Genomic DNA, 230,686 nt, shown 5'->3' on the forward strand with positions numbered 1-230,686 from the left:
CAGCAGTGCCACCGCCAGGGCATCGCCCATCACCAGTGCGGCGGTGGTGGAGGAGGTGGGCGCCAGGTTCAGCGGGCAGGCCTCGTGGGCCACGTGCACGTTCAGGTTGACGTCGGCGGCCTTGGCCAGCGTTGACTCAGGGTTGCCTGTGAGGCTGATCATCTGGATGCCCAGGCGCTTGATCAGCGGCAACAGGGTCACGATTTCGTTGGTGGTGCCGGAGTTGGACAGCGCCAAAATCACGTCATCCTTGGTGATCATGCCCATGTCGCCGTGGCTGGCTTCGGCCGGGTGCACGAAAAACGCCGTGGTCCCGGTGCTCGCCAAGGTCGCGGCGATCTTGTTGCCAATGTGGCCGGACTTGCCCATGCCGACCACCACAACGCGGCCCTTGCTGGCCAGAATCATCTCGCAGGCGCGCACGAAATCCGCGTCGATATGCGCCAGCAAGCCTTCTACGGCTTCAAGCTCAAGGCGTATGGTGCGTTGTGCGGATTGAATAAGGTCGCTGGATTGGCTCATGTCTGAAATCGTATAGCCTGACGAAAAGTCGGCGATTATAGCGGTAATGATCGATTCCCTCACGCAAGTTCGTCAGGCTTTGTGCGCGGGATAACTGAAAAGCACCTTCGGTAACATAGCAAGCAACGTTTTTTCCCTGTCTCAAATCTGAACCAGCGCTGTTCCGGCCTTGGGCGCTCTGCACCAGCAGTGATATAGTTCGCCGCCAGTTCGGTCCGCCCAACCCATGTGCCTTACTATTGCGCATCAGTTGAAAACCAAAGTCGCACACATGGTGTCTGAGTGAAAGGCTGCATCCCAAGGAGATTAGATGAGTGCCGATAACGCCTACGCGGTCGAGCTGAAGGGTCTTACCTTCAAGCGCGGGACGCGCAGCATCTTCAATAACGTCGATATTCGCATTCCTCGCGGCAAGGTCACGGGCATCATGGGGCCTTCCGGTTGCGGCAAGACCACCCTGTTGCGCCTGATGGGCATGCAATTGCGCCCCAGTGCCGGGGAAGTGTGGGTCAACGGCCAGAACCTGCCGACGCTGTCGCGCAGCGATCTGTTCGATGCGCGCAAGCACATGGGCGTGCTGTTCCAGAGCGGCGCGCTGTTCACCGACCTCGATGTGTTCGAAAACGTGGCCTTCCCGCTGCGGGTGCACACCCAGCTGTCCGACGAGATGATTCGTGACATCGTGTTGCTGAAACTGCAGGCCGTGGGCCTTCGCGGTGCCATCGACCTGATGCCGGACGAGTTGTCCGGCGGCATGAAGCGCCGTGTCGCCCTGGCACGGGCCATCGCCCTCGACCCACAGATCCTCATGTACGACGAGCCATTCGTGGGCCAGGACCCGATCGCCATGGGCGTGTTGGTGCGCCTGATCCGCCTGCTCAACGATGCATTGGGGATCACCAGTATCGTGGTGTCCCACGACCTGGCCGAAACCGCGAGCATTGCCGACTACCTCTATGTAGTAGGTGATGGTCAGGTGCTGGGGCAGGGTACGCCTGAAGAGTTGATGAACGCCGATAACCCGCGCATTCGCCAATTCATGACCGGCAACCCCGATGGCCCGGTGCCTTTTCACTTTCCGGCAGCGGACTACCGCTCAGATCTTCTGGGGAAGCGCTGATGCGCAAGACATCTCTTATCGAGAAGGTTCGCCTTTTCGGTCGCTCGGGCATCGACATCGTCGAAGTGCTGGGGCGTTCGACCATTTTCCTGTTCCACGCCTTGCTGGGGCGCGGCGGCATCGGCGGCGGCTTTGGCCTGCTGGTCAAGCAGCTGCACTCGGTGGGGGTGATGTCCCTGGTGATCATCGTGGTCTCCGGCGTGTTCATCGGCATGGTGCTGGCGCTGCAGGGTTTCAATATCCTGTCCAGCTACGGCTCGGAGCAGGCGGTAGGGCAGATGGTGGCCCTGACTCTGTTGCGTGAGCTTGGCCCCGTGGTCACCGCCTTGTTGTTCGCGGGGCGTGCAGGTTCGGCGCTGACGGCTGAAATCGGCAATATGAAGTCCACCGAGCAGCTGTCCAGCCTGGAAATGATCGGCGTGGACCCGCTCAAGTACATTGTTGCCCCGCGCCTGTGGGCCGGCTTCATTTCCCTGCCGTTGCTGGCGATGATCTTCAGCGTGGTGGGTATCTGGGGCGGTTCGTGGGTGGCGGTTGACTGGCTGGGGGTCTACGACGGCTCCTACTGGGCCAACATGCAAAACAGCGTGACCTTCACCGGTGACGTGCTCAACGGCATCATAAAGAGCATTGTCTTTGCCTTTGTGGTGACCTGGATTGCCGTATTCCAAGGCTATGACTGCGAGCCCACTTCAGAGGGGATCAGCCGTGCCACTACCAAGACCGTTGTGTACGCCTCGCTGGCGGTACTGGGCCTTGACTTCATTTTGACCGCCTTGATGTTTGGAGATTTCTGATGCAAAACCGCACTGTGGAAATCGGTGTCGGCCTTTTCTTGCTGGCTGGCATCCTGGCTTTACTGTTGTTGGCCCTGCGAGTCAGCGGCCTTTCGGCCAGCCCTACCGCCGATACCTATAAACTTTACGCGTACTTCGACAATATCGCCGGTTTGACGGTCAGATCCAAAGTGACCATGGCCGGTGTCACCATCGGCAAGGTCACGGCAATCGATCTGGACCGCGACAGCTTTACCGGTCGGGTGACGATGCAACTGGACAAGAAGGTGGATAATCTGCCGATTGACTCCACAGCATCTATCCTCACTGCGGGGTTGCTGGGCGAGAAGTACATCGGTGTCAGCGTGGGCGGGGAAACAGCCCTGCTCAAGGATGGTTCGACCATCCACGACACACAGTCGTCGCTGGTGCTTGAAGACCTGATCGGAAAATTTTTGCTCAATACGGTCAATAAAGACGCCAAATGAGGAATCTGTTCATGATCTCTACCTTGCGACGTGGCCTGCTGGTACTGCTTGCAGCATTGCCGATGATGGCCAACGCGGCAGGTTCTGCCCACGATTTGGTGCAGGACACCACCAGCAGAATGCTGGCTGACCTCAAGGCTAACAAAGAACAGTACAAGCAAGACCCTTCCAAGTTCTACAGTGCGCTCGACGCCATCGTTGGCCCTGTGGTCGATGCTGAAGGTATTTCCAAAAGCATCATGACGGTCAAGTATTCGCGCAAGGCTACGCCTGCGCAGATGAAGACGTTCCAGGAGAACTTCAAGAAGGGCCTGTTCCAGTTCTACGGTAACGCCCTGCTGGAGTACAACAACCAGGGCATTATCGTTGACCCGGCCAAGGACGAGACTGGCGACCGTGCCGAAGTCGGGATGAAAGTCTCCGGCAGCAATGGCGCCGTGTACCCAGTGTCCTACACCCTGACGAAGATCGACGGCGAGTGGAAACTGCGCAACGTGATCATCAACGGTATCAACATCGGCAAGCTGTTCCGTGACCAGTTCGCTGACGCGATGCAGCGCAATGGCAACGACCTGGACAAGACCATCAATGGTTGGGCCGGTGAAGTGGCCAAGGCCAAGGAAGAAACCGACAAAGCTGCCGGGAAGCCTGCGCAATGACCGAGTCGGCTGTTCGTATCGGCGACGCCGGCGAGCTGTTCCTCAGCGGCGTGCTGGATTACCGCACCGGGCCTGACCTGCGCAAGCAGGGCCAGGCGCTGATCAAGGCCAGCAAGGCGCCAGAACTGGTGCTCGATTGCTCGGCGGTGACCAAGTCCAGCAGTGTCGGCCTGTCGTTGTTGCTGTGCTTCATGCGTGATGCCGAGGCGGAGAAAAAACCGGTCAGCATCCGTTCGTTGCCGGAAGACATGCGTGAAATTGCCGAAGTTTCCGGTTTGACCGAACTGCTGGCGCATCCTTAATACACATTATTAGAAAAGCCCCCCGTCAGAGTCCTGCTATGCGGGGTTCGCAGGCGCGGGGCTTTTTTGTATGATGTGCGACCCGTGCGCACTGGGCGCCGATAGAGGTTGAGCATGCAGGCCCTAGAAGTTAAGAGCTTCCTTGAAGGAAAGCTGCCGGAAACGACTGTAGAAGTTGAAGGCGAAGGCTGCAATTTCCAGCTGAACGTGATTAGCGATGAACTGGCGGCATTGAGCCCGGTCAAGCGTCAGCAGCAGATCTATGCCCATTTGAACCCATGGATCACCGATGGCAGCATCCATGCGGTCACTATGAAATTTTTCAGCCGCGCGGCCTGGGCCGAGCGCACCTGAGCCCCCAAGGCGTCGAGATTCTTATGGATAAATTGATTATTACCGGCGGTGCCCGCCTTGATGGCGAGATCCGCATTTCCGGTGCGAAAAACTCCGCCTTGCCGATCCTGGCAGCGACCCTGCTGTGCGATGGCCCGGTGACTGTGGCCAACCTGCCGCACCTGCACGACATCACCACCATGATCGAGCTGTTCGGTCGCATGGGCATTGAGCCGGTGATCGACGAGAAACTGGCCGTCGAAATTGACCCACGTACCATCAAGACCCTGATTGCCCCGTACGAACTGGTGAAAACCATGCGTGCGTCGATCCTGGTGCTGGGCCCGATGGTTGCCCGTTTCGGCGAAGCCGAAGTAGCCTTGCCTGGCGGTTGCGCCATTGGTTCGCGTCCGGTCGACCTGCACATCCGTGGCCTTGAGGCCATGGGCGCAGTCATCGACGTCGAAGGCGGCTACATCAAGGCCAAGGCGCCAGAAGGCGGCCTGCGGGGCGCGAACTTCTTCTTTGATACCGTCAGTGTGACCGGTACCGAGAACATCATGATGGCTGCTGCCCTGGCCAACGGTCGCAGCGTGCTGCAGAACGCCGCGCGCGAGCCGGAAGTGGTCGACCTGGCCAACTTCCTCAACGCCATGGGCGCGAAGGTTTCCGGCGCTGGTACCGACACCATCACTATTGATGGGGTAGAGCGTCTGCACACCACCACCTACAAAGTCATGCCTGACCGCATCGAGACCGGCACCTACCTGGTTGCCGCTGCCGTGACCGGTGGTCGTGTGAAGGTCAAGGACACCGATCCGACCATCCTGGAAGCCGTCCTGGAAAAACTCAAGGAAGCCGGCGCAGAGATCACCACCGGCGAAGACTGGATCGAGCTGAACATGCACGGCAAGCGGCCAAAAGCCGTCAACGTGCGTACCGCTCCGTACCCGGCGTTCCCGACCGACATGCAAGCGCAGTTCATCTCCCTGAACGCGATTGCCGAAGGCACCGGTGCTGTGATCGAGACCATCTTCGAAAACCGCTTCATGCACGTGTATGAACTGCACCGCATGGGCGCCAAGATCCAGGTCGAAGGCAACACCGCCATCGTCACCGGGATCGACAAGCTCAAGGGCGCGCCAGTCATGGCCACCGACCTGCGTGCTTCGGCCAGCCTGGTAATCTCGGCACTGTGCGCCGAAGGCGACACCCTGATCGACCGCATCTACCACATAGACCGTGGTTACGAGTGCATCGAAGAGAAACTGCAGATGCTCGGCGCAAAAATCCGCCGCGTACCGGGCTAGTCCCCGCTGCCCTGTAGGAGCGAGCTTGCTCGCGAAGGCCTCATGTGCACCGCGTTGACTCTGAATAAACGCGTTATCGTTGACGTTCTTTGCGAGCAAGCTCGCTCCTACAAGCACTGGTTTGTTTCACATCGAGGCTGTCATGGCCTCGATCTGTGTCTGGCGCCGTTTGTGACCGGACAGCAATAGCCTGATGAAGGACTGACATTTCCCATGTTGACCATCGCACTGTCCAAGGGCCGCATCCTTGACGACACGTTGCCGCTTCTGGCTGAAGCGGGCATCGTGCCGACCGAGAATCCGGACAAGAGCCGCAAGCTGATCATCCCCACGACCCAGGACGACGTGCGCCTGCTGATCGTGCGGGCTACCGACGTGCCGACCTACGTTGAACATGGCGCCGCCGACCTGGGTGTTGCCGGCAAGGACGTGCTGATGGAATACGGCGGCCAGGGCCTGTACGAGCCCCTGGACCTGCGCATCGCCCTGTGCAAACTGATGACCGCCGGCCGCGTCGGTGACGTCGAGCCCAAGGGCCGCCTACGGGTCGCCACCAAGTTCGTCAACGTTGCCAAGCGCTACTACGCCGAACAAGGTCGTCAGGTCGATATCATCAAGCTCTACGGCTCCATGGAGCTGGCACCGCTGATCGGCCTGGCCGACAAGATCATCGACGTGGTCGACACCGGCAACACCCTGCGTGCCAACGGTCTGGAACCCCAGGATTTTATCGCTGACATCAGCTCCCGCCTGATCGTCAACAAAGCATCGATGAAGATGCAGCATGCCCGTATTCAGGCGTTGATCGACACCCTGCGCAAGGCAGTGGAGTCTCGACACCGCGGTTGACTCACCCGCGTAGCTGAAGAGCTACGCCCGTCTATCCGCCTCATAGCCAGAATTCTCAGGTGCCCAAGCGGAAACGACTGCTAGTTTAGGGCGCCTGAGTTTTTGCCAATTCTATTGAGGCCCTCGCTATGACCACGTCCACTGCAATTGCCCGACTCAACGCTGCCGACCCGGATTTCGCCCATCATCTGGATCATCTGCTGAGCTGGGAAAGCGTGTCTGACGACTCGGTCAACCAGCGGGTGCTCGACATCATCAAGGCCGTGCGCGAGCGTGGTGATGCGGCGCTGGTGGACTTCACTCGCCAGTTTGACGGCCTGGACGTAAAGTCCATGGCCGACCTGATCCTGCCGCGTGAACGCCTGGAGCTGGCGCTGACGCGCATCACCGCGCCACAGCGCGAAGCCCTGGAAGTCGCAGCGGCGCGGGTACGCAGCTATCACGAAAAACAGAAGCAGGACTCCTGGAGCTACACCGAGGCCGACGGCACGGTGCTGGGCCAGAAGGTCACGCCACTGGACCGCGCCGGCCTGTACGTGCCGGGCGGTAAAGCGTCGTACCCATCGTCGGTGTTGATGAATGCCATCCCGGCCAAAGTCGCCGGCGTGACCGAAGTGGTCATGGTGGTGCCGACCCCGCGTGGCGAAATCAACGAGCTGGTACTGGCTGCCGCCTGCATCGCCGGCGTCGACCGCGTGTTCACCATCGGTGGCGCCCAGGCCGTCGCAGCGCTGGCCTATGGCACCGAAAGCGTGCCGAAGGTCGACAAGGTGGTTGGCCCTGGCAATATCTACGTCGCCACCGCCAAGCGCCATGTGTTTGGCCAGGTCGGTATCGACATGATCGCCGGCCCCTCGGAAATCCTTGTGGTGTGTGACGGCCAGACCGACCCGGACTGGATCGCCATGGACCTGTTCTCCCAGGCGGAGCACGATGAAGACGCCCAGGCGATCCTGGTCAGCCCCGATGCCGAGTTCCTCGACAAGGTCGCCGCCAGCATCAATAAACTGCTGCCGACCATGGAGCGTGCCGAGATCATCGAGAAGTCGATCAACGGCCGTGGTGCGCTGATTCTGGTGCGTGACATGGAGCAGGCCATCGAAGTGGCCAACCGCATCGCACCGGAGCATCTTGAGCTGTCCGTAGCGGACCCACAGGCCTGGTTGCCGTCGATCCGTCACGCCGGGGCGATCTTCATGGGCCGCCACACCAGCGAAGCCCTGGGCGACTACTGCGCCGGCCCCAACCACGTGTTGCCGACCTCCGGCACTGCACGTTTCTCGTCGCCGCTGGGGGTGTACGACTTCCAGAAGCGCTCGTCGATTATCTTCTGCTCGCCACAAGGCGCTTCCGAGCTGGGCAAGACCGCCTCGGTGCTGGCCCGTGGTGAATCCCTCAGCGCGCACGCACGCAGCGCCGAATACCGCATCGTCAAGGGAGAGTAAGGCATGAGCAAATTCTGGAGCCCTTTCGTCAAGGACCTGGTGCCTTACGTACCCGGTGAGCAACCGAAGCTGACCAAGCTGGTCAAGCTCAACACCAATGAAAACCCCTACGGCCCATCGCCCAAGGCGCTGGCGGCAATGCAGGCCGAGTTGAACGACAACTTGCGCCTGTACCCGGACCCCAACAGCGACCTGCTCAAGCAGGCCGTGGCCAGGTATTACGGGATCGACGCCGGCAAGGTGTTCCTCGGCAACGGTTCCGATGAAGTTCTGGCGCACATCTTCCATGGCCTGTTCCAGCACGATCTGCCGCTGTTGTTCCCGGATATCAGCTACAGCTTCTACCCGGTGTACTGCGGCCTGTACGGCATCACGTTCGACGCGGTGGCATTGGACGAGCAGTTCCAGATTCGCGTCGCTGACTACGCCAGGCCCAACGGCGGGATCATCTTCCCCAACCCGAACGCGCCCACCGGCTGCGTACTGGCGCTGGACGCGGTAGAGCAGATCCTCAAGGCCAGCCCGGATTCGGTGGTGGTGGTCGACGAGGCCTATATCGACTTCGGTGGCGAAACTGCCATCAGCCTGGTCGACCGTTACCCGAACCTGCTGGTGACCCAGACCCTGTCCAAATCGCGCTCACTGGCCGGTTTGCGTGTGGGCCTGGCCGTGGGCCACCCAGAGCTGATCGAGGCGCTGGAGCGGGTCAAGAACAGCTTCAACTCCTACCCATTGGATCGGTTGGCGATTGTTGGCGCGGCGGCCGCGTTTGACGACCGTGAATACTTCGAGAGGACCACTCAGTGGGTGATCGACAGCCGCAACCAGGTCGTCGCGCAATTAGAGAGCAAGGGGTTTGAGGTGTTGCCGTCGGCGGCGAACTTCATCTTCGCGCGTCACCCGCGGCATGACGCTGCAGGGCTGGCCGCCAAGTTGCGTGAGCAAGGGGTGATTGTGCGGCACTTCAAGCAGGAGCGGATTGCCCAGTTCCTGCGGATCAGCATCGGGACGCCGGAGCAGAACCAGGCGCTGATCGACGGGCTCGGTGAGCTCTAACAGACGCTGAAAATCAAATGTGGGAGCTGGCTTGCCTGCGATGACGGTGTAACAGTCGACCTATCTGTCGTTTGATACACCGCTATCGCAGGCAAGCCAGCTCCCACACTGATTTGCGTTTAGTCAGTTACAGCAGCGGCTCATCCGGCTTCTTGTTCTTCCAGCCATCATTGCCCGGTAGCAGCAAGTTCAAACCAATTGCCACCACCGCACACAGGGCGATGCCCTTGAGGCCGAAATCATCCGGGCCGGTGCCGGTACCCACCAGCACACCGCCAATCCCGAACACCAGCGTTACCGACACAATCACCAGGTTGCGCGCCTCGCCCAGGTCGATCTTGTGGCGAATCAGCGTGTTCATCCCCACCGCGGCAATCGAGCCGAACAGCAGGCACAGAATCCCGCCCATCACCGGCACCGGGATGCTCTGCAGCAGCGCGCCGAACTTGCCGATGAACGCCAGGCTGATGGCAAACACTGCCGCCCAGGTCATGATTTTCGGGTTGTAGTTCTTGGTCAGCATCACGGCGCCGGTCACTTCGGCGTAGGTGGTGTTCGGCGGGCCGCCAAACATGCCGGCAGCCGTGGTGGCGATACCGTCACCCAGCAGCGTGCGATGCAGGCCAGGCTTTTTCAGGTAATCGCGGCCGGTCACGCTGCCTACCGCAATCACACCCCCGATATGCTCGATCGCCGGGGCCAGGGCCACCGGGACGATAAACAGGATGGCCTGCCAGTTGAACTCCGGCGCGGTGAAGTGGGGCAGGGCGAACCACGGTGCGGCGGCGATCTTAGCCGTGTCGACCACACCAAAGTAGAACGACATGGCAAAGCCCACCAGCACGCCGGAGATGATCGGCACCAGGCGGAAAATGCCCTTGCCGAACACGGCCACGATCAAAGTGGTGAGCAGTGCTGGCATCGAGATCAGCATCGCCGTTTGGTAATGGATCAACTCGGCACCGTCGCCGGACTTGCCCATGGCCATGTTGGCGGCAATCGGCGCCATGGCCAGGCCGATCGAGATAATCACTGGGCCAATCACCACGGGCGGCAGCAGCCGGTCGATAAAACCGGTGCCCTTGACCTTCACGGCCAGGCCCAGGAACGTATAGACGAAACCCGCCGCCATCACGCCGCCCATGGTCGCCGCCAGGCCGAACTGGCCCTTGGCGAGAATGATCGGAGTGATGAACGCGAAGCTCGATGCCAGAAACACCGGCACCTGCCGCCCTGTCACCACCTGGAACAGCAACGTGCCCAGGCCTGCGGTAAACAGCGCGACGTTTGGATCAAGACCTGTGATCAGCGGCATCAACACCAACGCGCCAAATGCTACGAAGAGCATTTGTGCGCCAGACAGGATCTGGCGCCAAAGCGGGTCGTTGAATTCATCCTGCATGCTCACGCGTCCTTCTGCTTGGTGCCGAAGATCTTGTCACCGGCATCGCCCAGGCCCGGGATGATGTAGCCGTGTTCGTTCAGGCGCTCATCGATGGACGCGGTGTAGATCTGTACATCCGGGTGGGCCTTCTCGACGGCGGCGATGCCCTCGGGCGCGGCCACCAGCACCATGGCGCGGATGTCCCGGCAACCGGCTTTTTTCAGCAGGTCGATGGTGGCAACCATGGAACTGCCGGTGGCGAGCATCGGGTCGATGATCATGGCCAGGCGTTCGTTGATTTCCGGGACGAGTTTTTCCAGGTAGGTGTGGGCCTGCAGTGTTTCTTCATTGCGGGCCACGCCCACGGCGCTGACCTTGGCGCCCGGAATCAGGCTGAGTACACCTTCAAGCATGCCGATACCGGCGCGCAGGATAGGGACGACGGTAATTTTCTTACCGGCGATTTTCTCCACCTGTACGGGGCCGGCCCAACCGGGGATCTCGTAGGTTTCCAGGGGCAAATCCTTGGTGGCTTCGTAAGTGAGCAACGCTCCGACTTCCTGAGCAAGCTCACGGAAGTTCTTCGTGCTAATGTCGGCACGGCGCATAAGGCCGAGTTTGTGTCGGATCAGCGGGTGGCGGATCTCGCGAGTGGGCATAGGAAAGGCTCCGGCGGCGGGCAAAAAAACCGGCCTAGATTAATCTATCCGAGGGTGTTGTCCTATAGACATCAAGTACGTTAGTCCATAAAGGCTTGATTGGAGCGCACGAGAAGCGTACCTTCGCCCGCTTTTCTTGCCACAGCACCCCCTTGGAGAGCGCCATGTCTGCTGATCTCGAGCATATCCGTCAAATCATGCACGAGGCTGACTGCCTGTACACCGAAGCGCAAGTCGAAGCAGCGATCGCCAAGGTCGGCGCGCACATCACCCGCGAAATGGCCGACACCAACCCGGTGGTTTTCTGCGTGATGAACGGTGGCCTGATCTTCGCCGGTAAATTGCTCACTCACCTGCAGTTCCCGCTGGAAGCCTCTTACCTGCACGCCACCCGCTATCGCAATGAGACCAGCGGTGGCGACTTGTTCTGGAAGGCCAAGCCGGAAGTGTCGTTCATCGACCGCGATGTGCTGATCATCGATGACATCCTCGATGAAGGTCACACCCTGGGTGCGATCATCGACTTCTGCAAACATGCCGGCGCACGCAAAGTGCACACCGCCGTGCTGATCGACAAAGACCACGACCGCAAGGCCCGCCCAGAGCTGAAAGCTGACTTTGTCGGGTTGCCGTGCGTCGACCGTTATATCTTCGGGTATGGCATGGACTACAAGGGCTACTGGCGTAACGCCAATGGCATCTACGCCGTTAAAGGAATGTAATCGATGGCCCGCTTTCTTGATCAGACGCTGTTTGCCGAGTTGGCCGAGAAAGCGGCCGCCAATCCCCGTGGCCGTCAAAACGTTAACTTCCATGAGATGCAAGAGCCTTGTCATCGCATGGCGGTGGGTTTGCAGCCCAGCACCTATGTGCAGCCTCACCGTCACCTGAGCGCCGATAAGGCCGAGACCTTGCTGGTGCTCAAAGGGCGTCTGGGAATCCTGATTTTCAGCGAGACGGGCAAAGTGTTGAGCAAGCGTGTGTTGGAAGCGGGCGGGGAATGCCAGGGCGTCGACCTGTCGCCCGGCGTTTTTCATGGCCTGGTGGTGCTGGAGCCAGACAGCATCATGTTTGAATGCAAAGCAGGCCCTTATCGTCCTGTTGGCGATGGCGAACTGGCAAGCTGGGCGCCTCGTGAAGGCGAGGTGGGGATGGCGGAGTATCACCGCTGGATGCTTGCCCAGTTCGACTGAACACTGAAATCGTAGGAGCGAGCTTGCTCGCGAAAAACGTCAACGATAACGCGTGCTTCCTGAATAAACGCGGCGCCTTTGAGTTTTTCGCGAGCAAGCTCGCTCCTACAGGTATTAGGGTAAGCCCCCTCCCACATCCGGCGTCGCGCAGGTAGACTTCTAGCCCCGTGTAAATGTCTGCAGGCTGGAGTCGGTAATGCGTAAAGATAAGAAACAGGTGATTGGCGACGAAATCGGTGACGACCAGATCAAGTTGTTCCTGGACTTCGAGCCGGTTGATGCGACGTCGCCGTCCCTGCACAAACTGATCAAGGCCTATCGCGGCCTGCGTATCGACGACTTCGAGCGTTTCCTGGGGTTCTTCAAGGCAGCAGGCCTGGACCTGGATGGCAAGGATGAGCATGGCCAGACCTTCGTTGACCTGATCAAGGACCAGCGTAACGCCGCCGAATACATCGAGCTGATCGACAACGCCCGCGGCTGATTATCCGAGCCACAAAAAAACGCCCCGGCCTCATGAGAGACCGGGGCGTTTGGCTTTCGCGCTCGTTCCCACGCTCTGCGTGGGAATGCATTCTGTGACGCTCTGCGTCACGACCTCACGCGTAGCTTTCAGTCTCGTTGCTTTGCTCCACCAGCTCCAGGCTGATGTTGTTCTGCGTGTTGATCTTGCGATACAGCTCGGCGTCCGTCTCCAGCACTTTCTCGCGCGCCGGGAAGATCTCATGCAGCTTGGTGGCCCATTCACCGGCAGCTTTCTGCGGGAAGCAACGCTCGATCAACTCCAGCATGATCGAGACGGTCACCGAGGCGCCTGGGGAGGCACCCAACAGCGCCGCAAGCGAACCGTCCTTGGCTGCGACCAACTCGGTGCCGAATTGCAGCACGCCGCCTTTCTTCGGGTCTTTCTTGATGATCTGCACGCGCTGGCCGGCCACTTCCAGGCGCCAGTCTTCGGCTTTCGCCTCGGGGTAGAAGCGGCGCAGGGATTCCAGGCGCTGTTCCATGGACTGGCGCACTTCGCTGACCAGGTATTTGGTCAGGTCCATGTTGTCGCGGGCCACGGCCAGCATCGGGCCGATATTGCCGGCGCGAATCGACATCGGCAGGTCAAGGAACGAGCCGTGCTTGAGGAACTTGGTGGTGAAGCCGGCGTATGGCCCGAACAGCAGGGATTTCTTGCCATCCACCACGCGGGTGTCCAGGTGTGGCACGGACATCGGTGGCGAGCCCACGGCTGCCTGGCTGTAGACCTTGGCCTGGTGCTGCTTGACCACTTCCGGGTTGTCGCAACGCAGCCACTGGCCGCTCACCGGGAAGCCGCCGAAGCCTTTGCTTTCTTCGATGCCCGAGGCCTGCAGCAACGGCAGCGCCGCACCGCCAGCGCCGAGGAACACAAACTTGGCATCGACGTCACGGCTGTTGCCGCTGTTGACGTCCTTGATGCTCACGGTCCAGCCCGCGCCGTTGCGCTTGAGGCCGGTCACGCGTTTGCAGTACTTGACCTGGGCGTCCGGCGAGCTGGTCAGGTGGCTGAGCAACTGATTGGTCAGCGCGCCAAAGTTGACGTCGGTGCCGTTCATCACGCGGGTGGCGGCGATTTTTTCGTCGAGCGGGCGGCCCGGCATCATCAGCGGCATCCACTCGGCCATTTCGCTGCGGTCTTCGGTGTAGTGCATGTCCGAAAACGCGTGGTGCTGGCTGAGGGTCTCAAAGCGCTTCTTGAGGAAGGACACGCCTTTGTCGCCCTGCACGAAGCTCAGGTGCGGCACGGGGCTGATGAACGACTTGGACGAGCCAAAGGTGCCCTTCTTGGTCAGGTAAGCCCAGAACTGCTTCGACACCTCGAACTGGGTGTTGATGTGCACGGCTTTCTTGATGTCGATGGAGCCATCGGCGGCCTGCGGCGTGTAGTTCAGCTCACACAGCCCCGCGTGGCCGGTACCGGCGTTGTTCCACGGGTTGGAACTCTCCGCGGCACCCGAATCCATCAGCTCAACGACTTCCAGCGTGAGGCCGGGGTCGAGCTCTTTGAGCAGTACGGCCAGGGTGGCACTCATGATGCCGGCCCCTACCAGTACTACGTCGACTGCTTCGTTATGCGCCATTTAACGCGTCTCCAAAATCTGCAGCACCAAATTGTCGGCATGGCTGCCAGGAGTGACGGGGCGGTTCACGTGTTGCCCCAGGTTACCCATGGCCAGGATCGCCATGTCCGATTCGCAATTCTTTGCAACTTCAGCACACGCTTCCTGCCGGGCTAATCTGCCTATGAACGCATTCATGGGCGCCTGTGGCAATTCGACTTATGGTCAAAGCGTGCGATTCGTGCAACCAATCCGTAGCGGACAGGCTCAAGCTCCGGTTTTTGAGGCGTGCTCGGTCCTGTGTAATTGGGCTGTTCCAGACGCTGATGGTGCTTGTACAAACGCCAAACTATTCATTTGCTCGCCACACTCTTGTGAAGTTGTGAAAACCCGTTTTTTCACGCTCTTTTGAAGACGTGAACCTCAAAAAAGGGCTGCCCCAGCCTGGCACCTGGCCCGCAAATCTCTGCCGACACGCGGCAAAACGGGCAAACAACTCAAGTGGCCGAGCGCAATGGCAGCTCTGGCAGATTCGATAAAAGACGGGGTGGTTTGCAAAGGAAACAGCAAGCACGCCAGCTTCACTCGATCTGTGTGGGCGGCTCTCTGTGGGCGATTTGGGGGCTAATGCCTGGGCATTAACGATGCTGCGAGGCCCGATCAGGAGACGTCCTTATAATCGGGGGGAGATTGTAGCGAAGAACGCCAGGGAAATGGGCGTGTTTTATGACTTTTATTAGGGCGCCGGTCAGGAGGCCAACGCTTGCCGGTGCCGTGGGCGAAAAACCTGCGGGCTGACCCGGGCGCTGGCGGGCAGTGGGCGGTGCATCCAGCCCAGGTGAGTCTCGGTCACTTCCACCCAGCCTTCACCGACGGGCGGCAGGCTGCACTGCTTGAAGGCCAGGCAATGACCGTGGGCGTCGAGTAGGGCAAAGTGGCGATGACGGGCGTGCGACATGAACAGGGTCTTGAGAAGGCGCATGGCTGTGTACCTGGTGTGTTACATGCTTGAAGGTTGCCAGTGTGGCATGACACTGGAGTGACGAATTTATGCGAATTTGTAATTTGCACAGGGCTTCAGCCGCCGTTCAGGATCGCTGGTGAGTGGCGCACGTGCCCCGTTATACTGGCGACCTGTCTGCACCTAGTCCTGGAGAAATGCGATGTTGCAACGCCTGTTGTTCGGTTTGATCACTGTGACCAGTTTGACCCTTGTCGGCTGCGCCAACAGCCCGCAACAACTCAGCCCGCAACCTAAAGTCACTGCGCCGTTGGCTGCGGTAGGCCACGGCCAGCCGGTGTCGGTGCGCGTGGTCGACGGTCGCCCGTCGCCAACCCTGGGTTCACGTGGCGGCCTGTACCCTGAGACCGCGCTGATTTCGGTGAACGGCCAGGATGTGCTGCCCAAGTTGCAGGCCCAGGCTGAAGCTGCTGTGCGCTTGTTGGGCTTTACGCCGACCAACTCGCCAGGCGTGCCGCAACTGACCGTGACCCTGGCCGAGCTGAAATACCAGTCGCCCAAAGACGGCCTGTACGTGACCGAGGCTTCCATCGGCGCCACCTTCAAGTCTGACGTCAGCGCCGGTACTCGCCGCTACAGTGGCCGCTACGCTGCCTCGCTCAACCAGCGTTTCGGCATGTCTCCCAACCAGGAAACCAACACCAAGCTGGTCAGCGACGTGCTCAGCGATGCCTTGACCCGCCTGTTCAAGGACCCAAGCATCGGTCAACTGCTCAGCGCGCAATAAGCCGCTTATAAAAAAACCGGGCTCATCACTGAGCCCGGTTTTTTTGTGCCTGTAGTTTGGTCAGGCGGCCGTATCGACATAAAAGTCCAGCATGCTCACGCCGGTGAGCAAGTCCAGCTCCGGCAGGTCGGCATGCTGATGCCCGCCGAGGGCGCAATACACCAGCCAATGGCGGTCCTGAACGTTGAACGCGAGGCTGCCGATCAGCGCCTCCTGTTCCTCGCTCTGGGCGATCAGGTACAGCCGATCCTGGTTTTGCGCATGCAACATGACAAGCTCCTCAAGCGTCGAAGGGCAACAGAGTGGCTTGTTAAGGTGACGTTCAGGTGACGGCGTAAATTACTGGATACATTAGCCGTCCATGGGGAAGGAGCATTAAAGGCGCAGGAGGCGACTGTCGTTCAGGTGTGTATCTGGACTGATACCCGAACACTGGTTCACCGAGGTTTGCGATGGCGCTGCCCGCACTGCTCATTAATATTGTTGCCCTGTTGGTTGCCTGCTCGGGCGCCTGGGTGCTGTTCATCACCCGCCTGCATGCACAGCGTGCGATGGCCGACCTGGCCCTGCGCAGCGAAGAGCGCGCTATCGACCAGCCGATGCTGTTTCTGGATACGCGCACCGAACGGGCGCATCGCCTGGCGTACCGCGTCGGGTTCGCCTGCCTTGGCCTGGCCCTGGCCATCTCCTGGCTCAGCACTCGCTTTTAAGGCTACTGCAAGTCAAATGTGGGAGCGGGCTTGCCCGCGAAGGCGGTGTATCAGCCACTGGATCTTTAACTGAACCACCGCTATCGCAGGCAAGCCAGCTCCCACACTGGCCATGTACTGCCGGCAGAATCAGCGCCTGCCACATATCCCCTGTGGGCTCACTGTTACAGGGGGATCCCAGCCTTGACTCGGTATTGGTTGCGTACCGGCGTCGCATACTGCACCACCAGGTAAGGCCGGTGCTCCGCCGGGCAATCGTTCAAGCGCCGCTCCCATTCCGCCTTGGCCTTGGCCAGCTCATCGGCCGGGAACACGTCCGCGGCCTTGGGCACCTGCAGTTGCGGGTCGGCATCACTCCACTGCGCGTACGCCAGGTAGTGCACCGGGAACAAGCGATAGCCGCCCAGGATCTGCCGGTCCATTTCTGCCGCCAGCAGCTTGGTGTCTTCAAAGCGCTCGGTGATCGGCGGCGCAAAGTTCACGTGCACCCGGCCTTTATAGCCGGTAATGCCCAGGGCAATGCTCACATCGTCCTCGCCCGGTGCCTTGCTGTAGGTACCGGTGGTGGCGCGGATATACAGCTCGCGGGCCTTGGCGGCATCGCAAGGGTCGTACTCGTAGCTGATGGACACCGGCGTCAGGTTCAACGACTGGATGACTTCGGCGAACGGCTCGTCCTTGCGGCTGACGTGGAACATCTTGAGGATCGCCGATTCGGTACGATCATCGCCATCCTTGGCCCGGCCTTCAGCCTGGGCGATCCAGATCGACTGGCAGTCGTTGCGGATCGAATGGTTGATGTAGGCCGACAGCAGGTTGTAAGCCGCCATCTTCTCCTTTCGCCCGGTGATCGAACGGTGCACGATGAAGCTCTTGTTCAGGCGCATCAGGTCGCTGACAAACGGCTTTTGCAGCAGGTTGTCACCGATGGCGATGCGTGGCGTCGGCAGGCCGGCGTGGTATACGGCATAGTTGACGAAGGCCGGGTCCATCACGATGTCGCGGTGGTTGGCCAGAAACAGGTAGGCGGTACCGGATTTCAGCTGCTCGACGCCGGTATAGGTCACGCCGTCGGTCGCCCGGTCGATGGTGTGGTCGACGTAGTACTCGACTTTGTCTTGCAGCGTGGCCACGGTGGTGACGCCCGCGAACTCGCGGCGCAGTTTGCGCGCGATCATCGGCTTGAGCAGCCAGCCCAGGGCGCCGGCAAAGCGCGGGAAGCGGAAGTGGGTCAGGATGTCCAGAAAGGCCTTGTCACTGAACAGACGCGCCAGCACTGCCGGGACTTCGCTGTCGTTGTAAGGTCGGATGGTATCGAATTCGCCCATCATGCTCTCTTGTTAGAAACGGCTAGGGTAAGTAAAGGAAATAGCAGGGGCGGCGTGAGTAAACTGGCTCTGCCGGAAATAGCCCTGTAAATAGACCGGCGATTATACGCACAAGTCACCTTGGAGACTGCGATGCTGGAAACTGCGATGTACGATTGTCCTTATTGTGGCGAAGCGGTCGAGACAACAGTGGATTTGTCTGGCGGGGACCAGACCTATATAGAAGACTGCCAAGTGTGTTGCCGGCCGATCACGTTCGACCTGCAAGTTCATGGTGAAGAGTGGATGCTTGAAACCCGCAGCGAAAATGAATAACAGGTACGCCCATGCAGCGAATCTACGAACCGGAAAACCTCATGGAGGGCGAGCTGCTGCAGCAGATGCTTGCCAGTGAAGGCATCGAGGCGCATTTGGTGGGGCGCCACCTGCTCGGCGGCACGGGCGAGTTGCCGATATTCGGCTTGCTGGGGCTGGAGGTCGACAATGACCAGGCCGCCAGCGCCCGCGAGCTGATCACTGCCTATATCGGCGCACAACCGTTGCCCGGCGACGAACCCGACAGCTTCCCCGACGTATTGGTCTGTTAGGCTGTCGGTCGGTTTACCCAAGAGTCGTGTTGCCCCATGTGTGGACGTTATGCCCTGTTTCGCTGGAACCCTGCCTTTGCTGCCTTGCCCGGCTTCCCCGCTGATCAGCAGGCCCAGTGGAACATTTCCCCCAATGATTCGGTGCTGATCCAGCGTCTGAGCGAGGGCCAGCTCACCCTGGCGCGTGCCCGCTGGGGGCTGACGCCGCCCTGGCTCACCGACCTGTCGCGCACCCCGGCTCACGCCCGCGCCGAAACCCTGGCCGAACAGCCGATGTTCCGAGAAGCATTCCGCCAGCGCCGTTGCCTGCTGCCCGCCAATGGCTTTTATGAATGGCGCGGCACCCAGCGCAAGCGCCCGTACTGGCTCACACCGGGGGAGGGCTCAACGCTATTCTTTGCCGCGATCTGGGAAGCGTATCCGGTGCAGGAGCAGGTATGGCTGAGCACGGCCGTGGTCACCCAGGCGGCACAGAGTCAGCGGCGCCCATTGATCCTGGACGCGGCAGGGCAGGCCGCCTGGCTCGACCCCGCGACACCGCTTCATGTGCTGCAGGGCATGCTGGCGGCTGAGCCTGCTGCGTTGCGCGAGCGGGTACTGGCCAATATGGTCAACGATCCGAAGCTCAACGGGCCGGAATGCCTGACCCCGGCGTGAGCTTTGTCAGTCGTTCCACGTTCGGATGTATCTGAAATTCAGCGGTTAAACGTCTGGTGTATCTGGCGCAGATACAAATGACCGCCTACGATACGCGCCATGTTTTCAGGGAGCGTGTTCATGAAGAAGTCATTGGTGGTAAGCGGTTTGGTTGCAGCGATGCTGCTGGCGGGTTGTCAGTCGGTCAATACCACCAGCGGCGGCGCCGTTGGGGTAGAGCGCAAGCAGTACATGTTCAGCATGCTGTCGAGTCAGGAAGTCGACCAGATGTATGCCCAGTCTTATCAGCAGACCCTGGGTGAAGCCAGCAGCAAAGGGGTGCTGGACAAGAGCAGCGCCAACGCCAAGCGCGTGCAGGCCATTGCCAAGCGCCTGATCGCCCAGGCGCCGACTTTCCGCGCGGATGCCGCCCAGTGGAACTGGGACGTGAACCTGATCAAAAGCGATGAGATGAACGCCAACTGCGGGCCTGGCGGCAAGATCCTGGTGTACAGCGGCTTGATCGACAACCTCAAGCTCACCGATGACGAACTGGCTGCGGTAATGGGTCATGAAATCGCCCACGCCTTGCGTGAACACGGCCGCGAAGCCATGTCCAAGGCTTACGGTATCCAGATGGCCAAGCAGGGCGCCGGGGCAATATTCGGTCTCGGCCAGGACAGCCTGGCACTGGCCGATACCGTGGCCAACTACGGCATGACCTTGCCCAACAGCCGCAGCAATGAAAACGAAGCCGACCTGATCGGCCTGGAACTGGCCGCCCGCGCTGGCTACAACCCCAACGCGGCCATCACGTTGTGGAACAAGATGGCCAAGGCTTCGGAAGGCGCACCACCGGAATTCATGAGCACACACCCGGCTTCCGACAGCCGCATCGCGTCGTTGCAGGCGGCGATTCCGAAGGTGATGCCGCTCTACCAGCAGGCCAAGAAGTCCTGATCGACGCCGTGTAGGAGCGAGCTTGCTCGCGAGAAACGTCAGCGATAACGCGTGTTGCCTGAATAAACGCGGCGCCGGTGAGTTTTTCGCGAGCAAGCTCGCTCCTACAGGCATCAGGGCTTAGATCCAGCCGCTGCTTTGCATGGCCTTGTACACCGCAATAACCGCCAGCACGAAGAACGCCGTAGCCGCCAAGCGACGAATCAAGGTCAGCGGCAGTTTCTCCGCGGCAAAATTCCCCGCCAGCACCACCGGTACGTTGGCAATCAGCATGCCCAGGGTGGTACCGATAATCACCAGCCACAATTCCGGGTATTGCGCCGCCAGCATCACCGTGGCGATCTGGGTCTTGTCGCCGATTTCGGCGAGGAAGAACGCAATCAAGGTGGTCAGGAAGGGCCCGAACTTACGGGTAGTACTGGCTTCGTCATCATCGAGTTTGTCCGGCACCAGGGTCCACAGCGCTGTGGCGCAGAAGCTTGCGGCGAGGATCCAGTGCAGCACCGCATCCGAGAAGAAACTCCCGAACCAGGCGCCCACAGCACCGGCCGCCGCATGGTTGGCCAGGGTCGCGGCGACAATGCCGGCGATGATCGGCCAGGGTTTGCGAAAGCGTGCGGCAAGGATGAGTGCGAGCAGTTGCGTCTTGTCGCCGATTTCGGCCAAGGCAACGATTGCGGTAGGAACGAGTAGTGAATCCAGCATCAGGTAGTTTCCAGGGGCGGGTCGACACGGCTATGACACGTACAGCCTTCCCGCCCCGGGTAAGGTGTGCGTGTCATAGGTCTTGTCAAACCCCGGTCCGTCTGTGCGGACTCCTGGGTCGCATACGCCATGGTCTGCTGACCAAGTATGTTGACGTATGCCGGACGAGCATGGCGCTCGTGGGAGACTACTCCCCTAGGACGCTGCGGATTCTGCCTAGGCAAAACCCATTCGGCAAGCGTTCTTTTTCAAACCTCCCTCAGGGGCGCTTGGCACGGTAAATGCGAAAACCATTGCCTTCGGCCTTGATTGCGCAGATGCCCAAATGCTCTTCGATCAGTGGTTGATACTTCAGGAAGCTATTGGCAACCAGGCGAAGTTCGCCACCTTTTGCCAGGTGTTTCGCCGCTTTTCGCAGCAGGTTCTCCGTGGCGAAATAATCGGTGTGCACGCCGACATGGAACGGCGGGTTGCTCAAAATCGCGTTCAAACCCATGGGCGCCGCGTCGATTCCGTCACCGGTCAATACCTCGGCTTCCAGGCCGTTCGCTGCCAAAGTCAGACGACTGCTGGCGGCGGCGAAGGCATCCACGTCCAGCATCGTCACGGTGTTATGCGGGTAGCGGCGTTTGACCGCAGCACCCAGCACCCCCGCGCCGCAACCAAAGTCGAGCAGGTTGCCGCTGGGCAGCTTGTCCAAGTGCTCCAGCAACAACTCGGTGCCGCGGTCCAGGCGCCCATGGCTGAACACACCTGGCAAGCTCACGACCTTCAGCGGGCCTTCGGCCAGCGGTACGTCGAAGACCTGCGCCAGGCTCTCAAGCGCCACGGCTTGCGGCGCGTTGGCGACGGTGACCTGCCACAACTGGCAATGCCGTGCGCTATCGAGCTTGCGCGGTTTGCCGAACGGAGCCATCTGTTTGGCGGCGCTTTCGATACCGCCCTTTTTCTCGCCCACCAGAAACAGCTCGGCGCCCGGCAGGCGCGCAGCCACGGCATTGAGCAGGTAGTCGGTGAGGTCTTTGGACTTGGGCAGGAAAATCACCGCCGCATCAAAGGCGCGCTCGGGCACTGTCACGCCAAACTGGCTGCGTTCGGCGAAGCGCGCATCGAGCGCCGCCTGGTCACCGGCATGCCAGCACCAGCCGTGGGCGTTGGGCAGGCGCCCAAGCAAATCGTCCGCAGGCAAACCCACGAGCAGCAGGTTGCCTTGAAAAAGTTCGGCCTGGCGAAGCAGTACTTCACTGCGCGGATCCATAGTCTGCTCCTTGAAAAGGGGCGCAGTTTATCAACTGACGACGCGCAGCGGGGCGCCGCTGAAAAAGCCCAGGGCGTTTTCCGTGAGTTGGCCGACGATGCGCTGCCGCGCTTCGCGGCTGCCCCAGGCGTTGTGGGGTGTGACGATCAACCGTGGAATGCCCCCAGCCAGCAGCGGATTGCCATTGACGGGTGGCTCGACGCTCAGCACATCAGTCGCCGCGCCGCCCAGATGACCACTGCGCAGTGCGTCGGCTAGGGCCTGTTCATTGATCAAGCCGCCGCGTGCGGTGTTGACGATAAACGCGCCGGGTTTGAGCAACGCCAGTTCACGAGCGCCGATAAAGTCGCGGGTGTGCTCGTTGAGTGGGCAATGCAGGGTCAGCGCATCGGCCTGGGTCAGCAATTGATCCAGCGGCACACGGTCGGCGCGGGCAGGGCGCCCAGGTATCGCGCCGAGCACCACACGCATGCCAAACGCTTCAGCCAGGCGTGCCACGGCACTGCCCAGTTCACCGTGGCCGAGCAGGCCGAGGGTTTTGCCTTCCAGTTCGACGATCGGATGGTCCAGCAGGCAAAACTGTTTGGCCTGCTGCCATTTGCCCGCGGCTACATCCTGTTGGTAGTCCTTCAAGCGCGTGGCGAGGTTGAGCAACAGCATGATCGTGTGCTGGGCCACCGACGGCGTGCCATAGCCCTGGCAGTTGCTCACAGTGATGCCGTGGGCGCGGGCGGCTTCAAGGTCGATATTGTTGGTGCCGGTGGCCGACACCAGGATCAGCTTGAGCTCGGGGCAGGCGGCCAGGGTGTGGGCCGTGAGCGGGATTTTATTGCTGATGGCGACTTGGGCGCCTTGCAAGCGCTCCAGCACATTTTCTGGCGTGGTCTGTTCAAACAACTGCAACTGGCTGAAGCAGTCATGCAAACCGCTGAGGTCGAGGTCGCCCAAGTCCAGGGAAGGGTGGTCGAGGAAGACGGCGCGGCGATTGTTCATGATCAACTGTACCTTTTGCGACGAGGTTCGAAGGCGTAATCTGCCGAGCCTATCAGATGAAATAATCAGTTACTTAATGGAGTGAGCATGTACGTCGCCGAGTTTTTGACCGTAGCCTTGATTCACTTGCTGGCGGTGGCCAGCCCCGGCCCGGATTTCGCCGTGGTGGTGCGTGAGAGTGTGACCCATGGCCGCCGCGCCGGCACATGGACGGCACTGGGCGTCGGTTCGGCGATTTTCCTGCATGTGGGTTACTCGTTGCTGGGTATCGGCTTGATCGTGTCCCAGTCCATTGTGCTGTTCAATGCGTTGAAGTGGGCGGCAGCGGCGTACCTGCTGTACATCGGCTTCAAGGCCCTGCGTGCCCAGCCGGCCAAGCCTGCGGCCGAGGGCGAGTTGCACCGTGAAGCGGGTGAGCGCACCCCGCGTGGCGCGTTTACTGCGGGCTTTGTGACCAATGGTTTGAACCCCAAGGCCACGTTGTTTTTCCTGTCGTTGTTTACCGTGGTGATCAACCCCCACACACCATTGGCGGTGCAGGCCGGTTATGGGGTGTACCTGGCGGTGGCGACGGCGTTGTGGTTTTGCCTGGTGGCCATGCTGTTCAGCCAGCAGCGTGTACGCGCGGGGTTTGCGCGGATGGGGCATTGGTTTGATCGGACCATGGGCGCGGTGTTGATTGCTATTGGGGTGAAGTTGGCCTTCACCAGCATGAAGTAAGCGCGTTCACTCAAGCGGGCAGGGACAAAATGTGGGAGCTGGCTTGCCTGCGATGACGGCCTGCCAGCCGACACCTACCTACCTGACGCCTCACGATCCAACTGCGGGCTTGCTCGCGAAGGCGGGCTGGCAGTCAACACGGTTGGATTGTGTACATATCCATTGCTGCGGTAACGGCCGCTTAGGGTTCCGCTCTGACAGCGGCTCACTTTTGAAAAGCGCAAAAGTAAGCAAAACGCTCTTGCCCCACCACTCGGCACCTCGCCTAGGCTCGGTGTGCCCGTAATCCGCCAGTGATTTGGGGGGCCGCCGCCACGCGCCATCCATGGCGCGGGGCGGCTAAACCGGCATCCCTGCCGGTTTACCCCCCAAATCCCTGTCGAATTCCGGCCAGCGTGGTTTGACGGGGCGCTTGAGATCAAAAGCAGATCAAGATCAAGAGCGGCTCGCTTCGCATCGTGGTTACCGTCGATTGCTGGAACGCAATGACGTCCGGATAATGGCGTAACGCTAGCATTTGCTGGCTCCTGCAAATCATTCCTTTGGCTGATTTGGCTGAAACATAAGCGCTCTACAGTGCAGGTCTTCAAGCCAAGACCGTGCAGTCATTAAAGGGATTCTTATGTTGCAGACCCGTGTTATCCCGCCCGCCGAAGGTGCGTACCAATATCCGCTGTTGATCAAGCGCCTGTTGATGTCCGGGACTCGCTACGAGAAGACCCGGGAAATTATCTATCGCGACAAGCTGCGCTACAGCTACCCCACGCTGATCGAGCGCGTTGCGCGCCTGGCCAATGTGCTGACTGAAGCCGGGGTCAAGGCCGGTGATACCGTGGCGGTGATGGACTGGGACAGCCACCGTTACTTGGAGTGCATGTTCGCCATCCCGATGATTGGCGCGGTGATCCACACCATTAACGTGCGGCTGTCGCCGGAGCAGATTCTGTACACCATGAACCACGCCGAAGACCGCTTTGTGCTGGTCAACAGTGAGTTCGTGGGGCTCTACCAGGCGATTGCCGGGCAGCTCACTACCGTCGACAAGACCTTGTTGATTACCGATGGTGACACCCACACCGCCGAGCTACCCAATCTTGTCGGTGAGTACGAAACCCTCCTGGCCGCCGCCAGCCCCAGCTATGACTTCGAGGATTTTGACGAAAACTCGGTCGCCACCACGTTCTACACCACCGGCACCACCGGTAACCCCAAAGGTGTGTACTTCACCCATCGGCAACTGGTGCTGCACACCATTGGCGTGGCGACCATCATGGGCAGCGTCGACAGCGTGCGGCTGCTGGGCACCAACGACGTGTACATGCCGATCACGCCGATGTTCCACGTACACGCCTGGGGCTTGCCGTATGTGGCGACCATGCTCGGGCTCAAGCAGGTGTACCCCGGCCGCTACGACCCGGAATACCTGGTGGAGCTGTGGCGCAAGGAGAAGGTGACGTTCTCCCACTGTGTGCCGACCATCCTGCAAATGGTGCTCAACGCCAAGGCTGCGCAGAACGTGGATTTCGGCGGTTGGAAAATCGTCATCGGCGGCAGCGCCCTCAACCGTTCGCTGTATGAAGCTGCCAAGGCCCGTGGCATTCAACTGACCGCCGCGTATGGCATGTCCGAGACCGGGCCGCTGGTGTCTTGCGCTCACCTCAATGATGAGTTGATGGCCGGCAGCGAAGATGAGCGCACCACCTACCGCATCAAGGCCGGTGTGCCGGGCCCGTTGGTTGAGGCGGCAATCATGGACACTGACGGTCATTTCCTGCCCGCCGATGGCGAAACCCAGGGCGAACTGGTGCTGCGCGCGCCGTGGCTGACCGAGGGTTACTACAAAGAACCGCAAAAGGGCACCGAACTCTGGGCCGGTGGTTGGTTGCACACCGGTGATGTGGCCACGCTGGATGCCTTCGGCGTGATTGATATCCGCGACCGCATCAAGGATGTGATCAAGACCGGCGGCGAATGGATCTCTTCCCTGGCTCTGGAAGACCTGGTCAGCCGCCACCCGGCGGTGCGGGAAGTGGCGGTGGTAGGCATTGCCGATCCGCAATGGGGCGAGCGTCCCTTCGCGCTGTTGGTGGTGCGTGAAGGGCATGTGATCGATGCGCGAGAGCTCAAGGAACACCTCAAGCCTTTTGTCGAGCTGGGCCATTTGAGCAAGTGGGCGATCCCGAGCCAGATCGCCGTTGTTACTGAAATTCCCAAGACCAGTGTCGGCAAGCTCGACAAGAAACGTATCCGTGTCGACATCATCGAATGGCAGGCCAACAACAGCACGTTTCTGTCCACGCTCTAAGCCCTCTCGCCGCGCCCGTTCGGGCGCGGCAATGCTCTATATCAAGCCTTTACTTGTGATTTGCCGAATTTCAGCCATCCTTCCCGCGTCGACCTTCGTCGGCGTGGCGAAAGGGTTGTGGCAGACAGGTTGGTGATGCAAATCACACTTTAGAGGGATCAAGCACTACCCCCCTCTGGCTATAGTCCCTTTCAGAGTTTTTCGCGGATGTTGCGCTTCGAGCCATGGAGGCTCGGTGGCGATGCGGCATTGGAATCGTTGTATCCCGGCCGTTACATCTGAAGAAAGGGCTCACTGCCATAACAATAAAATATGCACATGGAGTAGCGTCGATGACCTCAGTAAACCAGTTCTGGCGCCGGGCAAGACTGCCCCTGGCCGTCAGCCTCGCTTCTACGCTCGCCGGGCCGGCATTCGGCGTCAGTTTCAACATTGGTGAAATCGAAGGGAGCTTTGACTCGTCGCTTTCCGTGGGGGCGAGCTGGTCCACGGCCAAACCCAATCGTGACCTGATCGGTGCCAACAACGGCGGCAAGGGCCTGTCCCAGACCTCCGATGACGGCCACCTGAACTTCAAGCGCGGCGAGACCTTCTCGAAGATCTTCAAGGGCATCCACGACCTGGAACTGAAGTACGGCGACACCGGTGTGTTTGTGCGGGGCAAGTACTGGTACGACTTCGAACTCAAGGACGAAAGCCGTCCGTTCAAGGACATCAGCGACAACAACCGCAAAGAGGGCGCCAAGTCTTCGGGCGGGCAGATTCTCGACGCATTCGTCTACCACAACTACTCGATTGCCGATGCGCCGGGTTCCGTGCGTTTTGGTAAGCAGGTGGTGAGCTGGGGCGAAAGTACCTTCATCGGTGGCGGCATCAACTCCATCAACCCGATCGACGTGTCGGCGTTTCGCCGTCCGGGGGCCGAGATCAAGGAAGGCTTGATCCCGGTGAACATGTTCTACGTGTCCCAGTCGCTCACCGACAACCTGTCGGCCGAGGCGTTTTACCAGCTGGAGTGGGACCAGACCGTGACCGATAACTGCGGCACGTTCTTCTCGCAGCCGGACGTGATCTCCGATGGTTGCAGCAATAACCTGCGGGTACTGAACAAGCGTTCCACCATTCCTGCCGCCGCCCTGCCGACCCTGGGTGCCTTGGGTGTGGACGTCAACAGCGAAGGGGTGCTGGTGCGCCGTGGGCCGGACCGTGATGCACGCGACAGCGGCCAGTTCGGCGTGGCCATGCGCTACAACTTCGAACCGCTGGATACTGAGTTCGGCGCGTATTTCATGAACTACCATAGCCGTGCGCCGATCTTCAGTGCACAGGGCGCGCCATCGGCGGCCTACACGCGTCCGCTGGGGCCACTGGGAGCCTTGCGGCCGTTGATCGTGGCGGGCAGCTCGAATTACTTCGTCGAGTACCCGGAAGATATCCGCCTCTACGGCCTGAGCTTCTCCACCACCTTGCCTACCGGCACCGCCTGGAGTGGTGAGTTGAGCTACCGTCCGAATGCGCCGGTGCAGTTGAGCACCACTGATATTCTGTTCGCCGGCGTCACGCCGATCCCGGGCTTTGGCAATGCGTCCGTGCTCAAGGGCACGCCGGGCCAGGACCTGCACGGCTACAACCGCAAGGAAGTCACCCAGTTCCAGACCACCTTCACGCACTTCTTCGACCAGGTCATGGGCGCCAGCCGCCTCACCACCGTCGGTGAAATCGGCGTGACCCACGTGGGCGGCCTGGAAAGCAAATCCCAGGCTCGTTACGGCCGCGACCCAGTGTTCGGCCCAGGCACGCTGCCAGGTGGGTTCTGCAACGCCCTCAACAACTCCACCGCCAACGGCGCCGGCTTGCCCAACGCTGCCGGCCTGAACACCAACTGCAATAACGACGGTTACACCACTGCAACGTCTTGGGGCTACCGTGCCCGTGCCATCTGGGAATACCCGGATGTGTTCGCGGGCGTGAACCTCAAGCCTAACGTGGCCTGGTCCCATGACGTCAAAGGTTACTCGCCAGGCCCTGGCGGCAACTTTGAAGAAGGTCGCAAGGCGGTCAGCCTGGGCCTGGATGCCGAATACCAGAACACCTACACCGCGAGCCTGGCGTACACCAACTTCTTTGGTGGCAAGTTCAGCACCGTGGATGACCGCGACTTTGTCGCCTTGAGCTTCGGCGCCAACTTCTAAGCACACTCTTTTCAAGTGGCATGTATTCAGGAAGACCAGAGCATGAAAATAACAAAAAGTCTGTTGCACGTGGGTGTGCTTGGGCTGTCGATCCTGGCGAGTAACGTCATGGCGGCAGTCTCGGCAGATGAAGCCGCCAAGCTCGGCACGACCCTGACCCCGATGGGCGCCGAGATGGCGGGTAACGCGGCTGGCACCATTCCAAAATGGTCGCCATTGCCGACCAATGCCGGCGCAGTCGACGCCCGTGGTTTCCTCGCCAACCCGTATGCCAGCGAGCAACCGCAGTTCACCATCACCGCGCAGAACGTCGAGCAATACAAAGACAAGCTGGCCCCCGGGCAATACGCGATGTTCAAGCGTTACCCGGACAGCTTCAAGATGCCGGTGTACCCGACCCATCGCGGTGCCACCGTGCCGGCTGAGGTGTTTGCCTCGATCAAGAAAAACGCCACCACCACCAACCTGGTGTCCGGCGGCAACGGCCTGGAAAACTTCGAAACCGCCGTCCCGTTCCCGATTCCCAAGAGCGGCGTTGAAGTGATCTGGAACCACATCACCCGTTACCGCGGCGGCAGCGTCACCCGCCTGGTCACCCAGGCCACCCCGCAAACCAACGGTTCCTACAGCCTGGTGTATTTCCGCGACCAGTTCGTGTTCCGCGACAAGATGAAGGACTTCGATCCGAAAAACCCAGGCAACGTGCTGTTCTACTTCAAGCAGCAAGTGACTGCGCCAGCGCGCCTGGCCGGTGGTGTACTGCTGGTGCACGAAACCCTGGACCAGGTCAAAGAACCGCGGTCGGCCTGGGTCTACAACGCCGGTCAGCGCCGCGTGCGTCGGGCGCCCCAAGTCTCCTATGACGGGCCGGGCACCGCCGCCGATGGCCTGCGCACTTCCGACAACCTCGACATGTACAACGGTGCGCCGGACCGCTACGACTGGAAGCTGGAAGGCAAGAAAGAAATCTACATCGCCTCCAACAGCTACAAGGTCGACGATCCCAAGCTCAAGTACGCCGACATCATCAAGGCTGGCCACATCAACCAGGACCTGGCTCGCTACGAGCTGCGCCGTGTCTGGCACGTGGTCGCCACCTTGAAGGAAGGCCAGCGCCACATTTACGCCAAGCGTGACTTCTACATTGACGAAGACACCTGGCAAGCCGCGGTGATCGACCACTACGACGGTCGTGGCCAACTGTGGCGTGTCGCCGAAGCCCATGCCGAGAACTACTACGACAAGCAAGTGCCGTGGTACGCCCTGGAAACCCTCTACGACCTGCAGTCCGGCCGCTACCTGGCCTTGGGCATGAAGAACGAAGAGAAGCAGGCCTATGACTTTGGCTTCACCGCCAGCACCAGCGACTTCACCCCAGCGGCCCTGCGCCAGGACGGTGTTCGCTAACCTCTGCTAATGATCGCTCCCACGCTCTGCGTGGGAGCGCTTCCTGTGACGCTCTGCGTCACGCCTCACGCGACCATCCTGAATGGGCGCGTTGTTTTTGAGCCCTTCGCGAGCAAGCTCGCTCCTACTTCTTTCTTGGTGGCTGGAAGAGATATTTCTTGTCGCAGTTCTTTTTCAGCCATTTGTTGCAAAGATCTACAATCCCGCCGCTTTTACCGCTAGTCTGCGGACATCTGCAATGCCGACAACAGCCTTCTACAAGAGCCCGGCGATGACTGATCTGTCCCGAACCCATGGGCCTGCCAGTGTGGTGATGCCGACCCTGGAAGGCCGCTTCTACAGGCCGCCGCTGCCTGACGGCTACGTGCTGCGCCCACGCCTGTGCGAACGGCTGAATGCGGGCCTGGAGGGGCGACTGTTGCTGGTCAGCGCGCCTGCTGGGTTTGGCAAGAGTTCGTTGGCGGTGGAGTTTTGCCAGGGCTTGCCAGCTCAGTGGCAAAGCCTCTGGTTGGGCCTGAGCCCAAGAGACAGTGACCCCGGCCGTTTCCTGGAGCGGCTGCTCGACGGCTTGCAACAGTATTTCCCGCAACTCGGCGCCCAATCCATGGGCTTGCTGAAAATGCGCCAGCGTCACCAACCCTTTGCCTTCGAAGAATGGCTCGATGGCCTGCTCGACGAGCTGGCCATGCACCTGTCTGCGCGTTCGCCGTTATTGCTGGTGCTGGATGACTATCACCTGGCCCAGGGCCCGGTGCTGGATCGCTGCCTGCAATTTTTCCTCAACCATTTGCCTGATGGACTGGTGGTGCTGGTCACCAGCCGGCAGCGTCCGGACTGGCACCTGGCACGCCTGCGCCTGTCGCGGCACCTGTTGGAACTGCATGAGCAAGACCTGCGCCTGACTCACGATGAATCCCTGGCGGTGCTGGATGGACACGGCAATGCGTTGCGCGGTGAGGCGTTGGAAAACCTGATCCGCCGTAGCGAGGGCTGGGTCGCCGGCCTGCGCTTCTGGCTGTTGGCGGCCTCCGAAGCGGGCAGTGAGGGCGCCTTGCCCCAAAGCCTGCACGGTGGCGAAGGGCTGATTCGCGATTACCTGCTCGAAGAAGTCATCGACTGCCTTCCCGCAGAAGTGCAAGCGTTCCTGTACGACACCGCACCGCAGGAGCGCTTTTGCAGCGAACTGTGCGACGCCATCCGAGAGGCCCATGACAGCGCAGAAATCCTGCGTTATCTGCAGGCTCATCAAGTGTTTCTGGTGCCGTTGGATGAGCAAGGCCATTGGTACCGCTATCACCATTTGTTCTCCGATCTGCTGCGCACCCGCCGCGAGAAGAGTGCCACCTTGCCGCCGGCCAGCTTGCACTTGCGCGCTTGTCGCTGGTTTAACGCCCAGGGCTTGATCGACGAGGCGGTGGAGCAGGCGCTGCGGGCCGGGCACCTGGATGTGGCGGCGAACCTGGTGCAGAACCTGTCCGAAGAGCAACTGCTGGCAGAGCAGAACATCGGCATGCTGCTGCGCTGGAAGATGGACCTGCCCGACAGCTTGCTGATCAGCACGCCGCGTTTGATCGTGCTGTACAGCTGGGCGCTGGGGCTCGCATGCCAACTGGATGCGGCGCAGGAACTGTCCAGTTACCTCAGCCGCTTCCTGCCGGCGCCATCGGCCACCGCGCAAAAATCCATGTTGGCCCAATGGTTGGCGCTGAGCGGGATCATTGCCCGTGGGCGCGGAGACCGTGAGCTGACCCAGCGCTATTGCCAAGAGGCGTTGGAAAGCCTGCCGCAAAAGCGTTACGGCCAGCGCCTGGTGTGCCTCTCGACTCTGTCCAACCTGGCAATCGCCGATGCCGACCTGTGGCGCGCCCGTGGCCTGAACCGCGAATCTCTGGAACTGGCGCAGCGCGTCGGTAACCCCTTGTTTGAGGCCTTGGCCCATTACGACCGAGCGCGGGTGTTGCAGTCGCGAGGTGAGATCCTGCGTTCTCTGGATGAAGTTCGCCAAGGCCTGGAGCGCCTGCATGGGCTGGCACCCCAGCGCCTGTATGCCGTGCGCGCACGGTTGTCGCTTTACGAAGGTTACCTGCTGTTGGTGCGTTACCAGCCCGAAGCCGGCCTTGCGCGTTTGCGCGCCGGCCTGACCGAGGCCCGCGCCTGCCGCGATATCAGTGTGCTGATCGGGCACTGTGTCATCGCCAGTTTCGAAGGGCGGCGTGGGGAGTTTGCCAATGCCTTTGCCGAACTGGCCGAGGCCGAGCGCTTGATGCACATCTGGGATGTGCCGCCGATCTATTACCTGGCGATGATCACCCTGATCAAATGCGAGCTGTGGCTGGCCCAGGGTCGCACTGACCTGGCCGACGCCTGGCTGGCCCGCCTGGGGCAGACCTACAACGGCGAGCACGCCGCGGCCGCCCCCGAGTTTCATCCGCACCTGCCGCAACATATCGAGCTGCAACAAGCCGCGCTCGATGCCACTCGCCATCAACCCGACAGTGCGCTGCAACGCCTCGAAGCGCTGGCCCAGCAGGCCCATGACAGCGGGCGCCAGATGATTGCCCTGATGGCGCTGGTCCAGCAGGTGCAGTTGCTTCTGGAGAATGGCCAGGAGGCTAAGGCCAGGCCGGTATTGGCCCGTGCCCTGCAAGCCGGCTCGGGCGGTGCGTTGCAGCCGTTTCAACGCGTGTTGGAGGGTTACCCCCAGTGGATGCGCGAGCAGCTGGGCAAGGACTCCCATGGGCTGCTCAACCAGAGCTTGCTGGCGCTGCTGCCCCAAGTCATTGCGGTTGAAGCCTCACCTCAACAGGAAACCCTGAGCACCCGAGAGCTGGCAGTGCTGCAGCTGATTGCCCAAGGCTGTTCAAACCAGGAAATCAGCAATCAGCTGTTCATCTCCCTGCACACGGTGAAGACCCACGCCAGCCACATCAACAGCAAGCTCGGCGTGGAGCGTCGTACCCAGGCAGTCGCGCGGGCCAAGTCCATGGGCTTGCTGGCCTGAGCCCGTGGCTCAAGGCGCGGTCGGGCAGCCCTTGAGTGAAGTGTCGACGGTCTGATTGATCAGCGCCGCGAACCGCTTGAGGTTGTTCTGGTGCGCCACCACCAGTTCGTCGATGCTCGGCCCGGCAGGCGACTGCAAAGTGGTGCGGCAGGTCAACGCCGGACGGTCGCCATTGATTTGCCTCAGGCGCCAGCGCACATCGAGCAACGCGTACTGCCCCGGTACCGAGTCAAAGCGCTGCACGTCCACGCGCAACGCCACGGCTTGCCGGGCATTGCTGCTGGCCAACTGGTCCACCAGGGCGCTCTTAAGCTCATCGGCGAGGGTGGCCGCCCACCACTGGGTTTCAAGAATCGCCAGGCCGCTGTCGCCCTGGCGAATCACTATCTGCGCGCGGTCGACCTGAGGCGGCACGCTGATGCTCTCAATGCGTACACCGCCGGCCTCTGCTCGCGTACTCGGGCTCAAGTGTGCCGGGGTCAGGGTGTGAAAGGCGATGGGTTCACTGCGACAGGCACCGAGCATCAGCAGGGCGCTCAGCAACGTGATCTTCAGCGGCAATGTCATGGCGGCTCCAATGGTCATTTACGGGGTGGCCCTTGCAGGTCCGTCGGTGCGGCATTATCGGGGCGGCCGCGAATCAGCGACTCCGGATGCCGGCCCAGGTAATCCGAAAGCTCGCGCAGGGAGCGCGACATGCGCCCCAACTCGTCGAGGGTCTGGGTCAGTTGTTCACGCTGCGGCGAGTCTTCGGCCAGGGTTGAACTGGCCGATTGCAGGGTCTTGCTCACGTCGCCCAAGGTCGTCTGCACACCCGGCAGTGTCTTGGCGTTGAATTGCGCCAGGCCCTTGCGCAGTTCGACCAGGCTGGCATCGAGGTTGCCGGCAATGCGCTCGACAGGCAGTTGGCTGATCTTGTTGACGATGCCTTCGAACTTCTCTTGCAGTTGTTCCAGGTTGCCCGGGATGGTGGGGATGCCCACGGGTCGCTGGTTCGGGTCGAACGCGACTTTCTCGGCCTTGGGGTAGAAGTCCAGGGCGATGTACAGCTGGCCAGTCAGCAAGTTGCCGCTGCGGGCCTGGGCGCGCAGGCCGTTTTCGATGAAGGTACCAATCAGGCGTACGCCGGCGGCCTCATCGTCAGGGTTATTGTTCATGGCCTTGAGCAGCTTGGTGTGGGCCTCGCCGAGCAGTTGCGGGTAGATCACGATGCCGACATTGACCGGGAAGGTGCGTTTCTTCGCATCGAAATCCAGGTTGATCGATACAACCCTGCCGAACTCCACGCCAAGGAACTCCACCGGTGCGTCGACTTTCAGCCCGCGCAGAGCCTGATCGAAACGCAGGACCATGTATTGGCCCTTGCCGTTGGGTGGGGCGAGGGCGCTTTGCTGGTCTTCGAACAACTCAAAGCTGCGACTTTCTTCGGCCGGTTTGTCATTGGGGTTGTAGGGCGGCGCCTGGAAGGCGATCCCGCCCATCAACATGGACGACAAGGATTCGGTTTTCAGCGCGAAGCCATTGGCGCCAACGCTCAAGTCGACGCCACTGGCGTTCCAGAACCGCGTGTTCTCAGTGATGTACACGTCATTGGGCGCATGCACGAAGATCTCGACATTCACGCCCTTGCCCTCGTTGTCCAGCTCATAGGCCACCACCTGGCCCACCGGAATCTTGCGGTAATAGACGGGGGAGCCGATGTCCAGGGAGCCCAGGGCCTGGGTGTGCAGGGTGAAGCGCTTGCCGGGCTCGCCGTAGGTAATGGGCGGCGGGTTTTCCAAGCTCGTGAAGTGCTTGGCGCGGGTCTCGGACTGGCCGATGTCTGCGCCGATGTAGTCGCCGGACAACAACGTGTCGATGCCCGACACGCCGCCTGCGCCGATGCGTGGGCGCACCACCCAGAATTTCGAATCTTCGCGGGTGAAGCTTTCGGCCTGTTTGACCAGCTCGACGGTGGCGTTGACGCTTTTCTGGTCATCACTCAGGGCCACGGCAGTTACCTGGCCGATCACCACGTTGCGGTATTTGACCTCGGTTTTGTTGGCAACCAGCCCGCTGCCGGTCTTGAAGTTGAGGACGATGGTCGGCCCTTGTTGCATGACGCTGTGGATCACCAGCGAGATCCCCACCAGCACGGCGACAATCGGCACGATCCAGACCAGCGAAACGCTGAAACGACGCGTCTTGATCACGGGTTGCCCCGCAGGGGTGTCAGCCTTGGATGAGCTCATCCGAGGTCTCCTCGTTAGGTGGGTTTTCCCAGATTAGCCGGGGATCAAAGCTCATGGCCGCGAGCATCGTAAACACGACCACCAGGCCAAAAAACAGAATACCCAGGCGCGGTTCGATCGTGCCCAGGGCTTGAAACTTCACCAGCGCGGCCACCAGGGCGACCACGATGACATCGAGCATCGACCAGTAGCCGATCAGTTCGATAAACCGAAACAGCTTCGAACGCTCCTTGCGCGCCCACTGGCTATTGCGCTGCACGGTGACCAGCAGCAGCCCCAGCGACAAGAACTTGATGCCCGGCACGGCAATGCTGGCGATGAAAATGATCAGCGCAATGTCCCAGGCACCATGCTGCCAGAACTCCAGCACGCCGCTCATGATGGTGCTGTCTGCGCCCGAGCCGAGCATGGTGGTGTTCATCACCGGCAATAAATTGGCCGGGACATAAAAGGCGAGGGCAGTGAGCATGTAGGCCCAGGTTCGGGTCAGGGACTGCACCTTGCGCCGATGCAGCGTGGCGCCACAGCGGTCGCACTCGGTGGGTTCAAGGCGCATGTCGCAGGGCTGGCCGCAGGTGTGGCACAGGCACAGGTTCAGCTCGCGAGCGGTGGGCGGTGAATTCATACGGTGTCCCACAGGTCACGCACATCGCGCCCGGCAATGCGGATCAGCAACAGGCTCAGGGCGGCCAAGGCAAACAGGCCGGTGCCAGGGATCACATCCAGCATGCCGGCCAGCTTGAACACCGCGACCATCGCGCCCAGCAGGCACACCTCCAGCATGCTCCACGGCCTGAGGGCTTCGAGCCAGCGCATGCACAGCTTGAACGCCGGCGAGCGCCTACCGGCCAAGGCGAAACTCAGCACCCAGATCAGCAACGCTAGCTGAAACACCGGGGCGATAATGATGGAGATCGCTGCCACCAGTGCAATGAACGTGATTGGCCCCAGGCTCAGTGCAACCACTGAGTCCCAGAGGGTGGCGCTGTTTTTCAAGCCTTGCAGGCTGATGCTCATCACCGGGTAAAAGTTGGCAAAGGTCCACAGCACTGCGGCAGTCACCGTCAGGGCCAGACGTTGTTGCACCGACAGGCCGTTATAGCGCTGCAGCACGCCCGAGCAACGTACGCACAGGGCTTTCTGATGTTTGGCGAGCGTGACTTTCTCGTACACGCAGTCGCAGTGTTCGCAGATGATCTGTTGATTCGCCATGGATGTTGCTCCAAATGCGACTGACTGCAGCGGGGGATTTCAATGGCGCGTGTGTAGCTTAGCAGCGGATAGATCGCGCAATCGACGCCTTCCCGCGCAGAGGCAAGCTACACCATACTGCACTTGGAACGCGCCAGAGAGCTTGCAGGACACCCATGACTATTGAAAAACAACCGTTGATTCGCGAAACCTTTCCCGTCGGGCCGTTGCAGTGCAACTGCACCATCATTGGCGACCCGATCACTAAAAAAGCCATCGTAGTCGACCCTGGCGGCAATCACGAGTTGATCCTGGCGCGCCTTGATGCACTGGGCCTGAAGGTGGTGAGCATTATCCACACCCATGCTCACCTTGATCATTTCCTGGCCTCCGGGCAATTGAAAGAAAAGACCGGCGCCACGCTGCACCTGCACAAAGAGGATCAATTTCTGTGGGACAACCTGGAAATGCAATGCCAGATGTTTCGCGTGCCCTACGTCCCGGTGCCGTCTCCGGATCGCTGGCTGGAGCATGACGAAGAACTTGCCTGCGGTTGTGGCGTAGCCTTGCATACTCCTGGGCATACACCGGGCTCGATGAGTTTCTGGTTTGCCGACGCCAAGCTGTTGATCGCCGGCGATACCTTGTTTCGTCGCGGGGTAGGACGTACGGATTTATGGGGCGGCGACCAGGCGACGATTGTGCGGTCGATCAAGCAGCGCCTGTATACGCTGGATGAAGGCGCGACGGTGGTCACTGGGCATGGGCCGGATACGTTGCTGGGCGATGAGATGCGGGAGAATCCTTTCGTGCGTGCGTGATGGGTTGTCGGCTCTGATACAAGCCGGTACAGACACACAGGCACAGACCCAAGCCAAAGACAGCTATGCTTTACGCACCCCTCCACGGAATTTTTACCGTTTGTCGCGTTCCAAACTCGGCACAGGTCCATTGCCAATGTCCTCTGCATCACAGAATGCAAAAGTAGGAGCTTCCTTCATGTTCACTCCGCGTCGTCTGCTTGTTGTCGCTACCGCCGTAGCCCTGTTGTCTGGCTGCGCCTCACCTAACCCTTATGACGGCAGCCAGGGACAGGCCAGCAATGGTTCCGAAAGCGGCATGAGCAAAACCGCCAAATACGGCGGCCTCGGTGCGCTGGCTGGCGCATTGGCCGGTGCGGCCATCGACCATAACAACCGTGGCAAGGGCGCGCTGATTGGCGCGGTGGTTGCGGGTGCCGGTGCGGCAGGTTATGGCTACTACGCCGACCAGCAAGAGAAAAAACTGCGTGAAAGCATGGCCAACACCGGGGTTGAGGTGCAGCGCCAGGGTGACCAGATCAAGCTGATCATGCCGGGTAACATTACCTTCGCCACCAACTCGGACGCGATCTCCAGCAGCTTCTACCAGCCGCTGAACAACCTGGCCAACTCCCTCAAGCAGTTCAACCAGAACACCATCCAGATCGTTGGCTACACTGACAGCACCGGTAGCCGTCAACTGAACATGGACCTGTCCCAGCGCCGTGCGCAGAGCGTGGCCAACTACCTGACCTCCCAAGGCGTCAACGGTGCCAACCTGAGCGCACGCGGTGCCGGCCCGGATAACCCGATTGCCAGCAACGGCGATGTGAACGGCCGTGCCCAGAACCGTCGTGTCGAGGTCAACCTCGGCCCGATCCCTGGCCAGCAATACGGCCAACCTGCGGGCCAGCAGCAGGCGCCACAGCAGAACAACCAGTTCCAGGGCAACCCGTACCAGCAATACCAGTAAACCCCTGGGCACTAAAAAGGGCGCCGTGCAGTCAATGCACGGCGCCCTTTTTAGTGGCTGCGTGTTTTGATCGTTCCCACGCTCTGCGTTTGATCGTTCCCACGCTCTGCGTGGGAATGCCCGCTCGGACGCTCCGCGTCCTACTCTTGGCGCAAAAGCTGAAGCGTGTGCGGTGACGCGGAGCGTCACGGGATGCGTTCCCACGCAGAGCGTGGGAACGATCAGGCTCCTTCGATCTACATCAGTCGATGTATTCGAACACCTTCACAATCTTCTGTACGCCCGACACGCCCTGCACCAGGTTGGCGGCGCGGGTGGCTTCGGCCTGGGTCAGCAGGCCCATCATGTAGACGATGCCGTTGTCGGTGACGATCTTGATCCGCGAACCAGGCACCGCACTGTCGGTCAGCATCTGGGCCTTGATCTTGGTGGTCAGCAGGGCATCGTTGCTGATGGCCAGCAGGGTGATCGGGTCCATGACCTGCAGTTCGTTGTGGACCTTCTTGACGCGTTGCACGCCGGCGGCGGCTTGCTCGGCCTGGGCCTTGAGATCGGCGCGGGGCGTTTGGCCTGCCAGCAGGACCACGCCATTGAAGCTGGTCACTACAATGCGCGAGGCACCGTTGCCCAGGTCGGTAGCGGCCTTGGCGACGTTGACCTTCACCTTGGTTTCGATCAGCGAATCATCAATGGTGCTGCCGAAGGTGCGTGTGCCCCGGTCGTCCTGGATAGGGGTGTCCCGTGTAGCGGTGATAGCCGAGCTGCAGCCGCTGATGGCGACGCACAGCGTGATGGCCAAAAGACTGAGGCGATTAACGGTCATTCTTCACTCCCGAACAGTTGGCTGTCGATCAGATCGCACAGGCAGTGGATCGCCAGCAGATGAACTTCTTGGATACGTGCAGTGACATTGGCCGGGACGCGAATCTCCACGTCCTCAGGCAGCAGCAGCGACGCCATGCCGCCGCCGTCGCGACCGGTCAAGGCTACGACAATCATTTCGCGATCATGTGCGGCCTGGATCGCTTGAATAATATTGGCCGAGTTGCCGCTGGTGGAAATCGCCAGCAACACATCGCCGGGCTGGCCGAGGGCGCGGATCTGCTTGGAGAAGATTTCGTTGTAGCTGTAGTCGTTGGCAATCGAAGTGATCGTCGACGAATCGGTGGTCAAGGCAATAGCCGGCAGGCTCGGGCGCTCGCGTTCGAAGCGGTTGAGCAGCTCGGAGGAAAAATGCTGGGCATCGCCGGCCGAACCACCGTTGCCGCACGAAAGCATTTTGCCTTCGTTGAGCAAGGCATTGACCATCACCTGGCTGGCTTGCTCGATGTGCGGTGCAAGTACGTCCATCGCCTGTTGCTTGGTGTCGATGCTGGCCTGGAAAAGCTGGCGAATTCGGGATTGCATGTCCATCTGTGTGACCTTAAGTAGCGCGGCTGTTTGGCACAGGTAATGTGCAGCCCGCAAAGCAAAGAGCAAAAATGAGTGGTGAAGGTGCCCGGCGAATCAGCTGTCGAAGGCATTTTTGAGCCAGGTCAGATCAGCTGTGCCTGACGGGGTGCTTTCCATGGCAACCACATCGAAACGGCAGGGGCAGTCAGCCCAGCGATGCTCTTTTTGCAGAAAAAACTGCGCAGCGAGTATCAGCTTTTGACGCTTGCGCCCGTCGATACTGGCGAGCGCGCCACCCCATTGTGCGTGTTTTCTGTAGCGGACTTCGACGAATACTACTGTATCGCCGTCAAGCATGACCAGATCAAGCTCGCCGCGTTTACATAACCAGTTCTGCGCCAGAAGGCGCAGACCCTGTTGTTGCAGGTAATTGAGTGCATGCAGTTCGGCATCCTTGCCGCTTTGTGCGCTGGACCGCTCGGGCATCAGCGTGGGGTATCAGGCAGGCGCTGAATGTCGCCGCCGACGAACTTCGCCCACGGCATCTGGCGATCTACGCGCTGGTTGGCGCTGATGCCCAGGTTGCCCGAGAGGCCGTCGACACGAGTGTCCGGCAGTGCCTTGAGCTGGCCCAGGCGTGGCGCCAGGCGGTAGGCATCCACGCCCATCGCATAGAGGCGGCCCAGGCTGCCATTGGCTTGCGGCCATTGTGCGGCGACTTGGTTGCGCAGCGGGTCGGTGGTGTTAAGCAGCCAAGGGGTTTCGCAGAACATCACATTGGTCATGTCCAGGTACTGGTTGCGGTCACCGCTGGCACTGAACACGTGAGAGGTCGCGTACACCGGCACATCGCCGGCGTATTGGAAGTTCAGGGTCGGTTTGATCTGCTGGGCCAGTTGCGGCGTGACGGCCAGGAAGATGAACTCGATGTCCTGGCGACGCGAAGGCTGGGCGGCCACGTCGGTGCCGACCGTGCTTTGCAGGCTCTTGGCGCGGCCTTCGCTCTTGCGCAGTTGGAACAGATCGGCGATCTGCTGGGCCAGGGCCACAGGCTGATCGACATATTCCACGCCCATGACGGTGCCACCATTGGCTTCCCAATCCTGGCGGAACGCCTTGTACACGCGCTCACCCCATTCGCCACGGGGCACCATGGCGGCGGCGCGATGCAGGCCATCGGCACGCGCTCGGCGCGATACTTCGCGGGCTTCGTCTTCAGCGGCCAGGCCGAACTGGAACAGCTGCGCCGGGCCTTGATCGGTCTCGCTGTAGTTCAGGGCCAGGGTGGTGATCGGCAACTGCGGGCGTGCGCTGAGTTGCTTGACCAGCGGTTTTTCCAGCGGGCCGACCACCAGTTGCACGCCGGCGGCCTGGGCCTTGGCGTAGAAGTCGTCGAGGGAGGTCAGGCGCGAGCTGTCATAGAACTCGATAACCGGTGGCTTTTGCCCGGCTTGCTCAGCCTGGTAGTGAGCCGCCATGAAGCCTTCGCGCAGCGCTTTGCCCACAGCGGCCAGCGGGCCTTCCTGGGGCAGCAGCAGGGCGATCTTGTTCAGGGGCTGGCTGGCCAGTTCCTTGAGCTTGGTCAGCGGCGCTGGCAGTTGCACCGCCGCCGGGTGGCCCGGGTTCTGCGCGCGCCAGGTGTCGATGGCGGCTTGTTGTTGCTCCAGCGTACCGGCGCCCTTGACCGCCTGGGCCAGGGTGATCCAGCCATCGAGTGTCGGGTTGCCGGTGGCTTGCAGCTGTTCGGCTGGCAGCGCGGCAATCAATACCCAAATGGCTTCGTGGTTGCTGCTGGCAGCATCACCCGTCAGCAGGGGCGCCATGGCCACGCGCTCACGAGCGGCGGCGAGGGTCTGGCCGTCGGCTTCATAGGCGCGTGCATGCACGGTGCCGGTGCGGATCTGCTGGTCAGTCGGCAGTTCCTTCAGGCTTTGCAGGCTGGGGTGGTTCAGCGCTGCCAAGGCCGCCTTGGGCTGGTTGCGCCCCATGGCCAGTTCTGCGGCCAGGGTGCTGGCAAATACTTGCGCGGCTGGCTTCAGGGCATCCAGGGGCACTTGCGCAAGGATCTGCGAGGAGCGGCCGGGATTGTTCTGCTGGTAGGCCAGGTCTGCCGCGCTCAGGCGCAGCAACGCGGCTTTTTCTGGCGTCTTGGCGTTCGTCGCCTGTTCGAGCAGTTGCTCGATACTGGCATCGGGCGTGCGTGGCAGTTCGCCAAGACTGGAGGAGGGCGAACTGGCGCAAGCGGCCAGCAAGGCAGCGAGGCAGAGGGCGGAGAGCAGCCGCAGGCAAGCGATCATGTAAGTGTTCCTGATACCGATCAAATTAGCGTGGAAGTGTACCCAAGCACTGGCCCAGGCGCGATGTTCATGGCGTTAAACCGTGGATTTAGGTCGTGCAAATGTTGCCAGTAGCTGACGGTGGCTGAAACGGCATCGGCCGTGATGGCATATTTTCAAGGCTTCTACGCGCTACAATGTGACTTTTGCCAACCATCGAGGTGTGCGCTTTGACTGCTCCAGGTCCTTTGAATTCCACTGCAGGCTCGCTTTTTGTGGTGGCGACGCCCATTGGCAACCTGGACGACATCAGTGCCCGGGCGCTGAAGGTGTTGCGCGAGGTGAAATTGATCGCGGCAGAAGACACGCGGCACTCCCAACGGTTGATGCAGCATTTTGGTATCAGCACGCCATTAGCGGCCTGCCACGAACACAACGAACGTGAAGAGGGTAGCCGCTTCATCACGCGCCTTTTGGCGGGTGATGACGTCGCACTGATTTCCGACGCGGGCACGCCGCTGATTTCCGACCCTGGTTACCACCTGGTCCGCCAGGCGCGCGCCGCTGGTATCAATGTAGTGCCTGTTCCAGGAGCCTGCGCGCTGATTGCTGCATTATCGGCCGCCGGGTTGCCCTCGGACCGCTTTATCTTCGAAGGCTTCCTGCCCGCCAAGGCTGTAGGGCGTCGGGCGCGTCTGCAGGCACTTAAAGAAGAACCGCGCACCTTGATCTTCTATGAGGCCCCGCATCGCATTCTTGAATGCCTGCAAGACATGGAGCTGGTGTTTGGCGGCGAGCGCCTGGCCTTGCTGGCCCGGGAGTTGACCAAGACCTTCGAAACCCTCAAGGGGCTGCCGCTGGAGGCGTTGCGGGCGTTTGTCGAGGGCGATAGCAATCAGCAGCGCGGCGAATGCGTGGTGCTGGTAGCCGGCTGGACCGCGCCGGAGAGTGAAGACGCGGTGGGCAGCGAGGCCATGCGCATCCTCGATTTGTTGCTCAAGGAAATGCCACTCAAGCGCGCCGCCGCCCTGGCTGCCGAAATTACCGGGGTGCGCAAGAATGTGTTGTATCAGGTCGCGCTCGATAAACAGAAGGCCGAATAGTTCCGGGGCCAAAACTGTATTTCGTCTGAACGTGATGGCAATGCTGCACTTTTAATACTTGTCCTCAAGCCGCCGTGCCGTTAACCTTCGCGGCGGAGAGTCGATTGGACAGTCGCTGCCCTCTATGAAAATTAGGGGGGGGAGGAAAGTCCGGGCTCCATAGGGCGAAGTGCCAGGTAATGCCTGGGAGGCGTGAGCCTACGGAAAGTGCCACAGAAAATAACCGCCTAAGCACTTCGGTGCCGGTAAGGGTGAAAAGGTGCGGTAAGAGCGCACCGCACGACTGGCAACAGTTCGTGGCTAGGTAAACCCCACTTGGAGCAAGACCAAATAGGGTCCCAAGGCGTGGCCCGCGCTGGGACCGGGTAGGTTGCTAAAGATGTCCAGTGATGGCCATCGTAGACGAATGACTGTTCAAGACAGAACCCGGCTTACAGATCGACTCTCCACCTTTTCTCCTTGCGTTCGAATCTCGTGCGCAAACCCGGTAGTAACGCAAGAATCCCTCCCTGCCAAATCATTGGCAGATGCATCTTCGTAATACCAAAAAAATCTTACTCTTAATAAAACACTTTAACTTTAAGCCCTAGCTCTTTGAGCTGTTTGCTGTTGTTGAGTCAAAAACATCGCAAAACTCTCGTTTCTCCTCCCTTTACCTTCCTAAATCTCCGTTCTGTAAGGCTTTTCCTTGAATACGCGCCTTGACGGTGTGGTGGGCGCATTCCTATAGTGTGCGCAAGTGGCGGAAAGTGGCACAAAGTGGGTTTTTTGAACGTAAAACGCTAAAATTTGGAGAAACGCATCTGTGTTTCGCGGAGCTAACGCTATCAGTCTCGATGCAAAAGGCCGTCTCGCCATGCCGAGCCGGTATCGTGACGAGCTCATTTCGCGAAGTTCAGGGCAGTTAATCATCACGATTGACGCCGTTGACCCCTGTTTGTGTGTTTACCCCCTCGACGAGTGGGAGTTGATTGAAACCAAGTTGCGCGCGCTGCCTTCATTGCGAGAAGAAAACCGCCGCCTTCAGCGTTTGCTGATCGGTAATGCCGTCGACCTTGAACTCGATGGCAGCGGTCGTTTCCTGGTGCCTCCGCGACTGCGCGAGTACGCCAAGCTGGACAAGCGCGCAATGCTGGTAGGCCAACTGAACAAGTTCCAATTGTGGGACGAAGATGCCTGGGATGCTGTGTCTGCAGCGGACCTGGCTGCTATTCAACAACCGGGCGCCATGCCTGATGAACTGCGTGATTTGATCCTGTGACTATTGATAGCGGCTTTAACCACATCACCGTACTGCTTGACGAAGCCGTTGAGGCTCTCGCCGTACGTGCCGATGGCTGCTATGTCGATGGCACATTCGGCAGGGGCGGGCATAGCCGGTTGATACTCAGCCAGCTCGGGTCCGACGGCAAACTCCTCGGGTTCGACAAAGATCCTCAAGCGATTGCCACCGGGCAAGCGCTAGCGGCCGAAGACGGCCGCTTTGTCGTTGTGCAGCGCAGCTTTGCCGAGCTGGGCGCCGAAGTTGCCGAGCGCGGCATGGCGGGCAAGGTGGCCGGGGTTCTGCTCGACCTGGGCGTGTCTTCGCCGCAGCTCGATGACCCGGAGCGCGGCTTCAGCTTCATGAACGACGGCCCCCTCGACATGCGCATGGACCCTACCCGTGGGGTCAGTGCTGCACAGTTCATCGCCACCGCACCGGTGGAAGAAATCGCCCGTGTGTTCAAGGAATATGGTGAAGAGCGCTTCGCCGGGCGCATGGCGCGTGCCGTGGTCGAGCGCCGCGAAATCCAGCCGTTCGAACGCACCGCTGACCTGGCCGAAGTGCTGAAGGTCGCCAATCCGGCCTGGGAAAAGGGCAAGAACCCGGCGACCCGTGCGTTCCAGGGCCTGCGCATTCACGTCAACAACGAATTGGGCGATCTGGAAGCCGGCCTCGAAGCCGCTCTGGATGCTTTGGAAGTGGGCGGTCGCCTGGTGGTGATCAGCTTCCACTCCCTGGAAGACCGCATCGTCAAACTCTTCATGCGTCGTCTGGTCAAGGGCGAATCCGATAACCTGCCGCGTAACCTGCCGGTGCGTTTCGAAGCCTTTGTGCCGAAAATCAAAATCCATGGCAAAGCGCAGTTCGCTTCCGAAGCCGAACTCAAGGCCAACCCACGTTCCCGTAGCGCCGTCATGCGTGTTGCGGAGAAGTTGCGGTGAGCAAGCTTTTCGCCAAGCCCCTCCCGGGCGGCAGCTTCTTTATGTTGCTGCTATTTGTCGGCGTGCTGGTGTCCGCGATTGCGGTGTCCTACAGCGCCCACTGGAACCGTCAGTTGCTCAATACCCTGTACGGGGAATTGAGCGTGCGTGATAAAGCCCAGGCAGAGTGGGGCCGGTTGATCCTTGAGCAAAGCACCTGGACGGCCCACAGCCGTATCGAAGTGCTGGCCACCGAACAGCTGAAGATGCACATCCCTGGCGCGGCTGAAGTCCGCATGGTGGCGCCATGATGAAACTCGAAGGGGCACTCTACCCGTGGCGCTTTCGCCTGATGCTCGGCTTGCTGGCATTGATGGTGGGCGCGATCGTCTGGCGCATCTTCGACCTGCAGGTCGTCGACCGCGACTTCCTGATCGGCCAGGGTGACGCCCGCAGCCTGCGGCATATTCCGATTCCTGCACACCGCGGCCTGATCACCGACCGTAATGGCGAGCCCCTGGCCGTCAGTACCCCGGTGACCACCCTGTGGGCCAACGCCAAGGAACTGCAAGTTGCCAAGGACAAGTGGCCTGAACTGGCGGCTGCCCTGGGGCAAGACCGCAAGGCCCTGACCGAGCGCCTGGAAGCCCAGGCCAACAAAGAATTCATCTACCTGGTGCGCGGGCTTACCCCTGAGCAAGGCCAGCAAGTGCTCGACCTTAAAATCCCCGGTGTCTACGGCATCGAGGAGTTTCGTCGTTTCTACCCGGCCGGTGAAACCACCGCGCACATGGTGGGCTTCACCGACATCGATGACCACGGCCGCGAAGGGGTCGAACTGGCCTATGACGAGTGGCTGGCTGGGGTTCCGGGCAAACGCCAGGTCATCAAGGATCGGCGCGGCAGATTGATCAAGGACGTCCAGGTCACCAAAAACGCCAAGGCCGGCAAGCCTCTGGCGTTGTCGATCGATTTGCGCCTGCAATACCTGGCCAACCGCGAACTGCGTAACGCGATCATCGAGAACGGCGCCAAAGCCGGCAGCCTGGTGATCATGGACGTGAAGACCGGCGAGATCCTCGCCATGGTCAACCAGCCGACCTATAACCCCAACAACCGTCGCAACCTGCAACCGGCGATGATGCGTAACCGCGCAATGATCGACGTGTTCGAGCCGGGTTCGACCATGAAAGCCATCTCCATGAGCGCTGCCCTGGAAACCGGGCGCTGGAAACCTAGCGACAAGGTCGAGGTTTACCCAGGCACCTTGCAGTTGGGCAAATACACTATTCGTGACGTATCCCGCACTGAAGGTCCGGTGCTGGATCTGACAGGCATCCTGATCAACTCCAGTAACGTGGGCATGAGTAAGGTTGCCTTCGACATTGGCGGTGAAACGATCTATCACCTGGCGCAAAAAATCGGCCTGGGGCAACCCACCGGCCTCGATTTCCCAGGTGAGCGCGTGGGCAACCTGCCGAACTACCGCGAATGGAGAAAAGCCGAGACTGCCACGCTGTCCTACGGCTACGGCCTGTCGGTGACCGCCATCCAGTTGGCCCACGCTTTCTCGGTATTGGCCAATAACGGCCGCATGGTTCCACTGAGCCTGATCCATGTCGACGAAGCGCCAAAAGCCACCCAAGTGATCCCGGAAAACGTCGCCAAGACCATGCAAGGCATGCTGCAACAAGTGATCGAGGCACCGCGTGGCGTATTCCGCGCCCAGGTGCCGGCGTACCACGTTGCGGGCAAGTCGGGTACGGCGCGTAAGACTTCGGTGGGCACCAAAGGCTATGCCGAAAACTCCTACCGTTCGCTGTTCGCCGGCTTCGGCCCAATGAGCGACCCGCGCTACGCCATCGTCGTGGTCATCGACGAGCCTAGTAAAGCCGGCTACTTCGGTGGCCTGGTTTCGGCCCCGGTGTTCAGCAAAGTGATGTCCGGCACCCTGCGCCTGATGAACATCACGCCGGACAACCTGCCGCCGACCCAACAAGCCAACGCCGGCCCGCCGGCCGCTGCTGTTAAAGCCAATGGAGGGCGCGGCTGATGTCTCTTAGCCTGAACAAGATTTTTGCCCATGCCGGCCACGATCTGCTGATTCGTGAGCTGACCCTGGACAGCCGTAATGTGCGCGCCGGTGATCTGTTCCTGGCGGTACCCGGCGGTAAGCTCGATGGCCGTGCGCATATCGCCGATGCCCTGCAACGCGGTGCGGCTGCGGTCGCCTATGAAGTGCAAGGCGCCACCGTGCTGCCGATCACCGATGTGCCGTTGATTCCGGTCAAGGGCCTGGCTGCGCAGCTTTCTGACATCGCCGGGCGTTTCTACGGTGACCCGAGCCGCCAACTCAACCTGGTGGGCGTGACGGGTACCAACGGCAAGACCAGCGTGACCCAATTGGTCGCCCAGGCGTTGGACCTGCTGGGTCAGCACTGCGGCATCGTCGGCACCCTGGGCACCGGTTTCTATGGCGCGCTGCAAAGCGGCCTACACACCACGCCAAACCCGATTGCCGTACAAGCGACCCTGGCCGACCTGAAAAAGGCCGGCGCCAAGGCGGTTGCCATGGAAGTGTCTTCCCACGGTCTGGACCAAGGGCGTGTCACTGCCCTGGCCTTTGACGTGGCGGTGATGACCAACCTGTCCCGCGATCACCTCGACTACCACGGCACCATGGAAGCGTACGCCGCAGCCAAGGCCAAGCTGTTTGCCTGGAATGACCTGAAGTGCCGGGTGGTCAACCTCGACGACGCGTTTGGCCGCCAACTGGCGGGCCAAGACAGCGACGCGCGCTTGATCAGCTATAGCCTGCAAGATGCCAGCGCCTACCTGTATTGCCGCGAAGCCCAATTCAATGACGAAGGCGTGCGTGCCACCTTGGTGACGCCGCAGGGCGAGCACCACTTGCGCAGCACCTTGCTCGGGCGGTTCAACCTGAGTAACGTGCTCGCCGCTATCGGCGCACTGCTGGGCCTGGACTACGCCCTGGATGAAATCCTGCGGGTACTGCCGAAGCTGGAAGGCCCGGCCGGTCGCATGCAGCGCCTGGGTGGCGGCACGCAACCGTTGGTGGTGGTCGATTACGCCCACACACCGGATGCCCTGGAAAAAGTCCTCGAAGCCCTGCGCCCACATGCCAAGGGCAAACTGTTGTGCCTGTTCGGTTGCGGCGGTGATCGCGATCGCGGCAAGCGCCCATTGATGGCCGAGATTGTCGAGCGCCTGGCCGATGGCGTACTCGTCACCGACGACAACCCACGCAGCGAAGACCCGAGCCAGATTTTCGACGACATCCGTGTCGGCTTCAAAGACGCCTCCAAGGCCACCTTTGTCGCGGGCCGTGGCGCCGCCATTGCGCAGTTGATCGCCAGTGCCGGCGCGGACGACGTAGTGGTGCTGGCGGGTAAAGGTCACGAGGACTATCAGGAAATCAACGGTGAGCGCCATGCCTTCTCTGATCTGGTCGAGGCGGATCACGCCCTGACCGCCTGGGAGGTCGCCCATGCTTAAAGCGATGACATTCAGCGAGCTGGCCCAGGCCCTGTCGGCCCGTGTGCTGTCGAGCGACTGCACATTCAATGGCGTGAGTATCGACAGCCGTAACATCCAGCCGGGGCAACTGTTTGTCGCCCTGGCCGGCCCGCGTTTCGATGGCCACGACTACCTCAACGACGTTGCCGCCAAAGGTGCCGTCGGTGCCTTGGTTCAGCGTGAAGTGGCCGATTCCGCCTTGCCGCAATTGCTGGTAGCCGACACCCGCCTGGCCCTGGGCCAACTGGGCGCGCTTAACCGCGCCGCTTTTGATAAGCCGGTGGCGGCCATTACCGGTTCCAGCGGCAAGACCACGGTCAAGGAACTGCTTGCCGGCGTCTTGCGCACGCGCGGGCCGGTACTCGCGACCCGTGGCAACCTGAACAATGATTTCGGCGCACCGCTGACCCTGCTCGAACTGGCCCCGGAACACACGGCGGCAGTGATCGAACTGGGGGCTTCGCGCATCGGCGAAATCGCCTACACCGTGGCGCTGACCCAGCCGCACGTGGCGATCATCAATAACGCCGGTACCGCCCATGTCGGCGAGTTCGGCGGCCCGGAAAAAATCGTCGAAGCCAAGGGCGAAATCCTTGAAGGCCTCGACGCTTCGGGCACTGCGGTACTGAACCTGGATGACAAGGCCTTCGAGACCTGGCATGTACGCGCCGCCGGTCGCAAGGTCCTGACGTTTGCGGTGCTCAATGCCGCAGCCGATTTTTACGCCTCCAACATCAATGTCGATGCCCGTGGCTGCCCGTCTTTCACCTTGCACACCCCGCAAGGTGATGAGCACGTGCAGTTGAATTTGCTAGGCAACCATAACGTCGCCAACGCCTTGGCCGCCGCCGCTGCCGCCCATGCCCTGGGTGTGTCGCTGTTCGGTATTGCCACAGGCCTGGGCGCGGTGCAGCCAGTCAAGGGCCGCACCGTGGCGCAACTGGCTGGCAACGGCATGCGCGTGATCGATGACACCTACAACGCCAACCCGTCCTCCATCAATGCCGCTGTGGACCTGCTCAAAGGCTTTGATGGGCGCAAGGTCCTGGTACTGGGCGACATCGGCGAACTGGGCGATTGGGCTGAACAAGGCCACCGTGAAGTCGGCGCCTATGCCGCCGGCAAAGTGGACGCGCTCTACGCCGTTGGTACGAACATGGCCCATGCGGTCAACGCTTTCGGCCCTGGCGCGCGGCACTTCGCCAGCCAGGCCGAGCTGATCCAGGCGTTGACGGCGGCTGAACATGACACACACACAACCATTTTGATCAAGGGATCGCGCAGCGCGGTGATGGAAAACGTCGTCGCAGCCTTGTGTGGCTCAAGTACGGAGAAACATTAATGCTGCTGCTGCTGGCTGAGTATCTGCAACAGTTCCACAAAGGCTTCGCGGTCTTCCAGTACCTGACCCTGCGCGGGATCCTGGGTGTGCTGACCGCGCTGTCTTTGTCGCTGTTTTTAGGGCCGTGGATGATCCGCACCCTGCAGAACCTGCAAATTGGTCAATCGGTTCGTAACGACGGCCCGCAGTCGCACCTGTCCAAGTCCGGCACGCCCACCATGGGCGGTGCGCTGATTCTGTCGTCCATCGGCGTCAGCACCTTGCTGTGGGCCGACCTGCATAACCGCTACGTGTGGGTGGTGCTGCTGGTGACCCTGCTGTTCGGTGCCATCGGCTGGGTGGATGACTACCGCAAAGTGATCGAGAAAAACTCCAAGGGGCTGCCAAGCCGCTGGAAGTATTTCTGGCAGTCGGTGTTCGGCCTGGCCGCCGCGATCTTCCTGTACACCACCGCGCCAAGTGCCGTGGAAACCACGTTGATCATCCCGATGCTCAAGGACGTGAGCATCCCGCTGGGTGTTGGTTTTGTGGTGCTGACCTACTTCGTGATCGTCGGCTCCAGCAACGCGGTGAACCTGACCGACGGCCTCGACGGCCTGGCGATCATGCCGACGGTGATGGTGGGCGGCGCGCTCGGCATCTTCTGCTACCTGTCGGGTAACGTGAAATTCGCGGAATACCTGTTGATTCCTTATGTACCGGGCGCTGGTGAACTGATCGTGTTCTGCGGCGCGCTGATCGGTGCCGGCCTGGGGTTCCTGTGGTTCAACACCTACCCGGCACAAGTCTTCATGGGCGACGTCGGCGCACTGGCGCTGGGCGCGGCCTTGGGCACCATCGCGGTGATCGTTCGCCAGGAAATCGTGCTGTTCATCATGGGCGGCGTGTTCGTGATGGAAACCCTGTCGGTGGTCATCCAGGTCGCGTCCTTCAAGTTGACCGGGCGCCGCGTGTTCCGCATGGCGCCGATTCACCACCACTTTGAACTCAAGGGCTGGCCTGAGCCACGCGTGATTGTCCGCTTCTGGATCATCACCGTGATTCTGGTACTGGTCGGCCTTGCCACCCTGAAACTGAGGTAGAAACGAGTGTCCCTGATCGCTTCAGACCACTTCCGCATCGTTGTCGGCCTCGGCAAGAGCGGCATGTCCCTGGTTCGCTTCCTGGCGAACCGGGGCACGTCGTTTGCTGTGGCCGATACGCGGGAAAATCCACCGGAGCTGGTCACGCTGCGCCGTGACTACCCGCACGTGGAAGTGCGTTGTGGCGAGCTGGATGTCGAGTTTCTGTGCCGTGCCGATGAGCTCTACGTGAGCCCGGGCCTGGCCCTGGCGACACCGGCCCTGCAAGCAGCGGCGGCCCGTGGCGTGAAGCTGTCCGGCGATATCGACCTGTTCGCGCGCAACGCGAAGGCGCCGATCGTGGCCATCAGCGGTTCCAACGCCAAGAGCACCGTCACCACCCTGGTCGGCGAGATGGCGGCGACGGCGGGCAAGCGTGTGGCTGTCGGCGGCAATCTTGGCGTGCCGGCCCTGGACCTGCTCAGCGACGACGTCGAGCTGTACGTGATGGAATTGTCGAGCTTCCAGTTGGAAACCACCCACGACCTGGGCGCCGAAGTGGCGACGGTACTGAACGTCAGCGAAGACCATATGGACCGCTACAGCGGCCTGCCGGCTTATCACCTGGCCAAGCACCGGATTTTCCGTGGCGCCAGGCAATTTGTCGTCAACCGTCAGGATGCCCTGAGCCGTCCGCTGATGGGCGAGGGCATGCCCTGCTGGACGTTCGGCCTGGGCAAACCGGACTTCAAAGGCTTCGGCATTCGTGAAGAGAACGGCGAGAAATACCTGGCGTTCGAATTCCAGAACCTGATGCCGGTACGCGAACTGAAGATCCGTGGCGCACACAACCAGTCCAATGCCCTGGCGGCCTTGGCGCTCGGTCACGCGGTTGGCCTGCCATTCGACGCCATGCTCGCCAGCCTGCGCACCTTTGCCGGGCTTGAGCATCGCTGCCAGTGGGTGCGCGACCTCAATGGCGTCAGCTATTACAACGACTCCAAAGCCACCAACGTCGGTGCGGCCCTGGCGGCCATCGAAGGCCTGGGTGCCGATATCGACGGCAAGCTGGTGCTGATCGCCGGTGGTGATGGCAAGGGTGCCGACTTCAAGGACCTTAAAGCGCCAGTGGCCGCCCATTGCCGCGCCGTGGTGCTGATGGGCCGCGATTCGGACCTGATCGCCGCCGCCCTCGGTGACGCTGTACCGCAAGTACGCGCAGCTTCCCTGGACGACGCCATTGCCCAGTGCAAAGCCCTGGCCCAGCCCGGCGATGCGGTGTTGCTGTCGCCCGCGTGCGCCAGCTTCGACATGTTCAAGAACTATGAAGAGCGCGGCCACCTGTTCGCCCGCGCCGTGGAGGCTTTGGCATGAGCCTCAACCTGAGAAACATCATCAAGCCCTACCCGTCGCCGATCATTACCGGGCGCGGCATTGACCTTGATTTCCCTATGCTCGCCGGTTGCCTGGCGCTGCTCGGCCTGGGCCTGGTGATGATCACCTCGGCGTCCTCCGAAGTGGCTGCCGTGCAGTCGGGCAACACGCTGTACATGATGATCCGTCACCTGGTGTACCTGGTGATCGGCCTGGGCGCCTGCATCGTCACCATGATGATCCCGATTGCCACCTGGCAGCGTCTGGGTTGGCTGATGCTGATCGGTGCGTTCGGCTTGCTGGTCATGGTGATCGTGCCGGGCATTGGCCGCGAGGTGAACGGTTCAATGCGCTGGATCGGCTTCGGCGCGTTCAACGTGCAGCCTTCGGAAATCGCCAAGGTGTTCGTGGTGATCTACCTCGCCGGTTACCTGGTGCGCCGCCAGAAAGAAGTACGCGAAAGCTGGATGGGCTTCTTCAAGCCGTTCATCGTGCTGCTGCCCATGGCTGGCCTGTTGCTGATGGAGCCCGACTTCGGGGCCACGGTGGTGATGATGGGCGCCGCCGCCGCGATGCTGTTCCTGGGTGGCGTCGGGCTGTTCCGCTTCACCTTGATGGTGGTGCTGGCGGTCGCGGCGGTGACCATCCTGGTGCAGGCGCAGCCCTACCGGATGGCGCGTTTGATCACCTTCACCGACCCCTGGTCCGACCAGTTCGGCTCCGGCTACCAGTTGACCCAGGCGCTGATTGCCTTCGGTCGCGGCGAGTGGCTGGGCGTGGGCCTGGGCAACAGTGTGCAGAAGCAGTTCTACCTGCCGGAAGCCCACACCGACTTCGTGTTCTCGGTATTGGCCGAGGAGTTGGGTGTGGTGGGATCGCTGTGCACCGTTGCGCTGTTTGTGTTCGTTTGCGTGCGCGCCATGTACATCGGCTTGTGGGCCGAGAAGGCCAAGCAGTTCTTCGCTGCCTACGTGGCTTATGGGTTGGCCTTCCTGTGGATCGGCCAGTTCCTGATCAACATCGGCGTGAACGTCGGCCTGCTGCCGACCAAGGGCCTGACCTTGCCGTTCCTCAGTTACGGCGGCAGTTCGTTGGTGATTTGCTGCGCCTGTCTCGGCTTGCTGCTACGTATCGAGTGGGAGAGTCGTACCCACCTGGGCAGCGAAGAGATGGAGTTCAGCGAGAGCGACTTCGCCGAGGAGCCGACCCATGGGCGCTAATGTGCTGATCATGGCAGGCGGCACCGGGGGGCATGTGTTCCCGGCCCTGGCTTGCGCCCGTGAATTCCAGAACCGTGGCTACACCGTGCACTGGCTGGGTACACCCCGTGGCATCGAAAACGAATTGGTGCCTAATGCCGGCTTGCCGCTGCATTTGATCAAAGTCACCGGTTTGCGTGGCAAGAGCAAGTTGTCGCTGCTCAAGGCGCCGTTCGTGCTGCTCAAGGCGGTCATGCAGGCGCGCAAGATCATTCGCGAGCTCAAGCCAGTGTGTGTGCTCGGCTTTGGCGGTTATGTGACCGGCCCCGGTGGCGTCGCGGCGAAACTCGCGGGCGTGCCGGTGATCGTCCACGAACAGAACGCCGTCGCCGGTACCGCCAACCGCCTGCTGGTGCCGTTGGCTGCGCGGGTGTGTGAAGCCTTTCCGAAAACCTTCGCCGCCTCCGACAAGCTTCGCACCACCGGCAACCCGGTGCGTACCGAACTGTTCATGGCCATTGCGCGTGACGCGCTGGCGGGGCGCAAGGCACACCTGCTGATCCTGGGCGGAAGCCTGGGCGCCGAGCCTCTGAACAAATTGCTGCCTGAAGCCGTTGCGCAACTTCCTGAGGATGTGCGCCCGGAGATCTTCCACCAGGCCGGCAAGAACCACGATGAAGTCACCGCCGCGCGTTATCGCGAGGCCGGTGTAGAGGCCAATGTACAGCCCTTCATCAAAGACATGGCCCAAGCCTATGGCTGGGCCGACCTGGTGGTCTGCCGCGCTGGTGCGCTGACCGTCAGTGAACTGGCGGCCGCCGGTCTGCCGTCCTTGCTGGTGCCTTTGCCCCACGCCATCGACGATCACCAGACTCGCAACGCCGAATATTTGGCCGGGGAGGGCGCTGCCTTCCTGCTGCCGCAAAGAACGACTGGCGCCGCCGATTTGGCCGCTCGCCTGACCGAGGTTTTGATGCAACCGGAACGACTCAACAGCATGGCGAGCACCGCAAGCCGCCTGGCCAAACCTGACGCAACCCGTACCGTGGTCGATATCTGCCTGGAGGTGGCCCATGGTTGAGAATCAGAAAGCCATGCCGCAACCCGAGATGCGCCGCATCCGCCGTATTCACTTCGTCGGTATCGGTGGCGTGGGCATGTGCGGGATTGCCGAAGTGTTGCTGAACCTGGGCTACCAGGTGTCCGGCTCGGACTTGAAAGAGTCGCCGGTCACTGATCGCCTGAAGTCCTTCGGTGCGCAGATCTTTATCGGCCACCGTGCCGAGAACGCTGCCGAGGCCGACGTGCTGGTGGTGTCCAGTGCCGTGAACACCTCCAACCCGGAAGTGGCCACTGCCCTTGAACGCCGTATTCCAGTGGTGCCGCGTGCCGAGATGCTCGCCGAGCTGATGCGCTATCGCCACGGCATCGCCGTCGCCGGTACCCATGGCAAGACCACCACCACCAGCCTGATCGCCTCGGTGTTCGCCGCCGGTGGCCTGGACCCGACCTTCGTCATCGGTGGCCGCCTGAATGCAGCTGGCACCAATGCCCAGCTCGGCACCAGCCGCTACCTGATCGCCGAAGCCGATGAAAGTGACGCGAGCTTCCTGCACCTGCAACCGCTGGTCGCCGTCGTCACCAACATCGACGAAGACCACATGGCGACCTACGACGGTGACTTCAACAAATTGAAGAAAACCTTCGTCGACTTCCTGCACAACCTGCCGTTCTACGGTTTGGCCGTGGTGTGCCTGGACGACCCGGTGGTGCGTGAAATCCTGCCTCAGGTCAAGCGCCCGACCGTGACCTACGGCTTCAGCGAAGACGCCGACGTGCGCGCAATCAATGTGCGCCAGGAAGGCATGCAAACCTTCTTCACCGTGCTGCGTCCTGATCGCGAGCCGCTGGACGTGTCGGTGAACATGCCGGGCAACCACAACGTGCTGAACTCTTTGGCGACCATCTGCATTGCTACCGATGAAGGCGTCAGCGATGAAGCCATCGTCGAAGGCCTGTCGCGCTTTGCCGGGGTGGGCCGTCGTTTCCAGGTCTACGGCCAACTGCCGGTTGAAGGCGGTGACGTGATGCTGGTGGACGACTACGGTCACCACCCGACCGAAGTTGCGGCCGTGATCAAGGCCGTGCGCGGTGGCTGGCCGGAGCGCCGCCTGGTGATGGTGTACCAGCCGCACCGCTACAGCCGCACCCGCGACCTGTACGACGATTTCGTCAATGTACTGGCCGATGCCAACGTCCTGTTGCTGATGGAAGTCTACCCGGCCGGTGAAGAACCGATCCCGGGCGCTGACAGCCGCAAGCTGTGCAACAGCATCCGCCAGCGCGGCCAGCTGGACCCGATCTACATCGAGCGTGGCGTGGACCTGGCGCCTATCGTCAAGCCGCTGCTGCGTGCCGGCGACATCCTGCTGTGCCAGGGCGCCGGTGATATCGGTGGCCTTGCGCCCAAGTTGCTGGCGAGCCCGCTGTTTGCAGCCGCGGCCAAGGGGAAGTCGAAATGATCACTGACTACGGCTCCCTGTTTTCCACCCTTGCGCCTGCCGACTTCGGTCGCGTCGCCGTGCTGTTCGGCGGCAAGAGCGCCGAGCGCGAAGTGTCGCTCAAGTCCGGCAATGCGGTGCTTGAGGCGCTGCAAAGTGCTGGCGTGAACGCGTTCGGTATCGATGTGGGCGATGATTTCCTCGCCCGCCTGCAGGCCGAAAAGATCGACCGCGCCTTTCTCATTCTTCACGGCCGCGGCGGTGAAGACGGCAGCATGCAAGGCCTGCTCGAATGCGCCGGCATCCCTTACACCGGCAGCGGCATCCTCGCCTCGGCCTTGGCGATGGACAAGTTGCGCACCAAGCAGGTGTGGCACAGCCTGGGCATTCCGACCCCGCGTCACGCCGTACTGTGCAGCGAAGACGATTGTATTTCTGCGGCCAAGGAACTGGGCCTGCCTTTGATCGTCAAACCAGCCCATGAAGGCTCCAGTATCGGCATGGCCAAAGTGAACTCGGCCGCCGAATTGATCGACGCATGGAAAGCGGCAAGTACCTACGATTCGCAAGTGTTGGTGGAACAGTGGATTTCCGGTCCCGAGTACACCATCGCCACCCTGCGTGGCCAGGTATTGCCGCCCATCGCTTTGGGCACGCCCCACACCTTTTATGACTACGACGCCAAGTACCTGGCTTCCGATACTCAGTACCGGATCCCCTGCGGCCTCGAAGCAACCAAGGAACAAGAATTGATGGACCTCACGGCGAAAGCCTGTGAGGCGCTGGGTATCGCCGGTTGGGCGCGGGCAGACGTGATGCAGGATGACCAAGGGAATTTCTGGTTCCTTGAAGTCAACACCGCACCGGGCATGACCGACCACAGCCTGGTTCCCATGGCAGCCCGTGCCGCCGGTCTGGATTTCCAGCAGTTAGTGCTGGCGATCCTGGCCGACAGCATTGAGCCAAGAGGCTAAACACATGAACGGCGCATCGCTTCGTCATCAGCCCCCACAAGCACCGAGCCGCAAGCCGGTGCCACGGGGTGCAAGCCGAATGGTGGCTAAAGAGCCGATGTCTTCGCGCCTGCCAAAAGCCAACTTTGGTTTTATCAAGGCGTTGTTCTGGCCGGTGCTGCTGGTGGTGTTGGGCTTTGGTACGTACGAAGGCGCACAGCGCCTGTTGCCGTATGCCGACCGGCCGATCACCAAGATCAGCGTGCAGGGCGACCTGAGCTACATCAGCCAGCAAGCGGTACAGCAGCGCATCGGCCCATACCTGGCGGCGAGCTTCTTTACCATCGACCTGGCGGGCATGCGCTCGGAGTTGGAACAGATGCCGTGGATCGCCCACGCCGAAGTTCGCCGTGTATGGCCGGACCAGGTGACGATCCGCCTGGAAGAACAACTGCCCGTGGCCCGTTGGGGCGATGAAGCGCTGTTGAACAACCAGGGCCAGGCGTTCACCCCGCGTGAGCTGGCCAACTACGAACACCTGCCGCAGCTGTTCGGGCCGCAGCGGGCGCAGCAGCAAGTGATGCAGCAGTACCAGGCCTTGAGCCAGATGCTGCGGCCACTGGGCTTCTCCATTGCACGCCTGGAATTGCGTGAGCGGGGCAGCTGGTTTTTGACGACCGGGGCAGGCAGTTCCGGCCCGGGCATCGAGTTGTTGCTGGGACGCGACCGCTTGGTGGAAAAGATGCGCCGCTTTATTGCCATCTATGAAAAAACCTTGAAAGAACAGATTACGAACATTGCGAGCGTCGACCTGCGTTACGCCAACGGCCTGGCCGTCGGCTGGCGTACACCGGCTGCGCCCACGGCAGCACAACCCGCTGTCGCGAAGAATTAAGAAGAGGCAGGACCCATGGCAAACGTGCAAAGCGGCAAAATGATCGTCGGTCTCGATATCGGCACCTCCAAGGTGGTGGCGCTGGTGGGCGAGGTCGGGGAAGACGGCGCGATCGAAATCGTCGGTATTGGCACGCATCCGTCCCGGGGCCTGAAGAAGGGCGTGGTGGTGAACATCGAGTCCACCGTGCAATCGATCCAGCGCGCCATCGAAGAAGCGCAGCTGATGGCCGGTTGCCGGATTCACTCGGCGTTCGTCGGCGTGGCCGGCAACCACATCCGCAGCCTGAACTCCCACGGCATCGTGGCGATCCGCGACCGTGAAGTCAGCTCGGCCGACCTTGAGCGCGTGCTCGACGCTGCCCAGGCCGTGGCGATCCCGGCAGACCAGCGCGTGCTGCACACCCTGCCGCAGGACTACGTGATCGACAACCAGGAAGGCGTGCGCGAGCCCCTGGGCATGTCGGGCGTGCGTCTGGAAGCCAAGGTTCACGTGGTGACCTGCGCCGTCAACGCCGCACAGAACATTGAAAAATGCGTGCGCCGCTGCGGCCTGGAAATCGACGACATCATTCTCGAGCAGTTGGCCTCGGCCTACTCGGTACTCACCGACGACGAAAAAGAGCTGGGCGTGTGCCTGGTGGACATCGGCGGCGGCACCACCGACATCGCGATCTTCACCGAGGGTGCGATCCGTCACACCGCGGTGATCCCGATTGCCGGCGACCAGGTCACCAACGACATCGCCATGGCGTTGCGCACACCGACCCAGTACGCCGAAGAAATCAAGATCCGCTACGCCTGCGCCCTGGCCAAGCTGGCCGGTGCCGGCGAGACCATCAAGGTGCCAAGCGTGGGTGACCGTCCACCGCGCGAGCTGTCGCGCCAGGCCCTGGCCGAAGTGGTCGAGCCACGTTACGACGAGCTGTTCACCCTGATCCAGGCTGAACTGCGCCGCAGCGGCTACGAAGATTTGATCCCGGCCGGCATCGTGCTGACCGGTGGTACCTCGAAGATGGAAGGCGCGGTCGAGTTGGCCGAAGAGATCTTCCACATGCCGGTGCGCCTGGGCGTGCCCCATGGCGTGAAAGGCCTGGGCGACGTAGTGCGCAACCCGATTTATTCCACCGGTGTGGGCTTGCTGTTGTACGGGCTGCAAAAGCAGACCGACGGCATTTCCCTGTCGGGCCCGAGCATCCGTGACAGCTACCGCAGCGACGACGAGGCGAAAGCGCCGTTGTTCGAGCGGCTGCAGGCTTGGGTAAAAGGCAATTTCTAAAGATTTACCGCGACACCGCAACACCCGCAACAAGCAGTAGGCGAAAAAACTAGAGAAAATGAAAGGAGAGGGAACATGTTCGAACTCGTAGACAACATCCCCGCTAGCCCGGTTATCAAAGTAATCGGTGTCGGCGGTGGCGGCGGCAACGCTGTCAACCACATGGTCAAGAGCAACATTGAAGGCGTTGAGTTCATCTGCGCCAACACTGATGCCCAGGCGCTCAAAAGCATCGGCGCGCGGACCATCCTGCAATTGGGCACCGCGGTGACCAAGGGCCTCGGCGCTGGCGCCAATCCGGAAGTCGGCCGTCAAGCCGCCCTGGAAGACCGCGAGCGTATTGCCGAAGTGCTGCAAGGCACCAACATGGTGTTCATCACCACCGGCATGGGCGGCGGTACCGGTACCGGTGCTGCACCGATCATTGCCGAAGTGGCCAAGGAAATGGGGATTCTGACCGTTGCTGTCGTGACGCGTCCGTTCCCGTTCGAAGGCCGCAAGCGCATGCAGATCGCCGACGAAGGTATCCGTCTGCTGTCTGAAAGCGTCGACTCGTTGATCACCATCCCCAACGAGAAACTGCTGACCATCCTGGGCAAGGATGCCAGCCTGCTGTCTGCCTTCGCCAAGGCTGACGATGTACTGGCCGGTGCCGTTCGCGGTATCTCCGACATCATCAAGCGCCCAGGCATGATCAACGTCGACTTTGCCGACGTACGTACGGTCATGAGCGAAATGGGCATGGCGATGATGGGCACTGGCTGCGCCAGCGGTCCGAACCGTGCACGCGAAGCCACCGAAGCGGCCATCCGCAACCCGTTGCTCGAAGACGTTAACCTGCAAGGTGCACGCGGCATCCTGGTGAACATCACCGCCGGTCCCGACCTGTCCCTGGGTGAGTACTCCGACGTGGGTAGCATCATCGAAGCCTTCGCTTCCGAGCACGCCATGGTCAAAGTCGGTACCGTTATCGATCCGGACATGCGCGATGAGCTGCATGTAACCGTGGTTGCCACCGGCCTGGGTGCAAAAATCGAGAAGCCAGTGAAGGTCATCGACAACACCCTGCACACCAGCCAGGCCAGCCAGGCAGCCGCCGCTCCAGCCCCTGCTCGCCAGGAACTGCCGTCGGTGAACTACCGTGACCTGGACCGTCCGACCGTGATGCGCAACCAGGCTCAGGCCGGTGCTGCGGCGTCCCGTAGCCCGAATCCGCAAGATGACCTGGACTACCTGGACATCCCGGCATTCCTGCGTCGTCAGGCCGATTAATGGAATGTATCAGGGCTATGAAGGTGATTGGTGTTCAGCAAAGGTCTGGTCTGCTATTATCGCCAGCCTTTGTTGATACCAGTTCGCAATTTGCGCTGAAGCGGTCCAAGCCATGATTAAACAACGCACCCTGAAGAATATTATTCGTGCCACAGGTGTAGGTCTGCACTCCGGGGAGAAGGTATACCTGACCCTCAAGCCTGCACCTGTCGACACCGGCATCGTGTTTGTGCGTGCCGACCTGGACCCTGTGGTGCAGATTCCTGCTCGCGCGGAAAACGTTGGCGAAACCACTATGTCGACCACATTGGTCAACGGTGACGTCAAAGTGGACACGGTGGAGCACTTGCTCTCGGCCATGGCTGGCCTGGGCATCGATAACGCCTACGTCGAGCTCTCCGCGTCCGAAGTCCCGATCATGGATGGCAGCGCTGGCCCCTTCGTATTCTTGATTCAATCTGCCGGCCTGGAAGAACAGGACGCAGCCAAGAAGTTCATTCGCATTCTGCGGGAAGTGACAGTAGAAGACGGCGACAAGCGCGCCACCTTCGTCCCGTTCGAAGGCTTTAAAGTGAGCTTTGAGATCGATTTCGATCACCCGGTATTCCGTGACCGCACCCAAAGTGCAAGCGTGGATTTTTCCAGCACTTCGTTCGTAAAAGAAGTCAGCCGCGCCCGTACCTTTGGTTTCATGAGTGACATCGAGTACCTGCGCAAGCACAACCTCGCACTCGGCGGCAGCGTGGAAAACGCCATCGTGGTCGACGCGGATGGTGTACTGAACGAAGACGGCCTTCGCTATGAAGACGAATTCGTGAAGCACAAGATCCTCGATGCAATCGGTGACCTCTACCTGCTGGGCAATAGCCTGATAGGCGAGTTCAAAGGCTTCAAGTCGGGCCACGCCCTTAACAACCAGCTGCTGCGCAAGTTGATTGAGCAGACAGACGCTTGGGAAGTCGTGACCTTCGAAGATGCCAGCACCGCACCGATCTCTTACATGCGTCCCGTTGCGGCGGTGTAAGTAACAACTCTCTTTCTTTAGTTTTGAAAGGCTGCCTTCGGGTGGCCTTTTTTTATGCCTGACGAATATCCAAATGTGGGAGCTGGCTTGCCTGCGATAGCGGCCTGCCAGTTAGCTTATAGGTAGCTGACCCACCGCGATCGCAGGCAAGCCAGCTCTCACAATTGACCTCATCAGTTTGAGGTCTTTGAAACATCCATTGTCCGGTTACGGCCGCTGTGCTTGGCCTGATACAACGCTTGGTCAGCCTTGAGCAGCAGGTCTTCAAGGGAAATACGGCTGTGCTTCTGCCAGGTACTCAGGCCGATGCTTAAGGTGATCGGTTGCTCGTCCCCGACCACTCTCGGCAAGTGCTGGACCCCCTCGCGGATATGCTCGGCGATCACCCACGCCCCCTTGGCGTCGGTATTGGGCAGCACCACCGCGAATTCTTCACCGCCGTAACGCGCCGCCAGGTCGGCAGGGCGGCGGATATGGCTGGCGATCACCTGTGCGACTGTACGCAACGCCTCATCGCCGCCCTGGTGACCATGACGGTCGTTGAAGGCCTTGAAGTGGTCCACATCGATCATCAACACGCTCAACGACTCGGTCGAGCGTTGTGCCCGGTCCCATTCCAGCCGCAAGCGTTCGTCCAGGGTGCGGCGGTTGGCCAGGCCGGTAAGGGCGTCGGTGGCTGCCAGTTCTGACAGCACCTGCTCGGCGCGATGGCGGCGGCGCAGCTCCATGCACAGTGCCCAGGTCAGCCATAACAAGCCCACGCACAACACTCCGGTCGCGATGCTGACCAGCCACGCCGCACGTCGCCAGGGTGCGAACATTTCATCGCTGGACAAGGCCACTGCCACGATCAGCGGCAAGTCGCCCACATTGGAAAAGCTGTAGAGCCGTGCCTGGCGATCGACGCTGGAGATGCTTTGGAAGCTGCCGTCCCGTTCGCGCAGCATGCGCGCCACATTCGGGCGCTGGCTCAGGTCCTTATCGATGATGTCCACTTCCAGCAAAGGCTCTTGCGCGAGCAGGATGCCTTGGTGGTTGAGCAGGTTGATGGTGCTGTTGTTGCCGATGTTCAAGCTGCTGAACAACTGATGAAAGTACGACAGGCGCATGGAGGCGACCGCCACCCCCAGAAAACGCCCGTCCGCTGACGAAACGCGACGGCTGAACGCGATGCGCCAGGGGTCGTCACACTGACAGCGGGCCATGAACGGGCGGCTGATATACAAGCCCAGGTCGGGGTTGTTGCGGTGGGCCTGAAAATAGTCACGGTCGGCAAAGTTACCCAGCTTGGGCGTAAGCAGGGACGAATCGGCAATCACCTCGCCGGCCGGGTCCAACAGCAGGATATCGCCCTTGTAGGGCGCCGCAGCGGAACGATCGAACAGCACCAAATGACGGATGCTCTCTGAAACATCTTGCAGGTCGGTGCGCTCGGTGGCGCTGATCAAGCCTTTGAGGGCCATGTCGTAAAGTTCGACATTGCGCAGCACGTCAGCGTCGATCAATTGCGTGATGGTATTGGCGGTGCGCTTGGCCGTCTGCAGGGTGTTGGCATGTTCACGAATCAGCAGCGCAGTCACGACCCCCACGATCAGCAACACCGTGAGCGTGCTGCCCAGGATCAGCAGGCGCTCCGGGCGCGTAAGGCTTGAATTCATCGGGCACACTTTTGCGTTGAGAATGCCCTTAGCGTAGTAGCAACTCTTGAATATGGCTGTAGGAGCGAGCTTGCTCGCGAAAAACTCACAGACGCCGCGTTTATTCAGGAAGCACGCGTTATCGTTAACGTTTTTCGCGAGCAAGCTCGCTCCTACCTGTATTCAGAACACGTTGATCGGGTAATCCACGATCACGCGGTACTCATCCACATCGCGGTCCACCGCCGAGTAGCCATTGCTGCCGCGATTGGTCGCCCATTGCAGGCGCACGGCCAAGTCCTTGGCCTTGCCGCCCTGCACCACATATTTCAGGTCGATATCGCGCTCCCAGTGCTTAGCATCCTTGCCATCGGCGCTGTACCAGTTGCTGTAGCCACGACTGTTGGGGTCGACCTTGGTCAGGTCGGTCTTGCCGCTGATGTACGACACGGCGGACGTCAGGCCGGGCACGCCGAGGCCGGCAAAATCGTACGCGTACTTGAGCTTCCAGGAGCGCTCGTTGGGCCCGTTGAAATCCGAGTACTGCTGGGAGTTGTCCAGGTACACGCTGTCGCCCTGGGTGATGTAGTCGAACGGCGTGTTGCCATTGACGCGCTGATAAGTCGCCGTGACGCTGTGGTTGCCCACCCCCACGGTGAAATGCAGGCTGTAGGTGTTGTTGTCGATATCGCCCAGCAGTGATTGGCCGGTGTCCTGAGTGTGGTAGTAGTGCAGGCCGGGGGTCAGGCTGACCAGGTCGTTCAGGGCGTAGGTGTATTCCAGGTCGTAGTAATACTGGTGCCAGACGTCCTTCAGTTCGGAGGCGTACAGGTTGCTGGTCAGCCCCTCAATCGCGCTGAACGACACACCAGCCCAGTCCAGGTGCTGGCTGTCGGTGTTGGCGGGCAGCGTGCCGTAGCTGGTGCCGATGCGCCGATGGCCGCTCTGGTTGTAGAGCTTGGTGAAACTGGCCTGGCCGCCTTCGAACATCCAGCCGTCGAAGCTGTGGTTGGTCAGGCTCACGCCACGGAAGGTCTGCGGCAACATGCGCGTCATGCCGCCGGCGATCACCGGGTTGTTGAGGAACAGGTCGCCGGCTTTCAGTTCGGTGTCGAAGGCGCGCAGCTTCAAGGTGCCGCCGGCCGTCGAAAACGAACCCGGCGCCTTGCCGTTGCCGCTGCCATACGGAAGGATGCTGGAGCCATCCGTACCGCCACCGCCGTCGAGCTTGAGGCCGAGCATGGCATTGACGTCCAGGCCAAAGCCGACGGTGCCCTGGGTGTAGCCGGATTCGAAAGTGCCGATAAAGCCCTGGCCCCATTCCTTGCTGTCATCGGTATGAATATCGCGCCGGTCGCGGTTCATGTAGTAGTTGCGGGTGTTGATGGTGAGGTGGGAGCCTTCGACGAAACCGTCGTTGGGGGTAGTGTCTGCCGCGTGGGCCAGTGGGGCGATCGTTGCTGCAATCGCGAGGAATAACGGGGTGAACGTCAGCGAGTTCTTCACCGGTAAAGCTCCTTTGGTCAATCCATAACGGCCAGTGTCGTGAGGGTGTGCCCGGCCTTTTTTTACGGCAAAAAAAAGCCGCTGAAAATCAGCGGCTTTAAGACAGATTCCCAGTGTAGAGCCCTGGAAAAAAGTCGAGGGAAATTCGGGTAAGCGGGTCAGCTGTCTTTGCCACCGCGCTCATCGGTGCGTCAAAGTAACGCAGGCGAGCGCTGCGATACAGAGTGTAACAAGATAATAACTATTGCCCAAACCGCAACAGTGCGAGCGTTGGGATCTCCTGTGGGAGCTGGCTTGCCTGCGATGCAGACACCTCGGTATGCCAGGCGCACCGAGGTGATGCTATCGCAGGCAAGCCAGCTCCCACATTTTTTTGGCCGAGTTGTTTAGACCGGCAGGGTGATACCAAAGGTATTGCCACCGCCTTCACTGCGCACAAACACATCCCCCCCATGCATCAACGCAATCGCCTTGACGATCGCCAGCCCCAGCCCGTGATTGGCCCCGCTGTTGCTGCGCGAGGCATCCACCCGATAGAAGCGTTCGAACAGGCGTGGCAAGTGTTCGCTGGCAATGGCCTCGCCGGGGTTGGTCACGCCAATCGTCACTTGGTGTGCCTGCACTTGAATGTGCACGTCGATGACTTGCCCCGGCGCGGTATGTTGTACGGCATTGCTCAGCAGGTTGATCAGTGCGCGCCGCAGGTGGGCTTTTTCGATCTGCACCACGGCATCGCCGTGCACGTGCACTTCGACCTGGGCGTCTTCGAGGATGAAGTCCAAGTAGTCGAGGGTGGTGGCCACTTCATCGGCCAGGGCGCTTTCGATCAGCTTGGTGGCCTTGCTGCCTTGGTCGGCGCTGGCGAGGAACAGCATGTCATTGATGATCGAGCGCAGCCGTTCCAGCTCTTCCAGGTTCGATTGCAGCACCTCGAAATAGTGCTCTGCCGAACGGCCGCGAGTAAGAGCCACCTGGGTCTGGCCGATCAGATTGGTGAGCGGCGAACGCAGTTCATGGGCGACGTCGGCGTTGAACGATTCCAGGCGCGAATACGCCTGTTCGACCCGGTCGAGGGTGGCGTTGAACGAGTTGACGAACTGGCTCAGTTCCGGCGGCAAGGGCGACAATTGCAGGCGCCCGGAGAGTTTCGGCGGCGCAAGTTTTTGCGCCTCATCCGAGAGTTTGCCCAGGGGCTTGAGGCCGATACGCGCGACCCAGAACCCCAACAGTGCCGCCAGTATGACGCCCACCAATGCCAGGCTGATCAACGCCACCAGCAAGTGATGCTGGGTGGCGCGGAAGTTCTCCGTGTCGATGGCAATCATGAAGCGCAGCGCCGGGCGCTGGTCCTTGGCGGCAAACTGGCTGACCAGCACCTTGAACGGATAATCGTGACCGGGCAAGCGCAGGTCGCGTTTGCCCGTGGGGCCTTCGGCAAAGGCGCGAATCTGCGCATCTGGTTCACCGTATTCGTAGCTCGGGTTACTGCTGACCACCCAGAAACGGATGCGCTTGTCTTCTTCCCCCAACAGCTTGAGCTTGGACCTGATCTTGGCCCAATGCTCTGGCGTGCCGAAGCGATTGATCGACGATTCCAGCACGCTGTAGCGCGCATCCAGCTCGGCACCTGGCAACAGCCCGAGGCCACGGTCCACCTGCTGGTACAGCGCGCCGCCGATCAACAGGAAGATCAGCAGCGCCACCAGGGTGAACATGCCGCTCAGGCGCAGGGCGATGGAATTAGCGACCACTGTGGTTTTCCTGCATGCGGTTCTCCAGCACATAACCCATGCCACGAATGGTGTGCAGCAGCTTGTGTTCGAACGGCCCATCGAGCTTGGCGCGCAGGCGCTTGATCGCCACTTCGACCACGTTGGCGTCGCTGTCGAAATTGATGTCCCAGACCATCTCGGCAATCGCGGTTTTGGACAGGATCTCGCCCTGGCGCCGCGCCAATACGCTGAGCAGCGAGAACTCCTTGGCGGTCAGGTCCAGGCGCAGGCCGTTGCGGCTGGCCTTGCGGCTGATCAGGTCGATCCACAGGTCAGCGACGGTGACCTGCACCGGTTCATGGCCGCCGCTGCGACGGGTCAGGGCTTGCAGGCGGGCCACCAGTTCCAGGAACGAAAACGGCTTGCCCAGATAATCGTCGGCGCCTTCGCGCAGGCCGCGGATGCGGTCTTCCACGCGCTCGCGGGCGGTGAGCATGATCACCGGCGTCTGCTTGCGGGCGCGTAGGGCGCGCAATACACCGAAGCCATCCAGGCCGGGCAGCATCACGTCGAGCACGATCACCGCGTAATCGTTCTCCAGCGCCAGGTGCAGGCCTTCGATGCCTTCGCGGGCTACATCAACGGTGTAGCCTTGCTCGGTCAGGCCGCGGTGCAGGTAGTCCGCGGTTTTTTCTTCATCTTCAATAATCAGGACGCGCATGACCGCCTCAGTGTGTGGTCGCCAGCGCCAGCGCTGGTTTGGGCCTGTGGAAAAAACGCTCAAGGTACAAGTATATGACCGGCGTGGTGAACAGCGTCAGCGCCTGGCTCACCAGCAAGCCACCGACCACCGCGATGCCTAGCGGCTGGCGCAACTCCGCCCCCGGGCCAGCGCCGAGCATCAACGGCACTGCGCCGAGCAACGCGGCAAGGGTGGTCATGATGATCGGCCGGAACCGTGTCACGCAGGCTTCATAAATCGCATCTTCGGGCGGCAGCCCGCGTACCCGCTGCGCCTCCAAGGCGAAGTCGATCATCAAGATACCGTTTTTCTTCACGATGCCGATCAGCAGCACCAGGCCGATCAAGGCCATGATCGAAAAGTCCTGGCCCAGCAGCCACAGCATGATCAGCGCACCGAGGCCCGCCGAAGGCAGGGTGGAAATGATCGTCAGCGGGTGCACAAAACTCTCATACAGCACACCCAGAATAATGTAGACCGCTACCAGCGCCGCGAGGATCAGCCAGGGTTGGCTGGCCAGCGAGCTCTGGAACGCCTGGGCCGCACCCTGGAAGTTGCCGATGATTGTGCTCGGCATGCCGATTTCGTTCTTGGCCTGGTCGAGCATGATCACCGCATCGCCCAGGGCCACGCCAGGCGCCAGGTTGAACGAAAGGTTGGCGGCGGGGAACATGCCGTCATGGCTGATGGACAACGGCCCGACTGTGGGCGGGTCGACTTTGGCCAAGGCCGACAACGGCACCATCTCGTTGGTCAATGGCGAGCGCAGGTAAAAATAGTTGAGGCTTTCGGCCTTGCCGCGCTGTTGGCTGTCCAGTTCGAGTATCACTTGGTACTGGTTGATCTCGGTCTGGAACTCGTTGATCTGGCGCTGGCCGAAGGCGTCGTACAGCGCCTGGTCGACATCGGTGGCGGTCAGGCCGAAGCGCGCAGCGGCCTGGCGGTCGATGCTGATGTGGGTGATGCTGCCGCCCAGTTGCAGGTCGTTGGACAGGTCGCGAAATGCCGGGTTGGCGCGCAGTTTTTCGGTGAGGCGTTGGGTCCAGGTGTTCAGCGTCGGGCCGTCGTTGCTCTTGAGCACATATTGGTACTGGGCGCGGCTGGGGCCGGAGCTCAGGTTGATGTCCTGGCCGGCGCGCAGGTACAGCACGATGCCCGGCACCTTCGCCAACTGCGGGCGGATGCGGTCTATGAACTGGCTGGCGGACACGTCGCGCTCACTGCGGTCTTTCAAGGCGATCCAGAAGCGGCCATTGGCGATGGTCTGGTTGCTGCCGGTGACGCCGACCGAATGGGAAAACGCCTGCACCGCCGGGTCGGCCTTGACGATCTCGGCCAGGGCCTTGTGCTTGGCGACCATGTCCTTGTACGACACGTCGGCCGCCGCTTCGCTGGTGCCGAGCACGAAACCGGTGTCTTGCACCGGGAAGAACCCCTTGGGGATGAGCACATAGCCGACCACCGCCAGCGCCAGGGTCACCACGAAGATCGCGGCCATGCTGCGTTGGTGCGCCAGGGCACGGCGCAGGTTGCGCGCATAGCCGGCCAGCAGGCGGTCGCTGAAGGTGGGCTTGGCATGGGCAGGGTGGGAAGGGGCGCGCATGAACAAGGCGGCCAGCGTCGGTGCCAATGTCAGCGAAACCACGACCGAAATCAGAATGGTCGCGGTGGCCGTCAGCGCAAATTCCTTGAACAACCGCCCGACCACACCGCCCATGAACAACAGCGGAATAAACGCCGCTACCAGCGAGAAGCTGATGGACACCACGGTAAAGCCAATTTCGCCGGAGCCCTTGATCGCCGCTTCGCGCTTGCCCAGGCCGGCCTCCAGGTGCCGATGGATGTTCTCCACCACCACAATCGCATCGTCCACCACGAAGCCCACGGCGATCACGATAGCGACCAGGGTCAGGTTGTTCAGGCTGAACCCCATCACGTACATAAGGGCAAAACTGGCCACCAGCGAGACACCCAGCACGGCCGACACAATCAGCGTCGCCGACAGTTGACGCAGGAACAACGCCATCACCGCCACCACCAGCAGGATGGCGATCAGCAGGGTCATCTCCACTTCATGCAGTGAGGCGCGGATGGTCTTGGTGCGATCGGTCAACGCGCTGACCTGCACCGAGGCCGGCAACATGCCTTGCAGGCGCGGCAGTTCGGCCTGGATGCGGTCAACGGTGTCGACGATGTTGGCGCCGGGCTGGCGCGAAATCACCAGGTTCACCCCTGGGGTATCGCCGGACCAGGCTTGTACGTAGGCGTTTTCCGAGCCGTTGATAACCTTGGCGATATCGCGCAGTTGAACCGGCGCACCGTCCTTGTAGGAAACGATCAGCTGGCCGTATTCCTCCGGGTGAAACAGCTGGTCGTTGGTCGACAGGGTGGACACGCTGTTCTCGCCATAGATCGCGCCCTTGGCCAGGTTGAGGCTCGACTGCTGGATGGCCAGGCGTATGTCGGCGAGGGTCAGGCCGATGGCCGCGAGCTTGTCAGGGGCCGCTTGCACGCGGATCGCCGGGCGTTGCTGGCCGGTGATGTTGATCTGGCCGACGCCGTCGATCTGGCTGATCTGGCGCGCCAGCAGGGTTTCCACGTAGTCGCTCAGCTCGGTGCTGGGCATGCTGCTGGAACTGACGCTGAGGATCAGCACCGGGCTGTCCGCCGGGTTGACCTTCCTCCAGGTAGGCAAGCTCGGCATGTCGCTGGGCAGCTTGCCGGACGCGGTGTTGATCGCGGCCTGCACTTCCTGGGCGGCGGTATCGATGCTTTTTTCCAGGGTGAACTGCAGGGTCAAGAGGCTGGAGCCCAAGGCGCTGCTGGAGGTCATCTGGGTCATGCCGGGGATGGCACTGAATTGCACCTCAAGAGGCGTGGCCACCGATGAGGCCATGGTGTCCGGGCTGGCGCCGGGCAGTTGCGCGGTGACCTGAATCGTCGGGAATTCCGCTTCCGGCAGTGGCGCGACGGCCAGGTTCGGGAAGGCAATGATCCCCAGCAGCACCAGGGCGAAAGTCAGCAGCAAGGTGGCGACCGGGTGATCAACGCACCAGGCCGAGGGCGACCGGCTGGCGCTCATGGTTGCACCTGGGCGTTGGCGGTGTGGATCACTTGCGGCGGCTCCTTGAGCACCGTCACCTGGGCGCCGGCCTTGAGCCGCGACTGCCCATCGCTGACCAGCACATCGCCGGCCTGCACGCCTTTGATGATATTGATGTCGCTGTTCTGGTAGGCGACCTGCACCGGCACCACCTCGGCTTTGTCAGCGCTTACGCGGTACACGAAATGTGAGTCCAGGCCGCGCTGCACCACGGTCGGCGGTACCACCAGGGCGTTCTTGTCGAGGGCCGTCTGGATCTTGATGGTCACCAATTGCCCCGGCCATAGCTTATGCGCCGGGTTGCTGAACTCGGCCTTGGCCCGCAGGGTGCCGGTGGTGGAGCTGATCTGGTTGTCGATCAGGCTCAGGTGGCCTTCGCCGAGCAGGTCGCCGGTCTGGCCATCGGTGTCGGCGCCCAGGTAGGCGTCGACGGTGGCCCGGGTGGCGGCGGCGATCAGGCCCTGCAAGGTTGGCAGCATCTGCTGTGGCAAGGAAAACTCAACGGCAATCGGGTCGAGCTGGGTGACGGTAAACAGCCCCAGGGTATCGCTCATGCGCAGGAAATTACCTTCGTCCACATTGCGGATGCCCACTCGGCCGCTGACCGGGGAGCGAATCTGGGTATAGGAAAGTTGTACCTGAGCCGCATCGATGGCCGCTTGATTACCTTGCGCCGTGGCCTTGAGCTGGTTGACCAGCGCCTGTTGCTGGTCGTAGGTCTGCTTCGACACACCGTCGTCGATGCTCAGCGCTTTGTAGCGCTTGAGGTTGACCAATGCTACTTGCAACTGCGCCTGGCTTTCACCGAGTTGCGCCCTGGCCTGGTCGAGGCTGGCGCGGATCGAGCGGTCATCGATGGTAGCCAGCAGGTCGCCGGCCTTCACCGATTGGCCTTCCTTGACCAACAGTTGGGTGAGGATGCCGTCGATTTGCGGACGAATCACCACGCTGTGCAATGACAACACCGAGCCGATGCCGCTGACAAACCGAGGCACATCCTGTTGCGTCACGCTCACCACCCGCACAGGAATGGCGGTAGGCGCTGCCAGGCGGGTCTTGGCCGGCCGGGTTAACGCCCAGGCTGCAACGGCCAGTATCAGGAGAGCACCCAGCATCAGGGCCACGTTTCGTTTGATCTGCATAGGAGGACGCCGGCGGAAACTACAAGTTGGAGTTCGGAACGTCCTTTATAGCGCTGTTCCGCCGTCAGCACGGTGACGGCAAACTGACAGCCGTGACAGCTAGGCCATGTGAGCTTGTCGCTTGAAGTTACTGCTGGCAGCTCAGGCCCCGTATACTCGCGCTTTTACACCTATTAGCTGTGCCGGAGCCCTTATGACTTCCCCAACCCAACCCGCTGTCGACGCGGCCGACCTCGTCGATCCGGCTACCGCCGACGGCGTTGAAAAAGCCGAGATCCCGGCGTTCAAGTTCCCCTTCAAGCCGGGTGAGCTGGCCGGTGCCAAGAATGCCAGCCAGCCCTGGTACAAAGGCGGCGCCAAGAACGGGCATACCAAGACGCCAGGCATGGCGCCTCCGGGCACTCGCCGCTCGATGGGTAAACGCTGAGATTAAAGCGTTGCGTGCGTTATAGGCAGTTGCCTACATCGCCCGTGGACATTTCTGCTTGTAGGTCCGCGACCGATTCTTGAAAGCTTGCACAGCGTTTGCTTCGTCCCGATGACGCCCATCGGGACGTGGTGAGTCAGCTTTCCGGAAAAGGACATTCCCGTGGCCCTGATACACCTCTGTGCAGTGCTTGCTCTCTTGCTCTCGACGAGTGCCGTCGCCGCCGACGTTCAACCTCGGCGTGAAATCCGTTTCGCCGTTGCCGCGCATTTTCCGCCCTTTCAAAGCCGCAACGCCCAAGGGCAATTGGTGGGGCTGAATATCGAACTGGGCAATGCCCTGTGCGAGCAGCTCAACGTGCGCTGTACCTGGGTTGACCAGGTCGTGATGGAAAACTTCCCGGCCCTTGAAGCCAGACAGTTCGACGCGATCATGGGCATGGCGCCCACCTGCAGTCGGCGGCGACGGGTGAGTTTTACCGATGACCTCTACCCGATCACCACTCGGCTGGTGGCGCGTAAAACCTCGGGCCTGCGCCCTGATCGGCGCTCGCTCAGGGGCAAGCGTGTCGGGGTGCTGGTGCGCAGTAATCGCGAAGCCTTTGCCCTGTCGAAGTGGGCGCCGGCGGGAGTGATCATCAGGAGTTTCTGGCTCAACGACCAACTGGTGCAGGGCCTGGTTTCGGGCGATATCGACGCGACCCTGCAAGGCGCGGTGGAGATCCGTGAAGCCCTGCTCGACACGCCCCAGGGGCTGGACTTCGATTACATGGGGCCGCCTGTGTCGTCGGGCCTGCTGGGTAATAGCGTGGCGATTGCGGTGCGAAAAACCGATACGGCGTTGCGTAATGAGCTTAATCATGCGCTTGAGCAATTGATGCAGAATGGCGAGTACCAGCGCATTCTTCAGCCGTATCGGCTCGATGTATTGCCGCCCCATTCATGATCGCGAATGTGTGAGTGCCGCTCTGCACCCGTGAGGCGCCTATCTACCTGACACCCCGCAGTCCAAATGTGGGAGCTGGCTTGCCTGCGATGACGGCCTCCCAGTCGACACAGTTGGATTGTGTACATATCCATTCCTGCGGTAACGGCCACTTGGGGTTCCGCTCTGACAGCGGCTCACTTTTGAAAAGAGCCGGAATGCCGGCCCAGCCAAAAGTAAGCAAAAGGCTCTTGCCCCACCACTCGGCACCTCGCTCAGGCTCGGTGTGCCCGTAATTCGTCAGTGATTTGGGGGGCCGCCGCCACGCGCCATCCATGGCGCGGGGCGGCTAAACCGGCATCCCTGCCGGTTTACCCCCCAAATCACTGTCGAATTACGGCCAGCGTGGTTTAACGGGGCGCTTGAGATCAAAAGCAGATCAAGAGCGGCTCGCTTCGCATCGTGGTTAGCGTTGGTTGCTGCGAACTACAGTTGTGTCGTTCCCTATGCCGCCATGAGGCCCCAGCGACCTAAGCCGCTCTCAGCGAGATAAACGCATAATTGGCCGGCACTTCCGTGGCAATTTGTGCCCCGGCATCCAGCACCTGTTCGGCGATGTCCATCCCGGACACATGAAACACCCATTCATTGGCCACCGCCGGCTGTTCAATCGCCAGTTCAATCGCCTGGGCAAACGCCTGCATGTCCGGCAAGTACGCGGTAAACCCGTCGCCCTTGAGGGCGGTCGTGCGGATGCCGAGCAACGCGCATACGGCTTCCTTGGTCTGCACATCATCCCGATCGGCCTGGCGCGAACGGCGAATCAGTTCGGCCAGTTGCGCGTCCATCAATTCACCACCGACGATCAGCGCCGGGCCTTGTTCCCAGGATTCCGGCGGGCAGTCTTTGGCGCCTGGGTTCAGCGGGATATGCGGGTTTATTTCCATCGGGTAGATGCGGCACACCAGCGGGCGCCGTTCGTAGATGCGGCAGCGGTTGTCTTCGTCAAGATTCCGGCAGCGTCCGGCGTTGTAGGCGGCAAAGGTGATTGCCACAAACGCCTCGGTATTGCCGCTGGGCACGATCACTGAACGGCGCTCGGCATGTTCCCGTTGTTGCAGGGGCAAGCCCAGGCCGTTGCCAAGAAAGCCCTCGACCAGAACGATGACATTGCCGCCGTCCGCCGCCCAGCTGCGGGCTTCTTCGAGGGTCAGGGGCACGTGATGGTCGCTGCAGCATTTGCCGCAACCGACGCAGGAAAAGTGAGTGTTCATGACGGATCTGTCACCAGGCAAGGTCAGAGGGCACGCTTGAGGGGTGACGGGTTTTTACCTCTATCGACCGCTCAGGGGCTCTGGAAGCAAGTTATGCGCCAGTGAGGGTCAGCCATTGGATAGGATGTCGCGCAGCACAAACTCCATGCCCGCACTTTCATACAGGTGCCGGGCGCGCAGGTTGCTCTCCAGCACCTTGAGGTCCACATAGGGTTCGCCGCGCTGCTTGAACACCTGGAAGCTGTGCAGCAGCAAGGCGCGGCCCAGCCCTTGGCCTTGGGCACAGGGGTGGACGGCCAGGTTCTTGATAAAGGCGCTGGTCCAGCATTGCGCCACCGCGAGAATACCGCCGCGGTTACTGGCCACCAGGCACAGCGTCGGGTCGTACTCGGCATCGGTGACGAACTGCCGGCGCCACTCCTCCAGGTGGCCGACACGGCCGCCGCCCTGGTCCTGGGTCATGCGCAGCACGGCATGGATCGCCGGGGCCAGTTCATCGCGATAATGATCCAGCCGGGTATCCGCTGGCCACTGCGGGGCGGGCAGGCTGCCGGTGAGGTCGCGACGCAGGAGCTGGTAATACTCGGCCAAGGCTTACAGGCCCTTTTGCGCCACGGTTTGCGCGGCGATGACCAGGCACTTGGTCAACTCTGGGGATGAGAACTTGGTGAGTACCGAGTCGGCACCGGCCAGGCGTGCTTTTTCGCTGTTCATCGCGCTGTCCAACGAGGTGTGCAACAGCACGTAGAGGTCCTTGAAATCCGGGGTTTCGCGCAAGGTGCGGGTGAGGGCGTAGCCGTCCATCTCAGACATTTCGATGTCTGACACCACCACGTTGATCTGTTCAACCGTGCCTTGCAGCTCCAGCAACACGTCGATGGCTTCCTTGGCGCTGCGGGCGGTGTGGCAGGTCAGGCCGAGGTTGCGCAGGGTGTGTACCGATTGCTGCAAGGCCACCTGGCTGTCGTCCACCACCAGGATGCGGGCATTGCCCAGCACTTCGGCTTCTTCCATGGTCAGGTCGGTCGGCGCCGCTTCAACCGGTGCCGGGGCGATGCCATGGATGACTTTCTCGATATCCAGCACCTGCACCAGGCCACCTTCCACCTGGGTAACCCCGGTGATAAACGCCCGATTGCCGCCGGAGCCGTAGGGCGGCGGGCGGATATCGGTAGTCAGGCAATGCACGATCTTGCTCACCGCCTGCACATGCAGGCCCTGCTTGGAACGGCTGACATCGGTGACGATCAGGCAGCCGCCGTCCGGGTCTTGCAAGGGCATTTCACCCAGGGCGCGGCTCAAGTCGATCACCGACAACGAAGCGCCGCGCAAGGTGGCGATGCCTTTGACGTGCGGGTGAGACTCCGGCAGCCTGGTCAATGGCGGGCAGGGGATGATCTCGCTGACTTTCAACAGGTTGATGGCCATCAGCTTGCCGCTGCGCAAGGTAAAGAGCAGAAGCGAGAGTGAGTCTGCGCGGGCTTTGGTGGTGGACATAAAAACCTTCTGTGGATCAGGGATGACGATCTATAGAGAGTTATCGACTTGGCTGGCCGGGGCTTTAACCGGATTTTGTGTCGGCCACTGTTTATGTGCAAGCTGGCTTGCCTGCGATGGCCATAGGTATCTACACAACTGTGCAGTTCGCCGCAGCCACCGGTAACCACGATGCGAAGCGAGCCGCTCTTGATCTTGATCTGCTTTTGATCTCAGGCGCCCCGTTAAACCACGCTGGCCGGAATTCGCCAGTGATTTGGGGGGTAAACCGGCAGGGATGCCGGTTTAGCCGCCCCGCGCCATGGATGGCGCGTGGCGGCGGCCCCCCAAATCACTGGCGGATTACGGGCACACCGAGCCTAAGCGAGGTGCCGAGTGGTGGGGCAAGAGCCCTTTTGGTTACTTTTGGCTGGGCCGGCATTCCGGGCTCTTTTCCAAAAGTGACCCGCTGTCAGAGCGGAACCCTAAGCGGCCGTTACCGCAGCAATGGATATGTACACAATCCAACCGTGTTGACTGCCAGCCCGCCTTCGCGAGCAAGCCCCCCACAGTTGGATCGTGGGGTATCAGGTAGATAGGCGTCGGCTGGTAGGCCGTCATCGCAGGCAAGCCAGCTCCCACATTAATTCCAGTATCAGCCCTTCCAGACCTGCGGGTTCACCAGATCCTGCGGGCGTTGACCCAGCAGCGCGCTGCGCAGGTTGTCCAATGCGCGATTGGCCATGGCTTCGCGGGTTTCACCGGTGGCCGAACCAATATGCGGCAGGGTCACGGCATTGCTCAACTGGAACAGCGGCGATTCAGCCAGCGGTTCCTTTTCATACACATCCAGCCCGGCACCACGAATGCGTTGGGTTTGCAGGGCTTCGACCAGCGCCGGTTCATCCACCACCGGCCCACGGGAGACATTGATCAGGATCGCGCTGGGCTTCATCAACGCCAGCTCCCGGGTGCTGATCAGGTGACGGGTCTTGTCGCTCAACGGCACCACCAGGCAAACGAAATCCGCCTCGGCCAGCAGCTGATCCAGGCTGCAAAACTGCGCGCCCAGTTCTTGCTCCAGCGCGGTCTTGCGGCTGTTGCCGCTGTAAAGGATCGGCATATTGAAGCCCAGGCGCCCACGCCGGGCCACGGCTGCGCCAATATTGCCCATGCCGACAATGCCCAGGGTCTTGCCGTGCACATCGCAACCAAACAGCGGCGCGCCCACGCTGGCTTTCCATTGGCCGGCCTTGGTCCAGGCATCCAATTCGGCCACGCGCCGTGCGCTGCTCATCAGCAACGCAAAGGCCAGGTCGGCAGTGCTTTCGGTGAGTACATCGGGGGTGTTGGTGAGCATGATCCCGCGCTCGTTGAAGTACGGCACGTCGTAGTTGTCGTAGCCTACCGACACGCTGGACACCACCTCCAGCTTGCTCGCGCTTTCAAGCTGCTCGCGGCCCAGCTTGCGGCCCACGCCGATCAAACCATGGGCATGGGGCAGGGCTTCGTTGAACTGTGCGTTGATGTCACCCAGCTTGGGGTTGGGCGCGATTACCTCGAAATCCTGTTGCAGGCGTTCGATCATCGGTGGGGTGATACGGCTGAAGGCCAGGACAGTCTTTTTCATGGCAGGCGGGCTCATCGACTACGGAAGAATGCTGAGCACGCTAACATTCCCGCTAACAGTTTTGCAGGGTTTTAACCGCTAACACTGCTGTTTCATTGGTTTGAATGCCTGTCAACTGTGAAAAGTACGGGCTGTTCGGTCAATACGTAAGCTCCTATTCTTGTTTTCAAGGCCGGTGTTTATGCCTTCTTAGATAGGAGATCAATCTTATGAATATCGACGATGAGATAAAGCGAGTCAGGGATTTGGTAGCCGCTGGTAAAACAAGCAGCGAGCCTGACGAGGCTTTGCCGAAGGCACCCACGATTGAGTTGGTCGTGAATGGTGAGTTGTATGTCGATCAAGTACCTGAGATCGGGCTGAAGGTTGGGGTGGATTACGACACTATGCAGACGGGTCAGAAGTTCGTATTGCATCTGTTCAGCAATACGCCTTCGGATGGCGACTATCGAAGCGAGCCCGTTACGGTGAACGAGGTGAAACCTTACGTTGTTACCGTGCCCAAGGAAAATATTGAAAAAATGCATAAAAACGAGCTTGGTCTTTGTCTTTATTTCATCGACGACAAAGAAACCTCTAACTGGACGACCTTTACAGTCCGGTGACACCTCCTATCAAGGCACACGGTGACCTGCTCAAATAACAGGTCACCGCATACGTGGCTCAATTACTCAAGCGAGCACCACCCAAACCACCGCTCAACTCATATGCCACCAACTCCGCCTGGTGCGCCGCCAGAATCTCCGGCAACGAACCGCGCAGGTATTCCACCCACGTCTTGATCTTCGCATCCAGGTATTGGCGCGAGGGGTAGATGGCGTACAGGTTCAGCTCCTGGGAGCGGTAGGTCGGCATCACCCGTACCAGTGTGCCGTTGCGCAGCCCTTCGATGGCGGCGTACACCGGCAGCAGGCCGACGCCCATGCCGCTGGTGATCGCGGTTTTCATTGCGTCGGCCGAGTTCACCAGGAACGGCGAGCTGTTGATCGCCACGCTTTCCTGGCCTTCAGGGCCGTTGAAGGTCCATTTGTCCAGCTGGACCACCGGGCTGACCAGGCGCAGGCACGCGTGGTTGAGCAAGTCCTGGGGGCGTTGCGCGCAGCCCTTGGCCTTGACGTAGTCCGGCGAGGCGCAGGCGATGCTATAGGTGATGCCCAGGCGCTGGGACACGAAACCTGAGTCTGGCAGTTCGCTGGCCAGCACGATGGACACGTCGTAGCCCTCGTCGAGCAGGTCCGGCACGCGGTTGGCCAGGGTCAGGTCGAAGGTCACGTCGGGATGGGTGCGGCGGTAGCGGGCAATCGCATCAATGACGAAATGCTGGCCGATGCCGGTCATGGTGTGCACTTTCAACTGCCCGGCCGGGCGCGCGTGGGCGTCGCTGGCTTCGGCCTCGGCTTCCTCGACGTAGGCGAGGATCTGCTCGCAGCGCAGCAAATAGCGTTTGCCGGCTTCGGTCAGCGCGATGCGCCGGGTGGTGCGGTTGAGCAAGCGGGTTTGCAGGTGGGCCTCAAGGTTGGAGACCGCGCGCGAGACGTTGGCCGTGGTGGTGTCCAGTTGCACGGCGGCGGCGGTGAAGCTGCCGGCTTCGGCCACACAACTGAAGGCGCGCATGTTTTGCAAAGTGTCCATGGAGTGTTCTCAAGGGAGATAGCAAATTGTGACAGAAAGTTACGCTTTGAGTGATCCCTACCAACGGATTATCGCCTGAACGGTAACAAAGATTCACAGGAATACCAGCTTATCGTCCTCCCTGGCGCCGCCTAGAATTGCGCCACCTCTTGCGCAACACCCTCTCAGGAATTCGCTTGCCGTGCCGCGTCGCATCAGCAGAGAGCTGAAGACTCTCAGTGTTTGGGCTTTAACGTCAGTCATCAGCGGTTGCATCGGAACCGGAGGAATCGCCCCCCAAGGCCAGGCGATCAACGCCAATACCCTGGCCACCGATGTCTCGATCCAGAGCGCCGCCCGCGACGCCCACTGGCCCACCGCCCAATGGTGGCAGGCCTACGGCGACCCGCAGCTCAACCGTTGGGTCGAGCTCGCCACCCATAACAGCCCCAGCCTGGCCGTGGCCGCCGCCCGTGTGCGCCAAGCCCGGGCGCTGGCCGGGGTGGCCGAGTCGGCCGAGTCGCTGCAGATCAACAGCGACACCACCCTCAAGCGCCACAACTGGCCGAAGGATCAGTTCTACGGCCCCGGCGAATTGAGCGGCGCCAACACCTGGGACAACAATTCGTCCCTGGGCCTGAGCTACGCCCTCGACCTGTGGGGCCGGGAAAGCAACACGACCGAACGCGCCGTCGACCTGGCGCACATGAGTGCCGCCGAAGCGCGCCTGGCCCAGCTCGAACTGCAAAACAACGTAGTGCGCGCCTATATCCAGCTGTCGTTGCAGTACGCCAACCGTGACATCGCGGCCGCTACCCTGGCCCAGCAACAGCAGATCCTGGACCTGGCCAACAAACGCCTGGCCGCCGGGATCGGCACTCACTTTGACGTCAGCCAGGCCGAAACCCCGCTGCCGGAGACCCATCGCCAACTGGATGCCCTGGACGAGGAAATCGCCCTGAGCCGCAACCAATTGGCGGCGTTGGCCGGCAAAGGCCCGGGGGAGGGCGCGCAGTTGCAGCGCCCGACCCTGGCCCTCGCCGCGCCGTTGAAATTACCCTCCAGCCTGCCCGCGCAGTTGCTCGGCCAACGCCCGGACGTGGTTGCCAGTCGCTGGCAGGTTGCGGCCCAGGCACGGGGCATCGATGTAGCCCACGCCGGGTTCTACCCCAACGTCGACCTGGTCGGCAGCCTCGGGTACATGGCCACTGGCGGCGGCATGCTGGAATTTCTGGCCGGCAAGAAATTCAACTACAACGTCGGCCCGGCGATTACCTTGCCGATCTTCGATGGCGGCCGTCTGCGTGCGCAATTGGGTGAAGCCAGTGCCGGCTATGACATCGCGGTGGCCCAGTACAACCAGACCCTGGTCAATGCGCTCAAGGGCATCAGCGACCAGTTGATCCGTCGCGAGTCCATGGACAAGCAATCGGCCTTCGCCGCGCAGTCAGTGGCCTCGGCGCAGAAAACCTACGACATCGCCATGATCGCCTATCAGCGTGGCCTCACTGACTACCTCAACGTGCTCAACGCCCAAACCTTGTTGTTTCGCCAGCAGCAGATCGAACAACAGGTGCAGGCGGCGCGCTTGAGCGCCCATGCGGAATTGGTGACCGCCCTGGGCGGCGGCCTCGGCGCTGGCGACGATGTGCCCACGGCTGCCAAGACACGCCCAAGCAAGACCCCGGCGGCGCTCGCCGTGTTTGATCACTGAGTAGGCCTTAATGACTCCCTTGCCTGCACCGCTGCGCTGGCTGCATTCCCTTGAGTGGCGCCGTGGTTTCTTCGACTGGGCACGCAGCGATGGCGTGACCTGGGTGTATATCTTCAAAGTGCTGGTCGCCGCATTCCTGACGCTGTGGCTGGCCATGCGCCTGGAACTGCCGCAACCGCGCACGGCGATGATCACCGTATTTATCGTGATGCAGCCCCAGAGCGGCCAGGTGTTCGCCAAGAGTTTCTACCGTTTCCTCGGGACTTTGGCAGGCTCGGCGGTGATGGTGCTGTTGATCGCCTTGTTTGCGCAGAACACCGAACTGTTCCTCGGTGCGCTGGCGATCTGGGTGGGCATTTGCACCGCTGGCGCCACACGCAATCGCAACTTTCGCGCCTATGGGTTTGTGCTCGCCGGCTACACCGCGGCGATGGTCGGCCTGCCGGCCCTGGCCCACCCGGACGGCGCCTTCATGGCGGCGGTGTGGCGGGTGTTGGAAATTTCCCTGGGGATACTGTGCTCGACGCTGGTCAGCGCCGCCATCCTGCCGCAGACCTCCAGCGCCGCCATGCGCAACGCGTTGTACCAGCGCTTTGGTGTGTTCGCGCTGTTTGTGACGGACGGCCTGCGCGGGCGCAGCCAGCGCGAAGGGTTCGAGGCCAGTAACGTGCGCTTTATCGCCGAAGCCGTGGGCCTGGAAGGGCTGCGCAGCGTCACCGTATTCGAAGACCCGCACATGCGTCGACGCAATGGGCGGCTCAGTCGCCTCAACAGCGAATTCATGAGCATCACCACACGCTTCAACGCCTTGCACCAGTTGCTGGAACGCTTGCGCGCCGATGAGGCCGACCATGTGGTGGCAGCGATCAAACCCGGCCTGCAAGACCTGGCCGAAGTGCTCGACAGCTTCTCTGGCCGCGCCCTCACCAGCCCCGATGCCGCGCGCCTGGTCAACCAACTGAGCGCCTACAAGGATGGCCTGCCCGCCAAGGTGCGCAGCCTGCGGGCGAGCTTTCAGGAGGACAACCCGACGGACGCCGAGCAGTTGGATTTCCACACCGCCTACGAGCTGCTGTATCGCTTCGTCGACGACCTGCACAACTACGCGCAAACCCACGCGTCCCTGGCCGAGCATCGCCATGCGCGGGAGGATTGGCACGAAACCTACACGCCAAAGACCAACTGGTTGGCCTGTGCCGCTGCCGGTGTGCGCGCCTCGTTTATCCTGGTTGTGCTGGGCAGTTACTGGGTGGCCACGGCCTGGCCCAGCGGCGCCACCATGACCCTGATCGCGGCGGCCACGGTGGGCTTGTCCGCCGCCACGCCCAACCCCAAGCGCATGGCGTTCCAGATGGCCTGCGGCACCTTGATCGGCGCCTTGGTCGGCTTTGTCGAAATGTTCTTCGTGTTCCCCTGGATCGATGGCTTCCCGTTGCTGTGCGTGATGCTCGCGCCGGTGATCATCTTCGGTGCCTTTCTGTCTTCACGCCCCCGATACGCCGGTGTGGGCGTGGGCCTGCTGATCTTCTTCAGCACCGGCTCGGTGCCGGACAACCTCACGGTCTACAACCCCTACACCTTTATCAACGACTACATTGCCATGGTCATCGGCATGCTGGTGTGCGCGGCGGCGGGGGCGATCATTCTGCCGCCCAATAGCCGCTGGTTGTGGCGCCGCCTGGAACAAGACCTGCGTGAGCAAGTGGTGTATGCCATCAGCGGCAAGCTCAAGGGCCTGGCGTCGAGCTTTGAAAGCCGCACCCGCGACCTGCTGCACCAGGCGTATGGCCTCGCGGCCGGCCAGCCGCAGGTGCAGCGCGATTTGCTGCGCTGGATGTTCGTGGTGCTGGAGGTCGGCCACGCGATCATCGAGCTGCGCAAGGAGCAGGCGATTTTGCCGGTGCACCCGGCGTATGCCGAGTCCCAGCCGTGGCGCCAGGCGATCCGCGTGATGGGGCGCTCGCTGGTGCGGCTGTTCCTGCAACCCAGCGCCAGCAACCTGGAACGCGGGTTGATTGCCGTGGACCATGCGATCAGCCGCGTGCAGGCCACCGACGAACCCTTCGCCCCGCACTTCGACACCTCGGCCCTGCGCCGGGTGAAGAGCTACCTGCACTTTATTCGCACCTCGTTGCTGGACCCGCAATCGCCTCTGGCCGCCCTCAAAGGAGCCCCGAATGCCTCGTGAAATTGCATTCCACGGCATCTATATGCCGACCATGACCCTGATGTTCCTGATCGCCGCGGGGCTGGCCTGGGCGGTTGACCGCTTCCTGGCCGGGTTCGACCTGTACCGGTTTTTCTGGCACCCGGCGCTGCTGCGCCTGAGCCTGTTCGCTTGCCTGTTCGGCGCCCTGGCGCTGAGCGTCTACCGTTGAGAATGCCCCGATGAAAAAGTTCTTCAGCCTGCTCGCCACCTTGCTGGTTCTGGCGTTGGCGATCTGGATTGGCCGCACGTTGTGGGTGCACTACATGCAAACGCCGTGGACCCGCGATGGCCGGGTGCGCGCCGACATTATCAATGTGGCGGCTGACGTCACCGGTGAAGTGGTGGACGTGCCGGTACGTGATAACCAGTTGGTGAAAAAAGGCGACCTGCTGATGCAGATCGACCCCGAGCACTACCGCATTGCCGTCAAGCAAGCGCAATCGCTGGTGGCCTCCCGCAAGGCCACCTGGGAAATGCGCAAGGTCAACGCGCACCGCCGCGCCGACCTGGACGCCCTGGTGATCTCCAAGGAGAACCGCGACGACGCCAGCAACATCGCCGACTCGGCCCTGGCCGATTATCAGCACGCCCTGGCGCAACTGGAGGCCGCCGAACTCAACTTGAAACGTACGCGAGTGCTGGCGGCGGTGGACGGCTACGTCACCAACCTCAATGTGCATCGCGGCGACTATGCGCGTATTGGCGAGGCGAAGATGGCTGTGGTGGATATGAATTCGTTCTGGGTCTACGGCTTCTTTGAAGAAACCAAACTGCCCCATGTGAAGGTGGGTGACACAGCCGATATGCAGTTGATGAGCGGCGAGACCTTGAAGGGCCATGTGGAAAGCATCTCGCGCGGCATTTACGACCGCGATAACCCCGAGAGCCGAGAACTGATCGCCGATGTAAACCCGACCTTCAACTGGGTGCGGTTGGCCCAGCGTGTGCCGGTGCGGATTCACATTGATGAAGTGCCGGAAGGCGTGCTGTTGGCGGCCGGGATTACCTGCACGGTGATTGTAAAATCGGCGCCAAACTGAACAGTGGGACTAAGGGAATGGCGCATTTGCCCTGATTTTGCGCCGACGCTTTACCCTCAACATGCTGGTGTATCGGCGATGACTCTTCGAATTTAGGATCAGGATGTAGAGCAGGGATGTGATCAGAGGGGATAAGTTGAGCAGTGTCGCTGGGTGACTAGCTAGGTAGCTTATCGCGAGCAGGATATTCACGATGGCGATAGGTATGAGTATTCGAGGCGCATGCCTGAATCCTTCACACAACATCACTTGGCCTACAAAAAAATCAGACAAAGTGCCATACCGGTTCCGAACGAAAACTCAGTCGGTAGATGATTGGCTTTTGCGTAGTACGACAGGCTGAGCGCCATGTTTATAGCAATATTGTTCAGGCCAAGCAGCAGAGCGCTACCGAATGACGGTAAGAATCGATAGGCGTAACGGCGCCAAATTCGATATTCACGGAAGGGATCGACGCTATAAGTCATATTCTGAGAGTTCTTCATACAGGGCGATGATTATGTGGTTGATGTTTCCAAAAAAGGTGCTGCTACCAATGGCCAAAGTAGCTCCCACTTGGTCTTTTATTTGAGTGAGAATGCCCAAACGCAATTGGGGGTTGATTAATTCGTTGGTGGTTCTCCAGGAACTATTTGCACACTGCAAGGCGCTGGCAGCCGTAGCGCTGTAAGCAATGTAGGTCACGGTCAGACTGGTCCCCCCACTGAATGGCGCTGCCGCGATTCCCGTTTTCGCAATGATGAAGCCAACCACTGCCCCTGCGCAGGAAGTCGCCAGCCCCGATGCTTCCCGCCATAGCTGAGATTCACGAGGCGAATTCGCCGTCAACTCTGCATAGTCATCGGCAGTCATCACTGGCTCCGCTATCTCCCGCAGAATCACCCGCTTGGGTCTGATACTGCACAGCGGTACAAACTCACGCAGCACCGTCACCTGATAATCACTGCCGATATGCACTACGCCGGCGCCGACGATGGCCGGGTCAGCGTCAATGGTTCTATAGAGTTTGGGCAGGTCCAGGAGACTGATTAGCCGCTGGCGAGTCGTGGTGTGCGCATCCGGCACACCGCTTCTCAGGAAATGGCTGGGCATCCTTTCACCTGTGCTTAAGCAGAGGGGAAAGAGCCTGGGGATAGCTTCCTTGGAATAATGTCAGGCCGTTCGCTGTTTTTTGTAGGAAGCGGCTGGGCGGTTATTTCATGGCGCTACAAAAGTCTCGTGCAAGTGCCGCCACAACAGCGCACCGCTGGCCTGTTTTTCGAACACCACGGTAGCGCGGCGGTCGGTCTGGGTGCCGCTGTCGTCGATCTGATGCTCGCGATATGTGACCGTGGCGCCGCGTGCGTGGCGGTCGATACCGGTCATTTCACTCAGGGTGATTTTCAGCCCTGGACGCATCCCGCCCAGGCGCGTGAACAGCGCAATGACCCCCGCTGTATTCACTCGCGTGCCGGTGGCGGGGGCGATCATGCTGAACTCGGATGAGAACCGTGCGAGCAAACTCTCCAACGTCCCGGGGGGCGCGACTCCGGCAAACCATTGCTCGATCTCGACGTGGGTGTGGATCACTTCTTCAAAAAAATCACTGTAGTCAATCATGGTCAGGCTCGCTGGAGGGGTGAAGCAGTGCGCGTACCCTGGAGGTATCCAGGCGCAGCACGGCGAAAAGTGGCAACAGCGTCAAGGCTGCCGCCATCGTGAAGGTTATGGCAAAGGAATCCAAGGCCGACAGCATTGCGCTGAGCACGGCGGCGCCGACGCAGAAGCTCACTTGGCGGTTGATATTCCACAGGGCGCTGGCATGGCCCATGCGCTCGGCGGGGATGTCGAGAAAGGCCAGGGTTTGCGCGGTGCTGCTGCACAGGCTGCCGCCCAGGCCCATCAGCGCGTAGGCCGCAATGATCAGGGCGGGTTCGTTGAGCAACAGGATGCCAGCACCTTGCAGCGCCATGCCCGCCAGCAGCAAGGGTTTGGGGCCGTAGCGATTGAAGCGTTTCTTGCTCAGGTAGATTGCCACTGCCGAGGCCAGCGCCCAGGGCAGCATCAGCGCGCCGGTCTGGGTGGCGTCATAGCCCAGGCTGCGCACATAAAGGATGGCGATCAGGCTGGTGCCGATAAACACGCCGGGGACACACAGGTACACCAGCATCGCCACGCGCAGCATCGGGCTGGCGACTTGTTTGAACACAGCGCCCAAGTCCAAGGGCGGACGCACGCTCGCAGGCGCGTCGGGCTTTATCCACAGCAAGGCCAGCAGCAGGGTGATCATGGCCAGGGGCAGGTTGGTGTAGAAAATCCAGCGCCATGAAACACTGTCGACAATCACCCCACCCAACGCTGGCGATAGCGCCGGCACCAGCAACGCCACCGACATCACCCGCGCCGTCAACTGGCTGCGCTCGGCGGCGGGAAAGTGACGGTACGCCATGGCTTGCCCCACGGGAATCAGCAAGCCGCCGCCAAGCCCTTGCACTGCGCGCCAGCCAATCAACGCCTCGATGGACCCGGCCTGGCCCACCATCACTGAGGCACCGGCGAACAGCAGCAAGCTGGTGGCGATCAGCGTGCGTTCGCCCATCATCGCTGCCAGCCAGACACTCAGGGGAATGATCAGGGTCAGCCCGAGCACGTAGGCGTTGCTGATCCACGCCAGTTGCGTGACCGAGGCGTGCAGCTCGCGGGCGATGTCCGGGTAGGCGACGGTGGCGACAAACATGTTTACCAGGTCCAGGGCAAAACCCAATAAAAAGATCCAGGCGACTTTTGAACGGTAGGTCATGAACGCGATCCTGCGAGTGAGGCCGGCAGGGTAGGCCGCACGCAGGGTTTGGGATACGCCGGTTTGCCTGCTAGTTTGTCAAAAATATTTTGACAAAGGAGGGCGTCCAGCATGGTCAGTCTGGACCGTTTTGACACCTTCAAGGCCGTGGTCGAGGCCGGCTCGCTCACCGCCGCTGCGGACCTGCTGGGCCAGACTCGCGCCGTGGTCAGCTTCAACCTCAAGCGTCTGGAGGCGGAACTTGGCGTCACCCTGCTGACCCGCAACACTCGTCAGTTGGCGCTCACCGATGCCGGCGAACGCTTCTACCTGCGCTGCACGCGCATGCTTGAAGAGGCCCGCCTGGCGGTAGAGGAAGCCCGCAGTGAGCATGCCCAACTCAAAGGCACCCTGCGTATCACCACCACCGTGGAATATGCCCTGGCTGTGGTCGCCCCGGCGGTAGAAGCCTTTCGCCGCCTGCACCCGGACCTGAACATCCACTTATCCACATCTTCCACCCACGCCGACCTGATCTCCGAGCGTTTTGACGTGGCAATACGGCTGGGGCGCTTGATGGACTCCAATCATCGCGCCGTGCAGTTATCGACGTTCGAGGTGTTTGCCGTCGCGGCGCCGCAGTTTGCCGCAGTTCAAACTCTGGCTGAGTTGGAGCAGCTGCCCAGGCTGGGCCATGGCCGCTTGACCGAGCTGAGCGTCACCGACCCGGCAGGTCTCGAACACTCTTATCGAGCCGGCCCGTCCGCGTTGGTGGCCGACAGCGCGGCGGTCCTCAAGGCATTTGCCGTGCGTGGCCACGGTGTGGCGGTGTTGCCGCAGTGGCTGGTGCAGGAAGATCTGGATGCGGGACGCTTGGTACGCGTGCTGGCGGACCATCGCTTTGCCCCGCAAGGGGTTTACGCGATGTACCCGGACACGCGGCATTTACCGCTGAAGGTGCGGGCGTTTATTGATTTCATGAAGCCTTAGAGCGTACCGCCCAAGCCAAAACGCTTCCTCAACACCTTCTCCAACAACCCCTTGGGCACCAGCGCCGCCATCAACGGCAGCGCCCGGCTGCCGTTGCCCGAGCGCAGCAGACGCGGTGGTTGCCCTTGCTGCACCGCCTTGAGCACGTCTGCGGCAAATTCACTGGCTGGGGTTGGCTTGTCCTGGGATGCTTGGCTACGTGCACGAATGCCCTCGCGCAACGGCCACCATGGCGACTGTTCGTGGATCAGCAATTCGGCCTGGGCGCCGGCATTCTTGGCAAAGCTGGTATTGATCGCACCGGGCTGCACTTCCATCACGCGCACGCCAAACGGTGCCAGCTCCATGCGCAGGGCGTCGCTCAACGCATGCACAGCGGCTTTGGATGCGCAATAGGCGCCGGCGAACGGCGTCACCAATACGCCGGAAACGCTGCCGATATTCACCACCAGGCCCTTGCTGCGACGCAAGGCCGGAAATAGCGCCTGGGTCACACCGACGATGGAAAACACATTGGTTTCGAATTGGCGTTGCATCGCCTCGGTACCGCCGTCGAGCAACGGGCCCATGGCGCCGTAGCCAGCGTTGTTGACCAGTACATCTAGCTCGCTCAATTGCTCGGCCAGGAGTTGTAAAGCGGCGCAGTCATTGACGTCCAACTGCACAGCATTGAAGCCTGCGGCCGCGAGGGCGGCGACGTCATCGGGTCGGCGGGCGCTGGCCCATACCTCAAAGCCTGCGGCTTTGAACGCATCGGCGAGGGCACGGCCGATGCCGCTGGAGCAACCGGTGATCAGTACGTTGGGCATGGGTCCATCCTTTGTCAGTCCGAGAAACTGCCTTGCAGGTGCTCGGCGCGAAATTCCAGGGTTTGTGGGCGATAGCCAGGGCGCAGCGGCGGGGTGGGCAGGCAGTCTTCCCAGGTGGCGCCCGCCTGCAACTCGCCGGGGCCGCGATAGCGTGGGGCGGCGTAGACGTTGTCGGCCAGGTTGACCGTATCGCCCGGTGCATAGGCGGCGACGCGCCAGCGCAGTTCGGTGAGCGGTACGTCGTTGCCGTTGTTGAGGGTCAGTTTGAGCGGTCGGTCGGCGGGGCAGTCTTGCGGGGCATAGCTGATACGCAGCTCAAGGCGTGCCAGTTGCGACGCTTCGCGGTTGTCCAGCCATACCACCCACACTGCGACAAACCCCAGGCCGACGGCAGCGGCCAACGATACCGGCAGCGCCTTGGCCGGGTAGCGCAGCAGCAGGACCAGCCAGGTGATGATCAGGAGAACGCCGAAGAACATGGAGGCCACCTCAAGTAAGTAACCAGCATCCTAACTTAAGCTTAGGTGGGATTGGCTACCTTGAGCGATGTGTTGGGACTGGATGACGTCATCGCAAGCAAGACAATCGAGTGGCAGCATCGTTTTTTGACATAAACCTAAATAAGTTTTTATCGCGTTTTTTGTATGAATCGACACTCAAGACGCACTTAAACCTGTCGGAACGATTACATCGACAAGCCCAAGTCCCAGTCATCTTGCGTGAGATAGAAACCCATGATCACCCTTGCTTCCAGTCCGTCCTTCGTGCAACCGCCGCGGCTTCCTACAACGCCCTTGGCGCCGGTGGTACCACCGGCAATGGGCCACGAAGACACTCAACCCTATTCGCCATCGAATGCGCGCGGGTTACCTCGGCTTCGACGCAGTACTGAATTGGAAAACCCTGCTACTGGCGACGCGTCGCTTATCGCCGGGCAGCCCCTCAGTTATTGGCAAGAGCTGACGGGGAACATCCAGAACAACTATCGCTTGGTCGGGGCGTTGCAGCAAATTCACGATGCCTTGGTCAAGGAGTCGAATCTGGATATTACGACGTTGTTGGAAACGAAAAAGTTTTCCGTTCATGAGTATTCCGCATTCGCGCGCGCCTATGGAATTGAAGCGGGCGATGAAGATTCGGTTGCCTGGTTCTTGCGGGAAAATCAGTTGCTGATTCCGAAAAACATCGGGCAACTGGCAAATTTGATTGCAGTGCTCAAAGAACCCTTGCCCGAGCCCGCAGAGCACGGCAACCACTGGGGATTGTTGTCTGAGTCAGCGACACTGGACAGTGAGCAACGCAAGAAGGTCAGCGAAATAACACAGGCAGAAATGGCGCGGCTGTCGCCCGGGAAAGGCATTTTCAGCGCATTTTATGAGCAGCATGGCGCTTCGCTCCAGGGCAAGAGCGCCGCACAAGTCCTCGACAGCATGATGGGAAGTACGCAGATTACGGGTTTGGGCCAAACGCTGAAAACTGCGCTAACTGTCGACGATGCATCGCTTTCAACTGACCCCTCGAACTGGGCGATGGCGGCCATGGTACTGGAGCTGGACCCACTGGCCGGCAACCAGCGTGGTGTGGTGGCCGGCTATGATCTTTATCAGGCAGCCAACAGGGATGTACATCCTTCGGTAGTGGTGTCGCGTCTGGAGCAACACCTGGTAGAACAGGGCAAAGTGCCTGCCGAAATGGCTGCCGCCGCCGCCCGCCTGCTACTCGCGGGGTCTGAGCCTTCCTTTATCGTCAAGGGGTTACCCGACAACCTGACGCTCAAGTCGACGACATTTGCCAGGCTCTCGGCAGTTGTGCAAGCCCAGGAGTTTTGGGCGCCGGGTATAGCGACGCATACCGATTTCAAAACGTTTATGCGCTTGGCCGAGCATAGCCCTGTCACGGACACACAGGCGGCAATCGAGGCCAAGGCCCAGACCCATGCCTTGATTCAATGGGCAATTGCCCAGGACAAGATGGTTCAAAAGACTGATGACGCGTATACACCGGAAGATGTGGCCGCGGTATACGAGGCTTTTAATGCGCAACTCAATGCCTTGAAAAAAGCCCACGACCAACTGGCCGCCACCATGCCGACTCGCCGGGACATCGCCAATAAAAATCTGACAGCGGCCTATGGTGCTGGATATTCATTCAATGTGCGCAACATAAAGATTGCCAATATCGATGCCAGCGAGAGCAAGGAGCACTCGCTTGAAGAGATCTACATGGCCGGCAAAATGAACCGTATTCCCCGAGGGGAGCGGTACGATTTCCAGCTCGGCAACCGCTTCCCCAGGGTCAAGCCGTTGCCTGATGTGAATCAGCAGTTCAAGAGCGAATTTGATAGTTACTTCAAAAATATGAAGGAAGGGCTGACGACGACAGTCAAGCATCAGTTGTCGCAGCTTCCTTTGGAAGATCGCCAAACCATCGCGTCGGGCAAGGTCGAGTTTTTTTCCTTACGTAAATCCAGCACGGCCGAAGCTCAGGGAACGGAGTCTGCGGACGAAGCACGAGCCGCCAAAGCACGTTACGGGCTGTTGATGCGCGTGCAAACCAAGATTGATAAGAACGGCAGCGATCAAGACCCTAAAAACATCCGCCATGTTTATTACGAAGTGTTCCCTCTGCAAGGTGTTATTCGTCGACGCGAAGACCTGCCCAGGCATTTGCCCAACCCCCCACCGAGAGTCGCAAATGCCGAGACCTACGAAACGACGCAGGCCAAGGGGATCGGTATATGGGTCGATTATGCGGCCTATGAAAATGGCACGCAGGCGCGACCTGAGCAGTACAGCGACGGGTTGCTGACAGCTCCGATCAGCGCTCCAAACATGCCTGAACCTCGCGCAGGACAGCACGCCGATGCCGTCACCGACCTGAACCCTCGTTTTGATAGGATCGCCGAGGTGGTAGCCGGCCATCTGCTCCATGATCGGGAGGCGATGGAGGCCGGGGCCAAGGGCGTCACCGAAGTGGAGAAGGAGGAGGCTGGCATCAAGGCGGGTCATGATTTTGTGACGGGACTGATTCCCTTTAAAAATGCGATCGAAAACGCAGTCAAGGGCAATACTGGCGCGGCGATTCTGGACTTTGCACTGGATATTTTCGGTTTCATCGTTCCATTCGCCAAAGGGGTTGGTCAGGCGGGCAGGGCGCTGAGCAAGTTGAGCGAAAAACTCGGAACGCGAGCGTTCAAAGCCTCCGACAGTGTCGTGCGGTCATTGGCCGGCGGCTTGAACCCTGCCGATGGGCTGGGGGATCTGGTCGAGGGGTTGGCAAAAGGGGGGAAGTCGCTGCTCAAGAGTAGCTATCGCGAGCTGCAACAGATATTGCACAAGCAATCGTCCAAGGTGGGCAACCCTACCCAGGTGACGAACGCAGCATCAAACGGAGCCGGGACCGGACGTCAGTTGCCCGACTACAGCGAGCACGCACTGCCTGACGGCTTTCTTGAAGGTCGTACGATAAGGGGGGATGGCACGTATCAAGTCGGCGAAGAGTTCTATGTGCGCTTCACTGATGGTACGGGAAAGGACAGGACCTTTCAGGTTGAACGGCACTACAAGGGCGCGGGCAAGCCTGTGCGTGTTATCGACCCCAATAGCCAGAAGCAGGTAATGATGCTGGTTCCGACCGGCAACGGCGAATGGCGATTGGCTGGCAACGCCGGCGGTGGCAAAAAAACTGCGAATGCGGAGAGTGTCAGGCTTGCACCACAACAAAAACCGGGGCGCAAAGGTAATCCTCCTTCGCCTGCAGTGGTACCCCCCGGTCAGGTATTGGCCAATCATCACAATTGGCAGTCGGTGTTGGATTCGGGCTTTCATAACGGGCAACCTGTTTACATTCATTACACCAGCAAGGAAGGCGCAGAAGCGATAGCCCGGGCCCAGGGCATCAATGACTTAACGCGTAATGAAACGCGCGCGGGTTCGAAGGGCGGTGTGTACGTTAACCCTCCAGGCCAGCAGCTCAACAGTGAAAACGTTGAAACCCTTTTGTTTCTGGGCAACGAACGCTATGCCGGAAGGGGGGAGTACAAGGTGATATTCAGCACTGACCAAGTCCCGCGGGAGTTAGGCCCTGTCACGGCAGGCAGCTCGATTATCGAGCTTAAGATGGACAAAGAAATCAAGCTGACGCCGTCGAACTTCCTGTATCTGGGGCCGAATAAGTTTCCAGACTATTTTGGTTGAAGGCGTCTTGAAAGCGTGGTGAGCAAGTAGGAAAAAGCCCCCACCCAACCCACTGCGGATAGGGGACGCAATGGGCTGGACGAGGGCTTCTTGTACGACTGTTTTACTGCGCGATAGTTTTCACCGATACGCCACGTTCAACCGGTGTCGAGCGGCCGTAGATATCTTCGAAGCGTTCGATATCGTCCTCGCCCAGGTAGCTGCCCGATTGCACTTCGATGATCTCCAGCGGGATCTTGCCCGGGTTGCGCAGGCGGTGCACCGAGGCAATCGGGATGTAGGTGGACTGGTTTTCGCAGAGCAGGAACACGTTCTCGTCACAGGTGACTTCGGCGGTGCCGCTCACCACGATCCAGTGTTCGGCGCGGTGGTGGTGCATCTGCAGCGACAGGCACGCGCCCGGCTTGACCGAGATGTGCTTGACCTGGAAGCGCCCGCCCATGTCCACCGAGTCGTAGGAACCCCACGGGCGATAGACTTCGCAGTGGTTCTGGGTTTCGCTGCGGCCTTGCTCGTTGAGGGTGTTGACCATCTGCTTGACGCCCTGGACCTTGTCCTTGTGGGCAATCATCATCGCGTCCTTGGTTTCCACCACCACGATGTTATCCAGGCCGATCACCGACACCAGTTTGCCGTTGCCGTGCACCATGCAGTTGCGGCTGTCCTGGATCACCACGTCGCCTTTGCTCACGTTGCCGTTGGCGTCTTTATCGTTGACCGCCCACAGCGAGGCCCAGCAGCCTACGTCGCTCCAACCAGCAGCCAATGGCACCACGCAGGCGCGTTGGGTTTTTTCCATCACGGCGTAGTCGATGGAGTTGTCCGGGCAGCAGGCGAAGGTGGCGTCGTCGAAGGTCACGGTGTCGGCGGTCTGCTCGCTGCGTTCCAGGGTCAGCACGCAGGTGTCGTAGATGTCCGGGTCGTGCTTTTTCAGCTCTTCGAGGAAGCGACTGGCGCGGAACAGGAACATGCCGCTGTTCCAGAAGTAGCCGCCACTTTTGACGAACTCGACCGCACGTTTTTCATCGGGCTTTTCCACGAACTGTTGCACGCGGCTCACGCCTTCAGGCAGCAGCGAATCGTTGGTGGACTTGATGTAGCCGTAGCCGGTTTCCGGGCGGGTGGCTGGCACGCCGAACAGCACCATCTCGCCACGCTCGGCGGCCACGGTAGCCAGGGCCAGTGCGCGTTGCAGGGCTTTCTGGTCGTCGATCACGTGGTCGGCGGGCAGTACCAGCATCAAGTCGTCACGGCCTTCGTTGACCAGCATCATCGCGGTCAGGGCCACGGCCGGCGCAGTGTTGCGGCCGAACGGTTCCATCAGGATGCGCTGGCAGTCGAGCTTGCGTGCGCTCAGTTGCTCGTTGACGATGAAACGGTGGTCTTTGTTGCAGACCACGATGGGGGCGTCCATGCCTTCGAACACCAGGCGCTCCAGGGTTTGCTGGAACAAGGTGTGCTCGCCGGTCAGAGCCAGGAACTGCTTGGGGAACTGTTTGCGCGAAAGCGGCCAAAGACGTGAGCCGCTACCACCGGAAAGGATTACTGGGATCATGGTGTTTCTCCTTGAATCGATATGGGTCAGAGCTACGAAGGTTTGTCGTTTCACTCTTGTTTTTGTCTCGGTCCTGAGCTGAAACCCGTTCAGTGTGGGAGCTGGCTTGCCTGCGATGGCGCCTTCAAGACCGCCATCGCAGGCAAGCCAGCTCCCACAAGGGGGCGTGTCAACTCAGGGAAATAGTTAGCGGGTCGACACGGGGCGTTTCACCCACACTGGCGACAGGCTTGAACCTGAGCCGGTGACATACAGCACCGCCGCTTCACCGCGTTCCAACGCAACCGGCTTCACATCGCCGACTTTCTTGTCACCGTCATACAACGCCAGGCTCACTTTCACCGGGTTGATCTCACGCTCGCCACGGCCCTTGGCAGCCACCGACTTGACCACATCGGTCTTGCCGTCGGCGGTTTTCAGGGTCAGGGCCTTGTCGCTGAGGTTCTGTACGCGCACCAAGGATTTTTGCTTGTTCTTGAACGGTGGCTCTTCGATCAACTGCGGCTGGCCGCTGCCGCTGTTGACCAGGGTGTAGTAGTGGTCGGCAGCCAGCTTGACCGGTAGGGTCTGGCTGCCGACCTTAGCGCTGTAGTCACCGCCGGGCATGAAGCTGAAGTCGCTGCTGGCCAGTGGCGCAACGTCGCTGAGGTTGGTGCTGCCAACGGTGGCGCTGACTTCCTGGTTGCTGGCGTTGTAGATGCGCACAAAGCTGGAGCCTTTTGGCGCAGTCGGGCCGTACAGGGCGGCGTCACCGCCAGCGAAGGCCGACAGGGATACGAAGCTCAGGCCCGCAGCGATTGCCAGGGTTTTAGCGAGACGACGAGGAGTAGTAGTGAAAGTCATTGTGAGTTACCTCTCTTTCAGTTTTGCGCCCGGTCGGGCGTCTCGGATTCAGATGTGTTGATTGCCATGTTCTGTTGGCGCGAACCGGCTTGTTTAAGCTGCGCAACCCAGGCCGGGTCGGCATCACCGATTTCGTTGTTAACGGGCAGATAACGTTCAGGAAACTCCCAGATCAGCACCTGCGGCGGGCTGTTCTTGAAGTCATCACTTTTGAGGTAGCTGAGCATCGGCAGGATCGGGCCGTGGCCGTCTTCGGCATAGCTGACCACGTCGCTGTGCAAGGCTTGCTTGAGCGCACCGACGAAGTTCCAGTTGGGGTTGGCGCTGTAGCTGGTGCCCACCAGGGCCACCGGGGTTTCGCTGTCGCTGAACAGCGCGTCGTCACCTTTTTCTTCGACCAGGTGGGTGACGCGTTTTTCCAGCGGCTCTTTAGGCGGCATCAGGTTTTCGAACAGCGGGTCCAGGGGCAGGAACAAACGCAAGTCGCCTTTATGCGGCTCGGTCTTTTCCGCCTCGGTGACAAAGCGCTGCGGCTCGCCGCTCAGTGGGGTCTTGTCGGCAATCGCCTTGGCCAATTGCTTGGCGGCGACTTCGGCACCGTCTGGGGTCCAGTGGGTGTCGGTGCGCAGGAACACTTGCTTGCCACTCAGCTTGGCCTGTTGCAGCGGGCCGAGCAGGTCCGGGGCCGGAATGTTGTCCGCCGCCACTCGAGCATGGAAATCCTGGTACAGATTGGCGTGCACGCTGGCCGGTTTCACTTCACCCAGATGCTCCGGATACAGGCGCACCTTGGCCGGCACGATCGCCATCACCAGTTGGATACCCTGGGCCTTGAGCTTCTGGCGTACGCCTTCGACCAGCGCGTAGTTGCCTTGCAGGTTCTGGTCTTCGTTGACGGCGGGGTTGAACTCCTCGTCGCTGTACAACCAGTGATCACGGCCCAGCACCACACCAGGGCGGCCTTCATTGAACAGCTTGTAGTCCAGCGCCGCCCACAGGTTGGTGCCCAGGCGCTTGATCGGGAACTCGTCGTCGTAGTGGGTCTCGACGGCTTTGGTCCAGCGACCGTTGAGCACGGTGGCATCGGCGTTGGTGCTGAAGCCAAAGAAGCTGCGCAGCGACCAGGCGCCGAGTGCCAGCAACAGCACCAGGAACAGGCTGATGTAGAGGACGCGTAATGAACGGGTCATGGTCGGCTCCCTCAGAATTGGAAGTAAAGGAACGGCGAGAAACTCTGCGCCGACAGTTTGAGAATCGACGCCACGAACAGCAGCAGCACCGCAGCGCGCATGGCGTAGCGTGGCCAGTCAGCGGTCCAGTAGGCCGGTTGCACGGCAGCGTCACGGCCCACGCTGAAACCGGGCTCGTGGATGCTGCCAGGGTTGTCGCCCGGTACGGCCTTGATCAGGCTCGGGTCGGCTGGCTTGGCCTTGTCGGCAGGGCGGTTGGTGTAGAAGTCGCGCAGGCCGAAGAACGCCAGCGTTGCATAGGCCACCACCAGGGTTGCCACTTGCAGGCCGGTAAGGTTGGCGCGGTTGAGTTCCGACAGTGACCACTCGCCAAAGCTGAACATCGCACCGTACATACGCCCGGCAACGTGCAGGTTTTCGGCGCGGAAAATCACCCAGCCCATTACCACCAGCAGGAAGGTGAAGGCCCAGCGCAGCACATTGAAACTGCGCGGCGCGGTGTTCAGGCCGATGGCTTTTTCAATCGCCAGCCACATGCCGTGCCAGGCGCCCCACACGATGTAGGTGATGTTGGCGCCGTGCCACAGGCCACCGAGCAGCATGGTCAGGAACAGATTGCGGTAGGTGGTCAGCGTGCCTTTACGGTTGCCGCCCAGGGTGATGTACAAGTAGTCACGCAGCCAGGTGGACAGGCTGATGTGCCAGCGCCGCCAGAACTCGGTGATCGACTGGCTGATGTAGGGCTGCTTGAAGTTTTCCATGAAGCGGAAACCCATCATCAAACCCAAGCCAATGGCCATGTCGCTGTAGCCGGAGAAGTCGAAGTACAGCTGCGCGGTGTAGGCCAGTGCGCCGAGCCAGGCGTCACCCGTGGTGGGGTTTTGCAGGGCGAAGCAATGATCGGCCACCACCGCGAGGGTGTCGGCAATAAAGACCTTCTTGATGAAACCCTGCATGAACCGCGTGCAGCCCTCGGAAAATTTATCCAGGGTGTGGGTGCGGTTGTTGAACTGGTCGGCCAGGTCGCGAAAGCGCAGCACGGGACCGGCGATCAGGTGCGGGAAGATCGCCACGAACGCTGCGAAGTCGATGAGGTTGCGGGTGGCCGGGGTGTCACCACGGTACACGTCGATGATGTAGCTGATGGACTCGAAGATGTAGAACGAGATCCCGATCGGCAACAGCACGTGGGTGAGGATGAACGGCTCCAGGCCCGCCGACTTCATCATTACATTGATGCTGTCGACGCCGAAGTTGGCGTACTTGAAGTAGCCGAGGATGCACAGGTCGACCGCCACGCCGAGCAATAGCCAGCGCTGCGCCGGCTTGGTACGAACGCCCGCGGCACCGACCTTGAGGCCGATCCAGTAGTTCCACAGCGTGACGGCCGCGAACAGCGCCAGGAAGTCCACTCGCCACCAGGCGTAGAACACGTAGCTGGCAATCAGCAGCAGCAGGTTGCGATAGCGTTGCCCGCTCAAATAGTACAAGCCGAGGAAGATCGGCAAGAACAGAAACAGGAACACATTGGACGAGAAAACCATCCCGATCTCTCCATGTTTAACCAACAGTCAAGGGCCAGAGCCCCCCCAAACCCCCCACGATGTCGGGGGAGGTTGTGATCGTTCCCACGCTCTGCGTGGGAATGCCTCTTGTGGCGCTCTGCGCCACGCTTTGGGACGCACAGCGTCCCGTGCTGCATTCCCACGCAGAGCGTGGGAACGATCAGCGACTAGCTGCCTTTGTTGCCTTTTTCATGCGCCGGGTCGTAGACCTTGGTCAGGTCACCGCCCAGGCGGAAGGTCTTGAACGGTTGCATGCCATGCTTGCGTTCGATCACATCCGGCGCGCAGGTGTAGAGGGAGCAGAAGGGCTCAAGCCAGGCAAATTTCATGTCTTCCTTGAGGTCCTTCATGTCCTGCTCTTTGCCGTTCTTTTGCTCGAAGATGTCCGGGTCTTTCACTCCGGCTAGCACCTTGTCACCCAGGCGCTTGAGCGCGCTGTTGTTTTCCTGGCGCAGGTCCACGCCGTTGACCAGGGCAAAGCTGGCGATCATCGACAGCGGCGGCAGCGCGTAGTTGTGGTACGACAGGGCGCGCTGCTGGCGCTTCAATTCGTTCGGCAGGAAACCCTGATCATCGACCTGGTTCACGCCGACCTTGTATTCCTTCACCGCCCAGTCAAACAGGTCGCGGCGGTTGGTAGCGATGGACGTTGCCATCACCGACCAGGCGGCCCAGTAGGAGTGGTTGTTGGTTTTTTCCAGGGGCAGGTTGTCCCAGTCGCTCACCACCTGGTCGGCCAGCTTGTTGAACCAGGCTTCGATTTGCTGGGCTTCCTGCGGGTACTTGGCCAGCGGCTGCGACTCGGAGAACTTCAAGCGCACATAGGCCGAGGCCATGCTGCCCAATGCCCATTTGCGCATGGACTTGCCGGTGTGGTTGAAGTCCTTGGACATCAACGCATCGGCCTTGGCCCATGACACCAGCCAGTTCAGGGTGCATTCGAGCTGCTGTGGGCGGCCGTCACGCATGAACTGCATCACCCGTTTGCTGGTGTCTTTTTCCAGCTTGGTGATATCGGCGGTGCTGTCGCGAAAGGCTTTTTCCGACTGCACATTCAGGGTCGAACGGGCGTTGTCGGAGCCTTCGTATTTGCTGCGAAACTGCAACGGCCCGGTGTAGGGCGTTGGCATGCTGTCGCAATCATTCTTGAAGTCGCCGGTCTTGAACGCTTCGATCGGTGCGAAGTAACCCTGGGGCGGACGCAGCGGCGCGGCGGCGTTGGCTGCCCCGGCGAAGATCGCCAGGCCCAGCAACGATGGAATCAGTAACTTCTGCATAAGTAACCTCATTGCCCCGTTGACGCGGTCTGTTGACCACCGGCGGGGAATACGTTGCGTGTGCAAATTTTCGCTTCAACCTTCTGCGCCGCAGCGCCCGCTTCGGGGCCCTGCACTTCCACGGCCAGCAAGTTCTGCGAGGCCCAGTCTTCATCGGTGCGCAGTTCAAAGGCGAAACGCCCGTCTGTATCGGATGTTTCGGGTTTCTCGATCTTGATGTCCTCGTGGCGCCCGTTCATGTACCAGAGGGTGGCTTGCAAGGTTTTCACCGACGGATCGGCGAAGCGGATATCGACCTGATGGTTGGCGTTGCGCAGGTCTTTGTTGGCGCTGTTGACCATCAGTTCGTTTTTGCCCGGTTTGAGCGTGGTGCTGGCCGACATTTGCGCGGTCTTGCCTTCGCAGCCGTTGTCTAGCAGCGCCATCATCTGGCGGTAGATGGTTTCCTGGTCGAGGCGGTACAGCGGCGAGAATTCCCAGATCAGGATCTTCGGCGGGCTCTTCTGAAATTCATCGCTGCCCAGGTACTGCAGCATCGAACCTTCCAGGCCACCGCCGGGGAAGGCGACGTTGAGGATGTCGGCACCGATTTCTTCTTCCAGGAAGCCGGCGAAGTTGTAGTTCTTGCCACTGTGGCTGGTGCCCACCAGGGTGATCTGCGGGTTGCCCGAATCGCCGAACAGGTCGCCGTCACCGGCTTCGCCCTTGGGCTCGGTGGTGAACTGGTCCATGTACTGGATCGCATAGCTGGTGCCACACAGTTGCCCGGCCATGTTGTGCAGGGTGCCGGTCTTGCCCATGCGGCCCGAGCGCTTGGTCTCGAACTCACGCTTGGGAATCTCGGCATATTCCGGCATCTGCTTGACCTTGGCCGCGACGATTTTCGCGGTGCGCTGGGCGCCGTAAGGGGTCCAGTGCTGGTCGCCACGGAAGTAAAAGTCGTGGGCCGGCAATTCATCCGGCAGTTGCTCGTTGGTCAGCGGCGACAGGTCTGGCACCACGTAGCCCATCTTGGCGAAGCGGCCGAGCATGGTCTTGTAGTTGGTCAGGGCCTTGTCGAAATCGTACTTGGCCTTTTCCTCGGGGTTGAGCTTGTTGCGGTTCACCAGGCCACGGGTCGGCTGGTAGACCACCACCAGTTCCACGCCCTTGCTCTTGAACGCATCGTGCAACTGCTGCATGCGCTTGTAGCCGGCCGGGGTGGTGTCGAACTCGGTGCGCAGGTCTTCCTGGGTACGGAACAGCCAGTCGCCCTGGGCTTGTACCAGGGTGGTGAAGTTCTGCTGGTAGCGCGTGGTGTAGTTCTTCGCGTCGTGGGCGGCCGGGCACAGGCTGCAGCACGGCTCGGCGGTGAAGGTCGGAGCTTTCACTTCATCGGCGCGTACGCCCTGGCTGGCCGCCAGCAGGCCGAGGGTCAGACCCGAGAGGCTCAGCAGTTTGATCATGTGTGGGTGCATAAGGGTCATCCTCAGTCCTGCAATTCGGTCTGGCGTTCGACGGGGTCGATCAGCACGGCTTTCTGCTGGCGCACCAGCAGGTCGAGAATTTCTTCCTGGCGGTCACCCAGGATGCCGGAGAAGCTGATGCCGCTGGATTTGGTCGGCGCCAGCATCGACACGCGATACAGTTCGATACTCAACGGCGAATCGATGGACAGCGGCCCGCTGCCGTTACCCGCCAGTTCCCCGCCGACCACGATCAGCGACACCTTGGCGTCGAACGGGTCGAGGGCGATGTCGCGGTCGGTGTCGGTCAAGTCCTTGATGTGGCCGTACACGCCGGTCAGCCCGTTGGCCATCGAGGTGTTTTCGTAGAGTTTGATGTTCACGCTGTTACGCACGCGGATCCCGTGGCGACGGTTGCTGATCACCTTGTTGCCCCACAGCAGGTTGTCACCGCTCTCATAGAGGGTGATGCCGTCGGTGTGGTTGCGGTAGATCTCGTTGTCGGCGATCAGGTTGTTGACGCTGTTACGGTCGATCACCAGGCCCGACAGCTTGTTGTCATAGCTGCGGTTGTTGAAGATGAAGCTGTCGTTCACCTCCCGGGAAATGATGATGCCGTGCTTCTTCTTGGTGCCGTAGACGGTGTTGTCCGCGATGATCAGGCCGTGGGAACGGTCATGGGGGTCAATGCCGTAGACGATGTTGTCTTTGTAGGTATTGCCCTTGATCACAAAGCCTGTGGTCTCGTAGCAGTAGAAGCCGTACCACATGTCCGAGAACTCGGAATCGATGATCCAACCGGTCGGCTCGGGGCGCTTGAGCACCTTGGCCATGTTCGGCGTGTACTGGGAAATACTCACCCCGTACGACTTACTGTTGGCGTAACCGAAGCTGGCCATCTTCGTTTTGGAGATATAGGTCTCGGTGCCGCCCCAGGCCAGCAGGAACGGGCGGAACTCCTTGGCCGACTTGAACAGCGCCGGGCCGTTGGCTTTTTCATCCCAGCCGGTGACCTTGGTATCGCGCACGAACAGCTGGCCGTCGTTGATCAAAAACGAACCGGCTTGCTGGGACAGGCGCAGCTCCTGGGTGTTTTTGTCGATATCGAGGATACCTTTACGGCCCACCACGATCGGCAACTTGGCCAGGAACACCCCCGGCGAGGTTTCGCTGAAGTACTGCTTGGGCACTTTGCCCAGCAGGTCCTTGAGGTTCATGTAGCCGTCGTCGACGAAGATCGCCTGGGGAATGCCATGCTGGCGCACCACCCATTCGGCCATCTTGTTATCGCCGCCGATAAAGTCCTTGAGCGCGTCTTCCTGCATCATGCGGCGGATGCTGATTTTGCCCGCCTTGGTCTTGACGATTTTCTTTTCCATCGCCTGCGCGGTGTAGCCCGACAGGTCGGGCAGCGCCGGCTTGGCCATTTCCAGCGGCGCGGTGGGCGGGCTGGAAATGGTATAGGTCTTGGCCTGTTGCAGTTCCTTGGCGATGGTCGGCGCCTTGGCCGCCGTATCGGCGAACGCTGTGGCGCTGGCCATCAGCATTGCCGCGACGAGTAGGCTTTGAGCATTCATGGCGCAGGCTCCCATCAGAATTTCCAGACCACGTCGACAAACGCGCGGTGCATGTAGGAGTCGACCTGGCTGCCATAGGCATCGCCGGGCTTGAACACGCCCGCACGCAAACGCACCAGCGCCGATGGCTCGTCGATCGACTGGCTCAGCGCCGCAGGCAGCAAGCCTTTCTTGAAGTACTTGGTGACCACCAGGTCCATCTCTTGGCCGAGGTCTTTCTTGCCGTCTTCAAGGGGCAGGGAGGTGCTGGAGAGGATCGCGCCGGTGACGTCATCGGTGTTGTTCTGCACCGCGTCGATACCGTTGCTGCCCACCGGCTTGTTGCCGTCCACGCGCCAGAACTTGTGGTACACCAGGCTGGCGTCATAGTCCTCGCGCAGTTGCCAGGAACCGAACAGGCTCATGGACTGCATGTTGTTCATTTCGCCGCGAAACGCTTCACCGAAGCGATGCACACGCGACTGGGTGCCGGTCCAGTTCGAACGGTTGCTTTGCAGGCCGTTCTGTTCGTACTCGGCACTGGCGCGCGAGTACGCGGCACCCACTTGCCACTGCGGATCCAGGCGCAGGCGCACGCCGATGTCGGTGGCCCAGCCGCTCAGGTCATCGCTGCGCTTGGCGCTGGTGGGGCGCGAGCCGTCGGCGTTCAAGGCGTTGACCTTGTCGCGGTCGCCGCGCATGCCGGTGATGCTGGCCCAGTAGTTGACCGTGTTGGTGTTGCGCCAGTTATAGGCATCGCTGTTGGCTTCGATGCCCAGCCAGGTCAGGTCGCCGTTTTCGCGCTTGTCCAGCGGGTCGCTGGCGACACCCGGTTCGGCGTAGTCGAGCTTGCCGTCGTCGTGGGTGTGGTGGCCGCGCACGCCGATCCACTGGCCCGGTGTCCACTGGTAGGCGGCGTCGGCGTAGAAGTGCTGGCGGTCTTTGTCGACCGGTGACAGTTCCTTGAGGTCGGTGCGGTATTCGCTGAAGCGTTCGGCGGCGCCGACATTGGCCTTGAGCAAGGTGGTGTCGAAGGTCCAGTTCAGCGCTTCGATGTTGGTGTCGCGCCATTGGCCGTCGTCATTGCGCAGGCGCTGGCGGCCGAACTTGAGGATCTCGCCGGGGTAGGGCGTGAAGCCGCTGTAGCCGACCCAGAACTCACGCAGGGCCAGGTAGTTTTTCTTGGCCTTGCGGTCGTCGTTGCTCGACTGCTGCTCGGTAGTGTCATCGGCCGACTGTTGCAGGGTGTCGGTCTCGATGATGTCGCTGGACACTACGGCCTGGCCCATGGCGTAGGCGCTCCACGCGCCGCTTTCGCCGTAGATCCAGGGGCGCAGGTCGAGGCCGATGCCGTTGACGTCGCCGCCTTTCTGGGTGCCGAGGTCGCGGTCATCTTCAGACTGCGCGGTGGCTTTGACTTCCAGGCCGAAGTTCTTGGCTTCGGTGAGCGCGGCCAGGGTCGGGCACGACCACAGCAGGGCGAAGGTCAGGCCGATGCCGGCCTTCACGAATGGGTTGAGCTTCATAGGGATTCCTCGCCGTCTTCTTCTTGCAGGGCGTGCAGTTGCAGCGTGCTTTGGGCCAGGGTGCCGCGGGCGGCCAGTTCCTGTTGCACCAGGCGTTGGCCTTCGGCGCGTTGCGCAGGCGTCAGCGGCGCTTCGAGCTGGGTGGCCAGGTCATTGGCTTCTGGCGTGTCCTGGGCCTTGGCCAACTGGCTGAAGACATAGGCGTTCAATGGGTCGGGCTTGGTGCCCTTGCCTTGGGAAAACAGTTGGGCAATGGCGAAGTCGGCGCTGTTCTGGCCGTTGCGCGCTGCGGTCAGCAGGTGGTCCAGGGCTTTTTGCGGGTAAACCTTGCCCAGGTAGCCACGGCGGTAGATCTGGCCGAGGTAGTAATCGGCGGCCACTTCACGGCCCACGGCTTTCTCGAAATGCGCCTCGGCGGCCTTGGCATCGGCGGGCACCCACTTGCCTTCGTAGTAGAGCTTGCCCAGCAACAATTCGGCGCGTGGCTGGTCGGCGGCGCGGCCGTTGTCCAAGTACTTCATCATCTGCTCGACATCGCCCAGTTCAGGGAAGTCGTAGAGCAGTTGCGCCAGGCTGACCCAGGACGCCGGGTAGCCGGGAGCGATTTTTTCCAGCAAAGCCTGGGCGGTTTTTTCGTCCGGGGTGCCGAGGGTGGCATCGCCGAGTACGCGGGCGACGCTGTCGACGCGCTGGGCGGTGACGGTGCCACGGCTCACGCCTGCTTCCATTTGCTTGAGCAGTTCGGCCTGTTGTTCCGGCTGCTGTTTTTTCTGATAGACCGTGGCCAGCTCGACGTAGCAGATATCGGTGGTGTTCAGCGCGGCTTTGCAGATGCGCTCCACATCATCCAGATGCTGGTCGTAGGTACCTTGGGTGCGATACAGCAGCACCTGGGCCAGGCCGGCCTCCGGGTAACCCGCCGCCTGCCATTGGCTGATCTGCTGTTGGGCATTCACATTGGGGAAGCTGTGCGGGTATTGCAGATACAGCATCGCCAGCGGGATCAAGGTATTGCCTTCGCCATTGGCAAAGGCCTTTTTCAACAGGCTTTCGGCTTCATGGTGCTCGGCCTCAGTGGCGCCCGGCTTGGCCGTCAACAGGCGACCCAGGCGTGCCTGGGCGCGGGGCGAGGTGTCTGCCGCCGCACGGTAGGTGGCTTCGGCCTGCTTGATTTGCGCCGGGTCGCGTGTGCCGACCTGGATATCGGCCAGGCCCACCTGGGCCTCGCTGTAGCCCAGTTCCGCCAGTTGCTGGTAATTCTGCTGTGCGGTGACGGTGTCGCCGCGCTTGAGGGCTTCGTTGGCCAGGCGCTGGTCGGGCAGGCCGGCGCAACCGGCCAGGCTCACGGCCAGTGCCAGCGCGCAGTACGCAGAGGCCAAGTGAAATCTGCTCTGTGTGGGAGCTGGCTTGCCTGCGATGGCATCGCTGCGGTGCAACTGATGCACCGAGTCGCCTGCATCGCGGGCAAGCCCGGCTCCCACATGGGTCAACGGTGTATTTGGAAGAGTCACAGGCATGTCCTCGCTTACAGACCGTGGGCCATGGCTTTGTCGATCAGCCAGTTCAGCGATGGGCCACGGTCGCTGGTGACTTCCACCGGGCGACCGGCGTAGGTGCTGTCCAGCGGTGCGTCAGGCTTGATCTGCACGCGGATGTCAGAAGACAGGTCGGCGCTGTTCAGGCTGGTGCTGCTGACGATGGTGCCGGTGCGCACTTGTTCTTCGTCGGCGACCTGGAAGTTCACCTGCGTACCTGGGCGCACGTCACCGAACTGGCGATAGCTGAAGCGCGCTTCTACATTGGCTTCGCTGCCGCGGGGTACCAGTTGGAAGATCACATCGCCTTTGCTGGCGTACTGGCCGTCGGCAACCAATTGCTGGGCCACCACGCAATCGCACGGCGAGGTCAGGGTGCCGGTCATTTGCTTGCCGAACAGCTCTTCAACCTTGGCCGGTTGCAACTGGTCTTCGTCCAAGTGGCCCTTGAGCACATCGAGCATGCTGGTGCTGAAGGTTGCCAGTGGCGCACCTTTGGCCGCTACCGAATCACCCTTGAGCAGGCTTTGCACGGTGCCGTCACGGGGCATGGTCACGTTCATGCCCGGTACGCTGACGAGGCCGGCCTGGGCGTGGCTGACGAAGTACATGCCGTAGAGCGACTTGACCACAAAGCCGAAGGCCGCCAGGCCGACCAAAAAGATCGCCAGGCTGAAGGTCACGGCGCGCAGGCGACCGAACGCGGTCATGCCGCTGCCGCCGTCCTTGACCTTGCGTGCCTTGGTGAAGTTGTCGCGTTGCAGGGTCGCGAGCACGTCGCCCATGGTCACGATGTCGCCGGACAGGTGCGACGTGATCAGGTGGCGCAGGGTGGAAATATCCTGGGCATCGAGGTTCTGGAACTGGCAACCGGTGCGGCCGGTCTGGCGGTCGTAGGAGCGAATCTGCAGCTCCACGTCCATGGCCAGGCCGAGGTTATCGATCACGAACTGCAGGCGGCCTTTGTGCACTTGGCCGATGGTGAGCGGCTGGGTGGCGGTGAAGGCCAGGCCGCCGGCGGACAGGTCGATAACCTTCGCCTCAGTCGGCGTGCGGTCGCTGTTGAAGAAGCGCAGCTTGGCCGGGATTTTTACCCGGGCGTGTTGGCGCTGGGCTTCGGATTCGTGGACAACGTTGGCGTTTACTTGGCTATTCATCGGGTGTAATTCCTAGGTTAATTCAGGCTTGGCAGGGTCAGACCATCATCAGCAACACGGCAACGAAGATGCTGCCGGCGGAGAAGGTCATGGTCCGAGACGACCAGGTGTTGAACCAACGTTGAAAGCTGGCCAAATCGCGGGTCAGTTTGGTGTCCTGGCGGGTCCAGGACTGTTGATCAAGGCGGAAGAACACGTAGATCTTCACCAACGCGCCCATGATCTGGTTGTAATAGAGAATCAGCGGGTAGGCCGGGCCAATCTTGTGGCCGGAGCACGACAGCAGCAGGGTGAGGATCAGGCGGGTAATGCCGATCCATAGCAGGTAGGCGAGGATGAACGCGCCGCCGTACTTGAACGTGGCGATCATCGCGACGGTCAGGCCGAGCAGGGAGGTCCACATCGACACGCGCTGGTCGAACAGCACCACGCTGGTGAACAGGCCGAGGCGACGCACGCCCAGGCCCAGGGCACGGGAGTTCTGGCGCAGGTTGTTGCCGTACCAGCGGAACATCAGTTTGCGGCTGGCCTTGATGAAGCTCTTTTCCGGCGGGTGTTCCACGGTGTTGATCGCCGCATCCGGCACGTAGAAGGTGTCGTAGCCCAGGCGCATCAGGCTGAACCAGCTGGACTTGTCATCACCAGTGAGGAACTTGAAGCGGCCCAGGCGCCAGTGTTGCAGCGAGTCGCTTTCCACGTCGGCGATAAAGCCCGGGTCAGTCACTACGCTGGCACGGAACACCGACATGCGCCCGGTCATGGTCAATACGCGCTTGGACAGGGCCATGGAGCACATGTTGATGTGGCGTTGGGCGAAGCGCAGTTTGTGCCATTCGCTCATGATGTAGCCGCCGCGCACTTCGCAGAATTCGTTGGTGGTCAGGCCACCGACATTGCCGAACAGCTGGAACCACGGCACGGTCTTGCGCACTACGCCTTCGGCCAGCACGGTGTCGCCATCGATCACGGCAACCACGGCGCGGTCGTCCGGCAAGTGGCGGGAGATGGCACGGAAACCGAACGCCAGGCCGTCACGCTTGCCAGTACCGGCGATACGCACGAAGTCGAGCTTGACGTGAGCCGGCGGGTTGAGCTTTTCCCAGAGGCTCTTGACCAGCAGCTCATCGGACATTTCCACCAGCGAGCACACCACGGTGGTGGGGAAGCCGCAGTCGATGGCTTCGCGAATCACCGAGCTGTAGACCTGGGCGGTGGTCAGCGCGTCGATACGAAAACTGGTGACCATCAAGAACACATGGGACGGGTCGGCGGCCTTGCCCAGCTTGCGCACTTTGCGGCGCAGGTGCGGGTACACCACGTACAGGAACAGCATGCCGCGAAAGAAATGCGTCGCGCCCATCGAGTAGCGCCAGATACCCACGGCACCAATCAGGAAAATAAAATTCTTCGATTGCGAATCGAAGGTGCTCGCCGGCAACAGCAGGGCGAGGCCCATCAGCAGGCTGAGAAAGAACAGCCAGCCGGCCGATTGCAGAAATACATGTTTTAACTTGGACATAAGCGTCATCCGCAAGGTGAGGAGGCTTCAGGCTGCAAGCGCTGGGGATAAAGCCACTTGCAGCCTGAAACTTGCCGTTGCTGTTACCAGCAAATACCTTCGGTACGGCCGCTCACGCTGGTGGCCTTGGACATGAAGCCCACCAGGTCGACCACTTGTTTGCCTTCCGGAGCGTTATGCGCCAGGGCACGGAACTTCTCGTCACGGTTACCGAGGATGATCACGTCGGAGTTGTTGATCACATCATCGAAATCCGAGTTGAGCAGGGACGACACGTGGGGGATCTTGCCCTCGATGTAGTCCTTGTTCGCGCCGTGTACACGGGCGTACTCGACGTTGCTGTCGTAGATGCTCAGGTCGTAGCCCTTGCCGATCAGCATTTCTGCCAGCTCTACCAGCGGGCTTTCGCGCAGGTCGTCGGTGCCGGCCTTGAAGCTCAGGCCCAGCAGCGCAACTTTGCGTTTGTCGTGGCTGGAGACGATGTCGAAGGCGTTCTGTACCTGGGACTCGTTGCTGCGCATCAGCGAGTTGAGCAGCGGTGCTTCCACGTCCAGGGAGCCGGCGCGGTAGGTGAGGGCGCGCACGTCTTTTGGCAGGCACGAGCCACCAAAAGCAAAACCTGGGCGCATGTAGTACTGGGACAGGTTGAGGGTCTTGTCCTGGCAGACCACTTCCATCACTTCACGACCGTCGACGCCGACAGCCTTGGCGATGTTGCCGATCTCGTTGGCGAAGGTGACTTTGGTGGCGTGCCACACGTTGCAGGTGTACTTGATCATTTCGGCGACGGCGATGTCCTTGCGGATGATCGGCGCATCGAGTTCTTCGTACAGCGACTGCAGGACATCGCCGGAGGCGGTGTCGAACTCACCGATGACGGTCATCGGCGGCAGGTCGTAGTCGGCAATGGCGGTGGATTCACGCAGGAACTCCGGGTTGACCGCAACGCCGAAATCAACGCCGGCTTTCTTGCCGGAGCAGTCTTCGAGGATCGGGATCACCACGTTGGCCACGGTGCCTGGCAGTACGGTGCTGCGCACCACGATGGTGTGGCGGGTGGTCTTGTCGCGCAGTACAAAACCGATCTCACGGCATACCGATTCGATGTAGTTGAGCTCCAGGTCGCCGTTTTTCTTGCTCGGCGTACCCACGCAGATCATCGACAGGTCGGTGTCGCGGATGGCTTCGGCGAAGTTGGTGGTACCGCGCAGTCGACCGGTTGCGATGCCTTGGCTCAACAGTTCGCCCAGACCTGGTTCAACAATGGGGGATTTACCCGCATTGATCAGGTCGATCTTTTCCTTGGAGATGTCTACGCCGACCACTTCATGGCCACGGGCAGACAGGCAACCGGCACACACGGCGCCAACGTAACCCAAACCAAATATGCTGATGCGCATCGCAATTACCTCTATGTTTAAATCATGCCATTAGATGGCCGGAGTTCATGTTTGCAAGCGTCACTGATGCCGCGAAAGTTAGGCGAATAGACGCCGACTTACCGCGTGCAGGCATGTTAAATAGCGAGTGACTAACTATTGCACTCAAGTTGTGCGCAACGTGGCCTTGTTATTGGGGCTTGCCCTGAAATGCAGCCGGTCTTCCGTGGCGGAAGGCTCCGGCGCCAGTGCCGCAGGGCTTTGATACAGGTACGAAGCCTTTTGATATCAATGCCTTGGGTGTTAACACTGGCTCATTTAGGTCAGCGCTGCCTTGGCCTTTAGGGGGTTGGCAATGAGTCCTTATCGCCGCCCTCAACTCAATCAGTTGATGATATGACCCTCGAGCCAAAGTGCTTTATGACAACTTGGCTACTTCCATTGGTCGGTATGTAAGTCATCTCTTACGTAAACAGAGAATTTCGTTACCGGTGGTATGAGCGGTGCTTCCGGACGAAGTTCCGGGCCGCTCATCCCCTTTCCGGAAATTTTTTGAAATATTAGAAAAGATGGCACTGGTACTATATTGATAGCACTTGCTATTTAGGCCAGTAGTTATGGGGAGTTGGTGCGAGAGGATAGTTTTGTGCCACTACCGTTAAAAAAAAGTGGTGCCACTACGAAAAAAACCGACGAGTGTCGAGTGAAGAAATTGTTAGGGATGTGTCTGAATATTTTTTGACGCCAAATAAATGACGTATCTCTACCTGAAATGCAAACAAAAATGTGGGAGCGGGCTTGCTCGCGAAAGCAGGGTGTCAGTCGATACATGTGTGACTGAAACACCGCTTTCGCGAGCAAGCCCGCTCCCACAGTTGGATCTCATTGTCTAAAAGAGGGGGGCAAGGCCTTATTCCGGTGCGTGATCGCGCAAAAACACCAGGTTGTCCGGCTTGGACTGCTCCGCATTGAAGCGGTAACCCTGCACATCGAACTGCTTGAGCTGTGCTGGGTCGTTGATGCGTTCTTCAATCACAAACCGGCTCATCATGCCTCGGGCCTTTTTGGCGTAGAAGCTGATGATCTTGTACTGGCCGTTCTTCAGGTCCTTGAACTCGGTATTGATGATCCGCGCCTTCAACGCCGTGCGCTTGACCGCCGAAAAATACTCATTGGACGCCAGGTTGAGCAGCACATCGTCGCCTTGCTCGGCCAGTGCTTCATTCAACCACTCGCTGATGCGCGTACCCCAGAAAGCATAGAGGTCCTTGCCACGGGCATTGGCCAGCTTGGTGCCCATCTCCAGGCGGTACGGCATCATCAAATCCAACGGGCGCAGCAGGCCGTAGAGCCCCGAGAGCATACGCAGATGGTCCTGGGCATAGCTGAAATCGGCATCGCTGAAAGTCTCGGCATTCAGGCCGGTATACACATCGCCCTTGAACGCCAGCAGCGCCTGCTTGGCGTTGGCCGGAGTGAAGGCCGGCGTCCAGCTGCCGAAGCGCGCGGCGTTGAGGCCACCGATCTTGTCGGAGACGTGCATCAGCTCACTGATTTGCGCCGGGCTCAGTTCGCGCAGTTGCTCGATCAGTTCCTGGGAGTGGTCCAGGTACTGCGGCTGGGTGAAGCGCGCAGTGACCGGCTTGGACTCGAAGTCGAGGGTTTTGGCAGGGGAAATCACCATCAGCATGAAGTTGGCTCCTGGAATCGTGGCGTGTAGCGTGGGCGCGATTCTAGGGGGTTGGGCGTTTTGACTCCACCTATGATGGTGATAGGCACATGTTGGCGCTGATACGACAATTGGACGAGTGCTCTGGAAAACGGCTAGAGGCTGAGGATCCGCTCCAGAGACGCCAATACTTGCTGGGTGATGGTGTTCAAGCGAATCGAGTAGACCGTGTAGGCGACCGTCAGTACTACGGCAGCCATCGCCCACGGCGTCCACAATGGCCAGGTGCGTTTGATCCGGTAGTTGCGCGGCGCGACGTTGGTCAGCGGGTCGGTCAGGCGCTTGGGTGTTTCGCCACGAAGAGGGCGCAGCAGACCGTGCAACTGGTCGATAATTTTGCGTATTTCGTCATCGCCCTTGCTATGAGCGCCGTATTTGCCTTTGAGGCCGGAGATCAGGCATTGGTACATGAACTCCAGCACATGCTGGTACTTGGCGGCTTCGGGAGTCATGTTGTTCATGATGGTGAAGAATTTTTCGCCGCCTTGGGTCTCGCCGTGGAATTGACTGAGCAATGAGCGGGCGCTCCAGGTAGAGAGCCTGCCCCAGGTGGTGCGCATGACCACTTCGTCCACCAACAGGCACAGGCTGTAGGAGTAGGCCTTGAGCATGCTGGCGTCGTAGTCGAGTTGGCGGACCTCTTCCATGATCGCGATGATCTGGTTGCTGACGCTTTGGTACAGCGCCGGTACGTCATCGTGGTGGTCCAGACGGCGCAGGCGGATGACCAGGCCGATCAGCGGCGTGGCGGCGTCGCACAGCGGGTTCCAGGCCACGCCGCGTATATCGTATTCAGGGTCTGCCAGCAGTACGGGCGGCTTCGGCTTGGCTTGCTCCACGCTGAGGGCGGCCTCTTCGTTACTGGCGTCCTGTGGCAAGTAGTTAAAGAGCTGATTGTTATGTCCTGTTGCAGGCATGTTTTTGCTGGGTGTGGGCTCACTCATTTTTTTCTCCAGTCGTGCACAACTGCTCCAAATCCGGCAATGATTCACTGAGGTCGACGCCGACCCCGTTGCCGATGCTCAGGCCTTGCCAGTGAAGGCGACAGAGCCTGTATTAGCTGAAGCCAGAAGGGGTTGATTACAGTTTGAATTTACCGTCAGGGGCTTGGCTGAAAAGGTCACCAAGCATCTGCGTGCTTACGTTCAACTGTTGTTGCTCCGCTGCTGATATACGGCGATAAAGCGGTGAAGGCGGGTGCTTCGGGGAGTCGTTGGGAAGGTCAAAACGGCGCATCCATTGGTTGCTGGTGCGCTCGTTGAGGCGCACTTCACCGGCAATCGAGCCGTAGTGCAGCGAGCCAATATTGCTGACTCGCAAGGGTTTGAGCACTTCATTGACCATCACATACAGCTCGGGGCGAGGGTCGACATCCGCTTTGCCCAAGGCAGGCCAGTCTCCAGCACGAAAAATGGTGCCCCATTCGTAAGGCAAAATGCCTATGCGTATGTCGTTGAGTTGTTCGAGCAAATCCTCGGTTGTCCCTAATTTGCTTACCCAATGGTGGGCAAGGTAGGTATACCAGTTGAGGTTGCTGTAGCCGGTGCGCCAGCTCTCGTTTGCAATCAAGAGCGTTAAATCCAAGCCCCTATAGTTTTCTAATAGCTCATATTCAACGTGCTGATAATTTTGTATTTCGTAACTATTTTGAATGCCCAGTCCTGCGGATCCATGCAAAGGGCGTAAAATGTTGCACATGTCTACAATGAGTTTTTCAAAGTTAATGCCTCCCTTGTTTTTTAGTTCTTCTACTGGAAGATAGAATCTTATTGTTGTTAGCGCGCTGTGAATTCGCTCGAACCATTCCACTGGAAGTAGTGCTTCGAACATGTATTTCCCTGGATGCTCGAACCCTTGTTGTGATGACCACATAAAAGACGCCGAGTCAGAAAATCCATCAGATTGAATGTAAGAAAGGCATCTGTTCATCGTCTGCGGGCAAAAATCTTGCTTTATTATTTTTTCACTGCCCATGTATCCCCAAATCAGTTTTTCACCGAAATGCCTACAGTAAAGCTCAAACGCCTCAGCAATGTGTTTTCGGCGAGCTGGAAGGTAAGCATCTGCCAGGTAAAAAGTTACCACTAGCCCAACTTGAAGGACCGGCTGCTCTTCGTCTTCTTTGTCGACAATGGTGAAGTCCCACCGATGGGCATCGAAGTCTTTGAAAAGCTGCTCTTCATTCATGGTTTGCCTCCGGTATATCTTCAAAAAATACATAGTTTTGGAGGGTGGTTATTAGATTTGTAGACGTGGTTAGTTATCTATGTGGACAAACTCGTCCCAGCGAACCCCGTCAAAACGCAGTAATTTTTCAGATGAAAGTGCCCACAAGACGCCGTCTTTTGATTCGATGGAGCTGACCTCTTTAGCGGTGATGTCGACCTTTTTGATTGTGTTGTCGATAAGTTTGTAAATGCCGTTATTGGCTCCGATGTAGATGTCATTTTGGAATTCAGTTGCTGAATAAAAGTCAGCATCTATTTTCTTTCGAGCGAGCACTTTAAAACCTAATCGTGCGCTCCCATTGATTATTGTCCCCTGTGAACCAACGACCCAGACAATTCCAGAGGATGAAATATAGATACAGTGAAGGTCAGCGGCTGTTAGGCGAGGTAATTTGTGCCATTGGGCTCCATCGTGATTTGCTACAAAGCCATCAGTTCCGACAACGTAGATATCGCCCGTTGAACCGTCTATATCAAACAAGTCAAGGGTTTCGTCTATGGAAAGCTTTACGCTCTCCATAAAGCTCATGTCAGTGTTTGCTATGATTAACTTATTTTTTTGAAGTATGCCATCATCAAAATGCTCCCAGGTGGACTCGTTTCTTCTATAAATCTGTCCTCTGTGGCCGCAGCTATACAACTGACCATCTATATGCTTTATCTTGTTGACGTATCCATACATTTTACTGGATGGATCGAGGCCAGCATCTTGTATCTTCTCAACGCTGATTGCATCTCTGCTAAAGCACTCAACGTAGCCTTCTTCGCTGAGTGCGTAGATTTTACGTGTTGCTCCTGAGGTTGGCGGAGGGAAGCAGGTTGAGACCACATGTAAGTCTGGCAGGTCATGATAGAACCACTTGTCCTTATTTTTGTCTTGGTAGAAAAAAAGTCGAGAATAAGGTTCGTCAAAAGTGCGATCTACGAATGAGCATGACATGTAATACATGTCCCTGTTGATTGCTGATCCAGTATTCATAATCAGCGAATTAGGTTGTTTTAAGGACATCTTTAACTTCCTTTAGAAGTCACCCGCGCCGACTGTCCCACGGGACCCTGGTGGGATACCTTCAGGGATTCGTTTTCTGTTGGGGCCTTGGCGTGGACCTCGTCTGAATGCGGGGTCTGGTACGACATGATGGCCTGTCAAACCTTTTGCTTTGCATGTGCCTGGTTTGTAAGGTCGTAATAAAGACTTTTCACACCTGAAAATTTCCCGCCATTTTTCCCTTTAGGTAAAGGTAGATCTATTGCCTTTTTTCCAACGACAAGTGCAGCTCTTCCGAATATCTCCCTGCCACCCCGAGCTCCGGCTTTGTTGATGCCTTTTTCAATAAGTACACCGACTTTTAGCGCATCACCTGCAAAGGGAATAGCGGCAACTTCTTAGAGGCTAGCGTGCAAGGATTTCTTCCTTGTGGCTTTCAATTATCAATAGGAAACTCTTTTTTGAATTTATCAATTACATTACTAAAGTGTTCATTATCTTGTTCGATGAGAGTAGCAGGTAGCTGAGCTAGTGGGTGTTGCATTAGCGGGTGATCAAAGCTTGACGGATTTTTAAGGTTAGCCCACTCTCGAATTCTGAGAAATGCAAGAATTTCGTATGGGAAGAGCATACGTTCTTCATAATCAAATTCAAGCACGTTATCCTGTGGTGGCGTTCTTGCATTTGAAAGGTGAAAGTCCGCCATTGAAGAAATTAATACTTGTAAGAGTGCCTGGTCTGCAGTGTCCCAGTTGTTGAGGGCTTGCTGGTAAGGGGAGAGTTCTGGCGGGTACGAGTATGGTGATGTATCTATGTCTTTGTTAGTGCTTTTTGCGTAGAGCTCTATCAGAAACCAGAAGTGGCGAAATAGCGTTCCTGTTTCATGTTTTTCATTGTTTTGGAGATTTAGTAGCGGCGTATCTAGGCCCCTTCTTATTATGTTGAATCGTAGCGCGCATTGATTCTTCCAGCCCAAAATTGCTGCCAGGGAAAATGAAAGTGCCGACACTGCCGGGAGAACTGATCCGCCTTTTCCGCTATTGGCCAATGTTTCTTTTAGCTCAAGCATTTGGCCATAATAGAACGATGCATTTGCCAGTTCTCTAAAGTCATGATTGTTGTTAAGTGCAGTGCTTTCATAATGAATTAGATGCCAGGTTGCTAAATTTTCGGCCTGATCTCCAAGAGTGTGCGCAATATCTTGCCCATTCAGATAGTCGGTAAATGCGCTTACCGGCTCATCTAGGAATAATTCTTTTGGCGTGGGGGTGCTGATCCAGTTGTATATCCATTTTCTGACTTTTTTATCAAGTTTAATTATGTGTGTAGTCGAATTCATTTGTTATGCCCTTATTGCTTCTCTTGTTACCAAGTTGTAGGTTTTGCCGGTCGGTTGGGATGCTTGCTGCACCCTTTCTCTAGATCATCTATAAATACATCATACTTTTCGTATGTCGGAGGAAGTTTATTTTTTCTTGCATCTTGTAACCAGCCTTGTGCTTTTCGAGCATTGCGCATCGCGGCCGGAACTTTGCCGTAGTTACCACTCCCTCTGGCAGCTTTCGCAAGTCGATCATTTGTAAAGCCTTCACCTCCTAGGCTCCTCTGAGCCTCGCTGAGACGACCTGGAGCGGTGCCGTCGGTGGTTTTGACCTCCCATACTTTGACTTCTCCCGTCCTACTATTTCTTCCGATGAGGTCCACGCCGTGACCGGAGTTATTTTCAACACTGATCACCTCATCGAAACCATCCGCAATCATGTCCATAGATGCGAGCCATTCGCCGCATTTTCCTTTCTCTTTGCTATTTTTACGTGTTTTTACTTTTGCTCCGTTTTGTCCATCCTTAGTTTCTAAATCGCGTTTATATGCTGCCTCTTCCCTTGCTCTCTTTTCCGCCGCCTCTTTTGCCCTCTTTTCGACCGCTTCCTTTGTCTCTCTCTCAACAACCTCCTTACCCGTTTTGCCCGACGCTTCGGCCATCTTCGCACTGTATCGGGCGGCCTTGCCAGCGGCGCCCGCGTAGCCAACAAACGGGATTGCCGAGAGCAGCGAGAGACCTGCGCCTACGTAGTCCCCGCGAAAAAGGCTAATGATACCGCTCGCAATATCGGCCACTTCCCCGACCACGGGGATCAGACCCACCACATCCAAGCCCAACTGGATGCCATCTAGGATCTGTTCTCCGGTGATGGCTTCTTCTTCGGTTTCAGCCTCAATCGGTGGATTGGCCTCGCTGACCGACACCTGAGCCGGCACCGTCTCACCCACCACCCGCCCAATGGTGTTGCCACTCTTGAACGCACTGAACGGCGGCATCGTCGCCAATTCGGCGCGCAAGTAGCGTTTGCGCATGTCCTCGTATTCATACTCCTGCATTTCCCGGCTTTCGTGCAGTTCATTGCCGTGTGCATCCCGCCCAAACAGGTCGACTTGCACGCCGCCGTTCTCGCCGAGCTGTAGCATCATTTCGTCCGGGCCGGCGATGCTGTCTGCAGGACGTCGGACCGGTACACTGACCGCATGCACCCGCACCGGTGCCAGGTTGATTGGTTCGGCCATGCGCTAAGCCCCATTCATCCAGAACTTGTCGTCATGGCGCACTACCGACTTGCCTTCGGCGCGTACGCTGCTGCTCTTCTCCAACGGGTAGCATTTGCCGCCGACTGTGTTGCTCTTGATACCTTTGGCGGCGCCGGCTCCATCACCCTTGGTAGTCGGTACCAGGCTCTTGTCGAACACCACCACTGGCCTGCCGTTGGCACGTACCGATTTGGCCACGCCGGTAGCGGTTTTCAGCTCGGCAGTGACCGGGTAGGGCACCGGTGGTATGGCGCTGCCCATCGGGGTCTTGCACACGTCGGGGACGATACTGACGACCTTCCATTTGCCTTGTTTGCGAGCGATGACGTTATCGGCCATGTCAGAGCGCCTCCTTTGCTGCGCGTTTGATCAGCGGTGCATTCGGATCAGTCTCGAAGCGCGCTTCCAATACGCGGATGCCCAGGTGATTGGGCAGGCTGATGCGGTGGGTCAGCGCCAAGGTCATGGCCTCGGTGTCGATGCGCAGGGTGTCGGTGAGCATGGGCAATGGCAGCATGGCGCCGTTGTGCAGGCGCATCAGGACAAACGGGCGATGGCCGGGCAGTTCGACGCACAATGTGCCGTCGGGCGTAAGGCCAGGGGCGGTCAGGTTGAACAGTTCAAGACGAAACGCGGGCGGCGGAAATTCGATCTGTTGATCAACCGGCGCACCGTTCCAGTAGGCAAAGTCGAAATCCCGTGGCAAGCCCGGCCAGCGCTCCCGCTGCCAGTCCTCGTCATAGCTCCCGGCCAAGGGCAGGCGAGGCGCCCAGGCACGCCCCACCACGCCGAATCCAACCGGGTGGTTTTTGTAGCTGGCCGCGAGCTGCGCCATGCCACGGGCGTCCGGTTCATCCTCGGGGTGTTTGACCCGATCCAGACGCCACACCGGTTTGTCGATGGGCTCGATCTGTGGCGCGGGCAGTTCGCGCAGCGGCTTGTCCAGTTGATAGCCAAGGTCTTCTTGACGCTTGTCGATCCAGCCGCAGCCCAGTGGGTTGCTGTAGCAAACTTCGTTGAGCAGATAGGGCGGGGTGTTTTCGTCAACCGCGTGCTCGGGATTACGCACTACGCTGCTGCCACCGAAGGCATATTCCCAGCGCAGCGGAACACACGTTGCGGGCTGAGGCTCGGACAATTGCCAGCCGCCGAACAAGCTGTGACGGAATTGGCGAGGGCCGGTGAATTTGAGTTGCTTGTCCAGCAAGTAATGGCGCCTCGGCGCATCGGCCCGACGCTTAAAAGCTTCTTGCCGGGCGGCTTGCCATTCCATTAGCTGGTACTCGGTCAGTCGTTCGCCGGGACTCAGTGGCGTCGGCAGGTGCACCTCGATGCTGGGCGGCGGCGCCAGCGGCGCACTGATGCGCAGCCCGGCGGTCCACTGCGTTGCTGGTTGGCCTTGTGGCGTATGAGCATTGCCCACCACGATCACATCACAGCGCGGTTTGAATGGCGCCAGGTCACTTTCCTCGAAGACGCTGCTTGCCCCTTCCTCGCCGTAGTAGCGATCAGCGGTGCATAGGGCCAACGGATCCTCGTCCATCACTTCGGCGCGAAACTGCCCCGGTTGTTCGTCAATGGGTAACAACCGATAGCCCACCTTCAAAACCAGCACCGGGTACTCTTGGTCGTCCATGCCCAGCGCACTGAAACACAGCGCATCAAAAGGCGTCAGATTGCGAAATTCCATGACGCCCCCTAGTTGATATCCACGTCTTTGCCGTTGATCTGCACCGCGCCGCTGGCGCTGAAATCGAAGGTGCGGCCATTGATCAGTACGGTGCCGTCGGACTTCATCACCAAGGTGGATTTGCCCACCGTGACCTTGAATTCATCCCCCGCGTCGATGGTGAATTTCTTGCCCACCGCCACCGATTTGTGGATGCCGACCTGCTCGCTTTGGCTCAGGCCCACGGTAGTGTTCATGGCCGCGCCAACGCTGGTTTGGTAGGCCGCGCCAATGGTCAGCGCCTTGGCCAAACCGATGGTTTCGGCTTTGGCCAGCTTGATGGTCTCTGCCTTGTTGCCACCGATGGTTACGCTGCGGTTGGCACCGATGCTGATGGTTTCGTTCTGGCCGACGTCCTCGGTGCGGTGGTCACCGATGGAGATGGTTTCGTTGTGCTCGACTCGCTCCTTGCGGTTGTTGCCGACGAAGATGCCGTTGTTGTTTTTGATGTGGACGTTCTTGTCCTTTTCGGCATGGATAAACACTTCCTGATGCCCGAGTTCATCCTCAAAACGCAGCTCATTGAAGCCTTCGCCTTTATGAGTTCGGCTTTTGATGGTCATCCGTGTCTTGTGCTTGGGCAGCTCATACGGTGGCAGGTTGGTTTGCCGGTATGCCCGACCGATAGCGATAGGCTGATCGGCATCGCCATCAAGGTAGCCGATGATCAGTTCCTGACCCACACGTGGGATGGCCATGGCGCCCCAAAGCTCTCCCGCCCAGCCTTGAGCCACACGAATCCAGCATGAGCTGTGATCGTTGTTTTTGTCCGTGCGATCCCACGGAAACTGCACTTTCACCCGGCCCCATTCATCGCAGTAAATCTCTTCCCCTGGCGGCCCGACCACCGTGGCGATCTGCGGGCCGTCGATGCAGGGTTTGGCACGCAGCGGCGCCTTCCAATCTGAGGTCCAGCGGATGGCGCTGGCGGTCATTTCATAAGACGTGCCGCGGTCGCTGCCGAACGCCTCTTCCTGCAAGCTGGTGTGCTGTTTGCCTTCGTGGGTGATGGCGATGGTGCGCCAACGGTCGTTGAAGTCTTCGCGGGGATGCTCGTTGAGGTCGAAGGCGAGCCCCGGTTGCAGGCGTGCGTCGTCACCGGCCAGGTGCGCCAGTTTGGCGTCATTGCGCAGGGCGGTCAGCCGGGTCTTGGTGAAGGGTTTGCCGGCGATGTCGCGTTTGTAGCGGCCAGGGTAGTCGTAGCGCTCGTAGTCCTTGTGCTGGTTTTTCAGGTCCTGGTCGCCGGTGGCGGTGTGCTGTTGGTCGTAGCGCGGGTGGGTGAAGGTGTAGTCGCGTTGTACCTGGCGGGCGATGCGTACTTGTTCGGTGTAGTGAAAACGGGTCAAGGCCGGTTCCGTGGCATCGCCGCCGGCCATGGGTTGGTAGATCACGGGGCAATGTTTGTGCGTGCCGATGGTGCCCAGGCCGCCGACGCGGTCGGTGAGGACGAGGGTGTGGCCGTCGTCGCGGTGTTCGAAGGTGTAGAGCAGGCCTTCCTCGGCGGCGAGGCGGGCGATGAAATCGAGGTCGGTTTCGCCGGCCTGTACGCAGTATTCGCGGCGTTGGTGGTCGAAGCAGATTTCGCGGCGGATGTCGGTCAGTCGGTGCTCGGCAAGCACGTTGGTGATGATGTCGGGCACGGTTTGGCCTTGGAAAATTCGCCAGTTGGAACGCAGGTCGAAACGTGCCAGGGTCGGTTCGATGACGGCGGTGTAGCGGGTGCGGTGAAAGCCGGTGTCGCCTTGGGTGAACAGGCTGACCAGGCCGTGTACGTAGCGCACCGGCATTTCGCCGCGCCAGATCGTGAACAGCCCCGCCAGGTCGAGCACGTTATTGAAGTCGATGGCGGCGTTGTGGCTGGCCAGTTCCAAATGCAGTTTGAACGGCTGGGACAGGCCTTCTTCAAGCGTGAAGGACACCACATCGAAGGCATCGCCTTTCAAGGGCTTGAACGTGAATCGCAGGTCGCTTTGGCGGGGCATGGAGCTTCCTTTTTTCCTGTTGCCCCGCCAATTGCAATTGCCGTCAGCCGGGACACGATGGGGAACATGCAGCTCGCAGAACCGCAGGTTGGGGCCGATCTTAGGAAGCCGTAAGCGAGCCCTTCAATAGGGTGGAGGGAATCAAGAGGTCTCTTACTTATTGGAGGGGCAATAGCTGTAGGATTTATCCGTCATGGCCAGCCAGAGGCCCGTCGAACCTGGCCAATGCCATCTGGGCGGACGTGATCAGCTATAGTGGCCGACGACTCTGCAGAGGGAGACCCCGTGTGCGATTAGCGCTTTTATTGTCCGCTTGCCTGCTGTGCCTGAATGCCCAGGCCGCGCCGGTGGATGTCGCCAGCCTGGACCGTGGTACCTGGCCGGAAAAACTCGTCAGCCCGGCGCTGTTCGATGTGGCTTCGCGTGCGGAGATTCTGATGTTTGCCCACGGCCTGCTCGCCAGCGAAGCCCTGGATGACGCCGCGCTCAAGCAGCGCTTGGGGTTGAAGATCATCAACCTGGCTGCCATCGACGACCTGCGTCGCCAGCTCTGGCAACGGCTGTTGGAGAACTACACGTTCGCCCAGCAGAGCTGCGAAGAAGACGCCTCGTTCTGCTACCTGGTGGAAAACATGGACGACCTGCGTGAGCAGGCCGGCAAGTTCGAGGTCAGTGACAACTCTTTCTATATAGGCTGGGCCGAGCCCAGTCGGCACTTTCACGAGCGCTATCTGGACGAGTTGTTGCGCAAGGCTGCGCTGTTTCCGCAGATCAGCAGTGAAGTGGCGCGCTTTGGCGATCATGAGCGCAACGGTGATGAACTCAATGACCGGATGTTTTTACTGACCTTCGACGGTGGCCCTGCACCTGTCAGCGGCAATACCGACTGGCTCACCGATTACCTGCGCAAGCAAAAGATGAACGCGACGTTCTTTGTCCTTGGCAGCAGCTTGCAAACCCGCGTGGAGCGCAGTTCCGCCGCCGATGTGCAGGCGCTGTACCAAGGGCAGTGCGTGGGTGTGCAGGGCTGGCAGTACCGCTCCCATAGCCATTGGGTCGACTGGCAAAGCTCCATCACCCGCAGTGCCGGGCTGGTACAGAACCTGATGCCGGAAAACTATGTGCCCTTGTTCCGCCCACCGTATGGGCAGCGCCGTGCGGACAGCCAGGGCTTCTTCCAGCAACAGGGCCTGCAAGTGGCGTTATGGGACATCGATTCCCAGGACGAGCCGGGCAAGCTCAAGGCCGATGAGTCGGCGCAACGGGTGCTGACGTTGATGCTGCTGTGGCGCAAAGGCGTGATCGTGTTTCACGACACTCAGGACAAGGCGCGGGTGGCATTACCAATGGTATTGCAGGCGACGGCGCAGAGTGGCTTGGGTTGGCAGGAGTGTCGCGAGGCATTTCGATGAAGTGCCCGACTTTGCTGGGGATGGGGTGTTTTCAGGGCGATTTGCTGCGACATTTCGATGCAGGCGGACTTCCGACTTTAACGGGGTACATGGCACTCGGCTAGTGCTATTCGTCATCCTGAAAAATAAACTTCAAAAAAGCGTCAAAGTGCTTTTTCCTGTCATGGGTTTTGCGGTATTACGAAGTCAGATCGCCGAAACCTGCAGCACAGGTGGCGTCTTCCAAGACTCCTCCCGTGGGCACTGCACTTGACCTTGTTCAAGGTGCAATCGGTGGTCGAATCGAGGCGCAGCACCGCCCAGGTATTGCGTCGAATGGCTCCCACAAAGGTGACCGAGTATGGATGATCATGGACGTAACCCTTCTTCCGACCAGCCAATCCTTTATGTGCTTGATACCAACGTATTGATCCACGATCCAAACGCACTGCTGAACTTCGAAGAACACCACGTCGCCATCCCGATGATCGTGCTTGAGGAGCTCGACAAACTCAAAAGCGGCCACCACAGCGTTGCCGCCGAATGCCGCCAGGCCATCCGCCTGATCGACAAGACCCTGGGTGAAGCCTCGCCCGAGGACGTTGAAGTCGGCGTACCGATCCAGCGTGGCAAGGGCGGGCCCAAGGGCTTGCTGTCGATCCTGATGAGCAAGCGCAGCGAGCCCAACAGCCTGCTGCCGGAAAACCTGAACGACAACAAAATCATCAACCAATTGATCGACCTGCATGCGCGCGACAAGGACCTGCGCGTGGTGCTGGTGACCAAAGACATCAATATGCGCCTCAAGGCTCGAGCGTGTGGGATCGCTGCCGAGGACTACAGCACCGACCAACTGGTCGACGACGTGTCGATGCTGTCCCGTGGTTATCACATGATGACCGGCTCGTTCTGGGACCGTGTGAGCAAGGTCGAAACCCGTCAGGACCACGGCCGCACCTGGCACCAGGTACAACTGATCGACAACCTGCCGGCCGTGCATATCAATGAGTTCATCGTCGATGAACAGGGCTTCGTGGGCTGGATCAAAGAGATCCAGGTCGACAAGCTGCTGATTCTCGACCTGCATCAGGAACCCCTGTTGCACCAGGAAGCCTGGGGCCTGAAACCGCGTGATATCTACCAGAGCCTGGCGCTCTACGCGCTGCTCGACCCGGACATCCACCTGGTCAACCTGACCGGCGCCGCAGGCTCGGGCAAAACCATCCTGGCCCTGGCCGCCGCCATCGAACAGACCATGGTCACCAAACGCTATCGCCGTATCATCGCCACCCGCAGCGTGCAGGGCCTGGACCAGGAAATCGGCTTTCTGCCCGGTACTGAGGCGGAAAAAATGGAGCCGTGGCTGGGGGCGATTACCGACAACCTCGAAGCCTTGCACATGGATGACGAAAACACCCATGGCAGCGTCGACTACATCCTCAGCAAAGTGCCGTTGCAGTTCAAATCCCTCAACTACATTCGAGGTCGCAGCTTCCAGCAAAGCCTGATTCTGATCGATGAATGCCAGAACCTTACGCCGCACCAGATGAAAACCATCATCACCCGTGCGGGCGCCGGTTCCAAAGTGGTGTGCCTGGGCAACCTGGCGCAGATCGACACCCCTTACCTGTCCGCGACCAGCTCCGGGCTGACTTACCTGACGGAACGCTTCAAAGACTTCCCGAACGGCGTGCACATTGCGCTGCAAGGGGTACCGCGTTCGATTTTGGCTGAATACGCCGAGTCCCATCTTTAACTACAGCGAACCTGCCACGAAAAGCCCCGGATTTTTCACGAAGTCCGGGGTTTTTGTTTTGTGCGACATTTGCCTGCGTTAACGCGTCCTGGGTGCTTGTGATCTCTGTAATTATTTTGTTACATTTTTTCTCGCGGTAAAAACTATAAGAACACTGCAAGACCCCGTCGGAACACCACCTCCTTGATTCGACGAACGCTTGGAAAACCTGTCCAGGGTTTTCACCGTGACCCTGCCTATTACAAAAGCCCGAAACACCGCTCATTGATGACGCACATATCCAAAGGGAAAGGAAAATGGACGTAGCAGGTAATGGCTTCACTGTGTCGCAACGCAATCGCACCCCCCGTTTCAAGACCACACCCCTTTCACCCATAGCACTCGGCCTGGCCTTATGGCTGGGCCACGGTTCCATGGCCAGGGCAGACGACAACCCTTACACCCCGCAGGTACTGGAATCGGCGTTCAGGGCAGCCGTCGCCTCATTCGGCCCTGAGACTGCCGTGTATAAAAACCTCAGGTTTGCCTACGCGGATATTGTCGATCTTGCGGCCAAGGACTTCGCGGCCCAGTCCGGCAAGTTCGATTCGGCCCTCAAGCAAAACTATGAGCTGCAACCCGAGAACCTGACCATCGGCGCCATGCTCGGCGACACCCGTCGGCCACTGGACTACGCCTCGCGCCTGGATTACTACCGCAGCCGGCTGTTCAGCAACAGCGGCCGCTACACCACCAATATCCTGGACTTTTCCAAGGCCATTATCGCCAACTTGCCGGCCGCCAAGCCTTACACCTACGTCGAGCCAGGCGTTAGCAGCAACCTCAATGGGCAGTTGAACGCCGGCCAGTCCTGGGCTGGCGCAACCCGTGACTGGAGCGCCAACGCGCAAACCTGGAAGACCCCGGAAGCTCAGGTCAACTCTGGCCTGGACCGCACCAACGCGTACTACGCCTATGCCTTGGGCATCACCGGTAAGGGGGTGAATGTCGGCGTGCTGGACTCGGGCATCCTCACCGAACACTCCGAGTTCCAGGGCAAGAATGCCCAGGGCCAAGACCGGGTGCAGGCGGTGACCTCCACGGGCGAGTACTACGCCACCCATCCGCGCTACCGCCTTGAAGTGCCCAGTGGTGAGTTCAAGCAGGGTGAGCATTTCAGTATCCCAGGGGAATACGACCCGGCGTTCAACGACGGGCATGGCACGGAGATGTCCGGGGTGCTGGCCGCCAACCGCAACGGCACGGGTATGCACGGCATTGCCTTCGACGCCAACCTGTTTGTCGCCAACACTGGCGGCAGCGACAACGACCGCTACCAAGGCTCCAACGACCTCGACTACAACGCATTCATGGCCAGCTACAACGCCCTGGCGGCGAAGAACGTGGCGATCGTCAACCAGAGTTGGGGGCAGAGTTCGCGCGATGACGTGGAGAACCACTTCGGCAACGTCGGCGACAGCGCCGCGCAAAACCTGCGCGACATGACCGCCGCCTATCGCCCGTTCTGGGACAAGGCCCATGCCGGGCACAAAACCTGGATGGACGCCATGGCCGATGCGGCCCGGCAAAACACGTTCATCCAGATCATCTCGGCGGGCAACGACAGCCACGGTGCCAACCCGGACACCAACGCGAACCTGCCGTTCTTCAAACCGGATATCGAAGCTAAGTTCCTCTCCATCACTGGCTACGACGAAACTAGCGCCCAGGTCTACAACCGCTGCGGTACGTCCAAGTGGTGGTGCGTGATGGGCGTATCGGGCATTCCATCTGCCGGCCCCGAGGGCGAAATCATCCCGAATGCCAACGGCACCTCGGCCGCCGCGCCGAGCGTTTCCGGGGCCTTGGCGCTAGTGATGCAACGCTTCCCCTACATGACCGCCAGCCAGGCGCGGGACGTGTTGCTGACCACCTCCAGCCTGCAAGCGCCGGATGGTCCGGACACGCCGGTTGGCACGCTGACCGGTGGCCGCACCTACGACAACCTGCAACCGGTGCACGATGCGCCGCCGGGTACGCCGCAAGTGCCAGGTGTGGTCAGTGGCTGGGGCTTGCCCAACCTGCAAAAAGCCATGCAAGGGCCGGGGCAGTTCCTCGGTGCGGTGGCAGTTGCTTTGCCCACCGATACCCGCGATATTTGGGCCAACCCGATTTCCGATGAAGCCATTCGCGCCCGTCGCGTAGAGGACGCTGCCGAACAGGCGAGCTGGGCCGCCACTAAAGCGCAGAAAGGCTGGCTCAATGGTCTGCCCGCCAATGCCTCGGCCGACGATCAGTTTGAATACGACATCGGTCATGCCCGGGAGCAGGCAACACTCACCCGCGGCCAGGACGTGCTCACCGGCAGCACCTACGTCGGTAGCCTGGTCAAGTCCGGGGATGGCGAGTTGGTGCTGGAAGGCCAGAACACCTATTCGGGCAGTACTTGGGTACGCGGAGGCAAATTGTCGGTGGACGGCGCATTGACCTCTGCCGTGACGGTAGATAGCAGCGCCGTGGGCACGCGCAATGCCGATAACGGCGTGATGACCACACTGGGCGGCACCCTGGCCGGCAACGGCACGGTGGGCGCCTTGACCGTCAACAACGGTGGGCGAGTGGCCCCTGGGCATTCGATAGGCACACTGCGCACCGGCGATGTCACGTTCAATCCGGGTTCGGTGTATGCCGTCGAAGTCGGCGCCAATGGTCAGAGCGACCAGCTCCAAAGCAATGGCCTGGCGACCCTCAACGGCGGAGTGGTGAACCTGTCCCTGGAGAACAGCCCCAACCTGTTGACCGCCACCGAGGCGCGCAGCTTGCTGGGCCAGCAGTTCAATATCCTCAGCGCCAGCCAAGGTATCCAGGGGCAGTTTGCAGCGTTCGCCCCCAACTACCTGTTCATTGGCACTGCGCTGAACTATCAACCGAACCAGTTGACCCTGGCGATAGCCCGCAACCAGACCACCTTCGCCAGCGTCGCGCAAACCCGCAATGAGCGGTCGGTGGCGACGGTAGCCGAGACATTGGGCGCTGGCAGCCCGGTCTACGAAAGCCTGCTGGCGTCGGATTCCGCTGCCCAGGCGCGGGAGGGCTTCAAACAACTTTCAGGGCAACTGCATTCGGACGTGGCTGCAGCGCAAATGGCTGACAGCCGCTACCTGCGTGAAGCGGTCAACGCTCGCCTGCAACAGGCGCAGGCACTGGACTCCAGCGCGCAGATCGACAGCCGTGACAACGGCGGCTGGGTACAGCTGCTTGGTGGACGCAACAACGTCAGTGGTGACAACAACGCCAGCGGCTACTCCTCGTCCACCAGCGGCGTACTGCTGGGCCTGGACACCGAGGTGAACGACGGCTGGCGCGTGGGCGCGGCGACCGGTTATACCCAAAGCCACCTCAACGGCCAGTCGGCGTCGGCGGACAGCGACAACTATCACCTGTCGGTCTATGGCGGCAAACGCTTCGAGGCGATTGCCCTGCGCCTGGGCGGTGCCAGCACCTGGCACCGTCTGGACACTTCGCGACGGGTGGCCTATGCCAATCAGTCGGACCATGCCAAGGCCGACTACAACGCGCGTACCGACCAAGTGTTTGCCGAGATCGGTTACACCCAGTGGACCGTGTTTGAACCCTTCGCCAACCTCACGTACCTGAACTATCAAAGCGACTCGTTCAAGGAAAAAGGCGGTGCCGCAGCCTTGCATGCCAGCCAGCAAAGCCAGGACGCGACACTCTCCACCCTGGGCGTGCGTGGTCACACTCAGTTGCCGCTCACGTCCACCTCGGCGGTGACCCTGCGCGGTGAGCTGGGTTGGGAGCACCAGTTCGGTGATACCGATCGTGAAGCTTCTCTGAAGTTTGCCGGTAGTGACACGGCCTTCGCCGTAAACAGCGTGCCTGTGGCCAGGGATGGTGCGGTGATCAAAGCCAGTGCGGAGATGGCCTTGACCAAGGACACCCTTGTGTCGTTGAACTACAGCGGCTTGCTCTCCAACCGGGGTAACAACAACGGGATCAATGCCGGGTTTACCTTCCTGTTCTAGCCTTGAATGTAGGAGCGAGCTTGCTCGCGAAAAACGTCAACGATAACGCGTGCACCCTGGGTAAACGCGGCGCCTGTGAGTTTTTCGCGAGCAAGCTCGCTCCTACAGGGTGGGATAAACAGCCCTGCGCAAATTTTGACCCACAGGTTTACAATCCCTGCTCCTGATCAGGAGTATCCCTGTGCTGACTCATCTCGATTCCCAAGGTCGCGCCCATATGGTCGACGTCACCGACAAAGCCGTGACGTTCCGTGAAGCGGTGGCGCAAGCGCGGGTGCGCATGCTGCCCGACACCCTGCAAATGATTGTCGACGGCGCCCACCCCAAGGGCGACGTGTTTGCCGTGGCCCGCATTGCCGGGATCCAGGCAGCAAAAAAAACCAGTGACTTGATCCCCCTGTGCCACCCGTTGATGCTCACCGGCGTCAAGGTCGAGTTGAGTGCCGACGGTGCAGACGCGGTTCTTATCGTGGCGCGCTGCAAACTCTCCGGCCAGACCGGCGTGGAGATGGAGGCCCTCACCGCCGCCAGCGTCGCCGCGCTGACGATCTACGACATGTGCAAGGCGGTGGATCGCGGCATGACCATTGAGAGTATTCGCCTGCTGGAAAAGCTGGGCGGTAAAAGCGGGCATTTCAAGGCGGATGAACAATGAGTATCAACGTACTGTTTTTTGCGCGCTACGCCGAAGCGGTGGGCTTCGATTCGCTGGAGATGGAAGGTGAGTTTGCCACTGTTGACGGCGTGCGCCTCGCGCTGGCTGCTGACCCGGAATTCGCGGTGCTCAACGAAGAGAGCCTGATGTGTGCGCGCAACGAGGAGTTGTGCAGCCTGGACGAGCCGGTGCAAGCCGGCGATGAAATCGCCTTCTTCCCCCCCGTGACCGGAGGCTGAACATGGCCATTCGTGTGCAGGTCGAGGCCTTTGATCCCGGTGCCGAAGTCAACGCCATGCACGCGGCCAATGTGGGCGTGGGCGCGGTGGTGAGTTTTGTCGGCTATGTACGCGACTTCAATGACGGGCGCGACGTGTCGGGGATGTTCCTGGAACACTACCCCGGCATGACCGAAAAGGCCCTGGCCAAGATTGCCGTGGAAGCCGAGCAGCGCTGGCCGTTGCTCAAGCTGGAGGTGCTGCATCGTATTGGCGCGCTGGAGCCGGGCGAGCCGATTGTGTTTGTCGGCACGGCCAGTGCGCATCGCCAGGCGGCATTTGATGCCTGTGCGTTTGTGATGGATTACCTGAAGACGCGGGCGCCGTTCTGGAAGAAGGAAAACACACCGGAGGGGCCGCGGTGGGTGGAAGGGCGTGATAGTGATCATGCGGCGGCTGACCGCTGGAAGCCCTGAGCAGATGCAAGTGCCGGCTTTCAATAGTTTGTCTTTGATCCATTGTTTTTTGACTGGGTATTGTTAGGTTTATTCGAAATTAGTATATAAGACTGTCAGATCTGACAGTTGTTGCTGGCTACCGTTATAGGCTTTGATGGTGTTAGGGCGCCAATGTGCTTTTCAAGTGAGATAACTTCGCTGAGACATTGGCCACATCACCAACAAGCAATAGCGGAAGGTAGGGTATGGTCGCGCACGAGCATGCAAGCAGATTATTGAGTTTCAGTATCAGGCGCCCAAATAGAACGAATAGGGCCAATGGCTTGTATGCCAATGGTAACCATCAATGTGAAGTTATCATTGATATTGTCAAGCAGCTCCGCGCCGCAGATGGTACGTGGGCCGTTGCCCTCTTGACTGATGAAGAGCGTAGCAGTGTGGCCGTCGTTGAATGGTCTGAGCAGCATAATGAAAAACTTCCGCGCGGGTGGAGTTGTGATACGCAGAAAAATCGATATGACATTGGGCTCTGGGCGAAAGATTCGGTCAATGAATATTCAAAAAATACCGTAACTGAATTCGCCAGCCATCCACAGGCCGAGTCTGTAATCCGTTATTTGCGTTGTGATTTAGATGTCGCGGTGGGGCCGGTGCGCTTTATGGCGCGGATAGTTATTGATGGGAAAATTTATACAACGCATTTTTCCCAAGGCGGAGCGGCCTTTGAGTCATCGGTTACCCTCGTGCCCGAGCAACCGTTTTATTTGGATGTTCGAGATCTTGAAGTCTATGAAGATCCTGGCGCGTATTTCGCTTCTAGTTCGAATGCGATAGTGATGGCTGCGGTCTACTATTGGCAACCTCCAGCAGGGGTGTGTTTTGTCGAAAATAGAGGTATTGCGGAACCGATTAATTTACCGGGTGATGGAGCAGCTTTCGACTCTTCATTGTCGCGAACGGTAGAGGGCTGGGTAGGGTTGTCCTATAAAGCAGGAACGCTTACCAATAAAAATGAAGTGGGACAAACGCTGGAGATAGGAGAACTCCATCAGGGTTTGGGTGTGCCTGATGAACATGCGCTGGTGAGATTTAATGAGCGACCTACCATCATGCGTGCGATCAGAGTTGTCAGTAATCGCTTTGTTTTTCCTGAACACCATGAACGTAGGTCTTGGCGGTTGTTGGACAACTTTGGAACAGAGCATACGTTTACGTTGGAGGGTGACAGTAAAGGGAATCTGTACTTGCGGAACGCATCGGAAGTTGGGTCGTACTACTTGGAACATTTCGAGATTGTGCTCCCTAATGGTCAGACATTGACCGACGCTCTTTATTCCAATGGCCGTCATCAGTGCCAGGTAGAAGTGGAGGTCATCATGATGCAGCGGCGCCCTGATGGAAGTACGGTGCAAGCTAAATTGACGGATGCACAGCGCAACAGTCTGACGTTAACACGCTTTTCGCTGGATGATCATGAACCGCTTCCTAGCGGTTGGAGTTGCGATAAAGGAAAAAACATATATGACCTCGGTTTGAGAAGCATGGGTGCTGAAGCTGTGCGTGAGACGGCAACCTCAAAACGACAAAACGCAATGGGCCCGCCAAAGGAAGTGATCAATCGATACCTGCGGGTTAACGCAGGAACCTCTCATGAAAGGGTTCGGTTCATGGCCGTTATTGACGTAGATGGGACTCGATATACGACTAACTATGTCCATGATGATATTAGCTTTATTTCGTACGTAACGATTGGCTTCGTTCCCCCGTATAGGTTGTGGGTCAGTGATCTCATACAATACGAGGATCACGATGCATATCAAGATTATTTTTGCGACGTTGATGTATATTATTGGACCCCTAGGTCGGGGGAGAGGTTTCTTGTTAATCAGGGTCTTGATTCGCCGCTTTTTCTCCATCAGGAAGGGAAAAGTTCCACCTCGTCCTACTGCACAGGGTATATACCCGATCGAACTTATAAAGGCGGCATCGTATACGGTAAGGATGTCGCCAATCCCAAGGTGGTGATATCCGATATTTCTAAAACCCATCCAGATGGAGACCAGAAGGTTGTCAGGTTCGACAGGCGCTCTACCATTATGCGCGCGGTCAGGTATCGTGATAATCAATTTTGGGGAGTGCAATTAGATCACCAAAGCAAATGGCGCTTGTGGGATAACTATGGGTGTGAGCAGGTTTATGTTATCGACTACTCAGATGGTGGGAATTTTCTGGGGTTAAAGGATGGTTGAAGTCATTGGGGGGTCGATACCTAATGATATTGCTCAATGAGTGGTGATTAATATGGATGTCTATTCTCAAGCTTTCAATTTTAATACTTATTTAAGTGGTGCGGTCGACACGCGTACGGGGCACTACAATGTCCGAATTAATCTGGTGACGTTATATCCTATGGGGCCGCTAGAGGTAAGTCGTGATATTGCGTTATCGTTCTCCATGCTCAATACGGCGTCAGACGTGTACGGTACCGGATGGCGAATAAGCAATACCGAGTTCGACAGTGCACGCTTGCGACTGACGCTGCTTACCGGGGAGCAATTCAAGACCCAAAGTCTACCCGCTGTTGGCGGCACGTTAATTATTAAGGATAACAAACTAAAAAATCTGGTCGTTCGGCGGCCTGATACGAGTACGCTGCATGTAATTTACAAAGACGGCACTGTTGAGGTGTTGCAGCGTACCAGCAGTTCCATGCCTTATCGGATCGTGGCGATTGAGTTTGAGAACGGCGAGCGCATGAAGTGGGAGTATACGCTGGGCGGATCGCTCGAGCGGGTCCTGGGGCAGAATCAGGAAGTGTTGTTGCAGCTGTCCTACTCCAGCGGGCGCCTTGCAGCGGTTGATTCACGAGTAGACGGCGGTCGATATGCCCGTACTCGTTTCACTTATACCAGTGGTAAGTTGACCGCTATCACGGCGCCTTACGATCGGGATGAGCCGTTTCAGAGTGTGGGGTTCGTTTTTGGCTATACACCCGCGTTTCGCAATGGATTGATTGCCATCGACCATGTGAAGTCGCCGATGGGAGGCGAGGAGCAAATCAGGTACGTCGAGAACGGTCATCAGTATGGCAATGGTCAATATATTCCACGGGTTTACAGTTGGGTTCAGACACCCGCGAACAGTCAGTTGCCTATTACCCGAACTTACACCTATAGCACGGGCAATAATTTTACGGGTTATCCCTATTCTGGCGGCTTTCGTGAAGGCGAAGACAACCTGTACGTGATTGGTGGGGACTATAACTATTGGGTTGAAGAGAGATCTATCGACTCGCAAGACAGTACCGTACTGAGCAGTACCCGCAGCACGTTCAACAAATTCCACTTGCTGATTGAAGAACAAACCTTGCGCGAAGGCGCGCGAGCCACCACGACCATTGCTTACAACACCGCTCCAGGGCTCTTTCCGGCGCAGCCCGCCAATCTCCAACTGCCCAGGCTTATCACCACTCGTTATGAGTTGGTGGCTGGCGGTACGACGAGAGAAGTGCAGGTTGCGATCGAAACCGATGAATACGGCAACGAGTTGAGTCGCACCGAGGCTTCCGGCGTACGCACCGAGTTCAGCTATTACCCTATCAATGGTGAAAGCGGAAAATGTCCAGCCGACCCTCATGGGCTTTTTCAGCGTTACTTAAAGCAAGAGCGCTTGATCCCCGTAGCAGGCAACCCCACAGACCGACTTACCGAGTACACCCACACTCGAATACCTGCGACAGGCAGCAGTTACTGTGTTCTTCTGTCGAGTTCTCAGGAAGCCAGGGTCAGTCAGCAGCAAAGCTATTACGACGCCCCCTTGGAACTGGCTGGGCGATTGAAAAGCAGCACTTCTGCCATCGACGGACAATCGTTAGTCAACCATTTCAGTTACACCCTCAGCGGCGATACGCTCAGTGAAACTCATCGGCTGTTGGGCCGTGAAGGCCACTGGCTGGAATCGGTACGCACGCTCTCTCTGGTCAACCGGCGCCTGCTGTCGATGAGCCGCGACGGGGAGGCAACGCTGGTCATGACGTATGATGTTGCTGGGCGTTTGACGGCGGAAACGGCTTCGCCAGGTAAACCGCAGGAAGCTGGGCGTCATTTTGTCTATCACTATGCAACGCCCACGAAGCGCGCCCATTTGGTGACCACGGATGCGCAAGGCCGCAACACCGTCACTTACTACGATGGGATGGGACGGCAGGTTGCGCGAGCGCTGTTGCTGGAGGGCGGAACTAGCGAGCAGCCCCTAGGTACCTGGCGTTATGACGCCCTTGGGCAAACGGTAGAAAAGACGCGTATTGATTATCTGCCCGATGGCGAACACGTCTTGACCACGCGCTACGCCTATAACCCTTGGGGTAACGCCAGTCGTGTGACACGCGCCGATGGCAGCGTGACGATCGATGACTATGACCCTCGGCTGCATCTGCGTGTAACCGGAGTCGAGGGTGGCGAGCGTCTGGAAACTCATCTGAATGCTCATCATCAGCCGTTCCAGGTGAATCGGGTAGACGCTCTCGGGCAGCTCACTGAGGTGGAGTCACGTACCTATGACGGCCTGGGGCGTTGCCTGTCACGTCTGGACATGGATAAGCATCGCACCGATTACTTTTATGACCTGTTCGACCGCGTGGTGATGACCGTCCAAACGCCTTCGGATGGCAGCCCTTCGCGGCAGCGCACCGTGGCCTACGCGCCAGGCAGCAGTGAGCCGCACACAAGTTCAATCAGCATTGATGGCAGGCTGGTGGGATCGCGCACCTACGACAGTCTGGGCCGATTGACAGCGCAGTCCAGGGGGACGGCGTCCGCCACTACTTGGGATTATGAGACCGATTGGACTGAACCTGTGGCCGTGGTGTCCGGCGCCGGGACGCGCCAGCAATGGGCTTATGACAAAGAGTTGGGCACGCTGAGCACGGTCAAGATGGCGGGGCATCCGGACAGGCTCTACCGGCATGACCCGGTCAGTGGTCAACCCACCTATTCAGAGAGTGGCGCGCTCAAACATGAGTTATTCCACGATGTGAACGGTTACCCGGAAAAAGAAGTGCAAACGGTGCTCGGCATGCCATTGACCGCCCACTATGGCCACTCTATGGGCGGGCGCCTGCTGCACTACACGTCCCCTGAGGGGCAGCGAAGCGACTTTGAATATGACGCCAACGGCAGGTTCCGCAAGATGGTGGCCGGAGAGGTGGCGGTTGAACAGCACTATGATCGGTTTGCGCGGCCTGAGGTGCTGACCACCCGCTATGCCAATACCGAGGTGGTCACCCGCGTGGGCTATGACGCTCTGGGGCGCGAGGCTGAGCGGCGCTTTGAGCAAAACGGTGCGCTGCTGCAAGTGATGAGCAGCACTTATCATCCCAATAGCTTGCTGGCCAGCCGATTTGTGCGTGATGCAGCTGCGCAATTGGTGATTGGCGAGACGTTTACCTATGACGCCTTCTTGCGACTTACCTCTTATCGTTGCGAGGGGCGTGAATACCCCCAGGATTCCCTGGGACGAAACATCGCAGGGCAACAATTCAGTTTCGACAGCCTGGATAACATCACCCGCGTCGTGACCTCTTTCGCCGACGGCACGCAGGACATCAGCATGCGGTTTTTCACCGACGCAGACCCCACCCGCCTGACCCGTGTAACCCACTCCAACCCGGCGCAAGATGATGCCTTGACCTATGATGCGGCGGGTAATTTGACCGGTGGGCCGGCCGGGCGCATCTATACCTACAATGGCTTTGACCAGTTGACCCACGTGCAGGAGGGCTCGCTGCAATGCAGTTACCAGTACGATGCTCAATCTCGCCAAGTCGTGGCGGCCCGGGGTAACGAGACACCGGTGGTCATGGCTTACGCGGGGGATCGCCTGGATACGTTGGTGGAGGGCAGCAGGAAACTGCGTTACTTCAATGCAGCTGGCCACGTGCAGGTGCGTACTGGCGGGGTAGACGGGCCGCAATTGCATCTGAATGACGGGGCGGGCACCGTGCGCGGCATCGTGGCGCCGGGGCAGACTACGGTGCAGCGCCATTACGCTCCGTATGGCGAAGGCAACGTGGTTGCGCGGGACGGCAATGTGCGCTCGATGGCGGACCTGCAATTGCCGGCGTTTACCGGCGAGCGTCTGGATGCAGCGGTCGGTCTGTACCATTTAGGGCCGCGTGCTTACGACCCGCGCTTGATAGTGTTTCTTTCGGCTGACCCGTTGGCGCCTTTTGATGAGGGTGGGATTAACAGCTACGCCTACTGTGCCGGGAATCCGGTCAATCTCATCGACCCTAGCGGGTTGTTGCCGAAGTGGTTGGCTTGGACGCTTACCGGCGTTGCGTTGGCCTTGTCGTTGGTGGCGTTCAAGGTTGCAGTGGTGGGGCTGGCGGCCGGGATTGGCAAACTTACAGGGCTGGCGCTGGCGGGCAAGGTGCTGGCTACGGTTGCTACCTCAGCGAGCAGCATAGGCGGTACATTGGGGATTACAGGGCTGAGTATCGAAGCGGTCGACAAGCAGATGGGCTGGGATCGTTCGCAGCACATCAAGAATCTGGGATGGGCGTCGCTAGGGTTTTCCACCGTTGGTGTCGTTGCCAGTGTCAGCCTTTCCGCCACGTTGGGTGTTAAAGCCTTTAGAGAGGCCTCAATGCTCAGAGCCTCTGAACATACAACAGGCTTCCTCTCAAGTTCCCTTGGCAAAGGCCTCGTTGCGGCAGGCAAGAACGCGACAGGGAGATCCTACTCGTTCGCCGGCCCAAAAGAGATTACCCCCGCCAGCCAACTATTCGGGGGCGCGCGCTCGGTGCTCAGATGGACCAACTTCAGCCGTGGCCTGGATGCTCGACTCAACAGCACACAAGCGCAGCCAGTGGCTGAGGACGAGCAGCCCCAGTGGCAGCAGCAACCACAGCCACGACCAATGAGCCTGGGACTGGTGGACATGTCAGGGAGTAGTTTTCAGTTCTATGGGGAGTTTCGACGGGAGGCAACGCGTATTCGTCAGTCTGTTCTGAGTGACTCGGATCGCGATGACTGATCAGCAATAGTGGCCGAGCCCGTAAAAATGCCAGTCAGGTTCGCTGACTGGCATTGAGTCGCGCTTAAGGCCGCTTGCGCTCCACCGCCCGCAACAAATGCGTCGGCGGCGTCTCACAGCTGATCTTGCGCCCCAGCAACGCCTCGATGGACGGCAACTGGTACGAGTCATCTTCGCCCGCAAAGCTGATCGACACACCCGCAGCCCCAGCACGCCCGGTACGGCCGATGCGGTGCACGTAGTCGTCCGGCACTTCCGGCAGGGTGAAGTTGATCACGTGGCTGATGCCGTCGATGTGAATACCGCGACCGGCCACGTCGGTGGCCACGAGCACGCGGATCTTTCCTTCGCGGAAGCCTTCCAGGGTCTTGATGCGTTTGTGCTGCGGCACATCACCCGACAGTTGCGCAGCGTTGACGCCGTCACGTACCAGGCGTTCTTCGATGCGGCGCACTTCGTCCTTGCGGTTGGCGAACACCATCACGCGCTCCCAACCGTTGTCGTTGACCAGGTTGTAGAGCAGTTTGTACTTGTCGGCACCGGCGACGGCATAGATATGCTGCTCGACGTTTTCGCTGGCAACGTTGAGTGCTTCGATCTCGACGATGGACGGGTCAGTGGTCCACTGCTTGGCGAGGTTCATCACGTCTTCGGTGAAGGTCGCGGAGAACAGCAGGGTCTGGCGCTCGGTTTTCGGCGGGGTCTGGCGAATGATCTGGCGTACTTGTGGGATAAAGCCCATGTCGAGCATGCGGTCGGCTTCGTCCAGCACCATCACTTCGACCATGTCCAGGTGCACGTCGCCGCGCTGGTTGAAGTCGAGCAGGCGGCCCGGGGTGGCGACGAGGATGTCGCAATGGCGGGCTTCAAGGTGCTTGAGCTGCTTGTCGAAGTCCATGCCGCCCACGAACGTCATGACGTTGAGGCCGGTGTACTTGGTCAGGTCGGCGGCGTCCTTGGCGATCTGCACCACCAGCTCACGGGTTGGGGCGATGATCAGCGCACGCGGTTCGCCCATGTAGCGTTCTTTGGGCGGCGGCGTTTGCAGCAGTTGGGTGATGATCGAGATCAGGAACGCGGCGGTCTTGCCGGTGCCGGTCTGTGCGCGGCCGATGGCGTCTTTGCCTGCGAGGGTGAAGCCCAGCACTTGCGCCTGGATCGGTGTGCAGTACGGGAAACCCAGGTCCTGGATGGCGTGCATCAGTTCCGGGGCCAGTTTGAAATCGTGGAAGCGGGTCTTGCCTTCCTGGGGTTCGACGACGAAGTCTTCGAGTTTCCAGGGGGTCACGGGCGGCTTGGGCGCACGTTCGCGACGGGGCTTGGCCACAGGCGTCGGGGCGGGCTCGGCAGGCTTTACCTGTTCAGGCGGCGTCACCGTGGTTTTGTTCGGTGAGGCGGCGGGCGCGTTCCGGCCGGGCTGTTGACCGTCATTGCGGTTGCCGGGCTTGGGGGCAGGTGCACTGGGAACAGGCGCGAGCGGCTCAGCCTCGCTTTTGCCGAACATCTTCTTGAGTGCTTTGAGCACGGTCATCTCATTAATTGATTAAGGAATGTACGCCGGCCAGTGTAATGCAAGAATCGGGCGCGGCGTAGTGCGTCTGTCATACGGCTACATAAACACGGGGTTCAGCGCAGCCGTTCAGCCAGCCAGGCGCCGATATCGTGTATCTCTTGGGGTAACACTTCGTGGCCCATTGGGTATTCCTGCCATGTCACGGTGACACCACGGCCTTTCAAATGCTCGTAGGCGCTGCGGCCCATGGCGTTCTGAACCACTTCGTCGTACTGGCCGTGCAGGCAGAGCGTAGGGATGCGTTGCTGGCTGGCGGATAATTGCAGGTCATTATCGAAGGTGGGCGCATAGGTGGAGAGGGCGATCACACCGCCCAAGGGCCCCTCCCATTTCTTGAACGCGGTGTGAAAAACCACGGCGCCGCCTTGAGAAAAACCAGCGAGGAAAATTCGCGAAGTGTCTATTCCGGTTCTCTGTTGTGTCTCGATCAGGTCCGTAACCATTTTTGCCGACGTTTCCAGTTCTTCCAGGCTGATCGAACGGGCCGGGCTCATGGCCTTGATGTCGTACCAGCTCGGCATCTCGTAGCCGCCATTAATCGTCACCGGGCGCGTGGGGGCCTGGGGCAAAACAAAGCGGGTGCTCAGCAAGGTTTCCTGCAGCGCTTCGGCCACCGGCAGGAAGTCGTAGCGATCGGCGCCCAGGCCATGCAGCCAGATAACGCAGGCGTCTGCTGGCTTGGCGGGCTGAAGAATCAAGGGTTCGGTCATGTCTGCTCCATAGATGTGCGGGCGCTCCGATGAGGTGCGTCGGAACGGTGCGCGACAGGTTGATCTGTTAAGAGAATGTCGCAAGGCTGAATCTTTTGCCATTGAAGCGCAGTTGCAGCCACTCGGCCAAGACTCTGGTACGCGCCTTGCTATGTGTATCTCGATGTCAGAACTCTCCTAGGACGGTAACACTATCAGTGAGTGCCGCTCGTGGGAAAGCAACTGCAATTACCGCAAAAACCTCATGCTGCTTGGCCCCAAAAAAAACCAACACGGGTCGATATCGCCTCATAAGGGTGCGCTGAGGTTGGAGCTCCGACACAACAAGAGCAATTGGAGGTTTGTAATGAAGGTATTGAAATCCACCCTGGCCATTGTCACTGCGGCGGCTGTACTGGGTGTCAGTGGTTTTGCCCAGGCGGGTGCCACCCTGGACGCCGTGCAGAAAAAAGGCTTTGTGCAGTGCGGTGTGAGTGACGGCCTGCCGGGTTTCTCGGTGCCGGATGCCAGCGGCAAGATCCTCGGGATCGACGCTGACTATTGCCGCGCTGTGGCGGCTGCCGTGTTTGGCGATGCCACCAAGGTCAAGTTCAGCCAGTTGAACGCCAAGGAGCGTTTCACCGCGCTTCAGTCAGGCGAAGTCGACATCCTGTCGCGCAACACCACCATGACCAGCTCCCGCGACGCGGGCATGGGCCTGAAATTCCCGGGCTTCATTACCTACTATGACGGCATCGGCTTTCTGGTGAACAACAAGCTGGGCGTCAAGAGCGCCAAGGAACTGGACGGTGCAACCATCTGCATCCAGGCCGGTACCACCACCGAGCTGAACGTTTCCGACTACTTCCGCGCCAACAACCTCAAATACACCCCGATCACCTTCGACACTTCCGATGAAAGCGCCAAGTCGCTGGAATCCGGGCGTTGCGACGTACTGACGTCCGACAAATCCCAGCTGTTCGCCCAGCGCAGCAAGCTGGCTTCGCCGAAAGACTACGTGGTGCTGCCGGAAACCATTTCCAAGGAACCCCTGGGCCCGGTCGTGCGTAATGGCGACGACGAGTGGCTGGCCATCGTGCGCTGGGTGGGCTACGCCATGCTCAACGCTGAAGAGGCCGGTGTGACCTCCAAGAACGTCGAAGCTGAAGCCAAGGCCACCAAGAACCCGGACGTTGCGCGTCTGCTCGGTGCTGACGGCGAATACGGCAAAGACCTGAAAGTGAAGAAGGACTGGGTGGTACAGATCGTCAAGCAAGTGGGTAACTACGGCGAGATGTTCGAGCGCAACCTGGGCAAGAGCACGCCGCTGGAAATCGACCGTGGCCTGAACGCCCTGTGGAACAACGGCGGCATTCAATACGCACCCCCTGTGCGCTGATCGCTGATGGTTCTGTCACCCGGTAGGCCAACTGCCGGGTGATGTTCTGTTCCATTATTTTCGGGGCACTTCATGCAAAATCAAATCGGCGCACCCAAGCAGAAGCTCAGCTTCAGCGACCCCAAAGTGCGTGCGTGGCTGTTCCAGATCATCACGATCGTGGCGGTGGTCTCGCTGGGCTGGTACCTGTTCCATAACACCCAGACCAACCTGCAACACCGGGGCATCACCTCGGGTTTCGACTTTCTTGAGCGCAGTGCCGGCTTCGGCATCGCGCAGCACTTGATCGACTACACCGAATCGGACAGCTATGCCCGGGTGTTTGTCATCGGTCTGCTCAACACGTTGCTGGTGACCGTCATCGGTGTGGTGCTGGCAACCCTGCTCGGCTTCATCATCGGCGTGGCGCGCTTGTCGCCTAACTGGATGATCAACAAGCTGGCCACGGTGTACGTGGAGGTATTTCGCAACATTCCGCCGCTGCTGCAAATCCTGTTCTGGTACTTCGCGGTTTTCCTGACCATGCCAGGGCCGCGCAACAGCCATAACTTCGGTGACACCTTCTTTGTCAGCAGCCGTGGCCTGAACATGCCAGCAGCGCTGGCGGCCGATGGGTTCTGGCCGTTTGTGGCCAGCCTGGTGGTCGCCATCGTTGCCATCGTGCTGATGACCCGCTGGGCCAACAAACGCTTTGAAGCGACCGGGGTTCCTTTCCATAAATTCTGGGCGGGCCTGGCGCTGCTGGTGGTGATCCCGACGCTGTGCGTGTTGGTCTTCGGCACGCCGCTGCATTGGGAAATGCCCAAGCTTGCTGGCTTCAACTTCGTCGGCGGCTGGGTGCTGATCCCGGAACTGCTGGCGTTGACCTTGGCGTTGACGGTGTACACCGCGGCGTTCATTGCCGAGATCGTGCGCTCGGGCATCAAGTCCGTCAGCCATGGCCAGACCGAAGCGGCACGCTCACTGGGCCTGCGCCCAGGGCCGACGCTGCGCAAGGTCATCATCCCGCAAGCGTTGCGCGTGATCATTCCGCCGCTGACCAGCCAATACCTGAACCTGGCGAAAAACTCGTCGTTGGCCGCCGGTATCGGTTATCCGGAAATGGTTTCGCTGTTTGCCGGCACGGTGCTCAACCAGACCGGCCAGGCCATTGAAGTCATTGCCATCACCATGAGCGTGTACCTGGCGATCAGCATCAGCATTTCTTTGCTGATGAACTGGTACAACAAGCGCATTGCGCTGATCGAGCGGTGAGGACACACCCATGACTACGCATACGTTCAAACCTGACATGCCACCGCCGAGCAAAGTCTTCGGGCCGGTGGCCTGGATGCGCGCCAACTTGTTCTCGAGCTGGCTCAATACACTGCTGACCTTGCTGGCGATCTACCTGGTGTACCTGGTGGTGCCGCCGATCCTGCACTGGGCCATCCTCGATGCCAACTGGGTGGGCACCACCCGCGCCGACTGCACCAAGGAGGGCGCCTGCTGGGTGTTTATCCAACAGCGCTTCGGGCAGTTCATGTATGGCTATTACCCCGTCGACCTGCGCTGGCGCGTGGACATGACGGTATGGCTGGCCATCGTGGGTGTGGCGCCGTTGTTCATCTCGCGTTTCCCTCGCAAGGCGATCTACGGCCTGGGCTTTCTGGTGTTGTACCCGATCATCGCCTACTGCTTGCTGCACGGCGGCGTGTTCGGCCTGAGCAATGTGGCGACCAGCCAATGGGGCGGCCTGATGCTGACCCTGGTGATCGCCACTGTCGGCATCGCTGGCGCCTTGCCGCTGGGCATTGTGCTGGCGCTGGGGCGGCGTTCGAACATGCCGGCCATTCGGGTGGTCTGCGTGACCTTCATCGAGTTCTGGCGCGGCGTGCCGTTGATCACCGTGCTGTTCATGTCGTCGGTGATGCTGCCGCTGTTCCTGCCCGAGGGCATGAACTTCGACAAGCTGCTGCGGGCGCTGATCGGTGTGATCCTGTTCCAGTCGGCCTATGTAGCCGAAGTGGTGCGCGGTGGTTTGCAGGCGATTCCCAAGGGGCAATACGAAGCCGCTGCGGCAATGGGCCTGGGCTACTGGCGCAGCATGGGCCTGGTGATTTTGCCGCAGGCCTTGAAGTTGGTGATCCCTGGGATCGTCAACACCTTCATTGCCCTGTTCAAGGACACCAGCCTTGTGATCATCATCGGCCTGTTCGACCTGCTCAACAGCGTCAAGCAAGCCGCCGCCGACCCCAAATGGTTGGGCATGGCCACTGAAGGCTACGTGTTCGCCGCTTTGGTGTTCTGGATTTTCTGTTTTGGTATGTCGCGCTATTCCATGCACCTGGAACGCAAGCTCGACACTGGCCACAAGCGTTAGGAGTTTTTTGATGAGCGAAGCAATCAAACAGCCTGTGAGCCCTGAAGGCATTATCCAGATGCAGGGCGTCAACAAGTGGTACGGCCAGTTCCACGTGTTGAAAGACATCAATCTCAACGTCAAGCAGGGCGAGCGCATCGTGCTGTGCGGCCCGTCGGGCTCGGGCAAGTCCACCACCATCCGCTGCCTCAACCGTCTGGAAGAGCACCAGCAAGGCCGCATCGTGGTCGATGGCGTGGAGCTGACCAATGACCTCAAGCAGATCGAAGCGATCCGCCGTGAAGTGGGCATGGTGTTCCAGCACTTCAACCTGTTCCCGCATTTGACCATCTTGCAAAACTGCACGCTGGCGCCGATGTGGGTGCGCAAGATGCCCAAGCGCAAGGCCGAGGAAATTGCCATGCACTACCTGGAGCGTGTGCGCATTCCGGAGCAGGCCCACAAGTTTCCGGGGCAACTGTCCGGCGGCCAGCAACAGCGTGTGGCCATCGCCCGTGCCTTGTGCATGAAACCGAAAATCATGCTGTTCGACGAGCCGACCTCGGCACTCGACCCGGAAATGGTGAAAGAGGTTCTGGACACCATGATTGGCCTGGCCGAAGACGGCATGACCATGTTGTGCGTGACTCACGAAATGGGCTTTGCGCGCACCGTGGCCAACCGCGTGATCTTCATGGACAAGGGTGAGATCGTTGAACAGGCGGCGCCGAATGACTTTTTTGATAACCCGCAGAATGAGCGGACCCGGTTGTTCTTGAGCCAGATACTGCATTGATGGAGCGTTAAAAAATAAACCCGGCCTGGTAGCCTAATGCCGTTCAGTCAAGGATTTTTGTAGGAGCGAGCTTGCTCGCGAGAAACTCACAGGCGCCGCGTTCAATCAGGAAACACGCGTTCTCGTTGACGTTTTTCGCGAGCAAGCTCGCTCCTACACGGCATGGTTCAGGAGGCTTGGGCCGCAAGTTGTTGCTCATCTTTTTCTATGAGCAGGCGATTGAGGTCATCGCCGACATTGAGCGCCTCGATCTCGGCTAGTAGATGCGGATGCTTATCCAGTAGGCGCATGAGTGTAAACAATGGTTCAGGAGGGAAAACCTCAGCCCTTTCGTAGCGAGAAAATGAATTTTGCCCACGCACAGTCAAAAGCTTCACTGCGTCCTTCTGAGTGAGATGCAGTTTGCGACGGATTCGCTTCATTTCGGCAGCGATGATTTTTCTGCCATCAATCAATAATTGGTCACTGGCGTCGGAATAACGCTCTGCGCTGTCATCGTCATGATCGAATTCGATTTCCTTACAGACCTGGCATTCCCAGCCCGCGATGTTTGGAATGTCGCGCATCATGCCGCGCGTGTTGATGGTGAAGGTGCGACCTTCGAAATGCTGCATTCCCTCATGGGCTCCGCAATTCACGCATTGTTGGGTTTTCATAAGGTTTTCTCCTTGAAGGAGATTACGGGAGCTCCACCGCTTGAGCGGTAAGTCACCTTGATGTAAATCTCCGTACCGTACATTTTGATGAGATAGACGTCCTGCCATACCCGATGGTCTGAATAGGTTGTCATTGATTTGTACAACATTCGCTTTTCAAGGGCGCAGACCGCCAACCGCATCTGGCCGATACTCAATTCAAGTTGTCGAGCGCTCTCCCGCGCACTTGCCGTAAATGCTCCGTTGCCCAGCTGGATGACTTGCGCCTTGATCAGGGCCAAATCGTAATGAGGTGTGTACTTTTCCATAAGACACCTGAGTCCAATAATTACCCTCTAAGGGTAATTTTACCAATCGAAAATACTGCTCCTTTTCCTGCCTAAGAACCCTAGTGCGTTGCCTTTGTAGGCAACTCCGAATAGCCTGTAGGAAAATTCATCCTATGATTGGACGAAAGCGCTAAACCCATGACAGACATCGCCCCGCTGATCAAACGCTCCCTGGTCGACCAGGCGCTGGAGCAACTGCGCCTGCGCATCTCCCAAGGCGTATGGGCCATCGGCGAGCGCCTGCCCACCGAGCCCGAGTTGTCCGCCGAGCTGGGGATCAGCCGGAACACCGTGCGTGAAGCCATGCGGGTATTGGCCTTTTCGGGCTTGATCGAAATTCGCCAGGGCGATGGCAGTTACCTGCGCTCGATGACCGACCCACTGGGCACAATGCGGGCGTTGTCCCATTGCACGCTGGAGCAGGCGCAGGAGACGCGCCAGATTCTGGAAGTGGAGGCCATCGGCCTGGCTGCATTGCGTCGTACCGAAGCGGACCTTGAGGCATTGCGCAAGGCGCTCGCTCTCAGCGCCGAGCGTTATCACGGCGACCTGGAGGCCTATATCAGCGCCGACCTGAAGTTCCACCAGCACGTGGTGGATGCGGCGCACAACCCGGCCTTGAGCGAGCTGTACCACTACTTCTCGGCCATTGTCGGCGCGCAGCTGCGCCAGACCCTGAACCGCTCACCGCGACGCCAGGCGGTGTTCGACCTGCATGGAGCGCTGCTCGATGCGGTGGAACAACAAGACCCGGACCGCGCCAAATCCCTCTGCCGGCAGTTGATCAATGAACCCTGAAGCCCCACGCAAGACCGAACTCGAAGAACTGTTGATCGACGCCGAAGCTGACGACGACAGCGTGCAGCAGGCGCCGCCGAGCGTGGTTCGGCCATGGCTGCTGTTGCTGGGCCTGGTGTTGGTGGCCTTGAACCTGCGCCCGGCCTTGTCGAGCTTGTCGCCGTTACTGGCAGAGGTTTCGAGCAGTTTGGGCTTGTCCGCCGCCAAGGCCGGTTTGCTGACCACCTTGCCGGTGCTGTGCCTGGGCCTGTTCGCGCCCACCGCGCCGATGCTGGCACGGCGTTTTGGCGCCGAGCGCGTTGTGCTTGGCATCCTGCTGACCCTGGCCGCCGGGATCATCCTGCGCAGTTCGTTGGGTGAGGTGGGGTTGTTCCTCGGTAGCCTGGTTGCAGGGGCCAGCATCGGCATCATCGGTGTGTTGCTGCCGGGTATCGTCAAGCGCGACTTCGCCAGGCAGGCCGGTGCCATGACCGGTGTCTACACCATGGCGTTGTGCTTGGGCGCCGCCATGGCGGCCGGTGCCTCTGTGCCGCTGAGCCACGCCTTTGGCGACAGCTGGAAGATCGGCCTGGGCTTCTGGATCCTGCCGGCGCTGGTGGCGGCCCTGGTCTGGTTACCCCAGATTGGGCAGAAGCACGGCGCCCATCGTGTGGCCTATCGTGTGAAAGGGTTATTGCGCGATCCGTTGGCCTGGCAGGTCACCCTGTACATGGGCCTGCAATCGTCACTGGCCTACATCGTGTTCGGCTGGTTGCCGTCGATCCTGATCGGCCGTGGCCTGAGCGCGACCGAAGCCGGGTTGGCGCTGTCGGGCTCGATCATCGTGCAACTGCTCAGCTCCCTGGCCGCACCGTGGCTGGCCACGCGCGGCAAGGACCAGCGCCTGGCGATTGTGGTGGTGATGCTGCTGACCCTCGGCGGGCTGTTCGGTTGCCTGTATGCACCGCTGGAGGGCCTATGGGGTTGGGCGATTTTGCTCGGCCTGGGGCAGGGCGGCACCTTCAGCCTGGCGCTGACCCTGATCGTGTTGCGCTCGCGCGATTCCCATGTGGCGGCCAACCTGTCGAGCATGGCCCAGGGCATCGGCTACACCCTGGCGTCGATGGGGCCGTTCGCGGTCGGCCTGGTGCATGACTGGACCGGCGGCTGGGCAGCCATTGGCTGGATCTTCGCTGTGATCGGCCTGGGGGCCATCATTGCCGGGCTGGGCGCCGGGCGTGCGCGCTATGTGCAGGTCACCAGCGAGAAGGTTTAGAGATACACCACTTCCAGCGTGGCCGAGCCATCGAGCGGGGTTTCCACACTCAAATCCAGATTCTGGCGGGCATTGATCACGGTCTGCACCGTGACGTTGCCCCCCAGGGTACCGATGGCCGTGGGCCCGCTGACGCTGCCCTCCACGTCGGTAAACCCCAGGTAGCTTCGCGAGCCAATATCGATGGGGTTGAGATTGGAGGTGCGCCACGCCAGGCCACCGGTGGTGGACTCGGTGCCGTATACCTGCGCGGTGTTGCTGGCCTGGGTTTGCCGCGGGTCGAAGGTCATGGAGTAAACCCCCAGGCGGTTGCCGCTGCTATCAAACCCCAGCCCGTAGTAAATCTCGCTGTTGACCATGGCCGAGCCGTCGCGGTTGTCGCGCATGCGAAGGGCGTAGCGGACGGGGCCATTGCAGGCGATGCCGATATGCAGCGTCTTCAGGGGCAGGCGCGTGGCGGTCTCCAGGTTCAGGTCTTGTTGGGCAATCTTGCCGTAGTCGATCAGGCCACCGCTGGAAAGCTGCGGCAAGCAGGCGGCGGGGACGATCAGTCCGTGGACGCTCAGGTCCACTGTCGAGGCGGCCAGCACCGAGGGCGCGCAGGCCAGTAACACCAGGCTGGAAAGGATGCGGGTTTTCATGGGGCGGACTCCTTACAGGGGGGCTCAGGGGTAGACGATTTCGAGCGTGCCGGAACCGTTGATGTGCACCACGTCACGCAAGTCCAGGCTTTGCATCGGCGCCAGGTAAGTCTTGATGCGCATCGTGCCAGTCAGGGTTTGCAGGGCGACTGGCCCTGTGGTAACGCCGGTTTTGTCGGTAAAGCCCATGATGCTGTTGGCCGCCATGGGGATCTGCCGCGCGGTGGAACTGCTCCATGCCACGCCATTGCTGGTGGAGTCGGTGCGGTACAAGGTGGGGAAGGCATCGGCGCTGAATTCGGCCGGGTCGATGGTCAGGTAAAAGCGCCCGATCTTGTTGCGGCTGGCATCCAGGTCCAGGCCATAGGCCGTTTCATCGGTGCCGCCCGTGGCCGAGCCGTCGCGGTTGTCCTTCATGCGCAGGGCGAAGCGGATGGGCGCGTCGCAGGTCACGCTCAGGTGCAGTGTGCGGGTGGGCAGCGGTGTTTCAGTGCTGGCGTTGAGGTCTTTGGCGTACAGAGTGCCGTAGTCCACCACGCCTTGGTCGGACAAGCTCGGCAGGCAGGCGATAGGCGCGAAGTGCGCGCGCAGTGTCAGCTCCCGGTAGCGTCCATGGTGTGCGCCGTACAGCATGCCGGAGACTTCCCAGGTGGTGGCATCGCGCACCTGGGTGGCGGCAGGGTCGGCCCAGGCACGCAGGCTCATTTGCAGTGCCAGGGTTTTACCGGTGAGCACCGTGCCCCGTTCGACCGGTGCGATGCCGTGGTCGGGTCGCCATTGCAGGACGCTGCCAGTGGCGACGGGCGCCTGCCCCACGGCGGGCAGCACCCCCAACTCGACCGCGCGGCCGTCGAGCAGGGCATTACTGACTTCAATGGCATAGCTGCCGTGCTCGGTAAACTGCCAGCGCTGCGGGCTGGCGGCTTGCGCACGGTAGAACAGGCTGAGGTCTTCGGCCTGGGGGCAACTGACGGTCACACTCAGTCGACGCTCGCCGAGCAGGCGTTGCGGTGCGCTGTCGCTTTGCGCCAAGCGGCTCATCAGGCCGAAATCCAGCAACGGCTCACTGACGTTCAGTTGGCATTCTTCAAAAGCCTGGGCTGTGCCGGCGGCGCCGATCAACAGCCCCAGGCACAGTTGACGCAAACAGCTTGCAAGGGGCATGGCGGGAATCCTCAAGGTGCGTGACAGCGTGCGGGGGCCGTTTCGAAGTACACCGAGGGGTCGGCTTTTTCCGGCAGCGAGTAACGCAACTGGCAACGGCGCCCTTGGGGCGTGGTTATCCACAGCGTCGATTGGCCCAGCACATTGGGTAGAAACACCTGGCTGCCGTCCTGCACCAGGGTGATGAATTCACCATTGGCACTGCTGACGGAGGCACCCGCCGGCAACGGCGCGCCCTGGTCGGTGCTGACGGTGAGCAGCAGGCGGCGGGTCAGGCCGACGCCAAATTTGACGCGCTCCACGGCGCCACGGCCGGCCGAAACCATGGCCAGGCCATTGTTGATATCGGCATTGCGCGGCAATGAACGGGTTTGCACTTCCACCGGGCTGCGCCCGTAGGCGGCGACTTGCGGCACCACGGCCTGGCCTTGCCAGTCAGTCCACACCGGGCCGCTGGGGGTGGTGAGTTTGATGCCGCTCATATCGCCAACCGACACCAGCGCGAAGGTGTCGCGCACCGGGTAGGGAGAAAAGGTCACGCCGTCGCCATGCAGCACCACACCGCCGCGAGCACCGCCTTGATAGCTGGAACGCTCGGCGTCGGAGCGGCTGTAACTGACATCCAGCTGGCTGTAGCGCGGCAGCGCGGAGATGCCCAGGGTGGTTTCCACTTGATGGTCGCTGCTGTCGTGCTCGGCGCTGACGCGGTAGCTGAGTTGGTCGTCGATCTGTTCGGTGATGCCCAGGCCGGTGCGGTTCTCGCCACCGGAGTTGCGCACCCAGCTGCGCAGCCGGCGACTCTCGCCCAGCGGCACGCTGATATTGAGGTACACCGCGTTGTCCTGCTGCTGGCGGCCGCCCATTTGCCACTCGGCACTGGCCGACAACGACACCGCACCGATGCTCGTGCCCCAGGAGGCCAGCGCCCGGCTGCTGCTGTCGCCGGCAAAATTGGCCGAGCGTGAAACCCCGGCGCTGAATGCACCCAGTTGGGGGTGCGACCAGCCGAGGTTGAGGCTTTGCTGGTCGCGGTAGCGCGAATCACGGTTGCTGTCGTCGCGCGTGTAAGTGCTTTCTTCGAGTTCGCGGTAGCCGATGCTGCGCCAGGAATTGGCGGCGCTGATCGACCATTGTTCGCCCAGGCGCTGGGACCAGGACAGATCAGTCTGCACACCGGAGACCTTCTCTCGGGCCTGGCTGTTGGACACTTGCGTGGACAGTTGGATCTGGCTGTCCAGCCACGGTAACCAGCCCAGGCTGGCGCCCACCGAACGGTATTGACTGGCCGCCAGCACGCCCGTGCCGAGGGTCAATTGCGGGTGCAGGGCGCCGGTCCAGCCGCCACTGATTACCCACTGATCCTCGCCTTCGGCATCGCCCACATTACGCACTCGGCCCGCTGCCACGGAGTAACCCGGGGCTGGCAACCCGAGCCCGAGCATGGCCGCTGGCACGGTGAAGCGCCGTTCACCGCCGACGCTCTCCTTGACCGTGACTTCGACGTCCGAGCGCGTGTTCAAGCGACGCACATCGGTCAGGGCAAAGGGCCCGGCGGGCACCACGGTGGAATGAATCAACGCGCCGTTCTGGCGAACCTCTACCTGGGCCGGGCTGTTGGCGATGCCCTGGATCAGCGCGCCCTGGCCCTGTTCTTGAAGCGCGTGCTCGGTGAGCACCTGCACCCCGGTGATCTGCGCGCCGGACAGCACCGGGTTGTACAGGTTGATCTGCCCGGCCTGCAGCACCGCCTGGTAGCTGGCGAAGGTGCGTTGGGCATAGGCTTGCAGGTGGGTGCTGCGTGACAGGCCATCCTGCCAGGTCTGCACCTGGCGGCTGCGCACGATCCAGTCGCCGGCATTGAACCCCACCTCGGTATTGGCCGAACCAAAGCGGCTGGCGTCATCGCCGAAGCGGTTGTAGAAGCCACTGAGGTCGTAGTTGAGCAGGCCGGCAAACCCGCCGGTTTCGTAGCCGGAGATATCCTGCTGCACGGGGCGCAGGGCGTCGGTGGGCACCACCAGCGACACCGTCAGTGTCGCCGGGTCTGGTTCCACAAGGGTTTGCGGGTACCGCGCAAGAAAATCATGGCAGCCCTCGGTTTTACCAGGCGGCACCAGATTGGCCGCGTCCAGCAAAGCGCGGTCAAAGCACAGGTTGCCCTGCTGATCGAAGTTCACCGCCAGCCGGCCACGGCGCTGACCGTTGACGCGCAGGCTGACGGTGTGTTGCCCGGCTGCGTAACGCGGTGCGGCCAGCAACAGGCTGGCCAGTTGTGGGTCGATACCACGTTGTTGCAAGGTCTGGGCATCGAAGCCGGACGAGCTGGAATCTTCGGCGCACACTTTGGCCGGTATGAGCGCGCACAGCAGCAATACCAGCGCCAGGGCAGGGCTGGCAAAGGGATCGGGCACGGCTTCGCCGTCACGGTAACTCAATACTGTTTTCACGCAAGGTACTCGAATAGTGAACGCGCAGGCCTTGTGGACCGGGCGTTCTGGTGACGATCAACAAGCCGTCACTTCGTTACTCAGGCGGCGCAGGGTGGTACGCCGCCTGGGGTGTTCCGTCAGAAGCTGATTGGTGCGTCGTAAGCCTTGACCGCAAACCCGTACACCGTGGCCGGCTGCAGCCTGACTGTCTTGGCCTGGCTGCTGCTGGCCGGCACGCTCAAGGCTTCGCCGGGCAGCACATAGGTCCGAGGCAGCAACGCCTTGCCGTCACCGGGCAGCAGTTGCAGCTCCTGCGCCAGACGCACCACGTACGGCGTGTCGTTGCGCACCTGTAACTGGCCTTCGCGCAGTGTCCAGGTCAGGTCGGTCCAGGGCGTGCGGTTGGGGGCCAGGCCCTTGGGGTGCACGATCACCGGCAGGTTCTGGCGCACGGTCACACCTACGCGGGCATGCCCGACGGCGGTGGCGGCGCGTCCCTGGGGCATGCCTTCGAACACTGCGCGTTTAAGCCTTTGGGTGAGCAACGGCTGCCGGTTTTGCAGAATGAAACGCACCAGCTGGGACTTGGAGGCTTCGACCCGCGACAGCGGCGGTGTCACCACTAACAGCGGTTCGGTGTCTTCCGGAATGTCCTGCAAGGTCACATGCAGCAGGGCCAGCTGGCTGTCGGTGTTGGTCACCGACACGGACGCTTCGCCTTCGGCCTCGTTCACGATCACCACGGAGGTGTCCGGGACCATACCGTCGGCTTTTACCTGATCGCCGAGCATCAAGAGCAAGGCAATCAGGCCGACAGCGGTGTTTGAGAATGTCGTCGTCATGACGGGTTTCCATTAGCCAAAAAAGGGGGCGGTCAGAGGTAGCGCAGGTCCAGGACGATGGCGCCGTCGAGCGGAACTTCCTGGTCCAGGGTCAGGTACTGGGAAAAATTGATCGCAGTGCTCACCTGAACCTGGACGGTCAGTTGGCCGATGAAGTCCGGTTGTCGGTCACCGACTGGCGCGAAGGCCATGTAGGTGCGGGGGTAGGCATTGGGCTCCTGGGACCAGGTTTCGCCGTTGTCGCTGGAAGCCAATGCTTGCAGGGGCTGCGCATCGCCCACTGCGTTGCGATAGGCCAATGCCACGGAGCCCAGGCGTTCTTCGGGCACATGGATGTTCCTGCCCAGCCCGTAGAAATAATCGGGGGCCGACGAGGAGTCGGCGCGATTATCGAGGCCCACCAGCGCAAACAGCATCGGCCTGGCGCACTGCACACGCAGGTCGAGCGTCTGGATCGGCAGTACGGTGAACTCGTCGGCATTGAGGCTGTGAGAAGGAATCTTGCCGTGATCGACGGTGCCTTCATTCGTCAGCTCGATATGGCAGGCGTCCGGGGTTACCCGGCCGGTCACCGTGAGGTCGACGGCCGACGCACCGTGGGCTTGGGTCATCGCTGTCAGGCCAAGCACGATGGCAACGCTACGCCCCCATGCCGTGAGCACGGGCAGTGCCAGACGCCGCCCATGCCTGTCGGTGTTCAAGGGATGAGCGGCCATGGGTTAGAGGTACTTCACTTCAAGGGTGGCGGAGCCGTCGAGGGTCACCTCATTGCTGAGGTCCATGCCGGCGGTGGCCAGAATGAAGGTCTGCACCTGTAAATCGACCACCAGGTCTTTGACCGCCAGTGGCTGGCTATCGTCATCCATCGAGGCAACCGACATGTACAGGCCCGGATCCCAGAACTTTTCTTTGAACCAGGTATTGCCTTGGTCGGACGATGCGATGGGTTGCACCACCACGCCATCTTCGGCAAGCGGATTGGCTAGCGTGAGGTTGTACCCGCCCAGCTTCTGGGTTTCGTTGATAAAGCCCAAACCGTAACTCGAAGAGATACCTGAGGAGGCACGGTTATCGACCGAGTGCAGGGCGAACTGGATCGCAGCGTCGCAATTGACCGCCATGACCAGGGTGTGGTTGCCGATGACTGTCGGGTTGTCCGGGTTCAGGTCCTTGGCGGAGATCTTGCCATGGTCGATCACGCCACCACCGGACAGGGTCGGTGTGCAGGCGCTGGGCACGATCAGGCCTTTGACGGTCAGGTCCACGCTGGATGCGGCGAAGGTGGTGGCCGAGTGGAGCAGCAGCACGCTGGCGGCCAGGGTGGTCAATCGGGTTTTCATCGGGAGGCTCCTTAGAGGTAATTGACTTGCACAGTGGCGTGGCCGTCGATGGGCACTTCGTCGGTCAGCGTCAGGTTGCTGGCGGGGGCGATGTGGGTGATCAGGCGGATTTCCGCGTCCAATGCCTGGATCGCGATCGGTGCAAGGCCGTCGCCGTCGGCGACGGCCGTCAACAAGCTATGGCTGAGCATCACCGAGGGGATCCAGGTCACGCCGCCGTCCCGGGAGGTGATGGTGCGTACCGGTACGCCATCGGCCACCGGGCTATACAGGCCAAGCCCGGCGTCGCCGACTTTTTCATCGTTGGGTGTCATGCCCAGGCCATGCCAACTGAAGTGGCTGGCGGCAGTGCCCGCACGGTTGTCGATGGTGTTCAGGGTAAAAATGGTTGGCCCTTCGCAACGCACACTCAACAACATGGTTTCCCTGGGCAAGTCGGTGTAGGTGTCGGCGTTGAGGTCTCTGACCGACACCTTGCCGAAGTCGACGGTACCGCCGCCGGAGACCACGGGGGCGCAGGCACTGGGGGTGATGACCCCTTTGACCGTCAGGTCCTGGCTACTGGCGGCCCATACCGGGCCGGCGCCGATCAGCAACAGTGTGGCGGTGAGGGTAGTGAGGGGGCTAACCATGGGGCACGTCCTGTGGGTGAGGGGCGGTTACAGGTATTTCACTTCAAGGGTGGCGGAGCCGTTGATCGGAACTTCTGTGCTCAGGTCCATGCCGGCTGTGGGGGCGATAAGGGTTTGCACCATCAGGTCTGCCGTGACCTGCTGGACCGGGGAGGGTGCCCAACTGCCGGAGGAACGGTCGCCAAACGAGGCGTGGTAGGTAATGGGCCAGACGTCGCCCGGGAAGCTCTCCCGCCAGGTGAGGCCGTTATCGGACGACTCGATCAGGGTGATTGCCGCGCCGTCAGCCACCGGATTGCCGAGCACCAGTGTGTACCCGCCCAATTTTTTGCCGCTGACCAGGCCCAGGCCATAGCGGTTCATGGGGTCGGGGGCGTCACCCTTGTTGTCCGTGCCCTTCAGGGCCAGCAGGGTTGGCGCATCGCAGACGATCGACAGTTGCAGGGTGTGGTTGCCGAGCAACGTCCAGTTGTCCTGTTTCAAATCCTTGGCCGCGACTTTGCCGTGGTCGATGATGCCGCCGCTGGAAAGGCCAGGGGCACAGGCGCTGGGTGTAATCAGGCCCTTGACGGTCAAATCGACGCTACTGGCGGCGAACAAAGACGTGGACATGGCGAGCAGCAGGGCACTGCTGAGCAGGGGCATGCAGGTTTTCATGTGAGAGGCGTCCATTTACAGGTATTTGACTTCAAACGTCGCGGAACCATCGATCGCGACTTCGTCGGTCAATGTCAGCCCTTTTGCGGGGGCGATCACTGTGTAGAGCGTGACGTCCATGATCGCGTCCTTGATCGGGTGCGGCGCCCAGCCGCTATCGCCACGACTGCCCAGTGCCACCAACTCGTTGGGCGCGATGCCGTCGTCAGGCAGCAGCGTTACCCAGTGGCCGTCGGCGTTGTACATGGCCAGCAGCGTGGAGGGGGTTTCGGCGACGGGGTTGCTGAAACCCAACTGATACATGCCCAGCTTCTGGTTTTCGTTGATCATGCCCAGGCCAAAGGAGTAGCCATAAATCGCAGAGCCAGCTCGATTGTCGATAGGCTGGATGGCAAACAGCGTTGCCGCATCGCAGTTGACGCTCAGTGGCAGGGTCTTGCGCTCAAGCGGGGTGCTGGTGTCGATATTCAGGTCTTTTGCCGCGATTTTTCCGAAGTCGACGTCACCCGGCAGGCTCGGTGTACAAGCGCTGGGCGTGATCAACCCTTTGACGCTCAGGTCGACACTGCTGGCGGCGAACACTGAAGATGTCATGGCGAGCAGCAGGGCACTGCTCAACAGGGATACAGGGTTCTTCATTTCCAATTGTTCCATTGCAGTCTGGCAGATAGAAACGCGTACAGGTCAGCGCTCGGCCCTGTGTGGGCGAGTGGTTGGCGTGGCGGCGGTCTCAGTGTTTTTTTGCGGTGCCAGGGAGTGGCCATCCGTCCCTCTTTTGGGGTGGGCACAATTTAGCGAGGGGGCTGCGAGGGGGAAATACAACTAATACGACATTGGCGGGTTGTGGTGTAAGCGCAGTACGGGACGGTAGATTTTCGCGGCGTTTTTCGTAGTTGTTGTATCGGCTTGAAGCCATTCAAAAGGATATAGGTTGAAAGTCGATAACGATCAAAAGGGTGTGCCTGGCATTGCTGTATCAGTGCCGCGGATGGCTGCCGAATTAATCACCACGAAGAGGTACTGATGGGTTCGCCAGGAGGTTCAACCGCAGGAGCGAGCCGGACAGTCAAACCGCCTTTTTGTCCCCCGCCCCATTGGCAGTACTTGAATGTTCTGGTCGTGGAGGATCATTCAGCCTATCGCCTGTTGCTGGGTTGGCTGTTGCAAAAACTGGGGCTCGGACACGCGCTGGTCACCGATGGCTTCATGGGATTGGACACCTTTACCAACCGGCCCTTCGACCTGGTGATCAGTGATTGCCGGATGCCCTTCATGGACGGTTACAGCATGACTCGTGCGATTCGCCAGCATGAGCGTGAGCAGGGATTGAAGCGCGTGCCCATCATTGCCTTGACCGCCAACCTGCAAAACGACAGCCCCCAACGTTGCCGCAACGCCGGCATGGATGCCTGGCTGCTCAAACCCCTGACCCTTGAACAACTGCACGCCGTGCTGGTGCGCTGGTTGCCGGGCGGCGATGGCAGTTATGTCGAGCCATACGCTGCTGCGGCGGGGGCGAGCTGGCCCACCCGTGCCACGCTTGTGACCACGTTTGGCAGCGACCTGGTCGTCGACCAGTTGCTGGAAACCCTGTTGATGGAGGCCTGGGAAGACCAGCGGGTGTTGCGTCATGCCCGTGTGACGTTGAACGCGCCATTGACCGCCGAGCGTCTGCATCGGCTGGTGGGCAGCCTGGTGTTCCTGGGCGGCACGGGGTTGGAAACCAGTGCCGTGCGCTTGATCGAGCAGGTCCAGGCCGAGGGTGTCGCTACGCACACGGCGCAACTGGAAGTGTTTGAAGCACGGCTGTGCGCTTATCTGGAGTATCTGTCTGAGTTGTGAAGAATGCTGTTGCAGAGCGTTTTACCTGGTCGTTGGTCTAAGTTTGGCTGTAGGTATTTTCCTATTGTGTTGTAGTCCAAAAATCAGCCACTACTGAACATTGGGTTCGGCCGCAAGTGCCTCTTTGTTAGCAGTTGTTGATGATCGCAGGCAGAGGTATTTTGCGCGGATTCAAGTTGCCATCATTCGTGGGTGCCTATGCTTCGAGTAATTATTGCTGACGATCACCCTATTGTCCGGGTCGGGCAGAAAGTCGTGATCGAGGCGAATGGCAAGTGCAAAGTGGTCGGTGAAGCCGATGGTCCTGATCAGTTACTCGGCGTGCTCAGTCGCACGCCGTGCGACGTACTGGTCACGGACTTCGCCATGCCAGGCGGCCAGCAGGCCGATGGCTACTGCTTGTTGGGCCTGTTGCAGCGCCAGTATCCGCAGTTGCCGGTGATACTGGTCACCATGTTCGCCAACGTCGCCACGTTACGCGCAGCCTTTGCCCACGGCGCCAAGGCAGTGGTCGCCAAAAGTGCTTCGGCCAAGGAGTTGCCCTTGGCGATCAAGGCGGTGTGTGCTGGCCAGACCTTCGCCAGTGAATGCCTGCGGGTACAACTGGTGGAAGCCGGCACTGGCGATCAATCCCAGGAGCCGCAGTTGTCTGGCAAGGAACGCGAGGTGGTGCGCATGCTGGCCAGCGGCATGACCGTCAGCCAGATTGCCGCCCAGGTCAACCGCAGCATCTCCACCATCAGCAAGCAGAAAAGCACGGCGATGCAGCGCTTGAGTATTTCCACCGACGTTGACTTGTTCGCCTACGCCCGCAGTACTGGGATAGCGCCGTAGCGCGCTTATTTGCGTGGCGAATGACAGTAGCCATGACGGCTTGGCCGGCTTATCGTGCGCCTACTCTTTTGACGTCCGCGGAGCCTGCCCATGAGTGATGCCCATAACGCCCTGATCAGCCAATTCTATAGCGCCTTCCAGCGCCTGGATGCCGAGGCCATGGTTGCCTGCTACAGCGATGACGTGGTGTTCAGCGACCCGGCCTTTGGTGAACTGCGAGGCCGTGACGCAGGGGACATGTGGCGCATGCTCACCACCCGTGCCAAGGATTTTTCGTTGACCTTCGACCAGGTGCACAGCGACGAGCGCACCGGCAGTGCGCATTGGGTGGCCACCTACCTGTTCAGTGCAACCGGCAATACGGTGGTCAACGATATCCAGGCGCGCTTTGTATTGCGCGACGGCAAGATCTGCGAGCACCACGATCACTTCGACCTGTGGCGCTGGTCGCGCCAGGCGTTGGGCACCAAGGGCCTGCTGTTGGGCTGGACGCCGCTGGTACGCAACGCCGTACGCGCCCAGGCGAACAAAGGCCTGAAGGCATTCCAGGCCAGTCGTTGATAAACTGCGCGCCCCTTTGCCTTGCCGAACCTGTCCGTGAGTACGCCTGAACCCAAGCCTTGGTATGTCTACCTGGTGCGCGCCGCCAATGGTGCGCTGTATTGCGGCATCAGCAACGACCCGGTGCGCCGGTTTGCCTCGCACCAAAGCGGCAAGGGCGCGCGGTTTTTTCTGTCCAGCCCGGCAGTGGCGCTGGTGTACACCGAGCAATGCGCGAACAAGGGTGAGGCGCTGCGTCAGGAACGCCTGATCAAAAAGTTGAAGAAGAGCGCCAAGGAATGCCTGGCCGCAAATGGCTCATCACTCTGACTGATAGGTTCCCATCATGCAGCCAGGACCGTTTGCGCGGTAATCTGCTCGCTCACTCGCCAAGCGGAAACCCGTATGTCTGAGCTCATCCTGCACCATTATCCGACCTCACCCTTTGCGGAAAAAGCGCGGCTGTTGCTGGGCTTCAAAGGCCTGTCCTGGCATTCGGTGAACATTTCGCCGGTGATGCCCAAGCCCGACCTGACGGCCTTGACCGGCGGCTACCGCAAAACTCCGGTGCTGCAGGTGGGGGCGGATATCTATTGCGACACCGCCCTGATCGCTCGCCGCCTGGAGCAGGAAAAGTCCTCACCGGCCCTGTTTCCGCTGGGCCAGGAAATGATCACCCAGACCTTCGCCACCTGGGCCGACAGCGTGGTATTCGCCCATGCCGTCAGCCTGGTGTTCCAGCCCGAATCGGTGGCGGTGCGCTTTGGCAAGTTACCGCCCGAGGCCATCAAGGCCTTTATCGCTGACCGCGCTGCGCTGTTCAGTGGCGGCACGGCGAGCAAGCTGCCGGCTGAGCTGGCCAAGCATCAATGGCCGGCGATCATGACGCGGTTGGAGCAACAGTTGCAGCGTGAGAGCGGCGACTTCCTGTTCGGCGCGCCGTCGATTGCCGACTTTGCCCTGGCCCACTCGCTTTGGTTCCTCAAGGCCACGCCGGTCACCGCGCCTTTGGTGGATGCTTATCCGGCCGTGCTGGCCTGGCTGGGACGGGTGTTGGGTTTTGGTCATGGAACCGCCAGTCAGATGACCGCGGAGCAGGCTTTGGATATCGCCCGCAATGCTACACCGGCACCTTTGCCGGATGAGGTGTTCGAGGATTTGAACGGCTTTAAGGTGGGTCAGGAGGTGACCATTGCGGCTATCGACTATGGCGTTGATCCGGTGGCTGGCGAGTTGCTGTTCGCTGGGCGTGAAGAGCTGATCCTGCGTCGCACGGATGAACGCGGTGGTACCGTGCATGTGCATTTTCCGCGCTGGGGTTTTCGCATCCAGGGCATAGCTGCCTGAAGGACGAACGACTCATCCCTGTGGGCACTACATGGCCAGTGTGGGAGCTGGCTTGCCTGCGATGGCGGCCTGACAGCCGACACCTATCTACCTGATACCCCACGATCCAACTGTGGGAGCGGGCTTGCTCGCGAAGGCGGCCTGACAGTCAACACAGTTGGACTGTGTACATATCCATTCCTTCGGTAACGGCCACTTAGGGTTCCGCCTGACGGCGGGTCACTTTGGAAAAGAGCCCCAAAGTAACCAAAGGGCTCTTGCCCCACCACTCGGCACCTCGCTTGGGCTCGGTGTGCCCGTAATCCGCCAGTGATTTGGGGGGCCGCCGCCACGCGCCATCCATGGCGCGGGGCGGCTAAACCGGCATCCCTGCCGGTTTACCCCCCAAATCCCTGTCGAATTCCGGCCAGCGTGGTTTAACGGGGCGCCTGAGATCAAAAGCAGATCAAGATCAAGAGCGGCTCGCTTCGCATCGTGGTTACCGTCTGCTCCTACAGCCCAGAAAGTGATGTAGATACCTATGCTGTGATAACGGTGGCACCCAGATGCCGTAAATAAAAAATAATTGCCAGCAGAGGTGAGGTAAATCGCCGGCCCATCCGTGTAGTGCATGAAACTGCGATCAATTCGCATTAACAGCGTTTTCTACACGGGTGCTCACAGCATGAAATCGACGGCGGGCGGTTGGGTCAAACAGTGGCTGGGAGCCTCGGTATTCACGGTGTCGGGGCTGGTCTTATTGCCCCTGGCCATGGCGCAGGCGCAGGAGCAGCAAAGTGCCCAGTTCAATTTTGCCCTGGCGGCCAAGCCGTTGCCCCAGGCGTTGAGCGATTTCAGCCGGGTTACCGGGATCAGTGTGATCTACACCGATGAAGCGCCCTACGGCATCAACGCCCCGGCGGTCAGCGGGCAGATGAGCGCGACCCAGGCCCTGCAACGTCTGCTGGGCCGTTCCGGCTTCACCTTTCGCCAGATCGACGCCCGTACCCTGGCGCTGGAACCGGTGCCCACCGATGGCGCGGTCAACCTGGGCGCTACCACTATCAGCGGCATCGACCCCACCCAAGCCAGCACCAGCTACCAGCCACCGCCCACCAGTTCGGTGATGCGCTCCCATGGCCTGCTGCTGGAAACCCCGCAAACCGTAAATGTGGTGCCCGCCCAAGTATTGCGCGATCAACAGCCGCGTAACCTGGATGACGCCCTGGGCAATATCAGTGGTATTACCCAGTCCAACACCCTCGGCAGCACCCAGGACGCGGTGATGCTGCGTGGCTTTGGCGACAACCGTAATGGCTCGATCATGAAGGACGGCATGCCCGTGGTGCAGGGCCGGGCGTTGAACGCCACCGCTGATCGCGTCGAAGTGCTCAAGGGGCCGTCGTCGCTGTTGTACGGCATCCAGGACCCGGGTGGCGTGGTCAATATCGTCAGCAAAAAGCCCGAACTGGTGCAGTCCACGGCCCTGACCGCGCGCGGTTCAACCTTCGGCAGCGGCAAGAACGGCAGCGGCGGCAACCTCGACACCACCGGCCCCCTCGGTGACAGCGGCCTGGCCTATCGCCTGATCGTTGACCATGAAGACGAAGACTACTGGCGCAACTACGGTACCCACCGCGAGACGCTGGTGGCGCCGTCCCTGGCCTGGTACGGCGATACCACCCAGGTGGTTGTCGCCTATGAACACCGCGAGTTTCTCTCGCCCTTTGACCGTGGCACTGCCATCGACCCCAAGACCCGCCACCCGCTGAACATCCCCGCGACCCGCCGCCTGGATGAGCCGTTCAACAATATGGAAGGGCGCTCCGACCTGTATCGCCTGACCGTCGACCACGACCTGAATGACGACTGGAAAGCCCACTTCGGCTACAGCTGGAACCGCGAAACCTACGACGCCAGCCAGGTGCGGGTGGTCAAGGTCAACCCCAACGGCACCCTGACCCGCAGCATGGATGGCACCCAGGGCGCGCTGACCACCGACCGTTTCGCAACCGCGAGCCTGGAAGGCAAAGTCGCGTTGGCCGGTATGCAACACGACCTGGTGTTCGGCCTGGACGACGAGTACCGCAAGATCTACCGCGCCGACCTGATCCGCCAGGCTCCGCGCGGTGTCTTCAATTACAACAACCCGGTGTACGGCAACGAAGTGGCGGGTTCCAACGTCAGCGCGCCGGACAGCAACCAGACTGACCTGCTGCGCAGCGACTCGCTGTTCTTCCAGGATGCGATTCATCTCAACGACCAGTGGATTCTGGTCGGTGGGGCGCGTTATCAAATGTACGATCAATACGCCGGCAAAGGCGTGCCGTTCACCGCCAACACCGATGGCAATGGCCAAAAATGGGTGCCTCGGGCCGGGCTGGTGTACCGCTACACCGATGAACTGTCGTTCTACGGCAGCTACACCGAGTCGTTCAAGCCCAACTCCACCATTGCGCCACTGGCCAACAAAACCGTGCTGGATGGCAGCCTCGACCCTGAAGAATCCAAGGCCTGGGAGCTGGGCACCAAGTTCGACCTGCCGGGGCGTATCACCGCCAGTGCGGCGTTGTTCAACATCGACAAACGCAACGTGCTGGTCCAGGTGGGCGAGGGGCTAACCTCGGTCTACAGCGTGGCGGGCAAGGTGCGCTCCCGTGGCCTGGAGCTGGATGCCAGCGGCCAGTTGACCGACAAGTGGAGCCTGATCGGCAGCTATGCCTACACCGATGCCGAGGTCACCGACGACCCGACGCTCAAAGGCAAGCGCCTGCAGAATGTGGCGAAAAACACCGGCTCGCTGTCGGCTGTGTATGACTTCGGCACTCTTCTGGGGGGCGATCAACTGCGGGTCGGCGCCGGTGCGCGCTATGTGGGCGAGCGCGCTGGGGATGCGGCCAACAGCTTTGAACTGCCGAGCTATACCGTGGCGGATGTATTTGCCAGCTACGACACGCAACTTGATGGGCAGAAGGTCAAGTTTCAGCTCAATGTGAAGAACCTGTTCGACCGCACCTATTACACCTCTTCGGTGAATACGCAGTTCGTGTCTATTGGTGATGCGCGGCAGGTGTCGGTTTCAAGCACGTTGACCTTCTGATTCCGGGTTGCTGGCATTCTTCTGTGGGCTGGCTTGCCTGCGATGGCCATAGGTTTCTACACATCTTTGGTGTGACGCTGGACCTGTGGCGAGGGAGCTTGCTCCCGTGACGGACTGACAGCCGACGCTGATCTAACTGACACACCACGATCCAAATGTGGGAGCTGGCTTGTCGGGTCGCCGCATCGCTGCGAAGACGGCCTGACAGTCAACACAGCTGGATTGTGTACATATCCATTGCTGTGGTAACGGCCACTTAGGGGTCCGCTCTGACAGCGGGTCACTTTTGGAAAAGAGCCCCAAAAGTAACCAAAAGGGCTCTTGCCCCACCACTCGGCACCTCGCTTAGGCTCGGTGTGCCCGAACACAGGCTTGAATCCGTGGGCCGCCGCCACGCGCCATCCATGGCGCGGGGCGGCTAACCCGGCGTCCTGCCGGGTTACCCACGAATTCAAGCCTGCGTTCGGCCAGCGTGGTTTAACGGGGCGCCTGAGATCAAGATCAAGAGCAGATCAAGAGCAGATCAAGAGCAGATCAAGAGCAGATCAAGAGCAGATCAAGAGCAGATCAAGAGCGACTCGCTTCGCATCGTGGTTACCGTCTGCTGTTACAACCTCCGAAGTTGTGTAGATACTATGCTGCGATGGCATCGACTGGGTTTGCCTGATACACCGAGTTGCCTGCATCGCAGGCAAGCCAGCTCCCACAGGAAAGCGGAGAGCATTCAGTGCCCTCGCCACATTGATAGCGAGCTGTTAGCGTTGCCGCCATTGCAGGCTTATGGAAAACGCTACTGATGCACTTTGGAAAATGGTTTCACACCAGCACCCTGCTGGTCGGCTTGAGTTTTTTGCTGGGCGGCTGCGCCAGCGTCTCCCAAACCTCCACCTCGGCAACCCTGGATAAGCTGTTGAGCGACCCGGCGCTGCAAGGCGCCACGGTCTCGCTGATGGTACGTGATGCCCGCACAGGCACCACGCTGTATCAGCACAACCCACGCACCCGGCTGGTGCCCGCGTCCAACCTCAAGCTGTTGACCACGGCGGCGGCCATGGATGTATTGGGGCCGCAGTACCGCTTCGCCACGCAACTGCTGAGCATTGGCCTACGCCAGGGCGACCGGCTGACTGGCAACCTGTACCTGCGTGGCTTGGGCGACCCGAGTATTCAGTTTGCCGACTATCAGGCGCTCGCCGCGCAATTGGCCAGCCAGGGCGTGCGCCAGGTGCAGGGCGACCTGGTGTTCGACGACACTTGGTTCGATGCCGAGCGGCTGGGCGTGGACTGGTCCCATGATGATGAAACCACCTACTACGGCGCGCAGATTTCAGCGCTGACCGTGGCGCCCAATACCGACTTTGATGCTGGCAGCGTGCTGGTCACCGCCAAGGCGCCGTTGCACGTCGGCTCGCCGGTCGGCGTGGAGATCTACCCGCCCACCGACTACCTGCAACTGAATAACCGCGCCGTCAGCGGGCCGGGTAACAGCTATGGGATCAACGGTCGCCATGGCACCAACCTGCTGCAGCTCAGCGGCGCGGTGGCGCCTGGCCGGCAGAGCCAGCAATTGATCAGCGTGTGGGAGCCGACGCAACTGGTGGCCAACCTGTTTGAGCAAGCCTTGGCGCAGCAGGGCATCAAGGTGCTGGGGCGTCGGGTGATGGGCGGGGCAAGTCCTGCTGGGGTGACGGTGCTGGCCGAGCACCAATCGGCGCCGTTGCAGGAGCTGATCGTGCCGCTGCTCAAGCTCTCGAACAACGCCATGTCCGAAGCCGTGCTCAAGGCCATGGGCCGCCAGACGGCCAGCAGCGGCACGGCGGCGGCGGGCGCCGTGGCGGTGGCCGACTTTCTCAAGCGCCAGGGGCTGGACACCAGCGCTGTGAGCCAAGTGGACGGCTCCGGCCTGTCGCGGCGTAACCTGGTGTCGTCGCAAACCCTCACCGACCTGCTGCTGGCGGCCAGCAAACAACCCTGGTTCGACGCCTGGTACAACGCGCTGCCGGTTGCCGGCAATGCCGACCGTATGACCGGCGGCAGCCTGGGTTACCGCCTGCGCGGCACGGCTGCGGAAAATAACCTGCATGCCAAGACCGGCTCCATGGCCGGCGTGTCGTCATTGAGCGGTTACATCACCGATGCTCACGGGCGCAAGCTGGTGTTCGCGATGTTGACCAACAACTATGTGGTCGCTGGCGCGCAGGTAAAAGCCGTGGAAAACCGCGTCGCCGTGGCCCTGTCCCACAGCGAAGACTGATTCAGGGCTGATAGCCCATGCGCCAACTCACGGCCCGGGTCGCCGCCAGCAAGCGCTGCGCCGCCGGGCCATCTTCATCGGCATGGAACAGTGAAGTCGGGCCGACCACGGTCATCACCGCCGCCACGTGCCCGACCGCATTGAACACCGGCGCTGATAATGCATCCACGCCAGGCATCAGCAGCCCATGTACGAAGTGCAGGCCGCGGCTGCGGATTTGCTCGCACACGTTGGCATAGGCCTGATCGTCCGCCAAGGTGTGGGCGGTGCCGGCTAGAACCTCGCGCTCACGCAACTCCACGGTTTCCCGTGACGGCAGGTACGCGCTGAACACCAGCCCGGTGGACGAGCTGAGCAGCGGTAGTACCGAACCTAACTGCGTCACCACGGTGACGGCACGCACCGCCGGCTCAATGTGCACCACCGTCGCGCCCTGGTTGCCCCACACCGCTAGAAAGCAGGTTTCATTCAATTCATCGCGCAGCTCGGCCAGGGGCAGGGCGCCGACCTTCAATACATCCAGGCTGCCCAGCGCCGCCAACCCCACGCGTAACGCTTCGCGGCCCAGGCCGTAATGGTTGGTGGCGCTGTTCTGTTCGGCAAAACCCGAAGCGATCAGGGCCTGCAAATAGCGGTGCACCTTGCTCGCCGGCATCTGCACATGTTCGGCCAGGCGTGACAACGAGGTGGCCGGCGACAGTTCGGCCAGGGCCTTGAGGATATCGGTGCCGACTTCCGCCGAGCGGACTTTCTGTTTACCGGTGTCGCGGGGCTTTTCCATGGAAGGGCGAGAATCCGAGAGATGAATGGGCGTCTTTATAGCTTGACGGTCGATAGTGATCAAATTACGTTATGCGTAACTGGATTACGATAAATACAACTGACCCTCAGAGGACGATCCATGAACCTCGAATACCTGTCGGGCTTCGGCAACGAATTCGCCAGCGAAGCCTTGCCCGGCGCGCTGCCGGTCGGCCAGAACTCGCCGCAGAAAGCCCCTTACGGGCTCTACACCGAACTGTTTTCCGGCACCGCCTTCACCATGGCCCGCAGCGAAGCCCGTCGCACCTGGCTGTACCGCATTCAGCCGTCGGCCAACCACCCGGCATTCGTCAAGCTTGCGCGGCAATTGGCCGGTGGCCCGTTGGGCGCAGTGACGCCGAACCGCTTGCGCTGGAACCCGTTGGACATCCCGAGTGAGCCGACGGACTTTATCGACGGCCTGGTGGGCATGGTTGCCAATGCGGGTGCGGAAAAACCTTCGGGCATCAGCATCTATAACTACCGCGCCAACCGCTCCATGGAGCGCGTGTTCTTCAATGCCGACGGCGAACTGCTGATCGTCCCCGAACAGGGCCGCCTGCGCATCGCCACCGAGCTGGGTGTGCTGGACGTCGAGCCGCTGGAGATCGTGGTGCTGCCCCGTGGCCTCAAGTTCCGTATCGAACTGCTGGATGCGCAAGCACGCGGTTACGTTGCTGAGAACCATGGCGCCCCGCTGCGTCTGCCGGACCTTGGCCCTATCGGCAGCAACGGCCTGGCCAACCCCCGCGACTTCCTCACGCCAGTTGCCCACTACGAAGACCTGAAAAAGCCCACACCGCTGGTGCAGAAATTCCTCGGTGAGCTGTGGGGCTGCGAGCTGGACCACTCACCGCTCAACGTGGTCGCCTGGCACGGCAATAACGTGCCGTACAAATATGACCTACGCCGTTTCAACACCATCGGCACCGTGAGTTTCGATCACCCGGACCCGTCGATCTTCACGGTCTTGACCTCGCCTACCAGCGTGCACGGCCTGGCCAACCTCGACTTCGTGATTTTCCCGCCACGCTGGATGGTGGCCGAGAACACCTTCCGTCCGCCGTGGTTTCACCGCAATCTGATGAACGAATACATGGGCCTGATCCAGGGCGCCTACGACGCCAAGGCCGAAGGCTTCCTGCCGGGCGGCGCATCGCTGCACAGTTGCATGAGCGCCCACGGCCCGGATGGCGAGACCTGCACCAAAGCCATCAACGCCGACCTGGCGCCGCACAAGATCGACAACACCATGGCGTTCATGTTCGAGACCAGCCAAGTGCTGCGCCCGACCCAGTTCGCCCTGGAATGCCCGCAACTGCAACCTGCTTATGACGCGTGCTGGGCCGCGCTGCCTGCCACCTTCAACCCGAACCGGAGATAACCCATGACTCAACCAACGCAGACCCGCAGCTGGGTATCCTCGGCCAATGGTCACGCGGATTTCCCCTTGCAGAACTTGCCCCTGGGCGTGTTCAGTATCAATGGCTCGGCACCGCGCAGTGGCGTGGCGATTGGCGATGCGATTCTCGACCTGCATGCCGCGCTGGACGAATTTTCCGGCGAAGCCCGGCGCGCTGTCGAAGCTACGGTGGGGGGCCAACTGAACGCCTTTTTCGAACTCGGTCGTGGCCCCCGCGTCGCCCTGCGCGAGCGCCTGCTGGAACTGCTGGCCGAAGGCAGCAAGCTGCAAACCCGCGAAGCGCAAGTGCTGCACCGTGCCGCTGATTGCCAGATGCACCTGCCGGCCAAGATCAATGACTACACCGACTTCTACGTCGGCATCGAGCACGCGCAAAACGTCGGCAAATTGTTCCGCCCCGATAACCCGCTGTTGCCGAACTACAAGTACGTGCCCATTGGCTACCACGGCCGTGCCTCGACCATTCGCCCCTCGGGTACAGAGGTGCGACGCCCTAAAGGCCAGACCCTTCCGGCCGGCCAGACCGAGCCGACCTTTGGCCCATGCGCGCGCCTGGACTATGAGTTGGAGCTGGGCATCTGGATCGGTCAGGGCAATGCCATAGGCGATGCGATTGCCATTGGCGATGCCGCCGAGCATATCGCTGGTTTCTGCCTGCTCAACGACTGGTCGGCGCGGGATATCCAGGCCTGGGAGTACCAGCCGCTGGGGCCGTTCTTGTCGAAAAGCTTTATCACCAGCATCTCGCCGTGGGTCGTCACCGCTGAAGCTTTGGAACCTTTCCGCAAGGCCCAGCCGGCACGTCCAGAGGGTGATCCTCAACCGCTGCCCTACTTGCTGGACAAGCGCGATCAGAACGCGGGCGCCTTTGATATCGAACTGGAAGTGCTGCTCACCACGGCTTCGATGCGTGAACAAAACCTGCCCGCCCATCGCCTGACCCTGAGCAACACCGAGCATATGTACTGGACCGTGGCACAAATGGTTGCGCACCACAGCGTCAACGGCTGCCAGTTGCAGGCCGGTGACCTGTTTGGGTCGGGCACCTTGTCTGGCCCGCAGCCGGGGCAGTTCGGCAGCCTGCTGGAGATTACCGAAGGTGGTAAAAAGCCGATTGAATTGGCTTCCGGTGAGGTGCGTAAATTCCTCGAGGATGGCGACGAAATCATCTTGCGTGCCCGTTGCAGCCGCGAGGGCTTTGCCTCCATCGGCTTCGGCGAATGCCGCGGTACCGTGGTCGCGGCGCGCTGAGAGGGCAGGGCCATGGAACTCTATACCTACTACCGTTCCACCGCGTCGTATCGAGTACGTATTGCCCTGGCCCTCAAAGGCCTGGATTTCACCGCGCTGCCGGTCAACCTGCTGGTGCCGGCCGGCGGCGCCAACCGCCAACCTGGCTACCTGGCGATCAACCCCCAAGGGCGCGTGCCGGCGTTGCGTAGCGATGAAGGGGCGTTGTTGATCCAGTCACAGGCGATCATCGAGTACCTGGAAGAGCGTTATCCACAGGCGCCGCTGCTCGCCAAGGATTGGGTCGCCAGGGCTCACGAGCGGGCGGTGGCGTCGATCATCGCCTGTGATATCCACCCGTTGCATAACTCCAGCACCCAGAACTTGCTGCGCAAGTGGGGGCACGACGAGGCGCAATTGCTGGAGTGGATCGGGCATTGGATCAGCCAGGGCCTGGGCGCGGTGGAGCAGTTGATTGGCGACACCGGGTTTTGCTTTGGCGAACAACCGGGCCTGGCCGATGCGTTTCTGATCCCGCAGTTGTACGCGGCCGAGCGTTTCAAGGTGCCCTTGGCGGCATACCCACGCATCGGGCGGGTGGCGGCATTGGCGGCCCAACATCCGGCCTTCATGCAGGCACACCCCGCCAATCAACCTGACACCCCCTGAACCCCCTGTAATGATCGTTCCTACGCTCAGCGTGGGAACGCCTCATGTGGCGCTCTGCGTCACGGCTCTAAAAACGGACGCGGAGCGTCCAGAGCTGTATTCCCACGCAGAGCGTGGGAACAATCATAAAAAAACAGGTACCTTGCGATGCACAATCAGATTGCCAGCTTTCGCGCGGCACTCGACGCCCGTCCGGTGTCGCGCTACCAATGGTTGATTCTCCTGCTGCTGGCACTGCTACTGGTCACCGATGGCTATGACGCCCAGGTGCTGGGCTATGTAGTGCCGGCGCTGGCCCAGGATTGGGGCCTGGAAAAATCCGCGTTCGGGCCCGTGTTCAGCGCCAACCTGCTGGGCCTCACCCTCGGCTCGCTGTTGGTGACGCCGCTGGCGGATCGGTTTGGTGTGCGACGCATTCTGCTGGCGTGCGTGCTGATCTACGCCAGCCTCACGGTATTGATGGTGTTCGCCAATTCCCTGACCACGTTGATGGCGGCGCGGTTTATCTGCGGGATCGGCATGGGCGGTGCGATGCCCAGTGCCATGGCGTTGATGTCGGAGTATTCGCCACCACGCCTGCGCACCTTGATGGTGACGCTGGCCGCCTGTGGCTTTTCGTTCGGCGGCGCGGCGGGTGGCTTTGTGGCGGCCGGGTTTATCGACAGTTTTGGCTGGCAGGCGGTGTTCCTGGCGGGCGGTGTGACGCCGTTGCTGTTGTTCCCGTTTCTGGTATGGCTGTTGCCCGAATCCCTGCCGCGTTTGCTGCGCGATGCACCGCCGTACCTGCGCTTACACAAGGTCACGGCGCGGATGCTGCCCGACTGGCAGCCACCGTCCGCCAGCGAAGCCGAGAACCGCCAGGAGCAGGGCAGCAAGCTGACCGTGGTGGAGCTGTTTCGCAACGGCTACGCGCGCCCGACGCTGCTGATCTGGGCGACTTTTTTTGTCAGCCTGATCCTGCTGTATTTCATGATCAGCTGGCTGCCTTCGCTATTGCTCGAAAGCGGCCTAGCGTTGAATGAAGCCAACCTGGTTACCTCCATGTTCCTGTTCGCCGGCACCTTGGGCGCCATTCTCATGGCTTGGTTTGCCGACCGTTTGAAAAGCAAAGTGCGGCTGCTGTCCGGCGTGCTGGCGGCGGCAGCGTTGTGCACCATCCTGCTGGGCTTGAACCACGACAACCCACGCTACCTGGTGGCCTGCGTGTTTGCCGCAGGGTTCTGCATCATCGGCGGGCAACTGACGCTCAATGCCTTCGCGAGCAACTTCTACCCGGCGCACGTGCGCGCCACCGGCACGGGCTGGGCGTTGGGGGTGGGGCGGTTCGGGTCGATTCTGGGGCCGCTGTTTGGCAGCTTGTTGCTGGCGATGCATATCCCGGTCGAGCAGATTTTCTTCTTCTGCGCGATTCCGGCGGTGATTGCGGCGTTGTTGATTATTCAAGTGCGGGCGCCGGGAGCTAACACGCTGCATAGCGACGTTCTCAAACCCTCACTGTAGGAGCGAGCTTGCTCGCGAAGCACGTCAACGATAACGCGGGCATCCTGGTTTAACGCGGTGCCCTTGCGTTCTTCGCGAGCAAGCTCGCTCCTACAGTTGGGAGTTGGGTCAGTGCATTACTGAGTTGGGCGGCAGGTGCCCCAGCCGCTCGGTCAGGCGCAGACGCTGGATCGGGTCGTCGCTGAGCATCAACGCGTGTTCCAGGTCAAAGCGTTCGGCGCTCGGGCAGTCCAGGCGTTGATACAGGCTGGCGCGCGCCAGGTAGTCGGAGGCGCTGGCGTTGCCCAGTTCCAGTACGCGCTCGGCGTCCACCAGGGCCGCCAACGGTTCGTCGTTGGCAAGGTAGAGTTGGCGCAGGTTGCGCGACAGCCGTTGCAGGATCGCCCGTGGCTCGGCGGTCAGCAGGTGGTCGGCCTGCAATTTCAGCTTCTCCCCGTATTGGCGCGCCAGCAACTCGCGACAGTCATTAGGGTACAGGCGCCGGCCGCCGCAAGGGTCCAGCAGGTGATCGGCACCCGGTACCCGCAGCAGGAAGTGCCCGGGGAAGTTCACGCCGACCATGGGGATATCCAGGCGCCGTGCCATCTCCAACGCGATCAGGCCCATGGCCAAGGGTTGCCCGCGTTTGCGTTGCAGCACCTTGTCCAACAGCGCGGCGGCGGGGCGCAACGGCGTATGGTCATCCTGGGCAAACCCCAGGTCATTCATGCGTCGCAGCAGCGGCTGGCCGAGTTCATCCGCCGGTAGCAGGGGCATGCCCAGGCTGACCTGTTGTTGCAGTGCACCAAGGTCCTGCAGGATCAACGCAGGTTGCACGCTGGTGTCATGCTCGGCAGCAATCCACAGCGCGGCTTCGAACAGCGCGGGGGGTGAACGGTCCAGGCAGGCGAAAAAAGCTGTGCGGGGGTTCATCGAGTTCTCCGGCGTATGCCCCCGTTTTAGCCTTGCTGCGAATTTTCGTCCAGCATCTTGAGAGATATCCCACGCGCTTATGTCGTAGATCCCACGAAAACGCGCGGCTTATTCCAGCGCAATCCAGCAGTTTTCTGCCGCAAGCCTATACTTGGCCCACTACCAGAAGTGATTCGGGAGCTCATTGATGTTTGCGCTCATGCACAGCACCCGCCTTGAATCGCTGCACCTGAGCGTTGATCCGGTGACCGGCTTGAAGGCGATCATCGCCATCCACAACAGTCGCCTGGGCCCAGCGTTGGGTGGCTGTCGTTACCTGGCCTACCCTAATGATGAAACCGCCGTGGCCGATGCCGCGCGCCTGGCGCAAGGCATGAGCTACAAAGCCGCACTGGCCGGGCTGCCGGTGGGCGGCGGCACGGCGGTGATCATCCGCCCCGTACACGTGGAAAGCCGTGCGGCGCTGTTCGAGGCGTTTGGCCGTTGTGTGGAAAAACTCGACGGCCGCTTCATCACCTCGATCGACAGCGGCACCTCGGTCGCCGACATGGACTGCATCGCCCAGAACACCCGCTTTGTCACCAGCACCACCGCCGCCGGCGACCCTGCGCCCCATGCCGCCATGGGCGTATTTGCCGGTATCCGCACCACCGCCATGGCGCGTCTGGGCAGCGACAACCTCGAGGGCCTGCGCGTCGCGGTCCAGGGCCTGGGCAATGTCGGTTACGCCCTGGCCGAACAACTGCATGCCGCCGGTGCCGAACTGCTGGTCAGCGACATCGACCACGGCAAGGTGCAACTGGCCATGGAGCAACTGGGCGCCCACCCGATTGCCAACGACGCCTTGCTCAGCACGCCCTGCGACATCCTCGCACCGTGCGGCGTCGGCGCCGTATTCAACCGTAACAGTGTCGGCCAGTTGCGTTGCGCCGCCGTGGCGGGTTCGGCCAGCGCACAACTGACCAACCTGGACATCGCCGACCAATTGGAAGGCCGCGGCATCCTCTACGCACCGGACTATGTGATCAACTCTGGCGGGCTGATCTACGTCGCCCTCAAACACGCCGGCACCGACCTGCCCGGCATCACCGCGCACCTGTCGAACATCGGCAGCCGCCTGACCGAAATCTTCGCCCACGCCCAAGCCGAAAAACGCTCCCCCGCACGGGTGGCCGATGAGCTGGCCGAACGCCTGCTGTACAAATAGGCCAGGCATTAAAAAGGCCCTGAATCCATGATTCAGGGCCTGTTCAATTCGGGCTTTACTCCGCCGCCGGGTTCAGCAACTCGGACAATGCGTCCGGTTGGCTCTTGAACGCCTTGGCAAACACATCGCGGTTCTTCGCCATGTAGATCCCGGCTTCTTCCACCTGCTGCTCGCTCAACGACGGCACGGCTTTTTGCAACACCTCTGCCAGCAACTCAGCGAGTTCAAGCATCTTGTCATGACGGTCAGCTTCGGCTTTATCCATGAACAAACGCTCCAGATCTCGGCTGCTGCGGTATACCACTTCGACGGCCATTCACCACCTCACATGCCTTCACGATAGTTGTCTTTTGCGACTACTGTATTTATATACAGCTAAAAGGATAAGCCAAACGTCGGGGTTTGGATAGTAGGTTTTTAATGTAGTTGGGAAATGGGAGGCTGAACCGGAAATTTCGCACAGCACGCTGAGGTTCTCGATCGTTCCCACGCTCTGCGGGGGAATGCATCCCGTGACGCTCCGCGTCACCCACGAGCAGGTCTGAGGGACGCGGAGCGTCCCAGGCGGCGTTCCCACGCGGAGCGTGGGAACGATCGGGGGGAATTAAGTGCCTCGTATCATACGGCCACCATCTTATTCTCCAGCCCTGGCCTTTTTTCTGCATGCAGAACAACCGTCACGTCCACCCCGCATTATCCGGTCGAGCCGACCTAAGGAAGCATCATCGTGAAAATCAACTGGGCCGAAAGGCTGCGTCAGCAAGTACATGGGCTGGCCGAGTCGCTGGGTAATCTGTTTGTCGAGTCGTTCCATTACCTGGCGCTGTTCGCCATTGGTGCGGTGACCGCCTGGGCGGCGGTGATGGAATTCCTGGGGATGCTGGAGAACGGGCACATCAAGATCGATGACATCTTGCTGCTGTTCATCTACCTGGAATTGGGTGCCATGGTCGGGATTTACTTCAAGACCAACCACATGCCGGTGCGCTTCCTGATCTACGTGGCGATCACTGCGCTCACGCGTTTGCTGATCTCCAACGTGTCGCACCACAACCCGCCGGACGTGGGCATCATCTACCTGTGCGGCGGCATTTTGCTGTTGGCATTCGCGATCCTGGTAGTGCGCTACGCGTCGTCGGCCTTCCCTTCGGTGAAGGTCGAAAGCCCGCGTCGCAAGGGCGAGGCGAGCCTGGAGACAGAGAAGGGCGAGCTTTAAAGCCCCACGCTGAAGGGCAGGGTACGGGCGGGCGGGCGCTGCAGGAGTTTGTGGCTGTCGCCGTCCGTCATCAGCTCCAGGATTTGCACGGCGCTGTGGCCCTGTTCGATGGCGATGCCGAACTGGATGCTTTGCACCAGGCGCTTGAGGCGTTGCGGGTCGTTGCGCTGTTCGGCGCTGATCATGCGCTTGGCCACTACGCCGGTCTCGTTCGAGAGGGTGAGCATGATGCTGCCGTCCAGCCGTTGGATGCTCAGGTTGACGCGGTATTGGGGGCTGAACGTGTCGGTGATGATCTGAAAAGGATTGTCCATGGTGCGTTACCGCCTGATAAGAACATGCAGTCATTGACGGCCGGTGTCGGGATTAGTTCGCATTGCCTGACCACTGGCCAAATTCCGTTTTCCTCGAAAGTTCTACAGCAAGGGCCGTGCCGTACAGCGATTTACCCGGCACAGAAATCCAAATGTGGGAGCGGGCTTGCTCGCGAATACGGTGTATCAGCCAACAAATACTTGGCTGAAGGACCGCATTCGCGAGCAAGCCCGCTCCCACATTTTTTGTGCTGCTTTTGGAGATCAGTGAGCTAATTCAGGGCATCACGGAAAAAACGATCGCAGACAGCGCAATCAGCCCGATGACCACCACAAACACATTCGATGCCTGGCCTGAATACTGGCGCAAAGATGGCACTCGGCGGATCGCGTACATTGGCATCAGGAACAGCAGGCACGCGATGATCGGCCCGCCCATGGTTTCGATCATGCCCAGGATGCTCGGGTTGAAGGTGGCCACGGCCCAGCAGGTCAGCACCATGAACAACGCGGTGCAGCGTTCCAGCCATTTCGCCGACATCGAACGGTTGCGCCCGCGCAGGGATTTGACGATCAGGCCCTGGAAGCCTTCGCTGGCACCAATGTAATGGCCCAGGAAGGATTTGGTGATCGCCACCAGCGCGATCAACGGCGCGGCGTACGCAATCACCGGCGTCTGGAAGTGGTTGGCCAGGTACGACAGGATCGAGATGTTCTGCGCCTTGGCCGCGGCCAGGTCAGCCGGTGACAGCGCCAGCACGCAGCTGAAGCAGAAGAACATCACCGTCAGCACCATCATGCCGTGGGCGGTGGCCAGGATGCCGCTGCTTTTGCGCTCGGCCTGGGCGCCGTAGACGCGCTTCTGGTCCACGGCAAAGGCGGAGATGATCGGCGAATGGTTGAACGAGAACACCATCACCGGGATGGCCAGCCACAATGTCTTGAAGAACAGCGGCAACGGCATGCCTTCGCTGGCGGAGGCGAAGAACGCGCCATTCCAGTTGGGAATCAGGCTGAATGCCAGCAGCAGCAAGGCGGCCACGAAGGGGTACACCAGCACGCTCATGGCCTTGACGATCACGCCCTGGCCGCAACGCACGATGGCCATCAGGCCGAGGATCAGCACCAGCGACAGAATCGCCCGGGGCGGCGGCGCCATGTGCAATTGGTGCTCCATGAAACTGCCCAGGGTGTTGGTCAGCGCCACGCTGTACACCAGCAGAATCGGGAAGATCGCAAAGAAGTACAGCAGGGTGATCAGCTTGCCGGCGCCGACACCAAAGTGTTCCTCGACCACTTCGGTGATGTCGCCGGATTTGCCCGACAGCACGAAGCGCGTCAACCCACGGTGGGCGAAGAAGGTCATCGGAAACGCCAGCAGCGCCAGCACGATCAGCGGCCAGAAACCGCCGACACCGGCGTTGATCGGCAGGAACAGGGTGCCCGCGCCGATGGCGGTGCCGTAGAGGCCGAGCATCCAGGTGGTGTCGTGTTTGGTCCAGCCGGTGGTTACTGTGCTTTCTCTGACATCGGGATTTTCGGCAGCAGGTGTACGTACATCAGTCATCGGTATTGCCTCGTTATTATTTTTGCGCGGGCTCACGTTGGGGCGGGTAGCAGTGCTCCGATCAGCACTCCACCCAGCTGACCGCCAGGCCGCCCCGTGAAGTTTCTTTGTATTTGTCATGCATATCGGCGCCGGTATCGCGCATGGTGCGGATGACCCGGTCGAGGGAGATGAAGTGTTTGCCGTCGCCGCGCAGGGCCATCTGCGTGGCGTTGATCGCCTTGACCGCCGCAATGGCATTGCGCTCGATGCACGGCACCTGCACCAGGCCACCGACCGGGTCGCAGGTCAGGCCGAGGTTGTGTTCCAGGCCGATTTCGGCGGCGTTTTCCAATTGCTCCGGGGTGGCACCGAGGATATCGGCCAGGCCGGCAGCAGCCATGGCGCAGGCCGAACCCACTTCGCCCTGGCAGCCGACTTCGGCGCCGGAAATGGAGGCGTTTTTCTTGCAGAGGATGCCAACGGCGGCGGCGGCGAGGAAGAAATTGACCACATCGTCGTCAGACGCGTCGGCGTTGAACTTCATGTAGTAGTGCAGCACGGCGGGGATGATACCGGCCGCGCCATTGGTCGGCGCGGTGACCATGCGCCCGCCGGCGGCGTTTTCTTCGTTGACGGCGAGGGCGAACAGGTTGACCCATTCCATCGCCGACAAGGTCGAGGTAATCACGTTGGGTTTGCCGATTTCCAACAGGCTGCGGTGCAATTTCGCGGCGCGACGGGGTACATCAAGGCCACCGGGCAGGATGCCTTCATCGCGCAGGCCCTGTTCCACGCATTCGCGCATCACCGACCAGATATGCAGCAGGCCGCTGCGGATCTCTTCGTCGCTGCGCCACGCCCGTTCATTGGCCATCATCAGCTCGGATACCCGCAGGCCGTGCTTGTTGCACAAGGCCAGCAGTTCCACGGCGCTGGAAAAGTCATAGGGCAATTGCACATCGCTGGACGGCGCAACGCCCGATGCGGCTTCGGCGGCTTCGATGATGAAACCACCGCCCACCGAGTAATAGGTTTGTTCGCTCAGCAGCCCGCCGTCGCCATAGGCATGCAGGGACATGGCGTTGGGGTGATAGGGCAGGCTTTCGTCCAGCAGCAACAGATCGGAGTGCCAGTTGAAAGCGATTGCCTGGGAGCCTGCCAACATCAATTGGCCGGACTCGCGCAATTGCTGGATACGCGCATTGATCGAGGTGGGGTCGACGCGGTCTGGCCATTCGCCCATCAGGCCCATGACACAGGCGCGGTCGGTGGCATGGCCGACGCCGGTAGCGGACAGCGAGCCATACAGGCGTACTTCGACGCGACGGGTTTGGTTGAGCATATGCTGGTCGGTCAGGGCTTGGGCGAACGTCGCGGCAGCGCGCATCGGGCCGACGGTGTGGGAGCTGGAGGGGCCGATGCCCACCTTGAATAGATCGAAAACACTGATAGCCATGCTAAAGCCTTACAAGCAATGGAGTAGAAATCGCTGCCATGTTTTGTAGAGCAGGCGGAATTGGCGCGATACTGAGCCTATGGCTCGGCACTGACCAACGAATTATCCTAAGACACCCTTTAGCAGGACTAAACGCTATGACTCGCCCCCTCCACGGCCAGACCTATGTCTGGTTGCATGTGTTTTCCTGCGCCGCACGGCATCTGTCGTTCACCCGCTGCGCCGAAGAACTGCACATCACGCCGGGAGCGGTGAGCCAGCAAATTCGCCAGTTGGAGGAGCGCCTGGGCTTTCGGCTGTTTCATCGGCGCGCGCGGGGGGTAGAACTCAGCGCCGAGGGGCAGCGCCTGGCGGCCGTGGTGGGTGAGGCCTACGGCAGCATTGATGCCGAATTGCAGCGCCTGGACGCCGGGATGATCAGCGGCACCTTGCGCCTGCGTTCGATCCCCTCGTTTCTTGGCAAGTGGCTGACCCCGCGTCTACCGCGCTTTCAGCAGCGTTTTCCGGATATTCAACTGCGCATGGTCGCCGAAGACAGCAGCATCGCCCTGCATGAAGGCGACTTCGACTTGGCCATCGACCTCAACGACGGCAGCTACCCAGGGTTGTTATCCACAGCCCTGTTGGATGAACAGATATTCCCGGTGTGCGCCCCCAGCCTGTTGCGTGGCCGCCCGCCTTTGCATGGCCCGGCGGACCTGGCGCATTTCCCGCTGCTGCACGACATCACCGCCTGGCGTGGGAGTTATGAATATGCCGAGTGGGAGTTTTACCTCAATGCCATCGGCTATCACGGTGCCGACGTACGGCGCGGGCACACCTTCAACCGCAACCACCTGACCATCGAAGCCGCCATCGCCGGCATGGGCGTGGCGATTGCCCGGCGCACCTTGCTGAACGATGAACTGGAGCGCGGCACCTTGATCGTGCCGTTCGGCCTGGCGGTGCCCAACCATAAACGCTACGTGCTGCTGTATGCGCCGGGCGCGTTGAACCATCCGGGCGTGCGTGCGGTGCATGACTGGCTGGTGGAGGAAGCAGGGATTTTTCGCGGATTGCACCCGTTGGGAGAGGGGCAATTGTGAGTTTCGCAGGGCGTAAGAAGATGTAACTAACTCCCCACCCTAACAGCGTTTTTGCTCGTCGTCAGGGTTAATTTGTAATGTGGGATTTATCTTTGCAAAGGACTTGAATTGTTTCAGCAGGTGCTCAATTGTGTAATCAAGAGGTCATGGTTTCACCACCCCGGTGTTGCAGTTTGTGACCTCTGGCGAGCTAGCTGAAATAAGGGAAGAACTATGCAAATCCAAGTCAATAGCGATAACCATATTGAAAGCAGCATCCGACTGGAGGAGTGGGTACGTACTACCATTGAGAGCACGCTCGAACGCTACGAAGAAGACCTGACCCGTGTGGAGGTCTACCTGCGGGACGAGAACGGTGACAAGCCCGGTCCCCACGACCTGAGTTGCCGTCTGGAAGCACGGCCAAAGGGCCATCAACCAGTTTCCGTGTGCCATAAAGCCGATACCCTGGAACAGGCGATCGATGGCGCCGCAGTCAAGCTCGACCACGCACTGGAACATCTGTTTGGCAAACTGCAAGGCAAGCCGCGCGCTGCCGGTAAAAACCAGCCAATCAACAAAGTGAATGAAGACGCGTTGGAAGAGGAATTCCTGGAAAACGAGAACGCTGCCATTAACGGCTGATTGTTTTTTCATTCCCCCACTGAAAACGGGCCTGCACATGCAGGCCCGTTTTTCGTTCAGCGCTCGCGCCGGAAGAAATACCGGCTCAGCATCGCCAGCCCGCAGGCGCCCAACCCCGCAAACAGCATGGCCCAGCCGGCGCCGCTGCGCAGCGCTGTTTGCGCATCCTGAATGGTCAGCCCCGGCGCATCCAATTTGCCGGCGGCAATATGCTGGCTGAGGCTTGCCCACTCCAGCGCCGTGCTGGCAGGCAGAACCTGGGCCAGGTAATGGCTGATCCCTAACAACAGCACAAGGCCCATCAGCGCGATATTGAGCGCGAGGGTGATCAGCCGTGCGCTGAAGTCGATGCCCGAGGCCATGCCCGCGCGGTCAGCCGAGACTGAGCCGGTGGTGGTGTTGGTGGTCGGCGAATTGGTCAGCGCCAGCCCGATACCGGCGATCACGCAACTGAGCAGCACCAGCGCCGTGCTGGGTTGTTGGGCGTAATTAACGGCGGCCATCCCCATGAACCCTGCGCCCATTGTCCCCAGGCCCAGGGGAATGATGCGTTCGGCGCCAAAACGCAGGGCCAGGCGTTCGGCCAGCGGCGGCACCAGCAAAGTGGGCAAGGTGTACGCGAGCAAGGCGGCGCCGGTGGTCACGGTGTCGTAACCCAGGCCCGCTTGGAAGTACAACGGCAGGTAGATCATGAACGGCCAGAAGCTGAAGTTCATGCCGATCGAGCCCATCAACGCGCCATTGAAACGCTGGATGCGCAACACCGAGAAGTCGAACATTGGGTGGGCACTGCGCCGCTCAACCAAGATGAACAGCAGCAGCCCGAAGACCGACAGGCCAGCCCAGCCGAGCATCGCCGGGGTGCCAAAGCCGATTTCGCTGCCCTGGGTGATGAAATAGACCAGCGCAAACACCGTGAGTGTCATGGTCAGCATGCCGGCGATGTCGAGGCGATGGCTGGCCGGGTCGCGGGATTCCTGCACGCTGATGTGCAACAACGCCAAGGTGAACAGGGTCAGCGGTACGTGCACCAGGAACACCCAGCGCCAGTCCGCCACGGCCAGGATCAAGGCCCCCACCATCGGCCCGAAACCCAGGCCCACGCCAGCGATCACGCCCCATATCGCGAAGGCCCGCGCACGCGTCGCGGGTTCGCGGAATTGGTGGGACAAGATCGCGAACTGGCAAATCATCATTGCTCCGGCGCCGATACCTTGAACAAACCGCGCCATGATCAGCGTGGCGGCGCTGTCGGCCAGCCCACAGGCCAATGAAGCTAGCCCGAACAGCCATAGGCACACCACCAATACGCGCCGACGACCAAAGCGATCCGCCAAGGTGCCCGCCGCCATGAGTACGCTGGTACAGGCCAGGGTGTAGGCATTCATGATCCATTGGGCGTCTTGAAAGCCCGTGCCCAGTTGTTGTTCGAGCGTGGGCAGGATGACCGGCACGCTGGAGATTTCCAGGCCGAACATCAGGGCCACCAGGCAGACGGCTGTGAGGGCCAGGCCGTTCCTGGCGGTACGCGGGGGCGTGAGGGCTGAGAGTGCGGCGGCGCGGGGCATACGACATTCCTTTCGAGAGCGGGAGGGGCTATTCTCTCGGGAACAAGGTTCTTTATTGGCGACAACTTTTCCATCGATAAGGGAACAAAGGGCGACAATTAAGCATGGCTAATCCTCGTTTTGATGGTGTTGAACTCTTTCTGCAGATTGTCGAAAGCGGCAACCTCACCGAAGCCGCCGAACGCCTGAACCTCACCCGCTCGGCGGTAGGCAAGGGCCTGGCGCGCCTGGAGGCACGCTTGGGCACGTGCCTGTTACAGCGTTCCACCCGGCGCCAGCGGTTGACCGAGGACGGGCAGGCGTACTACGAGCATTGCCTGCGCGCATTGGCAGAGTTGGAGGCGGCCGAGTCGGTGCTGGAAAGCGGCCGTCAGCAACCCCGCGGGCGTTTGCGAGTGAGCGTACCCCTGGCGTTTGGTCATCACTATGCCGCGCCAGCGTTGTGGGCCCTGATGGACAGCTATCCGGAACTGGAAATCGACCTTTGTTTTTCCGACCGCATGATCGACTTGGTGCAGGAAGGCTTCGATATCGCTGTGCGCATCGGCCCGTTGCCCGACACCGACCGCCTGAGTGCAAGGCGCCTGGGGCAGCAGGTCATGGGGCTGGCGGCGTCACCGGCGTATTTGCAGCGCAAGGGCGCCATTGAAAGTATCGAAGACCTGGCCGCTCATCGTGGTATCGCCTACCGCAGCAACACCGCGCAGCGCTCGCGCCTGGTCTCTCCCCTGATCCTGGACGACCTCCAGGCCGTAGCCGATGCCGCCATCGCGGGCGTGGGCCTGGCCTGGTTGCCGAGTTGGTTGATTGCCCATTACGCACTGCGCGGGCAGTTGCAGGCCGTGCTGCCCAGCTATCGTGAGCAACCTGCACCGATCCATGTGATCTGGCCGACGGCGGCGCATATGCCGGCCAAGACGCGGTGTGCCATTGACGCGTTGGTGGCCGCCACCCCCAGTTGCCTGGCGGGCAGTTAGATCCTGAACACACTGAAAATCATCTGTAGGAGCGAGCTTGCTCGCGAAAAACGTCAACGATAACGCGTGTTTGCTGAATGAACGCGGCGCCTGTGAGTTTTTCGCGAGCAAGCTCGCTCCTACAAAATGCGGTCAGAACGCGATAGAGGTTTGCACATACACCGTGCGCGGCTCACCCACGTACTTGCCCTTGTTGTTGTCATCAAACGAGCGGGTGTAGTACTGCTTGTTGAAGATGTTTTTCACCCCCACCGCCACATTCAAGTCCGACAACTGCGGTCCGAAGTCATAGGCTGCGCGGCTGCTGAACAGCATGTAGCCGGGAATACGGCCATTGGCGCCGTCGGCGCTTTCGGCTTGGGTGTTGGCGTTGTCGGCGAACTGGCTGCTCTGGTAGCTGCTGTCCACATTCAGCTTCCATGGGCCTTCGGTGTAACCCACGCCGAGGGTACCTTTGTGCTTGGAGGAGAAAGGCACGCGGTTGCCTTTGTTCGGGCCGTCTTCGCGGATGGTCGCATCCACATAGGCGTAGGTGGCGTACACGTCAAACCCTGCCAGCGCCGGGCTCAGGCCGTCGAGGGCGTAGTTGATGCTCGACTCGATGCCCTGGTGGCGGGTTTCACCGCGGGCGATCACGGTGTCGTTGGTCTGGTTGCTGTCGTACTGGTTGTCGAAGTTGATCAGGAAGGCACCGATTTCCGCACGCAGGTTGCCGTTGTCATAGCGCGTGCCGAGTTCCCAGGTGCGGGCTTTTTCCGGTTTCACTTCGCCGCTGTTCACGCGGTTGGGCATCTGGCTGTATTGCACGCTGCCGAACGAGCCTTCGGTGTTGGCGTACAGGTTCCAGTCGTCGGTGAGGTGGTAGAGCACGTTCAGCGCGGGCAGCGCGGTGTTGTAGTCACCCTTGTATTTGACGTTGCTCAGGTTGTTGGTCTGCTGGGACTTGATCATCTCGTAGCGAATGCCTGGGGTGATGGTCCACTTGCCGATGTCGATGCGGTCGTCGATGAAGAACGCATTGGCTTCGGTGCCGCCGCGCGTGTCGCGGTCGTTGCGGCTGTTGGTGGTGGGGATTTGCTGGTTGGCGGCAATCGGTGTGCGGTAGCGCAGTTCGTGGCCGGCTTCATTGATGTAGCGGTAGCCCACACCCACTTCGTGGCTGGTGGGGCCGAGGTCGAAGCCCTGGGCGAAGCGCGTTTCCAGGCCGCGTACCCAATATTCCCGTGGCGACAGCGACAGGAAACTGCCCTGGTCCAGGTAACCGCTGCGCAGGGTCTTTGTGAAGAAACTGTTGATCGTGAATTCGCGGCGGTCCTGCTCGTAGCGGTAGCCGACGTTGAACATCGTGCGGCGGCCCCAGAACTTGTCGTAGGGCCGAGTGGACTGATACGGGTCGGCCTTGTAGTCCTTGACGTTCAAACCGCCCGGCATGTCGGCCTGGCCTTCGTAGTACTGCGCCATGGCGTTGAAGCTGTTGGCGTCGTCCAGTTGGTATTTGCCCTTGAGGATCAGGTCGTCGATGCGCGTGTTGCTGTTTTCGCGCCAATCGCCGCCGCGGGTGCCGGAGTACAAGAGCGCGCCGCCCAGGCCATTGTCGGCGGTGCCGCCCGCCAGCAGGTTGCCGGTGGTCTTGAAGCCGTCGTGGCTGGAGGAGGGGCTGGTCTCGGTCTGCAAACCGCCCTTGACCGTCGGCGCATCCGGGATGGCACGGGTGACGAAGTTGACGATGCCACCGACGTTTTGCGGGCCGTAGCGCACCGCACCGCCGCCGCGTACCACATCCACCGCGTCCATATTGCCCATGCTGATCGGCGCGAAGGAGAGTTGCGGCTGGCCGTAAGGCGCGAAGGGCACCGGGATGCCATCCATCAGCACGGTGGAGCGCGACGCCAGGCGCGGGTTGAGCCCGCGAATACCGAAGTTCAGCGCCATGTCGTGGCTACCGGTGCCGTTGTTGTCCGGGGCGTTGACGCCAGGGATGCGGTTAAGCACATCGCGGGCCTGGGTGGCGCCCTGGCGTTCGAATTCTTCACGGCGGATCACATCTCGGGCGCCGGGGTGTTCGAACACGTTGGTTTGCGCCGCGTCACCGAGCCAGTCGCCGACCACGTTGGAGGTCTGCAACTCCAGGGTAGCGGGGGCGCCCGCTGGTTGCAGGCTGTAGGCGTTATCACCCTCAGCGCGGGCTTGCAGGCCGGTGCCTTCCAGTAGTTTTTGCAAGCCCTCGGCAGCGCTGTAATTGCCCGACAGCCCTGGGCTTTGCATACCGGCCGTCACTGCCGAACCGAAGGACACCAGCACGCCGGCTTCGCGACCGAATTGATTCAGGGCCGCTTCCAGGGTGGTCGGCGCGATGTGGTACGCCTTGGCGTCGGCTGCCATCACCGCCGGCAGTGCGGTCAGGCTGAGGCTGGCACCGAGCAGGAGTTGGCGCAGGGTACGGGCGAGAAGCGTCGGTTGCTGGGGCATGAAGGGCGGTCCTGAGAAGGAAGGATCAAGGGGGGGCTTTCCTTCTCTGTCACGCCAGGTGCGGAAAACGGCTCACAATTGCGTATAAATATTTTTGAATGCGCTTCCCACTGTAGGAGCGAGCTTGCTCGCGAAAGTCGTCAACGATAATGCGGGTTGTCTGGTTTAACGCGGTGGGTTGAGGTTTTTCGCGAGCAAGCTCGCTCCTACAAAAAGCGCTTGCATCACGCCCGGGCCTGCACGGTCACCCAATAACGCGTAAAGCGCCGCACTTTCACCGGCAGGCTGATTTCCAGCAGGTCGAGGATGCGTTCGCTGTCGTCCAGCGGGTAGCTGCCGGACAGCAGCAGGTTGGCCACTTGTGGATCGCAATGGAGCTGGCCGCGACGATAGCGCCCCAGTTCACTCAAGAAGTCTTCCAGGCGCATATGTGCGGCCACCAGCATGCCGTCGGCCCAGGCGCCGCTGTTGGCGTCGGTGGCGCGCGGGGTGTCCCAGCCTTTGCGGGTGAAATTGACTTGGTGCGCGGCATCAACGCTCAGCGCCAAGCCGTTGTAGCGGTTGGGCATCACCTCGACCTGGCCGGCCAGCACCGCCAGTTGGGTGTGGTCGTTGAACTGGCGCACAGTCAAGCGCGCCGCCTGGCTGCTGAGCAGGCCCTGGCCGGTCAGCACGTGCAACGGCGCCTGGCCTGCACGGGCAGTGAGCAGGATTTCACCTTCAAGCAGGCGCACCAGGCGCTGCTGGCCGTCGAAATGCACATCCACAGCGCTGCCGGTGTTGAGCTGCAACTGGCTGCCGTCGGCCAGTTGCACCGTGCGGCGTTGGCCCACCGGGCTGCGATAGTCAGCCGTCAGCGGCGGCAGGATATGTTGCTGGCGCAGGCTCCAGGCAGCGGCTGAACCGGCACCCAGAATCAGCAGCAACTTAAGCGCCTGGCGCCGGTTGCTGGAGGTGGGGGCATTCAACGCGGCGTGAGCCAGGGGCGAGGGCACGCCGCGCAGGCGTTGGTTGACGCGCTGGATCTGCTCCCACGCGCGTTGATGTTCGATGTGAGCATTCAACCATTGCTGCCAGGCCGCCTGCTGGCGCGGGGTAAGCGCGCCTTGCTGCATTTCCAGCAACCAGTGCACGGCTTGTTCGGCGACTTGGCTGGAGACGTTCATAGGGCGAAGTAGCAGCGCATGGCCGCTTTGGTCAGGTGGCGTTTGACGGTGGCGATGGAGATGCCCAGTTGCGCGCCGATTTGCGCGTAGGTCAGGCCGTCGAGTTGGGCCAACAGGAAGGCGCGTTTGACTTGCTTGGGCAAGCCGTCGAGCAGTTGGTCCAGTTCCAGCAAGGTCTGCAGGATGATTGCACGGTCTTCTTCCGACGGCGCCACGTGTTCAGGCATCTGCGCCAAGGCCTCAAGGTAGGCGCGCTCCAGGTCCTGGCGGCGGTAGAAGTTGAACAGCACACGCTTGGCCACGGTGGTGAGGAAGGCGCGCGGCTCGATCAGCGTTGGCGCTTCCCGGGCACTGAGCACGCGGATGAAGGTGTCCTGCGCCAGGTCGGCCGCGTTGTCCGGGCAGCCGAGCTTGCGCCGCAACCAGCCGGTAAGCCAGTGGTGATGGTCGTTGTACAACACTTCGACGGGATTGGACGGCTGCAACGCGATCACTCCGCAAGCATTCGACATGCTTTAGAGAACAAGAATTGTTCGCATTGTAGGGCCCGTGACCGGGTTCGGCAATCGGGCAGGGCAGGTGATTCATCCGTTCTCTTTTGCTTATGAGAATATTTATCATTAATATTGCGCGCTGATGAACCAGGCGCCTGCCGCATGAAAAGCAAAACCTCATTGCCCGTTTCCTACCGCCTTGCCGTCACCTCGCGCGTGCTGGCGGCGGTGATTGGTGGTTACCTGATGGCCTCCCTGGCCGCCATTTGCCTGGCGCTGTGGCTGCCCACTACCCGTGCCGATGCGGTGGTTACCGGCATGATGAGTTCCTTTGTGTTCTACCTGCTGGCGGTGCTCTGGTGTTTTGCCTGCCGCACGGCATGGCGCGCCTGGGCAGGGGTGATGGTGCCGAGTGCGCTGTTTGCCACCCTGGCCGGCATTGGTTTCTGGATGGCACGAGCATGAAAGAGGGCTTTCGCCAGGCCATGGCCTGGTTGCACACCTGGGCAGGCTTGATCTTCGGTTGGCTGCTGTTCGCGATTTTCCTGACCGGCACCCTGGCCTATTTCAAAGACGAAATTACCCATTGGATGCAGCCCGAAGTGCAGGCCCATCCCCTGGACGATGGGCGCAGCCTCGCCGTCGCGCAAAGCTACCTGCAACAGCAGGCACCCACCGCCGCGCGCTGGTTCATTACCTTGCCGACCCGCCGCGACCCCGGCCTATCGGTGATGTGGCAAGACAAGCTCGAGCCCGGCAAGCGCGGCACCTTCATCCAGAAAGTCCTCGACCCCGTCACCGGCCAAGCGGTGCAGGCCCGCGAAAGCAAGGGCGGCGAGTTCTTCTATCGTTTCCACTTCCAGCTGCAAATGCCTTACCCGTGGGGCCGCTGGCTGTCGACCATCGCCGCCATGGTGATGTTCGTCGCGCTGATCACCGGCATCATCACCCACAAGAAAATCTTCAAGGACTTCTTCACCTTCCGCCCCCGCAAAGGCCAGCGCTCCTGGCTGGACGGTCACAACGCGGTGGGTGTGCTGGTGCTGCCGTTTCACCTGATGATCACCTACAGCAGCCTGGTGATTTTCATGAGCATGGTCATGCCCGCGCCCATCGTGGCGTCCTATGGCGACGACAGCCGGGCGTTTTTCAATGAGCTGTTTCCCAACACCAACAATGCGCCGGCCCTTGGCCAGCCAGGGCAGTTGCTGCCGTTATTGCCGCTGTACCAGCAGGCGCGGGAGCAGTGGGCGGGTGGTCATGTAGGGCGGGTGGCGGTCAACAACCCCGGCGATGCCAACGCCTCGGTCAATGTGTTCCGCGCCGGCTCCGACAGCGTAGTGCATGCCTCCGGCAGTACCCTGTCGTTCAACGGCACCACCGGCGAGCTGTTGCGAGGCAGTGCCGAACCGTCATTGGCGACGGCCATCGGTGGCAGTTTCTACGGTTTGCACATGGGCCATTTCGCCGGCCCAGTGCTGCGCTGGCTGTACTTTATTTGCGGCCTGGCGGGCACGGCGATGATCGGTACGGGCTTGGTGATCTGGCTGGGCAAGCGCCAGCTCAAACATGCCAAAGCCTCGGTCATGCCGTTTGAACTGCGCCTGGTGGAGGTGTTGAATATCGCCAGCATGTCCGGATTGATGATCGCCATCGCGGCGTTTTTCTGGGCCAACCGCCTGTTGCCGGTAAGCTTCGCTGCGCGTTCCGACTGGGAAGTGCAGGCGTTCTTTATCGCCTGGGGCCTGAGCCTGTTGCACGCCTTGCTGCGGCGCGGTCGCCAGGGTTGGGTCGAGCAACTGAGCTTCGGCGCGCTGTTGTTTGCCGCCATTCCATTGCTTAACGCCATCACCACCGCGCACCACTTGGGCGTCTCCGTGCCAAACGGCGACTGGGCCATGGCCGGCTTCGACCTCACCTGCCTGGCCAGCGGCATGTTCCTGGCCTGGGCGGCGTGGAAGATGCACCACCGCACCGCGCCGCAACCCAAGGCTGAGCGTGCCCGCGGGTTGACACTCAAGCAGCAGGCCCACTGATGCTCCTCGCGCTATTGATGTGCTACGCCGGGTTTACCGCGCTGTGTTTGTCTACCGACCGTCACCACGACGAATTGCTGCACTGCAAACCCACGCCCACGCGGCGCCTGGCGCTGCGGGTGGGCGGCTGGTTGCTGCTGGCCGTGTCGATCTGGCCGGCCGTGCTTGGTGCTGGTTGGGGCCAGGGCCTGGTGGAGTGGTGCGCGGTGTTGATGCTCAGCGCCTTGCTGCTGGTGTTGCTGCTGCCGTATCGGCCAAGGCTGGCCTTGATCCTGGCGGGCCTCGGCCTGTTGGCCAGCCCTGTTGCGGCGTTCGCCCTATCTTGAGTCGGCCATGAGGATCAACCCACCGCCGCAACCCCAGGACAATCCGCATGCGGAGGCGGCCGGTGGGCGCGCGCATTTTTTGCAGGTGTTTTTGTCCCAGCGCTCGCAAATGGAGGCGTTGGTCAGCCGTCGCGTCGGGTGCCGCGCCACGGCAGCCGACCTGGTGCAGGATTTGTTCCTGCGCTTTTGGCGTCGCCCGCTGGTGCAGGTTGAAGAGCTGAGCACCTACCTGCTGCGCTGCGCCGGCAACATCGCCATCGACCACCTGCGCAGCGAAGGCGCGCGAGCACGCAGCAGCGAAGGCTGGCTGCCGGAACAATCTGACCACCAAGGCTGCGAACCCCAGGCAGCGTTGGAGGCGGGCAATGATCTGCGCCATGTGGAAGCCGCCTTGCGCAGCTTGCCCGAGCGCACCCGCCAGATTTTCCTGCTTAACCGCATCCACGGCCGCAAATACGCCGAAATCGCCAAGGCCATGGGCCTGTCCCAAAGCGCCGTGGAAAAACATATGATGCGCGCCCTCGAAGCCTGCAAGGCCAGCCTTCGCGAAGCACCGCCTCCACGCATGCCAGGGAAAGCCCCGTGAACCTCACGCCCACGCCCGCCCAGGAACAGGCCGCACTCGATTGGTTGTGCCTGCTGCATGACCAGCCCAGCAGCGGCGACCAGGCCACGTTCAGCCGCTGGTTACGTGCAGATCCCGCACACGTCGAGGCCTACTCCCAAGCCCAGGTGCTCTGGGAATTAAGCGAAGTACCGGCGCGCCAACTGGCCGATGAGGACGCGCTCGCCTTGCAGCGCTACCTCAATACGATCAACGCCTCCAAACGCTCCCGGGTAGCGCGTTGGTCTGGTGCCTTGGCCGTTGCCGCCTGCCTGCTGCTGATGGTGTCGATGGGCGCCGGTTGGCAGCCGTCACGCTGGGTCGATGAGTGGGGCGCCGATTATGTGACGGCGCCGGGTGAGGTAAAGACCTTCACCCTGGCCGATCAATCCAAGGTCACCCTCGACGCCGACAGCGCCATCTCTGTAGATTTCAGCCAGGGCGAACGGCACATCCAATTGCGCCGTGGTGCTGGTTTTTTCAGTGTGACCCACACCGGCCAACCCTTCGTGGTGGAGGCGAGCGGCGGTGAAACGCGGGTAATGGGAACGCAGTTTGAAGTGCGCCTGCAACCTGACGGCGCCGAGGTCACTGTGCTGTCCGGCCGTGTGGGCGTGACGCCCTCCAAACAGGGCCAGCAACAGGTGCTGACAGCGGGCCAGCAAGTGGCCTATGCCGACGGTATTGCCGACCCTTTGCATGGGGTCGACAGCGCCTCACGCCTGGCCTGGCGCGAAGGTTGGCTCAACTACTACAGGGCACCCCTGGCCGATGTGGTCCAGGACCTGAGGCGTTATTACCCCGGCCGAATTCTTCTGCTTAACGAGAATATGGCCGCCAAACGCGTCAGCGGCAGCTTTCCGAGCCAGGACCCTGTAGCGGTCTTGAACGCCTTGCAAGCGGTGTTGGGCTTTGAACAGCACACCTTGTTGGGCCGAATGATTGTGTTGCGCTAGGCCCGCAGCGCCTTCATCGAACCTTCATCGCAATCGCCACAACCTGTCACCAAACGGTTACACGTGCCGTGGATCATCCCTGGGTTCCTGAACAAGTGGTCAGGAAGCTCGCATCTGCCCCATACAACACAACAATGTCAGTAAGGGATCTACACGTGAACCACAACACTCTTTATGCCCTGCTCCTCGCATCGGGCCTGGGCGGCTTTGCGCCGCTGGTTTTGGCCAATGATGCCCAGGATGTAGGCTCGGTGAACATCGCCGGCAAGCAAACCCTTGGCAGCGGTCACATGATTCTCGAAGAAAGTGCGAAGGCACGCTCGACGGTGACCAAGCAAGCCATGGACGAAATGTCGGCCACCGCCAACGCCATCGACAAGCTCAAGTACACGCCGGGCATCAACGTTTCCAGTGATGACGCCAGCGGCACCAGTGGCACCAGTTTTACCATGCGGGGCATGAGTTCCGACCAGGTCGGCGTCTCGGTGGACGGCGTGCCGATCAACGATTCGGGCAACTACAGTGTGTACTCCAACCAGTTGGGCGACCCGGAAAACCTGGCCGAAGTGTTCGCCACCCAAGGTTCCTCCGAGGCCGACGGCCCGCACATCGGCTCCAGCGGCGGCAACATTGGCATGATCACCATTCGCCCGACCAAGGACGCCGGGGTTTTCGCCAAACAGATCGTCGGTGCCAACGCCCTGCGCAAGACCTTCGTGCGAGCGAACACCGGGGATGTGGGTGGCCTGAAAACCTGGGTGTCGGCATCCCACCTGGAAGGTGACAAATGGCGCGGCAAGGGCACTCTGCGCAGCGACAAGATCGAGTGGAGCAGCCTGTTCGAAGGGGATAACGGCAACTCCACATTGGCCACGATCAAGTACAACAAGCAGGAAAACTACAACTACAACAGCCTTAGCAAGGCGCAGTTCGACACCGAAGGACGGCGTAAGGATTACGCGCAAAGCCCGGTGTACAAGGCTGGTTTGCTGTCGGCGTCCTACAAGCTCAACCGCAACCCGTTCGAAAGCGTCAACGCTACGCTGACCCAGCGCTGGCAACTGCAGGACAATTTGTCGCTGACGCTCACGCCGTATTACTACTGGGCCAACGGTGGCAGCTTCAGCGGCCAGACGGCTTCCAACCTGGGGCCAAAGTCCGACAAGGCCGGCAACTACGACCTGAGTAACCTGCAATCGGCCAACTATTACCGCCCTTCGTGGACCGAAACCTGGCGCCCTGGCTTCACGGCGAAAATGAAGTGGGACATCAACGAAGAACACAGCCTGGACTATGGCTACTGGTACGAACGCGCACGCCAGCGCCAGACCCAGCCCTTTATCGGCATTAACAACGAAGGTGCCCCCGACGATGTGTGGGGCGACTACAACAGCGGCGGCCAGGTGGTCGACAAAAACGGCGCTACGGTCCAGGGCCGTCACTACTACACCGTCACTCCCGCGCAGAAGCTCTGGGTACAGGACAACTGGCAAGCCACACCGGACCTGAGTTTTGTTGGCGGCGTGGCCTACCAATATGTCGAGCGTGACGGCAACAACCTCGGCAGCCTGTACGACACACCGGAGAAGCGTAACACCCGCTACCACCAGTTCCTGCCCAACTTCAGCGCCAAGTACCAGGTCGATGAAAGCAACCAGGCGTTCTACAACGTCACCCGCAATATGCGCACGCCGCCCAACTACGTGCTGTACAACAAGGGCGACTCCGTCAGCCTCAAGTCCGAGTTGAGCTGGAACCAGGAATTGGGCTGGCGCTACACCGAAGACGATATGGCCTTGAGTGCGACCCTGTTCTACATCAGCTTCAAGGATCGCCAGGTCTCGACCACCGACGCCAGCGGTGACTACATGGTGCTCAACGTCGGCACTGTCGATAACAAAGGCCTGGAGCTGGAATGGAGCGGCCTGTTGCCGCACAACTTCAATTACTACGCGTCCTATACCTACACCCAGTCTGAGCAGAAGGACGACCTGCTCAGCAAGAACGTGCTGCTACCAACCTCGGGCAAGCAATTGGCCAACGTGCCGGAAAACATGTTCAACCTGGTGTTCGGGTATGACGATTCGCGGTTCTACGGCAACATTGCAGGCAAATATGTCGGCAGTTTCTATGGCGATTTGACCAACAAGGAGAAGATCGAAGGCCGTACGGTGTTTGACCTGAACGCGGGTATTTATTTGCCGGTGGATAAGAAGGTCATCAAGTCGGCGGCACTGCGGTTTTCGATGCTCAACGTGTTCGACAAGGAGTACTTGAGCTCGGCGCGTACGGTGGCGTTCAACTCGGCGCCGGTGAACGGGTTGGGGGCGAGCACGGCGTATTACAACGTGGGTGAGGAGCGCACGGCGATGGTGTCGCTGGAAGCCAACTTCTAAGCCCACCCGCAAGCCCAATGTGCAGAGCTGACTTGTGTGGGAGCTGGCTTGCCTGCGATAGCGGTGTGTCAGTCACAGGTATTGAACCTGTTACACCGCCATCGCAGGCAAGCCAGCTCCCACATTTGATTGTGTGTTACTTCAATGCGGCCATGATCGCTTCAGGGTTGTAGTCGCGAATCAACGTGCCGTTCACATCCACAAACGGAATCCCACCACCGCCCAGCGCCTCATACGCCTTGCGCGCCTGGGCATCCTTCTCGATATCGACGGCCTGGTACGGGATACCCTTCTGGTCCAGAAAACGCCGGATCTGCTTGCAGTACCCACACCATTCGGTGGCATAGAGCACCACCCGCGCAGAGGCGCGCACCTGCTCCGGGACCACCTGGGACGGGTTGAACAGCCGCTCGACCTTGCCCCAGTTCTGGATCGCAACCACCACCAGCAACACCAGCAGGACTTTCTTGAGTACCCCGCCCAGCATCAGTTACGGCGCTTGAGCTGGTCGGTCAGTTGGGTCGGCAGGCCCTTGATGATCAAGGTGCCGGCGGCTTCGTCGTACTCGATCTTGTCGCCCAGCAGGTGCGCTTCAAAGCTGATGGACAGGCCCTCGGCACGCCCGGTGAAGCGGCGGAACTGGTTGAGGGTGCGTTTATCGGCCGGAATCTCCGGCGACAGGCCGTAATCTTTGTTGCGGATGTGGTCGTAGAAGGCTTTTGGCCGGTCTTCATCAATCAGCCCGGAGAGCTCTTCCAGGCCCATGGGTTCGCCGAGCTTGGCCTGGCTGCTGGCGTAGTCCACCAGGGTCTTGGTTTTCTCGCGGGCGGACTCGTCGGGCAAGTCTTCGCTTTCGACGAAGTCACTGAACGCCTTGAGCAGGGTGCGGGTTTCGCCCGGGCCATCCACGCCTTCCTGGCAGCCGATAAAGTCGCGGAAGTACTCCGAGACCTTCTTGCCGTTCTTGCCTTTGATGAAGGAGATGTACTGCTTGGACTGCTTGTTGTTCTGCCACTCGGAGACGTTGATACGCGCCGCCAGGTGCAACTGGCCCAGGTCCAGGTGGCGCGAGGGCGTCACGTCCAGCTCGTCGGTCACCGCCACGCCTTCGCTGTGGTGCAGCAGGGCGATAGCCAGGTAGTCGGTCATGCCTTGCTGGTAATGGGCAAACAGCACATGGCCGCCGGTGGAGAGGTTGGACTCCTCCATCAGCTTCTGCAGGTGCTCTACCGCCGTGCGGCTGAAGCTGGTGAAGTCCTGGCCACCGTCAAAGTAGTCCTTCAACCAGCCGCTGAACGGGTGCGCGCCGGACTCGGCATGGAAGAAACCCCAGGCCTTGCCTTGTTTGGCGTTGTAGCTCTCGTTGAGGTCGGCAAGCATGTTCTCGATGGCGGCGGACTCGGCCAGTTCCGTGTCGCGGGCGTGAAGAACTGCGGGTGTGCCGTCGGGTTTTTTGTCGATCAGGTGGACGATGCAATGACGGATCGGCATAGGCTTCTCGGCTGGTTGAAGGGGGAGCGGTTGGCCTCCCCGAAAAGTCGCCCAGTGTACCGCACCCATTGGTCAAGACGTGCCCCGAACGGCATTTTGCACGCCCTGTGACTGGCCATATGCCTTTTTTTCACGGTTTAGAGCGATAAAGCTGACCAAATGGGTATGTTGAGGCGGATATTTCCCCGTCTCTGTGCTAGTTTTGCCCCGTCTTACGCCAAGTCTCGGCGTTAAGCGTGCATTCAGCATTTGTCAGGTCGAACCAATCCCCGTTTCAAGCATCTATAACCCCGATCTCCGTGGTTATAGCCGGGGATGCCAGGCCATGACGGTCGGGCTCGACGGCTGACACTGCACTCTGCAATCCATATGAATTTGATAGGGAAGGAACACCACAATGGCTATTACTAAAGACCAACTGATCGCTGACCTGGCTGAAGCAGTAGACGCACCGAAAACTACCGTGCGTGCTCTGCTGGACCAACTGAGCCAAGTTGTTGCTGATCAGCTGGAAAATGGCGGCGAAATCACTCTGCCAGGCGTTGGCAAACTGAAAGTGACCGAGCGTCCTGCCCGTACTGGCCGTAACCCTTCGACTGGCGCTGCCATCGAAATCGCTGCCAAGAAAGTTATCAAGCTGGTTGTGGCTAAAGGCCTGACCGACGCTGTTAACAAGTAAGACGCAGCAAAAAAAACCGTGCTTCGGAGTGATCCGGGCACGGTTTTTTATTGCCTGCGTTTTTATTGTGTGGCGGGCTTATCGAACCCAGCGCTGGCGCCAGATCTGCTGCTCGTTCTTGGTCTGGAATGTCCAGGCCACAAAGCGGCTCTGCTTCTGCCCCTGAGACATCTCCACCACCTGGCTTTCCAGCACGCCGGCTTTTTTCAGCGCCGTTTCGATCGCCGGCAGGTTGGAGGCTTTGGACACCAGGGTGCTGAACCACAGCACTTTATGCGCAAAGTGCGCGCTTTCGGCGATCAACTGCGTCACAAACCGCGCCTCGCCGCCCTCACACCACAGTTCGGCCGATTGACCACCGAAGTTGAGCACCGGCAATTTGCGTTTCGGGTCGGCCTTGCCCAAGGCGCGCCACTTGCGCTCGCTGCCTTTGGTGGCTTCGTCCATGGACGCATGGAAGGGCGGGTTGCACATCGTAAGGTCAAAGCGTTCACCCGGCTCCAGCAGGCCCAGCAGAATTTGTTTGGGGTTGGGTTGCTGGCGCAACTGGATGACCTTGCTCAGGTCGTTGGACTGCACGATGGCCTTGGCGGCGGCCACGGCGGTCGGGTCGACCTCCGAGCCCAGGAAGTTCCAGCGGTACTCCATATAGCCAATCAGTGGGTAGACGCAGTTGGCGCCCATACCGACGTCCAGCACCTTGACGATCGAACCGCGGGGAATCTTGCCCTCGTTGACGCTGGCCAGCAGGTCGGCGAGGAAATGCACATAGTCGGCACGCCCCGGTACCGGCGGGCATAGATAGTCCGCCGGGATATCCCAATGCTGGATGCCATAGAACGACTTGAGCAACGCCCGGTTGAACACCCGCACCGCATCCGGGCTGGCGAAGTCGATGCTCTCTTTGCCGTAGGGATTGATGATCACGAATTTGGCCAGTTCAGGCGTGGTCTTGATCAGCGCCGGGAAGTCGTAACGGCCCGTGTGGCGGTTGCGTGGGTGCAGGGTGGCCTCTTTGCGCGGCGCGACGGGTTTGGCCGTGGCGGCGGTTTTAGGCTTCTTGCGCGGTGGTTTGGGCGTAGTGGGGGCGGTCATGATGATTCTGGTGTTGGCTCAAAGTGATGGGCATTGTCACACATTCTTGAACACAACTCGGTCAAATGTGGGAGCTGGCTTGCCTGCGATGCAGGCGACTGGGGGTATCAGGCAGACCGAGGTGATGCTATCGCAGGCAAGCCAGCTCCCACAGGGATAGGGTTCAGAGTCGGAAATGATGTCGTTTTGCTGGACAAAAAAAGAGACCCGAAGGTCTCTTTTTTCACACGGCGCCAGCCTTACAGGCTGGAAATCCGCGCATGTTGCTCTGCCAGCTTGCCCAAGGCTTGTTCTGCCTCGGCCAACTTGGCGCGTTCTTTCTCGATCACTTCAGCCGGCGCCTTGTCGACGAACGCCGCGTTGGACAGCTTGCCGCCCACGCGTTGCACTTCGCCTTGCAGACGCGCAATTTCCTTGTCGAGGCGCGCAAGTTCCGCACCCTTGTCGATCAGTCCGGCCATTGGCACCAGCACTTCCATGTCGCCCACCAACGCAGTGGCGGACAGCGGTGCTTCGGCGCCTTCAGCCAATACGGTGATCGACTCCAGCTTGGCCAGCTTCTTGAGCAGTGCATCGTTCTCGCTGAGGCGACGCTGATCTTCGGCACTGGCGTTCTTGACGAACACGGCCAAAGGCTTGCCCGGCCCGATGTTCATCTCGGCGCGGATGTTGCGCGTGCCGAGCATCAGGGTCTTGAGCCATTCGATATCGCTTTCGGCGGCCTCATCGATGCGCGCTTCGTTGGCCACCGGCCAAGGTTGCAGCATGATGGTCTTGCCTTCGATACCGGCCAGCGGCGCCAGGCGCTGCCAGATTTCTTCGGTGATGAACGGCATGAACGGGTGCGCCAGGCGCAACGCCACTTCCAGCACGCGCACCAAGGTGCGACGGGTGCCGCGCTGGCGCTCGACCGGCGAGTTTTCGTCCCACAGCACCGGCTTGGACAGTTCCAGGTACCAGTCGCAATACTGGTTCCAGATGAACTCATACAGGGCCTGTGCGGCCAGGTCGAAACGGAACTGGTCGAGCTGGCGGGTCACTTCGGCTTCGGTGCGCTGCAGCTGCGAGATGATCCAGCGATCCGCCAGGCTCAACTCATAGGCTTCGCCGTTCTGGCCGCAGTCTTCGCCTTTGTCCAGCACGTAGCGCGCCGCATTCCAGATCTTGTTGCAGAAGTTGCGATAGCCTTCGACGCGGCCCATGTCGAACTTGATGTCGCGACCGGTGGAGGCCAGCGAGCAGAAGGTGAAGCGCAGGGCGTCGGTGCCGTAGCTGGCGATGCCGTCGGCGAATTCGTCGCGGGTCTGCTTCTCGATCTTTTTCGCCAGTTTCGGCTGCATCAGGCCCGAGGTGCGTTTCTGCACCAGGGTTTCCAGGTCGATGCCGTCGATGATGTCCAGTGGGTCCAGGACGTTGCCCTTGGACTTGGACATCTTCTGGCCCTGGCCGTCGCGTACCAGGCCGTGTACGTACACGGTCTTGAACGGTACCTGCGGGGTGCCGTCTTCGTTCTTCACCAGGTGCATGGTGAGCATGATCATCCGGGCAACCCAGAAGAAAATGATGTCGAAGCCGGTGACCAGCACGTCGGTGGAGTGGAATTTCTTCAGGAACTCGGTCTGCTGCGGCCAGCCCAGAGTAGAGAAGGTCCACAGGCCCGAACTGAACCAGGTGTCCAGTACGTCGTTGTCCTGTTGCAGCGCGATGTCCGCGCCGAGGTTGTGCTTGGCGCGCACTTCGGCTTCGTCGCGGCCTACATAGACCTTGCCCGATTCGTCGTACCAGGCCGGAATACGGTGGCCCCACCACAGCTGACGGCTGATGCACCAGTCCTGGATGTCGCGCATCCACGAGAAGTACATGTTTTCGTACTGTTTAGGCACGAACTGGATGCGGCCATCTTCCACGGCGGCAATCGCAGGCTCGGCCAGCGGCTTGGTGGACACGTACCACTGGTCGGTCAGCCACGGCTCGATCACGGTGCCGGAGCGGTCGCCCTTGGGCACTTTGAGGCCGTGGTCGTCGACGCTGACCAGCAAACCGGCGGCGTCGAAGGCGGCAACGATCTGCTTGCGCGCTTCAAAACGGTCGAGGCCGGCATATTCGGCCGGGATCTTGCCGTCGATGCTGTCGTTGAGCGAGCCGTCCAGGTTGAACACCTGGCAGGCCGGCAATACGGCGGCATTTTTGTCGAAGATGTTCAGCAGCGGCAGGTTGTGGCGCTTGCCGACTTCATAGTCGTTGAAATCGTGGGCCGGGGTGATTTTCACGCAGCCGGTGCCGAATTCAGGGTCGCAATAGTCGTCCGCGATGATCGGGATACGGCGGCCAACCAACGGCAGTTCGACGAACTTGCCGATCAGCGCCTGGTAGCGCTCGTCGTTCGGGTTAACGGCGACGGCGGCATCGCCGAGCATGGTTTCCGGACGGGTGGTGGCAACGATCAGGTAATCGTTGCCCTCGGCGGTCTTGGCGCCATCGGCCAGCGGATACTTGAGGTTCCACAGGAAGCCTTTCTCGTCGTGGTTTTCCACTTCGAGGTCGGAAATGGCCGTGTGCAACTTGGTGTCCCAGTTGACCAGGCGCTTGCCGCGGTAGATCAGGCCGTCTTCGTGAAGGCGCACGAAGGCTTCTTTTACGGCTTCGGACAGGCCGTCGTCCATGGTGAAGCGCTCGCGGCTCCAGTCTACGGACGAACCCAGGCGACGGATCTGACGGCTGATATTGCCGCCGGATTGGTCTTTCCATTCCCAGACTTTCTCCAGGAATTTCTCGCGACCCAGGTCGTGACGGTTCTGGCCGGTGGCTTCCAGTTGGCGTTCCACCAGCATCTGGGTGGCGATACCGGCGTGGTCGGTGCCCGGTTGCCACAGGGTGTCGCGACCCTGCATGCGGCGGAAGCGGATCAACGCATCCATGATCGCATTGTTGAAGCCATGGCCCATGTGCAGGCTGCCAGTGACGTTCGGTGGCGGAATCATGATGGTGTACGAGTCGCCCGCACCTTGTGGGGCGAAATAGTTCTCGGACTCCCAGGTGTTGTACCAGGAAGTTTCGATAGCGTGGGGCTGGTAGGTCTTATCCATGCGCGGCGGGACCCTAGTTGGCGTTTATTCAGGAAAGCCGGCAAGTATAACGGGGGATAGGGGCGAGGGCGAGGTGAAGACGGTTTAAGACCGATGCAGAATTAATGTGGGAGCTGGCTTGCCTGCGATGGCGGTGTCTCAGTCAGCATCTTCGGCGACTGATGCGCCGCCATCGCAGGCAAGCCAGCTCCCACAAGGATGGGGGGGGACTTTCAGTTCTGGTATTGGCTGAGCAACCGCTCCATCCGCGCATCCATCCGACGCTTGATCTCGGCTTCGATATGCGGCGCAAAGTCGTCGATCACATCCTGCATGATCAATTGCGCGGCGGCGCGCAGTTCGTTGTCCAGGTGCAGCAGCAGGGCATCGGGGGCTTTTTCGGCGGCTGGGGCGGGTTCAGCAACCACAGGTGCCGGCGCGGCAGGCTTGCCGCCGACCATGTCGAACAGCAGCGGGATCTGTACCTCGCCATCGGCCGTCTCGGTCAGCAGCGGCGGTTGCAGGTTGTCATCACCCAGCAACTGACGGATCGACTCCAGGTCATCCAGCAGGTGGTCGTCTTTTTTCAGCGGGTTTGGAGTGTCCATCATGTACTCAAAGTCGTTGTAGCCGGTGATCTTGCAGAGGATAGCCCTGTTCACGGTAGAAACGGAAACTCTCCCGCGCGGCCTGACGAATAGCCGGGTCTTCGACCACCACTTCCGCCACACGGGCGAACGCTTGGGCAAAGGCCGGTACTTTCAGGTCGAGGTTGACCAGCAAGTCATGGTGATCGCCGCAGTTGTCTCCCAAGCCCAGCACAACTAGGCTTTCAGGTTCGGATTCGGCGTGGCCGTGGGGCACGAAGCTTTCGCCCTTGAAGCGCCACAGACGGGCATCAAGTTCGTCACGTTGGGCGGCATCGCTGCAGTGCAGGTAGATGCGATGGCCCATACGCCAGGCTTTTTCGGTGAGTTTGCAGGCAAAGTCCAGGCGCGCGAGGGGATCGGCGCTGGGCAATATATAGAAGTCGACTTGGGGCATTGGAAATCCTGGGGCTGGCCTGATTACCCCCTGTAGGAGCGAGCTTGCTCGCGAAAAACCAGATGACACCGCGTTCATCCAGAATGAACGCGTTATCAAAGGCGATCTTCGCGAGCAAGCTCGCTCCTACAGAAGGGCCGGGGCCGCTTAAGCTTTGGCGCGATCCAGCAGGTATTGAGTCAACAGGGGCACCGGACGGCCAGTGGCGCCCTTGTCCTTGCCGCCGCTGGTCCAGGCGGTGCCGGCGATGTCCAGGTGAGCCCAGTTGAAGTTCTTGGCAAAGCGCGACAGGAAGCAGGCCGCCGTGATGGTGCCGGCTTTAGGGCCACCGATGTTGGCGATGTCGGCGAACGGGCTGTCGAGCTGTTCCTGGTACTCATCGAACAGCGGCAGTTGCCAGGCGCGGTCGGCGGCGGCCTTGCCGGCGCTGAGCAGTTGCTCGATCAGTTCGTCGTTGTTGCCCAGCAGGCCTGAGGTGTGGGAGCCCAGGGCCACGATGCAGGCACCGGTCAGAGTGGCGATGTCGATCACGGCCTGGGGCTTGAAGCGCTCGGCGTAGGTCAGTGCGTCGCACAGCACCAGGCGGCCTTCGGCGTCGGTGTTGAGGATCTCCACAGTCTGGCCGCTCATGGTGGTGACGATATCGCCTGGGCGAGCCGCGCCGCCGCTCGGCATATTCTCGGCACAGGCCAAAATGCACACCAGGTTGATCGGCAGCTTGAGCTCAAGCACCGCACGCAGGGTGCCGAACACGCTGGCGGCGCCGCCCATGTCGTACTTCATCTCGTCCATGCCGGCACCCGGCTTGAGGCTGATGCCGCCGGTGTCGAAGGTGATGCCTTTACCTACCAGGGCGTAAGGTTTCTCGGACTTCTTGCCGCCGTTGTATTGCATCACGATCAGGCGTGGCGGCTGGTCGCTGCCCTGGCCCACGGCATAGAACGAGCCCATGCCCAGGTCCTTGATTTTCTTCTCGTCCAGCACTTCAACCTTCAAGCCCTTGAACTCTTTGCCCAGTGCCTTGGCCTGTTCGCCCAGGAATGTCGGGTGGCAGATGTTCGGCGGCAGGTTGCCCAGGTCGCGAGTGAACGACATGCCGTTAGCGATGGCCTGGGCGTGGGTGACGGCGCGCTGGACTTCAGCCTGGGCAGCCTTGATGGTCAGCAGGGTGATTTTCTTCAGGGCGCGGGGTTCGGCTTTCTGGCTCTTGAACTGGTCGAAAATATAGCCGCCGTCCACCAGCGACTCGGCCAGCAGGCGGGTCTTGCCGTAGCTGTCGCGGCCCTTGACCACGATTTCATCGAGTGCCAGCACCGCATCGCTGCCGCCCAGGCCCTTGAGGGTGGTGAGGATGCCGCTGACGATCTTGCGAAACGGACGGTCGCCCAGTTCGGCATCCTTGCCCACGCCCACCAGCAAAACGCGCTCGGCCTTAAGGTTGGGCAGGCTCTGCAGCAGCAGGCTCTGGCCGACTTTGCCGGCCAGGTCGCCGCGCTTGAGCACGGCGCTGATAGCGCCGCCGCTCAGTTCATCCAGTTGCTTGGCGGCGACGCCGAGTGTGCGGCCTTCGCCGACAGCGACCACGAGGGTGGCGGTTTTCAACGTTTCGGGGCTAACGCTTTTTACAACCAATTCCATTTTCGGGTCCCTTATCAAGGTCTGTGAGCCGGGAGCTTGTACTCCGGCTTTAAAGCTCGGCAGCGTTGTAAACCGCCAGCGACAAAGGCCGCAGTTTGAACCTCGCCAGCGGAGCCTGACAACCCTTGGCGCACGCTTTGTGCGTGCGCATGAGTAAGCTCCGTGACAGGCGCGGTCAATCACAGGATAATGCGCCATCTTTTTAGCCGGCCCGTGGTAAACGGGTCGACTCGGTATGCTTGCTTGTTTGGCCGCCTTAGCCTGACAACCCTGGAGTGTCTGGTTTGATTGTCTTCCGTTATCTGTCCCGCGAAGTCCTGTTGACCCTGAGTGCCGTGAGTGCGGTGTTGCTGGTCATCATCATGAGTGGTCGTTTCGTCAAGTTCCTGGCCCAAGCCGCCGCTGGCGCCCTGGATCCGGGCTCACTGTTCCTGATCATGGGCTACCGGATGCCCGGCATGCTCCAGTTGATCCTGCCGCTGGGACTGTTCCTCGGCATATTGCTGGCCTATGGCCGGCTGTACCTGGAAAGTGAGATGACTGTGCTGTCGGCCACCGGCATGAGCCAGCAGCGCCTGCTGGCCATGACCATGGTGCCTGCCGCCGGTGTTGCCCTGGTGGTGGCCTGGTTGAGCATGAGCCTGGCGCCCCAGGGGGCCATGCAATTCCAGTTGCTGCTGAACAAGCAGGATGCGATGACTGAGTTCGACACCCTTGAACCCGGTCGCTTCCAGGCGCTCAGCGACGGCTCGCGAGTGACCTACACCGAAACCATGACTGACGACCGCTCCAACCTGGGCGGCGTGTTCATTTCCCAGAAGAACCTCGGCCAGAACCAGAAAGACCGTGGCATTACCATTCTGGTGGCCGACAGCGGACGCCAGGAAATCCGCCCCGATGGCAACCGCTACCTGATCCTGGAAAACGGCTACCGCTACGACGGCAGCCCTGGCCTGGCGGACTATCGCGCCATCAAGTACGACACCTATGGCGTCATGCTGCCCAAGGCCGAGATCAGTGACGAGGTGACCGACCGCGACGCGCTGCCCACCTCATCGCTCTTCGGCAGCCCGGAATTGCGCTCCATCGCCGAGCTGCAATGGCGCCTTTCCCTGCCGTTGCTGGTATTTATCGTGACCCTGATGGCCGTGCCGCTGTCGCGCGTCAACCCGCGCCAGGGGCGCTTCCTCAAGTTGCTGCCGGCGATCCTGCTGTACATGGCCTACCTGACCATCCTGATTTCCGCCCGTGGTTCCCTAGAGAAGGGCAAGTTGCCGCCGGCCCTGGGCCTGTGGTGGGTACACGGGGTTTTCCTGATGATCGGCCTGGGGCTGCTCTATTGGGAACCTATCCGTTTGAAAATGAAGAGCCGTCGTGGCCTGAAGGAGTTGGCTCGTGGCTAAGCTTGATCGCTACATCGGCATTAGCGTACTGATCGCCATCCTGGCGGTATTGGGCATCATTCTCGGCCTGGCCTTGCTGTTCGCCTTCATTGATGAAGTGGGCAACGTCACCGATACCTACACGGTCACGGACGTGCTGAGCTACGTGGCACTGACCGCGCCGCGTCGCCTCTACGACATGATGCCAATGGCCGCGCTGATTGGCTGCCTGATCGGCCTGGGCACCCTGGCCAGCAACAGCGAACTGACCATCATGCGCGCCGCCGGGGTTTCCATAGGCCGTATCGTCTGGGCGGTCATGAAGCCGATGCTGCTGCTGATGGCGTGCAGCGTGCTGATCGGTGAATACGTCGCGCCACCGGCCGAAGCCACCGCCCAGGCCAATCGCGCCCTGGCCCAGGGTTCGGGCGATGCGCAAAGCGCCAAGCACGGCCTGTGGCACCGCCAGGGTGATGAGTTCATCCACATCAACGCCGTGCAGCCGGGTGGCCTGTTGATCGGGGTAACCCGCTACACCTTCGACAAAGAACGGCACATGTTGTCGTCCAGCTTCGCCAAGCGCGCGCAGTACAGTGGCGAACAATGGCAACTGAGCGACGTCACCACCACGCACTTCCGTAACGTGGGCCAGGGCACCCAGTCCAGCACCGAAGTGGTCAATGTGCCGACTGAGCAGTGGGATATCGCCCTGAAGCCGGAATTGCTCAACACCGTGGTGATGGTGCCGGAAGCGCTGCCTATCTCCGGTTTATGGAGCTATATCCACTATCTCAAGGAGCAGGGTTTGAACAATGGCCGCTACTGGCTGGCGTTCTGGGTGAAAGTCTTGCAACCGGTGGTTACCGCTGCGTTGGTGTTGATGGCGATCTCCTTCATTTTCGGGCCGTTGCGTTCCGTGACCCTGGGCCAGCGGGTATTTACCGGTGTGCTGGTGGGTTTCACCTTCCGCATCGCCCAGGACTTGCTGGGGCCGTCGAGCCTGGTATTCGGTTTTTCGCCGCTGTTTGCGGTACTGGTGCCAACAGCTATTTGTGCTGTGGCCGGGTTCTGGCTGCTGCGTCGGGCCGGTTGAAGCCGCTTGCATAATGCCCCTCCCTGTAGGAGCGAGCTTGCTCGCGAAAATCTACGAAACGCCGCGTTTATCCAGGATAAGCGCGTTATCGTTGGCGATTTTCGCGAGCAAGCTCGCTCCTACAGTAATAAGCCCCGTGGAAACGGGGCTTTTTTGTATTGGTCAGCAAAGATGACGTCTGGCCTGAGCATCAGGTACAATTCCCGGCTATTTTTCAGCGGGCAATCTGCCTGCAGCCTTTTTGAGTGTTGATCCGTGAGTGATTTGAGTCATATCCGCAATTTCTCCATCATCGCCCACATTGACCATGGCAAGTCGACGCTGGCCGATCGATTTATCCAGATGTGCGGCGGCCTTGCCGAGCGTGAAATGGAAGCCCAGGTACTGGATTCCATGGACCTCGAACGCGAGCGCGGGATCACCATCAAGGCCCACAGCGTCACGCTGTACTACAAGGCCAAAGACGGCATCACTTACCAACTGAACTTCATTGACACCCCAGGCCACGTTGACTTCACCTACGAAGTCAGCCGTTCGCTGGCGGCCTGTGAAGGTGCGTTGCTGGTGGTCGATGCCGGCCAGGGCGTCGAGGCGCAGTCGGTTGCCAACTGCTACACCGCGATCGAGCAGGGCCTGGAAGTCATGCCCGTGCTCAACAAGATCGACCTGCCCCAGGCCGAGCCTGAGCGCGTCAAGGAAGAGATCGAGAAGATCATCGGCATCGACGCTACCGACGCCGTCACCTGCAGCGCCAAGACCGGCCTGGGTGTCGACGAAGTGCTCGAACGCCTGGTGCACACCATTCCCGCGCCGACCGGCAACTACGAAGATCCGCTGCAAGCGTTGATCATCGACTCCTGGTTCGACAACTACCTGGGCGTTGTTTCCCTGGTACGCGTGCGCCATGGCCGTGTGAAGAAGGGCGACAAGATCCTGGTCAAGTCCACCGGCAAGATCCACCTGGTGGACAGCGTCGGTGTATTCAACCCCAAGCACACTGCCACCGTTGATCTGAAAGCCGGTGAAGTAGGCTTCATCATCGCCGGTATCAAGGACATTCACGGTGCGCCAGTGGGTGATACCCTGACCCTGAGCTCCACGCCAGACGTCGACGTGCTGCCCGGCTTCAAGCGCATCCAGCCACAGGTCTACGCCGGCCTGTTCCCGGTCAGCTCCGATGACTTCGAAGATTTCCGCGAAGCCCTGCAAAAACTGACCCTCAACGACTCGTCGTTGCAGTACACCCCGGAAAGCTCCGACGCTCTGGGCTTCGGTTTCCGTTGCGGGTTCCTGGGCATGCTGCACATGGAGATCATCCAGGAGCGCCTTGAGCGCGAATACGACCTGGACCTGATCACCACCGCACCCACCGTTATTTTCGAGTTGCTGCTCAAAACCGGTGAAACGATTTACGTCGACAACCCCTCCAAGCTCCCGGACCTGTCGGCCATTGAAGACATGCGCGAGCCGATCGTGCGGGCCAATATCCTGGTACCGCAGGAACACTTGGGCAACGTCATTACCCTGTGCATCGAAAAGCGTGGCGTGCAGCGCGACATGCTGTTTCTCGGTACCCAGGTACAAGTGACCTACGATATGCCGATGAACGAAGTGGTCCTGGACTTCTTCGACCGTCTCAAGTCCACCAGTCGCGGCTATGCTTCGCTGGACTACCATTTCGATCGTTACCAATCGGCTAATCTGGTGAAACTGGATGTGCTGATCAACGGCGACAAGGTAGATGCCTTGGCACTGATCGTGCACAAGGACAACGCGCACTACAAAGGTCGCCAACTGACCGAGAAGATGAAAGAACTGATTCCGCGCCAGATGTTCGACGTCGCGATCCAGGCCGCCATTGGCGGGCAGATCATTGCACGGACCTCCGTCAAGGCTCTCAGAAAGAACGTACTGGCCAAATGCTACGGCGGTGACGTAAGCCGTAAGCGCAAGCTGCTTGAGAAGCAAAAGGCCGGTAAAAAACGCATGAAGCAAGTAGGCAACGTGGAAGTTCCACAAGAAGCCTTCCTTGCGGTGCTCAGGTTGGATAGTTAGGTCCTATGTCACTAAATTTCCCGCTGTTGCTGGTCATTGCCGTTGCCGTCTGTGGTCTCCTGGCGTTGCTCGATCTGGTGTTCTTCGCCCCGCGACGTCGGGCGGCCATCGCTTCCTATCAGGGTAGCGTCAGCCAGCCCGATGCGGTGGTGGTCGAAAAGCTGAACAAAGAGCCCTTGCTGGTTGAGTACGGCAAGTCGTTCTTTCCGGTGTTGTTCATCGTGCTGGTGCTGCGCTCGTTTCTGGTAGAGCCGTTCCAGATCCCTTCGGGGTCGATGAAACCGACCCTGGACGTGGGCGACTTCATCCTGGTGAACAAGTTTTCCTACGGCATTCGTCTGCCGGTGATCGACAAGAAAGTCATCCCCGTGGGTGACCCGCAGCGCGGCGATGTGATGGTGTTCCGCTACCCAAGCGACCCGAACGTCAACTACATCAAGCGTGTGGTCGGCCTGCCGGGCGACGTGGTGCGCTACACCAGTGACAAGCGCCTGTTCATCAACGGTGAGTCGGTGGCCGAGAAGCTGCTGGGCGCCGAGCCGAACACCCTGGGCAGCGCCGAGCTGTACCAGGAAAAACTCGGCGCGGTGGAGCACCAAATCCGCAAGGAAATGAGCCGCTACCGTGCGATGCCGGATGGCCAGTGGAAAGTGCCTGCCGGGCACTACTTCATGATGGGCGACAACCGCGACAACTCCAACGACAGCCGCTACTGGGATGACCCCAACATTCCCAAAGACCTGCTGGGCATGGTGCCCGACGAGAACATTGTCGGCAAAGCCTTCGCGGTCTGGATGAGTTGGCCGGAACCCAAGCTCAGCCACCTGCCGAACTTCTCGCGGGTCGGGCTGATCAAGTAATACAAGCGGCGCTGTGAACACAGCGCCGAATGCTTTTCTGGGGCTTGGACATTTTCCGATGCCCGGTACCCATCAGGATTTGAATTTGAACACTGCGTCAATCGTCGATGGCCGCCGGTGCCATCAACTAGATATGGATAAACCGTGACCGTTTCTCTAAGTCGTCTCGAGCGTCAGCTCGGCTACACCTTCAAGGACCAGGAATTGATGGTCCTTGCCCTCACACACCGCAGCTTTGCAGGGCGCAATAACGAGCGCCTGGAATTCCTCGGTGACGCTATCCTCAATTTCGCCGCCGGCGAGGCGCTGTTCGAGCGTTTCCCCCAAGCGCGAGAAGGCCAGCTTTCACGCCTGCGCGCACGCCTTGTAAAAGGCGAGACCCTGGCCGTGCTGGCCCGAGGCTTCGGCCTGGGCGAGTACCTGCGGCTGGGTTCCGGCGAGTTGAAAAGCGGCGGTTTCCGTCGCGAGTCAATCCTGGCTGATGCCCTGGAAGCCTTGATCGGTGCGATCTACCTTGATGCAGGCATGGAGACGGCCAAGGAGCGCGTGGTCGCCTGGCTGGCCTCGGAAATCGAAAGCCTGACGCTGGTCGATACCAACAAGGATCCCAAGACCCGCCTGCAAGAGTACTTGCAGTCCCGCGGTTGCGAACTGCCACGCTACGAAGTGGTGGATATCCAGGGCGAGCCCCATTGCCGGGTGTTCTTCGTGGAATGTGAAATCACCTTATTGAACGAAAAAAGCCGAGGTCAGGGTGTGAGCCGTCGTATTGCCGAACAGGTAGCGGCCGCTGCAGCACTGATTGCCCTGGGCGTGGAGAATGGCCATGACTGATTCAACCGCAACACGCTGTGGCTATGTTGCCATCGTCGGCCGCCCGAACGTGGGCAAGTCCACGCTGCTCAACCACATTCTCGGCCAGAAGCTCGCGATCACCTCGCGCAAGCCCCAGACCACCCGCCACAACATGCTGGGCATCAAGACCGAAGGCCACGTGCAAGCGGTGTATGTCGATACCCCAGGTATGCACAAAGGTGGCGAGAAAGCCCTGAACCGCTACATGAACAAGACCGCCTCGGCCGCGTTGAAAGACGTCGACGTGGTGATCTTTGTAGTCGACCGCACCAAGTGGACCGACGAAGACCAGATGGTCCTCGAGCGTGTGCAATACGTGACCGGCCCGTTGATCGTCGCGCTGAACAAGACCGACCGTATCGAAGACAAAGCCGAGCTGATGCCACACCTGAGCTGGCTGCAGGAGCAACTGCCGAACGCCCAGATCATCCCGATCTCGGCCCAGCACGGTCATAACCTGGAAGCCCTGGAGCGCGTGATCGCCGAGCACCTGCCGGAGAACGAGCACTTCTTCCCGGAAGACCAGATCACCGACCGCAGCAGCCGCTTCCTTGCCGCCGAACTGGTCCGCGAGAAAATCATGCGCCAGATGGGCGCCGAGCTGCCGTACCAGATCACCGTCGAAATCGAAGAGTTCAAGCAGCAGGGCAAGACCTTGCATATCCATGCGCTGATCCTCGTCGAACGTGACGGCCAGAAGAAAATCATCATTGGCGACAAGGGCGAGCGTATCAAGCGTATCGGTACCGAAGCGCGCAAGGACATGGAGCTGCTGTTCGACTCCAAGATCATGCTCAACCTGTGGGTGAAGGTTAAGGGTGGCTGGTCCGATGATGAGCGTGCGTTGCGCTCCCTGGGCTATGGCGACCTGTAACGGGTCTCGAACACACTGCAAAACCTTGTGGGAGCGGGCTTGCCCGCGATGAGGATGTAACATTCAGCAGAGATGTTGACTGTGACGCCGCCATCGCGGGCAAGCCCGCTCCCACATTGGATCGACGCTGTTTCACGTTCTGCGAGAGAGCCTCATGTCCGCCTCCCCCCCCAGCCAACCCGCCTACGTCCTGCACAGCCGCGCCTACCGCGAAACCAGCGCGCTGGTGGACTTCCTCACGCCCCAAGGCCGCCTGCGCGCCGTCTTGCGCAGCGCGCGCGGTAAGGCGGGCACGTTGGCGCGGCCGTTCGTGGCGCTGGACGTGGAGTTTCGCGGCAAGGGCGAGCTGAAAAACGTCGGCCGCCTGGAAAGCGTCGGCACCTCGGCCTGGCTGAATGGCGATGCGCTGTTCAGCGGCCTTTACCTCAATGAACTGCTGATTCGCCTGTTGCCCGCCGAAGACCCGCACCCCGCGGTCTTCGATCACTACGCTGCCACCTTGCTTGCCCTCGCTGAGGGCCGCCCCCTGGAACCGCTGCTACGCGCCTTCGAATGGCGCTTGCTCGACGACCTTGGCTACGGCTTCGAACTGGCCAACGACCTGCACGGCGAGCCCATCGCCGCCGATGGCATGTATCGCCTGCAGGTCGATGCCGGGCTTGAACGTGTGTACCTGCTGCAGCCCGGCCTGTTTCAGGGCACCGAACTGCTGGCCATGAGCGAAGCCGACTGGCACGCTCCCGGTGCGCTGTCTGCTGCCAAGCGCCTGATGCGCCAGGCCCTGGCCGTGCATCTGGGCGGGCGGCCACTGGTCAGTCGCGAGTTGTTTCGAAAGCCCTGACATCCCCGTGTATGCTGTGCACCGATTCTTTCCCTTTTCAGGAGCGCTTCCGTGACCACCAGCAATCGCATTCTTCTTGGCGTCAACATCGACCACGTCGCCACCCTGCGCCAGGCCCGGGGCACCCGTTACCCTGACCCGGTCAAGGCCGCGCTGGACGCCGAAGAAGCGGGTGCCGACGGCATCACCGTGCACCTGCGCGAAGACCGCCGCCACATCCAGGAGCGCGACGTGCTGCTGCTCAAGGACGTGCTGCAAACCCGCATGAACTTCGAAATGGGCGTCACTGAAGAAATGATGGCGTTCGCCGAGCGCATCCGCCCGGCGCATATCTGCCTGGTACCGGAAACCCGCCAGGAGTTGACCACCGAAGGCGGCCTCGACGTCGCGGGCCAGGAAGCGCGGATCAAGGCCGCGGTGGAGCGCCTGTCGCGGATCGGCAGTGAAGTCTCGCTGTTTATCGACGCCGACGAACGCCAGATCGAAGCCTCCCGCCGTGTGGGTGCGCCGGCCATCGAACTGCACACCGGTCGCTACGCCGATGCCACCACGCCGACCGAAGTGGCCGACGAACTGCAACGCATCATCGACGGCGTGAACTGCGGGCTCAACGAAGGCTTGATCGTCAATGCCGGCCATGGCTTGCATTACCACAACGTCGAGGCCGTGGCCGCAATCAAAGGTATCAACGAGCTGAACATCGGCCATGCCCTGGTGGCCCACGCGTTGTTCGTCGGTTTCAAAGGCGCGGTGGCCGAGATGAAAGCCCTGATCCTGGCCGCTGCCAAACATTAATAAACAATGAAGATCAATGTGGGAGCTGGCTTGCCTGCGATAGCGGAGTGTCAGTTGACGCATTCGTAGCAGGCCCACCGCGATCGCAGGCAAGCCAGCTCCCACAGGATGAGCCGTCGTGTTTTTGGCATGCGGCAATGCGAAGCCTTACTGTTTAGCCGACGCAGGTGTATCGTATCAGCCCTTTGCGGGCCCTTGGCCTGCGGCAGATACGCGAGGTTGTTGTGTCCCGATCCTTTTCCCGTCGACAAATCCTGGGTGGTCTTGCTGGCCTGGCCGTAGTAGGCGTCGGTGCCGGCGGTGGCTACCGCTACTGGCTGGGGAAAGTCGCTGAGTCCGAGGCCGGGCACGATTACGAGTTGATCGCCGCGCCCCTGGACGTAGAGTTGGTGCCGGGGCACAAGACTCAGGCCTGGGCGTTCGGCCCTTCGGCGCCAGGCACCGAGTTGCGGGTGCGCCAGGGCGAATGGCTGCGGGTGCGCTTTATCAATCATCTGCCAGTCGCCACTACGATCCACTGGCACGGCATCCGCCTGCCGCTGGAAATGGACGGCGTGCCCTACGTCTCGCAATTACCGGTGCTGCCTGGCGAATACTTCGACTACAAATTCCGCGTGCCCGATGCCGGCAGTTACTGGTATCACCCCCATGTCAGCAGCAGCGAAGAACTCGGCCGTGGCCTGGTCGGCCCGTTGATCGTGGAAGAGCGCGAACCCACCGGCTTCAAGTACGAACGCACCTTGAGCCTGAAGAACTGGCACATCGACGAAGAGGGCGAGTTTGTCGAATTCAGCATCCCCCGTGAAGCAGCGCGTGGCGGCACGGCCGGGCGCCTCTCCACCATCAACGGCGTGCCCCAGGCGGTGATCGAGCTGCCGGCTGGGCAAATCACCCGCGTGCGCCTGCTCAACCTCGATAACACCCTGACTTATCGTCTCAATATTCCTGGCGTCGAAGCGCAGATCTACGCCCTGGACGGCAACCCCATCGAGCCGCGCCCGCTGGGCAAGGAATATTGGCTGGGCCCGGGCATGCGCATTTGCCTGGCGATCAAGGCGCCGCCGGCGGGCGAAGAGCTGTCGCTGCGCAACGGCCCGGTGCGCCTTGGCACCTTCCGCTCGGTCGCCAATACCGACGCGCCTACCGCATGGCCGCCGGCATTGCCGGCCAACCCGGTTGCCGAGCCAGACTTGGCCAATGCCGAGAAGCTCAACTTTAATTTCGAATGGGTCGGCTCGGTGTCGGTCAATGTCGAAAACGGCAAGCCGCCGAGCCTGTGGCAGATCAACGGCCAGGCCTGGGACATCACCGACAAGACCTGCGCCGACCGCCCGATTGCCAAGCTGGAAAAGGGCAAGAGCTACATTTTCGAATTGAAGAACATGACCCAGTACCAGCACCCGATCCACCTGCACGGCATGAGCTTCAAGGTGCTCGCGTCCAACCGCCACAAGGTGATCCCGTATTTCACCGACACCTACCTGCTGGGCAAGAACGAACGCGCCCGCGTGGCCTTGGTGGCGGATAACCCCGGGGTGTGGATGTTCCATTGCCATGTGATCGACCACATGGAAACCGGCCTGATGGCCGCCATCGAGGTGGCGTGATGCGCCAGATTCGCCCCGCCGCGATTATCGACCGCAGCCGCGACCAGGACTTTATGCGCGAAGCCCTGGCGCTCGCCGCTCAAGGCGCTGCATTGGGCGAAGTGCCGGTGGGTGCCGTGCTGGTGCAGGACGGTGAAATCATCGGCCGCGGGTTCAACTGCCCCATCAGCGGCAACGACCCCAGCGCCCATGCCGAAATGGTCGCGATCCGCGCCGCTGCGCAAGCGATCAGCAACTATCGGCTGGTGGGCAGCACGCTGTACGTGACGCTGGAACCGTGCAGCATGTGCGCGGGTTTGATCGTGCATTCGCGGATTGCGCGGGTGGTGTATGGCGCGCTGGAGCCGAAGGCGGGCATCGTGCAAAGCCAGGGGCAGTTTTTTACCCAGGGTTTTCTTAACCATCGGGTGTTGTTTGAAGGCGGGGTATTGGCCGAGGAGTGTGGGGCTGTCTTGAGCGAGTTCTTCAAAGCCCGACGAGCTAAACCGTGATGATCGTTCCCACGCTCTGCGTGGGAACGCAGCACAGGACGCTCTGCGTCCCAAAGCGTGACGCTGAGCGTCACAAGAGGCATTCCCACGCAGAGCGTGGGAACGATCATAGTGGTTTCATTTGCGAGCGATGATCACCGCCCGCATCGGCGCCGGCAGCCCTTCAATGGTCTTGCTGTGATCCTCAGGATCCAGAAAATCACTCAGCGACTGATACTTCATCCACTGCGTCCCACGCTGTTCCTCAACCGTGGTCACGCTCACATCCACGCACCGCACATCACTGAAACCGGCGCGGCGCAGCCATAGCATCAACGCCGGCACCGACGGCAGGAACCACACGTTGCGCATCTGGGCGTAACGGTCTTCCGGCACCAGCACTTGCTGTTGATCGCCCTCCACCACCAATGTTTCCAACACCAGCTCGCCGCCCTTGACCAGGGTGTCTTTCAACGCCAGCAAATGCTCGATGGGCGAGCGGCGGTGGTAGAACACGCCCATGGAAAATACGGTGTCAAAGCCTTCCAGGTTCGCCGGCAAGTCTTCGAACGGGAACGGCAGGTGCCAGGCCTTGGGCTCGGACAAGTAGCGCTGCACTGCCTGGAACTGGCAGAAGAACAGCCAGTTGGGGTCCACGCCAATCACGCTGTCGGCCCCGGCGCCGAGCATGCGCCACATGTAGTAGCCGTTGCCGCAACCCACGTCGAGGATGCGCTTGCCTTGGAGGTTCAGGTGCGGCGCGACCCGCGACCACTTCCAGTCCGAACGCCACTCGGTGTCCACATGCACGCCGAACAGATGGAACGGGCCTTTGCGCCAGGGGCTCAGGCCCATCAAGGCGGTGTGCATTTGCTCACGGGTGGCGTCGTCGCAATCGGTGTCCAGCACCAGGCCGTTGAGCAGGTCGACTTCACTGGGCTGGATCTTCGGCAGTGCATCCAACGCACTCTGCCAGCGCTCCAGGTCGCCGTGGCCTTTTTCCATCTTGCTATCGAGCTGCGCTTGCAGGCCCTGGGCCCAGACGGCCAGGGGGGTGCCGACCAAGTGGCGGGCGAGGGGGGACAAATCAATCATGGCAAGGCAATCAACGAGGCAAAGTTAAGACACTGGAACCACGGCACGACTTTCGAGAACCCGGCCGCCAGCAGGCGTTCGCGGTGTTCTTCGAGGCTGTCGGGCTTCATGACGTTTTCGATGGCGCTGCGCTTCTGGGCGATTTCCAGTTCGCTGTAGCCGTTGGCGCGTTTGAAGGCGATATGCAGGTCGGTCAGCAGCGCGTGCTCTTCAACATCGTTAAAGCGCAGCTTTTCCGAGAGGATCAACGCCCCGCCCGGCAGCAGCGCCTGGCGAATGCGCCCCAGCAACGCCAGGCGCTCCTTTGGGGCGATAAATTGCAGGGTGAAGTTCAGGGCCACCACCGAGGCGGGCTTGAATTGCAGGGCGAGGATATCGCCCTCGATCACCTCCACGGGCAGCAACTCCTGGAACATCGAGTCCTGGCCATTGAGGTATTCGCGGCAGCGCTCGACCATCGCGGCGGAGTTATCCACGGCGATCACCCGGCAACCCTCGGTGCGTACATGGCGACGCAGGGCTTGGGTCACGGCGCCCAGGGAAGAGCCCAGGTCATACAGCACGCTACCCGGTTGGGCAAATTGCGCGGCCAGCACGCCGAGGTTTTCGACGATAGTGGGGTAACCCGGCACCGAGCGCTTGATCATGTCCGGGAACACCCGCACCACATCCTCGTTAAAGGCGAAGTCCGGCACCTGGGGCAGGGGCTGGGCGAATAGGCGATCGGGTTCTTTGCTCACGGCTGTTCCGGCGACGATGGGGGAAAGGCCGGCATTTTAGCCAAGTTGGTCCTCGGATGCGCGGGTTGTCTGATGGAAAGCCGAGGCGGTGATGCCCCACTGCCCGAGCCAGTAGGTGGCGATCAGTAAATACGGCGCCGCCTCGAACGCCAGCACAAACCGGTTGATGCCGATCAGCGCGTCGGAAACCACAAACGACAGCGCACCCCCTGCTGCCAGCCACGCCGAACGTTTGGGCACCTCGCTGCCCAGTCGCGCCAACGCCCGCCAGAGCATGGCGCTGATCACCAGTGCGTAAACCACCACCGGTATCAACAGCTCACCGAGGCCGTGGGCTATCAAGATGCTCAGCAAGATTGCGCCAACGCCGAGGGCCAGCACCAGCGGCAGCAGCGCCAAGCGCCGACAGTCACTGAAATAGGCTTTGAGATAGGCCAGATGTGCGAACAGAAACGCGCCCAGGCCAAAGATAAACAGGTCGCCTGGCCAGGCGAGCAACACGTCGCCCACCACGGAAAAAATCAAGCCCAGGCTGATCCAGCGTCGATACTCGGTGGGCGGCGCGTCATGCAGCCAACCCAGCAGCGCCAGCACCGGCAGCGGCTTGACCAGCAGGCACAGCAGCGTTGCATGGGTCGCCAGGCCGTAGACAAAGGTGCCGGCGCCCATCAAGGCAAGGATCAGCCATGGCATATCAGTTCACCGTAATGGCGCAGTCAAAGGTTTCGACAGGTTCGGCCTCCGGCTCCCAAGGTTGCTGGGATGTCAGGCGCAAACGCCCTTGCCCTGGGGCAAACGCCTGGAAGCGCCAGGTCGACTGGCCGCCACCGCCAATCACGCCGGATTCGGTGCTGCTGTAGACCTCAGGGCTCAAGGCGCGCAACACGCCGCCAGCGGAATCCTGGATGGCCCAGCGATAGCCGGTGGTGGGATTGCTGGGCAGGGTGAGGATCAGGTTTTGCCCGTTTTCAAGCTGGAGCGGGCAGGCGCTCTGGTTGTCCACGCTGACGTTTTGCTTGGGGGCACTGGCGCATCCGGCCAGCAGGGCAAGGCTCAAGGGGAGAAACAGGCGGGCAGCGGTCATGAAGGCTCCGTTAATACACGACGAAGGGGGAGCATAACCGAAGATGAGACAAGGTGTGACAAGAGGGCATGCGGTGTGGCGGCTGGCGCCATCGCGGGCAAGCCCGCTCCCACACTTGACCGCGTTGTCATTAACAACACCGATCCCTGTGGGAGCCGGGCTTGCCCGCGATAGGGCCAGTCCAGGCGCTAGAGATCTATCAGAAGAGCACCTTCGCCACATCCGCAAACCGTTTGGCAAAGTGCACCGTCATGCCTTCCTTCAAATAATCCGGCAACTCCTCAAAGCTGCCACGGTTGGGCTCCGGCAAGATCAACTCGTGAATCTTCTGGCGCCGCGCCGCAATCACCTTCTCGCGCACCCCGCCAATCGGCAGTACATGCCCGGTCAAGGTCAGTTCGCCGGTCATCGCCACGCCTTTTTTCGGCGGTTGGTTGCGGGCCAGGGACAGCAACGCACTGGCCATGGTCACGCCAGCACTCGGGCCGTCTTTGGGGGTGGCGCCTTCCGGTACGTGCAAGTGGACGAAGGCTTCATCGAAGAACTTCGCATCGCCGCCAAACGACTTAAGGTTTGAACTGATGTAGCTGTAGGCGATTTCGGCGGACTCTTTCATCACTTCACCCAACTGCCCGGTGAGCTTGAAGCCGCGGTTGAGCGTGTGGATGCGCGTCGCTTCAATCGGCAAGGTGGCGCCGCCCATGCTGGTCCAGGCCAGGCCGGTAATCACGCCGGTGCCGGACAGCACTTGTTCATTACGGAACACGGGCATGCCCAGGGAGCTTTCCAGGTCCTTGTTGCCGATCTTGATCACCGAGTCCGGTTCATCCAGCAGCTTGACCACCGCCTTGCGCACCAGCTTGCCCAGTTGCTTCTCCAACTGACGCACGCCGGCCTCTCGCGCATAACCGTCGATCAACGCGCGCAAGGCACCATCACTGATGGTCAGGCTGTTTTTGGCCACGCCGGCTTTTTCCAACTGCTTGGGCCACAGGTGGCGCTTGGCGATGGCGACTTTTTCTTCGGTGATATAGCCCGACAGGCGAATCACTTCCATGCGGTCCAGCAACGGGCCCGGGATCGAGTCCAGGGTGTTGGCGGTGCACACGAACAGCACTTTGGACAGGTCCAGGCGCAGGTCCAGGTAGTGGTCGAGGAATTCGACGTTCTGTTCCGGGTCCAGGGTTTCCAGCAGCGCCGACGCCGGGTCGCCCTGGAAGCTCTGGCCCATCTTATCGATCTCGTCGAGCATGATCACCGGGTTCATCACTTCCACGTCTTTCAACGCCTGCACCAGCTTGCCGGGCAGGGCGCCGATGTAGGTGCGCCGGTGGCCCTTGATCTCGGCCTCGTCGCGCATGCCGCCGACACTGAAGCGATAGAACGGCCGCCCCAGGGATTCGGCGATGGACTTGCCCACACTGGTCTTGCCCACGCCCGGCGGGCCCACCAGCAACACGATGGAACCGGCGACTTCGCCCTTGTAGGCGCCCACGGCGAGGAATTCGAGGATGCGGCTCTTGATGTCATCCAGGCCCGCATGGTGCTTGTCGAGCACTTTGCGCGCGTGCTTGAGGTCGAGTTTGTCTGCGCCGTACACGCCCCACGGCACCGAGGTGGCCCAGTCCAGGTAGTTGCGCGTGACGGCGTATTCCGGCGAACCGGTTTCCAGGATCGACAGTTTGTTCAGCTCTTCATCGATGCGCTTCTGTGCCTGGGCCGGCAACACCTTGCCTTGCAGGCGTTGTTCGAACTGCTCGACGTCGGCGCTGCGATCGTCCTTGGTCAGGCCCAGCTCCTGCTGGATGACCTTGAGTTGTTCCTTGAGGAAGAACTCACGCTGGTGCTCGCCGATCTTGCGGTTCACTTCGGCGGAGAGTTCTTTTTGCAGGCGCGCGACTTCTACCTCTTTGCGCAGCATCGGCAGCACTTTTTCCATGCGCTTGAGCATGGGCACGCAGTCCAGCACTTCCTGCAGCTCATTACCGGTCGCCGAGGTGAGGGCGGCGGCGAAGTCGGTAAGCGGCGACGGGTCGTTGGGGCTGAAGCGGTTGAGGTAGTTCTTCAACTCTTCGCTGTACAGCGGGTTGAGGGGCAGCAGTTCCTTGATCGCATTGATCAGCGCCATGCCGTAGGCCTTGACCTCATCGGTCGGCTCGCTGGGCTGGTGCGGGTATTCAACCTCCACCAGGTACGGTGGGCGGTGGTGCTTGAGCCAGGTCTTGATGCGCACGCGGGTCAGGCCCTGAGCCACGAACTGCAGCTTGCCGTTCTCGCGGCTGGCGTGGTGCACCTTCACCAGGGTGCCGTACAGCGGCAGGGCGGAGGTGTCGAAGTGCCGTGGGTCATCGGGCGGCGTGTCCATGAAAAACAGCGCAAGGGAATGGTGGTCGGATTTGCTCACCAGCTCCAGGGTTTCGGCCCAGGGTTCTTCATTGACGATCACCGGCAACACTTGGGCCGGGAAAAACGGCCGGTTGTGGATCGGGATGATGTAAACCTTGTCCGGCAGGTTTTGCCCAGGCAAGGCCAGGCCAGTATTGGACGAGGGGGCTTCAGCGTTTTCGGGGTCGGCGTAATCGTTGAGGTCGTAATCTGGAAATTCTTGCTGGTCGCTCATGGGGCACCTGCATCAGTAAGTATGCAGGTTAGATGGGGCGGGGTTGCGGTGGTTTCAATGGGGCGGCGTCGTTAGCAACAATTTGCATGAAATAACGGGAGAGGCGCGGTCAATGTGCTTTATGCCTCTGCTTTTCGAACTGATCGTCAATAATGTGACAGCGAAGCCCAGCTTTTATTGGGTTTACTTATCTCCAGTCCCAGCTAACCTGCTTTAATAAAATTCCCCATAAAAAAGGATGTTTTTTTGACGCCGGTTAGCAGTCGGCAGGGACGCGTATGACACCAGGAAAGCACGGCCAAGAGCGACGAGCACGGCCCGAGGGCGCGGCCATGCACTGGCGCCACACGTTTCAGACCCGTATTGCCGGGGTGTTGGCGCTGTTGCTGCTGGTGGTCGTGGCCGCCACCTATTTTGCCGTGAAGGCCGCCACCACTCGCGCGGTGGAGAACCAGGCCGACGTGCAGCTGAACACGGGGCGGCAGGTGTTCGAGCGCCTGCTGGACCTGCGCGGGCGGCGCTTGCAGTACGGGTTGGACTGGCTCACCGCCGATGGGCCGTTCAAGCAGGCGGTGGCCGGTGGCCGCACGGTGCCGATCCTGGACGCGCTGGGCACCCATGGTACCGGGGTCAGTTCCAGCGAAGTGGTGGTGCTGGGCCTGGATGACCGGGTCATGGTCAGTACTCTGCTGGTGCAGACGCGCGGCCAGTTGTTCCCGTATGCCGATGCCTTGCGCAAGGCGCGGCGCAGTGGCCAGCAAATGTTGATCGTCGCCATGGCCGGGCGCCCCTATCTGCTGGTGCAAAAGGATGTGCTCGGGCCTGTGCCCATCGCCCGCGTGGTCATGGGTTTCCCCATGGACACGCAATTTGCCCACGAGCTGCGTTCCATGAGCAACCTGGAGGTGTCGTTCCTCAGTGTGCAGGACGGCCATCTCGGTCAGCTGTTCACCACCCACCCTGGCAATTGGCGCCCAAGCATCATCAGCCTCTTGCATGGCACGCAGGTCGATCCTGAGGCGAAGATCCAGCTGTTCCATGGCCAGCGTGTGCTCAGCCAGGTGTTGCCCTTGGCCAATAGCGGCGAGGGCGATGAAGTGCGCGTGTTGCTGCAAAGCCCGCTGGACCATGCGCTGGAATCCTTCGCGCCGCTGGACCGGCAGTTCATGGGGATTGCCCTGGCGGTGCTGCTGGTCTCGCTGGCGGTGGCGTTATTCCTGGCGCGGCGAGTGTCACGCCCGCTCAATGCGCTGGTGCAAGCCGCTGAACGCATCGGGGCCGGTGACTACCGCACCCCGGTGCGGGTGCGCAGCCACGACGAGTTCGGCCTGCTGGCGCGTGCGTTCAATGCCATGCAAAGCGGCATCGCCCTGCGTGAGCGACAGTTGGCTCACAATGCCTTGCATGACCCGCTCACCGGCCTGCCCAACCGCGCCCTGGCCATGGAGCGCCTGGGCAGTGCGATCAGCGCACGGCGGTCGGTGGTATTGCTGTACGTAGGCATTGAAAACTACCGGGTCATCAACGAAGGGTTTGGCCCCGAAGGGGTCGAGCATATGTTGTGCGAGGCCAGCCGCTGCTTGTCCAGCAGCCTGTTGGCCAGCGACACTGCGGCGCGCATCGCCGGCAGTGAGTTTCTGTTGTTGTTGGAAAACACCGAGATCGACTCTGCCGTGGCCCGCGCCGACCAGTTGCATGGGGCGTTGACCGAACCCCTGCGCATCGGCAATGACGAAGTGCGCCATGAGGTGAGCATCGGCATCGCCGCGTACCCTGCTGACGGGCAGCAGGTGGAAGAATTGATCAACCGCGCGGCCATCGCCCGGCACGACGCGGCCAACCTGCCGGGGCATTTGCAGATCTACCAACCGGACCGCGACCTCGCCCACCAACGCCAGATCACCCTGATCCGCGATTTGCGCCGCGCCGTGATCGAAGGCGAGTTGTTCCTGTGCTACCAGCCCAAGCTTGACCTGCGCCGCGGGCACGTGAGCCAGGCTGAAGCCTTGTTGCGCTGGCAACACCCGACGCTGGGGCAAGTGTCCCCCGCAGAGTTCATTCCCCTGGCCGAACGCACCGGCAGCATGGGCGCGCTAACGCTATGGGTGATCGAGGAAGCCATCCGCCAGATTGCCGAATGGGCGCAGCGTGGGCTGGTTATCCAGCTGTCGGTGAATATCTCCGTGAACGACTTGGCGGATGATGACTTGGCGATTCGCGTCACTGCGCTATTGGCCCAATACCACGTGGGCGCCGAGCATTTGATTTTCGAGATTACCGAGAGCGCCATCATGCACAACCCGCAGCAGGCCCTCAGCGTGCTGGAGCAACTGCGCAATTGCGGGATCAGCCTGTCGGTGGATGATTTCGGCACCGGTTACTCCTCCCTCGCACAGTTGCAGCGCCTGCCGGTGCAAGAGCTGAAGATCGACCAGTCCTTTATACGCAACCTCGACAGCACCAGCGGCGACGGCGTGATCGTGCGTTCCACCATAGAAATGAGCCATAGCCTGGGGCTCAAGGTGGTGGCCGAGGGCGTGGAGTTCGAACACAGCCTCACCCTGCTCAAACGCTGGAACTGCGACACCGCCCAGGGCTACCTGATCAGCCGGCCGCTCAATGCCATGGCGTTCGAGCGGTGGATGCGGCGTGAACGGGTGCCTACTTAGACCAGTGTCTGCAGTCGCGCCCACAACCTTTGGACATGCTGGCGTTCGGTGCCCAGCGCGCCGATGGATACCCGCACCATCCAGCGCTCATCGAGGAGGGCGGGGGTGACGTAGGCATCGCCTGACTGGTTGAGTTTTTCTGCCCAGGCTCGGGTGTGAGTATCCAGGGCCTGGCCTGCCAACCCCGGCGGTTCATGGCGAATGCAAAGGGTTTGCAAGGCGGGCGTGGCCACCAGTGTCCAGTGCTCAGTGGCTTCAATCTGCTCTGCCAGCCAGCGCGCATTGGCCAGGTCTCGCCGCAGCCGCGCTTGCAGGCCGCTGACACCTTGCTCGCGTATCAGGAACCACAACTTCAAGGCGCGAAAACGGCTGCCCAGGGAAATCCGCCAGTCACGGTAGTTTCGCACTTGGCCGTCTGCGCTGGACTGCAGGTAGCTCGGGTTGGTGGTCATGATGCGAATCAAATGCTCGGGGTCACGTACAAAGTACACCGAGCAATCGAAGGCCGCGCCCAGCCATTTGTGCGGGTTGAGCACCAGCGAGTCAGCCTTTTCGATGCCATCCCACAGGGCCCGGCATTCCGGCAGGATCATTGCCGCGCCAGCCATGGCCGAGTCCACGTGCAGCCACAGGCCGTGGCGTTGGGTGAGGTCGCCAATCGCATCCAGAGGGTCGATCGCCATGGCAGCCGTGGTGCCGGTGGTGGCAATCACCACGCAGGGTGTGTTGCCAGCGGCTAGGTCCTGTTCGATGGCCTGCGCCAGTGCCTGGGGCGACATTGCATTGTGTGCATCGGTGGCGATGGTGCGGATATGGTTCTGGCCGAACCCGGCCAGGATCGCCGCCTTGTTGACCGAGCTATGGGCGTGGGCTGAGGTGTAGACGATCAGGGGCGCGCCGCTGTTTTGCAGGCCGTTGTGCATCAGCGCGTAATCGGAGCTGCGTTCCCGGGCGCTGATAAGCGCCACCAGCGTGGAGGTGGACGCCGAGTCCTGGATCACACCGCTCCATGAGCTGCCCAGGCCGAGCATGTCGCGCAGCCAATCGGTGGTGACTTCCTCGATTTCGGTGAGGGCCGGGCTGGATTGCCAGGACAACCCAATCACACCCAGGCCGGTGCTCAGGCAATCGCCGAGCACTGAGGACAGTTCCACATTGGAAGGGAAGAACCCGAAGAAACTGGGATGCTGCCAATGCAGCAAGCCGGGCATGATCAGTTTTTCGACGTCGCCCATGATTTGTTCGAAGGGTTCGGCGGTGTCAGGCGGGCTGGCCGGCAGGGCGGCTTTGATCTCGCCAGGTTGGGTGGTGGGCTGCACGCCGCGTTGTTCGATGTTCTGTCGGTAATCTGCAATCAGGTCGATCATGGCATAGCCATGTTGGCGGAATTCTTCGGGGGTCATAGATAAACGTCCATGTGCACGAGCAGTAAAAGTATTAGCACCAGAAGTAAAACGGTTCACCGGGTGTATAGCCGATAAACGACTGCATGCTGACGCGTTTTCCCGAATCGAACCCGCAGATGGCGTGGGGGCGGCGGGTATTGATCAGCACCAGTTCGTTCTGGCGTGGGCGGATGCGCAGCGGTTTTTGTAAGCACTGTTCGGGCAGTTGGGCACCCTCGAAGCGCTGGACTTGGTCATAGCTAAAGGCTTGGGTATCCCAAATGATTAACTCGCCTCCCGCAGGCGGCGTTTGAAGATAGATATTGGCGCTGAATTGATGCTGCAACTCAGCGATTGAGCGGGGCAGGCAATCCACATGGGGCACCGTTTCCGAGAGGTGCGCCGTCTCCGGGAACATGACGCGTATGATCCCGCAAAACATTGGTTGGCCCTGGAACGCAGCGGCTGTTGCACCTTGCGGCCAGAGCGCCTGGAACTGTTCCATCAGCTGTTGAATGGGCGGCTTTTGCGGCGCACAGAGGCTGTCGATAAGGCCGCGCATACGGGCGGCGTCTGCATAATATTTTTCTTGGGCATCACTGCCGGCGGCCTTGCCGTACGTGGAGTTGAACGGGGTGCCCCAGCGATGCACACCATAGAAGTGCTGAACCACGCGCCCCTCTTCGTAGGTTTCATGGCCGTAGTGTTCCAGGGTGGCGGTGCCGTCGATAGCCTGAATCAACCGTGCGCTGGTGTTCGCGCTGGCAAATTCAGGTACTCGAATGGCGAGCACTTCACCACTGATGAGTTTTTTCAAACTGGCAGTGTTGAGGTGTTCAAGTTCCAGGATTTTTGTGGGTGTGGAAAGAGTCGGTTTTGTCGCGACATGGTCCGTCATGCAGTGAAGCTCCCTTTAAAGCTTTATCCGTACGCCTTTTGTATTACGCAGGGCGTGCGCACTAAATTAGCTTTAAAGGGCAGAGGGGAAACCGCGGGGGCATTTTCGGCAGGCAAAAAAAAGCGGCTGCCCATTCGGGGCAGCCGCCTTTTCTACCGCCAGTGCTACTTAATCTGGCAGTTTGAACGCCATTACATAATCACCCTGCTTGGTCCCCAGGGAACCGTGACCGCCCGCCATGACCAGCACGTACTGTTTGCCGTCCTTGCCGGTGTAGGTCATCGGGGTGGTTTGCGCGCCTGCAGGCAGGCGGCCTTCCCACAGTTGCTTGCCGTTTTTCACGTCATAGGCACGCAGGTACTGATCCAGGGTGCCGCTGAGGAACGCGACGCCACCAGCGGTGGTGAACGTACCGCCCAGGCTAGGCACGCCCATGGTCAGCGGGATTGGAACCGGCGAGCTGTCACGCACGGTGCCGTTCTTGTGCATCCAGATGGTCTGGTGGTTGGTCAGGTCGACCGCCGCCACGTAGCCCCAGGCCGGTGCCTGGCATGGCAGGCCCATCGGCGACAGCAGCGCTTCAAGGATCACACCATACGGCGCGCCTTTGTTTGGCTGCACGCCCTCGGTTTCGCTGACGCGTGGGCCTTGCTTGGCGATGTCGGCGGCCGGGATCAGCTTGGATTTGAACGCCATGTAGCTTGGGTTCACGAAGGCGATCTGGCGCACCGGGTCAACCGAGATGCCGCCCCAGTCGAACACGCCGAAGTTGCCTGGGTACACGATCGAACCTTGCAGCGACGGCGGCGTGAACGGGCCGTCGTAGCGCATGGATTTGAAGTCGATCCGGCACAGCATCTGGTCGAACGGTGTCACGCCCCACATGTCGCGTTCTTTCAACGGCGGCGGCATGAAGTTCAGGTCGGACTTGGGTTGGGTAGGGGAGGTGCGGTCGCCCGCGACTGCGCCCTGTGGCACCGGGATTTCATTGACCGGCACCACGGGCTGGCCAGTGGCACGGTCCAGCACGTAGATGCTGCCTTGCTTGGTCGACGCCATCACGGCCTGCTTCACGCCCGCAGCGGTCTTGATGTCGATCAGCGAAGGCTGGCCGCCCACGTCCATGTCCCACAGGTCATGGTGGGTGAACTGGAAGGTCCACTTCACGTGGCCGGTGTCGATGTCCAGAGCGGTCAGGCCAGCGGCGTACTTCTCGGACTCATCGGTACGGTCGCCGCCGTACTGGTCGGGCATCTGGTTGCCCATCGGCAGGTAGAGCATGCCGAGTTTTTCATCCACGGCGAACATGGACCACATGTTCGGCGAGTTGCGGGTGTAGGTCTTGCCTTCGGCCAACGGTGTGGTGTCGTCCGGGTTGCCGCTGTCCCAGTTCCACACCAGCTTGCCGGTGTGCACGTCGAACGCACGGATCACGCCGCTTGGCTCGTCGATGGAAACGTTATCGGTCACGTGACCGCCGATCACGACCAGGTTCTTGGTCACGGCCGGTGGCGACGTGGAGTAGTAACCGCCTGGGGCGAAGCTGCCGATGTTGGCACGCAGGTCGACCTGGCCTTTGTCACCGAAGTCTTCGCACATCTTGCCGGTGTCGGCGTTCAGGGCGATCAGACGGGTGTCGGCGGTCGGCACGAAGATGCGTTTGGGGCAGGCGTTCGGTGCGGCGGCCGGGCTGGCAGTGCCAGTCGGGCTTTGCTCGGAAGCGTAGGCAGCGTCATCGTGGTACGACACGCCACGGCAGGTCATGTGCGCCCAACCTTTGAAGCTCTCAGCACCCTGGGTGGTGATCTTCGGGTCGAAACGCCAGATTTCCTTGCCGGTATCCGGGTCCAGGGCAATCACTTGGCTGTGCGGTGTGCACACGTAGAGCATGCCATTGACTTTCAGCGGGGTGTTTTCCGCGGTGGTTTCACCGGGGTCGCCTGGGCCAGGGATGTCGCCAGTGCGATAGGTCCACGCCGGCACCAGCTTGTGGGCGTTTTCCGGGGTGATCTGTGCCAGTGGCGAGTAACGGTCACCGAAGGCCGAACGGCCATAGGAATTCCAGTCGCCATCGGCCTGGGTGGGCGCAGCGCTGGCCATGCCCGGTACCGCGTCGCGGTCCAGTTGGCCGGTCTTGACCATTTCACCTGGGTTGGTGAATTGGCTGGCCAGTGCGGTAGCGCCCGCCAGCACCACGGCCACGCTCAGCGCGCCAGTGCCCAGCGGGGCCGCTTGGCCACGCAGCAACGGACGTCGAAACCACGGCAGCAGCATGACGATGCCCAAGGCGAACAGCAGGGCCAGGCGCGGTACCAGTTGCCACCAGTCCAGGCCGACTTCCCACAGTGCCCACACGGTGCTGGCGAACAACACCAGTGCGTACAAGCCCAGCGCAGCGCGGCGGGTAGCCAGCAGCAACACGCCGGTCAGGGTGATGCCGATACCGGCGAGCAGGTAGTACAGCGACCCGCCGAGCATGCTCAGCTTGACGCCGCCAGCCAGCAAGGCCAGCCCCATGATCAGCAGCAAGACGCCTAGCAGCCTGGGCAACAGGCGGCTTGGGCTTGAAGCACCATCAGTGCTCATAGTGTGTTTCTCCGTGACGTTGGAATAATTATGTAACCCCGTGCTTCACTGTAGATGACGATTCAGCACGGGCTTGGTTCATCGTTATTTTCGGGTTTTTCTGTGGATAACCGGGATATCCACAGGCGGGCAACAGAGTCCCTGGCGCAGGTCGGTTTAAGACAGCGCTGTCTTTGCGTGAAGGGAAATTCGGCAAATGGGATCGACCCGGAGGTGAAGCGTTTCAGATTGTTGCGAAGGATAATGCGGCGGGGCGTTTTGAGAAAGGGTGAATCGCAAGATGCATCATTTCAGTTTTGGTAACAGTGACAGATAGTCGCTGCACAATCACGTCGCAGGCATGTCCCCAATGCCGATCGATCAAGCGAACGCAATGCTCAAAGCAACGAAGATCAAATGTGGGAGCTGGCTTGCCTGCGAAGACGTCGGCCCAGCAAACAGTGATGTTGACTGACCCAACGCTTTCGCGGGCAAGCCCGCTCCCACAGGGGATTAGCGGTGATGATTAGAAGGTAGTGCGAACGCCGAACTGCACGCTTCTACCTGGCGCCGGCGCGATATCGCGCAGAATCGAGCTGGCATAGCGCACGGTCTGATTGGTCAGGTTTTCACCGTTGACGAAGGCCAGCCACTGGCTACCGCCCACATTGAAGCGATACCCCGCGCTGGCGCCGAGGGTGGTGTAGCCGTCGGTGCCGCTTTCGTTATCCGGCACACGCCCTTGGCCTGCGGCATGTTCCACATCGATACGTGCTTGCCAGCGGTCCAGTTCCCACAGCAGGCCGCTGCTCATGCGCAGGGGCGCGATGCGTGGCAAGGCTTCGCCGGTGTCCAGGTTGGTGGCGCGGGTGTAATCGCCCGAGAGTTCCAGCGCAAACTTACCGTAGGCGCCTTCACCGAGCTTCCAGTGATCCTGGGCTTCGAAGCCGGCAAAACGCGCGCGCACGCCAGAATATTCGTACTCGGGAATACCGCCCGCGTCCTCTTCGCCTTCATCGTTCAGGGTACGACCCGTGCCCAACAAGCCGATGTAATTGGAGAAGTGGCTGTAGAACACGCCGAAGCTGCCCTTGTGGGTGCCGTTGTCAAAGCGCAGGGCCAGGTCGCTGGACACGGCCTTTTCTTTCTTCAGGTTGGCATCGCCCAACTCGTAGGTACCGGTGGCAACGTGGGCGCCGTTGGCGTACAGCTCGTAAAAGGTCGGCGCGCGTTCGGTGTAGCCGAGGGTGGCGGCCAGGGACCAGATCGGCGTGAGGGCGTACACCGCACCAGACGACAGGCTACCGGCGGTGAAGTTACTGCTCTTGTCGGCATTGGCAAAGCGCTCGTTGCCTTTGGCGTTCGGGTCGACGCTGGTGTGTTCCAGACGTGCGCCTAGGCTGAGTTTGAGGCGCTCGGTGGCTTGCATTTCTTCGAGGATAAACAGTGCGCCGGCGTTGGTGTCGGTCTGCGGTACGAAGGCTTCTTCGCCCAGGGCCGAGAACTCGTTGCGCGTCACTTGGGCGCCGACCACGCCATCGAATGGGCCTATCGGCTGGTGACGAGCTTCCACCCGCGCTTCATAGCCTTTGTTCTTGAAGGTGGTGCCGGTTTCGCCGCCTTCGATTTCTCGGTGTTCGTAGTCGGTGTAACCGGCGTCGAGTTTCACCGAGGTAAACGGCCCTTGCAGGTTGCGGATCTCGGACGCAAAGGCGTAGTGGTCCTGTTTCATGCGGATGCGCACATCCTGCTCGGCGGGTGAGCCGTAGTTACTGTCGTAATTGCTGTAGGACAGCCCCGCATAACCATCATCCCAGGTGTAGGAACCGCCTACCGCACCACCGTCCTGGCGCCCATTGCTGTTACCCAGGCGCCCGTTTTTGCCGGGGCCGTTTTCGCTCTCCGGTGCATGCCGGCTGCGGGCATAGCCTGGGATTTTAAGGTCGTTGAACTCGCGCGCATTGGCATCCAGGTGCAAGGCGAACGTACCGTTGCCGGCTTCCAGCTTGCCTGCGCTGCTGCGGGTGGTGTCGGCACCGCCGTAGCGCAGTTCACCCGCGCCATGGATGCCTTCAATGGCCTCGGTGGGGATGCGATTGTCGAAGGTATTGACCACACCACCGATGGCGCTGCCGCCGTACAGCAGTGCGGCCGGGCCCCGCACGATTTCAATGCGGTCAACGTTGATCGGGTCCAGCGGCACCGCGTGGTCGTAGGACAGCGACGAGGCGTCCAGCGCCCCCACACCGTTGCGCAGGATGCGAATACGGTCGCCGTCCTGGCCACGAATGATCGGGCGGCTGGCCCCTGGGCCAAAGTACGAAGACGATACGCCCGGCTGCTTGTTCAGGGTTTCACCGAGGCTGCCTTTTTGTTGCAGGGTCAGGTCGTCGCCTTCCAGCACGGTGGTGGGCGAGGCCAGCTGTTCGCTGCCCAGCGGGTTGCCGGTGACCACTTGGGGTGGCAGTTCCAGGGCATGGGCCTGGGAGCCGATCAACAGGGCGGCGGCGAGGGGCGACAAGCGCCAGAGAGAAGGCAGCGACATCGGATATTCCTAGGCAAAAAGGTTGTTAAGTAAAGTTACAATATAACATCTCTTTTTTGCGAAAAAGGGGAACTTTTCCTCGCGGGCTATATTCAATCCGATGCTTCCACCTGCACGCCCCGTCGGCTAAGGTGCGCGGCTGTGTTTCCTCTTTTTGCAAAAGGCCTGGCATGACCGCGACAAGCAACGACCCGCTCCACGGTGTGACCCTGCAACACGTGCTCACCACCCTGGTGGAGCATTACGAGTGGAGCGGCTTGGCCGAGCGCATTGATATCCGCTGCTTCAAGAGTGACCCGAGCATCAAGTCGAGCCTGACCTTCCTGCGCAAAACCCCGTGGGCGCGGGAAAAGGTCGAAGGTTTGTACGTCAAGCTGATGCGTACCAAGCGCCCCCTGGATTGAAAGCATGAAGCGCTTTGTCGCGATGGCAGCCTTGGCCGGTTGGGTGGGGTTGGCGATCCAGCAATACCTGATTTTCTATTCGCGCTGGACCAGTGGCGCGAGCTTGCTGGGCGGCCTGATCAGTTTCTTCAGCTTCTTCACCGTGCTGACCAATACCCTGGTGGTCGTGGTGCTCAGCTACGCGCTGGTCAAGCGCGACTCTGGCGCCAAGCGGTTTTTCCTCGCGCCTCACATCAGTAGCGCGATAGCGGCGAGCATCGTGCTGGTGAGCCTGGCCTACAACCTGCTGCTGCGGCATCTGTGGAGCCCGCAAGGCTTTCAATTTATCGCCGATGAATTGCTGCACGACGTCATGCCGTTGCTGTTTGTGGTGTATTGGTGGCGGTGTGTGCCCAAGGGCACCTTGCGGTTCAAGCACATTGCCGGCTGGGTGATTTACCCATTGGTGTACTTCGGTTATGTGCTGCTGCGCGGGCATATGCTCGGGCAGTATCAGTACCCGTTCATGGATGTGGACAGCCTTGGTTATCCACAAGTGTTTTTGAATGCCGCAGGGATTTTGGCAGGGTTCATCGTCATCGCGCTTGCGATCATCGGCCTGGACAAGCACCTCAAATCTCCCTCGATCTAAAGTGAGCACCATTAATGTGGGAGCTGGCTTGCCTGCGATAGCATCACCTCGGTGTAACTGATAAACCGAGGTGTTTGCATCGCAGGCAAGCCAGCTCCCACCTTATTTATTCTTCCTCGCTGCCCTCGGCACGCCAGTAACCCACGGCCTTGAGGTATTGCTCGTTGACCTTGTGCGCATCCAGCAGCACCCGCCGCACCTGGCGCGACAGCTTGGTTTCGGTGGCGACGAAGCTGTACAACGTGCCGCTGGGCAGCGTCAGGTTACTCACCACATTGAGCAGGTCATCCTGGCCACGCAGCACCCAGATCACCTCGACCTCGGCTGCGCTGTTCAGCGCCTGTTGTTCCGCCGCATCGGCGATTTCAATCACCGCCAGCACCTTGCGCCCAGCGGGCAGTTCTTCCAGGCGCCGAGCGATGGCCGGGATCGCCGTTTCATCGCCAATCAGCAGGTAGCTGTCGAAGATATCCGGCACGATCATCGAGCCACGTGGCCCGCCGATATACAGGTGCTGGCCGACTTCAACTTGCTCGGCCCAGGTAGACGCAGGGCCATCGCCGTGCAGCACGAAGTCGATGTCCAGCTCGCCAATGCTCAGGTCGTAACGCCGTGGTGTGTAGTCACGCATCGCTGGTTGCGGGCCGTCACCCTTGATGTTGAAGGTCGGGCTTTCCAGCGCCGCCTGCTCTTGGGCGTTCTGCGGGAACAACAGCTTGATGTGGTCGTCGCTGCCCAGGCTGATAAAGCCCGCCAATTCCGGGCCGCCCAGGGTGACGCGGCGCATGCGCGGGGTGATATCGACCACCCGCAATACTTGCAGGCGGCGGCGTTTGATTTCGTGGGTTACGCGATGAATGATTTGTGTGTTCATTGGTCTGTCCCGTCGGCAATGGCTTGGGCGGTGCGATTGAGCAGCGCCGCGACACGAATGATTTCTTCCGGGCTCCAGTGCCCGTTGTGCGAATGCAAGGCGTGGCGCAGGTTGTGCACCGCTTCATGGATTTGCGGTGGGCGGTCGTGGCCACGCAGCGAGCGCTTGCTGACATCCAGGCGCATGCGCACACCGTCCAGGGCAACGGCTTGCTCGCTTAAGAAGAGACGGCCGGGGTCGGTGATTGTGTAGCGTTTTTTTCCGCCATCGGCGTCGCCGCTGATCAGCTCGCTCTCTTCAAGAAAGGTCAGGGTGGGGTAGATCACGCCGGGGCTGGGGCTGTAGGCGCCGTCGAACAGGCCCTCGATGCGGCGGATCAGGTCGTAGCCATGGCAAGGTTGCTCGGCGATCAGTGACAACAGCAGCAGCTTCAGGTCGCCAGGGGCGAACACCCGTGGGCCGCGACCGCCGCGTTTTTCAAACTCGCCGCGATGTTCGTGTTTCATGGGCAGGTCCTCTGTGCAGGTTTAGATATAACGTAAGATATATCTTAATGCTAAGGATAGTACCTGGCGACCAACGGTCGTTGGCGGTTGCACAGGCTTGGTCCGCGAAGCAACTAACAACTATTGGACCTGATTGGATTTTAGAGCTATAACTTTAATTAGAGTTGTAGCTCGAATTTATATCTGAACTTGTTATTTGTCAGGCGCTGCTTAGTCTTGTGGTACGCTTCTTACAGCAACTTCTTTAGCACATTTTTAGCGTGTAGCTTATTTCCTACGGATACTTTTAAAGTTTTGGCGAAATGCCATCTTTTTCGCTCAAGCCCTGTTTACAAGGGCTACGTGCGTTTTGGAATGTGCCTGCATACCTGCTTTTAGTTTGGCTTGATCATTGTCTTGCAGTGCGTAGTTCAACTAACTACGCCTGCTAATTCGTTGTTAGGGACCTCCTTGGCAATGAACCATTCAATGTTGTCAACTACAGGTATTGACCATGTTTAAGAAGTTTGCTGTCGCTGTTCCCCTGGCCGTTCTGGCGCTATCTTCCTCGGTAACGGCTATCGCTGCCGGTGAAGCCAGCCACACCGTCAACCTCAAGGCAAACATCCCGACCACCGTGTTCCACGCCCAGCCGCGTGATCCGAACTGGGGTCGTGACGAAACCATGACCTACAACCTGGTCAGCGGTGAGTTGGCTCCCCTGAGCGCCATCTACGACATCAAGAACACCAACGGTTCGGTTCACGCCTACATCGAAGGCGGCCCGGCTGTGCTGTTCAACGGTGATGCCGCGCAGAACATCGCGCTGACCACCACCCTCAATGGCGTGACCCTGACCGGCTCTCCGCAGGAAGTGGTCAATGAAGCCGACTCCACCCCAGGTATTGGCGCTGAAATGCGCATCGTCGCGGCCAAGCCTTCGGCTACTCAGCGCGGTTCCTACACCGCGGTGATGCCGGTGGTATTCGACGCGGTATTGCCAACGCTTTGATGTGCCAATGAATGCCCGTTGAACACGGGCATTTACTTGCAGGTCGGCTGACTTTCCTCCTCGGTCCGCCGGCCTGGTTTTTTCCAGTCTTTTGGCATTCAGAGTGTTCCGTTCATGTTTCCGATGACGCCTATCGCGACGGCGCTTGCGCTGTTGATGTGTACGAGTGCCCTGGCCGCACCTGCTGCCTCGGGCGCTTTGACTACCGGCAATCTGCTGAGTCAGGCCCAAGGCTTGCCCGCCGGTTTTGCCGATCACTTTTTCGACGTGCCGCTGGCGGTACGTGTAGACCTTGACCAGCAGTTGCTGGGCGAGGCGCTGATTGTGTTGACCCGGGATGATCGCGTCACCCTGCTCGAGTTCACCGACACCGGTGACAGCAAGGTCCCGGCCGCCACCCGCGACACCTGGCAAGCCCTGCTGGAAAAAGGCGTGGCGCTGGGTGCCTGTACCCAATCCTGTCCGGAAAAAATGCTCTCGGCGTTCTACAACCTGGAAAACTCCCAGTTGGCGATCATCACTCAGAATGTCGAGCTCAATGACGATGCACCGCGCTTTTACCAGCAACCGGAAGACGGCAGCCTGGGGTTGATCATCAACAACCAGCTCAACCTCAACGGTGGACAGGACACCAAACTGGGCGGTCGCTACGGGCTGCAGGCCAGTTCCAGCATTGGCAACTGGAGCCAGGTGTTCAACCTGCAACTGGCGCGACAGAGTGGCGATAACGAACAGATGCGCCACGCGATCCATGAGCTGTACACCCAGCGGGAAATGGAAGGGCAATTTTTTCGCCTGGGTCATTTCACCCCCAATTCCGACGGCCTGACCCGCCAACTGCGCAGCTTCGGTGCCAGCCCTGACACAGCGCTGGGCCTGATGTACGGGAGTTCCGACAGCTTGGCCATCAACAATGCCAAGCCCAGCGTGTACCCGATCTATGTCACCGCCAACCGCCAGGCGGCGGTGGAGATTTACCGCAACGGTCTGTTGATCAACACCCAAGCCGTGGCAGCCGGCCTGCAAACCCTGGACACCCGGCCATTGCCCGGCGGTATCTATGAAGTGGAAGTGCGCCTGGTGGAAGACGGCCTGACCACCAGCACCACCCAGGAGTTGGTGTACAAACCCAGCAACTGGCGCAACGCCGAAGACCCGTGGCGCTACAACCTGTTTGCCGGGCGCGAGACCAAGCTGTTCAGCAATTGGGACGAACAAGCCTCTGGCGCGATGACTGCGGGCGCGTCCATCAACTACCTGTTGCACCCACGGGTGATCCTCGGCCTGTCGGCACGCCAGGTGCGTGAACAACTGCAGTACGGCGGTTCGGTGGACTGGACGGTCGCCAACAACACCAGTCTCTACACCAACCTGTACCAGACCCAGGACCACGGCACCGGCATGGACCTGCAAGCGCTCTACACCTTGGGCGCCACCAACCTGGTGTTCAGCCACACGCGCAGCTGGCTCGACACCCGCGACACCTACGAAACCCTGCCGGACGGCACCCGCCTGCGCCGCAATACCTTCGTGGGCGAGGCCAGCAACACGGCGCTGTCGGTCAACCACCGGCTCGATGCGAAAAACACCCTGAACATGCGCCTGTCCCACAGCGAAGGCAATGTCGAGGGCGCCGGTATCGACCTGGGTTGGAGCCGTCATGACAAGCTGTTCGGCAGCGATGCCAACTGGCGCTTCTCGGTGTTCGACCGGCCCGGTACCTCGGGTACCAACGACGCGCGCAATCGTGGTGTAGACGTAAGTGTCAGCATGAACCTGGGCCGCGATGGCCGGCAGATCTCCGGCAGCATCGGCACCCGCACCGCCCGTGACGGCGGGCGTGACAACAACGCCTCGGTGACCTTGCGCCAAGACCT

The 230,686-nt window shown here is 60.4% G+C and carries 200 protein-coding genes, 1 other RNA gene and 1 riboswitch (2 of these 202 only partly in view); of the genes, 105 read left to right on the forward strand and 96 right to left on the reverse strand.

Annotation, left to right across the window (positions count from 1 at the left end):
* Nucleotides 1-522: the 5' portion of a KpsF/GutQ family sugar-phosphate isomerase gene (locus TX24_RS19845; RefSeq protein WP_003188589.1), read on the reverse strand. It extends 453 nt beyond the left edge of the window; only the first 522 of its 975 coding nucleotides appear in the window; it begins with the start codon at nt 520-522; its stop codon lies off the left edge, out of view.
* Between the two features lie 310 nt (nt 523-832).
* On the opposite strand from TX24_RS19845, the gene TX24_RS19850 reads away from it, so the two are divergent.
* From TX24_RS19850 to hisC, 10 genes are all read left to right on the forward strand, one after another.
* Nucleotides 833-1,642, forward strand: coding sequence for an ATP-binding cassette domain-containing protein (locus TX24_RS19850; protein ID WP_003188590.1), 810 nt, complete (start codon nt 833-835; stop codon nt 1,640-1,642).
* A complete protein-coding gene (gene mlaE, locus TX24_RS19855; RefSeq protein WP_003188592.1) occupies nt 1,642-2,439 on the forward strand; it encodes a lipid asymmetry maintenance ABC transporter permease subunit MlaE in 798 nt (265 codons plus the stop codon). Before TX24_RS19850 ends, mlaE begins: the two co-directional genes overlap by 1 nt.
* On the forward strand, nt 2,439-2,906 hold the full coding sequence (gene mlaD, locus TX24_RS19860; protein WP_057710932.1) for an outer membrane lipid asymmetry maintenance protein MlaD: 468 nt from the start codon (nt 2,439-2,441) through the stop codon (nt 2,904-2,906). Before mlaE ends, mlaD begins: the two co-directional genes overlap by 1 nt.
* Nucleotides 2,907-2,917: 11 nt before the next feature.
* Nucleotides 2,918-3,565 carry an MlaC/ttg2D family ABC transporter substrate-binding protein gene (locus TX24_RS19865; protein WP_044271644.1) on the forward strand — a complete coding sequence of 216 codons (648 nt, stop codon included), beginning with the start codon at nt 2,918-2,920 and terminating at the stop codon, nt 3,563-3,565.
* Entirely contained in the window at nt 3,562-3,867 is a 306-nt protein-coding gene (locus TX24_RS19870; protein ID WP_057710933.1) for an STAS domain-containing protein, read from the forward strand. The genes TX24_RS19865 and TX24_RS19870 overlap by 4 nt, the downstream gene beginning before the upstream one ends.
* 114 nt (nt 3,868-3,981) lie before the next feature.
* The gene (locus TX24_RS19875; RefSeq protein ID WP_003188597.1) at nt 3,982-4,221 is read left to right on the forward strand and encodes a BolA family protein; all 240 of its coding nucleotides are present in this window, start codon (nt 3,982-3,984) and stop codon (nt 4,219-4,221) included.
* 23 nt (nt 4,222-4,244) lie between these two features.
* Entirely contained in the window at nt 4,245-5,510 is a 1,266-nt protein-coding gene (gene murA / locus TX24_RS19880; protein ID WP_057710934.1) for a UDP-N-acetylglucosamine 1-carboxyvinyltransferase, read from the forward strand.
* A gap of 213 nt (nt 5,511-5,723) precedes the next feature.
* Nucleotides 5,724-6,359 (forward strand): ATP phosphoribosyltransferase, encoded by a 636-nt coding sequence (hisG, locus tag TX24_RS19885; protein ID WP_003188599.1) that lies wholly within the window; start codon nt 5,724-5,726, stop codon nt 6,357-6,359.
* Nucleotides 6,360-6,487: 128 nt separating this feature from the next.
* On the forward strand, nt 6,488-7,804 hold the full coding sequence (gene hisD, locus TX24_RS19890; protein ID WP_003188601.1) for a histidinol dehydrogenase: 1,317 nt from the start codon (nt 6,488-6,490) through the stop codon (nt 7,802-7,804).
* 3 nt (nt 7,805-7,807) lie between these two features.
* On the forward strand, nt 7,808-8,860 hold the full coding sequence (gene hisC / locus TX24_RS19895) for a histidinol-phosphate transaminase (protein WP_057710935.1): 1,053 nt from the start codon (nt 7,808-7,810) through the stop codon (nt 8,858-8,860).
* Between the two features lie 127 nt (nt 8,861-8,987).
* On the opposite strand, the gene TX24_RS19900 is transcribed toward hisC, so the two are convergent.
* The gene (locus TX24_RS19900) at nt 8,988-10,262 is read right to left on the reverse strand and encodes a uracil-xanthine permease family protein (RefSeq protein WP_003188606.1); all 1,275 of its coding nucleotides are present in this window, start codon (nt 10,260-10,262) and stop codon (nt 8,988-8,990) included.
* A 2-nt stretch (nt 10,263-10,264) separates the two neighbouring features.
* Nucleotides 10,265-10,903 (reverse strand): uracil phosphoribosyltransferase, encoded by a 639-nt coding sequence (gene upp / locus TX24_RS19905; RefSeq protein ID WP_003188608.1) that lies wholly within the window; start codon nt 10,901-10,903, stop codon nt 10,265-10,267.
* Between the two features lie 164 nt (nt 10,904-11,067).
* On the opposite strand from upp, the gene TX24_RS19910 reads away from it, so the two are divergent.
* From TX24_RS19910 to TX24_RS19920, 3 genes are all read left to right on the forward strand, one after another.
* A complete protein-coding gene (locus tag TX24_RS19910; RefSeq protein WP_003188610.1) occupies nt 11,068-11,625 on the forward strand; it encodes a hypoxanthine-guanine phosphoribosyltransferase in 558 nt (185 codons plus the stop codon).
* 3 nt (nt 11,626-11,628) lie between these two features.
* Nucleotides 11,629-12,096, forward strand: coding sequence for a WbuC family cupin fold metalloprotein (locus TX24_RS19915; RefSeq protein ID WP_003188613.1), 468 nt, complete (start codon nt 11,629-11,631; stop codon nt 12,094-12,096).
* Nucleotides 12,097-12,292: 196 nt separating this feature from the next.
* On the forward strand, nt 12,293-12,580 hold the full coding sequence (locus TX24_RS19920) for a PA4642 family protein (protein ID WP_017845962.1): 288 nt from the start codon (nt 12,293-12,295) through the stop codon (nt 12,578-12,580).
* 115 nt (nt 12,581-12,695) lie between these two features.
* Here TX24_RS19920 and mqo read toward each other — a convergent pair whose 3' ends face one another.
* Both mqo and TX24_RS19930 read right to left on the reverse strand, forming a co-directional pair.
* Nucleotides 12,696-14,204, reverse strand: a complete 1,509-nt coding sequence (gene mqo / locus TX24_RS19925; protein WP_057710936.1) for a malate dehydrogenase (quinone) — start codon at nt 14,202-14,204, stop codon at nt 12,696-12,698.
* A 727-nt stretch (nt 14,205-14,931) separates the two neighbouring features.
* Complete coding sequence (locus TX24_RS19930; protein ID WP_003188617.1) at nt 14,932-15,165, reverse strand: hypothetical protein; 234 nt, start codon at nt 15,163-15,165, stop codon at nt 14,932-14,934.
* A 181-nt stretch (nt 15,166-15,346) separates the two neighbouring features.
* Between TX24_RS19930 and TX24_RS19935 the strand changes: the two genes are divergently transcribed.
* Nucleotides 15,347-15,931 carry a YajG family lipoprotein gene (locus TX24_RS19935; RefSeq protein WP_003188618.1) on the forward strand — a complete coding sequence of 195 codons (585 nt, stop codon included), beginning with the start codon at nt 15,347-15,349 and terminating at the stop codon, nt 15,929-15,931.
* Between the two features lie 60 nt (nt 15,932-15,991).
* On the opposite strand, the gene TX24_RS19940 is transcribed toward TX24_RS19935, so the two are convergent.
* On the reverse strand, nt 15,992-16,201 hold the full coding sequence (locus tag TX24_RS19940) for a hypothetical protein (protein WP_003188620.1): 210 nt from the start codon (nt 16,199-16,201) through the stop codon (nt 15,992-15,994).
* Between the two features lie 182 nt (nt 16,202-16,383).
* Here TX24_RS19940 and TX24_RS19945 point away from each other — a divergent pair, with 182 nt between their 5' ends.
* Nucleotides 16,384-16,641: a hypothetical protein gene (locus tag TX24_RS19945; protein WP_003188621.1), complete on the forward strand. Its 258-nt coding sequence runs from the start codon at nt 16,384-16,386 to the stop codon at nt 16,639-16,641.
* Nucleotides 16,642-16,805: 164 nt separating this feature from the next.
* Here the strand turns inward: TX24_RS19945 and TX24_RS19950 are convergent, their stop codons facing one another.
* Nucleotides 16,806-17,969, reverse strand: coding sequence for a 1-acyl-sn-glycerol-3-phosphate acyltransferase (locus TX24_RS19950; protein ID WP_003188622.1), 1,164 nt, complete (start codon nt 17,967-17,969; stop codon nt 16,806-16,808).
* A gap of 132 nt (nt 17,970-18,101) precedes the next feature.
* Between TX24_RS19950 and TX24_RS19955 the strand changes: the two genes are divergently transcribed.
* The 4 genes from TX24_RS19955 to TX24_RS19970 all read left to right on the forward strand — a co-directional run bounded on the left by TX24_RS19955 (nt 18,102) and on the right by TX24_RS19970 (nt 20,152).
* Nucleotides 18,102-18,284 carry a CPXCG motif-containing cysteine-rich protein gene (locus TX24_RS19955; protein ID WP_003188623.1) on the forward strand — a complete coding sequence of 61 codons (183 nt, stop codon included), beginning with the start codon at nt 18,102-18,104 and terminating at the stop codon, nt 18,282-18,284.
* 11 nt (nt 18,285-18,295) lie between these two features.
* Nucleotides 18,296-18,556 (forward strand): putative signal transducing protein, encoded by a 261-nt coding sequence (locus TX24_RS19960; RefSeq protein ID WP_003188624.1) that lies wholly within the window; start codon nt 18,296-18,298, stop codon nt 18,554-18,556.
* Between the two features lie 36 nt (nt 18,557-18,592).
* Complete coding sequence (locus TX24_RS19965) at nt 18,593-19,213, forward strand: SOS response-associated peptidase (protein WP_003188626.1); 621 nt, start codon at nt 18,593-18,595, stop codon at nt 19,211-19,213.
* A gap of 120 nt (nt 19,214-19,333) precedes the next feature.
* Nucleotides 19,334-20,152: a M48 family metallopeptidase gene (locus tag TX24_RS19970; RefSeq protein WP_003188628.1), complete on the forward strand. Its 819-nt coding sequence runs from the start codon at nt 19,334-19,336 to the stop codon at nt 20,150-20,152.
* Nucleotides 20,153-20,272: 120 nt separating this feature from the next.
* Here the strand turns inward: TX24_RS19970 and TX24_RS19975 are convergent, their stop codons facing one another.
* The 3 genes from TX24_RS19975 to TX24_RS19985 all read right to left on the reverse strand — a co-directional run bounded on the left by TX24_RS19975 (nt 20,273) and on the right by TX24_RS19985 (nt 23,111).
* A complete protein-coding gene (locus TX24_RS19975; RefSeq protein ID WP_003188631.1) occupies nt 20,273-20,857 on the reverse strand; it encodes a TMEM165/GDT1 family protein in 585 nt (194 codons plus the stop codon).
* A gap of 87 nt (nt 20,858-20,944) precedes the next feature.
* A riboswitch (yybP-ykoY riboswitch) is annotated at nt 20,945-21,066 on the reverse strand.
* Nucleotides 21,067-21,116: 50 nt separating this feature from the next.
* On the reverse strand, nt 21,117-22,115 hold the full coding sequence (locus TX24_RS19980; RefSeq protein ID WP_034134882.1) for a class I SAM-dependent methyltransferase: 999 nt from the start codon (nt 22,113-22,115) through the stop codon (nt 21,117-21,119).
* Nucleotides 22,116-22,145: 30 nt separating this feature from the next.
* Complete coding sequence (locus TX24_RS19985) at nt 22,146-23,111, reverse strand: 2-hydroxyacid dehydrogenase (RefSeq protein WP_032900979.1); 966 nt, start codon at nt 23,109-23,111, stop codon at nt 22,146-22,148.
* A gap of 84 nt (nt 23,112-23,195) precedes the next feature.
* On the opposite strand from TX24_RS19985, the gene TX24_RS19990 reads away from it, so the two are divergent.
* The 5 genes from TX24_RS19990 to TX24_RS20010 all read left to right on the forward strand — a co-directional run bounded on the left by TX24_RS19990 (nt 23,196) and on the right by TX24_RS20010 (nt 32,733).
* Nucleotides 23,196-23,828, forward strand: a complete 633-nt coding sequence (locus TX24_RS19990; RefSeq protein WP_003188636.1) for a LysE family translocator — start codon at nt 23,196-23,198, stop codon at nt 23,826-23,828.
* 622 nt (nt 23,829-24,450) lie between these two features.
* Nucleotides 24,451-26,133: a fatty acid--CoA ligase gene (locus TX24_RS19995; protein ID WP_003188638.1), complete on the forward strand. Its 1,683-nt coding sequence runs from the start codon at nt 24,451-24,453 to the stop codon at nt 26,131-26,133.
* A 332-nt stretch (nt 26,134-26,465) separates the two neighbouring features.
* A complete protein-coding gene (locus TX24_RS20000; protein WP_003188640.1) occupies nt 26,466-28,325 on the forward strand; it encodes a DUF1302 domain-containing protein in 1,860 nt (619 codons plus the stop codon).
* A 42-nt stretch (nt 28,326-28,367) separates the two neighbouring features.
* A complete protein-coding gene (locus TX24_RS20005) occupies nt 28,368-29,732 on the forward strand; it encodes a DUF1329 domain-containing protein (RefSeq protein ID WP_003188642.1) in 1,365 nt (454 codons plus the stop codon).
* A gap of 271 nt (nt 29,733-30,003) precedes the next feature.
* Nucleotides 30,004-32,733, forward strand: a complete 2,730-nt coding sequence (locus tag TX24_RS20010) for a winged helix-turn-helix domain-containing protein (RefSeq protein ID WP_057710937.1) — start codon at nt 30,004-30,006, stop codon at nt 32,731-32,733.
* 9 nt (nt 32,734-32,742) lie between these two features.
* Here TX24_RS20010 and TX24_RS20015 read toward each other — a convergent pair whose 3' ends face one another.
* From TX24_RS20015 to TX24_RS20030, 4 genes are read right to left on the reverse strand one after another with little or no spacing between them, the layout of a single operon-like run.
* Entirely contained in the window at nt 32,743-33,300 is a 558-nt protein-coding gene (locus tag TX24_RS20015) for a PqiC family protein (protein WP_034134885.1), read from the reverse strand.
* A 14-nt stretch (nt 33,301-33,314) separates the two neighbouring features.
* Complete coding sequence (locus TX24_RS20020) at nt 33,315-34,964, reverse strand: PqiB family protein (RefSeq protein WP_057710938.1); 1,650 nt, start codon at nt 34,962-34,964, stop codon at nt 33,315-33,317.
* Nucleotides 34,945-35,589: a paraquat-inducible protein A gene (locus tag TX24_RS20025; RefSeq protein ID WP_057710939.1), complete on the reverse strand. Its 645-nt coding sequence runs from the start codon at nt 35,587-35,589 to the stop codon at nt 34,945-34,947. The genes TX24_RS20020 and TX24_RS20025 overlap by 20 nt, the downstream gene beginning before the upstream one ends.
* Nucleotides 35,586-36,176, reverse strand: coding sequence for a paraquat-inducible protein A (locus TX24_RS20030; RefSeq protein ID WP_034134888.1), 591 nt, complete (start codon nt 36,174-36,176; stop codon nt 35,586-35,588). Before TX24_RS20030 ends, TX24_RS20025 begins: the two co-directional genes overlap by 4 nt.
* 155 nt (nt 36,177-36,331) lie before the next feature.
* On the opposite strand from TX24_RS20030, the gene TX24_RS20035 reads away from it, so the two are divergent.
* Nucleotides 36,332-36,976 (forward strand): MBL fold metallo-hydrolase, encoded by a 645-nt coding sequence (locus tag TX24_RS20035; protein WP_003188651.1) that lies wholly within the window; start codon nt 36,332-36,334, stop codon nt 36,974-36,976.
* Nucleotides 36,977-37,154: 178 nt separating this feature from the next.
* Nucleotides 37,155-37,928 carry a YiaD family glycine zipper/OmpA-like lipoprotein gene (locus TX24_RS20040; protein ID WP_003188654.1) on the forward strand — a complete coding sequence of 258 codons (774 nt, stop codon included), beginning with the start codon at nt 37,155-37,157 and terminating at the stop codon, nt 37,926-37,928.
* A gap of 241 nt (nt 37,929-38,169) precedes the next feature.
* Here the strand turns inward: TX24_RS20040 and TX24_RS20045 are convergent, their stop codons facing one another.
* The 4 genes from TX24_RS20045 to TX24_RS20060 all read right to left on the reverse strand — a co-directional run bounded on the left by TX24_RS20045 (nt 38,170) and on the right by TX24_RS20060 (nt 41,617).
* Nucleotides 38,170-38,751, reverse strand: a complete 582-nt coding sequence (locus TX24_RS20045) for a BON domain-containing protein (protein ID WP_003188655.1) — start codon at nt 38,749-38,751, stop codon at nt 38,170-38,172.
* Nucleotides 38,748-39,341, reverse strand: a complete 594-nt coding sequence (locus tag TX24_RS20050) for a phosphoheptose isomerase (RefSeq protein ID WP_007904374.1) — start codon at nt 39,339-39,341, stop codon at nt 38,748-38,750. Before TX24_RS20050 ends, TX24_RS20045 begins: the two co-directional genes overlap by 4 nt.
* Nucleotides 39,342-39,434: 93 nt before the next feature.
* Nucleotides 39,435-39,806 (reverse strand): YraN family protein, encoded by a 372-nt coding sequence (locus TX24_RS20055; protein ID WP_003188656.1) that lies wholly within the window; start codon nt 39,804-39,806, stop codon nt 39,435-39,437.
* Nucleotides 39,806-41,617 (reverse strand): penicillin-binding protein activator, encoded by a 1,812-nt coding sequence (locus TX24_RS20060; protein ID WP_057710940.1) that lies wholly within the window; start codon nt 41,615-41,617, stop codon nt 39,806-39,808. Before TX24_RS20060 ends, TX24_RS20055 begins: the two co-directional genes overlap by 1 nt.
* 209 nt (nt 41,618-41,826) lie before the next feature.
* On the opposite strand from TX24_RS20060, the gene rsmI reads away from it, so the two are divergent.
* The 18 genes from rsmI to lpxC all read left to right on the forward strand — a co-directional run bounded on the left by rsmI (nt 41,827) and on the right by lpxC (nt 61,319).
* Nucleotides 41,827-42,699, forward strand: a complete 873-nt coding sequence (rsmI, locus tag TX24_RS20065) for a 16S rRNA (cytidine(1402)-2'-O)-methyltransferase (protein ID WP_034134890.1) — start codon at nt 41,827-41,829, stop codon at nt 42,697-42,699.
* 96 nt (nt 42,700-42,795) lie between these two features.
* Nucleotides 42,796-43,149: RNase P RNA component class A (rnpB, locus tag TX24_RS20995), an RNA gene on the forward strand.
* A gap of 355 nt (nt 43,150-43,504) precedes the next feature.
* A complete protein-coding gene (gene mraZ / locus TX24_RS20070; RefSeq protein WP_003171868.1) occupies nt 43,505-43,960 on the forward strand; it encodes a division/cell wall cluster transcriptional repressor MraZ in 456 nt (151 codons plus the stop codon).
* Nucleotides 43,957-44,904: a 16S rRNA (cytosine(1402)-N(4))-methyltransferase RsmH gene (rsmH, locus tag TX24_RS20075; protein ID WP_003188661.1), complete on the forward strand. Its 948-nt coding sequence runs from the start codon at nt 43,957-43,959 to the stop codon at nt 44,902-44,904. Before mraZ ends, rsmH begins: the two co-directional genes overlap by 4 nt.
* Entirely contained in the window at nt 44,901-45,194 is a 294-nt protein-coding gene (gene ftsL / locus TX24_RS20080) for a cell division protein FtsL (RefSeq protein WP_003188663.1), read from the forward strand. The genes rsmH and ftsL overlap by 4 nt, the downstream gene beginning before the upstream one ends.
* Nucleotides 45,194-46,936, forward strand: coding sequence for a peptidoglycan D,D-transpeptidase FtsI family protein (locus TX24_RS20085; RefSeq protein ID WP_019816949.1), 1,743 nt, complete (start codon nt 45,194-45,196; stop codon nt 46,934-46,936). The genes ftsL and TX24_RS20085 overlap by 1 nt, the downstream gene beginning before the upstream one ends.
* A complete protein-coding gene (locus tag TX24_RS20090) occupies nt 46,936-48,399 on the forward strand; it encodes a UDP-N-acetylmuramoyl-L-alanyl-D-glutamate--2,6-diaminopimelate ligase (RefSeq protein ID WP_003188667.1) in 1,464 nt (487 codons plus the stop codon). Before TX24_RS20085 ends, TX24_RS20090 begins: the two co-directional genes overlap by 1 nt.
* Nucleotides 48,392-49,762: a UDP-N-acetylmuramoyl-tripeptide--D-alanyl-D-alanine ligase gene (locus TX24_RS20095; protein WP_003188669.1), complete on the forward strand. Its 1,371-nt coding sequence runs from the start codon at nt 48,392-48,394 to the stop codon at nt 49,760-49,762. Before TX24_RS20090 ends, TX24_RS20095 begins: the two co-directional genes overlap by 8 nt.
* Nucleotides 49,762-50,844, forward strand: coding sequence for a phospho-N-acetylmuramoyl-pentapeptide-transferase (gene mraY, locus TX24_RS20100; RefSeq protein ID WP_003188670.1), 1,083 nt, complete (start codon nt 49,762-49,764; stop codon nt 50,842-50,844). The genes TX24_RS20095 and mraY overlap by 1 nt, the downstream gene beginning before the upstream one ends.
* Before the next feature lie 6 nt (nt 50,845-50,850).
* Nucleotides 50,851-52,197: a UDP-N-acetylmuramoyl-L-alanine--D-glutamate ligase gene (gene murD, locus TX24_RS20105; protein WP_057710941.1), complete on the forward strand. Its 1,347-nt coding sequence runs from the start codon at nt 50,851-50,853 to the stop codon at nt 52,195-52,197.
* Nucleotides 52,194-53,417, forward strand: a complete 1,224-nt coding sequence (gene ftsW / locus TX24_RS20110; protein ID WP_003188673.1) for a putative lipid II flippase FtsW — start codon at nt 52,194-52,196, stop codon at nt 53,415-53,417. Before murD ends, ftsW begins: the two co-directional genes overlap by 4 nt.
* Nucleotides 53,407-54,477 (forward strand): undecaprenyldiphospho-muramoylpentapeptide beta-N-acetylglucosaminyltransferase, encoded by a 1,071-nt coding sequence (gene murG, locus TX24_RS20115; protein WP_057710942.1) that lies wholly within the window; start codon nt 53,407-53,409, stop codon nt 54,475-54,477. The genes ftsW and murG overlap by 11 nt, the downstream gene beginning before the upstream one ends.
* Nucleotides 54,470-55,918, forward strand: coding sequence for a UDP-N-acetylmuramate--L-alanine ligase (murC, locus tag TX24_RS20120; protein ID WP_034134894.1), 1,449 nt, complete (start codon nt 54,470-54,472; stop codon nt 55,916-55,918). Before murG ends, murC begins: the two co-directional genes overlap by 8 nt.
* Entirely contained in the window at nt 55,915-56,871 is a 957-nt protein-coding gene (locus TX24_RS20125) for a D-alanine--D-alanine ligase (protein WP_003188679.1), read from the forward strand. Before murC ends, TX24_RS20125 begins: the two co-directional genes overlap by 4 nt.
* Nucleotides 56,872-56,875: 4 nt before the next feature.
* A complete protein-coding gene (locus tag TX24_RS20130; RefSeq protein ID WP_032893516.1) occupies nt 56,876-57,745 on the forward strand; it encodes a cell division protein FtsQ/DivIB in 870 nt (289 codons plus the stop codon).
* 15 nt (nt 57,746-57,760) lie between these two features.
* Entirely contained in the window at nt 57,761-59,023 is a 1,263-nt protein-coding gene (gene ftsA / locus TX24_RS20135) for a cell division protein FtsA (RefSeq protein WP_003188682.1), read from the forward strand.
* 75 nt (nt 59,024-59,098) lie between these two features.
* Nucleotides 59,099-60,295 (forward strand): cell division protein FtsZ, encoded by a 1,197-nt coding sequence (ftsZ, locus tag TX24_RS20140; protein WP_003188685.1) that lies wholly within the window; start codon nt 59,099-59,101, stop codon nt 60,293-60,295.
* A 112-nt stretch (nt 60,296-60,407) separates the two neighbouring features.
* Nucleotides 60,408-61,319: a UDP-3-O-acyl-N-acetylglucosamine deacetylase gene (gene lpxC / locus TX24_RS20145; RefSeq protein WP_003171886.1), complete on the forward strand. Its 912-nt coding sequence runs from the start codon at nt 60,408-60,410 to the stop codon at nt 61,317-61,319.
* 173 nt (nt 61,320-61,492) lie between these two features.
* Here the strand turns inward: lpxC and TX24_RS20150 are convergent, their stop codons facing one another.
* The 6 genes from TX24_RS20150 to TX24_RS20175 form a co-directional block, all read right to left on the reverse strand.
* Complete coding sequence (locus TX24_RS20150; protein ID WP_057710943.1) at nt 61,493-62,977, reverse strand: GGDEF domain-containing protein; 1,485 nt, start codon at nt 62,975-62,977, stop codon at nt 61,493-61,495.
* Nucleotides 62,978-63,139: 162 nt separating this feature from the next.
* Nucleotides 63,140-64,462 carry an OprD family porin gene (locus TX24_RS20155; RefSeq protein WP_003188687.1) on the reverse strand — a complete coding sequence of 441 codons (1,323 nt, stop codon included), beginning with the start codon at nt 64,460-64,462 and terminating at the stop codon, nt 63,140-63,142.
* A gap of 386 nt (nt 64,463-64,848) precedes the next feature.
* Entirely contained in the window at nt 64,849-66,213 is a 1,365-nt protein-coding gene (locus TX24_RS20160; protein WP_057710944.1) for a heavy metal sensor histidine kinase, read from the reverse strand.
* The gene (locus TX24_RS20165) at nt 66,203-66,895 is read right to left on the reverse strand and encodes a heavy metal response regulator transcription factor (protein WP_003188690.1); all 693 of its coding nucleotides are present in this window, start codon (nt 66,893-66,895) and stop codon (nt 66,203-66,205) included. Before TX24_RS20165 ends, TX24_RS20160 begins: the two co-directional genes overlap by 11 nt.
* A gap of 7 nt (nt 66,896-66,902) precedes the next feature.
* Nucleotides 66,903-69,998: a multidrug efflux RND transporter permease subunit gene (locus TX24_RS20170; RefSeq protein ID WP_057710945.1), complete on the reverse strand. Its 3,096-nt coding sequence runs from the start codon at nt 69,996-69,998 to the stop codon at nt 66,903-66,905.
* Nucleotides 69,995-71,161, reverse strand: a complete 1,167-nt coding sequence (locus TX24_RS20175; RefSeq protein ID WP_057710946.1) for an efflux RND transporter periplasmic adaptor subunit — start codon at nt 71,159-71,161, stop codon at nt 69,995-69,997. The genes TX24_RS20170 and TX24_RS20175 overlap by 4 nt, the downstream gene beginning before the upstream one ends.
* Before the next feature lie 193 nt (nt 71,162-71,354).
* Between TX24_RS20175 and TX24_RS20180 the strand changes: the two genes are divergently transcribed.
* Nucleotides 71,355-71,588 carry a hypothetical protein gene (locus tag TX24_RS20180; protein ID WP_003188695.1) on the forward strand — a complete coding sequence of 78 codons (234 nt, stop codon included), beginning with the start codon at nt 71,355-71,357 and terminating at the stop codon, nt 71,586-71,588.
* Nucleotides 71,589-71,750: 162 nt separating this feature from the next.
* On the forward strand, nt 71,751-72,533 hold the full coding sequence (locus tag TX24_RS20185) for a transporter substrate-binding domain-containing protein (RefSeq protein ID WP_003188697.1): 783 nt from the start codon (nt 71,751-71,753) through the stop codon (nt 72,531-72,533).
* 509 nt (nt 72,534-73,042) lie between these two features.
* On the opposite strand, the gene TX24_RS20190 is transcribed toward TX24_RS20185, so the two are convergent.
* The 4 genes from TX24_RS20190 to TX24_RS20205 form a co-directional block, all read right to left on the reverse strand.
* Nucleotides 73,043-73,786, reverse strand: coding sequence for a YkgJ family cysteine cluster protein (locus TX24_RS20190; RefSeq protein ID WP_057710947.1), 744 nt, complete (start codon nt 73,784-73,786; stop codon nt 73,043-73,045).
* Nucleotides 73,787-73,894: 108 nt separating this feature from the next.
* A complete protein-coding gene (locus TX24_RS20195; RefSeq protein ID WP_057710948.1) occupies nt 73,895-74,377 on the reverse strand; it encodes a GNAT family N-acetyltransferase in 483 nt (160 codons plus the stop codon).
* 3 nt (nt 74,378-74,380) lie between these two features.
* Nucleotides 74,381-75,283, reverse strand: coding sequence for a chemotaxis protein CheV (locus TX24_RS20200; protein WP_003188703.1), 903 nt, complete (start codon nt 75,281-75,283; stop codon nt 74,381-74,383).
* 634 nt (nt 75,284-75,917) lie between these two features.
* The gene (locus TX24_RS20205; RefSeq protein WP_003188704.1) at nt 75,918-76,892 is read right to left on the reverse strand and encodes a 2-hydroxyacid dehydrogenase; all 975 of its coding nucleotides are present in this window, start codon (nt 76,890-76,892) and stop codon (nt 75,918-75,920) included.
* Nucleotides 76,893-77,101: 209 nt separating this feature from the next.
* Here TX24_RS20205 and TX24_RS20210 point away from each other — a divergent pair, with 209 nt between their 5' ends.
* Nucleotides 77,102-77,497 (forward strand): hypothetical protein, encoded by a 396-nt coding sequence (locus TX24_RS20210; RefSeq protein WP_057710949.1) that lies wholly within the window; start codon nt 77,102-77,104, stop codon nt 77,495-77,497.
* A gap of 58 nt (nt 77,498-77,555) precedes the next feature.
* On the opposite strand, the gene TX24_RS20215 is transcribed toward TX24_RS20210, so the two are convergent.
* Nucleotides 77,556-78,524: a LysR family transcriptional regulator gene (locus tag TX24_RS20215; protein ID WP_034134550.1), complete on the reverse strand. Its 969-nt coding sequence runs from the start codon at nt 78,522-78,524 to the stop codon at nt 77,556-77,558.
* A gap of 181 nt (nt 78,525-78,705) precedes the next feature.
* On the opposite strand from TX24_RS20215, the gene TX24_RS20220 reads away from it, so the two are divergent.
* The 4 genes from TX24_RS20220 to TX24_RS20235 are packed head-to-tail and all read left to right on the forward strand — an operon-like array spanning nt 78,706 to nt 83,466.
* A complete protein-coding gene (locus TX24_RS20220) occupies nt 78,706-80,217 on the forward strand; it encodes an efflux transporter outer membrane subunit (RefSeq protein ID WP_057710950.1) in 1,512 nt (503 codons plus the stop codon).
* A 10-nt stretch (nt 80,218-80,227) separates the two neighbouring features.
* Nucleotides 80,228-82,405, forward strand: coding sequence for an FUSC family protein (locus TX24_RS20225; RefSeq protein WP_003188710.1), 2,178 nt, complete (start codon nt 80,228-80,230; stop codon nt 82,403-82,405).
* Nucleotides 82,395-82,595: a DUF1656 domain-containing protein gene (locus tag TX24_RS20230; protein ID WP_003188711.1), complete on the forward strand. Its 201-nt coding sequence runs from the start codon at nt 82,395-82,397 to the stop codon at nt 82,593-82,595. The genes TX24_RS20225 and TX24_RS20230 overlap by 11 nt, the downstream gene beginning before the upstream one ends.
* Nucleotides 82,596-82,605: 10 nt before the next feature.
* Nucleotides 82,606-83,466 (forward strand): efflux RND transporter periplasmic adaptor subunit, encoded by an 861-nt coding sequence (locus TX24_RS20235; protein ID WP_034134553.1) that lies wholly within the window; start codon nt 82,606-82,608, stop codon nt 83,464-83,466.
* 456 nt (nt 83,467-83,922) lie between these two features.
* Here TX24_RS20235 and TX24_RS20240 read toward each other — a convergent pair whose 3' ends face one another.
* From TX24_RS20240 to TX24_RS20250, 3 genes are all read right to left on the reverse strand, one after another.
* Nucleotides 83,923-84,558, reverse strand: a complete 636-nt coding sequence (locus TX24_RS20240; RefSeq protein WP_082628838.1) for a hypothetical protein — start codon at nt 84,556-84,558, stop codon at nt 83,923-83,925.
* A 105-nt stretch (nt 84,559-84,663) separates the two neighbouring features.
* On the reverse strand, nt 84,664-85,065 hold the full coding sequence (locus tag TX24_RS20245; RefSeq protein ID WP_057710951.1) for a hypothetical protein: 402 nt from the start codon (nt 85,063-85,065) through the stop codon (nt 84,664-84,666).
* On the reverse strand, nt 85,058-86,245 hold the full coding sequence (locus TX24_RS20250) for an MFS transporter (protein WP_057710952.1): 1,188 nt from the start codon (nt 86,243-86,245) through the stop codon (nt 85,058-85,060). Before TX24_RS20250 ends, TX24_RS20245 begins: the two co-directional genes overlap by 8 nt.
* Before the next feature lie 111 nt (nt 86,246-86,356).
* Between TX24_RS20250 and TX24_RS20255 the strand changes: the two genes are divergently transcribed.
* Complete coding sequence (locus tag TX24_RS20255; protein WP_057710953.1) at nt 86,357-87,214, forward strand: LysR family transcriptional regulator; 858 nt, start codon at nt 86,357-86,359, stop codon at nt 87,212-87,214.
* On the opposite strand, the gene TX24_RS20260 is transcribed toward TX24_RS20255, so the two are convergent.
* Together TX24_RS20260 and TX24_RS20265 are read right to left on the reverse strand one after the other, a co-directional pair.
* Entirely contained in the window at nt 87,211-88,023 is an 813-nt protein-coding gene (locus TX24_RS20260) for an SDR family oxidoreductase (RefSeq protein ID WP_057710954.1), read from the reverse strand. The two genes, TX24_RS20255 and TX24_RS20260, sit on opposite strands and share 4 nt — an antisense overlap.
* A 14-nt stretch (nt 88,024-88,037) precedes the next feature.
* On the reverse strand, nt 88,038-88,502 hold the full coding sequence (locus TX24_RS20265) for a hypothetical protein (protein WP_003188721.1): 465 nt from the start codon (nt 88,500-88,502) through the stop codon (nt 88,038-88,040).
* A gap of 255 nt (nt 88,503-88,757) precedes the next feature.
* Between TX24_RS20265 and TX24_RS20270 the strand changes: the two genes are divergently transcribed.
* Nucleotides 88,758-92,219: a hypothetical protein gene (locus TX24_RS20270; RefSeq protein WP_244175883.1), complete on the forward strand. Its 3,462-nt coding sequence runs from the start codon at nt 88,758-88,760 to the stop codon at nt 92,217-92,219.
* Between the two features lie 103 nt (nt 92,220-92,322).
* On the opposite strand, the gene TX24_RS20275 is transcribed toward TX24_RS20270, so the two are convergent.
* From TX24_RS20275 to TX24_RS20375, 21 genes are all read right to left on the reverse strand, one after another.
* Complete coding sequence (locus TX24_RS20275) at nt 92,323-93,774, reverse strand: mannose-1-phosphate guanylyltransferase/mannose-6-phosphate isomerase (RefSeq protein ID WP_032893494.1); 1,452 nt, start codon at nt 93,772-93,774, stop codon at nt 92,323-92,325.
* 186 nt (nt 93,775-93,960) lie between these two features.
* A complete protein-coding gene (locus tag TX24_RS20280; protein ID WP_034134560.1) occupies nt 93,961-94,617 on the reverse strand; it encodes an alginate O-acetyltransferase AlgF in 657 nt (218 codons plus the stop codon).
* 17 nt (nt 94,618-94,634) lie between these two features.
* Nucleotides 94,635-95,807, reverse strand: coding sequence for an alginate O-acetyltransferase (locus tag TX24_RS20285; protein WP_057710956.1), 1,173 nt, complete (start codon nt 95,805-95,807; stop codon nt 94,635-94,637).
* Nucleotides 95,808-95,818: 11 nt separating this feature from the next.
* Entirely contained in the window at nt 95,819-97,351 is a 1,533-nt protein-coding gene (locus TX24_RS20290) for an MBOAT family O-acyltransferase (protein ID WP_014717002.1), read from the reverse strand.
* Between the two features lie 188 nt (nt 97,352-97,539).
* The gene (locus tag TX24_RS20295) at nt 97,540-98,649 is read right to left on the reverse strand and encodes a mannuronate-specific alginate lyase (RefSeq protein WP_082628839.1); all 1,110 of its coding nucleotides are present in this window, start codon (nt 98,647-98,649) and stop codon (nt 97,540-97,542) included.
* Between the two features lie 8 nt (nt 98,650-98,657).
* Nucleotides 98,658-100,106, reverse strand: coding sequence for an alginate O-acetyltransferase (locus TX24_RS20300; protein WP_034134644.1), 1,449 nt, complete (start codon nt 100,104-100,106; stop codon nt 98,658-98,660).
* A gap of 11 nt (nt 100,107-100,117) precedes the next feature.
* Nucleotides 100,118-101,686 (reverse strand): mannuronan 5-epimerase AlgG, encoded by a 1,569-nt coding sequence (gene algG / locus TX24_RS20305; protein ID WP_032893489.1) that lies wholly within the window; start codon nt 101,684-101,686, stop codon nt 100,118-100,120.
* Nucleotides 101,686-103,176: an alginate export family protein gene (locus tag TX24_RS20310; RefSeq protein ID WP_003188737.1), complete on the reverse strand. Its 1,491-nt coding sequence runs from the start codon at nt 103,174-103,176 to the stop codon at nt 101,686-101,688. Before TX24_RS20310 ends, algG begins: the two co-directional genes overlap by 1 nt.
* Nucleotides 103,173-104,693: an alginate biosynthesis TPR repeat lipoprotein AlgK gene (gene algK / locus TX24_RS20315; RefSeq protein WP_244964736.1), complete on the reverse strand. Its 1,521-nt coding sequence runs from the start codon at nt 104,691-104,693 to the stop codon at nt 103,173-103,175. The genes TX24_RS20310 and algK overlap by 4 nt, the downstream gene beginning before the upstream one ends.
* Before the next feature lie 8 nt (nt 104,694-104,701).
* Nucleotides 104,702-105,868, reverse strand: coding sequence for an alginate biosynthesis protein Alg44 (locus tag TX24_RS20320; protein ID WP_057710958.1), 1,167 nt, complete (start codon nt 105,866-105,868; stop codon nt 104,702-104,704).
* A gap of 37 nt (nt 105,869-105,905) precedes the next feature.
* Nucleotides 105,906-107,387, reverse strand: coding sequence for a mannuronan synthase (gene alg8, locus TX24_RS20325; protein ID WP_003188740.1), 1,482 nt, complete (start codon nt 107,385-107,387; stop codon nt 105,906-105,908).
* Between the two features lie 83 nt (nt 107,388-107,470).
* On the reverse strand, nt 107,471-108,787 hold the full coding sequence (locus tag TX24_RS20330; RefSeq protein ID WP_003188741.1) for a nucleotide sugar dehydrogenase: 1,317 nt from the start codon (nt 108,785-108,787) through the stop codon (nt 107,471-107,473).
* An 889-nt stretch (nt 108,788-109,676) separates the two neighbouring features.
* Nucleotides 109,677-110,456 (reverse strand): peroxide stress protein YaaA, encoded by a 780-nt coding sequence (gene yaaA, locus TX24_RS20335; RefSeq protein WP_057710959.1) that lies wholly within the window; start codon nt 110,454-110,456, stop codon nt 109,677-109,679.
* A 134-nt stretch (nt 110,457-110,590) separates the two neighbouring features.
* A complete protein-coding gene (gene icmH / locus TX24_RS20340) occupies nt 110,591-111,439 on the reverse strand; it encodes a type IVB secretion system protein IcmH/DotU (protein ID WP_057710960.1) in 849 nt (282 codons plus the stop codon).
* Nucleotides 111,440-111,575: 136 nt separating this feature from the next.
* Nucleotides 111,576-112,682, reverse strand: a complete 1,107-nt coding sequence (locus TX24_RS20345) for a type VI immunity family protein (protein ID WP_057710961.1) — start codon at nt 112,680-112,682, stop codon at nt 111,576-111,578.
* Nucleotides 112,683-112,751: 69 nt separating this feature from the next.
* Nucleotides 112,752-113,732, reverse strand: coding sequence for a beta propeller repeat protein (locus TX24_RS20350; RefSeq protein ID WP_057710962.1), 981 nt, complete (start codon nt 113,730-113,732; stop codon nt 112,752-112,754).
* Nucleotides 113,733-114,147: 415 nt separating this feature from the next.
* The gene (locus TX24_RS20355; protein WP_057710963.1) at nt 114,148-115,050 is read right to left on the reverse strand and encodes a hypothetical protein; all 903 of its coding nucleotides are present in this window, start codon (nt 115,048-115,050) and stop codon (nt 114,148-114,150) included.
* A 26-nt stretch (nt 115,051-115,076) separates the two neighbouring features.
* Nucleotides 115,077-116,273 carry a hypothetical protein gene (locus TX24_RS20360; RefSeq protein WP_057710964.1) on the reverse strand — a complete coding sequence of 399 codons (1,197 nt, stop codon included), beginning with the start codon at nt 116,271-116,273 and terminating at the stop codon, nt 115,077-115,079.
* A gap of 3 nt (nt 116,274-116,276) precedes the next feature.
* Nucleotides 116,277-116,633 carry a DUF4150 domain-containing protein gene (locus TX24_RS20365; protein WP_057710965.1) on the reverse strand — a complete coding sequence of 119 codons (357 nt, stop codon included), beginning with the start codon at nt 116,631-116,633 and terminating at the stop codon, nt 116,277-116,279.
* 1 nt (nt 116,634) lies between these two features.
* Nucleotides 116,635-117,984 carry a DUF2169 family type VI secretion system accessory protein gene (locus tag TX24_RS20370; protein ID WP_057710966.1) on the reverse strand — a complete coding sequence of 450 codons (1,350 nt, stop codon included), beginning with the start codon at nt 117,982-117,984 and terminating at the stop codon, nt 116,635-116,637.
* 8 nt (nt 117,985-117,992) lie between these two features.
* Nucleotides 117,993-120,005: a type VI secretion system Vgr family protein gene (locus TX24_RS20375; RefSeq protein ID WP_057710967.1), complete on the reverse strand. Its 2,013-nt coding sequence runs from the start codon at nt 120,003-120,005 to the stop codon at nt 117,993-117,995.
* A gap of 287 nt (nt 120,006-120,292) precedes the next feature.
* Between TX24_RS20375 and TX24_RS20380 the strand changes: the two genes are divergently transcribed.
* The 8 genes from TX24_RS20380 (at nt 120,293) to TX24_RS20415 (ending at nt 135,543) form a co-directional block, all read left to right on the forward strand.
* Entirely contained in the window at nt 120,293-121,417 is a 1,125-nt protein-coding gene (locus TX24_RS20380; protein WP_057710968.1) for a polysaccharide deacetylase family protein, read from the forward strand.
* Between the two features lie 340 nt (nt 121,418-121,757).
* Nucleotides 121,758-123,152, forward strand: a complete 1,395-nt coding sequence (locus tag TX24_RS20385) for a PhoH family protein (protein ID WP_003188745.1) — start codon at nt 121,758-121,760, stop codon at nt 123,150-123,152.
* 296 nt (nt 123,153-123,448) lie between these two features.
* Entirely contained in the window at nt 123,449-127,177 is a 3,729-nt protein-coding gene (locus TX24_RS20390) for an autotransporter domain-containing protein (protein ID WP_057710969.1), read from the forward strand.
* Between the two features lie 181 nt (nt 127,178-127,358).
* Nucleotides 127,359-127,832, forward strand: coding sequence for a cyclic pyranopterin monophosphate synthase MoaC (gene moaC / locus TX24_RS20395; RefSeq protein ID WP_057710970.1), 474 nt, complete (start codon nt 127,359-127,361; stop codon nt 127,830-127,832).
* A complete protein-coding gene (gene moaD / locus TX24_RS20400; RefSeq protein ID WP_003188748.1) occupies nt 127,829-128,071 on the forward strand; it encodes a molybdopterin converting factor subunit 1 in 243 nt (80 codons plus the stop codon). The genes moaC and moaD overlap by 4 nt, the downstream gene beginning before the upstream one ends.
* A gap of 2 nt (nt 128,072-128,073) precedes the next feature.
* A complete protein-coding gene (gene moaE, locus TX24_RS20405; RefSeq protein ID WP_034134566.1) occupies nt 128,074-128,526 on the forward strand; it encodes a molybdopterin synthase catalytic subunit MoaE in 453 nt (150 codons plus the stop codon).
* A gap of 227 nt (nt 128,527-128,753) precedes the next feature.
* Nucleotides 128,754-130,757, forward strand: coding sequence for a hypothetical protein (locus TX24_RS20410; RefSeq protein WP_003188750.1), 2,004 nt, complete (start codon nt 128,754-128,756; stop codon nt 130,755-130,757).
* Between the two features lie 52 nt (nt 130,758-130,809).
* Complete coding sequence (locus tag TX24_RS20415) at nt 130,810-135,543, forward strand: RHS repeat domain-containing protein (RefSeq protein WP_057710971.1); 4,734 nt, start codon at nt 130,810-130,812, stop codon at nt 135,541-135,543.
* Nucleotides 135,544-135,607: 64 nt separating this feature from the next.
* Here the strand turns inward: TX24_RS20415 and rhlB are convergent, their stop codons facing one another.
* On the reverse strand, nt 135,608-137,074 hold the full coding sequence (rhlB, locus tag TX24_RS20420; RefSeq protein WP_003188753.1) for an ATP-dependent RNA helicase RhlB: 1,467 nt from the start codon (nt 137,072-137,074) through the stop codon (nt 135,608-135,610).
* 95 nt (nt 137,075-137,169) lie between these two features.
* Nucleotides 137,170-137,826, reverse strand: a complete 657-nt coding sequence (locus TX24_RS20425; protein WP_003188754.1) for an alpha/beta hydrolase — start codon at nt 137,824-137,826, stop codon at nt 137,170-137,172.
* A gap of 346 nt (nt 137,827-138,172) precedes the next feature.
* On the opposite strand from TX24_RS20425, the gene TX24_RS20430 reads away from it, so the two are divergent.
* The 4 genes from TX24_RS20430 (at nt 138,173) to TX24_RS20445 (ending at nt 142,341) form a co-directional block, all read left to right on the forward strand.
* Nucleotides 138,173-139,204: an amino acid ABC transporter substrate-binding protein gene (locus TX24_RS20430; protein ID WP_057701502.1), complete on the forward strand. Its 1,032-nt coding sequence runs from the start codon at nt 138,173-138,175 to the stop codon at nt 139,202-139,204.
* Between the two features lie 72 nt (nt 139,205-139,276).
* Nucleotides 139,277-140,458: an amino acid ABC transporter permease gene (locus TX24_RS20435; protein ID WP_003188757.1), complete on the forward strand. Its 1,182-nt coding sequence runs from the start codon at nt 139,277-139,279 to the stop codon at nt 140,456-140,458.
* 10 nt (nt 140,459-140,468) lie between these two features.
* The gene (locus TX24_RS20440) at nt 140,469-141,566 is read left to right on the forward strand and encodes an amino acid ABC transporter permease (RefSeq protein WP_003188758.1); all 1,098 of its coding nucleotides are present in this window, start codon (nt 140,469-140,471) and stop codon (nt 141,564-141,566) included.
* 10 nt (nt 141,567-141,576) lie between these two features.
* Entirely contained in the window at nt 141,577-142,341 is a 765-nt protein-coding gene (locus TX24_RS20445) for an amino acid ABC transporter ATP-binding protein (RefSeq protein ID WP_003188759.1), read from the forward strand.
* Between the two features lie 167 nt (nt 142,342-142,508).
* Here the strand turns inward: TX24_RS20445 and TX24_RS20450 are convergent, their stop codons facing one another.
* Nucleotides 142,509-142,997: a type II toxin-antitoxin system MqsA family antitoxin gene (locus TX24_RS20450; protein WP_034135880.1), complete on the reverse strand. Its 489-nt coding sequence runs from the start codon at nt 142,995-142,997 to the stop codon at nt 142,509-142,511.
* The gene (locus TX24_RS20455) at nt 142,994-143,305 is read right to left on the reverse strand and encodes a type II toxin-antitoxin system MqsR family toxin (protein ID WP_003188762.1); all 312 of its coding nucleotides are present in this window, start codon (nt 143,303-143,305) and stop codon (nt 142,994-142,996) included. Before TX24_RS20455 ends, TX24_RS20450 begins: the two co-directional genes overlap by 4 nt.
* A gap of 159 nt (nt 143,306-143,464) precedes the next feature.
* Between TX24_RS20455 and TX24_RS20460 the strand changes: the two genes are divergently transcribed.
* Nucleotides 143,465-144,124 carry a FadR/GntR family transcriptional regulator gene (locus TX24_RS20460; protein WP_003188764.1) on the forward strand — a complete coding sequence of 220 codons (660 nt, stop codon included), beginning with the start codon at nt 143,465-143,467 and terminating at the stop codon, nt 144,122-144,124.
* A complete protein-coding gene (locus TX24_RS20465; RefSeq protein ID WP_057710972.1) occupies nt 144,114-145,379 on the forward strand; it encodes a CynX/NimT family MFS transporter in 1,266 nt (421 codons plus the stop codon). The genes TX24_RS20460 and TX24_RS20465 overlap by 11 nt, the downstream gene beginning before the upstream one ends.
* On the opposite strand, the gene TX24_RS20470 is transcribed toward TX24_RS20465, so the two are convergent.
* The 9 genes from TX24_RS20470 to TX24_RS20510 all read right to left on the reverse strand — a co-directional run bounded on the left by TX24_RS20470 (nt 145,376) and on the right by TX24_RS20510 (nt 153,723).
* Nucleotides 145,376-146,020, reverse strand: a complete 645-nt coding sequence (locus TX24_RS20470) for a DUF1120 domain-containing protein (protein WP_003188767.1) — start codon at nt 146,018-146,020, stop codon at nt 145,376-145,378. The two genes, TX24_RS20465 and TX24_RS20470, sit on opposite strands and share 4 nt — an antisense overlap.
* A gap of 24 nt (nt 146,021-146,044) precedes the next feature.
* A complete protein-coding gene (locus TX24_RS20475; protein ID WP_003188768.1) occupies nt 146,045-147,184 on the reverse strand; it encodes a DUF1120 domain-containing protein in 1,140 nt (379 codons plus the stop codon).
* Nucleotides 147,185-147,195: 11 nt separating this feature from the next.
* On the reverse strand, nt 147,196-149,631 hold the full coding sequence (locus TX24_RS20480; RefSeq protein WP_169878779.1) for a fimbria/pilus outer membrane usher protein: 2,436 nt from the start codon (nt 149,629-149,631) through the stop codon (nt 147,196-147,198).
* A gap of 119 nt (nt 149,632-149,750) precedes the next feature.
* A complete protein-coding gene (locus TX24_RS20485) occupies nt 149,751-150,455 on the reverse strand; it encodes a fimbria/pilus chaperone family protein (protein ID WP_003188770.1) in 705 nt (234 codons plus the stop codon).
* 32 nt (nt 150,456-150,487) lie between these two features.
* Nucleotides 150,488-151,171, reverse strand: coding sequence for a DUF1120 domain-containing protein (locus TX24_RS20490; RefSeq protein ID WP_057710974.1), 684 nt, complete (start codon nt 151,169-151,171; stop codon nt 150,488-150,490).
* Nucleotides 151,172-151,174: 3 nt separating this feature from the next.
* The gene (locus tag TX24_RS20495) at nt 151,175-151,795 is read right to left on the reverse strand and encodes a DUF1120 domain-containing protein (protein ID WP_034135875.1); all 621 of its coding nucleotides are present in this window, start codon (nt 151,793-151,795) and stop codon (nt 151,175-151,177) included.
* Nucleotides 151,796-151,806: 11 nt separating this feature from the next.
* Entirely contained in the window at nt 151,807-152,427 is a 621-nt protein-coding gene (locus TX24_RS20500; protein WP_034135874.1) for a DUF1120 domain-containing protein, read from the reverse strand.
* Nucleotides 152,428-152,454: 27 nt separating this feature from the next.
* Nucleotides 152,455-153,084, reverse strand: coding sequence for a DUF1120 domain-containing protein (locus TX24_RS20505; protein ID WP_057710975.1), 630 nt, complete (start codon nt 153,082-153,084; stop codon nt 152,455-152,457).
* Nucleotides 153,085-153,099: 15 nt separating this feature from the next.
* A complete protein-coding gene (locus TX24_RS20510; protein WP_003188778.1) occupies nt 153,100-153,723 on the reverse strand; it encodes a DUF1120 domain-containing protein in 624 nt (207 codons plus the stop codon).
* A gap of 384 nt (nt 153,724-154,107) precedes the next feature.
* On the opposite strand from TX24_RS20510, the gene TX24_RS20515 reads away from it, so the two are divergent.
* The 7 genes from TX24_RS20515 (at nt 154,108) to dacB (ending at nt 162,980) form a co-directional block, all read left to right on the forward strand.
* Entirely contained in the window at nt 154,108-154,926 is an 819-nt protein-coding gene (locus tag TX24_RS20515; RefSeq protein ID WP_057710976.1) for a response regulator, read from the forward strand.
* A 198-nt stretch (nt 154,927-155,124) separates the two neighbouring features.
* Nucleotides 155,125-155,760, forward strand: a complete 636-nt coding sequence (locus tag TX24_RS20520; protein WP_057710977.1) for a response regulator — start codon at nt 155,125-155,127, stop codon at nt 155,758-155,760.
* Nucleotides 155,761-155,850: 90 nt separating this feature from the next.
* On the forward strand, nt 155,851-156,321 hold the full coding sequence (locus TX24_RS20525) for a nuclear transport factor 2 family protein (RefSeq protein WP_034135869.1): 471 nt from the start codon (nt 155,851-155,853) through the stop codon (nt 156,319-156,321).
* Nucleotides 156,322-156,357: 36 nt separating this feature from the next.
* On the forward strand, nt 156,358-156,630 hold the full coding sequence (locus tag TX24_RS20530; RefSeq protein WP_003188786.1) for a GIY-YIG nuclease family protein: 273 nt from the start codon (nt 156,358-156,360) through the stop codon (nt 156,628-156,630).
* A gap of 75 nt (nt 156,631-156,705) precedes the next feature.
* Nucleotides 156,706-157,647, forward strand: a complete 942-nt coding sequence (locus TX24_RS20535) for a glutathione S-transferase family protein (protein ID WP_057710978.1) — start codon at nt 156,706-156,708, stop codon at nt 157,645-157,647.
* A 664-nt stretch (nt 157,648-158,311) separates the two neighbouring features.
* Nucleotides 158,312-160,726, forward strand: a complete 2,415-nt coding sequence (locus TX24_RS20540) for a TonB-dependent siderophore receptor (RefSeq protein ID WP_057710979.1) — start codon at nt 158,312-158,314, stop codon at nt 160,724-160,726.
* Nucleotides 160,727-161,522: 796 nt separating this feature from the next.
* Complete coding sequence (gene dacB, locus TX24_RS20545) at nt 161,523-162,980, forward strand: D-alanyl-D-alanine carboxypeptidase/D-alanyl-D-alanine endopeptidase (protein WP_057710980.1); 1,458 nt, start codon at nt 161,523-161,525, stop codon at nt 162,978-162,980.
* A 1-nt stretch (nt 162,981) separates the two neighbouring features.
* Here dacB and TX24_RS20550 read toward each other — a convergent pair whose 3' ends face one another.
* Nucleotides 162,982-163,761, reverse strand: coding sequence for an IclR family transcriptional regulator (locus TX24_RS20550; protein ID WP_003188795.1), 780 nt, complete (start codon nt 163,759-163,761; stop codon nt 162,982-162,984).
* A gap of 120 nt (nt 163,762-163,881) precedes the next feature.
* Between TX24_RS20550 and hmgA the strand changes: the two genes are divergently transcribed.
* From hmgA to TX24_RS20570, 4 genes are all read left to right on the forward strand, one after another.
* Nucleotides 163,882-165,165 carry a homogentisate 1,2-dioxygenase gene (hmgA, locus tag TX24_RS20555; RefSeq protein WP_003188797.1) on the forward strand — a complete coding sequence of 428 codons (1,284 nt, stop codon included), beginning with the start codon at nt 163,882-163,884 and terminating at the stop codon, nt 165,163-165,165.
* 3 nt (nt 165,166-165,168) lie between these two features.
* Nucleotides 165,169-166,455 carry a fumarylacetoacetase gene (gene fahA / locus TX24_RS20560; protein WP_057710981.1) on the forward strand — a complete coding sequence of 429 codons (1,287 nt, stop codon included), beginning with the start codon at nt 165,169-165,171 and terminating at the stop codon, nt 166,453-166,455.
* A 12-nt stretch (nt 166,456-166,467) separates the two neighbouring features.
* A complete protein-coding gene (gene maiA / locus TX24_RS20565; protein ID WP_003188801.1) occupies nt 166,468-167,103 on the forward strand; it encodes a maleylacetoacetate isomerase in 636 nt (211 codons plus the stop codon).
* Nucleotides 167,104-167,250: 147 nt separating this feature from the next.
* On the forward strand, nt 167,251-168,603 hold the full coding sequence (locus tag TX24_RS20570; RefSeq protein WP_034134804.1) for an MFS transporter: 1,353 nt from the start codon (nt 167,251-167,253) through the stop codon (nt 168,601-168,603).
* Between the two features lie 108 nt (nt 168,604-168,711).
* Here the strand turns inward: TX24_RS20570 and TX24_RS20575 are convergent, their stop codons facing one another.
* The gene (locus tag TX24_RS20575) at nt 168,712-169,515 is read right to left on the reverse strand and encodes a SirB1 family protein (protein WP_003188805.1); all 804 of its coding nucleotides are present in this window, start codon (nt 169,513-169,515) and stop codon (nt 168,712-168,714) included.
* A gap of 187 nt (nt 169,516-169,702) precedes the next feature.
* Between TX24_RS20575 and TX24_RS20580 the strand changes: the two genes are divergently transcribed.
* Nucleotides 169,703-170,722 (forward strand): Glu/Leu/Phe/Val dehydrogenase family protein, encoded by a 1,020-nt coding sequence (locus tag TX24_RS20580; RefSeq protein ID WP_034128675.1) that lies wholly within the window; start codon nt 169,703-169,705, stop codon nt 170,720-170,722.
* 55 nt (nt 170,723-170,777) lie between these two features.
* Here TX24_RS20580 and TX24_RS20585 read toward each other — a convergent pair whose 3' ends face one another.
* Nucleotides 170,778-171,038: a YebG family protein gene (locus tag TX24_RS20585; RefSeq protein ID WP_003188807.1), complete on the reverse strand. Its 261-nt coding sequence runs from the start codon at nt 171,036-171,038 to the stop codon at nt 170,778-170,780.
* Nucleotides 171,039-171,449: 411 nt separating this feature from the next.
* Between TX24_RS20585 and TX24_RS20590 the strand changes: the two genes are divergently transcribed.
* Nucleotides 171,450-171,938 (forward strand): phosphate-starvation-inducible protein PsiE, encoded by a 489-nt coding sequence (locus TX24_RS20590; protein ID WP_003188808.1) that lies wholly within the window; start codon nt 171,450-171,452, stop codon nt 171,936-171,938.
* Here TX24_RS20590 and TX24_RS20595 read toward each other — a convergent pair.
* The 3 genes from TX24_RS20595 to TX24_RS20605 all read right to left on the reverse strand — a co-directional run bounded on the left by TX24_RS20595 (nt 171,935) and on the right by TX24_RS20605 (nt 175,257).
* Entirely contained in the window at nt 171,935-172,252 is a 318-nt protein-coding gene (locus TX24_RS20595) for a DUF3509 domain-containing protein (RefSeq protein ID WP_032893434.1), read from the reverse strand. The genes TX24_RS20590 and TX24_RS20595 overlap by 4 nt on opposite strands.
* Before the next feature lie 277 nt (nt 172,253-172,529).
* Nucleotides 172,530-173,819, reverse strand: a complete 1,290-nt coding sequence (locus TX24_RS20600) for a serine/threonine transporter (protein ID WP_003188811.1) — start codon at nt 173,817-173,819, stop codon at nt 172,530-172,532.
* 61 nt (nt 173,820-173,880) lie between these two features.
* Nucleotides 173,881-175,257, reverse strand: coding sequence for an L-serine ammonia-lyase (locus TX24_RS20605; RefSeq protein WP_057710982.1), 1,377 nt, complete (start codon nt 175,255-175,257; stop codon nt 173,881-173,883).
* Between the two features lie 137 nt (nt 175,258-175,394).
* On the opposite strand from TX24_RS20605, the gene TX24_RS20610 reads away from it, so the two are divergent.
* Nucleotides 175,395-176,342 carry a LysR substrate-binding domain-containing protein gene (locus tag TX24_RS20610; RefSeq protein WP_032893426.1) on the forward strand — a complete coding sequence of 316 codons (948 nt, stop codon included), beginning with the start codon at nt 175,395-175,397 and terminating at the stop codon, nt 176,340-176,342.
* Nucleotides 176,343-176,555: 213 nt separating this feature from the next.
* The gene (locus TX24_RS20615) at nt 176,556-176,966 is read left to right on the forward strand and encodes an HPF/RaiA family ribosome-associated protein (protein ID WP_003188815.1); all 411 of its coding nucleotides are present in this window, start codon (nt 176,556-176,558) and stop codon (nt 176,964-176,966) included.
* Between the two features lie 56 nt (nt 176,967-177,022).
* Here TX24_RS20615 and TX24_RS20620 read toward each other — a convergent pair whose 3' ends face one another.
* The gene (locus TX24_RS20620; RefSeq protein WP_057710983.1) at nt 177,023-178,534 is read right to left on the reverse strand and encodes an MFS transporter; all 1,512 of its coding nucleotides are present in this window, start codon (nt 178,532-178,534) and stop codon (nt 177,023-177,025) included.
* Between the two features lie 104 nt (nt 178,535-178,638).
* On the opposite strand from TX24_RS20620, the gene TX24_RS20625 reads away from it, so the two are divergent.
* Entirely contained in the window at nt 178,639-179,511 is an 873-nt protein-coding gene (locus TX24_RS20625) for a LysR family transcriptional regulator (protein WP_057710984.1), read from the forward strand.
* 132 nt (nt 179,512-179,643) lie between these two features.
* On the opposite strand, the gene fecA is transcribed toward TX24_RS20625, so the two are convergent.
* From fecA to TX24_RS20640, 3 genes are all read right to left on the reverse strand, one after another.
* The gene (gene fecA / locus TX24_RS20630) at nt 179,644-181,980 is read right to left on the reverse strand and encodes a TonB-dependent Fe(3+) dicitrate receptor FecA (protein WP_003188819.1); all 2,337 of its coding nucleotides are present in this window, start codon (nt 181,978-181,980) and stop codon (nt 179,644-179,646) included.
* Nucleotides 181,981-182,204: 224 nt separating this feature from the next.
* Complete coding sequence (locus tag TX24_RS20635) at nt 182,205-183,146, reverse strand: FecR domain-containing protein (RefSeq protein WP_057710985.1); 942 nt, start codon at nt 183,144-183,146, stop codon at nt 182,205-182,207.
* Nucleotides 183,143-183,631, reverse strand: coding sequence for a sigma-70 family RNA polymerase sigma factor (locus TX24_RS20640; protein ID WP_003188822.1), 489 nt, complete (start codon nt 183,629-183,631; stop codon nt 183,143-183,145). Before TX24_RS20640 ends, TX24_RS20635 begins: the two co-directional genes overlap by 4 nt.
* Nucleotides 183,632-183,802: 171 nt before the next feature.
* Between TX24_RS20640 and TX24_RS20645 the strand changes: the two genes are divergently transcribed.
* From TX24_RS20645 to TX24_RS20670, 6 genes are all read left to right on the forward strand, one after another.
* The gene (locus TX24_RS20645) at nt 183,803-184,105 is read left to right on the forward strand and encodes a DUF3649 domain-containing protein (protein WP_057710986.1); all 303 of its coding nucleotides are present in this window, start codon (nt 183,803-183,805) and stop codon (nt 184,103-184,105) included.
* Nucleotides 184,102-185,676 (forward strand): PepSY-associated TM helix domain-containing protein, encoded by a 1,575-nt coding sequence (locus tag TX24_RS20650; RefSeq protein ID WP_057710987.1) that lies wholly within the window; start codon nt 184,102-184,104, stop codon nt 185,674-185,676. The genes TX24_RS20645 and TX24_RS20650 overlap by 4 nt, the downstream gene beginning before the upstream one ends.
* The gene (locus TX24_RS20655) at nt 185,676-186,002 is read left to right on the forward strand and encodes a DUF3325 domain-containing protein (protein ID WP_034134810.1); all 327 of its coding nucleotides are present in this window, start codon (nt 185,676-185,678) and stop codon (nt 186,000-186,002) included. Before TX24_RS20650 ends, TX24_RS20655 begins: the two co-directional genes overlap by 1 nt.
* 7 nt (nt 186,003-186,009) lie before the next feature.
* A complete protein-coding gene (locus tag TX24_RS20660) occupies nt 186,010-186,588 on the forward strand; it encodes an RNA polymerase sigma factor (protein ID WP_057710988.1) in 579 nt (192 codons plus the stop codon).
* Complete coding sequence (locus TX24_RS20665) at nt 186,585-187,562, forward strand: FecR family protein (protein WP_032903315.1); 978 nt, start codon at nt 186,585-186,587, stop codon at nt 187,560-187,562. Before TX24_RS20660 ends, TX24_RS20665 begins: the two co-directional genes overlap by 4 nt.
* A gap of 155 nt (nt 187,563-187,717) precedes the next feature.
* Complete coding sequence (locus TX24_RS20670; RefSeq protein ID WP_003188833.1) at nt 187,718-189,958, forward strand: TonB-dependent receptor; 2,241 nt, start codon at nt 187,718-187,720, stop codon at nt 189,956-189,958.
* Nucleotides 189,959-190,094: 136 nt separating this feature from the next.
* On the opposite strand, the gene TX24_RS20675 is transcribed toward TX24_RS20670, so the two are convergent.
* Both TX24_RS20675 and yejK read right to left on the reverse strand, forming a co-directional pair.
* Nucleotides 190,095-190,445 (reverse strand): glutaredoxin family protein, encoded by a 351-nt coding sequence (locus TX24_RS20675; RefSeq protein WP_003188836.1) that lies wholly within the window; start codon nt 190,443-190,445, stop codon nt 190,095-190,097.
* Nucleotides 190,445-191,449, reverse strand: coding sequence for a nucleoid-associated protein YejK (gene yejK, locus TX24_RS20680; protein ID WP_003188837.1), 1,005 nt, complete (start codon nt 191,447-191,449; stop codon nt 190,445-190,447). Before yejK ends, TX24_RS20675 begins: the two co-directional genes overlap by 1 nt.
* A 397-nt stretch (nt 191,450-191,846) precedes the next feature.
* Here yejK and TX24_RS20685 point away from each other — a divergent pair, with 397 nt between their 5' ends.
* A complete protein-coding gene (locus TX24_RS20685) occupies nt 191,847-192,128 on the forward strand; it encodes an HU family DNA-binding protein (protein ID WP_003188840.1) in 282 nt (93 codons plus the stop codon).
* A 78-nt stretch (nt 192,129-192,206) separates the two neighbouring features.
* Here the strand turns inward: TX24_RS20685 and rlmF are convergent, their stop codons facing one another.
* From rlmF to TX24_RS20710, 5 genes are all read right to left on the reverse strand, one after another.
* Entirely contained in the window at nt 192,207-193,223 is a 1,017-nt protein-coding gene (gene rlmF, locus TX24_RS20690; protein WP_057710989.1) for a 23S rRNA (adenine(1618)-N(6))-methyltransferase RlmF, read from the reverse strand.
* A gap of 239 nt (nt 193,224-193,462) precedes the next feature.
* On the reverse strand, nt 193,463-196,309 hold the full coding sequence (locus tag TX24_RS20695) for a valine--tRNA ligase (protein WP_057710990.1): 2,847 nt from the start codon (nt 196,307-196,309) through the stop codon (nt 193,463-193,465).
* Nucleotides 196,310-196,521: 212 nt separating this feature from the next.
* Entirely contained in the window at nt 196,522-196,896 is a 375-nt protein-coding gene (locus TX24_RS20700; RefSeq protein WP_003188844.1) for a hypothetical protein, read from the reverse strand.
* A gap of 7 nt (nt 196,897-196,903) precedes the next feature.
* On the reverse strand, nt 196,904-197,332 hold the full coding sequence (locus TX24_RS20705) for a DNA polymerase III subunit chi (protein WP_014717072.1): 429 nt from the start codon (nt 197,330-197,332) through the stop codon (nt 196,904-196,906).
* Between the two features lie 147 nt (nt 197,333-197,479).
* On the reverse strand, nt 197,480-198,970 hold the full coding sequence (locus TX24_RS20710) for a leucyl aminopeptidase (RefSeq protein ID WP_057710991.1): 1,491 nt from the start codon (nt 198,968-198,970) through the stop codon (nt 197,480-197,482).
* Nucleotides 198,971-199,254: 284 nt separating this feature from the next.
* Here TX24_RS20710 and lptF point away from each other — a divergent pair, with 284 nt between their 5' ends.
* From lptF to tadA, 10 genes are all read left to right on the forward strand, one after another.
* Nucleotides 199,255-200,373 (forward strand): LPS export ABC transporter permease LptF, encoded by a 1,119-nt coding sequence (gene lptF, locus TX24_RS20715; protein WP_003188848.1) that lies wholly within the window; start codon nt 199,255-199,257, stop codon nt 200,371-200,373.
* Complete coding sequence (gene lptG / locus TX24_RS20720; protein ID WP_003188851.1) at nt 200,366-201,445, forward strand: LPS export ABC transporter permease LptG; 1,080 nt, start codon at nt 200,366-200,368, stop codon at nt 201,443-201,445. The genes lptF and lptG overlap by 8 nt, the downstream gene beginning before the upstream one ends.
* Nucleotides 201,446-201,700: 255 nt before the next feature.
* Nucleotides 201,701-203,500, forward strand: coding sequence for a translation elongation factor 4 (lepA, locus tag TX24_RS20725; RefSeq protein ID WP_003188853.1), 1,800 nt, complete (start codon nt 201,701-201,703; stop codon nt 203,498-203,500).
* Nucleotides 203,501-203,505: 5 nt separating this feature from the next.
* The gene (lepB, locus tag TX24_RS20730; RefSeq protein WP_003188855.1) at nt 203,506-204,360 is read left to right on the forward strand and encodes a signal peptidase I; all 855 of its coding nucleotides are present in this window, start codon (nt 203,506-203,508) and stop codon (nt 204,358-204,360) included.
* A gap of 144 nt (nt 204,361-204,504) precedes the next feature.
* Nucleotides 204,505-205,194 (forward strand): ribonuclease III, encoded by a 690-nt coding sequence (rnc, locus tag TX24_RS20735; RefSeq protein WP_003188856.1) that lies wholly within the window; start codon nt 204,505-204,507, stop codon nt 205,192-205,194.
* Complete coding sequence (era, locus tag TX24_RS20740) at nt 205,187-206,089, forward strand: GTPase Era (protein ID WP_003188857.1); 903 nt, start codon at nt 205,187-205,189, stop codon at nt 206,087-206,089. Before rnc ends, era begins: the two co-directional genes overlap by 8 nt.
* Nucleotides 206,090-206,243: 154 nt before the next feature.
* Nucleotides 206,244-206,930 carry a DNA repair protein RecO gene (recO, locus tag TX24_RS20745; protein WP_003188859.1) on the forward strand — a complete coding sequence of 229 codons (687 nt, stop codon included), beginning with the start codon at nt 206,244-206,246 and terminating at the stop codon, nt 206,928-206,930.
* A 51-nt stretch (nt 206,931-206,981) separates the two neighbouring features.
* Nucleotides 206,982-207,725 (forward strand): pyridoxine 5'-phosphate synthase, encoded by a 744-nt coding sequence (gene pdxJ, locus TX24_RS20750; protein WP_003188860.1) that lies wholly within the window; start codon nt 206,982-206,984, stop codon nt 207,723-207,725.
* 224 nt (nt 207,726-207,949) lie between these two features.
* Nucleotides 207,950-209,332: a multicopper oxidase family protein gene (locus TX24_RS20755; protein WP_003188861.1), complete on the forward strand. Its 1,383-nt coding sequence runs from the start codon at nt 207,950-207,952 to the stop codon at nt 209,330-209,332.
* Nucleotides 209,332-209,823: a tRNA adenosine(34) deaminase TadA gene (gene tadA / locus TX24_RS20760; RefSeq protein ID WP_003188863.1), complete on the forward strand. Its 492-nt coding sequence runs from the start codon at nt 209,332-209,334 to the stop codon at nt 209,821-209,823. The genes TX24_RS20755 and tadA overlap by 1 nt, the downstream gene beginning before the upstream one ends.
* A gap of 117 nt (nt 209,824-209,940) precedes the next feature.
* Here tadA and cmoB read toward each other — a convergent pair whose 3' ends face one another.
* The 5 genes from cmoB to lon form a co-directional block, all read right to left on the reverse strand.
* Nucleotides 209,941-210,897 carry a tRNA 5-methoxyuridine(34)/uridine 5-oxyacetic acid(34) synthase CmoB gene (gene cmoB, locus TX24_RS20765; RefSeq protein WP_057710992.1) on the reverse strand — a complete coding sequence of 319 codons (957 nt, stop codon included), beginning with the start codon at nt 210,895-210,897 and terminating at the stop codon, nt 209,941-209,943.
* On the reverse strand, nt 210,894-211,637 hold the full coding sequence (gene cmoA, locus TX24_RS20770) for a carboxy-S-adenosyl-L-methionine synthase CmoA (protein WP_057710993.1): 744 nt from the start codon (nt 211,635-211,637) through the stop codon (nt 210,894-210,896). Before cmoA ends, cmoB begins: the two co-directional genes overlap by 4 nt.
* A gap of 36 nt (nt 211,638-211,673) precedes the next feature.
* Complete coding sequence (locus TX24_RS20775) at nt 211,674-212,330, reverse strand: lysoplasmalogenase (RefSeq protein ID WP_057710994.1); 657 nt, start codon at nt 212,328-212,330, stop codon at nt 211,674-211,676.
* A gap of 1 nt (nt 212,331) precedes the next feature.
* Nucleotides 212,332-212,721 (reverse strand): protease inhibitor I42 family protein, encoded by a 390-nt coding sequence (locus TX24_RS20780; protein WP_003188871.1) that lies wholly within the window; start codon nt 212,719-212,721, stop codon nt 212,332-212,334.
* Nucleotides 212,722-212,920: 199 nt separating this feature from the next.
* Complete coding sequence (gene lon, locus TX24_RS20785) at nt 212,921-215,341, reverse strand: endopeptidase La (RefSeq protein ID WP_003188872.1); 2,421 nt, start codon at nt 215,339-215,341, stop codon at nt 212,921-212,923.
* Between the two features lie 332 nt (nt 215,342-215,673).
* Here lon and TX24_RS20790 point away from each other — a divergent pair, with 332 nt between their 5' ends.
* Nucleotides 215,674-218,010, forward strand: coding sequence for a putative bifunctional diguanylate cyclase/phosphodiesterase (locus TX24_RS20790; protein ID WP_034134817.1), 2,337 nt, complete (start codon nt 215,674-215,676; stop codon nt 218,008-218,010).
* Here TX24_RS20790 and TX24_RS20795 read toward each other — a convergent pair.
* The 4 genes from TX24_RS20795 to TX24_RS20810 form a co-directional block, all read right to left on the reverse strand.
* The gene (locus TX24_RS20795; RefSeq protein ID WP_003188875.1) at nt 218,007-219,413 is read right to left on the reverse strand and encodes a pyridoxal phosphate-dependent decarboxylase family protein; all 1,407 of its coding nucleotides are present in this window, start codon (nt 219,411-219,413) and stop codon (nt 218,007-218,009) included. The genes TX24_RS20790 and TX24_RS20795 overlap by 4 nt on opposite strands.
* Nucleotides 219,414-219,447: 34 nt before the next feature.
* Nucleotides 219,448-220,293 (reverse strand): 2OG-Fe(II) oxygenase, encoded by an 846-nt coding sequence (locus tag TX24_RS20800; RefSeq protein ID WP_003188876.1) that lies wholly within the window; start codon nt 220,291-220,293, stop codon nt 219,448-219,450.
* A gap of 168 nt (nt 220,294-220,461) precedes the next feature.
* Nucleotides 220,462-222,879 carry a glucose/quinate/shikimate family membrane-bound PQQ-dependent dehydrogenase gene (locus tag TX24_RS20805; protein ID WP_003188878.1) on the reverse strand — a complete coding sequence of 806 codons (2,418 nt, stop codon included), beginning with the start codon at nt 222,877-222,879 and terminating at the stop codon, nt 220,462-220,464.
* Between the two features lie 505 nt (nt 222,880-223,384).
* Complete coding sequence (locus TX24_RS20810) at nt 223,385-225,403, reverse strand: TonB-dependent receptor (RefSeq protein WP_057710995.1); 2,019 nt, start codon at nt 225,401-225,403, stop codon at nt 223,385-223,387.
* A gap of 170 nt (nt 225,404-225,573) precedes the next feature.
* Here TX24_RS20810 and TX24_RS20815 point away from each other — a divergent pair, with 170 nt between their 5' ends.
* Both TX24_RS20815 and TX24_RS20820 read left to right on the forward strand, forming a co-directional pair.
* Entirely contained in the window at nt 225,574-225,807 is a 234-nt protein-coding gene (locus tag TX24_RS20815; protein WP_003188882.1) for a VF530 family protein, read from the forward strand.
* A 4-nt stretch (nt 225,808-225,811) separates the two neighbouring features.
* The gene (locus TX24_RS20820) at nt 225,812-226,438 is read left to right on the forward strand and encodes a Pr6Pr family membrane protein (RefSeq protein ID WP_057710996.1); all 627 of its coding nucleotides are present in this window, start codon (nt 225,812-225,814) and stop codon (nt 226,436-226,438) included.
* Between the two features lie 106 nt (nt 226,439-226,544).
* Here TX24_RS20820 and TX24_RS20825 read toward each other — a convergent pair whose 3' ends face one another.
* Both TX24_RS20825 and TX24_RS20830 read right to left on the reverse strand, forming a co-directional pair.
* Nucleotides 226,545-227,312, reverse strand: a complete 768-nt coding sequence (locus tag TX24_RS20825; RefSeq protein ID WP_057710997.1) for a siderophore-interacting protein — start codon at nt 227,310-227,312, stop codon at nt 226,545-226,547.
* Entirely contained in the window at nt 227,309-227,818 is a 510-nt protein-coding gene (locus tag TX24_RS20830; RefSeq protein ID WP_003188886.1) for a PadR family transcriptional regulator, read from the reverse strand. The genes TX24_RS20825 and TX24_RS20830 overlap by 4 nt, the downstream gene beginning before the upstream one ends.
* A gap of 493 nt (nt 227,819-228,311) precedes the next feature.
* Here TX24_RS20830 and TX24_RS20835 point away from each other — a divergent pair, with 493 nt between their 5' ends.
* Both TX24_RS20835 and TX24_RS20840 read left to right on the forward strand, forming a co-directional pair.
* Nucleotides 228,312-228,809: a CS1 type fimbrial major subunit gene (locus TX24_RS20835; protein WP_003188887.1), complete on the forward strand. Its 498-nt coding sequence runs from the start codon at nt 228,312-228,314 to the stop codon at nt 228,807-228,809.
* A gap of 114 nt (nt 228,810-228,923) precedes the next feature.
* Nucleotides 228,924-230,686: the 5' portion of a CS1-pili formation C-terminal domain-containing protein gene (locus tag TX24_RS20840; protein ID WP_057710998.1), read on the forward strand. The gene runs 760 nt beyond the window's last position; 1,763 of the gene's 2,523 nt are visible here — the first part of the coding sequence; it begins with the start codon at nt 228,924-228,926; its stop codon lies off the right edge, out of view.

It is taken from the genome of Pseudomonas lactis (genome assembly GCF_001439845.1).
In the GTDB taxonomy this organism is placed as follows: Bacteria; Pseudomonadota; Gammaproteobacteria; order Pseudomonadales; family Pseudomonadaceae; genus Aquipseudomonas; species Aquipseudomonas lactis.

Bases quoted from the DNA above. Each gene is read 5' to 3' on its own strand.
- hisC (WP_057710935.1), top strand. From the start codon at position 7,808: ATGAGCAAATTCTGGAGCCCTTTCGTCAAGGACCTGGTGCCTTACGTA.
- TX24_RS20415 (WP_057710971.1), top strand. From the start codon at position 130,810: ATGGATGTCTATTCTCAAGCTTTCAATTTTAATACTTATTTAAGTGGT.
- TX24_RS20615 (WP_003188815.1), top strand. From the start codon at position 176,556: ATGCAAATCCAAGTCAATAGCGATAACCATATTGAAAGCAGCATCCGA.
- recO (WP_003188859.1), top strand. From the start codon at position 206,244: ATGTCCGCCTCCCCCCCCAGCCAACCCGCCTACGTCCTGCACAGCCGC.
- TX24_RS19995 (WP_003188638.1), top strand. From the start codon at position 24,451: ATGTTGCAGACCCGTGTTATCCCGCCCGCCGAAGGTGCGTACCAATAT.
- TX24_RS20610 (WP_032893426.1), top strand. From the start codon at position 175,395: ATGACTCGCCCCCTCCACGGCCAGACCTATGTCTGGTTGCATGTGTTT.
- TX24_RS20390 (WP_057710969.1), top strand. From the start codon at position 123,449: ATGGACGTAGCAGGTAATGGCTTCACTGTGTCGCAACGCAATCGCACC.
- TX24_RS20775 (WP_057710994.1), bottom strand. From the start codon at position 212,330: ATGCCATGGCTGATCCTTGCCTTGATGGGCGCCGGCACCTTTGTCTAC.
- TX24_RS20795 (WP_003188875.1), bottom strand. From the start codon at position 219,413: ATGACCCCCGAAGAATTCCGCCAACATGGCTATGCCATGATCGACCTG.
- TX24_RS20350 (WP_057710962.1), bottom strand. From the start codon at position 113,732: ATGTCCTTAAAACAACCTAATTCGCTGATTATGAATACTGGATCAGCA.
- TX24_RS20790 (WP_034134817.1), top strand. From the start codon at position 215,674: ATGCACTGGCGCCACACGTTTCAGACCCGTATTGCCGGGGTGTTGGCG.
- TX24_RS20465 (WP_057710972.1), top strand. From the start codon at position 144,114: ATGAACCCTGAAGCCCCACGCAAGACCGAACTCGAAGAACTGTTGATC.
- TX24_RS20210 (WP_057710949.1), top strand. From the start codon at position 77,102: ATGAATATCGACGATGAGATAAAGCGAGTCAGGGATTTGGTAGCCGCT.
- TX24_RS20830 (WP_003188886.1), bottom strand. From the start codon at position 227,818: ATGAAACACGAACATCGCGGCGAGTTTGAAAAACGCGGCGGTCGCGGC.
- TX24_RS19915 (WP_003188613.1), top strand. From the start codon at position 11,629: ATGGCCCGCTTTCTTGATCAGACGCTGTTTGCCGAGTTGGCCGAGAAA.
- TX24_RS19960 (WP_003188624.1), top strand. From the start codon at position 18,296: ATGCAGCGAATCTACGAACCGGAAAACCTCATGGAGGGCGAGCTGCTG.
- TX24_RS20360 (WP_057710964.1), bottom strand. From the start codon at position 116,273: ATGGCCGAACCAATCAACCTGGCACCGGTGCGGGTGCATGCGGTCAGT.
- TX24_RS20525 (WP_034135869.1), top strand. From the start codon at position 155,851: ATGAGTGATGCCCATAACGCCCTGATCAGCCAATTCTATAGCGCCTTC.
- mraY (WP_003188670.1), top strand. From the start codon at position 49,762: ATGCTGCTGCTGCTGGCTGAGTATCTGCAACAGTTCCACAAAGGCTTC.
- TX24_RS20490 (WP_057710974.1), bottom strand. From the start codon at position 151,171: ATGGCCGCTCATCCCTTGAACACCGACAGGCATGGGCGGCGTCTGGCA.
- TX24_RS20485 (WP_003188770.1), bottom strand. From the start codon at position 150,455: ATGACGACGACATTCTCAAACACCGCTGTCGGCCTGATTGCCTTGCTC.
- upp (WP_003188608.1), bottom strand. From the start codon at position 10,903: ATGCCCACTCGCGAGATCCGCCACCCGCTGATCCGACACAAACTCGGC.
- TX24_RS20535 (WP_057710978.1), top strand. From the start codon at position 156,706: ATGTCTGAGCTCATCCTGCACCATTATCCGACCTCACCCTTTGCGGAA.
- TX24_RS19930 (WP_003188617.1), bottom strand. From the start codon at position 15,165: ATGCGCCTTCTCAAGACCCTGTTCATGTCGCACGCCCGTCATCGCCAC.
- lepB (WP_003188855.1), top strand. From the start codon at position 203,506: ATGTCACTAAATTTCCCGCTGTTGCTGGTCATTGCCGTTGCCGTCTGT.
- TX24_RS20410 (WP_003188750.1), top strand. From the start codon at position 128,754: ATGGTCGCGCACGAGCATGCAAGCAGATTATTGAGTTTCAGTATCAGG.
- TX24_RS20635 (WP_057710985.1), bottom strand. From the start codon at position 183,146: ATGAACGTCTCCAGCCAAGTCGCCGAACAAGCCGTGCACTGGTTGCTG.
- TX24_RS20625 (WP_057710984.1), top strand. From the start codon at position 178,639: ATGGCTAATCCTCGTTTTGATGGTGTTGAACTCTTTCTGCAGATTGTC.
- TX24_RS20320 (WP_057710958.1), bottom strand. From the start codon at position 105,868: ATGAATAGCCAAGTAAACGCCAACGTTGTCCACGAATCCGAAGCCCAG.
- TX24_RS20260 (WP_057710954.1), bottom strand. From the start codon at position 88,023: ATGCCCAACGTACTGATCACCGGTTGCTCCAGCGGCATCGGCCGTGCC.
- ftsZ (WP_003188685.1), top strand. From the start codon at position 59,099: ATGTTCGAACTCGTAGACAACATCCCCGCTAGCCCGGTTATCAAAGTA.
- TX24_RS20440 (WP_003188758.1), top strand. From the start codon at position 140,469: ATGACTACGCATACGTTCAAACCTGACATGCCACCGCCGAGCAAAGTC.
- TX24_RS20310 (WP_003188737.1), bottom strand. From the start codon at position 103,176: ATGAAGCTCAACCCATTCGTGAAGGCCGGCATCGGCCTGACCTTCGCC.
- TX24_RS20655 (WP_034134810.1), top strand. From the start codon at position 185,676: ATGCTCCTCGCGCTATTGATGTGCTACGCCGGGTTTACCGCGCTGTGT.
- TX24_RS20805 (WP_003188878.1), bottom strand. From the start codon at position 222,879: ATGAGCACTGATGGTGCTTCAAGCCCAAGCCGCCTGTTGCCCAGGCTG.
- TX24_RS19940 (WP_003188620.1), bottom strand. From the start codon at position 16,201: ATGTTGCATGCGCAAAACCAGGATCGGCTGTACCTGATCGCCCAGAGC.
- TX24_RS19975 (WP_003188631.1), bottom strand. From the start codon at position 20,857: ATGCTGGATTCACTACTCGTTCCTACCGCAATCGTTGCCTTGGCCGAA.
- TX24_RS19970 (WP_003188628.1), top strand. From the start codon at position 19,334: ATGAAGAAGTCATTGGTGGTAAGCGGTTTGGTTGCAGCGATGCTGCTG.
- TX24_RS19920 (WP_017845962.1), top strand. From the start codon at position 12,293: ATGCGTAAAGATAAGAAACAGGTGATTGGCGACGAAATCGGTGACGAC.
- TX24_RS20435 (WP_003188757.1), top strand. From the start codon at position 139,277: ATGCAAAATCAAATCGGCGCACCCAAGCAGAAGCTCAGCTTCAGCGAC.
- TX24_RS20215 (WP_034134550.1), bottom strand. From the start codon at position 78,524: ATGGACACTTTGCAAAACATGCGCGCCTTCAGTTGTGTGGCCGAAGCC.
- mlaE (WP_003188592.1), top strand. From the start codon at position 1,642: ATGCGCAAGACATCTCTTATCGAGAAGGTTCGCCTTTTCGGTCGCTCG.
- TX24_RS20705 (WP_014717072.1), bottom strand. From the start codon at position 197,332: ATGCCCCAAGTCGACTTCTATATATTGCCCAGCGCCGATCCCCTCGCG.
- hmgA (WP_003188797.1), top strand. From the start codon at position 163,882: ATGAACCTCGAATACCTGTCGGGCTTCGGCAACGAATTCGCCAGCGAA.
- TX24_RS20090 (WP_003188667.1), top strand. From the start codon at position 46,936: ATGTCTCTTAGCCTGAACAAGATTTTTGCCCATGCCGGCCACGATCTG.
- TX24_RS20820 (WP_057710996.1), top strand. From the start codon at position 225,812: ATGAAGCGCTTTGTCGCGATGGCAGCCTTGGCCGGTTGGGTGGGGTTG.
- TX24_RS20265 (WP_003188721.1), bottom strand. From the start codon at position 88,502: ATGTTCTTCGGCGTTCTCCTGATCATCACCTGGCTGGTCCTGCTGCTG.
- TX24_RS19875 (WP_003188597.1), top strand. From the start codon at position 3,982: ATGCAGGCCCTAGAAGTTAAGAGCTTCCTTGAAGGAAAGCTGCCGGAA.
- TX24_RS20345 (WP_057710961.1), bottom strand. From the start codon at position 112,682: ATGAATGAAGAGCAGCTTTTCAAAGACTTCGATGCCCATCGGTGGGAC.
- TX24_RS20375 (WP_057710967.1), bottom strand. From the start codon at position 120,005: ATGCCCCGCCAAAGCGACCTGCGATTCACGTTCAAGCCCTTGAAAGGC.
- TX24_RS20700 (WP_003188844.1), bottom strand. From the start codon at position 196,896: ATGGACACTCCAAACCCGCTGAAAAAAGACGACCACCTGCTGGATGAC.
- TX24_RS20685 (WP_003188840.1), top strand. From the start codon at position 191,847: ATGGCTATTACTAAAGACCAACTGATCGCTGACCTGGCTGAAGCAGTA.
- murG (WP_057710942.1), top strand. From the start codon at position 53,407: ATGGGCGCTAATGTGCTGATCATGGCAGGCGGCACCGGGGGGCATGTG.
- TX24_RS20475 (WP_003188768.1), bottom strand. From the start codon at position 147,184: ATGCCCCTTGCAAGCTGTTTGCGTCAACTGTGCCTGGGGCTGTTGATC.
- TX24_RS20365 (WP_057710965.1), bottom strand. From the start codon at position 116,633: ATGGCCGATAACGTCATCGCTCGCAAACAAGGCAAATGGAAGGTCGTC.
- TX24_RS20710 (WP_057710991.1), bottom strand. From the start codon at position 198,970: ATGGAATTGGTTGTAAAAAGCGTTAGCCCCGAAACGTTGAAAACCGCC.
- era (WP_003188857.1), top strand. From the start codon at position 205,187: ATGACTGATTCAACCGCAACACGCTGTGGCTATGTTGCCATCGTCGGC.
- TX24_RS20290 (WP_014717002.1), bottom strand. From the start codon at position 97,351: ATGGTTTTCTCGTCCAATGTGTTCCTGTTTCTGTTCTTGCCGATCTTC.
- TX24_RS19910 (WP_003188610.1), top strand. From the start codon at position 11,068: ATGTCTGCTGATCTCGAGCATATCCGTCAAATCATGCACGAGGCTGAC.
- TX24_RS20240 (WP_082628838.1), bottom strand. From the start codon at position 84,558: ATGCCCAGCCATTTCCTGAGAAGCGGTGTGCCGGATGCGCACACCACG.
- TX24_RS20580 (WP_034128675.1), top strand. From the start codon at position 169,703: ATGTTTGCGCTCATGCACAGCACCCGCCTTGAATCGCTGCACCTGAGC.
- TX24_RS20020 (WP_057710938.1), bottom strand. From the start codon at position 34,964: ATGAGCTCATCCAAGGCTGACACCCCTGCGGGGCAACCCGTGATCAAG.
- TX24_RS20455 (WP_003188762.1), bottom strand. From the start codon at position 143,305: ATGGAAAAGTACACACCTCATTACGATTTGGCCCTGATCAAGGCGCAA.
- hisG (WP_003188599.1), top strand. From the start codon at position 5,724: ATGTTGACCATCGCACTGTCCAAGGGCCGCATCCTTGACGACACGTTG.
- TX24_RS20300 (WP_034134644.1), bottom strand. From the start codon at position 100,106: ATGCACCCACACATGATCAAACTGCTGAGCCTCTCGGGTCTGACCCTC.
- TX24_RS20250 (WP_057710952.1), bottom strand. From the start codon at position 86,245: ATGACCTACCGTTCAAAAGTCGCCTGGATCTTTTTATTGGGTTTTGCC.
- TX24_RS20275 (WP_032893494.1), bottom strand. From the start codon at position 93,774: ATGATCCCAGTAATCCTTTCCGGTGGTAGCGGCTCACGTCTTTGGCCG.
- TX24_RS20285 (WP_057710956.1), bottom strand. From the start codon at position 95,807: ATGACCCGTTCATTACGCGTCCTCTACATCAGCCTGTTCCTGGTGCTG.
- TX24_RS20425 (WP_003188754.1), bottom strand. From the start codon at position 137,826: ATGACCGAACCCTTGATTCTTCAGCCCGCCAAGCCAGCAGACGCCTGC.
- murC (WP_034134894.1), top strand. From the start codon at position 54,470: ATGGTTGAGAATCAGAAAGCCATGCCGCAACCCGAGATGCGCCGCATC.
- rlmF (WP_057710989.1), bottom strand. From the start codon at position 193,223: ATGACCGCCCCCACTACGCCCAAACCACCGCGCAAGAAGCCTAAAACC.
- TX24_RS20190 (WP_057710947.1), bottom strand. From the start codon at position 73,786: ATGAACACTCACTTTTCCTGCGTCGGTTGCGGCAAATGCTGCAGCGAC.
- TX24_RS20510 (WP_003188778.1), bottom strand. From the start codon at position 153,723: ATGAAGAACCCTGTATCCCTGTTGAGCAGTGCCCTGCTGCTCGCCATG.
- TX24_RS20570 (WP_034134804.1), top strand. From the start codon at position 167,251: ATGCACAATCAGATTGCCAGCTTTCGCGCGGCACTCGACGCCCGTCCG.
- TX24_RS20605 (WP_057710982.1), bottom strand. From the start codon at position 175,257: ATGGCTATCAGTGTTTTCGATCTATTCAAGGTGGGCATCGGCCCCTCC.
- TX24_RS20180 (WP_003188695.1), top strand. From the start codon at position 71,355: ATGACTTCCCCAACCCAACCCGCTGTCGACGCGGCCGACCTCGTCGAT.
- TX24_RS20295 (WP_082628839.1), bottom strand. From the start codon at position 98,649: ATGCAGAAGTTACTGATTCCATCGTTGCTGGGCCTGGCGATCTTCGCC.
- TX24_RS20515 (WP_057710976.1), top strand. From the start codon at position 154,108: ATGGGTTCGCCAGGAGGTTCAACCGCAGGAGCGAGCCGGACAGTCAAA.
- TX24_RS20620 (WP_057710983.1), bottom strand. From the start codon at position 178,534: ATGCCCCGCGCCGCCGCACTCTCAGCCCTCACGCCCCCGCGTACCGCC.
- TX24_RS20505 (WP_057710975.1), bottom strand. From the start codon at position 153,084: ATGAAAACCTGCATGCCCCTGCTCAGCAGTGCCCTGCTGCTCGCCATG.
- TX24_RS20500 (WP_034135874.1), bottom strand. From the start codon at position 152,427: ATGGTTAGCCCCCTCACTACCCTCACCGCCACACTGTTGCTGATCGGC.
- mlaD (WP_057710932.1), top strand. From the start codon at position 2,439: ATGCAAAACCGCACTGTGGAAATCGGTGTCGGCCTTTTCTTGCTGGCT.
- TX24_RS19900 (WP_003188606.1), bottom strand. From the start codon at position 10,262: ATGCAGGATGAATTCAACGACCCGCTTTGGCGCCAGATCCTGTCTGGC.
- TX24_RS20355 (WP_057710963.1), bottom strand. From the start codon at position 115,050: ATGAATTCGACTACACACATAATTAAACTTGATAAAAAAGTCAGAAAA.
- TX24_RS20540 (WP_057710979.1), top strand. From the start codon at position 158,312: ATGAAATCGACGGCGGGCGGTTGGGTCAAACAGTGGCTGGGAGCCTCG.
- cmoB (WP_057710992.1), bottom strand. From the start codon at position 210,897: ATGATTGATTTGTCCCCCCTCGCCCGCCACTTGGTCGGCACCCCCCTG.
- TX24_RS20030 (WP_034134888.1), bottom strand. From the start codon at position 36,176: ATGGCGAATCAACAGATCATCTGCGAACACTGCGACTGCGTGTACGAG.
- yaaA (WP_057710959.1), bottom strand. From the start codon at position 110,456: ATGCTGATGGTGATTTCCCCTGCCAAAACCCTCGACTTCGAGTCCAAG.
- TX24_RS20085 (WP_019816949.1), top strand. From the start codon at position 45,194: ATGAAACTCGAAGGGGCACTCTACCCGTGGCGCTTTCGCCTGATGCTC.
- TX24_RS20815 (WP_003188882.1), top strand. From the start codon at position 225,574: ATGACCGCGACAAGCAACGACCCGCTCCACGGTGTGACCCTGCAACAC.
- TX24_RS20495 (WP_034135875.1), bottom strand. From the start codon at position 151,795: ATGAAAACCCGATTGACCACCCTGGCCGCCAGCGTGCTGCTGCTCCAC.
- TX24_RS20835 (WP_003188887.1), top strand. From the start codon at position 228,312: ATGTTTAAGAAGTTTGCTGTCGCTGTTCCCCTGGCCGTTCTGGCGCTA.
- tadA (WP_003188863.1), top strand. From the start codon at position 209,332: ATGCGCCAGATTCGCCCCGCCGCGATTATCGACCGCAGCCGCGACCAG.
- TX24_RS20270 (WP_244175883.1), top strand. From the start codon at position 88,758: ATGATCACCCTTGCTTCCAGTCCGTCCTTCGTGCAACCGCCGCGGCTT.
- TX24_RS20205 (WP_003188704.1), bottom strand. From the start codon at position 76,892: ATGAAAAAGACTGTCCTGGCCTTCAGCCGTATCACCCCACCGATGATC.
- TX24_RS20125 (WP_003188679.1), top strand. From the start codon at position 55,915: ATGATCACTGACTACGGCTCCCTGTTTTCCACCCTTGCGCCTGCCGAC.
- TX24_RS20130 (WP_032893516.1), top strand. From the start codon at position 56,876: ATGAACGGCGCATCGCTTCGTCATCAGCCCCCACAAGCACCGAGCCGC.
- TX24_RS20170 (WP_057710945.1), bottom strand. From the start codon at position 69,998: ATGAGCGCCAGCCGGTCGCCCTCGGCCTGGTGCGTTGATCACCCGGTC.
- TX24_RS20175 (WP_057710946.1), bottom strand. From the start codon at position 71,161: ATGCAGATCAAACGAAACGTGGCCCTGATGCTGGGTGCTCTCCTGATA.
- TX24_RS20005 (WP_003188642.1), top strand. From the start codon at position 28,368: ATGAAAATAACAAAAAGTCTGTTGCACGTGGGTGTGCTTGGGCTGTCG.
- rhlB (WP_003188753.1), bottom strand. From the start codon at position 137,074: ATGACCGTGCTCAAAGCACTCAAGAAGATGTTCGGCAAAAGCGAGGCT.
- TX24_RS20060 (WP_057710940.1), bottom strand. From the start codon at position 41,617: ATGATCGCTTGCCTGCGGCTGCTCTCCGCCCTCTGCCTCGCTGCCTTG.
- TX24_RS19965 (WP_003188626.1), top strand. From the start codon at position 18,593: ATGTGTGGACGTTATGCCCTGTTTCGCTGGAACCCTGCCTTTGCTGCC.
- TX24_RS20575 (WP_003188805.1), bottom strand. From the start codon at position 169,515: ATGAACCCCCGCACAGCTTTTTTCGCCTGCCTGGACCGTTCACCCCCC.
- TX24_RS20245 (WP_057710951.1), bottom strand. From the start codon at position 85,065: ATGATTGACTACAGTGATTTTTTTGAAGAAGTGATCCACACCCACGTC.
- TX24_RS20600 (WP_003188811.1), bottom strand. From the start codon at position 173,819: ATGACTGATGTACGTACACCTGCTGCCGAAAATCCCGATGTCAGAGAA.
- TX24_RS20585 (WP_003188807.1), bottom strand. From the start codon at position 171,038: ATGGCCGTCGAAGTGGTATACCGCAGCAGCCGAGATCTGGAGCGTTTG.
- mqo (WP_057710936.1), bottom strand. From the start codon at position 14,204: ATGGCGCATAACGAAGCAGTCGACGTAGTACTGGTAGGGGCCGGCATC.
- TX24_RS20445 (WP_003188759.1), top strand. From the start codon at position 141,577: ATGAGCGAAGCAATCAAACAGCCTGTGAGCCCTGAAGGCATTATCCAG.
- TX24_RS19935 (WP_003188618.1), top strand. From the start codon at position 15,347: ATGTTGCAACGCCTGTTGTTCGGTTTGATCACTGTGACCAGTTTGACC.
- TX24_RS20595 (WP_032893434.1), bottom strand. From the start codon at position 172,252: ATGGACAATCCTTTTCAGATCATCACCGACACGTTCAGCCCCCAATAC.
- TX24_RS20095 (WP_003188669.1), top strand. From the start codon at position 48,392: ATGCTTAAAGCGATGACATTCAGCGAGCTGGCCCAGGCCCTGTCGGCC.
- moaD (WP_003188748.1), top strand. From the start codon at position 127,829: ATGAGTATCAACGTACTGTTTTTTGCGCGCTACGCCGAAGCGGTGGGC.
- TX24_RS20225 (WP_003188710.1), top strand. From the start codon at position 80,228: ATGACTCCCTTGCCTGCACCGCTGCGCTGGCTGCATTCCCTTGAGTGG.
- TX24_RS20385 (WP_003188745.1), top strand. From the start codon at position 121,758: ATGGATGATCATGGACGTAACCCTTCTTCCGACCAGCCAATCCTTTAT.
- TX24_RS20810 (WP_057710995.1), bottom strand. From the start codon at position 225,403: ATGTCGCTGCCTTCTCTCTGGCGCTTGTCGCCCCTCGCCGCCGCCCTG.
- TX24_RS20165 (WP_003188690.1), bottom strand. From the start codon at position 66,895: ATGCGCGTCCTGATTATTGAAGATGAAGAAAAAACCGCGGACTACCTG.
- TX24_RS19980 (WP_034134882.1), bottom strand. From the start codon at position 22,115: ATGGATCCGCGCAGTGAAGTACTGCTTCGCCAGGCCGAACTTTTTCAA.
- TX24_RS19955 (WP_003188623.1), top strand. From the start codon at position 18,102: ATGCTGGAAACTGCGATGTACGATTGTCCTTATTGTGGCGAAGCGGTC.
- TX24_RS20780 (WP_003188871.1), bottom strand. From the start codon at position 212,721: ATGACCGCTGCCCGCCTGTTTCTCCCCTTGAGCCTTGCCCTGCTGGCC.
- TX24_RS20035 (WP_003188651.1), top strand. From the start codon at position 36,332: ATGACTATTGAAAAACAACCGTTGATTCGCGAAACCTTTCCCGTCGGG.
- algK (WP_244964736.1), bottom strand. From the start codon at position 104,693: ATGCCTGTGACTCTTCCAAATACACCGTTGACCCATGTGGGAGCCGGG.
- TX24_RS20450 (WP_034135880.1), bottom strand. From the start codon at position 142,997: ATGAAAACCCAACAATGCGTGAATTGCGGAGCCCATGAGGGAATGCAG.
- TX24_RS20045 (WP_003188655.1), bottom strand. From the start codon at position 38,751: ATGACCGTTAATCGCCTCAGTCTTTTGGCCATCACGCTGTGCGTCGCC.
- ftsA (WP_003188682.1), top strand. From the start codon at position 57,761: ATGGCAAACGTGCAAAGCGGCAAAATGATCGTCGGTCTCGATATCGGC.
- maiA (WP_003188801.1), top strand. From the start codon at position 166,468: ATGGAACTCTATACCTACTACCGTTCCACCGCGTCGTATCGAGTACGT.
- TX24_RS20025 (WP_057710939.1), bottom strand. From the start codon at position 35,589: ATGAATTCACCGCCCACCGCTCGCGAGCTGAACCTGTGCCTGTGCCAC.
- TX24_RS19945 (WP_003188621.1), top strand. From the start codon at position 16,384: ATGGCGCTGCCCGCACTGCTCATTAATATTGTTGCCCTGTTGGTTGCC.
- TX24_RS20200 (WP_003188703.1), bottom strand. From the start codon at position 75,283: ATGTCCACCACCAAAGCCCGCGCAGACTCACTCTCGCTTCTGCTCTTT.
- TX24_RS20055 (WP_003188656.1), bottom strand. From the start codon at position 39,806: ATGCCCGAGCGGTCCAGCGCACAAAGCGGCAAGGATGCCGAACTGCAT.
- TX24_RS20675 (WP_003188836.1), bottom strand. From the start codon at position 190,445: ATGCTGGGCGGGGTACTCAAGAAAGTCCTGCTGGTGTTGCTGGTGGTG.
- TX24_RS20150 (WP_057710943.1), bottom strand. From the start codon at position 62,977: ATGAATTCAAGCCTTACGCGCCCGGAGCGCCTGCTGATCCTGGGCAGC.
- dacB (WP_057710980.1), top strand. From the start codon at position 161,523: ATGCACTTTGGAAAATGGTTTCACACCAGCACCCTGCTGGTCGGCTTG.
- icmH (WP_057710960.1), bottom strand. From the start codon at position 111,439: ATGAGTGAGCCCACACCCAGCAAAAACATGCCTGCAACAGGACATAAC.
- TX24_RS20645 (WP_057710986.1), top strand. From the start codon at position 183,803: ATGAAAAGCAAAACCTCATTGCCCGTTTCCTACCGCCTTGCCGTCACC.
- murA (WP_057710934.1), top strand. From the start codon at position 4,245: ATGGATAAATTGATTATTACCGGCGGTGCCCGCCTTGATGGCGAGATC.
- alg8 (WP_003188740.1), bottom strand. From the start codon at position 107,387: ATGTCCAAGTTAAAACATGTATTTCTGCAATCGGCCGGCTGGCTGTTC.
- TX24_RS20430 (WP_057701502.1), top strand. From the start codon at position 138,173: ATGAAGGTATTGAAATCCACCCTGGCCATTGTCACTGCGGCGGCTGTA.
- TX24_RS20330 (WP_003188741.1), bottom strand. From the start codon at position 108,787: ATGCGCATCAGCATATTTGGTTTGGGTTACGTTGGCGCCGTGTGTGCC.
- TX24_RS20825 (WP_057710997.1), bottom strand. From the start codon at position 227,312: ATGAACACACAAATCATTCATCGCGTAACCCACGAAATCAAACGCCGC.
- TX24_RS20660 (WP_057710988.1), top strand. From the start codon at position 186,010: ATGAGGATCAACCCACCGCCGCAACCCCAGGACAATCCGCATGCGGAG.
- TX24_RS20800 (WP_003188876.1), bottom strand. From the start codon at position 220,293: ATGACGGACCATGTCGCGACAAAACCGACTCTTTCCACACCCACAAAA.
- TX24_RS20010 (WP_057710937.1), top strand. From the start codon at position 30,004: ATGACTGATCTGTCCCGAACCCATGGGCCTGCCAGTGTGGTGATGCCG.
- TX24_RS19865 (WP_044271644.1), top strand. From the start codon at position 2,918: ATGATCTCTACCTTGCGACGTGGCCTGCTGGTACTGCTTGCAGCATTG.
- lpxC (WP_003171886.1), top strand. From the start codon at position 60,408: ATGATTAAACAACGCACCCTGAAGAATATTATTCGTGCCACAGGTGTA.
- TX24_RS19870 (WP_057710933.1), top strand. From the start codon at position 3,562: ATGACCGAGTCGGCTGTTCGTATCGGCGACGCCGGCGAGCTGTTCCTC.
- hisD (WP_003188601.1), top strand. From the start codon at position 6,488: ATGACCACGTCCACTGCAATTGCCCGACTCAACGCTGCCGACCCGGAT.
- TX24_RS19990 (WP_003188636.1), top strand. From the start codon at position 23,196: ATGTACGTCGCCGAGTTTTTGACCGTAGCCTTGATTCACTTGCTGGCG.
- TX24_RS19950 (WP_003188622.1), bottom strand. From the start codon at position 17,969: ATGGGCGAATTCGATACCATCCGACCTTACAACGACAGCGAAGTCCCG.
- TX24_RS20230 (WP_003188711.1), top strand. From the start codon at position 82,395: ATGCCTCGTGAAATTGCATTCCACGGCATCTATATGCCGACCATGACC.
- TX24_RS20040 (WP_003188654.1), top strand. From the start codon at position 37,155: ATGTTCACTCCGCGTCGTCTGCTTGTTGTCGCTACCGCCGTAGCCCTG.
- TX24_RS20650 (WP_057710987.1), top strand. From the start codon at position 184,102: ATGAAAGAGGGCTTTCGCCAGGCCATGGCCTGGTTGCACACCTGGGCA.
- lon (WP_003188872.1), bottom strand. From the start codon at position 215,341: ATGAGCGACCAGCAAGAATTTCCAGATTACGACCTCAACGATTACGCC.
- TX24_RS19850 (WP_003188590.1), top strand. From the start codon at position 833: ATGAGTGCCGATAACGCCTACGCGGTCGAGCTGAAGGGTCTTACCTTC.
- yejK (WP_003188837.1), bottom strand. From the start codon at position 191,449: ATGCCGATCCGTCATTGCATCGTCCACCTGATCGACAAAAAACCCGAC.
- TX24_RS20460 (WP_003188764.1), top strand. From the start codon at position 143,465: ATGACAGACATCGCCCCGCTGATCAAACGCTCCCTGGTCGACCAGGCG.
- TX24_RS20235 (WP_034134553.1), top strand. From the start codon at position 82,606: ATGAAAAAGTTCTTCAGCCTGCTCGCCACCTTGCTGGTTCTGGCGTTG.
- TX24_RS20255 (WP_057710953.1), top strand. From the start codon at position 86,357: ATGGTCAGTCTGGACCGTTTTGACACCTTCAAGGCCGTGGTCGAGGCC.
- fahA (WP_057710981.1), top strand. From the start codon at position 165,169: ATGACTCAACCAACGCAGACCCGCAGCTGGGTATCCTCGGCCAATGGT.
- moaE (WP_034134566.1), top strand. From the start codon at position 128,074: ATGGCCATTCGTGTGCAGGTCGAGGCCTTTGATCCCGGTGCCGAAGTC.
- TX24_RS20470 (WP_003188767.1), bottom strand. From the start codon at position 146,020: ATGAAAACCCGCATCCTTTCCAGCCTGGTGTTACTGGCCTGCGCGCCC.
- TX24_RS20370 (WP_057710966.1), bottom strand. From the start codon at position 117,984: ATGGAATTTCGCAATCTGACGCCTTTTGATGCGCTGTGTTTCAGTGCG.
- TX24_RS20520 (WP_057710977.1), top strand. From the start codon at position 155,125: ATGCTTCGAGTAATTATTGCTGACGATCACCCTATTGTCCGGGTCGGG.
- TX24_RS20550 (WP_003188795.1), bottom strand. From the start codon at position 163,761: ATGGAAAAGCCCCGCGACACCGGTAAACAGAAAGTCCGCTCGGCGGAA.
- TX24_RS20050 (WP_007904374.1), bottom strand. From the start codon at position 39,341: ATGGACATGCAATCCCGAATTCGCCAGCTTTTCCAGGCCAGCATCGAC.
- fecA (WP_003188819.1), bottom strand. From the start codon at position 181,980: ATGCCCCAGCAACCGACGCTTCTCGCCCGTACCCTGCGCCAACTCCTG.
- algG (WP_032893489.1), bottom strand. From the start codon at position 101,686: ATGGGAGCCTGCGCCATGAATGCTCAAAGCCTACTCGTCGCGGCAATG.
- TX24_RS20695 (WP_057710990.1), bottom strand. From the start codon at position 196,309: ATGGATAAGACCTACCAGCCCCACGCTATCGAAACTTCCTGGTACAAC.
- TX24_RS20015 (WP_034134885.1), bottom strand. From the start codon at position 33,300: ATGACATTGCCGCTGAAGATCACGTTGCTGAGCGCCCTGCTGATGCTC.
- TX24_RS20000 (WP_003188640.1), top strand. From the start codon at position 26,466: ATGACCTCAGTAAACCAGTTCTGGCGCCGGGCAAGACTGCCCCTGGCC.
- TX24_RS20280 (WP_034134560.1), bottom strand. From the start codon at position 94,617: ATGACTTTCACTACTACTCCTCGTCGTCTCGCTAAAACCCTGGCAATC.
- ftsW (WP_003188673.1), top strand. From the start codon at position 52,194: ATGAGCCTCAACCTGAGAAACATCATCAAGCCCTACCCGTCGCCGATC.